Below are 226,169 nucleotides of genomic sequence, written 5' to 3'. Positions count from 1 at the left end.
CGCGCCGCCAGACCCTGCTGATGGACGTGCAGCCGCGCATGGCCGACGACCCGCGCGGGGACGAACGAGCCTTCTTCTCGACCATTCCCTATATCCAGCCGGGCACCTAGAGCGCGAAATCAAATCGAGCAGCCCAGGCGCGGACCAGATCGGGCCAGACCTGGGCGGGCTTGCCCTGGATCAGGCGGACGCCGAAGCCGTGGCCGCCTTCCTGGAACAGATGCGCCTCGGTCGGGACGGCGGCGGCCTTGAGCGTGGTCAGCAGTTGCAGGCTGTTCTCGACCGACACCGAGGCGTCGTCGATGGCATGCAGCAGGAAGACGGGCGCCGCGCCCCCCCAGTTCATCCGCTGCAGAGAATAGGCCGCGATGCGCTCCGGCGACGGCGTCTCGCCCAGCAGGTGGGTGCGCGATCCGGCGTGGACATAGGGGTCCGCCATGGTCGCCACAGGATACATCAAGACGGTCAGGTCCGGGCGAAGCGACAGGGCGTCGGCCGCGTCCGTTGGCGCATAGGTCGCATCCTTCCGCGCACTGGCCAGACCCGCCAGATGCCCGCCGGCCGAAGCGCCTAGGACGGCGATCTTCTTCGGATCGACCCCATAGTCGGCGGCCTGACTGCGGATCAGCCGGATGGCGCGCTGCGCGTCCTGAAGCGGCGCATCGGCCCCGGCGGCCCATCCGTCGGCCGGCAGGCGATAGCGCAGCACGAAACAGGTCGTGCCGCTGGCCGCAAAGACGCGCGCGACGTCGTAACCCTCCTTGTCCAGCACCGCCCAGCGATAGCCCCCGCCGGGGATCAGCAGCATGGCCGACCCGTTCGGCCGCTCCGGCCGGAACACGGTCAGGATCGGGTCGGTCGTGTATTGGGCGTAGCGATCATGGAAGGCGGGATCGGTCGAGCGCTCTGGCACGATCGGCGTGACCGTCACCCCCTCCCCACCCGGCGCGCCGTCAGGCCACAGACGGATGATCTCTGTCGGGTCGGCAGGGCCGGCGCGTCCGCCGTCAGCAATCGTCTGCGCCCGTGCGCCCTTGACCCTCAAGGCCATCCCGGCTCCGGCCGCCAGTCCAAGAAGCGTCCTGCGTTCCATATCCATCGTCGTGCCTCGCATGGTTGAACGGAAAACGGCCAGACGATCGCTCGCCCGGCCGCAATCCTCGATGCGTCAGGGCCTATGCCCCAGCGCCGTTCTTCAGACCTTGGCCGGTTCGTATTTCGGCATGATGAGGTGAATGACCAGAAGCGCGATCAGATAGACAGAACCGGCCACGATGAAGATGGGCGTGTAAGTGCCGATCTTCTCCAGGATCTGGCCGACGTATTTGGAGAAGACCATCCCCCCGATACCGCCCAGCATCCCGCCGATTCCGACCACCGATCCCACGGCCTTGCGCGGGAAGACGTCGCCCGGCAGGGCATAGAGGTTGGCCGAGAACCCTTGGTGCGCCGCTGTGGCCAGGCCGATGATCAGAACTGCGACCCACAGGTTCGACGCCTCTGCGGCGAACATGACCGGCACGGCCAGCACTGCGCACAACAGCATGGTCAGCTTGCGCGCCTTGTTCAGGCTGATGCCCATATGCATCATGCGCGACGACAGCCAGCCCCCGCCCACGGAACCCACGTCCGACAACAGATAGATGGCGACGATAGGCGGACCGAAGGTCTTCAGGTCCAGGCCGTAACGCTTGCCCAGGAAGTCTGGCAGCCAGAACAGGAACATCCACCAGATCGGATCGATTAGGAACTTGCCCGCCGCATAGGCCCAGGTTTCCTTGACGGTCAGCAGCTTGAGCCAGCCCACCTTCTCGTCCGTGTCGGCCGGATCCTGTTCGATATAAGCCAGTTCAGTCGCCGACAGACGCTTTTGCTCGCGGGGCTTGCGATAGACCAGCAGCCAGATCGGCAGCCAGATCAGACCCAGAGCGCCGGTAATGACAAACGCCATTTGCCAGCCGAACGACAGCACCAGAATCGGCACGATCAGGGGCGTGACGATGGCCCCGATGTTGGTGCCGGCATTGAACAGGCCGGTCGCCAGAGCGCGTTCCTTCTTGGGGAACCACTCGGTTACAGCCTTGATGCCGCCCGGGAAGCCCCCGGCCTCACCGGCGCCCAGCACCATCCGGGCCATAATGAAGTGGGACAGATCGCGCGCGCCGGCATGCAGGATATGGCCGACCTGCCAGATGGCGAATGCGATCCCCAGCCCCCACCGGGCCCCGATCTTGTCCATCAGCCGGCCCCAGATCGCATAGAACAGGGCATAGGTGGCCTGGAACCAGAAGACGATGTCGGCATAGTCGGTCTCCGACCAGCCCATCTCGACGGACAGGGTCGGCTTGAGGAAGCCGATCATCTGCCGGTCGACGTAGTTGATGACCATGGCCGCGAAGAGCAGCCACATGATCAGCCACCGGTACTTGCCCGGTGACGGCGCCTTGATCTGGATTGGCGGCGCGACGGAAGCGTCTGACATGGTTATGAAAACCCGTTCCTAAATTTCCTCGACGCGTCCCTGCCCTTTTCCGTCCCTGAACGGCGGCGGGGTGGGCGTCCGATGATGTTTACTTGGCTTCGGCCCTGACGACCGAACAGTGAAGTTCTGCGATACCCTTGAAGATGCACACGGCCTCGTCGCCCGCGTGAACACGGTGGACCCCGGTAACGGCGCCGGTCGAGACCAGCGTGCCCGCCTTCAGCGGACGACCCCAGCGCGCGCAATGCTCCAGCAGGAAGCGCACCGATTCCATCGCGCCGCCGGTTAACGACAGCGAGCCGCCCGTGCCGACGCTGGCGCCGTTGATCACGGTCTCGACCTTGATGCCGTCCAGACGCTCGCGCCAGTTCTCGACCTCGGGACCGATCATCAGCCCGCCGTTGTTGCCGAAGTCGGAAGCCACGACGGCCGAGCCCAGGTCGTTGATCGCCGAGAGAGGGCTGCCGGCCAGTTCGACGCCGATGAAGACCTTGTCCACGGCGGCCGTGGCCTCCTCAATGGTCCAGTCCGTCTTGGCGGGATCGGCGTCGGCGCCGATGCGGGCGATGAACTCCGATTCGACGGCGGCGAACCCGCCCTCGATCTCGGGCAGCGGCACGACGGTGTCGCCGGGCGCGGGCCAGACATTGCGCGCGAAAATGGCGCCGGCCAGGCGGTGGATGCCCAACGTCGGCTGTTGTGCCGGCGGCACGCCGCCCACCTTCCAGCCCACGACCTCGTCGGGGAAGAGACCGATGGCGATGTCCTGAATGGCGTAGGATTCGGCCATGCTTTGGGGAATCGCGCCCGGATAGTCGGGCGTGCAGCGCGCAGCCAGGCGGGCCTCGACGAACTGTCGGGCGATGTCGGCGTGGTCGGCCGACAGGGCGGCGGCCGGACCGGAATCCGGGACGGGCGTCGCGCTCATCGGGCGTGGCTCGCGAATGAAGGGGTCGAAGTCAAAGCAGTCGCCTCGTGAATAAGCTTCGATAAGAGCGGCGAAGGAAACCGGTGTCAATGCGCTTTAGCAACGCCCCATGGCGCTGACGGCGAGTCGCGGCTATGCCTTTGCATTGCACATAGAGAAGGAGCCGAACCTTGGCTCAGGACGATCCGCGATCCGGCAAACCGGGCAAGCGGGCCACGATCAACGATGTCGCCAGAGAAGCGCAGGTCTCCAAGAAGACCGTCTCGCGGGTCATCAACCAATCGCCGTTCGTCAAGGAAGACACGCGCGAACGGGTCAATGCGGTCATCAAGGCCCTGGGTTTCACGCCCGATCCCCAGGCGCGCGGCCTGGCGTTCCGGCGCTCGTTCCTGGTTGGTCTGATCTACGACAACCCCAGCCCGACCTATGTCGTGAACATGCAGCAGGGCGTGCTGGATGCGCTGAAGGGTTCGGGCCTGGAACTGGTCGTCCACCCCTGCAACCGCAACTCCCCTACCCTGCTGGAAGACATCCGAGGCTTCGTCGAGCGTCAGCGGCTGTATGGCGTCATCATGCCGCCGTCGGTGTCGGAGGACGAACAGGTCATCGACCTGTTGCGAGACCTGGACTGCCCCTATGTCCGAATCGCCTCGGTGTCGCTGGACGAGTCGCAGGCCATGGTGGTCACCAACGACTGGATCGGCGCGGCCGAGGCGGCGGCGCATCTGGCGGACCTGGGACACCGGCGAATCGGCCTGGTGCGCGGCCCGGATCTGTTCCGGTCGTCGGCCGTGCGCGGCAAGGGCTTCCTGGACGCCCTGGCCGAGCGGGGCATACCGCTGGACCCCGCCTATGACTTCAAGGGCGCCTATACGTTCGAATCGGGCGTAGAGGCCGGGCACGCCCTCTTGGCGCTTGACACGCCGCCGACCGCCATCTTCACCCTGAACGACGACATGGCCATCGGCGTGATGCAGGCGGCGCGGGATCGCGGGCTGGAACTGCCGCGAGACCTGTCGGTGGTGGGATTCGACGACCTGCCGATGGCGGCGCGGGTATGGCCCAACCTGACATCCGTGCGCCTGCCGATCCGCGACATGGGACGGATGGCGGCCGAGAAGCTGCTGGCGCCGATGCGCGGCGTCGATCCGGCCAAGATGCAGCAGCCGGAAGTCCGCCCGGCCCTGGTGGTGCGCAAGTCCGCGATCCCTGCGGCTTGAAAAAGTCGGTCGGCGCGCGTGATCGCGCGCCGACCTCTATGCCTTAAGCCGTTTCGAGGGAGGGCTTGGCGGCGACAACGCCCTTCAGATAGTCGCGGATGCCTTCGTCGGTAGCGTTGGCGAAAAAGTATTCCTGGAAGCGCTCGCCGGCGATGGCGGCCTTCAGCAGGTCCTGGTCCATCGTCTTCAGCACCGTCAGCATGTCGTGGCAGGTCACGGCCTTCAGGTCGCTGAGCACGCCGCGGTTCTTGCGCATGATCTCGGCCCGCTCCTTGGGATAGCCCAGGCCGCGCTCGCCTTCGAACAGCTTGCGATAGACGTCCTGAAGGTTCAGTTCGGCGGCCCAGCCGAAGCCCTTGGCGTAAGGCATGGCGATGGCGTTGCCGTCATTGATCTGGCCGAACAGGAAGGCGTCGGTCGGGTCGATGATCAAGCCGCAGAAGACGCCCGGCATGGCGTTGGCGGCCAGCATCGAGCCCGTGCCCGTGCCGCAGCCGGTGACGACGAAATCGGCCGCGCCCGAGTTGAGCAGGATGCCGGTCAGGACGCCGTTCATCACATAGGTCAGCGAAGCCTTGTCCTCGGCCGCATACATTCCATAGTGGAAGACTTCGTGGCCCAGGGGCTCCGCGACGGCGGTCAGCGCGGCATGCACCGTCTCGCTTTTGGCGGCCTGGCTGTTTTCGATGATGAGAGCGATCTTCATGGGGGGAATCCTCAAGACGGTGGCGAAGCGATGCCGAACAGATGTCGGCGATTATGGTCTAATCCATTGCATCATAATATGACACCGGTTACCTAGTCTACAGAAGGACGGACGCAAGATCCGTCAGTGGCTCGCGCTGCGAGCTTCCAGGGAGAGCCGCATGTACGACCCCATGTACGACAAGGTCTATCAGGCCACCCATCCGGACATGATGGACGGCGCCTCAAACCAGCAGCTACGCGATCGCTATCTGATCGAGGGCCTGTTCGTTTCGGGCAAGATCAGCCTGAACTATTCCCACCATGAGCGCATGATCATCGGCGGCGCGACCCCGGCCGAGACCGCTCTGAGCCTGCCCACCCATTCCGAGCCGCCGTCGCTGGCCGGCGCCGCGTTCTTGCAGGCCCGTGAACTGGGCGTGGTCAATATCGGCGGGGCCGGTTCGGTCACCGTTGACGGCGAAACGATCGATCTGGGCTTCCGCGACGGTCTATATGTGCCGGTGGGATCGAGGGACGTCAGCTTCGCCTCGAACAACGCCGCCGAGCCTGCGAAATTCTATCTGGTCGCCACCCCGGCCCACGCCCGCTACGCCCTGGCCAAGATCTCCATCGACGAGGCCGTGCCGCTGGAAATGGGCGCGCCGGAGACGTCGAACGAACGGACCATCTACCAGTATGTCGTTCCGGCCAAGGTGAAGTCCTGCCAGCTGCTGCTGGGCGTGACGGTGCTCAAGCCCGGCTCGGTGTGGAACACCATGCCGCCGCACATTCATGACCGCCGTTCGGAAGCCTACCTCTACTTCGGTCTGGGCGAGGACGACCGCGTCTTCCACTTCATGGGAGAGCCGGACAAGTCACGCCACATCGTCGTCGCCGACGGCGAGGCCGTGATCTGCCCGCCGTGGTCGATCCACACGGGCGCAGGCACTTCGAACTACACCTTCATCTGGGGCATGGGCGGCGAAAATCTCGACTACACCGACATGTACAAGCTCGACATCTGTCAGTTGAAGTAATCAGGACAAGAGGAAGAAAAACATGAGCAATCCGTTCGATCTGACCGGCAAGGTCGCCCTGGTGACCGGCGGCAACGTGGGTCTGGGTCAAGGCATCGCCCTGGCTCTGGCCGAGGCCGGCGCCGACATCGTCTCGGTCGCCCTGTCCGATTCCGACGACACGGTCGCCAGGGTGCAGGCCCTGGGCCGTCGCGCCCACGCCATCAGCGCCGACCTGACCTCGATCGAGCCGATCGAGCGCGTGGTTCAGGAAGCCCTGGCCGCCATGGGCCGGATCGACATCCTGGTGAACAACGCCGGCCTGATCCGTCGCGCCGACGCGGTGGACTTCACCGAGGCCGACTGGGACCTGGTGATGAACATCAACCTGAAGACGGTCTTCTTCATGAGCCAGGCGGTCGCCCGCCTGTTCATCAAACAGGGCGACGGCGGCAAGATCATCAACATCGCCTCCATGCTGTCCTTCCAGGGCGGCATCCGCGTGCCCTCCTACACAGCGTCCAAGTCGGGCGTCGCTGGCCTGACCAAGCTGATGGCCAACGAATGGGCCCCGCACCGCATCACCGCCAACGCCATCGCGCCCGGCTATTTCGCCACGGCCAACACCCAGGCCCTGCGCGAAGATCCCGTCCGTTCGGCCGAGATCCTGGGCCGCATCCCGGCCGGTCGCTGGGGCGAGCCGTCGGACCTGGGCGGCGCGGCCGTCTTCCTGGCCAGCCGGGCCTCGGACTATGTCCAGGGCGCCATCCTGCCGGTCGATGGCGGCTGGCAGGCGCGCTGATACCCAGCTAGCCTTGCGACCATGACAGACCACGCCTCATCCAGACGCATCCTCTGCTTCGGCGAGATGCTGCTGCGGTTTTCGCCGAACCAGAACGAACTGCTGATGCAATCCCCCGCCCTGACGATCCGTCCGGCGGGGGCCGAGGCGAACGTCGCCGTGTCGCTGGCCCGCTTCGGCGCGCCAACCGGCATGGCGACGGTCCTGGCCGACAATGCGCTCGGCCGGGGCGTGCGCGACGAGGTGCGCAAGCACGGCGTCGACACCTCGCCCGTCGTCTTCAAGCCTGGGCGGATGGGGCTGTATTTCCTCACGCCCGGCGCCGTGCGTCGCCCGTCGGAGGTGCTGTACGACCGCGGCGGCTCGGCCTTCGTCGAACATGTTCACACCGCCTTCGACTGGGATCAGTTGCTGGACGGGGTCGAATGGCTGCACGCCTCGGGCGTGACGCCGGCGACGGGGCCAAACGGCTCGGCCGCTGCCGTCGCCATCATCGAGGCCGCCGTCCGCAAGGGCGTGATGGTCAGTTATGACGGCAATTTCCGCGGCAAGCTGTGGGAGCAGTGGGCCGGCGATCCGCCAACCACCCTGGGCAAGATGCTGGCCGGCGCCACCGTCGCCTTCGCCGACGACCGCGACTTCGCCCTGGTGCTGAAGACCAGGTTCGACGACCCCGATCCCGCCGCGCGCCGCCGCCAGGCGGCCGAGGCCGCCTTCGCCGCCTTCCCTCGCCTGCAACGCATCGCCTGCACCCTGCGCGTCCAGGACAGCGTCACCGACCAGGCCTTGTCGGCGGTCATGCTGACCCGTGACGGCGACAATGTGATCGAGACCAACGCCGCGCCCCTGCAACTGATCGGCGTGGTGGACCGGGTCGGCGGCGGCGACGCCTTCGCCTCGGGCGTACTGTTCGGTCTGTGGAGCGGATGGTCGGACCAGGAGGCGCTGGACTTCGGCCTGGCCGCCGCCGGTCTGAAACATTCGGTCCCTGGCGACTTCAACCTGTTCACGGCCGACGAGGTGCGCGCGGCCATGGGCGACGGCGGCTTCGATATTCGTCGGTGATGTATCCTCTCCTCTCCACATCGTGGGGAGGGGGACCGCGAAGCGGTGGAGGGGTTCTTGACCGCATCACAGGCACCTCCGATGCGGTGAAGAACCCCTCCGTCACGGCGCGAAGGCGCGCCGAGCCACCTCCCCATCGCTGCGCGACAGGGAGGAGACAGGAGGGCTAGGAAACCGGTGTCAGTCATGCTTGAGTGGCGCTTCGAAACGGTCGCCAAGAGCCGTCCGAGAGAGGTCACACCAGGAGTTCCCATGTCCGTAACGTCCATGAACCGCCGCGCCCTGCTGGCCGCCGGCGCCGCCGCCACCTTCGTCGCCGCATCCGGCCCAGCATTGGCGCAGGCCTCGCCCGAGCGCGCCGCCGTCCTGGACGCCATGAAGCGCGCCGCCCGGTTCATGAGCGAGGAGGCCGCCGTCGAAGGCGGTTACGTCTGGCAGTATCTTCCCGACTTTTCGCGCCGCTGGGGGGAGCTGGAGGCGAGCCCGACCATGATCTGGGTCCAGCCGCCGGGCACGGCTACCGTCGGCCACCTGTTCCTGGACGCCTATCACGCCACCGGCGACGTCTTCTATTACGAGGCCGCCAAGAAGGCCGCCGACGCCCTGGTCAAGGGACAGCACCAGGCCGGCGGCTGGAACTATGTCATCGACACGGCAGGTGAGGAGTCGCTGAAGCAGTGGTACGCCACGGTCGGGGCCAACGCCTGGCGGCTGGAGGAGTTCCACCACTATTACGGCAACGCCACCTTCGACGACGCAGGCACGGCCGAGGCGTCGCAACTGCTGCTGCGGGTCTATTTGGAGAAGAAGGACCGCAAATATCTGGCGCCCCTGAACAAGGCGATCAGCTTCGTGCTGGAGAGCCAATATGAAAACGGCGGCTGGCCCCAGCGCTATCCGTTCGTCCAAAACGGCGGCCTGCACGGGCGCGCAGACTATACGCCCTACATCACCTTCAACGACGATGTGGCGGGCGAGAACCTGGAGTTCCTGATCTATGCCTATCACGGCTTGGCGCGGAACGGCCGGGGCGATGCGAAGATCCTGGACGCCATCAACCGCGGCATGGACATCTTCGTGAAGACCCAGCAGCCGCAGCCGCAACCGGCCTGGGGCCTGCAACACTTCCCCGACACGCTGAAGCCGGCCGGCGCCCGGACCATAGAACCCCAGGCCTTCGTCACGCATGCGACGGGCACGAACATCAAGTCGATGCTGGGCTTCTATCGCCTGACCGGCGACCGCAAGTATCTGGCGCGCCTGCCCGAGGCCATGGACTGGCTGGATCAGGTGGCGACCAAGCCGCCGCTGAACACGGCGGGCCGCACGCACTCGACCTTCGTTCTGGAGGGCGCCAATACGCCGGTCTACATCCACCGACGCGGGTCCAACATCGCCAACGGCCAGTATTACGCCGACGACAATCCCACGAATCTGATCGTCCACTACGGCTCGTTCCGCAACGTGGACACCCCTGCCCTGCGCGCCGAATATGCGCGCCTGTCGGCCCTGTCGGTCGAAGAGGCGACGCAAGGGTCGCCGTTGAAGGCGCGCCCCGGCTCGCTGAACCTGCCAAAATATTTCACGCTTCAGGACGTGGACGTCTGGGACATGTCCAGCGACGCGCGGCGCCTGAGCCGTCCGCACGCCAACCGCGCAGCCGAGGTGATGGCCGGGCTGAACGCGCGAGGCTACTGGTCCACGCCTCTGACCACCACCTCGAACCCCTACAAGGGACCGTCCCCCAGGACGGTGACCGGCGGCGAGTATCAGATGACCCGCGTCGGCGACCTGTGGGACACCTCGCCCTATCAGACCGACTTCCCGGTCGAGGGCGTCTCGACCTCGGTCTTCATCCGCAACATGGGCGACCTGATCGAGGCCCTAGGCGTCTAAGTATCTGGGCGTCTAAGGATCTGGGCGTCTAAGGACTTGGGGACCTAGAGATAGGCCCCCACCTGCCAGGGTACGAATTCATTGTCGCCGATGCCCAAGGCCTCGGACTTGGACTGTTCCCCCGAGGCGACGTCGAGCATCTTCTGGAAGATGACGGCGCCCACCTCGGCCAGGCTGGCTCCGGTCAGGACGGGCGAGGCGTCGATGTCCATGTCCTCGTCCATCCAATTCGCCAGTTTGGCGTTGGAGGCGACCTTGATCGACGGGGCTGGTTTGGCGCCGAAGACAGAGCCCCGGCCCGTGGTGAAGACGATCAGATTGGCGCCCGAGGCGATCTGGCCAGTAGCCGAGCACGGGTCATAACCGGGGCTGTCCATGAAGCTTAGGCCCTTGCCCCGAAGCGGTTCGGCATAGCCGATGACGTCGTTCAACGGCGTCGAACCCGACTTGGCCACCGCGCCCAGAGACTTCTCTAGGATGGTGGTCAAGCCGCCCTTCAGATTGCCGGGGGAAGGATTGTTGTTCAGCTCCATCTGGTGGCGGTCGGCATAGTCGCGCCACCACTCCAGACGCGCGTTCAGCTTGTCCGCCACCTCCTGAGACGCCGCGCGACGCAGCAGCAGGTGTTCAGCGCCCCAGATTTCGGGCGTCTCCGACAGCATGGCCGAGCCGCCGTGGGCGACCAGCAGGTCCACCGCCGCGCCTAGAGCCGGATTGGCGGTCACGCCGGACCAGCCGTCCGAGCCGCCGCATTGCAGGCCGACAGTCAGGTGGGAGGCGGACACCGGCTGGCGTTCGACCTTCGCAGCCTCGGCGACCAGATCGCGGACGACCTCGATCCCGGCCTCGGTGGCGCGGGCGGTGCCGCCGGCCTCCTGAATGGTCAGGATGCGGAGGTGCGGGCCGGATTGAAGGCCTTCGTTGGCGAGCCATGCCGGGATTTGATTGGCCTCGCAGCCCAGGCCGACGATCAAGATCGAGTGGAAGTTCGGGTGTTTGGCGTAGCCGGCCAGGGTCCGCTGCAGCAGGATCACGTCGCTGCTCAGCGACGAGCCGCCGCATCCGCCCTGGTGGGTGAAGGCGACGACGCCGTCCACGCCTGCTGGCAGGCTGGAGTCCGTGAAGGCGTCGGCGATCCGGCGCGCCACGGTGGCCGAACAGTTCACGCTGGTCAGGACGCCGATATAGTTCCGCGTACCGATGCGACCATCCGGGCGGACGATGCCGTTGAAGGTCGCGCCCGACAGCGGCGGCGCGGGCGGGCGTAGATCAGCGCCGACCTCGGCCTCACGCCCGTCCTCGGCCATGGCCAGGTTGTGGACGTGGACGTGGTCGCCGGCGGCGATGGCCGTCTTGGCGCGCCCGATGACCTGGCCATAGCGGCGGACCAGACCGCCGTCCTCCACCGCGTGACGGGCGATCTTGTGCCCTGTGGCGATGGCAGCGCGGGCCGGCGCGTCCAGGCCGTCGGGCGTATCGCCGGTCGCGATGTCGTCCAGGGCGATGGCGACGTCGTCGGCGGGGTTCAGGATCAGGACGCGGCTCACGGCTGCACTCCAGTATGTCCGCTCATCACTTGGTCTCGTCCACGATCTGAGCTGCCGCTTGAACCGCGCCGTTCCGACTGAGCGACAGATAGGCGCGGGTGACGGCGGCCACGAACCGATCATCGGCGGCCAGGGCGGGCGGGAAGACGGCGGACAGGCTCAACAGGGCCGATACCCGCGCCGGGTCGCTCTCGGCGTCGGCGAGAAGCGTGGCCGTCTGCGCGGCGAGGGGATCATCGACGGCGAAGGTCTCGCCGCCTTCGGTCACGCCCGACTGCCATTTCATCCAGGCGGCGACGCCCAGGGCCATGGCCGCGATCCCCTGCCCTGCCGCCAACCGTTCGGCGGCGCCGGCCAGCAGGCGCTGGGGCAGTTTCTGCGAACCGTCCATGGCGATCTGGCAGGTCCGGTGCATCAGAGCTGCGTTGGAGAACCGGGCCATCAGCGCGTCACGATAGGCGGGGATGTCCAGGCCCGGCGGCGGGCTCAGCGTCGTCTCCGCCTCGTCCCACAGGGCCTCAACATAGGCGCGGAAAGCGGGGACGGCGACGGCCTCGTGCACGTGCTCATGACCCGACAGGGCGCCGAGATAGGCGATGGCCGAATGGGCGCCGTTCAACAGGCGCAGCTTGGCGTCTTCCCACGGCGCGACTGCGTCGGTCAGCTGTACGCCCAGCGATGCGAAGTCCGGCCGTTCGCCCGCGAACCGGTCCTCGATCACCCACTGGGTGAAGGGCTCGGCCTTGACCATGCCCTGGTCTTCGACGCCGAGATGGGCCGTCAGGCGAGCGATGTCGTCGGGGATGGTCGCGGGGACGATCCGGTCGATCATCGTCTGGGGGAAGGCGCCCTCCGCCTCGATCCAGGCGGCTAGAGACGGGTCGATCCGGCGAGCCATGGCGATGACCCCGGCGCGGATGCGCTTGCCGTTGTGGGGAAGGTTGTCGCAACTGATGACCGTGAAAGGCTTGAGGCCAGCGGCCTTCCTCGCCCGTAGCGCAGCCACGATGAAGCCGGGCGTGGTGCGAGGCGCGGCGATGTCGGCCAGGTCGGCGGCGACATCCGCGTCGTCCAGCAGCAGGTCGCCCGTCGCCGGGTCGAGGCGATAGCCCTTCTCCGTCACGGTCAGGGTGACGATGTGGACATCCGCGTCGGCCATGGCCGCGACCAGGGCGGCGGGGTCTTCCGGCCCGACCATCACGCCCCGGCCGGCGCCGATAACGCGCAGATTTTCGTCGTCGCCATCACGAACGACCAGGGTGTAGAGCCCGTCCTGCGGGTTCAGCTGGTCACGCACGCCGGGCGACCGCAACGAGGCGCCCAGCACGCCCCAGCGCAGGTCGCCGCCTTTCAGCGCATCGTCGAACACCACCGCCTGGTGGGCGCGGTGAAAGGCGCCGATGCCCAGATGGACCACGCCGGTCTTCACTTGGGCGCGGTCGTATCCGGGAACGGCGGCATCGGCAGGCAGGTTCGACAGGACGGCTTCTGAAAGACGGGTCACAGCTTGTAGGCCGCCTTGACCAGACCATAGGTCAGGGCGTGGGCCAGTTCGTGGGCCTCGTCCTCATCCATCCGATGTTCGACCACCAGCTTGGCCAGGAAGCCGCAGTCCATGCGCCGGGCCACATCGTGACGGGCCGGGATCGACAGGAAGGCGCGGGTGTCGTCGTTGAAGCCGACGGTGTTGTAGAAGCCCGCCGTCTCGGTGACCTGTTCGCGGAAGCGACGCATGCCTTCGGGGCTGTCGTGGAACCACCAGCTCGGCCCCAGCTTCAGTGCGGGATAGTGGCCGGCCAGGGGCGCCAGTTCGCGGCTGTAGCTGGTCTCATCCAGGGTGAAGAGGATCAGCGAGAGGCGCGTATCCGACCCGAACCGATCCAGCAGCGGCTTCAGCGCCTGGACGTAATCCGTCTGGGTCGGGATGTCGCAGCCCTTGTCGCGGCCGAACCGGTTGAAGACGGTGGCGGAGTGGTTACGGAAACTGCCGGGGTGCAACTGCATCACCAGCCCGTCCTCGACCGACATCGCAGCCATTTCGGTCAGCATCTGCCCCCGGAACAGTTCGGCGTCGGCAGGCGTCGCGGGAGCCGTCGAGACGCGGCGGAACAGGGCCTCGGCCTCGACCTTCGACAGATCGGCGGTGAAGGCGGTCGGGTGACCGTGATCGGTCGAGGTGGCGCCCATTTCGGCGAAGAAAGCGCGTCGGTCGCGCAGGGCCTGGAGGTAACCGTCCCAGCTCATCGTATCGCGACCGGTCTGTTCGGCCAGAACTTTCAGATTGTCGCGGAAGCCCTCGTAGTCGGGGTCCAGCACCGGGTCGGGACGATAGGCGGTCAGCACCCGGCCCTTCCAGCCCGAGGCCTTGATGGCCTTGTGATGCTCCAGCGTCTCGAGCGGCGACTCCGTCGTGGTCAGGACCTCGATATTGAACCGCTCGAACAGGGCACGGGGGCGGAAGGCGTCGGTCTTCAGCGCGGCATCGATGACGTCGTAATAGTGATCCGCCGTCTCGGCCGACAGGCGCACGTCGATGCCAAAGGCCTCGGCATAGACCCAGTCGTGCCACATCCGCGACGGCGTGCCCCGGAACAGGTGATAGTTCTCAGCGAACCGACGCCAGATCTTCCGCGGATCGGTCTCGACCGGGCCGCCGTCGGCGCGGGGAACGCCCAGGTCCTCCATCGCCATCCCTTGCGAGTGCAACATGCGGAAGACGTAGTGGTCGGGCGTGATCAGGAGGTCAGCCGGATTGGCGAAGGCCTCGTTCAAGGCGAACCAGCTGGGGTCCGTATGGCCGTGCGGGCTGATGATCGGCAGGCCCTTGATCTCGGCATAGAGGCGCCGCGCCACCGCGCGGGTGTCGGCGTCGGCCGGAAACAGGCGGTCGGGATCGAGCTTGAGCGGATGAGCCATGACGTCCTTCACTGGTCCTCAATACGGAGGCGTTGGATCGCCTCGCGAGACTGATCCCCACCAGATACTATGCCGGGGAGAAAAAGACACCGGTTACCACGATATTGGAGAACCAGTTGCTGACACGAAGGCGCGCACTAGTGCGTTTTGTCCGCCGACGCATGCAAGGTCGCCTTGCGTCCAGGCGCGAGGCTGGACATAAGGGCCAACACCGCACTCGCGGGCCGGCTTAGCTCAGTTGGTAGAGCGCCAGTTTTGTAAACTGGATGTCGCGGGTTCGATTCCTGCAGCCGGCACCATCTCTATGCGACTATCGGGGATATGGCCGACACAACCAACAAGCTGGGCCACAAGATCGGTGCGCGCGGCGGGAGAACCCGCCAGGCGATCCTCGACGCGACCCAACGCCTGTTGAATGAGCGGCATTACGGCGAGATCCGAGTCGCTGACCTGGCCTTGGCGGCGGGCGTGTCGCCGTCGAATTTCTACACCTATTTCAAGACCCTCGAAGAGCCCGTTCTGGCGCTGTGCGAGGTCGCGGCGACCGATTTCCAGGGTCTGGCGACGCATTTCCAGGCCGACTGGCCGGGGGACAAGGCGTTCGCCATCGCCCGCGCCTTCATTCTGGACGTTATGGCGATCTGGCGAAGCCACGGCCAGGTGCTGCGGGTCGAGCACATGCTGGCCGACAACGGCGACGTGGCCTTTGTCGAAAGCCGGGTGCGCCGGCTGCGCCGTCTTCATTTGGCCATCGAACGCCGCGTGGCCCAGGCCCACGCCAGCGGTCTGCACCCCAAGGATTACAATCCGCGCCTGGCCTCGTACCAGATCGCCTCGATCGCGGAATCGACAGCGGCCAGTTTCGACCTATTGCGGCGGGCGGATACGCCGGAAGCCATTCTGGACACGGCGGCCATCATCATCGTCAAGCTGACGACAGGGCGTTAGAGCCCCAGCGGGCCGTAGAGCCAGGTCAGCCATATCCCCACGGCCAGGAAGACGCCGAAGGGCAGCTTCTCGCTTGCACTGACCGTGCGACGCACCACCAGCATTCCAAACACGAGACTGAGCCCGACCGCGCAGGCCCACAGCAGCACGCTGGGCAGACCGATCCAGCCGACCCAGGCCCCTGCCCCGGCAAACAGGAAGGGATCGCCCCCGCCCAGGCCGTCACGCTTGCGGATCACTTTATAAAGCCAGCCGACCAGCCACAGGCCGCCGAACCCGACCACGGCCCCGATCAGATGCGACAAGGCCAGATCCCAGCCGATCATGGCCGCCACCGCCAATCCCGTCGCGACCAAAGGCCAGGTCAGGATGTCGGGCAGCCAGAAGTTCTCGCCGTCGATGATGGCGATCAGCAGCAGTTGCCAGCCCAGGACGGCCGTCGCCCCCGCCATCAGCCACGAGGCCCCGCTGAGGCCCGCCCAGACGCCGATGGCGGCAGCGGCCAGCTCGATCAGGGGGTAGCGCTGGGAAATGCGGGTCGAACACCGCGCGCACCGGCCGCGCAGGGCCAGCCAGCTGAACAGCGGGAACAGCTCCCAAGGCCGCAAGGGCTGGTCGCAGCCCCGGCATCGCGAGCGGGCGACGACGATGTCCTCGTCACGCGGCAGGCGCACGCTGACGGCGGCGATGAAACTGCCGAAAATCAGGCCCAGCCCGCCCATGACGGCGGCGGCGATCACAGGGTGCATCGAGACGTCCAGACGGCGGCGAACGCCTGTGGCTTACCCGCCCCCGAGCGCCACCGCCACATGATAGGTCACCAGCGACGCCAGATAGGCCAGACCGAACATGTAGCCGATCATGATCCAGGTCCATTTCCAAGAGTTGGTCTCGCGCTTGACCACGCCCAGGGTCGCCACGCACTGGGGCGCGAAAATGTACCAGGCCAGGAAGGACAGAGCTGTCGCCAGCGACCATTGCGCCGACAGGGTCGAAGCCAGGAGACCGGTGGCGTTCTCGGTGTCGGCGATCGCGTAGGTGGTGGCCAAAGCCGCCACGGCGACCTCGCGCGCCGCCATGCCGGGGATCAGGGCGATGACCATCTGCCAGTTGAAGCCGATGGGGGCGAAGATCGGCTCCAGCGCCCGACCCAGCATGCCGGCGAACGAATAGTCGATGGCCGGCAGGGTCGCGTTCTCGGGCGGATAGGGGAAGGTCGCCAGCACCCACAGGATGATCACGGCCGGCAGGATGATGCGCCCCGCACGGTTCAGGAATATCTTGGCCCGGAGCCACAGGTTGAAGCCTACGCTCTTCAGGTCCGGTGCCTTGTAGGTCGGCAGCTCCATCATGAAGGGCTCGACCGCGCCGCGCCAGAACACCTTGCGGATCACCAGCGACACCAGAAGCGCGCTGACGATGCCGGCGGCGTAGAGGCCGAACATCACCAGTGCCTGCAGATTGGCGAAGCCCCAGACCGTCTCATTGGGAATGAAGGCGGCGATGATCAGCGTATAGACCGGGATCCGCGCCGAGCAGGTCATCAACGGCGCGACCAGGATAGTGGTCAGGCGGTCGCGCTTCGAATCGATCACCCGCGCCGCCATCACGCCGGGAATGGCGCAGGCGAAGCTGGACAACAGAGGAATGAAGGCCCGGCCGTGCAGCCCCGCCCCGCCCATGATCTTGTCCATCAGGAAGGCCGCGCGGGCCATGTAGCCGAAGTCTTCCAGGGCGATGATGAACAGGAACAGGATCAGGATCTGCGGCAGGAAGACCAACACGCTGCCGACGCCGGAAATGATCCCGTCCACGATCAGGCTTTGCAGCAGGCCGTCTGGAATGACCGCAGCGACCAGACCGCCCAGCCAGCCGATGCCGGCCTCGATGCCGTCCATCAAAGGCGCGGCCCAACTGAACACGGCCTGGAACATGACGAACAGCAGGGTGAACAGGATGACCAAGCCGGCGACCGGATGCAGCAGGATCGAATCGATCTTACCGGTCAGGGTGTCGGGCCGCTCGGGCGGGCGGACACAGGCCTTCATGATCCGCTCGGCCTCGCGCGCGGCGGTGCGCAGTTCGGCGGCGTCGGGGCTATGCCACTGGCTTTCCGAAACGGCGGCGACGGCGGCCCGGTCTTCGATGGCGGCGATCAGATCATCGATGCCGCGCTTGCGCGTGGCGACCGTGGTGATGATCGGCACGCCCAGTTCGGCGTCCAGCTTCTCCAGATCGATCCGCAGCCCCTGACGCTGGGCGATGTCGTACATGTTCAGCGCCAGAACCATGGGCCGGCCGACCGCCTTCAGCTCCAGGATCAGCCGCAAGACCAGGCGCAGGTTGGTGGCGTCGGCGACGCAGACCACCACGTCTGGCGGCGTCTCTCCGGCCAGACGCCCCAGGACGGCGTCGCGCGTGACCTCCTCGTCCGGGCTGCGGGCGCGCAGGGAATAGGTGCCGGGCAGGTCCAGCACGGACATGGTCCGGCCGGAGGCGGCGCGGATCAGGCCTTCCTTGCGCTCCACCGTGACGCCGGCGTAGTTGGCGACCTTCTGGTGCGCGCCGGTCAGGGCGTTGAACAGGGCCGTCTTGCCGCTGTTTGGATTGCCGACCAAGGCGACGCGAGCGGTCTTCAGGGCGATGTCCATCAGGCGGCATCCAGCTTGATCGTCAGGCTCTCGGCTTCATGGCGGCGCAGGGCCACGCGCATGTCATCGACCTTCATGGCGATGGGGTCCTGACCGAACAGGCCTTCGTGCAGCAGTTCGATCTGCGCGCCCTCGACGAAGCCCAGTTCGAGCAGGCGGCGTTCCAGCTCGACCTCCCCTTCCTGATGGTGACAATGAGCGCCCACCTGGACGATGACGCCGCGATCGCCGCGTCGGGCCTGGCTCAGCTTGATGGTGTCAGTCAATTTTACGCTCGCACGGGCGAGGCCGCTCCCCGGCGGCTCCGCGTTTCTTTGACACTGATTATCAGGTGCGAGCCCCCCGCGTCCAGCAGGACAGCTTGACCAATTGCCGCGCCGACGCATTGCGCTATCACAGGCCGAACAGGAGCCGCCATGACCCGTTTCGCCCTCGCCGCCCCGCTTCTTCTCGCCCCCATCCTCGCCTTGGCCGCCTGTGGTCAGGGCGAGCCGTCGTCGACGGCCCCGACCAAGCCCGTTCATGTCCTGACGGAGACGGAGAAGGCCACACTGCTGGCCTCCCTGCCCGCCCCTTACAATGCTGGCGATCTGGAGAACGGCCGCCGCGCGTTCGCGCGCTGCCGCGCCTGCCACACCATCGGCGAAGGCGGCCCAGACATGGCGGGGCCGAACCTGTACGGCGTTTTTGGGCGAAAGGCGGGGGATCGGCCGCGCTACAACTATTCCAACGCCATGCGCACTGCAGACTTCACCTGGGATGCGGAGAAGCTGGATCACTGGCTGGAGAACCCGCGCACCTTCCTGCCCGGCAACAAGATGACCTTCCCCGGCCTGCCCGACGCCACGGATCGCCGCGATGTCATCGCCTTCCTGAAGGTGGAGACGGGCTACAAGCCGGAGCCTGCGCCCGCCTCCTGATCCATCAGCCTTCCGGCAGTTCCTTGGGTCCGCCTTCGCGCATTTCCTGGGCTTCCCATTCCTCGATCTTGCGCGAGGTCCATTCCGGCGACTTGGTGAAGCGGGCCAGGACGCCATAGATCACAGGCACCACGAACAGGGTCAGGACGGTGGCGAAGATGGCGCCGGTGAAGATCACCACGCCGATCGTCTGACGGCTGCCCGCGCCCGCACCCTGCCACAACACCAGCGGCAAGGCGCCGAAGGCGGTGGCGATCGAGGTCATGATGATCGGGCGAAGACGCAAGGACGACGACTCGATGATCGCTTCCCGAATCGACCGGCCCTGGTCGCGCAGCTGGTTGGCGAACTCGACGATCAGAATGCCGTTCTTGGCCGCGACGCCGATCAGGATGATCAGTCCGATCTGGCTGTAGATGTTCAGGCTGGACCCGGCCATCAACAGACCGAACAGCCCGCCCGCCGCCGCCAGCGGCACCGTCAGCATGATGACCGCCGGGGTGATCCAGCTCTCGAACTGGGCCGCCAGCACCAGGAAGACCAGCAGCAGCGCCAGGCCGAAGGCCGCGAACACCGCTCCGCCCGCCTCCTGCTGGTCGCGCGCCGCGCCGCCCCATTGGGTGACGACACCGCCCTGGGGCTGTTTGGCCGCCTCGGCGCCGAGGAACTGGATGGCGTCGTCAATGGTCGTGCCGGGGTTCAGGTCGGCCTGCAGCGAGATGGACCGCTGGCGATCCAGACGGCGACGGTCCGGCGTGTCGCCGCTGGTCTTGGTCGTGACCACCGCCGACAGCGGCACCAGTTGCCCGCCGCCGGTCGCGACATACAGGGCCTCCAGGTCAGCAACCTCGCGCCGGTTGTCGCGCTCGGTCTGCAGAATGACGTCATACTCCTGGCCGCCCTTGATGTAGGTGGTGGCGGTACGCGACCCGAACATCGTTTCCAGCGTGCGGCCGATGGACTGGGACGACACGCCCAGCGCCGCCGCCTTCTGGGGATCGACATCGACCAGCAGGCGCGGCGAGTTCGGCTCATAGTTCAGGCGCGGACGCGAGAAGCCGGGATTAGCTTGGGCGGCCGCCAACATGGGTTGAAGCCAGTTGTAGATCTGCTGGTAGTCGGTGCCCGTCGCGATCAGCTCGATGGAGTTGGAGTTGCCGCCCCCGCGCTGGAAGGCGCCGGGAGTCGAGGCGTTGACCTGGGCGTCCGTCTGCCCGCGCAGCTTGCCGTTCAGTTCCTGGGCGATCTCGGCCGCCGTCCGGTCGCGCATGGACCAGTCGGCCAGGGTCAGGACGGCGTTGCCGGAGTTGAAGCTGCCGCCGCCAAAGCCCGGCGCGGAGACCAGATAGCTGTCGGCCTCGCCGTTCGCCTTGTATTCGGCCAGCAGGGGTTCCAGCCCCAGCATGATCTTGCGGGTATAGTCGAAACCGGCGCCTTCGGGGCCGGCGACGCGCACCGTCACCCGGCCGCGGTCCTCGTCCGGCACCAGTTCGTTGGGCAGGGTCAGGAAGATGCCGCCCGCACCCGCCGCCACCAGCAGGATCAGGGCGCCGACGCCGATCACGGCGATCCGCCGGCCTAACATCATGTCCAGCGATCGCGCATAGGAGCGCTTCAGCCGATCCATGCCCCAGTCCACCCGACGCGCGACCCAACCGCCGCCGTGTGCTGGCTTCAGAATCTTTGACGCCAGCATCGGCGACAGGCTGAGCGCCAGGAAGGCGGAGAAGGCCACGGCGGCCGCGATGGCCGCCGCCAGTTCCACGAACAGCCGCCCGACATATCCCGGCAGGAACAGCAGGGGCGCGAAAACCGACAGCAGTACGATGGTCGTCGCCACGACGGCGAAGAAGACCTGACGCGCGCCGCGTTCCGCCGCGACCAGGGGCGGCTCGCCCAGGTCCAGACGACGCTGGATATTCTCGACCACGACGATGGCGTCATCCACCACCAGGCCGATGGCCAGAACCAGGGCCAGCAGAGTCAACAGGTTGAGCGAGAAGCCCAGAGGCGCCAGGACGATGAAGGTCGCCAACAGGCAGATGGGCGCCACGATGGACGGGATCAGCGCCGCCCGCAGACTGCCCAGGAAGATGAAGTTGACTAGGGCCACCAGGGCCATGGAAATGCCGATGGTGATCCAGACCTCGTCGATGGCGTGCGAGGTGAAGACCGAGTTGTCGGACCCGATCTCGATGGTCACGCCCGGCGGCAGGGTCGGCCGGATTTCGTCGATCATCTCATGGACGCCGTCGGAAATGGCCAGGTCGTTGGACTGGGCCTGACGGGTCACGGCCAAGCCGATCTGGTCCATGCCGTTGCCGCGGAACAGGCGGCGATCCTCTTCCGGCGCCTCCTCGACTCGGGCGACGTCGCCCAAACGGGTGACGTAGGTCGGCTGGCCCTGGATGATGGCCGACGAGCCGCTGCCCGTCCCCGTGGCGACGGACGCCGAGGCCGAGGCCGAACCGCGAGTACCGATAGGCAACTGTCGGAAGTCTTCCGGCAGGGCGTAGGTGCGGGCCACCCGCACGGTGTAGTCCTTGTCCGTCGATTCCAGCGAACCGGCGGGCAGTTCGACGTTCTGGTTGGTCAGGGCTGTCTCGACGTCGTTGACCGTCAACCCGCGCGCCGCCAGGGCGGCGGAATCCAGCCAGATCCGCATCGAATAGCGCTGCTCGCCATAGATGTTGACCTGAGCCACGCCGGGCACGGTCGCCATCCGGTCGACCAGATAGCGGTCGGCGTAATCGGTCAGCTGAAGCCGGTTCATGCTGGTCGAGCGCAGGAAGACGATGATGATCGGCTGGCTGTCGGAATCGGCCTTGGCCACTTCCGGCGGGTCGGCCTGGTCCGGCAGGCGGCCGACAACGCGACTGACGCGGTCGCGCACGTCGTTGGCGGCGTCGTCGATGTTGCGGTCCAGCGAGAACTCGATGTTCACGTTCGAACGGCCGTCGCGGCTGGTCGAATTGATGCGCTCGACGCCCTGGATGCCGGCGATCTGCTGTTCGACCGGCTCGGTGATCCGGCTCTCGATCACCTCGGCCGAGGCCCCGGCATAGCTGGTGTTGACCGAGACGATGGGCGGATCGACGTCCGGCAGTTCGCGCACCGGCAGGAAGAAGAAGGCCGCCGCGCCGATCACGCACAGCACGATGGCGGCGACGGCCGCGAAGACGGGCCGCCGAACCGAAACGTCGGACAGCATCATTGGGCGGCGCCCGACTTGCGGTCGGCAGACGACTTGCGATCTGCGCCCGCGACGCTGACCGGCGCCCCCGGCTGGATGCGGTTCAGGCCCGAGCCGACGATGCGGTCACCCGGCTCGATGCCCGACAGGATTTCGACGAAGCCGTTCTCGACGGCGCCGGCCTCGACCTCGACCCGCTGGGCGGTCGAGCCGTTCTGGCCGGGCGCAATACGATAGACGAAGGCGCCGGCGCCCTCATATTGCACGGCGGATTCCGGGGCCGCCGCCGCCTGGCGCTGGCCCTGCTGGACCACGACGCGCAGCAGCATGCCGGGGCGGATGCGACCGCCGGGATTGGCGAACTCGGCCCGGGCCGTGGCGGCGCGGGTGGTCTCGTTGACGCGGGTGTCGATCAGGGCGATCCGGCCCTGGAAGGGTTCGTCGCCATAGGCGTCCGCCGTCGCCGTCAGCTGGGCGCCCGGCTGAAGCAGGTTCAGGTAGCGTTCCGGCAGGGGGAAATCGACGCGGATGGTCGAGGTGTCGTCCAGCGTCGCGATCACGGCGCCCGGGTTGATCAGCGTGCCTGCCGTGACCGTCGTCAGGCCCATGCGGCCGGCGAACGGCGCGCGGATGACACGATCGCCGCGCCGCGCCTGGGCGGCCTCAAGTGAGGCGCGGGCCGTCTCCAGCCCCGTCTCGGCCTGTTCCAGCATCACCTGTGGCGCAATGCCCCGGTCGGCCAGGGCCTTGTAGCGATCATATTCGCGCTGGGCCTGATTGACGTTGGCGCGGGCCTCGATGATGGCGGCGTCTTCCTCGCGCGCCTGAAGCTCGACCAGGGGCGCCCCGGCCGAGACAAACTGGCCGTCGGCGAACAGGACGCGCGTGATCAGTTCGGTGGTCGAGGAGGTGATGTTCACTGACCGCTGCCCGCGCGCCACGCCCAGCACCCGGATCTGGTCCGAGAACTGACGCTGGCCCACGACGGCCTGCGACACCTGCTGGCCGCCGCGTCGCCCACCGCCGGCGCCGGGCCCTTGGGCCGACTTTTCGTCTCCCATGGAGATCTTGACGATGGCGGCGATGACCATCAGCCCCAGCAGAACGGCTGCGGCGATGAGGAAGAAGTGACGTTTGATCACGCGGGGGTCTCTCGGTCAGGGGGACGCCGCATGCATTACCGGGTAATGAAGTGCGCGCAATGTTACGTATCAGTAACGTGGCGGATCACATTTTCCGTCGCAGAAATCTTCCCTAAAAACGACGCCACACCGCCAGGACAGGCCCACGGGCGATTGCGGCCTCTCGGCCTGCGACGGTTTGTCTCCATCCGGCCTGCACGCTCCAGCCCCCGAAATCGCGCACCACCGAGGTTTCCAGCGACAGCCAGCGCGCCCCGCCGTCCGCCGCCCCGCCGAACGCCTGGCCCAGCACCATCCAGTCGCGGCCGATCCGAGCGCCCGCCGTGGCGTCGATGCGCGTCTCGTCCGGCAGGCCGTCACGCAGGCGCCGCGCGGCCTGAAGCTCGATGAACGATCCGTCCATGCCCCAGCGCGCGCCCATTTCGCCCAGGGATCGGCCGACCGACACCCGCGCCTCCCAGTCGTGTTCGCCCACGCCCGGCTGAGCATAGCCGGCGTTGCGCCCCTCCCCGGCCTGGGCATAACCGCCGTACAGGCTGACGGCGTTGCGGTCGTCGCGCCAGACCTGCCAGGTCGCGCCGATCTCGATGGGGCCGCGCCCGTTGTAATCGACGAAGGCGTCCTCGCCGTCCTGCCAGTCGGCCTTCAACTGCAGGGTCACACGATCCGATGCGCCATATTCGGCGAACAAACCCAATGCCGCATCGCGCCGTTCGCCCGGCAGGTCGCGCTCCTCGCCAGAGGCGTCGAAACCGGTGTCGGCGCTCAGCCGCTCATATTTGACGATCGCCTGTCCCTTGCCCTTGGGCTGGACCCAGGCGCCGGCGAAGGCCTGGACGGGCGCCAGCGCACCTAGCGCCAGCACCGCCGTAGCCCCGGCGAGACCTAGGCTTCGTAGCCCGGCGACTTGCGATCCAGCTGACGCAGGGCGCCCGGCCAGGCCAGGGCCGAGATGAAGCCGATGCCCCGTCCCTGCTCCTTGGTTTCCGCCTGCGCCTCGTCGGGGGCCAGCAGGATGTGCTGACGCCCGCCCGACAGAGCCGCGACCTGCTGCGCGCAGGCCCTCTCCAGAAAGAAGATGCCGATCCATGCCTGAGCCGCCGTTTCCCCGACCGCCAGCGTGCCGTGGTTTCGCAGCAGCATCAGCGGTTTGTCCCCCAGGTCGGCTACCAGACGTTCGCGTTCGTCATGGTTCAGGGCCAACCCCTCGTACCCATGATACGCAACCTGATACTGTAGTAAACACGCGTTCTGGCTGATCGGCAGCAAACCTTCGGCCTGAGCCGCCACGCCGACGCCGTTGACCGTGTGCAGGTGGATGACGAACTTGGCGTCGTCGCGCGCGGCGTGGACGGCGGAGTGGATGGTGAAGCCCGCCGGATTGATGAAGTGGGTCGTGTCCTGGACGATATTCCCTTCCAGATCGACCTTCACCAGCGACGAGGCCGTGATTTCGTCGAAATAGAAGCCGTAGGGATTGATCAGGAAATGATGCTCGGGCCCCGGCACACGCGCCGAGATATGGGTGAAGATCATGTCGTCCCAACCGTGCAAAGCGACCAGCCGATACAGGGCCGCCAGCTCGACGCGGACCTGCCATTCGGCCTCGGACACGCGCGATTTGATCGAGGGACTCGTTCCGTCCGCCATGGTTTCCTCCTGCCTCTGAACGGGCTTTGAGAACCCGTCGCCCTGCCCGCGTGCGCCGTCAAGCCGCCATGACCGATGTTGACGCGACGTCATCAGGCGGCCGTTAGCTTTGCTTAACGCCGTCTTCACGACCGCGCCTTATGGTTAAGCATCGTCGTCGGTTCGGGGAGCCGCTGTGTCTGTCGTTCAATTGGAGCCGCCCCGCGACGCCTGGGACGACCGGACCGTTTCCCAACTTCTGACCCTGGCGCAAAGCCGCTCGGCGGAAGACCGTCAACGGCTGCTGCTGAAGGTCACATCCCTTTGCGAAGCGACGCGCCCGCCGGCTGAGGTCGGCCCGCTGCTCAGCGACATCTTCCTGACCCTGGCCGCCCAGGCCGAGCGGGACATTCGCCTGGCTTTGTCCGAGCGAATCGCCGGCGTCGACTGGGCGCCGCCCGCCCTGATCAACATGCTGGCGCTGGACGAGATCGAGATCGCTCGCCCGGTCATTACCTCCAGCCCGCTGCTGAAGGACACCGATCTGATCCGGCTGCTGATCGAGGCGACGCTGGAGCATCAGATCGCCGTTGCGCGCCGGCCCCAGCTGTCCCGGCCCGTGGCGGACATGATCATCGACCGGGGCGAGGCCGTGACCATGACGGCCCTGGCGTCGAATCGTTCGGCGGACATCAGCGAAGACGCCATGCGAAAGCTGGTCGATCATTCGCGGCGCGTCGCCGGCCTGCGCGCGCCTCTGACGCGTCACCCCCGCTTGAACGAACAACTGGCCCAGCAGCTCTACCAATGGGTCGGCCAGGCCCTGCGCCAGTCGATCGGCGAACGCTTCCGCATCGACGACGCCCAGTTGAACGCCGCCGTCCAGCAGGCCGCCGCCAAGGCCGTGGGCAGTCCCGAGTGGCGCGTGGCCCCGACCAGTCGGCTGGTCGAGGAACGCGAACGCAGCGAGATGGAGCGCCGCCTCGTCGACAAGCTTCAGGCCGCCGGTCAGCTACGTCCCGGCCTGCTGATCAGAGCGCTGCGCGAGCAGAGGTTCGAACTGTTCGAACAAGCCCTGGCGGCCTTGGGCGGTTTCAGCGACGCACAGGTGCATCAAGCCGTGCGCGCCCCGACCGCCGAACCCCTCTATCTGGCCTGTATCGCCGTAGGCGTGGACAAGGCGGTCTTCGCCTCATTGCTGGTCGAGGTGCGCAAGCTGTCAGGCGGTTTGCCTGCCGACGGCGGCTGGACGGCGACGCCGATGAACGCCCATTCCGCCTCGCGCGCCTTCCGCCAGATAATGGAAAAGCCCGCGATCGTTTGACTTCGCCGTCAAGCTCGGCTCACGTCCCGCCGTGACCCAGCCTCGATCCTCTCCCATTCCGGCCTCGCCATCCTTGGCCTTCGTCGCCAGCGACCGGCCTGAAGCCCAGGAGGCGCGCAAGGCCCTGATCGCGCGTTATGGCGCAGTGCCCGAGGCCCAGGCGGACGTTATCGTCGCCTTGGGCGGCGACGGCCAGATGCTTGAGACGCTGCATGGCAATCTGCGCGGACGCACCCCCGTTTACGGCATGAACCGCGGTTCGGTCGGCTTCCTGATGAACGACTATGAGGAGGACGGCCTGCTGGAGCGAATCGCCGCCGCCGAACGCACCGTCATCCATCCGCTGCAGATGGATGCCTGGACCGAGAGCGGCGAGGTCCATACCGGCCTGGCCATCAACGAGGTCTCGCTGCTGCGTCAGACGCGCCAGAGCGCAAAGCTGCGGATCACGGTCGACGACCGCGTGCGGCTGGAAGAACTGTCCTGTGACGGCTGCCTGGTGGCGACGCCGGCGGGATCGACCGCCTATAACCTTTCGGCGCATGGCCCGATCATTCCGCTGGACGCCCGCATCCTGGCCCTGACGCCGATCAGCGCGTTTCGGCCCCGTCGCTGGCGCGGCGCCCTGTTGTCGCATGGCGCCAAGGTGCGGTTCGAGGTTCTGGAGGCCGACAAACGGCCCGTTTCGGCCACCGCCGACAACTTCGAGGTCAGGCGCGTCGCCCGCGTCGAGGTGCGCGAACGGCGTGACCTCAGCCTGACCATGCTGTTCGACGCCGGACGCTCGTTCGACGAACGCGTGATGGCCGAACAGTTCGCCAACTGATCCGGTCACGGGTTCTTAAGCCCGATCCCGTACCTTGCCTTCAAAGTCCTATGGAGCCCGCCATGAGCAATCCGGCGCAAATCACCCCCCCGACGAACGCCCTGCGCATGAAGGTCGGCGGCGGTTTCGGCATCAATGCAGACGCCATCGCCCGCGCCGAAGAGGCGTTGAAGGCCATGTCGGCCCAGTTCGGCCAGTGGCTGAACGACGAAATCGTCAAGCTGGACAAGGCCCAAGCCGACATTCGCGAACAGGGCTACAATCCGACCACCGCCGAAGCCCTGTATTTCCGCGCCCATGACCTGAAGGGTCTGGGAACGACCTACGAATACCCGCTGGTGACGCGCATCGCCGGTTCGCTTTGCAAGATGCTGGATGACGCGGACCGCCGCATGACCGCGCCGGTCGTCGTGCTGGACGCCCACATCGACGCCATCCGCGCCGTGGTCCGCGACCAGATCAAGACAGACGAACACCCCACCGGCCGCGCCCTGGCCGAAACCCTGGAAGCGCGCGTCGCAGACCATCTCGCAGGCTGAAACGTCCCCCCTCAGCCATGATGCGAAAGGCCCGCCGAATGGCGGGCCTCTTTTTATGCGGCGTTGGCGGCGGACAGCGCCGGAGACGGCGACTGATCCAGCCGTTCCATCAGATAGGCCAGGTCGTCTCGCTGGACATTGGGGCGCTGGGTCAGGAACCGCTCCAGCATCTGCTCGCGGAAGTAGGCGCTGGACGTGTCGATCCCCTCGGACGCCAGCGTCCTCCAGGTATCGACCCCGGCGCGGAAGGCCTGGAACAGGCGCGGCGGCAAGCCCGCCCGGTCATAGATGGCCTTCAGCCCCAGCGGCCCCGCGTCATGTACCATAAGCCAGGCGCGGTGATGGGGCGTGTTGGCCAGTTCGGCCAGGCCGTGTTCGAACATCGCCATCTGACCGCGCGCCAACCCGCGCAACAGCAGCGAGGCGTTCAGAACGCGACGCGCGTTCAGATGGGTCATGAAAGCGGCCAGATCCGAACTGACGGCAGCCTGATCGACCAGATCGACGGTCGTGCGCTCGCGCGCATATTGAGCCAGACGGATGGCGGTTTCCGGCGCGACGGCGTGGCGGCTGATCAGATGCTCGCGTACCGCATCGCTGGCCAGCTGGATCAGGCGCTCAGTCACGCTCATCGGCAGGACCTGGCGATAGGCCACGGCCGTCAATACCTCTGGCGCCTCGGCGAAGCGATCGACCACGGCCGCCAGCGCGGCTTCTGACAGGTCGGCGTTGTCGTTGGCTGCCACGGTGCGAACCGCCTGTTCGCAGCCTTCCTCGGCCAGCACGGTCGCGACATCGCGCGAAACACGCGACCGTCCCGCCACCGCGACCTGACGCACCACAGAGCCGGCGCGCACGATCTCGATCAGATCCTCGTCGCTGAAGGCCGGAGAGGCGGCGATGATCGGCAGGGCGATGCTGTCCAGATCGCCGGCCAGCTTGCGCGCCACATCGTGGGGGATCAGGTCCGACGCCTTCAGCGTGACGGCCATGGCGCGTCGCACCAGTTCGGCCGCGTCATTGGCCAGCAGGCGCAGGATTTTTTGCGCCGCGGCCCGGTCGTCCTCGTCCAGCTCGGCGCGTTCCATGTTGCGGCACAGCTTGTGCGCCGCCTCGGCCCGCTCATCGTCGTCCGTCGCCTTGATGAGGCGTCGAATGTCCACTTCTGTGAGGCGTGCGCGGAAGGCGGTCATGGACGGCTCGTCATGGAATCGGGCGTGGATCCCAGAATGAGACTGCCATGCTTAACGGCTGGTTTACCATCGGTTGCAATGCAACGACTCAGGTCGATTGTTTGCCATTCGGCGAGAAAGCGCCGCCGAAACCACTGCTGGAGGATCCGTCCTGACCAAGCAGCAGGGCCAGCAGCCCCTGATCCTGCTTCAGCCGATCCATCCGCGCCGCCAGCATCTGATCCTTGTCGCTTAGATTGGGGACAGAATATTTGGTTTCGCCCGTCCCGGCCGCCGGCGCGCCCTCGCCTGCCGTGCGCTGCAGATTGGCGTGAACTTCGGCGACGGTGGCGGGGCGGCCGCTGCGGTAGAAGATGCTGCGGTTGGCCCGCGCGGCCTCGGGGAACATGGCGACGGCGCTGGCGCCCGGATTGCGATCCATCGCCTGCATCAGGCCCGCCGCCCCCGCCGGACCCAAGAAGTGGGCGGCATACAGATCTCCGGCCCCCGGCTCCTTGCCTGTGCGCCCCCGCAGATAGGCCGCGTTCGAGGCCGTCAGTTCGGCCGCCATGGTTGAGGCGGCATGCGGGTCGAACCTCAGGTCCAGCACAACGTTGCGCGCCGAACCCTCCACCCGCCAGCGCCCGTCCGATCCACGATGGATCAGGTCGGCGTACTGGCCATAGCCGTGCTGGGCGCCGTGCTGTTTGACGGTGCCGAGCCAGGTCTGTTCGATGAACTGGAACAGGCCGGCCGCCGAAGACGTAGGCGCCTTGGCGGACGGGTTCATCGCGCTCTCGCGACGTGCCGTCTTGATCAGAAAGTCGTAGTCCACGCCCACGGCGTTCGACGCGCGCCGAATGGCCGCCTCTACCCCGCCTGTCGATGGAATCGCTCCGATGCCCATGTGCGGATGGTCGGCGAACGTAGTTAACCAACCCTTAATTCTTAACGCCGCCGTTAACGGATCGACATTGGTCGAACCCCGAAACCTCCGCCGCAAAGCCGCCACAACCTGCGCGCTCAACTTGCAGTTACGGGCGCTGCGGGGGCGGTGAACGAGGGAGTGAAGTTATGATGATCCGTGCCGCCGGTGGCCCCGGCTTGATCAGCCCCATCGACTTCGGGGAACGCAAGAAACCCATCCCGCGCTGGATGCTGGGCGCCATCGGCGTCTCGGTCGTTCTGCACGTCGCGGCGGGGGTGGCGCTGTATAATCAGCGGTTCGAGTTGAGCGGGATGACGCAACCCGCCGAGCCCGACAAGCCCATTGATGTCTTCTTCCAGACGCCGCCCAAGCCCAAGCCGCTTCCGCCCACGGTCACGGCGGCCCCGCCGACGCCGATCCACAAGCCGGCGCTGACCGTGCCCGCCGATGTGCCGACGCTCGCCCTGACCCCGCCGGATAACCCGACCAATACGGCGCCGCCCGGACAGGTGATCGTCAGCACGGCGCCCACCGGCGTCGAAGGCGGCACGGCGACGGTGGAAACGCCGCCGCGCCCGCCCTCTGTGATCAACAACCCCACCTGGGCCAGCCGCCCGTCGCCGGCGCAGATGGCGCGCGCCTATCCCACCCGCGCGGCGGAAAACGGCACGCCGGGTTCCGCCAGCCTCAGTTGTATGGTTCGGGTGGATGGCGGCCTGACCGGATGTCGTGTCGTGGGCGAAACGCCGAGCGGCCAGGGCTTCGGTCGTGCGGCCCAGAGCCTAACGCGCGACTTCCGCATGAACCCGCGCACGGTCGATGGCCGCCCTGTCGATGGGGCGACGGTCAACTTCACCGTCCGCTTCGCGATGGCGGGCTAGAACCGACCAGGATCGAGGGCGCGGGCTTCCGTCGAGGCCGCCCGCCCCTCGATCGCATCGGCGACAACCGCGCCCACCAGCGGCCCCAGCAGCCAGCCATTCCGACGCGGCGCCAAGGCCATGAACAGACCCAGCTCGTCCGGCGCAGCGCCTGCCAGCGGCAGACCGTCCGCCGTCGCGCCGCGCACGCCCGCCCGCCAGTCGATGTGCAGCGGTTCGGGCATCCGATCCAGCACGCGCCAAGCCGCCTCCGTCAGACGTTTTGACGTCTCCGCATCCGGCGCGGTGTCTCGCCGCCCCGGCTCCATCGTCGCCCCGATCACCGCCCCCGAAGCCATCGGCGCGACATAAGCCCCCGGCCCGCGCACGACATTAGCCACCAGATTTCTGGCCGTGACACCAATCTGTCCTCGGATCGGCTGGATAGCGTCGATCAGACCCCGCGCGGGCTCAGGCAAACCCGCGACAGCCTCGCTTGCCCCGGTCGCCAGCACCACCGCCTCGGCGTCCAAAGTCCGGTCACCGACAGATACCCGCCAGCCGTGGTCGATTCGGGCGATCCCCGTCACCCGCCCCATGATGACGGCCTCGCCCAGCGCCTGCCTCAGCGCCGCCAGCGCTTGTGCGGGATCGATCTGATAATCCTCGTCGGTCGTGACACGGTCACCCTCGCGCCGGGCGTCGAAGCCCAGCGCATGCAGTCGCGCATACATCCCCTCCACGTCGCCGCCACGCCATTCGGCCGGTCGATGCGCCAGGTTGATCCCCGCAGCCACCGCGAACTCGGGCCACAGGTCGCGCCCCGCCCGGAACAGCCGGGCATGATCGGGCGACACGTCGTCGATGGCCGATTCCATCGCCGGGGCGATCATCCCCGCCGCGATCAGGGAGGCGTTCACCTCCCGCGGATCGACCACCACCACCGCCCGGCCGCGCCGATGCAGTTCGAACGCAGTGCAAAGGCCCAGCACGCCGGCGCCGACGATCACGATGAGAGAGGAAGACATCACGGGCCGTCTGATCGACCCGCGACGCCTCTATTGCAAGGCGCCTTCAGCCTATTCCGCCGCCATTGAGGCCGCGCCCGCATCGTCCAGGCGCGCGACCAGGGCCGTATGCTGGTCCCACAGGGCGGTCGGCAGACGGTCTCCGAACTGGCGATAGAATTCCGGGATGAGCGCCGCCTCCTCGACCCAGACGCCCGCATCGACATCCAGCAGGATCGAGAGTTGCGCCGGCGTCAGGTCCAGGCCCGACAGGTCCAGCGCCGCGACGGACGGCACGCGACCAACCGCCGTGTCCACCGCCTCGGCCTCGCCGTCGATCCGTTCGCTGATCCACTTTAGCACGCGCGCATTGTCGCCGAACCCGGGCCAGACGAACCGGCCGTCCTGATCCTTCCTGAACCAGTTGACGAAGAAGATGCGCGGCAGTTTCGACGCGTCGCGCCCCTGCCCCATCTTCAGCCAGTGGGCGAAATAGTCGCCCATGTTGTAACCGCAGAAGGGCAGCATGGCGAAGGGATCGCGGCGCAGTTCCCCGACCTTGTTCTCGGCCGCCGCCGTGCCTTCGGACGCCACGGTGGAACCCATGAAGACGCCGTGTTCCCAATCGAACGCCTCGGTCACCAGAGGCACGGCGCTGGCCCGCCGACCGCCGAACAGGATGGCGTCGATGGGCACCCCGTTGGGATCCTCCCATTCCGGCGCGATGGCCGGGCACTGGCTGGCCGGGGCGGCGAAGCGGGCGTTGGGGTGGGCCGCCGGTTCACCGGACGCCGGATCATGCGGCTGGCCCTTCCAGTTCGTCAGGCCCTGCGGAGCCTCCTTGGTCAGCCCTTCCCACCATACGTCGCCGTCCTGCGTCAGGGCGGTGTTGGTGAAGATGGTGTTGGTCGCCAGGGTCTCCAGCGCATTGTGGTTGGTGTTGCGGCTGGTGCCCGGCGCGACGCCGAAGAAGCCGGCCTCGGGGTTCACGGCGTATAGCCGCCCGTCCTCGCCGAACCGCATCCAGGCGATATCGTCGCCGATGGTCTCGGCCTTCCAGCCCGGCAGGCTGGGTTGCAGCATGGCCAGGTTGGTCTTGCCGCAGGCGCTCGGGAAGGCGGCGGCCACATATTTCGCGCGCCCCTTCGGATCGGTCAGCTTCAGGATCAGCATGTGCTCGGCCAGCCACCCCTCGTCGCGGGCCATGATTGAGGCGATGCGCAGGGCGTAGCATTTCTTGCCCAGCAGGGCGTTGCCGCCATAGCCCGAGCCATAGGACCAGATTTCCCGCGTCTCGGGGAAATGCACGATCCACTTGTCGTCGTTGCAGGGCCAGGGCACGTCAGCCTGCCCTTCGACCAACGGTGCGCCCAGCGTATGGACGGCGGGCACGAACACACACCTGTCGCCCAACTGGTCCAGCGCCGGCTTGCCCATGCGGGTCATCACCCCCATCGACAGGGCGACATAGCCGCTGTCGGTGATCTCGACACCCAGGGCGCTGATGGCCGATCCCAGCGGCCCCATGCAGAAGGGCACGACATACATCGTCCGCCCCTCCATGCAGCCATCGAACAGCCCGTCCAGGCGCGCTCGCATCTCGATCGGATCGGCCCAGTTGTTTGTGGGACCGGCGTCGGCCTCGTCGTCCGAACAGATGAAGGTCCGGCTCTCGACCCGCGCCACGTCGCGAGGGTCGGACGCGGCGTAATAGCAGCCCGGCCGCTTGTCCTGATCCAGCGCCTTCAGTGTGCCCTTGGCCAGCAGGTCGGCGGTTATGGCCGCCTTCTCCTCTTGCGACCCATCGCACCAGTGGACGCGGGCGGGCTTGGTCAGGGCGGCGATCTGCTCGACCCAGGCGACGAGGCCGGAATGGGCGGTCGGCGCCGGATGGAGTCCGGGTGTGGCGGAAAGGGGCAAGGGCGTCTCCTGAGCGAATCGGCCCGACGATCTGACGCCGTCGTGACCTTCAGCACGCGACGATCACGCACTGTTACAGGCGAGATGCTCCGGTCTTTCAGCCACGTCAAACCGTGCAAGAAAGCGCCGATGTCCACCGGTGTCTCTGGCAAAAGATCGCAGGTGTCAGCGGCGCGATCGGGCGCTAGAAGGGCGTGTGCAAACGCTGGATTCCCTCTCCGCCCTGCCTGACGGCGCCCTCAGTTCGCCCGCTGCGCGTCGCAATGCGGAGGCGATTCTTCAGGTCCTGCGCGCCCATCTGCCCGCGCGCGGACGCGTGCTGGAGATCGCCTCGGGATCAGGCGAACACGCCACCGCCTTCGCCGCCGCCCTACCCGGCGTGAACTGGACGCCCAGCGATCCCAGCGAACAGGCGCGCGACAGCATCACCGCCTGGACGCGCCAGCTCGCGCTGGCGAACCTGAACCCGCCGCTGGCGCTCGACGCGGCCGATCCGGCGACGTGGCCCCAGGGGCCAGTCGATGCGATCTATTGTGCGAACATGACGCACATCAGCCCCTGGTCGGCGACCGAGGGGCTGATGGATCAAGCCGGTCGCGTCTTGAGACGCCCCGGCGGTCTATTGGCGCTCTACGGACCCTATCGCGAGGCCGAAGTCGAGTTGGCGGCGTCGAACGCCGCCTTCGACGACGGTCTGAAGGCGCGAAACGCTGAATGGGGTCTACGCGACCGTGAAACGGTCGAGGCCCTGGCCCGCACACATGGCCTTGCGGCAACGCTGCGGGTTCAGATGCCGGCGAACAACCTCATCCTGCTGTTCCGCGCCGTCTGATCAGCCGATCGCGCCGACGATCTTGGACAGGGCGCCGTTGTCGCTCAGCAGGGTCACAGCGCCGTCCTTGAACACCGCGCCATCCGCCTCGGCCGACACGCCGAAGCTCTCGGCCGCCAAGGCCACGCCATCCGCAAAGGCGATGACCGTCAGGGCGTTGACGCGCGCCAGATCAAGCAGCGACTTGACCGCCGCCAGCGACGCCTCGTCCGTCGAACCGCCGGGGACGACCAGACCCTTCAGCCGTCCTTCGACGATGTCCTTGGCCGTCGCGGTGGCCAGCACGGTCACGCCGCCCGTCATCAGGCTGGCGTCGCCCGTCGAGATCGGGGCCAGACCCACGCCTTCGGCTCGCAACGCGCCCTCCACGTCGCCCAGCTCGCCGAACGCCATGTCACGCCGCATCACCAGCCCCATGCGCAGACGGGTGGGAACAGGACGGTTGTAACCGGTGCGACGGGGGCCTGCGGAAGATTTGTTTTGAGCGAACAAGACGTCTCCTTGGTATGTTTCAATATTGATCCAGATCCGACAAGCGATGCTGTCGAATCGCCCACGCCAATGATCAGAAAAAAGAAAATCGACGGGTCCGACGACTGTCGTCCCGCACTCTGGATCATTTGTGGAATGCTGTCAGATATAGTGGCGATCGCGTCAGGATCAACCTGCCAATTCGAACAGATTGGCCTCCCTGATCCTGAAAACCGCGTCCGGCTTGCTCGCGCGCCTGCCCGGCTCTAGACAGCGGCATCGACTGGACGACGGAATCGCATGGCCTTCACCCGCACCTATGACGGCGACGAACCCGTTCGCGTGAACAAGTGGCTGGGCCAGACCGGCGTCTGTTCCCGACGCGAGGCCGACACCCTGATCGCCAACGGCCTGGTCTCCATCGATGGCGAGACCATCAGCGACGCGGGCCGCAAGATTCAGCCGGGCGAGACCCTGACCTTGAACGACACCGCCCAGGCGGCCCTGGCGTCGGGCATGACCCTGGTGCTGCACAAGCCGGTCGGTTACGTCTCGGGCCAGCCCGATCCCGGCAAGATCCCCGCCGTGCGCCTGCTGACGAAACCCAACCGTATCGGCGAGGGCGAGATTCCCGCGCGTGACGCCTCCCTGCCCCCCATCGGCCGGCTGGACGAGGATTCACGCGGCCTGTTGCTGCTGTCTTCGGACGGCGTCGTCGCCAAGGCGGTGATCGGCCCGGCGTCCGAACTGGACAAGGAATATCTGGTCGTCGTCGACGGCCTGATCACCGAGGGCAAGCTCAGCCGCCTGCGGCACGGCATGGAACTGAACGACAAGCCGCTGAAGCCCGCCCGCGTCACCCAGATTGGGCCGCAACGCCTGCGCTTCATCCTCGACGAGGGCAAATACCGTCAGATTCGTCGCATGTGCGACCTGGTCGGGCTGGAGGTCGTGGACCTGTACCGCACCCGAATCGGCCCGCTGGAGCTAGGCAACCTGCCGGAAGGCCGCTGGCGTCACCTGACGAACGAAGAGCGCGCGATGCTCATCGCCCACTCAGCATCCTGAGTTCAGCGCCCCTAATCCAGGGCTCTGAACCACTGATCCAGCAGCTGCGCCTCGGCGCGGCGCGCTTCGGTGCGTTCGGCGGCTTCGGCGTCCACGCCCCACTGGTCTTCCTGGAACAGCTCGTCGATCCGCGACAGGTCGAACGCCGCGCCGCCGTCCAGCGCGCCCTGTTCAACCGCCAGGGCCAGCACCGCCGACCCCAGCAACGGCACGGCCGTCGCCAACCCCGTCAGGCGAAAGTCATCCAGCGACAGGGCGTGCGCCTTGACCCGCGCGATGGCGTCCGGCGACTGCGGCCGATGCACGATGCCGGCCACAGGCTCCAGCACCACGCCCATCTCGCGCGCGGCCCAGTCGCGCCACGGCCCCCATTCTCGCGCCTGGCGCTCGACCAGCGGCGTCGGATGTTCGGCCAAATAGCAGACCACGTCCGACCCGGCGTAGGCGGCGATCTCGTCCGCCACCGGCTCGCGCGCCTGACCGATCCGGTCAATGGCGGTCGAGCCCAGGCGGGTCGCCGGCATGGTCGAGGGATCGAGAAACTTGCCCTGCGCCGCCCATTCGTCGGCGACCAGCTGAGCTGCGGCCTGCGTCGGCAGCACCAGCGCCGCCTTGTCCGGCGTCTTGGGCGTGCGCCCGTCCAGCAGCACGGCCCAGCCGCCATCAGCATGCGGCCCCACGACAGCCTCCTTCCAGAAGCGCGAGATTCGGTCCGGCGACTGTTCGACGAAACGCGGGCGATGCGGGGCGGGCTTGTCGGTCATCAGAGGTCCGTTGAAATCAGGCCGGCACGACGTCGAACGCCAGCGTCAGGCGCGACGCCTCACCCCCGAACGGCTGGGTGCCGTGCCACATATAGGAAGGAAACAGCACCAGCGTCCCCGGCTGGGGCTGCACATGGTGTTCGGCTGCAAGGTTCGGCAGGCCTGGCGGCGCGCCGAATCGCAACCAGCCCTCGCGCGCCTCGCCCGTAACCTCAGGCGGCAGTTCGATATGGCAGGCCGACGACAGCCAGCCGTTCGAGTGGATATGGTCGGCATGAAACCCGTTCGGCCGCAACCGCACGGACCAGCTGCCCTGGATGCGATAGTCGCCGGTATTGCGCGCCCTCAACGGATCGTCGCCCTGACCCACCGCCGCCATATAGTCGCGGATCGGTCTGTCGATGGCCTGGAAAAACGCCTTGATCGCCGGATCGTCGCTCTCGGACAGCGCGGCGGCGGTCTGCGATCCTCCACGCAACGACTGGCCCACCGGATGGGTCTTCAGCGTGTGCAGCTGATGCAGCGCCTGCGCCAGATCGACCAGATAGGCCTCCAGCGACGCCCAGCCTTGCGGCGCCTCCAGCCGATAGGGACGCACGAAGGCGTCATAGTCATACATCCGGCCATAGCGATCATCGCCCAGCATCCGCCAGGCGGTCGCCTGGAAGGACAGCACATGCTGGTTCAACGGCTCTCGCGCCCGCAGCGCCTCGATCGGAACCAACGCAGCCTCGGCCTCGCCCAGGGCCAGTAAACATTCCGCCTGGGTCACCATGATCGCCGCGACCTCACCGCCCGCCAGGGCCGCCGCCCGGTTCGCATGATCCAGCGCGCGTCGCGCATCCAGCATCAGGCACGACTGCGCCGCCGCCAGCTCCCCCGGCCCATCCAGCGGCCCGGCGACCAGCGTGCGATACGCCCGCTCAGCCTCCCCGGCGTATTCTAACAGCCGCGCCTTGATCTGACGCGGCTTGGGCGCGGCGGGCGATGCGGCGATGGCGGCGTCCAGCGGCGCACAGGCGGCCTCAAGATCGGCATCGCGCATCCAGATCAACTGGCACAGATCCCTCAGCGCATCGCCATAGCCGGGCCGCCGCGCCAGCGCCTGACGATAGGCGTCTTCGGCCTCATCGAACCGGCTCTGCGCCTGCATTGCGCGCGCCAGCACCAGCCAGGTCTCCGGCGCATCCCCGCCGATGGCCATCGCCCCGCGACAGGCGGCTTCCGCCTCGGCCGCCCGGCCCAGATCGCCAAGGGTCGAGGCCAGATTGTGCCGCGCAGGCACGCTGTTCGGTCGAACCGCGACCAGTCGCTGTGAGGCAGCCGCGCTTTCCGCCAGACGCCCCGCCCGTTTCAGCAAGTCGGCATGAACCGACAGCGCCTGCCACGGCGCGTCCGCATTTGCGACCACCGGCGTCAGCACGTCCAACGCCTCATTCAGCCGTCCGGCGGCAGCTAGCGCTTTGGCCTGCTCGACCTGTGACTGCCCAACCGCCGTCACCGGATTCGTTTCACGCCCAGGAAGGGATCGTCCTCCGCCTCGTCCTCGGAGAAGCCGAAGTGGGCGAAGCCGGCCTTCATCTCGGGGCTCAGCGGAGCCGTGACCTTCAGTGTGCCGCCGCGAGGGTGGTCCAGTTCGATACTGCGCGCATGCAGTTGCAGCTTCAGCGGTCCGGACAGTTCCCTGGATTTCTCGTCGCCGTATTTCGGATCGCCCAGGATCGGATGGCCGATCCCGGCCATATGGGCGCGCAGCTGGTGCGTCCGTCCGGTGAAGGGCCGCAGCGCCATCCAGGACGCCCGGTGCGAGGCGCGGCTGACGGTGCTGAACGCGGTCTCGGCCGGTTCGGCCTTGGGGTCCTTGCGTTCGGCCGGGCGCATCATCTCGAAGTCGTTGATGCCGGTCTTCTTCAGCGGCATGTCGATCTGGCCCGAATAGGGTTTCGGATTGCCGATGACGATGGCCCAATAGGTCTTCTTGGCCTGACGCCGCGCAAAGGCGCCCGACAGACGCTTGGCCGCTTCCGGCCCCTTGCCCAGCAGCAGCACGCCCGATGTGTCACGGTCCAGACGATGGACCAGACGCGGCCGGTTGACTCCCTCGCCCCAGGCCGAAAGCAGACGGTCGACGTGGCGGCTGGTCTTGGTGCCGCCCTGAACGGCCAGGCCGTGCGGCTTGTTGATCGCAATGACCATGTCGTCCTCATAGAGGACCAGCGACTTGACGAACCGGATGTCCTGTTCGGACAGGGTGTGCATGTCCCCGGCTTGGCGCGATGTGTCGTCCGGGATCGGCGGCACCCGCACGGCGGCCCCGGCGGTCAGGCGGCCTTCGGGCTTGATGCGGGCGCCATCCACGCGGATCTGACCGCTGCGGGCCATCTTCTGCACCTGGATGTTCGACAGGTGCGGCCAGCGTCGGCGGAACCAGCGGTCCAGGCGGATGCCGTCTTCGTCCTCGGCGACATAGATCGTCAGGACTTCGCGCTTCGGGGTGTCCTTGGCGGCGTCTTTTTCAGCGTTATGCGGCTCGTCGGCGGGAGAATAGTCGGTCAAAGCGGAGCTCCAAGGGCGCGGCGGGCGATCATCAGGCCGACGAACAGGGCGACGATGGCCAGGACGACCGAGCCGGCCACATAGGCGGCGGCCAGGCCGATCTGGCGGCGCTCGATCATCTGCACCGCCTCCAGCGAATAGGACGAAAAGGTCGTGAACCCGCCCAGCACGCCCACGGCGGCGAACAGCCTGACGGCCTCCTGCTGCGCCCCGCCCCGGAACGCCAGCCAACCGACCAGCAGGCCCATCAGCAGGCCGCCGATGACGTTGGCCGCGAATGTGCCCAACGGCCAGCCGACATTGGGCGCCAGCCGGCCCACGGCGAGCCCCAGCCCATAGCGGGCCATGGAGCCGATGGCTCCGCCCGCCGCAACGAGAAGAAAACGTGTCATCGTGCGGCCTTCTATACGCCGCACGCGCCGAAAGCGATGGTCAGCGCGGGATGGAACCCTGGACCGAACGCGCATCATAGGCGTTGGGTCGGTCCGGCTTCTGGCCTCGACCCAGAACGACTTCCAGCATCGTCGAGGTCGGCTGCGGGCCGCTGAAGTTCAGACCCACGCCCACGCCCACTCCCGATGCGGAATAGCCGCCGTAACGGCTGCTGCCGCCGCCGATGGAAACGCTGGGGCGAACGCCGCCCGCTCCCCCCGGCCGACCGTCGGTCCAGCTCTGGGTCACCTCGAACCAGTCATAGCCCTGTTCGGTCGTCAGATCGGCCGCGCGCAGCAAGGCCCAGTCAGCGACGCGCCCTGCCGCCCCGACGCCGTTATAGCTGACGCGATAGCGGTTGGATTCGATCCTCTGTTCAGAGAACCCCTGCCCGTTCGGTCCCTGCTGGGCGCCATAGGGGGCCAGGCTGGCGCAGGCGCTTAGAGCGAGGGCCGAAAGGCCGGTCAAGGCGATGGCGAGACGCTTCATCATAGGTATCCTTTCAACCACATAGCGCCAAAACCGACACGACGTTCCCTCAAACGCCCAGCAGCAGCGCAGCCAGCGCCAGGCCCGCAGGCAGGGCCTGGATCAGCAGTATCTTTCGGCTGACGGTCGCCGACCCATACAGGCCCGCCACGACGACGCAGGCCAGGAAGAAGACCTTGATCTGAAACCCCGGCTCGCCAAGCCACAGCCCCCAGGCCAGACCGGCGACCAGAAACCCGTTGTACAGGCCCTGATTGGCGGCCAGCACCTTGGTCAGCTCGGCCTCTTCCACGCTCATGCCGAACGCCTTGCGACCGCGCGGCGTGGTCCACAGCACCATTTCCAGCACCACGATATAGGCGTGGATCAGGGCGACGACGGCGATCAGGATGGTGGCGACCATAGGGACCTCTCCAGGTTCGAAGATCACTCGACCACGGCCCGATCAGCCCCGCAACCTCAGAGGCCCAGCGCGGTCCGCAGTTTGGCGAAATCCTCGGGCGGCGGCGCCTCGACCGTAGTCGTACCGCCCTCAGGATGGGGAAAACTCAGTTTGGCGGCGTGCAACATCAGGCGCGGCGCCGGCCCGACCGCCGTGGTCAGGGCGCCGCCGTAGCGCACGTCCCCGATCAACGGCCGACCGATATGCGCCATATGCACCCGCAACTGATGCATCCGCCCGGTCAGCGGCTCCAGCTCGACCACCGCCCCCTCCGGTCCCGAGGCCAGGGTCCGGTATTTGCTCTGCGAGCCCTGCGCGCCCGGCGCATCGAAGGCGACGACGCGCATATAGCTTTCGCGTCCGATCTCCTCGCGGCGCAGCGGGGCGTCGATGGTCGCCGACGCCGGTTCGGGTGCGGCCGACAGCAGGGCCAGATACTGTTTCCTGAACCGCCGCATCTGCAGCGCCTTGCCCAGGAAACTCGCCGCCGGCTTGGTCTTGGCCGCCAGGATCACGCCCGAGGTGTCGCGATCCAGCCGATGCACCAGCTCCGGCCGCTTGCCGTTCGACCGCGCAAACGCCCAAAGCAGATCGTCGAGCGTATGGGCCTGGATCCGCCCGCCCTGGCTGGACAGGCCCGACGGCTTTGAGAACGCAATGACATGCGCATCCTCGTGGATCACCCACGAACGGACGGCGGCGATTTCGTCTTCGGACAGGGCGACAGGCTGGCGATCGGTCATCGAGGGCTTCTAGAGGTCAGTCGCCCGCCGCGTCCACAGTGCCGTCCACCGCCATCCGCGCCCGCATCTCGGCCCAGCGGTTCAGCCGCGCCTTGACCTTCTCCTCATGCCCCTCACCCTTGGGTTTGTAGAACGTGCGGCGCTCCATCTCGTCGGGGAAGAAGTTGGCGCCCGAGAAGCCCTCGGGCGTATCCGGATCGTACTGGTAGCCCTTGCCGTATCCGAGTGACTTCATCAGCTTGGTCGGGGCGTTGCGGATATGGGCGGGCGGCATCAGCGAGCCGGTCTCATAGGCCGCCTTCTTGGCCGCCTTGAACGCTTCGTACACCCCTACAGACTTGGGCGCGGTCGCCAGGTGGACCACCGCCTGCGCCAGGGCCAGTTCGCCCTCGGGGCTGCCCAGGAAGTCGTAGGTGTCCTTGGCCGCATTGGCGACCAGGATCGACAGGGGGTCCGCCTCGCCAATGTCCTCGACCGCCATCCGCACGATCCGACGCGCCAGATACAGCGGATCCTCGCCCCCGTTCAGCATCCGCGCCAGCCAGTACAGGGCCGCGTCCGGGTCCGATCCTCGCACCGATTTATGCAACGCGGATATGAGGTTGTAGTGTTCTTCTCTCGACTTGTCGTAAGCCGGTGCGCGCCGCTGCAGCACCCCGGCCAGTCCCTGCACGTCCAGCATTTCGCCTTGTGGCAGGTCGAACAGCACCTCCGACATGGTCAGCAGGTATCGCCCGTCGCCGTCGGCCAGAGCCAGCATCGCCTGGCGCGCCTCAGACGACAGCGGCAGGGCCTTATCCATATGCGCCTCGGCGCGCGTCAACAGCTGATCCAGCGCCGCATCGTCCAGCCGCTTCAGCACATAGACCTGGGACCGCGACAGCAGCGCCCCGTTCAGCTCGAAACTGGGGTTCTCGGTCGTGGCTCCGACCAGGGTGACCACCCCCGCCTCGACGAAGGGCAGGAAACCGTCCTGCTGGGCGCGGTTGAAGCGGTGGATCTCATCGACGAACAACAGGGTCGATTGCCCCGCCGCTCGCCGCATCCGCGCCGCCTCGAAAGCCTTTTTCAGATCGGCCACGCCCGAGAAGACGGCGCTGATCGCCTGATATTCATAGCCCGCCGCCTGGGCCAGCAGCCGCGCGATGGTGGTCTTGCCGGTGCCGGGCGGCCCCCACAGGATCATCGACCCCAGACGCCCGGCCTCGATCATGCGCCGGATCGGCCCGCCTGGACCCAGCAGGTGATCCTGTCCGACCACCTCGTCCAGCGTGCGTGGACGCAGGCGGTCGGCCAAGGGCGCGTCGGGGGGCAGAATGCCGGAGGCTTCGAACAGATCGGTCATGCGTGCGACCTATGTAGTCATTCGCCGGGCGCTTTTCACGCGCTAGTATGGCGGCCCGCCAAGGAGACCGCCTTCATGACCGCCGCCAATCCGAACCAGGGTCCGACTGCGGGCCTGACGCCCCATCTGACGATCCCGTCGCGCGGCGCCTCGGCGGCGGTCGATTTCTACATCATCGCCTTCGGGGCCGAGGTGCTGAACCGCAAGCTGGCCGACGACGGCGAACGCCTTATCCACGCCCATCTGAAGATTAATGGCGCCAGCGTCATGCTGAACGACGAGTTCCCGGAGTACACGGGCGTTCAGGACGTGCGGCCCGCCGGCGTCGCCCTCCACCTCCAGGTCGCCGATCCCGACGCCTGGTGGACCCGCGCCATGACCGTCGGCGGCGCAGAGCCGGTCATGGACATGGCCGACCAGTTCTGGGGCGACCGCTACGGCGTCCTGCGCGACCCCTTCGGCCACACCTGGTCCATCGGCGGACCGAAGAAGGGCTGAAGGAGCTCAGACATCCCTTCGCCGACCGCCTAGTTCTGCGAAATAGCGGGCGACATATTTACGGTAAACTGGCTGCACCGCCGCATCAAACCAAGGGTCTTCCAGCGCCATATCCCTGCGGGCCAGCGCCGTTTGAGCGACCTGTTCGATATCGGGCGTGGCAGACAGCCTGCCCGACAAAATCGCGTCCCGATAGCGCCCGCCGGTGACCGCCTCGAACTCGCACCATTCATCATAAAGAAAGCAGAGGATGGCGATGGCGGAACCGGCGCGCAGTAGGTCAAGGTCAACCAGCGGCGCATAGCCGGGCGGGGTATCCAGCACAGCATCGACGAACCTCAACGGATCAAAGCGCAGGTCGGCATCCACTGCATGGCCGAACCCAACATAGGATTCGGCCATATCGACATAAAGCAGCAGGATATCGCGGATCGCGTCGATCGCCTCAGGCCGGTTCTCGGCTGTGACCGTATGGCGCAAAGACCCCGCCATTACCTCAGCACGCCCCGGATCTGGCGGCCGCCACGGTTGACCACAACCTCCCATGGGCCGCGACCGGAACTGGCGGTCTCGACGTCGCGGGCGCTGGCGATGGCTTGGCCGTTGATGCTGACGATCAGGTCGTTCTGACGGAAGCCTGCCCGCGCCGCATAGCCACGGCCCGACACGCCGGTGACGATGACGCCCGTGGCGAAGGGATCACCGCCCAGACGGTCGGCCAGGGCCGGGTTCAGGGCCACGACCTCGGCCCCGGCGAAGGGACCGGCAGCGATGGTGACGCCCTGTTTCGGATCGGCGTCGCCCGGCAGGGGCTGAACGCGCGCCGTCAGGGTCTGGGCGCGCCCGTCACGCAGGATGGCGACCTGGACCTGGTCGTTCGGATTGCGCGAGCCGACGCGGTAGTTCAGCCCGCCCTGGTCGTTGATCTCCTGTCCGTCGACGGCGGTGATCACGTCGCCCTGGCGCACGCCGGCGCGAGCGGCGGGGCCGTTGGCGTAGACGTCGGTGACGACCAGGCCTTGCGGCCGGGTCAGGCCCAGGCTGCCCGCGATGTCGCCGGTGACCGTGTCGCCCTTGACCCCCAGCCAGGGCCGCACGACCGTCGTCGCCCCGCCCAGCGCCGAATCGACCACCCGCTTGACCATGGCGGCCGGAACCGCGAACCCGACACCGGCCGAGGAGCCAGAGCGCGAGAAGATGGCGGTGTTGATGCCGATCAGGTCGCCGTCCATGTCCACCAGCGCCCCGCCCGAGTTGCCGGGGTTGATGGCCGCGTCGGTCTGGATGAAGGAGCCGCTGTCGGAAATGCCGGTCTCGGTCCGGTTCAGGGCCGAGATGATGCCGTTGGTCACCGTCTGGCCCACGCCGAACGGATTGCCGATGGCCAGGACCAGGTCGCCGACCTGCTGTTCTTCCTGATCGTCGATGGCCAGGACAGGCAGCCGGTCGCTGACGTTCTCCAGCCTCAGCACCGCGATGTCGCTGCGCTCGTCGGCCAGGATGACGGTGGCGGGAAACTCGCGCCGATCGTTCAGCACGACCTTGATCTGCTGGGCGCCGTCGATGACGTGGTTGTTGGTGACGACGATCCCGTCCGAGCGGACGATGACGCCGGACCCGACCGATTCCGCCACCCGCGCCTGGGGGATGCCGCCGCCGAAGAACTGGAAGAAGGGATCGGCCTGGACCCGCTGCACGCTGCGAGCCGAAATATTGACCACGGCGGGCGCCGCCGACCGCACGACGGGCGCAAAGCTGGACTTCATCCCCGCCGCATCGGACGGCGCCGTGCGCGTCGGCTGGGCGAACTCGCCCTCCTGCGCTTTCGAACTGTTGGGATTGCCGCACGCCGACAGGGCGAAGGCGGCGGCGAGCACGATCGATCGGGTCTTCATGGGCATCCAGAAAGTCAGGCTTCAAGCGACGCCATACCGCACCCGGTTTCGGGCCGGATCAAGGCGTTCAGCTCCGATCAACGGACAAGCTTTCGGCCTGTTCCGCCCGGTGCTCTGGATAATATTACAGCTGAGCAGAGGCTCGAACCTTGACGCCCCGCCCCCTGCGGCGGACTGTCGCGGCGCCCCCGATCCAGTCTGCAAGAGCTCCTGATGATCCGTCCCTGCCTGCGCGCCGCCACTCTCGCCTTCCTGCTCGCCTCGACCGCCCCCGCCGCCATGGCGCAACAGGCCTCGACCTATCCGCCCGCTTTGCCCGCTCCCCTGCCCGCGATCCCGGACGCCCAGGACGTCGCCTATCCCGGCGTCATCACGCTCGACATCGACGCCACCAACCTGGCCCAGCACATCTTCGCGGTGACAGAGACCATCCCCGTCGCCCAGGCGGGTCCGATGACCCTGTTCTTCCCCGAATGGCTGCCCGGCAACCACGGCCCCGTCGGCCCCATCGCCCAGCTGGCGGGCATCGAGATCACCGCCAATGGTCAGCGCGTCGAGTGGGTGCGCGATCCCCTGCACCCCTTCGCCTATCACGTCGTGGTCCCGGCCGGCGCGACCGCGCTGAACATCACCATGCAGCACCTGTCGCCGACGACCGGCGCCCAGGGGCGGATCACGATGACGCCTGAGATGCTGAACATCCAGTGGGAGAAGATGCTGCTCTATCCCGCAGGCCACTGGTCGCGGAACATCACGGTACAGCCCACGGTCAAGTTCCCCACGGGCTGGCAATACGGCACGGCGCTGGAGCCCGAAACCAAGGCCGGCGACGTTCAGACCTTCAAGCCCGTCAATCTGGAAGTCCTGATCGACAGCCCCGTCTTCGCCGGCGTCCACTATCGCCAGATCGACCTGAACCCCGGCGGCCGCTCGCCGGTCCGCGCCAACTTCGTCGCCGACGACGCCAAGAGCCTCGAAGCCACGGACGAACAGATCCAGATCCTGCGCAATCTGGTCGATCAGATGGACCGCCTGTATGGCGCACGCCACTTCGACCACTACGACTTCCTGATCGCCATGACCGACAAGCTGGGCGGCATCGGGCTGGAGCATCACCGCAGTTCCGAGAACTCCGTCGATCCCGCCTTCTTCACCGGCTGGGCTGCGCATCTCGCCGACCGCGACCTGCTCAGCCACGAGATGAACCACTCCTGGGACGGCAAATGGCGCCGCCCCGCCGACCAGTATGTGCCCAACTTCAACTCGCCCCTACAGAACAGTTTGCTGTGGGTCTATGAGGGCCAGACCCAATACTACGGCCAGGTCGTCGCCGCCCGCTCGGGCCTGCTGACCAAGCAGCAGGCGATGGATTCCCTGGCCATGACCGCCGCCACCTTCGACACCCGCGTCGGTCGCGAATGGCGCGCGATGCAGGACACCACCAACGACCCGATCATCAGCCAGCGTCAGCCCAAGGGCTGGCTGTCGTGGCAGCGCGACGAGGACTACTATTCGGAAGGCCAACTGATCTGGCTCGACGTCGATACGACGATCCGCGAGAAGACCAACGGCCGCAAGTCGCTCGACGACTTCGCCCGCGCCTTCTACGGCGTCCAGGACGGCGATTACGCGCCCGCCCCCTACACCTTCGAGGACGTGGTCGCGGCCCTGAACGGCGTCGTCGCCAACGACTGGGCGACCTTCCTGCGCATCCGTCTGGACGCCGACGGCCCCGACGCACGCGCCCCGCTGGACGGCCTGGCGCGCGGCGGCTGGCGGCTGGCCTATTCGGACACGCCCACCGACTACATGAAGACCCTGTATGCCGAGCTGAAGCGCAACGACTTCACCTATTCCCTGGGCTTCCAGACCGGCGAGGCCAACAAGATCCGCAGCGTCCAGTGGAACAGCCTGGCCTTCAAATCGGGTCTCGCCGCGGGCATGGAGATCGTCGCCGTCAACGGTCAGGCCGCCACCGCCGACCGCCTGAACGAAGCCGTCACCGCCGCAAAGGACCCCGCGACCCCCATCACCCTGATCGTCAAGGACGACGACCAGTATGGCACCGTCGTCTTCGACTACCACGACGGCCTGCGCTACCCGCGGCTGGAACGCATCGCGGGCACGCCCGACCGCCTCGGCGACATCCTGACGCCGCGCAGGCGCTAAACGAAGTCACCTCCCCATTCGCGAAGGCGAATGGGGAGGACAGGCGATCGCGTCAGCGAGCGCCAGGAGGGGGCGACTCGATGTCGGAAGCTGGGGCGGTCATCCCCACTCTCGGAGTCGCCCCCTCCTGATCGCTAGCGCGACCTGTCCTCCCAACGCGCCTTCGCGCGCGGAGAGGTGACGTTGTGTCCCTTGACGCATCGCGCTGCGCCCCCGACGGTGCGGCTCCCCCTGCCGATGTGGATGACCTGATGCCGCGTACCCGCCTGACCGCCGCCTGCCTCGCCGTTTTGATGACGGCCGCCGCCGCTCCGGCCCTGGCCCAGACCTTCCAGTCCACGCCCGTCGTCACGGACTCTAGCCAGGCCCCGTTGGCCCTGCCCCGCGCCCAGCCGGCCATCCCCGCGCCGCAGGACACGCCCTATCCCGGCGTCATCCAGTACCGCGCCGACATCACCGATCTAGACCGCCGCATCATCAACGTCAGCCAGACCATTCCCGTCGCCGGCCCCGGCCCGCTAACCCTGCTGTATCCCAAGTTCCTGCCCGGCAACCACGCCGCCACCGGCCCGATCCAGCTGATCTCCGGCCTGACCGTGACGGCCAATGGTCAGCGGATCGAGTGGCTGCGCGACACGCTGGACCCCTACGCCTTCCACCTGGATATCTCGGCGGACGTCACCAGCATCGACGTCGCCTTCCAGCAGCTGACCCAGCCCGACAGTTCCAACTGGCGCGTGCTGATGACCCCCGCCATGGTCAATCTGCAGTGGGAGAAGGCCATCCTCTATCCGGCCGGCTATTTCAGCCGCCAGATTCAGGTCGCCCCGAGCGTGGTCCTGCCCACCGGCTGGAAATACGGCACAGCCCTGAGCACGGCTTCGCAAGACGGCGACGTGGCGACCTTTGCGACGACCGACCTCTACACCCTGATCGACAGCCCCATCTTCGCCGGCGCCCACTATCGCCGCGTGGACATCGACCCCAGCGGCGACCGCGTGCACCTGAACCTGCTGGCCGACGAGGCCAAGGGTCTCGCCGCGACAGACGAGCAGTTGAAGCTGTACGAAAACATGGTCCAGCAGGCCGACCGCCTGTTCGGCGCTCGCCACTTCGACAACTATGAGTTCCTGTTCGCACTGACCGACCAGATGGGCGGTATCGGGCTGGAGCATCACCGCAGTTCGGAGAACACCGGCGCGCCCGACTTCTTCACCAACTGGACCAAGAGCGCCGGTGACCGTGGCCTGCTGCCCCACGAATATGCCCACTCCTGGAACGGCAAATTCATGCGCCCGGCGGACGAGCTGACCGCCAACCACAACGTCCCGACCCAGAACACCCTGCTGTGGGTCTATGAGGGCCAGACCGAATACTGGGGCGACGTGCTGGCCGCCCGTTCGGGCCTGCATTCCAGGGAGGTGGCGCTGGCCACCATCGCCAGCGTCGCCGCCTTCTATGACGAACAGCCGGGCCGTCAGTGGCGCGCCCTGCAGGACACCAACAACCATAATCTGTTGGGCTACCGGGTGCCGGGACAGTTCACCTCGTGGATGCGCGGCACCGGCGACTATTATCGCGAAAGCCTGCTGGTCTGGCTGGACGCCGACACCCTGATCCGCGAGGGCACCAATGGGCGCAAGTCGCTCGACGACTTCGCCAAGGGCTTCTTCGGCCACGACGACGGCGAATGGGCGCCCCAGGGCTACACTTTCGAGGATGTGGTCGCCGCTCTGAACGCTGTCTATCCGCACGACTGGACCGAGTTCCTGCGCAGCCGCCTGGACGCCGTCGGGCCGGACGCCAAGGCGCCCTTGGCCGGGATCGAGCGCGGCGGCTGGAGGTTGACCTACACCGACACGCCGTCGGCGGCGGAGAAGTCGGTCCAGAGCGGCTGGGCCAACGACTTCCAGTATTCGCTGGGCTTCACCCTGACGGCGGACAAGCTGACCAACATCCGCTGGGGCGGCCCGGCCTTCGAGCAAGGCATCGGCGCCGGCTGGAGCCTGGTCGCCGTCAACGGCAAGGCCGGTTCGGCCGAGGTGCTGCGCGACGCCGTCACCGCCGCCAAGGGGACCGACGTCCCCATCGAACTCCTGCTGAAATCCGGCGACCGCTTCCGCACGGTCGCCTTCGCCTACCACGACGGCCTGCGCTATCCCCGCCTGGAGCGGATCGAGGGCACACCGGACCGCTTATCCGACATCTTGGCGCCCAGGCGGCGCTAAGGCCGTCTTCCTCCCCAAGTCCTGGGGAGGAAGACTGGGGGCGGCAAAAGGCTTTAGTCTTTCGACTTCGCAGCGGCGGTCGCATCACCGAGCACAAGCTGAGCGAATCCCATAGAGGCCACGAGCGCCTCAAGCGTGCAGCGCACGCCGTGATCCTCGACCATACTGGACCTTTCGGCGTCAGACAGACCTGCGCGATAGGCGACCAGTACACGATCCCATCGGCTCACGTTTCCACGCCCCGCAAGCTTGCCCATGTAGTAGGTGACGTTCGAAACGATGGCGACATTCTGCGCCTCGTCGACGCCTGCCGTCTCCATCCCCACCATGACGCATTGCATGTCCGCAAGGTCGGCGCCCTCGACCCGAACGGTCTGCGCCTTCGGCTCGCCTGCCAGGCCCGCCACCACGGCGAGAGCCGCAAGTCCTGCGAAACCCAAGATCACGCCTCGCTCTTGATGCGCGCCAATTCGAAGCCGTCCACGACCTGATCCCCGACCGCCGCATTCACGCTTTCCACCACCCCATCGAACGGGGCGGTCAGGGCGTGTTCCATCTTCATGGCCTCCAGCACCACGACCGGCTGTCCCTTGGCGACGGCGTCGCCGGCCTTGACCGGCGTGGCGACGATCTTGCCGGGCATCGGAGAGCGCAGGGAGCCGTCGGAGACGGCGCCGGCAGATGTGCCGCGCGGCCCTTCCATTGAAACGCGGTAGGGCTCGCCGTCATCAAAATAGATTTTCGTCGCGCGGTCAGGTTCAAAGTGAATATATTCGGCGACCACGCTGTCATCGATCTCAAGCTGGCGACGCTTCCCGTCCACGAAAACTGTCTGAGTGAGTCTCGCGTCACTGTTCAGTCGAAAACCCTGAGCGCAACAACGTTGAGACCACGGCGAAACATAGTCTTCCCCCATGTCTTCAATGCCGTAACGCAAAACACGGGCGGCTTGCTGTAAAGTTCGAGCACTGATCTCGCGAGTCGTAAGTGCTCCCCCCTCCGCCGCGATGAAACCCGTGTCCACGTCGCCCGCGACGAAGCGCGGATGCACCAGGCAGCGTTTCAGGAAGCCGGCGTTGGCCTTGACCGGCCAGACCTCGACCTCGCCGGCCGCCTCGGCCAGCCGCGCCGCCGCCGCCTCGCGAGTGTCCTCGTGCACGATCAGCTTGGCGATCATCGGGTCGTAGAACTGACTGACCTCGCCGCCCTGCTCCACGCCGGTGTCGACGCGGATTCCGTCCGGCATGACGAAATGCTCCAGCCGACCGATCGACGGCAAAAACCCGTTCGCCGGATCCTCGGCGTACAGGCGCGCCTCCATGGACCAGCCGTTCAGTTTGATTTCGTCCTGTTTCAGCGGCAGGGGCTCGCCCGCCGCGACGCGGAGCTGCCATTCGACCAGATCGACGCTAGTCACGCTCTCGGTCACCGGATGTTCGACCTGCAGCCGGGTGTTCATCTCCATGAACCAGATCCCGTCCGCCTTCAGCCCGTCCGAGGCGTCGGCGATGAACTCGATGGTCCCGGCCCCGACATAGTTCACCGCCTTGGCGGCCTTGATCGCCGCCCCCGTCACAGCGGCCCGCACGGCCTCGCTCATGCCCGGCGCCGGCGCTTCTTCGATCACCTTCTGGTGGCGGCGTTGCAGCGAACAGTCGCGCTCATACAGGTGGACGACGTCGCCGTGCCTGTCGCCGAACACCTGCACCTCGATATGGCGCGGCCGGGTGATGTAGCGTTCGATCAGCACCCGGTCGTCGCCGAAGGCGGCCGCGCCCTCGCGCTTGGCGCTGGCCAGGCCCGCAGCGAAATCGGCTGGATCATCGACCCGCTTCATCCCCTTGCCGCCGCCGCCTGCAACCGCCTTGATCAGCACCGGATAGCCGATCCGCGCGGCCTCGGCCGTCAGGGTCGCCTCCGACTGGTCCGCGCCCTGATAGCCCGGCGTCACCGGCACCCCGGCCTGGATCATCAATTCCTTGGCCGCGTCCTTCAGCCCCATAGCCCGGATCGACTGCGGATCCGGCCCGATCCAGATCAGACCCGCCGCCGCGACCGCTTCCGCAAAGTCCGCGTTCTCGCTCAGGAAACCGTAGCCGGGATGGATCGCCTCCGCCCCGGTCGCCTTCGCCGCCGCCAGCACTTTGGCGCCGTCCAGATAGCTCTCTCGCGCCGCCGCCGGCCCGATCAGCACCGCCTCGTCGGCCTCGCGTACATGCAGGGCGTCGGCGTCGGCCTCGGAATAGACGGCGATGGTGCGTAATCCCATCCGCTTGGCGGTACGGAAGACTCGGCAGGCGATTTCGCCGCGATTGGCGACAAGGACGGACTTGAACATGAAGCGTTCTTAGCCGGATCGTGCGAGACAGGCGAGAGGGTGCGCACGACCCTTCTCAGGCGAGGCGGCAGGGGCTAAGCCAATCCCATGTCCCTGCGCCCCCTCTTCGTCACCCAGGTCTATGAAGCCAGCCTCGCCGACGGCCGGGGCTGGGCCGAGTTCAACGGACAGCTGATCGACGTCATCCGCATGATGGCGGAGGAGGACGCGGCGGGCCGCCGCTGGTGCCGCGACAACGCCTATCGGGGCTATACCTCCTACGGCTCGCTGAACGACCTGCCACAGCGATTCCCCGAGTTCGCCGAACTGAAGCGCCACCTGGATCGCCACGCCGTCGCCTACGCCAAGGCGCTGAACTTCGACTTGGCGAGGAAGCCGCGCCTGGACAATCTATGGGTCAATATCCTCAAGCCCGGCGGCGGCCACACCGGCCATATCCACCCGCACGCCTTCCTGTCGGGCACGGTCTATATCGACATCCCGGACGGCGCCTCGTCGCTGAAGCTGGAAGACCCGCGTCTGCCGTTCATGATGGCTCGCCCCTCGGTGACCGAAGAGGCGTCGGAGGCCGAACGGCCGTTCGTGTATCTGAAGCCCCATGCGGGCACGGTGCTGATGTGGGAAAGCTGGCTGCGGCACGAGGTGCCGACCAACCTGGCCAAGGCCGACCGGATTTCGATCAGCTTCAACTACGCCTGAACGGCGGCCGCTGACGACGACCGTTCAGATTTAGGCAATCAGATCGTCCAGCTGGCCTTGCGCTTTTCCAGGAAGGCCAGCACGCCCTCGCGGCCTTCGTCCGACACGCGGGCGCGGGCGATGCGTTTGGCGGTTTCGTCCAGTAGGCCCGAATCGATCTTGTGGTGGGCGATGTCGTTGACCAGGCGCTTGGCCTCGCCCATCGCGCCCGGCGCATTGCCGGTCAGGCTGTCGCTCAGCATCGAGATGAACTCGTCCACCGAACCCTCGGGCAGGACCAGGTCGATCAGGCCGGTGTGGGCGGCATAGTCGGCGTCGAAGCTGTTTCCCGTCAGGAACAGTTGGCGGGCGCGACGGGCGCCGATGGCCTCGACGACATAGGGGGCGATGGTCGCCGGGATCAGGCCCAGCTTGACCTCGGAGAAGGCGAAGCGCGCACCCTCGACCGCCACGGCCATGTCGCAGGCGGCGACGATGCCGGCCCCGCCGCCCATGGCGTTGCCCTCGACCACGGCCACCGTCAGGGCCGGAATGTCGTGCAGCGCCTTCAGCATCCTGGCCAGGCCCATGGCGTCGTCGCGATTGTCGCTCTCGGACCAGCCGGCGGCGTCGCGCATCCAATTCAAATCTGCGCCGGCGCTGAAGGTGCCGCCCGCCCCACGAATGAAGACGGCGCGCACGCGGTCGGCGCCGTGCAAGGTCTCGAACGTCTCGTGAAGCGCAGCGATGGTCGCGGCGTCGAAAGCGTTCTTCTTCTCGGGCCGATTGATGGTGATGAAGACGATGCCGTCGGTGGTCGAATCGATCTGGACCAGGTCGTCGTTCGCATCAGGCGCGGCATCTGGGACCAGCGGCTGGGCGATGGAATTGATCTCGGCCGCCTCGGCGTCGGTGACGTCCAGGGCGTTGAGGTCGGTGTCAGTGGGTTTGTCGGTCATGGAAACTCCTTCGATCGGAGAACGCAGTGGAATGCGATCTGTGCCTTCTCCCCTTGCGGGAGAAGATGGCTCGCGAAGCGAGACAGATGAGCGGTCTTCCTGCGCCCAACCTCATCGCGTGTCGAGATTGAACCAACCCCTCATCCGAGCCCTTCGGGCCCACCTTCTCCCGCAAGGGGAGAAGGAAAAAATCACATCCTGAACAGGCCGAAGGTCGTCTCGGGGATCGGGGCGTTCAGGCTGGCGCTGATGGCCAGGCCCAGCACGTCGCGCGTCTGGGCCGGGTCGATGACGCCGTCGTCCCACAGGCGGGCGGTGGCGTAATAGGGATTGCCCTCGTCCTCGTACTTCTGACGGATCGGCGCCTTGAAGGCTTCGGCGTCGTCCGCGCTCCAGGTCTCGGCGTCGCGGTGGACCGTTGCCAGGACCGAAGCCGCCTGTTCGCCGCCCATCACCCCGATCCGGCTGTTGGGCCAGGTGAAGAGGAAGCGCGGAGAATAGGCCCGGCCGCACATGCCATAGTTTCCGGCCCCGAAGCTGCCGCCGATCAGGACGGTGAACTTGGGCACTTCGGCCGAGGCGACGGCCGTGACCAGCTTGGCGCCGTCCTTGGCGATGCCGCCCGCCTCGTATTTGCCGCCGACCATGAAGCCCGAGATGTTCTGCAGGAACAGCAGCGGAATCTTGCGCTTGCAGGCCAGCTCGATGAAGTGGGCGCCCTTCTGGGCACTTTCCGAGAAGATGACGCCGTTGTTAGCCAGGATGGCGACCGGATAGCCCCAGATGCGGGCGAAGCCGCACACCAGGGTCGAGCCGTACAGGGTCTTGAACTCGTCGAACTCTGACCCGTCGATCAGCCGCGCGATGACCTCGCGCACATCATAGGGGGCGCGGACGTCGTCGGGGATCAGGCCGTACAACTCTTCGGCCGCGAACGCCGGCGCGCGAGGTTCGCGCACATCCATGTCCACGGACTTGGTCGTGTTCAGATTGGCGACGATGGACCGCACGATCTCCAGCGCATGTTCGTCGTTCTCGGCCACATGATCGACCACGCCCGAGCGGCGGCCGTGGGTCTCGGCCCCGCCCAGCTCCTCGGCGGAGATGACCTCGCCGGTCGCGGCCTTCACCAGGGGCGGACCGGCCAGGAAGATGGCGCCCTGATTGCGCACGATGATCGTCTCGTCCGACATGGCCGGCACATAGGCGCCGCCGGCGGTGGACAGGCCCATGACGCAGGCGATCTGGGCGATGCCCTTGGCGCTCATCCGGGCCTGGTTGAAGAAGATGCGGCCGAAATGGTCGCGGTCGGGGAAGACCTCGGCCTGGTGCGGCAGGTTGGCCCCGCCGGAATCCACCAGATAGACGCACGGCAGGCGGTTCTGCTCGGCGATCTCCTGAGCGCGCAGGTGCTTCTTCACCGTCATGGGGAAGTAGGCGCCGCCCTTCACCGTCGGGTCGTTGCAGACGATCATAACCTCACGGCCCGACACCCGACCGATCCCGGCGATGACCCCGGCGGCGGGGGCCTCTCCGTCATACATGCCGTGGGCGGCCAGCTGACCGACCTCCAGGAAGGGCGATCCGGGGTCCAGCAGCCGTTCGACACGGTCGCGCGGCAACAGCTTGCCACGGGCCACATGGCGCTCGCGCGACTTGTCGGACCCGCCGCGCGCGGCCTTGGCCACATGGTCGCGCAGTTCGGCGACCAGGGCGCTGTTGTGCGCATGCAGGGACTTGTATCTGGGGCTTTGCGGATCGACCGCTGACGTCAGCTTCGGCATGAGGTTGGTTTAGGCGGGGTCGCGAGGCGTCACAAGCGCCTGCCGTCATCCTTGCCTCCCCGCCCCTTTTCCCCTATAGGCCCCGCCTTTCCAGGGCTTCGGTCCTGTCGCGGAACACCAAAGGGTTGGACGTTCGGTCCGGCCGCCGCGCCAGGAGCCATCGTGGGGATCGACTTACCCGGTCGTTTCCACGCCGACGCCCACAAGGGAGAATACCGCATGGCTCTTTACGAGCACACGGTCATGTCGCGCCAGGATATCTCGGCGCAACAGGCCGAAGCGCTGAACGACACCATCAAGGGCTTGATCGAACAAGGCGGCGGTTCCGTCGCCAAGATCGAGTACTGGGGTCTGCGCAACCTGACCTACCGCGTGAAGAAGAACCGCAAGGCTCACTATTCGCTGCTGGCCGTCGATTGCCCCCCGGCCGCCATGGCCGAGGTCGAGCGTCAGCTGTCGATCAACGAAGACGTGCTGCGTTGGCTGACCGTCCGCGTCGAGGAGCTCGACCTGGAACTGTCGCCGCTGCTGGCCCGCCGCGAGCGTGAACGCGAGCGTGAGCGCGAGCGCACCCCGCGCGAAGACGCCGCCGCCGACGCCGAATAAGGAACCCGGAACATGACCGATACCACTGCCCCCACCCCGGGCGCACCGGCGGGCTCCGGCGCCGCCGGCCGCCGCCCCTTCTATCGTCGCCGCAAGGTCTGCCCGTTCTCGGGCGCCAATGCGCCGAAGATCGACTACAAGGACGTGAAGCTGCTCCAGCGTTACGTCTCCGAACGCGGCAAGATCGTGCCCTCGCGCATCACCGCCGTCTCCCAGAAGAAGCAACGCGAACTGGCCAAGGCCATCAAGCGCGCTCGCTATCTGGCCCTCCTGCCTTACGTGGTGAAGTGAGATGAAGGTCGTTCTGCTTGAACGCGTCGAGAATCTCGGCGCCATCGGCGACGTCGTGTCCGTCAAGGACGGCTTCGCCCGTAACTTCCTTCTGCCGCGCGACAAGGCCCGCCGGGCCACCGCCGCGAACCTGAAGGCCTTCGAACTCGACCGCGTCGCCATCGAGCAACGCAACGACAAGAACAAGGCTGATGCACAGAAGGTCGCCGACAAGATCGACGGCCAGACGTACATCATGATCCGTCAGGCCGGTGAAACCGGTCACCTGTACGGTTCGGTCGCAGGCCGCGACGTCGCCGAGGCCATCCAGGCCGAAGGCGGCAAGGTCGAGCGTTCGCAAGTCGTCCTGAACACGGCGATCAAGAACCTGGGCGTCCACGAAGTGCCGGTTCGCCTGCACGCCGAGGTCCGCGCCACGGTCAAGATCAACATCGCCCGTTCGATGGATGAAGCCGAGCGTCAAGCCAAGGGCGAGGACGTGATCCGCAGCCAGTTCGACGATGAGCGCCAGGCCGCCGAGCAATCGGCCCAGGAACTGATCGAAGGCGGCGCCGGTCAACAAGAAGGCTTCGGCGACGAAGCCTGATTGACCCCGGCCTTCGGGCTGGATCGCCAAGACATCAGGGGCGCGTTCCGCAAGGGACGCGCCCTTTTTGCCGCCCGCCGCCCGCCGCCCTGTCTATGACAAGTTTACAACAAGCAGCGATCGTTGTTCGCCTGGAATGCGACTTAGACAAAGAGCTTGCTTGACGTCGCCGCTTTGCGGTCACAGCCTCCAATCACGACCGATTTCGGCCCGAACGGCGAAAGATTATTGCGCCTGACGACGAGCCGGCCGAGGGGCGACGGCATGGCGGCCTGTCGAACGTCCGCGCACATGGCCGTCGTGCTTTCGTCGGGGATCATCAATGCAAATCGGACACGGCCGTCGGGCCCTGCTGGCCTTCGCTTCCACCAGCGCGCTTTTCATGGCGTCATCCGCCTTCGCTCAAGTCACGCCGCCGCCGACTGACGACACGACCGAAGTGGGCGAGATCATCGTCACCGGCACGCGCACCGTGGGCCGCAGCCGCCTGGACAGCGTCGCGCCCGTGGACGTGATCACCGGCGAGACCCTGGCGAAACAGGGCACGGGCACGGAACTGGCGGCCGCCCTCGCCGCCACCGCCCCCTCGATCAACTTCCCGCGCCCGGCCATTTCTGACGGATCCGATCACGTCCGCCCGGCGACCCTTCGCGGCCTGGCGCCCGATCAGACCCTGGTGCTGATCAACGGTCAGCGCGGCCACGTCGGCGCCCTGGTCAACGTCAACGGCGCACTGGGACGCGGCTCGACCGCCTTCGACCTGAACACCATCCCATCGATCAGCCTGGGCTCGGTGGAAGTCCTGCGCGACGGCGCCTCGGCCCAGTACGGCGCCGACGCCATCGCCGGCGTCATCAACCTGCGTCTGCGCGAGGCGTCGAGCGGCGGCGGCATCACCGCCAACTACGGCATCTACGACACCGACTTCACCACCGCGCGCGGCGACCACAGCCGCCGTGACGGCGAACAGACCTCGCTCGCCGGCTGGGTCGGTCTGCCGCTGTTTGGCGATGGCTTCCTGACCCTGTCGGGCGAGGTGCAGAAGCGCAAGCCCACCAACCGCTCCGACTATGCCGCGACCAGCGCCGTAAACGGCGGCAGCGCGACCACCGTCATCGGCCGTTTCGGCGACCCCTATACCGAGGCCTACACGGGCTATTTCAACGCCGGCAAGCCGCTGAGCGGCGAATGGGAGGCCTATGCCTTCGGCGGCTATCAGAAACGCAAGTCCGAGGCCGCAGCGACCGCTCGCGCCTTCAACAACTCCAACAATGTCGCGGCCATCTATCCGAACGGCTTCCTGCCGATCATCGCCGCCGACATCACCGACTACAACATCTACGGCGGCGCCAAGGGACCGGCCTGGGGCTTCGACTGGGATCTGTCGGTCGGTTATGGCCGCAACGAACTGGATTACAGCGTCCTCAACTCACTGAACGCCTCCTACGGCGCGGCGTCGCAGACCGAGTTTGACGCCGGCTCGCTCAGCTATGGCCAACTGACCATCGGCATCGACGCGGTGAGACAGGTCGAGGTCAATCTCTATGAGCCGTTGAACGTCGCGTTTGGCGTCGAGTATCGCCGCGAGGACTTCAGCGTCTCCGAGGGCGAACCGACCTCCTACAACAAGGGCCCGGTCACAGCAGGCGGCGCCGGCTCGCAAGGCTTCCCCGGTTTCGCGCCGTCCAACGCCGTCGATGTCGATCGCAACAACATCAGCGCTTACATCGATCTGGAGGGCAAGTTCTCCGAACAGTTCACCGTCGGCCTCGCCGGCCGTTACGAAGACTATTCCGACTTCGGCGATCAGTTCACGGGCAAGATCTCCGCACGGTACGACTTCACCGACGCCTTCGCCCTGCGCGGCGCCATCTCGACCGGCTTCAAGTCGCCCGCTCTGCAGCAGCAGTTCTTCAGCTATGTCGCCACCAACCTGGTCGCGACGAGCGCCGGCGTCGTGCTGCAGCAGAACGGTTCATACCGGGTCGACGACCCCATCGCCATCGCCCTGGGGGCCAAGCCGCTGGAGCCTGAGACCTCAACCAACTACTCCCTTGGCGCCGTCTTCCGTCATGGAGGTTTTGAGCTGACCGTCGATACATACCGCATCGATGTCGCGGATCGGATCATCTACTCCGAAACCCTTGGCGTTTCGCGTCCCAGCCAGACTGCACAGTCCACTGCGGCGATCCAGGCCTTGCTGGCTCCGTTCGGCGTGACCGGTGCTCGGTTCTTCCTGAATGGTGTCGATACTTCGACCAGCGGCGTGGATGTCGTCGCGCGTTATCGCACCCAGCAGGACATCGGCCGGTTCGATTTCACCCTGGCGGGCAACTTCAACTCGACGGAAGTGACCAAGACGCCGGCCGTTCCCAGCAACCTGATCATCGCTCCATCCGACGCGTTCCTGTTCGACCGGTCATCGAAGCTGTCGTTCGAACAGGGCACGCCGGAGCAGAAGATCGTCGCCAGCGTCGACTGGTCCTTGGGCGACTTCGGCGCGACCCTGCGCGGCACCAGCTACGACACCGTGCTGGTCGCCAACAACAACGCCACGCTGGATTACGAGACGGGCGACGCCCTGCTGCTGGATCTGGAGGGGCGCTACACCCTGCCCTTCGGCGTCGCACTGGCGGTGGGCGTCAACAACCTGACCGACGAATATCCGACCGCCACGCCGATCAATATTAATGGCGCGACGGGATCGGTGGGCTATCCCAGCTACTCGCCCTACGGCTTCAACGGGCGGTTCTTCTACGGTCGTCTGAGCTACAGCTTCTAGGCCGACCGACATAATCCAAAGAACGGGGCGCTTTCCGGAGCGCCCCGTTTTGCGTTGCGATAGACTTTCTACTGGCTTACCGCAGAAAACATGGACTTCTGCGTCGATTGACCCGCCGCACCTTCGCCCTGATATGGCCATGACCGCCGGAATCTCCCCGACCGTGCGGTTGGAGACGGCGATGACGACTATCCCCTATTTTGCAGCGACGCCCCTCGCCCGTGGGCGATGTTGCGGCTGAGGCCGCACGACCTCTGATCTCCAAACCGACCTCAAAGCCCGCCGTAACCAGCGGCGGCGATGCGCGCTCGCGCCAAAAACAAGCCTTAGGAAATCTCTCAATGCGCAACACCCTGCAACGGGCCGCCGTCCCGGCCCTGTTCGCGACCGTCTCGACGCTCGCCCTGCTGACCACCGCCCCCGCCTTCGCCCAGACAACTGAGCCCAGCGCCGATGACGCCGCCCAGGTGGACGACATCGTCGTCACCGGCACGCGGGTCCAGAACCGCTCGCGCCTGGACACCCTGGCCCCTGTGGACGTTGTGACGGCGCAGGCGCTGCAGACGCGCGGCACGACCGAGTTCGCCACCGCCCTGGCCCAGGCCGTGCCGTCGCTGACCTTCCAGCGGCCGTCCGCCAACGATGGCACGGACTCGATCCGCCCGATCACCCTGCGCGGCCTGTCGCCGGATCAGACGCTGGTGCTGGTCAACGGCACGCGTCGCCACGCCTCGGCCCTGGTCAACGTCAACGGCGTCGTGGGGCGCGGCTCGGCCGCCGTCGACCTGAACACCATCCCCACCGGCGCCCTGGACCGGGTCGAGGTGCTGCGCGACGGGGCCTCGGCCCAGTACGGTTCGGACGCCATCGCCGGCGTCGTGAACCTGCGCCTGAGGGAAGCCTCCAGCGGCGGCGGCGCCAGCGTGACCTACGGCCAGTATTTCACCACGGTGAAGACCGCGCGCGGCGAACGCGACGAACAGGACGGCGGCACGGTGACGGCCTCGGCCTGGCAGGGCTTCTCGCTAGGCGACGACGGCTTCCTGACCCTGTCGGCGGAGTATCTGAACCGCGAATCGACCAACCGCTCGGACTATGATCCCCGTGCAGCCGCGAACGGCGGCATCACCGCCCGCTTCGGCGACCCGGACGTCGAGCAATGGACGGTCTTCGCCAACGCCGGCAAGGGCCTGGGCAACGGCTGGGAGGCCTACGGCTGGGCCGGCTATCAGGATCGCGACAGCGAAGGCGCCGCCTTCCCTCGCCTGTCCGACAACGCCAACAACGTCGCCGCCATCTATCCCAACGGCTTCCTGCCCAAGGTCGCCATCAACTCCAGAGATGCGTCGCTGGCCGGCGGCCTGCGCGGCGAACTGGCCGGCTGGAACACCGACGTCAGCCTGACCTACGGCCGCAACGCGCTGGATTTCCGCACCGAGGATTCGCTGAACGCGACCTATGGCGCGGCTTCGCCGACCAGCTTCGATTCCGGCAGCCTGATCTATGATCAACTGGTGCTGGGCGCCGACTTCAGCCGCGAGTTCGAGGTCGGCCTGTCGGGCGGCCCGCTGAACTTCGCCTGGGGCCTGGAGCAGCGCTGGGAAAGCTATCAGATCGAGGCCGGTCAGCCCGAAAGCTACAACCGCGGCCCTCTGGGCGCCAATGCGGCCCTGACCGGCGGCGCCCAGGGCTTCGTCGGCTTCCAGCCCTCGAACGCCGTCGATGTGGATCGCGACAACTTCGCCGCCTACGCCGACGTGGAAATCCCCCTGACCGACAAGCTGCGTGTCGAAGGCGCCGTGCGGTTCGAGGACTATTCCGACTTCGGCGACACCCAGACAGGCAAGTTGTCGGCCCGCTATGACTTCACGCCCAGCTTCGCCCTGCGGGGATCGGTCTCGACCGGCTTCCGCGCGCCCTCGCTGCAACAGAGCTTCTTCACCTCGACCGCCTCGGTGATCCAGAACGGCGCAGTGGTCGAGACCGGCACCTTCCCCGCCACCAGCGCCGTCGCTGCGGCCCTGGGCGCCCGTCCGCTGAAGGCCGAGACCTCGACCAACTATTCGCTGGGCGCCGTCATCCGCCTGGGCCGGTTCGACCTGACGGTGGACGCCTACAAGATAGACATCGAAGACCAGATCGTGCTGTCGGAGCTGATCAACCGCTCCTTCTCTCCCCAGGTCGCCAGCCTGCTGGATCCGCAAGGCATCCAGGCGGCGCGCTTCTTCCTGAACGGCGTCTCGACCTCGACCGAGGGGGTGGACATCGTCGGGCGCTATCGTCTGCCGACCGACACGCTCGGCGACTTCGACTTCACCGTGGCGGCCAACTTCAACGATGTGTCGGTCAACAGCCTGCCGACCTCGTCGTCGGTGCTGAACCCGGTCCCGACCCTGTTCGCCCGCCAGCGCATCCTGACCATCGAAGACGGCACGCCCGACACCAAGGTCTCGGCGGCGGCGGACTGGAGCCGGGACAAATGGGGCGCCACCGTGCGCGCCACCTACTATGGCGATGTGCTTCAGGCCGGATCGGTTGCGGCCAACGACTACAGTACGGGCGCCAAGACCGTCGTCGATCTGGAAAGCCGTTTCCAGCTGACGGAACGCGTCGGCGTCGCGATCGGGGTGGACAATGTGTTCGACGAATACCCGGACTTCGTGCCGGGAACGCTGAATTCCAACGGCGTGCTGGGCTTCCCCTACTATTCGCCGTTCGGCTTCAACGGGCGCTACGGCTATGCGCGCGTCAGCCTGAAATGGTGAGGTCGAGCTGACGATCTATGAGGCAAGGGCGCTCTGCGGAGCGCCCTTTTCTTTGATCGGATTACGAAAGCTTCAGCTTGGTCCCTCCACCGCGCCGCAGTTGCGACACATATCGGCGTTCAACCTTGGCCTTGCCAGAGGGGGCTTTGGAGGGGACCGACATGAAGACCAGATTGATCGCAGCCGGCGTCTTGGCGCTTTCGCTGATCGCCGGCGCAGCCAGCGCCATGACGGTGCAGGAGTTCCTGACCACCGCCAACGCCATCCCCCAGAACCCGACGGCCCTGCTGCGCTCCGACACGCGCCGGCTGATGGCCGAGTTCCGCGGCGCCGTCCGCACGGTTCGGACCGAACAGACCGCGGCCACGACGGCGGGACGTCCGCCTGCGACCTGCATGCCGGACAAGGTCAGCTTGTCGCCGAACCAGATCCTGGCCCGCTTCAACGCCATACCTGCCGCGCGTCGCAACATCAGCGTGACCCAGGCGATGCGCGAATGGATGGCGGCGGAGTACCCTTGTCCATAAGGCTGGACTGATCGACGATCCTTCGCAGGACGGACGAAATCCGATTGAGCAATTCCGGTTCGTCCCCAGTCTGGACGATCTGTCCACGGCGCATGGGGCGTCCCCGTCTGACGCAGGCGCGTGAGAGGGCTAAAGCGTTAATCGATGAACGCCTTTGCCCCCATGCCCTTCTCGTCCTCGCCCATGGAAAACGGCGGCGTCAGTTCGATGCCGCACAATCTGGAAGCCGAGCAGGCGCTGCTGGGCTCGCTGATGTTCGACAACGCCGTGTTCGAGCGGCTGAACGACCGGCTGCGCGGGGTGCATTTCTACGAACCCTTCCACCAGCGGCTGTTCGACGCCGTCGAGGATCACATCCGCCAGGGCATGCTGGCCGAGCCCACCATTCTGATGGAGCGGTTCAAGCAGGACCCGGCCTTCCAGGAGTTCGGCGGCCTGCGCTACCTCGCCGACCTGGTCGACCGCGCGCCCCCGGCCGCCAATGCGCCCGACTATGCCCGCGTCGTCTATGACCTGGCCCTTCGCCGCGATCTGATCCGCATCGGCGGCGAGATGATCAAAGAGGCGCCCAATCCCGAGACGCCTGCCGACGAACAGATCGAACAGGCCGAACAGACCCTGTATTCGCTGGCCGAGACGGGCAAGCCGTCGTCCGGTTTCGTCAGCTTCTCCAACGCCTTGTCCGGCGCCGTTCAGATGGCGGCCGAAGCCTATCAGCGCGAAGGCAAGCTGGCCGGCCTGGCCACCGGCCTGAACGATCTGGACCGCAAGCTGGGCGGCCTGCACCCCTCCGACCTTCTCATCCTCGCGGGCCGTCCGTCGATGGGCAAGACGGCGCTGGCGACCAACATGGCCTTCAACGTGGCCCGCGCCTATCAGTGGGAGCCGACGCCGGAGGGCCGCAAGACCGTCAACGGCGGCGTGGTCGCCTTCTATTCGCTGGAAATGAGCGCCGAACAGCTGGCCATGCGTATCCTGGCCGACGCGTCTGGCGTCTCGTCGGACAAGCTGCGCAAGGGCGAGATCGACGCCACCGACTTCGGCAAGCTGCGCGACGCGGCGGTCGAGATCGGTGAGGCCCCGCTCTACATCGACGCCACCGGCGGCCTGTCCATGTCCAAGCTGGCCGCGCGCGCGCGCCGTCTGAAGCGGATGGAACACGGGCTGGACCTGATCATCGTCGACTACCTGCAACTGGTCACGACCGGCAACGCCGGCGGCCAGAAGAACCGCGTGCAGGAAGTGTCCGAGATCACCGGCGGGCTGAAGGCCCTGGCCAAGGAACTGTCGGTGCCGATCATCGCCCTGTCGCAGCTGTCGCGTCAGGTGGAACAGCGCGACGACAAACGCCCCCAACTGTCCGACCTGCGCGAATCCGGCTCGATCGAGCAGGACGCCGACTGCGTGATGTTTGTCTATCGCGAGAGCTACTACCTGGGTCGCGCCGAACCGCGCGAGGGCACCGAGGAACACCTGCAATGGCAGCAGGACATGGACCGCCTGCAAGGCCAGGCCGAAGTCGTCATCGGCAAGCAACGCCACGGCCCCATCGGCATCGTCAAACTGGCCTTCGACGCCGACACCGTCCGCTTCGGCAACCTGGCGCACGGGTATGAAGAGGTCAGCTACGAGTAGCTCTGTGACTAGACAAGCTTAGCTTTTGGCTTGAACGATGATCGCCATGATCACGACGTCCGCTTCTCCAAAATTTTCCCAGCAAGTCTTGGCCGAGTTCGGCATCTTTCCGCTTAGGGGCATACTATGCCTCGCATCGGTCAGCGCAGTGGCCGCAGCTTTCGGCCTGTTGTTCTGGAAACAGGACGTGTGGGGGCCCGGCTATGCCTTTGCCGTCGTAATCGCCCTTGGGTGGTTCGGCGTCCTTTCGCGACGGCATCGACGATGCTGGACGTTCGCCCTTCCCTTCTGGGTCTGGCGAAGTTTCTTTCGACGCTTACCGCCATGGCCGTGCCAATCGGCTTGGCCGTCTTTTTGATAATCGTGGGGATCACGGACTCCATTCCGACAGCTTTCCTTTCGGGAGGTCTGCTATTGCTCGGTGGAATGGCGCTCGTAGCTCTTTTACCCGCTTGGCCAATCACCCAGGCCATATCGCAGAACTGGGTGAGCCCACTGGCCGCCTTGCGCGCGACAAAGGGTCATCGCGGCGGCCTGATCTTCGTGGCCCTGCTGCTCGGGGCCTTCAATCGCCTCATCCCCAGCATAGACACCACCGCAAGCTTTACAGCTGCATGCGTCATGGCCGTCGTGGGCGCGATTGGCAGCGTCGCATGGGCGATGGCCTTTGTGAGTATCTCGGTCGCATCATCGAAGCTCATGAGCCGGAACTTGGCGGCGAACCAACTTGGTCAGTCGAAGACGCGCGCAAACTGACACCCAGCCCGTCTCGACCAGCGTACCAACACCCCATTCTGCGTCGCCTCTTCCATCGGCGCGGTGATGGCGCATAAGGACGCCATGACCGCATCGACCCCCGCCGTCCTGTCCGTCGATCTCAGCGCCCTGGCGCGGAACTACCACACGCTGGGCGCCGTCAGCGGCCAGCCGGTGCATCCGGTGGTCAAGGCGGACGGCTATGGGCTGGGGGCGCAGGCGGTGGCGACGCGGCTGATGGCTGAGGGGGCGCGGACCTTTTTCGTGGCGCGAGCGGCCGAAGGCGTTCGGCTGCGGGCCGCGCTGGGGCCGCAGGGCTCTGGTGGACCGGTCATCTATGTTCTCGACGGATGCCACGGCGACGACGCCGAGAGGCTGAAGGCGGCGGACCTGCGGCCAGTGCTGAACCATCCGGCGCAGATGCAGGCCTGGGCGGCGGCGGGCGGCGGGACGTGCGGTCTGCAGATCGACACCGGAATGAACCGGCTGGGCGTCCGGCCCGAAGATGCGCCCGAGGCCTTCGACGGCCTGGGCCTGGTCCTGACCCACCTGGCCTGCGCCGATGAACCTGCCAATCCTATGAACCGGCGCCAGCGCGACGCCTTTGCAGGCGTGGTGGATCGCTATCCGGGCGTGATCCGGTCTTTCGCCAACTCCAGCGGTTGTTTCCTGGGCCCCGATTTCGCCTTCGACACCGTGCGGCCGGGCATCTGCCTTTACGGCGGCGGACCGGAGGGACGGCCCGATCCCCGGATCGCGCCGGTGGCGACCCTGACGGCAGAGGTGCTTCAGGTGCGCGACGTGCCGGCGGGTGAGAGCGTCGGCTATTCGCGCGGCTTCATCGCCGAGCGCCCGATGCGGGTCGCCACGGTGGCGGCGGGCTATGCGGACGGACTGCTGCGATCCTATTCGCCCAGAGGCGAAGTGTGGATCGCGAACGAGACCCGAGCGCTGCTGGGCCGTATCTCGATGGACGTCTGTGCGGTGGACATCACCGGCCTGGACGTCGCGGTCGGCGATCCGGTCGAGCTGTTCGGCCCGAACCGCTTGCTGGACGACGCGGCGGCGGCGGCGGGGACCATCAGCTATGAGCTGCTGACCTCGATCACCACCCGCGTGCCGCGTCGCTACGTGGATTAGACGGCGCGCAGGACCGCGCCTCAGCGCGCGTCCTTGACCACCTCGCCGCCCTTGACGACCACGGGCACGCTCTGGAGCGTGGTCACGTCGGCCAGCGGATCGCCCGCCACCGCGATCAGGTCGCCATAACGGCCCACCGACACCGCGCCCACGTCGGCCTCGCGTCCCAGGGCCTGCGACGCATTCCAGGTGGCGGCGCGGATGGCTTCTGCCGGGCTCATGCCATAGCGGACCATGACGGCGAACTGTTCGGCGTTGCGGCCGTGCGGATAGATGGCGGCGTCGGATCCGAACACCATGCGCGCCCCGGCGTCGTGGGCGCGGCGGAAGTTGTCGCGCTGGGCCTGGGCGATCTCGCGGTCCTTGCGCAAATTGTCCTCCGTGACGCCGAACTCGGTGCCCGTCGCCTGGGTGAAGTCGGTGTTGTAGATGTCCATCGACAGCCACGTTCCGTGCTCGCGCGCCAGGCGGATGCCCTCGTCGTCGATCAGCGAGGCGTGTTCGATGGTGTCGATGCCGGCGCGGATGGCCGCCTTGATGCCCTCGGTCCCATGGGCGTGGGCGGCGACCTTCAGGCCCCACATATGCGCCTCGTCCGCGACGGCGCGCAGTTCGGCCTCGGTCATCTGCTGCTGGCCGGGTTCGGTGTTGTGGGAGAAGACGCCGCCGGTGGCGCACACCTTGATCACCTGGGCGCCGTATTTGCGCACTTCACGCACGCTGTGGCGCGCGGCGTCGGGGCTGTCGGCGTTGTATTCATTCCGCATTTCCATCGCATGCGGCATGCCGGTGTGGTCGCAATGACCGCCTGTCGCCCCGAAGGAAACGCCCGCCGGAACGACCCGCGGCCCCTCGACGAAGCCCCCGTCGATGGCCTGGCGCAGGGCGACGTCGGCGAAGGGCGGGCCGCCGAGATTTCGCACCGTGGTGAAACCGGCCATCAGCGTTGCGCGCGCATGCGGGACCTGCAGGATCGGCTCGAAGTCGTCGGCGAACCGCAGGGCCTCGAAACCGGCGACATAGGGGGTGCCGCCCAGATGGACGTGCATGTCGATCAGGCCGGGCAACAGTGTCAGGCCCGGCAGATCCAGACGCTTCGCATCCGTCGGCACGTCGGCAGGGACACGGTCGCCGACGGAGACGATCCGGCCATCGGTGATCACCACCACAGGCGCGGTGACATAGACGCCGCGCTCGACGTCGACCATGCGGTCGGCGGTGACGACCAGCGTCTCGGCCCAGGCGGCGCTCGCCATCAATGTCATCGCCAGCGTCGCTGCGCCGGCGATGGCGCGTTTGCAGAGTGTCATGAAAATCCCCATCCCCGTGATCCGCCGATCCTGCCACGGAATCGGCGCAGGGGAACGAGGAAAGCGATCAGCGGCCGGTCGGGGCGGGGGCCCTCAGCTAGGAGTGCTGACCTCGACCCCCACCGCGTGCCGGGTCTATTTCAGTAGCCTGCGCCCATGGCGGCCAGACCAGCCGTCGAGGCGACGAAGGTCAGGGCGATGGCGCCGACGATGGCGGCCATGATAAAGCCCAAGACGAGACCAGCGATCAGAACGACGATGAAATAGACGACCTTCTTGTCTTCCGGGACCTTCATCAGGATCGGCAGGCCCAGGAACAGCAGGACCAGGCTGTAGATGCCGCCGATGATCGACACCCAGCCCAACAGCGGGATCAGGTTGAACACACCCGCGATCCACGACGCGGTCGAGGCATAAACCGCCAGCTTCATCGCCTGGACGGGATTGGGCGAGCCGCCGAAGCTGGACGCCAGGGCGTTGATGATCAGACCCAGAATAAAGACGCTGGCCAGCGACAGGCCATACGACACGAGGGCCAGCACCAGGGCGCTGACGATCGAGGCATGGCCGAACACCAAACTGCCGATCAGGGTCGCGACCGGACCGATGGCGGCCAGGATCATCGCATAGCGGGTGAACAGGCTCTTGTTGGTGGCGAACTCGCCGTCGATACGCAGCCATTCGATCTTGGGCTGAAGCAGGATGCCCTTGACCCTGGCGACAAGCGCCGGATCGACGGCGGGTTGGGATTGGGACGTCGGATCGGTCATGGGCGCCTCGGCGATGGATAAGGTCGGATGTTGACGTTGCGTCGCCTCAAGTAGCAAGGGCGTGCGACAGATTCTCAATACCTTGTTATGGCAAAGGTTGCACCTGCGACCGAAACTGTCGTGGATACCGCCCATGCGCAGTCGAACAGGCGGCCCAGACCGTCCAATCTGCCCCGTCCGATCTGCTAAGGAAGCCCATGGCTCGCGATTCCGCTCTTTATGTCTGTCAGTCCTGCGGCACGGTCCACGGCAAATGGTCGGGCCAGTGCAGTTCCTGCGGCCAGTGGAACACGCTGAGAGAGGAAAGCCGTTCGGCCCCGCCCGGCGCGATCAAACAGTCTGTTGCGGGGGCCGCTCGCTCGCGTGGCATTCAGTTCGAGACCCTGCAGTCCGACACCCCCGAACCGCCGCGCATCACCACGGGCGTGGCCGAGTTCGACCGCGTCTGCGGCGGGGGCGTGGTGCCCGGCTCGGCTATCCTGCTCAGCGGCGACCCCGGCGTCGGTAAATCCACCCTGTTGCTGGAGGTCGCGGCCAAGGCGGCGCTGAAGGGATCGCGCGTCGCCTATATCTCGGGCGAAGAGGCGGTGGAGCAGATCCGGGCGCGGGCCAAGCGAATGGGACTGGCCGACGCGCCGGTCAATCTGGCGGCGGCGACGGCGCTGCGTGAAATCCTGGGCACGCTGAAGCGCGAGCATTTCGACATCGTCATCGTCGATTCGATCCAGACCCTGTGGTCCGACGTGCACGAGAGCGGCCCCGGCTCGATCACCCAGGTCCGGGCCTGCGCCGGCGAAATGGTGCGACTGGCTAAGTCGCAGGGCGTGGCGGTCATTCTCGTGGGTCACGTCACCAAGGACGGCCAGGTCGCCGGTCCCCGCGTGGTCGAACACCTGGTCGACGCGGTCATGACTTTCGAGGGCGAGCGCGGCTATCCGTTCCGCATCCTGCGCGCCGGCAAGAACCGCTTCGGCGCCACCGACGAGATCGGCGTCTTCGAAATGGGCGACAGCGGTCTGCGCGAGGTCGCCAATCCGTCCGCCCTGTTCCTGGGCGAGGGCAAGGAACGGGCGCCCGGAGCCGCCGTCTTCGCCGGAATCGAAGGGTCGCGGCCGGTACTGGTCGAGATGCAGGCGCTGGTGTCCAAATCCGCCTATGGCACGCCGCGCCGGGCCGTGATCGGCTGGGAGACCGGGCGCCTCGCCATGGTGCTGGCCGTGCTGGAGGCCCGCTGTGGTTTCGGCTTCGGCGATCAGGACGTCTATCTGAACGTTGCGGGCGGCCTGCGCATCAACGAACCCGCTGCGGATCTCGCGGCGGCGGCGGCCCTGATCAGCTCGGCGACCGGTGTCTCCCTGCCCCAAGGCTGCGTCGTCTTCGGCGAGATCGGCTTGTCGGGCGAGGTCCGCAGCGTCGGCCGCGCCGAGGCTCGCCTGCGCGAGGCGCAGAAGCTGGGCTTCGATCAGGTGCTGAGCCCCACCCTGACGGCCAAGACCAAGGGCGTGAAGGTGACATCGGTGACGCGTCTGACGGATGTGGTCGAACGAATCTCGCAGAACCGCTATTAGACCCCGGTAGCAACCGCAGGATCCCGAACGCGTGACCGGATACGACGTCTTCGCCATTGTGGTGATCCTGTTTTCCGTCGCCGCCGGCTGGGTGCGCGGCGGGGTGCGCGAGATCATCACCCTGCTCAGCGCGACCCTGGCCGCCTTGGTGGCGCTGATCAGCCTGCCTTGGACCGCAAGCATTGGCCGGTCGTTCGTGGATCCCGAATGGGCCGGGTCGATCCTGGCGGCCGTTCTGACCTTCTTCGTGGTCTATTTCGGCCTGCGCATCGTCGGGTCGATGATTTCCAAGAGCGCCAAGGACAATCCGCATCTGGGCGGCGTCGATCGCGTGTTCGGCCTGCTGATCGGCGGCATCCGCGCCCTGGTGCTGATCGGGGCCGTGCATCTAGTCGTCGTGGCGGCCCTGCCGGGCGAGCGGACGCCGCGGTGGCTGACCAATGCGGCCCTCTATCCGGTCAGCGCCATGGGCGCCCGCGCCATCCAGATCGTTCTGCCCAGCCTCGGGCGTGGGGCCGACGCGATCACGCCGGTGGTTGATTCGTCCGTACGCAGGGGGTTTTCGGACGACGAAGCCTTGCCCCCGACGCAATCAGAGCCTAACTCGCCGCGCGAAGCCGCCCCTTAAGTTTCCCCGGTCATCGGAGCCCCACGATGCGCCACCATATCGCCGATCCCGTCGTTCACCGCGAGCACTGGCGCGAGCCGGAGGATGACCAACTCCGTCTGGAATGCGGTGTCTGCGGCGTCTGGGGCGCGGACGAGGACGAAGGCTCCGCCATCGTCGCCCTGGGCCTGCACGCCCTTCAGCATCGCGGCCAGGAAGCTTGCGGCATCGCCAGCGTCAAGGACGAGCGGTTCCACACCGAACGCCACCAGGGCCTGGTGGGCGAGGCATTCGGGGGCGCCGACCTGATGACCCGAATGCCCGGCCGTGCGGCCGTGGGCCACACCCGCTATTCCACCGCCGGCGGCAGCTTCCTGCGCAACATCCAGCCGATGTTCGCCGACCTGGACCAGGGCGGCATCGCCATCGCCCACAACGGCAACCTGACCAACTTCAAATTCCTGCACAGCCAGCTGGTCAGTGAAGGCGCCATCTTCCAGTCGACCTCGGATTCCGAAGTCATCCTCCACCTGATCGCGCGCAGCCGCAAAGCCAAGATCGTCGACCGATTCATCGACGCCCTGGCGCGGATCGAGGGCGGCTATGCGCTGGTCGCCCAGACGCGCACCAAGATGATCGGCGCGCGGGACCCGCTGGGTATCCGGCCGCTGGTTCTGGGCCAGGTCGGCGAGGCCTGGGTTCTGGCGTCCGAGACCTGCGCTCTGGACATGATGGGCGCCACCTTCGTCCGCGACGTCGAGCACGGCGAGATCGTGGTCATCGACGACAGCGGCCTGCGTTCCCTCAAGCCCTTCCCTGCCCGCGTCGCCCGCCCCTGCCTGTTCGAATACGTCTATTTCTCGCGCCCGGATTCGGTCGTGAACGGCCGTTCGGTCTATGAGGTCCGCAAGGAGATGGGCCGGGGCCTGGCCCGCGAACTGGGCGTCGACGCCGACATCGTCGTGCCCGTGCCCGATTCGGGCGTTCCTGCAGCCCTGGGCTATGCCCAGGAAAGCGGCATTCCCTACGAGATGGGCATCATCCGCAGCCACTATCTGGGCCGCACCTTCATCCAGCCCAGCCAGGGCGCCCGACAGAAGGGCGTGCGCATGAAGCACAGCCCCAACAAGTCGGCCCTCGCCGGTAAACGCGTCGTGCTGATCGACGATTCCATCGTGCGCGGCACCACCTCGCTGAAGCTGGTTCGCGCCGTGCGCGCCGCCGGCGCGACCGAGGTCCACCTGCGCTCGGCCAGCCCCCAGATCCTGTTCCCCGACTTCTACGGCATCGACATGCCGGAGCGCGCCCAACTGCTGGCCGCCAACAAGACTCTGGAAGAGATGCGCGACCTGCTGGAAGTCGATTCGCTCGGCTTCCTGTCCATCGACGGCCTGTATCAGGCGATGGGCGAGACCGGCCGCAACAACGCCGCGCCCCAGTTCACCGACCACTATTTCACCGGCGACTATCCCACCCGCCTGCTGGATCGCGAGATCGAGGAAGGCGGCCGCGAGTTCGGCGCCAAACAACTGTCTCTGCTGGTCAGCGCCTGACGGACCTCAACCCTGGTCCTGGGCCGTGTGGAACAGGCGGATGATCTGGACCTGGCCGCCGTCATCGCCGTCGGTCAGGGCGTAGACGATCAGGTATGGCGCGCCGGTGACGAGCTTCTCATACGTCCCCGGCTGCTTGCCCGGTCGCCCGATGGGCCGCTTGGCCAGCTTTTCCGTCGTCTCGATGATTCTCAACTCGATCCGTTGGGCGGCGGACAGATTTCGCTGCGCCAGATAGTCGATGGCATGGGTCAGTTCGATCAAGGCCCGCCGCGACCAGACGACGGCGCGCATCAGGATTCGTATTTGGCGATGGTCTCGCGAATCCGACGCATGGCCTCATCGTGCGAGACGACATCGCCATTGCGAAAATCTTCCAGGCCCTGCTCGACGGCCGCCATCATTTCCAGCTCACGATCGACGTAGCCCGCGATGGCGCGTTCAGCGAGAAAGGACTGCGTTCGCTGGGTCTTCTCGGCAAGCAGCCCTAGTCGCTCCTTGAGCGTCCCGCTCATGCGGACAGTGACGGTCGTGCTGGCGGCCATGGCGGAATGCTCCTGTGCACATCTGAATACAGGATAACACATTGACCCGTCGCATCGCCACTCCTACCACCCCGTCATGACTGAAGCCCTGCCCCTGAAAGACCGTATCGCCCTCGTCGTCGGCGCCTCGCGCGGCATCGGCTATGAGAGCGCGCTGGCCCTGGCCAAGGCGGGCGCGCATGTCATTGCGACCGCTCGCACCCAGGGCGGGCTGGAAGAGCTGGACGACGCCATCTTCGCCGCCACCGGTCGCCACGCGACCCTGATCCCGTTCGACCTGGTGGACGGCGGGGCCATCGACCGGCTGGGCGGCGCCATCTTCGAACGGTTCAAGAAGCTGGACATCTGGGTCCATGCCGCCGCCACGATGGGACCCTCGGGCCTGACGCCTGTGTCCCACGCCGACCCGCGCGAGTTCGCCAAGATCGAAAAGACCAACTTCACCGCCGTCTATCGCCTGATCCGCTCGCTGGAGCCGCTGTTGCGCGCCTCCGACGCCGGTCGCGCCATCCACTTCACCACCAGCGTCGCCAGCGCGCCGAAGGCCTTCTGGGGCATGTACGCCGCGACCAAGGCCGGCGCCGAGGCCTTGGTGAAGGCCTGGGCCGACGAGATCGAGAGCACGCCTGTCCGCGTCAGCATCGTCGATCCCGGCCGGATGCGCACCGCCATGCGCGCCCAGGCCTATCCGGGCGAAGATCCTTCCGACCTGCCCCATCCGTCCGAGATCGGGCCTCTGGTCGTCGATCTGGCTAGAGGCGACGCCACGTCCCCGCTGACGATCCGGTTCCGCGACTGGAAGGCCGGACCGACGACGGAAGCGCTGGTCTAAAGCCGAGGTCAGCCCCAGGCGCTGGCGCCCTTCTCTTCACGGAAAGAGAAGTCGCCGTCGGTCGATACCGACAGGTCGCGCCAGGCATCCAGCTCCGTCGTCAGCCCGGCGATCTTGCCCTCGATCATGCCGACGGCGTCGGTTCCGGCCGCCCATCGCACGGGCGGATTTTCCGCATTGGCCAGGGTCACCAGCGCCTGACCCAGCTTGGCCGGATCGCCTGCCTGGTTGTGGCTGCGGGCCTCATAGAACTCGCGCAATGCAGCCGAGGCCTGGGCGTAGTCGTCGATGGGATTGGCGGCGTAGACGACCGAGGTCGCGTCCAGGAAGTCGGTGCGGAAAAAGCCCGGCTCGACGATGGTGACATGGACGCCGAAGGGGCCGACTTCCTGGGCGACCGACTCGCTGAAGCCCTCGATGGCTAACTTCGACGCGCAATAGATCGCACCGGACGCGCCGCCGACCATGCCCCCAACCGACGAGACGTTGAACACACGACCCGAACGCTGGGCGCGCATGACCGGCAGGACGGCGCGGGTCATGTCGAACAGGCCGAAGACATTGGTGTCGAACTGGGTGCGCGCGTCTTGTGCGGTCGTCTCCTCGAAGATGCCGAGGTGGCCGTAACCAGCGTTGTTGACCAGCACGTCGATGCGGCCGAAGCGGGCCATGGCGGCCTCGACGGCGGCGGCGATGGCGACCGCGTCCGTGACGTCCAGCGCCACGGACAGGACGGTATCGCTATCGGGGCCGAAGGCTTTGATCAGGGCGTCGCGGTTTCGACCGGCGACGACGACGCGGTCGCCGGCGTCCAGGGCGGCGCGGGCGATACCTGCGCCCAGGCCACGGGCTGCGCCGGTGACGAACCAGGTCTTTTGAGTTGTCGTTGTCATGGGAAGTCTCCTCTGTCTGACGAGACGGAGAAGACGCCGTTTCAGCCGGATGGCGTTAGGGCGATCCGGGCGAAGTCTTGCACGATCCTGTCAAACCGTGCTCGCCCGCTTGCGCGCACGCGACGACAGGCGTTGGATGCGCCCATGAGCCCCTTGCCCGAAATGACCGACATCGTCGCGCGTCATGCGCCACCGGATCTGTCGCGATCCGCCGTGCCGGGCCTGCGCCTTTATGGCAGCGACGCGCAGACGCGGATGATCGCCGTCGCCTATGATCCCATGCTGTGCCTGGTGGTGTGCGGCGCCAAACAGACCATCCTGGGCGAAACGGTCTATTCCTATCGGGCCGGCGACTGTCTGGTGGTGTCGGCGGAACTGCCGGTGTGCGGCAGCATCGTCGAGGCGCCGTACCGCGCCCTCAGCTTCGACCTGAACCCCGCGACGATCGCCGGCCTGATGCTGGAGATCGACGCCCCCGACGCCTCGGATCAGCCGCCGCCGATCGGCATCCAGGTGACCCGGCTGGAGGACGAACTGCTGGAGCCGATGGCGCGCCTGCTGCGCCTTCTCGACCGGCCGGACGAGATCGCCGTCATGACGCCGATGATCGAGCGCGAGATGGTCTGGCGACTGCTCCACAGCCGGCACGCCGCCACCGTCCGTCAGGCCGGCTCGGCCGAAAGCCGCCTGTCAGGCGTCAGCCGCGCCATCAGCTGGATTCGCGCCCACTACGCCGAGCCGATACGGCTGGAGACCCTGGCGGACATGGCGGGCATGAGCCTGTCGACCTTTTACCGGCATTTCCGTACCGTGACGACCATGAGCCCGCTACAGTTCCACAAACAGGTGCGGCTGCGAGAAGCGCGCGCCCGGCTGCTGACCGGCCTCGATGGTGCGGCCGAGACCGGCTTCGCCGTCGGCTACGACAGCCCGTCCCAGTTCAGCCGCGAATACGCCCGCCAGTTCGGCCTGCCGCCCGGCCGCGACGCTGCAAGGATGCGCGAAAGCCTGATGATCGACGGGCCGGCCGGGAGCCGAGCCGCTTAGGGCAGGTGCGCCAGAACCCGCAGCCAGCCCTCGGCCTGGGCCAGGTCGATGGCTTCGAACAGCGGGATCGCCAGCAGGAAGACCAGGCCGTCGCGAATGGTCGTCAGGAAGAAGGACGGTCGCACCGACAGTTCCGCCTCGTCGCGCCACAGGGCGTAGTTGGGAAGGAAGCGGGGCGTGCGGGCCTTGTATGCCGCGTATTCGGGCCCGAACGTCGCGCCCAGCCAGGCTTCTTCACGGCGAACGGTCAGGTAGAAGACCGCCAGGGACGCCAGGGTGAACAGCACCGCCAGGGTCAGGCTGCCGCTCTGGGCGCCGATGCCGAAAGCGCCGAAGAAGCTGAAGATATAGAGCGGATTGCGGCTGATCGAATACGGGCCGCGCGAGACGATCTCGGCCTTCTTGCGCCCGCCGATATACAGCGAGCACCAGGCGCGGCCGACGATGGCGAAGACGATGGCGGCCAGGCCCACGGCCTCGACCCCTTCATGCAAGGGACTGTCCACGCCCGTCACGGACTGGGACACCATGGTCAGCCCGACCAGGGCGAGCAGCGCGACGAGGACGGCCCCCTTGCGGATTTTCTGCACCGCCTGAAGGTCGAAAACCTGGATCGTGGTCATGACTTGCTCCGATTGATCCCAAATCCAAGCGCCGCTTTCAACGGACGAGCAAGCGGTATGTTTGCGAGCGAAAATCGGTCTCGCAAAAGTGGCAGACGACGTCTGACTCAGTCCTCGTAGGACAGCTCTTCTGACGCAGGTTGGATAGGCTCCGGCAGCTCTGGCGGGGTCGAGTCGGCGTAGGTGAGATAGTCGCGCCACACGACATGGGTGCGCTCTCGCGTCATGTCGATACGGCAACGCAGCGCTGCCACGTTGCGGATCGAGCCGCCGTTCCACTTGTCGTACACACCCTTGCAGACCAGATCGGAATAGACAGCCCAGGCCGCCTGGGCCTGATCCAGATAGGTACGCTGCGACAATGAAACCGTCGCGTTCGCCGCCCCCTGATCCGCCGCTTCCGCGTTCCGGCGGGCGGCGACCAGATAGTGATCCATCCGCTCCACCTCACGCGACAGGTCACGCGATGCGCAGGCATTGATGGCCAGCGTGTCCTGCGCCTTCGCGCAATCGGCGGGCAGATGATCGGGGGACTGGCTGACCAGAAGAAGCGAAACGATTGCGAAGAGCATACCGGGTTCCAAGACTGAGACGCCGCGCCAGCTTCACACGCCTCGCCCCATCTCGAAAGGCGGTTCACAGCCCTTCTAGAATATCCGTCAATTCCGCCGGCCAGATCGTCTCGGTCGAAGCCCGGATATCGGCGAGGCTCCACCAGCGATGGTCCACCAGGATGTCTCGCTCTTCCTCGGTCCATCCGGCGGACGATGGATCGAAGGCCTCGGTGCGCAGCAGGAAGAACCGCTGATCCACATCGGCCATGCGACCGTCGGGCAGGCGGAAACTGACGCGGACCTGGGCGACCTCTGGGCCGGGATCGGCGACGACCAGCCCCGTCTCTTCGAACAGTTCGCGACGGGCGGCGGCCTCATAGGTCTCGCCCGGCTCGCAGCCGCCGCCGGGCGTGGCCCAGAAGGCCGTGCCGGCCAGAGCCCCCTGGGAAAAGACGAAGTGCAACAGCAGCACCCGCCCCTGCCCGTCCAGGATCAGCCAGCGCGAGGTCGGCCGATCGGGAAGGACGGGCGCGACCGCGTCGGTCACGCCGTCACTTCTTGGCGCCGCCCTTTTGGCCCGTACGAATCCGGCCGGAGCGCGAGACCTGGCGGGCGCCGCCGCGGGCGCCCTTCTGGACCGCGATGGACGAGCCGGCCTTCTTGGAGGCGCTGGATTTCAGCCCGGCCAATATCTTGGGCTGGGCCTTGCGGGTCTTCTTCTGCTCCAGCGCCTTGCCGGGCAGTTTGGACAGCGCCTCTTCCTTCTCGGCCTTCTTGATCACCCGGCGCGGCGCGGTCTTGGCGTCGCCCTTATAGCGTTCCGGCCCCGACTTGGCGCCGCCCTCGGCATAGGGGTTCACGCCGCTGGACTTGACGTTCAGGCGGATCGGCGTGCCCGGCAAGTCGAAGCTCTCGCGGATCGAGTTGACCAGATAGCGTTTGTAATGCTCCGGCATCGACTCGGCGCGGTTGGCCATCAGCACGAAGGTGGGCGGACGGGCCTTGGTCTGGGCGATGTATTTCGGTTTGATCCGCTTGCCGTCCACGGCGGGCGGCGGGTGCCGCTGGGTGGCCATGGACAGCCAGGTGTTCAGATCCTTGGTCTTCACCTTGACCGACCAGGTGTCATAGGCCTGAAGCACGGCCGGCATCAGGCGTTCGACGCCCCGGCCCGAGTGGGACGACAGGGCCACGAAGGGCGAGCCCTTCAGCTGGGGCAGCTTGTCCTCGGCCATGCCCTTCAGCTTGGCCATGCGCGCCTGGGGTTCTTCTTCCAGGTCCCATTTGGAGGCGACATAGACCAGGGCGCGGCCTTCGCGTTCGACCAGATCCGCCAGTTGCAGGTCCTGGGTGTCGAAGGCGTCGTCCTTGTCCATCATCAGGATGACGACTTCGGCGAAGGTGATGGCGCGGATGGTGTCGGCGACCGACAGCTTCTCCAGCTTCTCCTGCACCCGCGCCTTGCGACGCATCCCGGCCGTGTCGACCAGGCGGATGTTCTTGCCCTCGAACTGCCAGTCGACCGAGATCGAATCGCGGGTGATGCCCGCTTCCGGCCCGGTCAGCAGGCGGTCGTCGCCGATCAGGCGGTTGATCAGGGTGGATTTGCCCGCATTGGGGCGGCCGATGACGGCGATGCGGATCGGCTTGTCCGGCTCGTCGATCTCTTCGATGAAGATGTCTTCGGACGCCGCGCGGATGGCCTTGTACAGATCGGCCATGCCCTCGCCGTGCTCGGCCGAGATGGCGACCGGTTCGCCGAAGCCCAGGGCGTGCGCCTCGCCGACGCCGCCGCCGCTCTCGCGGCTTTCGGACTTGTTGGCCAGCAGGATGATAGGCTTGTGCACCTTGCGCAGGCGCTCGGCGAAGATCCTGTCCAGCGAGGTGACGCCTTCGCGGGCGTCCATCATGAACATGACCAGTTCGGCGTCGTCCAGCGCGGCCTCGGTCTGCTCGCGCATCCGGGCTTCCAGGCTGTCGTCGGTGACGTCCTCGTAGCCGGCCGTGTCGATCAGCGTCAGATCCATGTCGCCGATATTGCCGTCGGCATAGCGCCGGTCACGGGTCACGCCGGGGCGATCATCGACCAGCGCAAGGCGCTTGCCGACGAGGCGGTTGAACAGTGTCGATTTGCCCACATTGGGGCGGCCGACGATGGCGACCTTCAGAGCCATGTCGGCTTTCTAGCTTAGTTCGGGCTGAAAATCAGCGGATGCAGATCAGCTGACCGTTATCGGTCAGTACGTAAAGGGCGCCGTTGTAGGCGGCAGGCGCGATATAGGCGGGCGCCCCCAGCTTCAGGGTCGTCTGCGCCACGCCGGTCTTGGGATCAAAGGCCACGGCCTCGCCGAACGAGTTGACCATCACCAGACGGTTGGAGGCCAGCAGCGGCCCCGACCATTGCGGCGTCAGTTCGCGGTCGAAGAAACCGAAGACGCCGCCTTCCTTGCGGATGCGACCCTCGTTCAGCTCGCGGGTCCAGTAGATCTGGCCCGTGTCGCGGTTGACGGTGATCAGTTGACCCGACTTGGACACCACGAAGACGGCGTCGCCGACCGGCAGGGGCGCGTTCACGCCCGTCACCGGCAGTTGCCACTTGGGTTGGCCCGAACGCAGGTCCAGCGCCGACAGGACGCCGGAGTGGCTGACGCCATAGACCATGCCGCGGCTGATGACCGGACGGCCCGCGACGTCGCGAACCTCGGACAGGGCGCTGGTGCGGCTGGTGCGCGACAGGGTTTCTTCCCACACGGCCTGACCGTTCAGCGTGCTGAGGGCGACCAGTTGGCCCGAGGCGAAGGGCGCGACGACGGTGTTGCCGCTGACGGCCGGGCTGGAGGCCCGCATGACCCGCGCCGGCTCGGCGATGCCGCGATAGGTCCAGTCCTGAGCGCCGGTGGCGGCGTCGAAGGCGAACAACTGGCTGTCCACATCGACGACGAAGACGCGGTTGCCCGACACGGTCGGGGCGCCGTGGATCGGGGCGTCCACCAGCTGGGTCCAGACCACCGCGCCGGTGTTGGCGTCCAGCGCCGACATCGACCGATAGCCCGATGAGACGAATACCTTGCCGCCGCCCACCGCCACGCCGCCGCCGAAGCCGCCGTTGCGATCGCGCTCAGCGTTCTTGACGTTGGCCTTCCACAGAACCTCGCCGGTGTCGGCCGACACGGCCGACACGGTCGATTCGCCGTCCAGCACGAAGATCTTGCCGTCTGCGGCCACGATGGGCGCCATGACGTTGCCGACGCGGGCCGAGCCCTCGCCGATGTTGCGCTTCCAGGCGATCTGGAAGTTCGGAGCCGCGATGACGTGCTCGACCAGGTTCTCGGTCGTTCCGCCGGGCTGGGTCCAGGCCGTGATCGCCTGGGGACCGGGAAGGAAGTAGTCGCGGCCCGACAGGGCGGCCGACGGGGTCAGCGTCTGTTCGAACTCCAGCACCGAAATCCGCTGACCGGCCGATGCGGTCGCCCCCGCCTCCTCCTGGCCGCCCAGGCCGAACGGCAGGTTGCGGCGCACAGTGCCGCAGGACGCCATGGTCGCGGCGACGCCGCAGATCAGCGCGACTTTCAGAACTCGGTTCATCTGGGGCGTCCTGTAAGGGGTCGTCACTATTGGGCGGCCGTGGCGGCGGCGGGGGCCGCTGCAGGCGCCGAAGGGGTCATTGCATTCGCGGCGCCGGGGGCCGGCGGCGTGGCCTTGGCGGCGGCGTCGATGATGGGCTTGATCGCGCCTGCGGTGCCGGCGTCGATGGATTCCACCGCGATCTGGGCGCGTTGACGCACCGAATCCGGCACGTCCTGACCCAGTTGCAGCAGGACGAAGGCCTCGCGGGCCTCCTTGGTCTTGCCGTGCTGGAGACGCGCCAGGGCTAGGGCTTCCTGGGCGAAGGCGTGCAGCGGACGGTCATCCTCTGCCAGCGGCGTCAGGCGGGCCTCGATATCGGCCAGGGGCGCGGTGTCCATGATCAGGAAGGCGGCCTTCAGCGCGGGCGGATCCGACAGCAGTGGATCGCTGGACGCCTTGGCGGCTTCGTCGAACAGGCGGACGGCGTCGGGGAACTTGTTGGCGCTCACGGCCAGGCCGGCCTGCTGTTGCAGAGCCAGGACCTTGTAGGCGCCGTTGCCTTCCTTGACCGCTTCCTCGAAGGCGGCGCGGGCGTCCATCGGCTTGTCGGCCCTCAGAGCCTCCATGCCGCGATCATAGGCCTCGGCGCCCTTGCCGGCCTTGTTCGTGTTGAGGCTGTCCCAGCCCCACCAGCCCAGCGCGCCGATCAGGGCGACCACCAGCACCACGCCGAAAACGGGCAGCCAAGTCTTGGCCAGGCGCTTCACCTTTTCGGAGCGAAGCTCCTCCTCGACCTGCTCGAAGACATCAACCACTGAAACGTCGCCCCAAAATCGCGAAATGCAAACCGGCGCGGACCCTAGAAGGTCGGCTCCCCGCCCGCAACGTCGTCCGTTACTGCGAAGCCGGCTTTTTCGAGAAGTAGGTCTCGACTTCGGCAGGAAAACGGCGGGTTTTCACATCGGCGGCGAAAGCGGCGGCCGCGCGGTCGATCTCTGTGCGCAGATCGGCGTATTTGCGCACGAACCGCGGCGTCCAGTCGAACATGCCCAGCATGTCGTTGATGACCAGCACCTGCCCGTCGCAGGCGGCCGAGGCGCCGATGCCGATGGTCGGGGTGTCGATGGTCTCGGTGATTTCGCGCGCCAGCGATTCGGCGACGCCCTCGATGACGATGCAGAAGGCGCCCGCCTCTGCCGTGGCCTTGGCCTCGGCCATCACCCGCTCACGCTCGTAGTCCGTGCGCCCCTTGGCCTTGAACCCGCCCTCGGCCAGGATCGCCTGGGGTCGCAGGCCCACGTGGCCCATAACGGGAATGCCGCGCTTGACCAGGAAGGCGACGATCTCGGCCAGTTCGATGCTGGTCTCCAGCTTCACCGCCTGGGCGCCCGTTTCCTGCATCACCCGCACGCAGTTGGCGTAGGCGATCTCCTTGCCGCCCTCGTAGGAGCCGAACGGCATGTCCACGACCACCATGGCCCGCTTGGCGCCCCGCATGACCGCCTGCCCGTGCAGGATCATCATCTCCAGGGTGACGCCCACCGTATTGGGCAGGCCGTGAACCGCCATGCCAAGGCTGTCGCCGACCAGCAGCACGTCGCAGTGCGGGTCCAGCAGTGCGGCCATCGGCGCGTCATAGGCGGTCAGGCAGACGATCGGCTCGCCGCCCTTGCGACCGGCGATATCGGGAACGGAGATCCGTTTCACGGTCTCCTGCGTTTGAATGGACATCCGGCGGGCCTCCTGTCTGAACGCGGTTCAGATAGGCCCGCCCGCCGGCGAAGTCACCTTCAGACGTCCTGCGACAACCGCGCCGCGCCCGCCGCCAGCACGGCCGCCATGGCCCCGGCCACGATCCAGAAGGCCAGAACGCCCGTGCCGCTGGACAGATCGACCGAGCCGACACCCAGGCTGTCCAGTCCCGACTGGGCCGCGCCCTGCGCCGTCGCCGCCGCCGCGCGAAGTCCCTGGTCCAGCGTCGTCTCGCCGCCAGAGGCAAAGTTCACGCTCAGCCCCTCGCGAATCGCCAGCGCGCCCCCGACCAGCCCGGCCGCCGTCAGGGCCAGCACCCGCCAGCGCGACTGCTTCTCCATCCGCGCCTGCAGCGTCGCCAAAAACAGGGCCTCGTCGGCCAGTCGCGGGCTTTGCGCAAACATCCGCTCGATCATCGGATCGAATTCATCAGCCGACATGGATCGACCTCCCGTCGCCCTGCGCCGGTTGAAGCCGCGCGCGAAGTTTATCCAGACCACGTTTGACATGGGATTTCACCGTTCCGAGCGGCAAATTCATGGCCGCCGCGATGTCGGGATGTGACATCCCTGCGCCGTGGCACAGGGACACGCACACCCGCTCGGTTTCGTTGAGCGTCTTCAGCGCCTCGTCCAGATCCATCAGGCCGCCGCGATCCACCACGACATCCGCCTGATCCGTCTCGACCTCGGCGACATAGCGGGCCTCCTTGGCGACGCGCTTCAGATAGAGCCGCGCGGCGATCTTCTTGATCCAGCCTGCAAAGGTTCCCTGCCCCCGAAACTCCGAGCAGCGCTGAAACCCTTGCAGGAAGGCGTCCTGCGCCACATCGTCGGACAGGGACGGCGTGGCCCCCATCCGTCGCAGCAGCCCCCGCACCGCCGACCCGTGCCGCCGGACCAGTTCGCCATACTCTCGCCGCCCGCCGGCCGCCGCCTGGGCGGCCAACTCGACATCGTGAAAGTCTCTGAGTGATTTGCTCATGACGTACCCCCCCTTCCGGCGGACGTCAGTCTTTGTTCGGGTTGAAGAAGCCCAGAATGATGAAGGCGATGCCGATGGCGATCGGGATGCAGGCGATGCCCAGCAAGGGATTGGCCATGCCGCCGTTCCATTGGTTGCCGCCCAGATCGCTCAGCACCCCAAAGGCGCCGACGCCGATCCCGCCAGCCAGGCTGAGGACGCCCTTGCGCATATCCTTGGTCCGCGACGGCAGTCCCTTCTGCACATCCTTGGTCATGGCGTCGATCAGTTCAGCGGGCAGGGTCTGTCCCTTGTCCACGGCGTGACGAACGGTCAGCTGCATTTCGCGACGCTCGCGGTTCTTAAGGAACGACGGGCCGATAACGACGGCGACGATGGAGGCGAAAACGATGAAAACGACGAAGACGGGGGTCATGGGGTAATCTCTTCTGTGATCCTGCAGCAGCCTGATGCGGCCGCCTTCTGATCACAAGAGGCTGCGCGGCGCCTCCACGGATGCGCTTCGTTACGTGAAATCTTCGTAAGGTCGCCGTTCCAGCCGCCGCCGGTTCGGTCTAGGGTCCGAACATCAACCTTCAGGAGCGCGTCCCATGGCCCATGTCACCTATCGCATCGTCGAACACGACGGCGGCTGGGCCTACAAATCCGGCGACACCTATTCCGAAACCTTCGCCACCCATGACGACGCCAAGGCGGCCGCCGTCCGCGTCTCGCGCGAGCAGCGCGTGCCGGACGAGACCGCCTCCATCGAATATGCGACCGCAGACGGAACGTGGGTGACCGAGCGTGCCGACGGCCATGACCGCCCCATCACGGACGTCGAGGGCTGAATACGGCGTGATCGGACGCCGCACCCTTCTGGCCGCCGCAGCGTTCGCGCCGCTGGCGGCCTGTGCTGCCACCCCGGCGGCACGCCCGGCCGCCGGGCTCAGGCTCGTCACCTTCAACATCTGGCACAATCTCGGCGACTGGACTGCCCGCCGCCCGCTGCTGATCGCCGCGCTGAAGGCCCAGGACGCCGACGTCATCGCCCTTCAGGAAGTGCTGGAGGATGCGAATGTCGAGCTTGAGAACCAGGCCCGGATGCTGGCGCGCGAGCTGGGCGGCTACCACGTCGCCTTCGTCTCGACCGACGCCGAGGGGGCGCCGCGCCGATACGGCAACGCCCTGCTGACCCGCCTGCCGGTGCTGGCCGAAGACTCCATCAAGCTGGAGCCGCTGGACGATTTCCGCACTGCGCTCCGTCTTCGGGTCTCGGTTCAGGGACGCCGGGTCGATGTGGTCGTCACCCATCTGGCCTGGCAGCCCGACGCCGGCCCGGTGCGCGCGCGTCAGATCTCGTCCCTGCTCAGCTGGCTGCCGCAGGAGGGCGTACCCCTGATCGTCATGGGCGACTTCAACGCGACCCAGGAGGATTCAGGCCTGGCGACCCTGACCGGCCCGCGCTTCCTCAGCGCCCTGCCCCGCGGTTCGGTCGCCACCACCCTGAACCCGGCCAAGGGTCACCCGAACCGCGTCATCGACCACATCTTCGTCGAGCCGGAGTTCTTCGCCCCCGTCGAGGTCCACGTCTTCGGCGACGCGCCCACGAACGGCGAATACCCCTCCGACCACTTCGGCGTGGCTGCGACCGTCCGGCTCAAGTGAGCGCGGCAGCATAGACCTCGGGCTTGAACCCCACCAGCCGCCGATCCCCCAGGTCCAGCACCGGCCGCTTGATCATCGACGGCTGCGCCAGCATCAGAGCGATCGCCTTGGCCTTGTCGATGTCCACCTTGTCCGCATCCGGCAGTTTCTTGAACGTCGTCCCGGCCCGGTTCAGCACCGTCTCCCACCCATGCTCGTCGATCCACAGCCCCAGCTGCGCCGCATCGGCCCCGGCCTTCTTGTAGTCATGGAAGACATAATCGACCCCCTGCTGCTCCAGCCAGATCCGCGCCTTCTTGACCGTGTCGCAGTTGGGAATGCCGTAAAGGGTGTAGGTCATGGGTGTCTCGAATGTCGGATTCGTGCGGGCCAGCTGATAGCCATTTTCGACCCTCAGTGAGACGTCTGGCCGCCCAAGTCTAGGCGCGGGACTCCGCTGGCGCACGCTCTTCGCCTAGACCGTCGGTATCGTGCCGCCGTCGATCACATACTCGCTTCCATGGATGGCGGCCGCCCTGTCCGAAGCAAGGAAGGCGATCAGCTCAGCGACCTCCTCTGGTTGCGCCGCTCGCCCCAAGGGGATGCCACCTAAGGCCTTCAGCACGCCCTGGCGAGCATCTTCCACCGTGCCGCCCGTGCCTTCCGCGATCCTCTCCAGAAGAGCGCCCGAGGCTTCTGTGGCGATCCAGCCCGGCGACACGACATTGACCCGAACGCCCTTCGGCCCAAGCTCCTTGGACAGGGCCTTGCTGTAGGTGGACAGGGCCGCCTTGGCCGCCGCATAGGCGGTCGTGGATTCCGGCAGCGGCAAGGTCCGCTGAATGGACGAGACGTGGATGATGGCGCCGGAGCCGCGTGCGATCATCTGCGGCGCAAGCAGACGATCCAGGCGAACCGCCGGCATCAGGTTCAGATCCAGCTCGGCGCGCCAGCGGTCATCCGTCAGGGCGGCGAAACCGCCGGCCGGCGCGGACGATCCGCCCACGACATGCACCAGAATATCCACGCCGCCCAACCGATTGACGGCGGCTTCGGCCAAGGTCTCGCACCCCTCCAGGGTCATAAGATCGGCCGCCACGAACTCAGCCCCGGTCGAGGTTTCCGGGGCCGAACGCGCGGCAGTCATGACCTGCGCTCCACCCGCTAGGAAACGCGCGACGGTCGCCCGGCCCGCGCCCTTGGTGCCGGCGGTGACCAGAACACGTCGGCCATTGAACTCGGAGGGATCAAGACGCGCGATCACAGCGAAATCTCCAGCGCGCGGATGGCGTCGCCTTCCAGCGTGAACCGCAGGGTGAACCGCAAGGGACTGCCCTTGAACGCGCCAGACGTCAGGCCCTCGACGACAACCTGGCCGCCCTCATGGCGCACGGCGTCCGGCGTAAAGACCGCCTTGCTGGCGACTATGGACTCCTCGATCCACCGCCTCAGCTCGGGATGCCCCTGATGGCGTCCCCCATCATCCTGAACGACGGCGTCAGGTGAAAAGGCGTGCAGCATGCCATCGACATCGAGGCGCGAATTGGCCTCCACATAGTTTGCGATCGGCTTGGGAAGGTTGGCAATCATCAGGAGCTCCGGGTTAGATCGTTGCGTTCGATCCAAACTGGAAATAAGCTTGCGAGATGGCAAGTACGGACGAAAAAGTAAGGTACTCACCTGAAGGTGAGCGCATCGACTACACCCCGCAGACGGCGGCGCAGAGCACGCAGAACGTGATCCGGGTGCTGGAGGGGCGATGGAAGCTGGTGATCCTGTTCCAGCTGTTCGGTTCGAACGTTCGTCGGTTCTCGGAACTGGAGCGCGCTATCCCCGGCGTGTCGCAGAAGATGCTGATCCAGCAACTGCGTCAGCTGGAAGTTGACGGCGTGGTCGCACGCATCGTCCACGCTCAGGTTCCGCCCAAGGTGGAATATCACCTGACGGAATGGGGACAGTCGCTTTGCCCCGTGCTGGACAAGCTCCTGAACTGGGCCGAAGCGGCGCCGGTCGAAGTCCGCGAGCGTCTGATCGAACGCGATCAGCCGACGCCTATTCCAGCCTAAGCCCGCGAACGATCCGCAGCATTTTCAGTCACTTCAAGTCCCGCAGCGTCAATCGACCCAACGCCCCTTCAAACCGCGCTATAATCCCAGCCGGTCTTTGACAACATCAGCGCGCTCGCAAATTGCACGGTCTTGCACTTTGCACTCGTTTTCAGGGTGCAGTGCAATTTTGTCCGCCGCCGATTTCAGACGAAGTGCACAGATTACACCCTGTTTTTCGGGACGGTCCGCCTTTGATAGATACTCACCATCGGCCCCTGCCCTCAGTCGCCCTCGCTTCAGTTGACCTCTGGCTCCGCGACATTGAATCCACGCCCTAGAGGTTCATCCTGACAAGCTTGGCAACACAATGTTCATCGGGCAGCTGTAGGACCGTCTTAACGTCACGATGCGGTTCCGTACATGAACATCTCCGCCGCCTTCACGCGCTTAAGGGTGCCTTGATGAAGACCCGCGCGGCGCGCTCCGCTGCGTTGATGATCGGTACGATGACGGCAATGATGGCTGCGATGGTTTTCGTGGTTTTCAGCAACCTCTCCACCATCCAGACCGCCGACCGCTCGGTGCTGCACACGGCCGCGGTCGAGAAGGCCGCAGCCGACCTGCTGGCTGCAGCGCTGGATCAGGAGACCGGCGTAAGAGGCTATTCCGAAAGCAATGGCGACCGGGCCTTCCTGCAACCCTATGTCGCCGGCGAGCAGGAGTTCGCCGATGGTTTGTCCACCCTGTCGCGCTTGACCGCAGACAACGCGTCGCAAACCACCCGACTGAATAAGCTTCGTCTGGCCATGATCCGGTGGCGGTCCATCTACGCCGACCCGCAACTGTCGCGGCCGCAGAGCGAGGCTCGGGATCCGCTATTGGCCGAACGTGGCCGTCTGGCCATGGACGACCTGAGACGGTTGGTGGGCGACCTGCGGGCGGAAGAGGCGGCGCTGACGTTGGAACGCGAGGATGCGCGTGACCGGGCCTATGCATCCGCCCGTCTGACAGTGGCCGGCGTCGCGCTGGCGGCGCTGGGACTGGGCGTCAGCCTGGCCATCTGGGCGGTTCGAGCCTCAGCACGACGGGAGCGCGAGACCCTCGCCTACGCCAAGGCCAAGACCCAAACCCTGGCGATCGTCAGCCACGAAATTCGAACGCCGTTGAACGGCATGTTGGGCATGCTGCAAGTCATGGCGAACGAGCCGATCCCCCCGGCGCAGAAGGAGCGACTGGAAGTCGCGCTGGAATCCGGGGAGACGCTGACGGCGCTGCTGAACGATCTGTTGGACGCATCGAAGATCGAGGCCGGCCGCCTGGAACTGCTGAATGCGGATTTCGATCTGACACGGCTGCTGGCCCGTATGGATGCGGCCTTCGGCGAGGTGGCGCGCAAGAAGGGCGTGGTCCTGCGGATCGACGTGGCGCCAGACGCCGCTGGCGACTGGATCGGCGACAAGGTGCGCGTCGGCCAGATCCTGGCCAACCTGATCTCCAACGCCGTGAAGTTCACCGACAAGGGCGAAGTGCTTGTGTCCGTCGGCGCCTTGGGCGCGGGCGGCCTGCGCATCGCGGTGCGCGACAGCGGCGTCGGCATGGACGAGACCACACAGGGGCGCCTGTTTGCACCCTATGTCCAGGCGAGTGCGGAAACGGCCCACAAGCACGGCGGCACGGGTTTGGGCCTTTCGATCTCTCGCTCTCTCGCGCGGATGATGGGCGGCGACATCACGGTTGAAAGCGAACCGGGCCAAGGCTCGTGCTTCACCGTCGAGCTTCCGTTGACGCGCGGCAAGGCCGCCATGGCGGACGCGGACAGCGGACCTGTCCTGGCCGATCTGCGCATCCTTGCGGCCGACGACAACGCCGTGAACCGCCAGGTTCTGTCCGCCATCCTGCCGAACCTCGGCATGCAGGTGACTGTGGTGAACGACGGCGATCAAGCGGTCGCGGCCTGGCGGGACGGCGACTATGACCTGGTCCTGCTGGATCTGCGCATGCCGATCTGCGACGGGTTCGAGGCCGCCCGACGCATCCGCGCCGAAGAGACGCCGGGACAGCGCACCCCGCTGGTCCTGTTGTCCGGCGACGTCTCCACAGAGGTACGCCGGCAAGGCATGGAAGCCGGGTTGGACGGCTTCGTCGCCAAGCCGCTGGAAATCCACGCTCTGATCGAAGCGATCACCGCAGCCCTCCCCCCCGCCAGGCGCCTGGCGGCCTGACGATCCGATCAGAACCGTTTGGTCAGACCCAGGCTGAACACCCGACCGCGTGGATCGGCCACGACCGGGTCGTAACCCAGGGCGAACTGCGCCAACGGCGGGGCCTTGTCCGCGACATTGACCACACCGACCGCCAGATCCAGATCGGCGCCGAGGGTGCGGCTGTAGAGCAGATCGACCGTCGTCTGGCTGGCGATGCTGGCGTCGGTGATCCCGCTGCGGTCGTTGGCGTATGCGTCGGTATAGTGGACTAGGGCCGTCACGGCGTGCGCGCCGCCGCTCCAGCCCAGAGCGAACTCCGCGCGATTGCGCGGCAGGGACCGTCCGATGTTGTTCAAATTGGTCGAGCCGACGCCCGACACCTGGGCTGCCGACGCGTTCAGCCGGATGTCGTAGGCGTCGACATAGGTCCAGGTCGCCGAGGCCGAGGCCTCCCCGCCCCACAGGCCGTGGCGATAGCGGGCCGACAGGTCGATCCCTTGCGTCTCGATGGATGAGGCGTTGATGAAATAGAGCTGGACGAAGGTCAGGGCGCCGCTGGGCGAGCGGGTGATGCGGCCCTGCGCATCCGTGCCGCTCCGGCCCGCTGCGGTGTCCGCCGCCGCCTGATCGATCATGGCCTGCGCCGACTCCTTGACCACCTGGTCCGTATAGTCGAACCGCCAGGCGTCCAGGCCCAGCTCCAGCCCGTCGATCGGCTTCCACAGCACGCCCAGGCTGAGGCTCTCGGACTTCTCGGGCTTCAGGTCGGCCCGGCCCGAGGTCAGGGTGTTGACGAAGACGAAGGCGCCCCGGTCGAACACCGAAGGCTGCGACGCCTGGGCGCCAGACTGAGCGTAGATCGACGGGGCGCGGAACCCCTGCCCCCAGGAGGCGCGCAGGGCCAGGGTGTCGGTGACGTCCCATCGGATGGCCGCCTTGGGGCTGAACCGGCCCTCGTCGCCGTCGTAGGATTCGTAGCGGCCGGCCAGCTGCGCCTCGATCCGGTCGCCCAGATGGAGGCGGGCCTCGGCGAAGGCGGCCAGCGCCTGCTGATCGCCCTCGAAGTCGGGCGATACGCCCGCCGTCAGCAGGTCGCCCGCATTGACCAGATCGCTCCAGTCGTGGCGGAAGGCGCTGCGGCGATACTGCGCGCCTATGGCGACATCGACCGATCCGCCGCTCCAGGCGAAGGCCTCGCCGCTGGTCGAGGCGTCTGCGGTCTTCAGGGTCGAGGCGCCGCGCAGGCCGGTCGAGCCGATCAGGCTTTCGATCAGCGCCGCGCTGTTCGCCGTGCCGGTGCCCAGATAGGCGCTGCCAAACGGATTGAAATACTGACAGGCCCCGACACCGGGCGCCCCGGTCGCCGGGTTGCAGCCCGTCCCACCCAGGCCGTTAAGGGCGTTCTGCAGGGCGCTGCCGATGGTGTCGGGCTTGTCATAAGCGACGTGCTGACGGCTGCTGGTCGCGCTCAGGTTCCAGGTCCAGCCGTTGGAAAACCGCCCGTCCAGGCCGCCGGCGATGCGCCAGGTGCGATAGTCGAACTCGGCCTGCGACGCCCCCGCCTCGGCGCCCAGCAGACGCCCCCGGAACAGGACCGCCTCGCCGAACGGATTGTCGGGATGCGACGCCGGCACCGTCAGCGACCGCGCCAGGATCGGCAACGACGGCGACTGGCGCGCGATGGTGTTGGTCGCCGACCAGGCCGCTTGCAGCGACAGGGTCATGTCGCCCACCGGACGACGATAATCCGCGAACGCTTGCGTCCGCGTCTCCTCCGGCGTCAGGTCGAAGAAGTCGGAATAGTCCAGCCGGCAAAACGAATCCGTCGCCGAGTTCAGATAGGCGCTGGCGAACGCCGGATCGCCGCACGACGGATCGGGCGAGAACCCGTTGCGGCTTGATCGGAAATAAGATCCCGGCTGGCCATAGCTGGTCACGGCGGTCCAGGCGGCGCGGCCATAGCGTTCGGCCTGGGTGAAGTCCCTCTCGTCCGATCCCAGGGCCGATCGATGGAAATGCGAGGCCGCCAGCGTGAGGTCGCCGCCCAGCAGTTTCAACCCGCCGATAGCCTCGATCACGCTCTCTTCCGACCCGTCGGCGACGGCGTATTTGGCGCTGACCTCGGGCCGGGTCACATCGCGACCCGTGATGAAGTTGACCACGCCCGCCACAGCATCCGAACCATAGACGGCCGAGGCGCCGTCCTTGACCACCTCGACACGCTGAAGCGCGATCATCGGCACGAGCGAGTTGATGTCGACGAAGGCCGAGCCATCCACCGCCACCACCGCGCTGTTGGTCCAGCGCTGGCCATCGACCAGCACCAGGGTCGAACCCAGGCCCAGATTGCGCAGGTTGAACTGGGCCGTGCCCGAACTCTGCGGCTGGTTCAGTTGATCGACCTGGGCCTCCGAGCCCGAGTTGGCGGTGACCAGACGGACCAGTTGCGACGCGTCGGCGACCCCGGCGGCGGCGATGGTCTCGCGGCCCACCGTCTCGACCGGCGCGATCCTGTCCCCGCCCGCGATACGCGAGCCGGTGACGACGATGTCCTCGACCTGAGACGTGTCCTGCGCCTGGACGGCCGAGGCCGCCAGCCACGCGACCGAAGCCGTGGCCATCAGAAATCTGCGCTGTGTCATCTCATGCTCCCGCGATCAGTGGCGGGCTTCTAGCCAGCGCCACAGCTTTGCGAAAGACCAATTTTGCAGTTTTGCAGACTCGATTGCAGCTGAGACCTATCGCGCCATTGATCCGGCGATGTAACCGGTTACGGTGCGGCAAAACAGAAACGGCCCAAGGAACGGGCCAAGAAACGGGCAAGGGAAGCAGGAAGCATGGCGAACGTCCGTCTGGTCGACGTGAAGAAGGCGTTCGGCGCCGTCGAGGTGCTGAAGGGCGTCGATCTGGAGATCACCGACGGCGAGTTCATCGTCTTCGTCGGTCCTTCAGGCTGCGGCAAGTCCACCCTGCTGCGCACCATCGCCGGTCTGGAAGAGGCGACGACGGGCCAAGTCTCCATCGGCGACCGCGTGGTCAACGACCTGTCGCCGTCGGATCGGGGCATCGCCATGGTGTTCCAGTCCTATGCGCTTTACCCGCACATGACGGCCTACGAGAACATGGCCTTCGGGCTGAAGCTCGCCAAGACGAACAAGGGCGAGATCGACCGCCGCGTCCGCGCCGCCGCCGAGGCGCTGAGCATCACCGACTATCTGGACCGCAAGCCCAAGGCCATGTCGGGCGGCCAGCGCCAGCGCGTCGCCATCGGCCGCGCCATCGTGCGCGAGCCCGAGGTCTTCCTGTTCGACGAGCCTTTGTCCAACCTGGACGCGGCGCTGCGGGTGCGGATGCGCTACGAGTTCGCGCGGCTGCACGCCGAGTTGAAGACCACCATGATCTACGTCACCCACGACCAGGTCGAGGCCATGACCCTGGCCGACCGGATCGTGGTGCTGAACGGCGGCCGGATCGAACAGGTCGGCGCGCCGATGGACCTGTACGACCACCCCGACAACCTGTTCGTCGCCGGCTTCATCGGCAGCCCCAAGATGAACCTGCTGGCCGCTGAAATCGTTGAGGCTTCGGCGAGCGGCGCGATGGTGAAGACCACCGCTGGCGAGACGATCCACGTCGCCGTGAACGCCGGAAACGCCAAGCCCGGCGACGCCGTGACCCTGGGCGTCCGCCCCGAACACCTGAACACGACCGGCGACGGCGATGTGTTGAACGCCGAGGTCATGTTCGTGGAAACCCTGGGCGCCACGACCATGGCGCACCTGAAACATCCGGCGTCGCAAGAAACCCTGACGGTTCAGTTGGCGGGTGAACTGCGGGCCAAGGCGGGAGAGCGGCTGACGCTGCACGTCCCCGCGCCACAAGCCCACTTGTTCGACGCAAACGGCAAGGCGTTCCAAAGACTCTGATCCCTCTCCCATTGGGAGAGGGCTTGAGCGCCCGAGAGCGTAGCGAAAGGTTTTGCGCGAAAGGGTGAGGGTCGGTGAAGCGACTTGGCCCACCGGCCGACCCTCATCCGGCCCTTCGGGCCACCTTCTCCCACTGGGAGAAGGGAAGGTTTTCGTCAGCGCAGCTCCACCCGCCGCGCCCCAACCGGAATGACCAGTTCATCGCCCGCCCAGGTCGCCGCGCGGCCGTCGATCCGAACCCGTTCCGGCCGCCCCTGCCCCGCCGGCCATTGCAGCACGAACCCGCCCGGCGGCGTCGCCCCGTCGCCCAGGGTCAGCACATAGCCCTGCCGTTCCTTGCGATAGCCATAGGTCAGCGGCCCATAGGCGGTGCGCAGATCCCGCACCCCGACACCCTCGGCCGTATCCAGCCAGGCCTCCGGCACGCCCGCCGCCAGCACCAGGGCGTGGTCGCGGTCCCTCTCATAGGCGAACAGGTCGAGGGCCGAGCGGATGTAGTCGGAGCTGATCCAGGCATGGGGCATGTCGCCGATGAAGCGCGGCTCGCGCTTCTCGCGCCCCACAACCTCGGCCCAGCCGTTCCAGGCCTCGGGCCGGCGGTCGGCCATCAGGAAGTCCAGCACCGCAAGCGCCCGGTCCTTCTGGCCCAGCCGCACATAGGCGCCGACCAGCCGCCATTCGTAGGGGGTATAGTCCTTCCACGCCGTGCGATTGGTCAGCCGGTTCTGGAAGTTTTCCCAATAACGGTCGAAGGTTCTCGCCATAAGCTCGGGCGGCAGATTATCCTGTTCGCCCGCCGGCGATAGGGCGATGGTGGTCGAGGTGGCGTCGAAATCGCCCCGGTCGGCCGCGCCGGCCATCCAGTCGATGTCGTGATGTTGCGCCGTCGCCGTGATCGAGGCGCGGATGTCGGCGGCGAACTGATCGCGCGCCGCAGCATAGCGGGCGGCGGCCTCGGCGTCGCCCAGGGTCTGCGCGATGAAGACCGCGTCCTTGTAGCCCAGCATGCCCCAGAAGTCGTCCCAGTAGGAATAGGCCGCCTTGTCCGAATAGCCCTCGTGGCTGATCGTCGGCGGCAGCAGGCCGTACAGGTGTCGCTGGTCGGGGGTCTGGAACTCAGGCGTGCGGGTCGAGGCGCGCAGATCGTCCATATAGGCGATGGCCTTCTGCACCTGGGGCCAGACCTGGCGCAGCAGGGCCTCGTCGCCGGTGTAGCGATAGGTCTCGGCGGCGAGGAAGACGAACTCGCCGTGGCTGTCGTTCTCGGGCACCGGATCGGCGCCCCGCGCATCGACGCAGCAAGGGACCTTGCCGTTGTCGAACACATAGGGGGCGTACCAGCGCAGATAGTCGGCTGAATGGTCTGCCATGCCCAGCCGGTTCAGCCCCTCGGCCATCATGGCCCCGTCGCGGATCCAGGAGCGGTTGTAGCTGCGGGTGCCGGGCTGGAGGATCGGCCCCTGACGCGACATCAGCATATGGGCCAGGGACGACTTCAACGCGTCCTCGATCCGTTGGGCGGCGGGCGGCACGGTCAGGTCCACCCGGTCCAGCTTCTCGCGCCACTCCGCCGCCAGCGCCTGCTCGGCCTGATCCAGCGCGGCGACGCCCTGCGGCTGCGGCGTCTCGCCCGCCAGCGGCGACAGGAAGCCGAAGGTGCGTGTCTCGCCGGGCTGAAGCGTCACCTCATACAGCATGGCGCCGGCCGGTAGGTCCGTGGCGTCGGACACGGCGACCGGCTCGCCCGCTGGCCGTCGCGCCGTCGGCAAAATCAATGATTGAGGATCCGCCCCTGCATCGAAGCTCGAAGCCGCCACGGCGTCCGGCGCGGTCAGGGGCTGGACCCGGACGTCGTCGTTCAGCGTCAGGCTCGCGCCGTCCCAGGCGATCCGCTCGACCGGCGCCACGCCGCCCGGAATGGCGAGGAACTGCACCGGCCCGTTGACCTGGAACGGCCGCGCCGTCAGGGCCAGGGTCAGGCTGCGCGGCCGGTTGGAGGTGTTGGTCAGATCATAGCGGCCCCACAGACGCGCCTGGTCCGGCGCGCCGTCGGCGAAGCTGGTGATCTTCAGCGTCCAGTCGTCGGCGGTCCAGGTCACGGACGGTATGGGCAGGTCGTCGTCCCTCAGCCCCTGTTCGATATTGACGTCGGCCCAGGTGATCAGCCGCCCGTTGTCGACCACGAAGGGTTCGATGCTCGGCCCCGCCCGGCGCAGTTCGATAGCGCCGTCCTCGCCGATCAGGCCGCTTTCGCCACCGCCGTCGACGCCGACCAGGGTCCAGTAGGGCTGTTCCCCGAAGAAGCCGCGCGGATAGAGGCCGCGCCGGTTCTCCCTGGCCACCGCCTCCACGAAGGCCGTGGCGTCCTCGCCGAAGGCCAGGGGTTCGACCTCGAACTCGTTCAACGCATAGGTCGTCGCCTGCCCCGCGCCCAGCCGCTGGCCGGCGCCGGAGGATCCGACGACGTCGGGCGCCGGAACGGGTCGCAACGGCTCAAGCCGCAGCCAGCGCGCCGTCGCCTCGGGCGTGCGCAGCCAGTCGACGCCCCCGTTCCCGCCCTGAACTGTCGCCAGGTCCCGCCAGTCGCGCCCGTCGGTCGAGGCCGAGATCCGATAGTCCGCCGCCGCCCCCCGCTCGCCCCAGCGCAGGGTCAGGCCGCCGAACTCGCGCTCGTATCCCAGGTCCAGGGTCAGGGCCGACGGTTCGCCCACCGGCGGGGTCCAGGCTGTCTTCGGGTCCAGATCGACGGCGTTGGCGGCGGTCGTCTCCGCCCGTTCGTCGGCGGCCCCCGGCTGGGGCGGCACGGGGGGATCGACCGGCAGGGCGCGCAGGCTCAGTTGGTCGATCTCGACCGCCCCCTTGCCGCCCTCGGCCGCGACGACGACGAACTCGACCCGCTCGGCGCGGCGCAGCACCGTCTCGGGACTGGGTCCCCAGGCCTTGGACACCTGGCGGCGCTTGATCACGAACTTCGTCCAGCCATCGGGGAAGTCGTAGCGCGCCGTCTGCTTCCACCAGACATTGTCGGCCGAGGCGTCGGTCAGCTTGACCTCAAAGGTATTGGTCGGCCCGGCGCCGCGCACCCAGAAGCTGATCTCGTAATTGTCAGGCAGGTCGAACGGCAGCGGACGGCTGAGCACCGCATAGCCCGCCTTGCCGTCGAAATCGTAGTCGAGCCGCACCGCCCGGCCGTCATGCCCCGCCACGCCGGAAACGGCGGCGAGGACGTCGGTGGAGGCGCTGGCCTGCCACCGCGACGCGTCGTCCATGCTGTCGAGAACCCGCGCCTCCTGCGCGACGGCGGGGGCGGCAAAGGCAAGCGTCAGGACCGAGGCGGCGGCCAGTAGGTTACGCATACGAACTCGCAGTTCTGGTCAGCCCTTCACGCTGCCCGCGAGCATGCCGCGGATGTAGTAGCGTTGCAGGGCGAGGAAGAGGATCAGCACGGGCGCCACCGTGACGACGGCGCCGGCCATCATCAGTTCTATGTCCTGCACGTGCTCGCGCGACAGGGCCGCCAGAGCCACCGGCAGGGTGTAGTTCGACTGGTCCGTCAGGACGATCAGCGGCCACAAGAAGTCGTTCCAGCTGCCCAGGAAGACGAACAGACCCAGGGTGACGATGATCGGCTGCAGGGTCGGCAGGACGATGCGTCGGAAGATCTGGCCTTCGCTGGCGCCGTCGATCCGGGCCGCCTCCAGCATCTCGTCGGGAATGCTCAGCGCATACTGGCGCACCAGGAACAGGCCGAAGATCGAGGCCAGCCAGGGCACCAGGGCGCCGGCGTATGTGTTCACCAGCCCCATCGACTTCAGCATCAGAAACAGCGGCAGGGTGCCGATCTGGGCCGGCACCACCAAGGCGGCGACCAGGAACTGGAACAGCCGCTCGCGCCCGGCGAATTTCAGCTTGGCGAAGGCGTAGCCGGCCGGGACGGTGAAGCTGAGCGCCAGGATCGTCGCCAGGGTCGCCAAGGCGAAGCTGTTCCATAGATAGCGGCCCATGCCCTGGTTCAGGAACAGGTCGCGGTAATGCTCCAGGGTCCAGCGCGAAGGGACCAGCGGCGGCGGGAAGGTCGCCGCTTCGCCGGTGGGCATGAAGCTGACGGACGCCATCCAGACCAGCGGGAACAGGACGATGAGCGCGATGAGCGCGACGGCGAGGTTGAGGAGGATGGTGCGGATTTTCATTGGTACGCCCCCACCCGCTTGGCCACGGCCAACTGGACCAACGTAATCGCCAGGATGCACAGGAACAGAACGAAGGCGACCGCACTGGCCGAACCCAGGTTCCACCACTTGAAGCCTTCCTCGTACATGAAGTAGAGCACCGTCACCGTGCTCTGGGCCGGCCCCCCTTGCGTCATCACATAGGGTTCGGCGAACAGCTGGAAGAAGCTGGCGACCGAGATGATCGAGACCAGCAGCATGGTCGGCGCGATGGCCGGCAGGGTGACATGGCGGAACTGCTTCCACGGCCCTGCACCGTCGATGCGGGCGGCCTCATAGAGGTCGTCAGGCACGGTCTGAAGAACCGCCAGGAAGATCAGCATATTGTAGCCGAAGATCTTCCAGACCACGAACATCAGGATGGCGGGGATCGAGGTCGACGGGTCACCCAGCCAGTCCACGGCGGGCAGGCCGATGCTTTCCAGACCCCAGTTTATGACGCCGTATCGGGTGTGCAGCAGATAGCGCCAAACCACGGCCGTCGCGACCAGAGTGGTGACATAGGGGGCGAAGAACATGACCCGCCAAATCGGCCGCCACTTCACCACCCGCGCGTTCAGGATCACCGCCGCAGCCAGCGAGGCCGCGATGGACAGAGGCACGCCCAGGACCGCGAAGGTCAGGGTGTTCTTCATCGCCCCCCAGAACAGCGGATTGGTCATCAGCCGCTCGTAGTTCTGCAGGCCGACGAAACGCAGATTGTCCAGGTTCGCCAGGGCGTAGATGTCGAAGTCGGTCAGGCTGAGCAGCAGGGCCGCGATCACCGGAATGGCGAAGAACAGGCCGATGGCGATCATCGCCGGGGCGACGAAGGCCCAGGCGGCGCGTTCGCGTGCGCCGCGTCCCCGCGACGGCTTCACCTTCGCTAACGTCGGATCGACGACGGTCATACGGCCCTGCCCTGTTCCATCATCCAGCGGCGCTTCTCCAGCAGTCGGTCGGCGCGACGGTCGATCTCGGCGGCGGCGGTCTCAGGGCTGTATTCGCCACGCACCATCCGTTCGGCGACGATCTGCATCTCGGTGACGATCCGCTCCCATTCCGGCACCTTGGGCACAGCCTTGGCGCGCGCCAGTTGGCCCCGGAACGGAGCCAGCATCGGATCGCGCTCGACCTGGGCGATGTCCCAGGCACTCTGGCGCGCAGGCAGGTCGCCGACGATGGTGTTGAACCGGGCCTGCACGGCCGGCTCGGACAGATAGCGGACCAGGGCCCAGGCCGCGTCCTGATGCGGCGAGGACTTGAACACCGCCAGGCTGGATCCGCCCGGCGCCGAGGCGCCCAGGCCGGTCGGTCCCGGCACCCCGGCGGTGGCCCAGTTCGGCTGAAACGAAGCGGGCAGCTTGTCGCGGAAATCGCCCACGCTCCACGGGCCGGAGAAGTAGAAGCTGAAATAGCCCTTGGCGAACTCGCTCCAGACGTTGGAGATTTGCGTCGCCGAGGCCAGAGGCGCCAACCCTTCCGCAAACAGGCTGCGATAGAAGGCCAGGGCCGCCACGAAGCCGGGGCTGGAGAAATTGCCCCGCGTATCCCGGTCGCGCAGCAGCGGCTCGTCGATCTGAAGCCCGAATGTCAGAAGCTGCTCGAACTCGTTCAGCGGCAGCAGGATGGCGAAGTTATCGCCGCCCGCCACGCGCTTGATCGCGTGCATGGCACGCTTCCATTCGGCCCAGTCCTCGGGCGGCGCCGCAAAACCGGCCCGCGCCAGAAGATCCTTGCGATAGAACAACAGCCGAGTGTCCACATACCAGGGCGTGGTCATGGCCCGACCGGCGATCTCGTTCGTCTCCAGCACCGCCGGAAACTGATCGGTCAGCAAGTTCGCGGCCGCCGGCGGGGTCGGCGACAGGGCGCCGATGGCGGCCAGTTCCGCCACCCAGGTGTTGCCAATCTGGCTGACGTCCGGCAGCGAGGCGCCGGCATAGGCGGTAAGCAGCTTCTCGTGCGCCGCCGTCCACGGCAGGGGCTGGACCGAGACCCGGACGCCGGGATTGCGCCGCTCGAACTCGGGCATCAGTTGGCCGACCGTGCCGCCCTCATTGCCCATGGCCCAGAAGCGCAGCACGGTCTCGCCCGACCGGCGCGGGGTGCAGGCCGCAGCCGCCCCTCCCGCCATCAGGGCCAAGGCGGCGCGCCTATGGGCAGTCTGCGTCATGCGTTCAGCCATCCGCCGGTGAAGCCCGCGATTTCCAGGCCGCGACGGATATTGGGCTCGCCGCGCATATAGCGCCAGACGAAGTCGGACCTGTGATTCTCGGTCATGATGACGATCGGCCCTTGGTCGATGCCCAGATAGTCGCCGTCCACCCAGCCGACGCCGTCCACGATCTTGCCGTGCTGCAGCGGCCCGTCGCGCACCGTCAGGGTCGGGTTGAAGCTGTCGAGGAAGCCCCACTCGGTATAGATGCCCGACCCGTATTTCTGCTTCATCGCCTTGACGCAGGGCACGACGATCTCGGGCGCGAAGGCGATCGAGCTGGCCGCCGCCGTGGGGGCGATGGTGCCGTCGTCGCGCTCGCCCGGCCCACGCGCGGAATAGCTGAAGAACTCGCGTTCTTTGCCGTCGATGACCTGTTTGAAGTCGCCCGGCCCGTCGCAGGCCGTCAGCCCCCAGACCTCGGACGAATAGCCGACCCAGCCCGCGACATTGTCATGGGCGTATTTCTGCTGCGCATAGACGGCGCGGCGGCTGTTCTCGAAATAGTCCAGTTGTTCGCCCAACTGAACAGACTGACCCCGCATCCAGGCGTCCTGAATGCCGCGGAAGTCGATGAACATATGGCTGTACTGGTGCCCGAAGATGGGCGCGAAGTTCAGGTGCCAGCTGCCCCAGCGGTCGGTCCAGCTCTCGTCGTAGCTGGCGGCCCATTCGTGCCAGACATTGACCGACACCGGATGGGTCGGGCTGCCCACGGCCAGCAGCAGCAATAGCATGCCCTCGTTATAGACGTGCCAGTCCGAGGGGATAAAGCCGCTCTCGGGATGCCAGCCCATGGTGATGCGGTTGTCGCGGATCACGGCCCACGGCCATTCGATCCGTTCGTAGATAGCCTGGGCCTTCTGACGGATTTCCGCCTCGTCGGCATGACGGCCGTCGAAGTAACGGGCGGCGAACAGCATGCCGCCGATCAGCAAGGCCGTATCGACGGTGGACAGCTCGTTCTGCGCGAACCGCAGCCCGGTCTCCATGTCCAGGAAATGATAGAAGAAGCCCTTGTGACCCGCTGTGCCGGTCGCCTCGGGTCCCTGCGGCAAGTCATGGAAGAACCGCAGCGTGGTCAAGGTCCGCTCGCGCGCCTCGGCCCGGCTCATCCAGCCGCGCTCCACGCCCACCGGCCAGCAGGTCAGGGCGAACCCCACCGCCGCCACGGAACAGAATGACGGCGTCGGCCAGCGATCGGGCGTCAGACCCGTGCGCCGATCCGTGACCTTCTCGAACCAGCGGAACGTCCGCTCCTGAAGCTCGGCGATCTCGCGATCCAGCCGCAATGGCCGCCGCTCCGTCCCGTTCACCGCCCCCGTCACCGCCTGCTGCGCAACCGCCCCCACCGGAACCCCGACCGCCACCGCGGCCGCACCAGCCGTCGTTCGCATCAGAAAGTTTCGGCGGTTCATGGGCACGCTCACTGTTTTACTGAAATCAAAAAAAGAAAGGCCGCCTTCCGGCAAGCGGAAGACGGCCAAGGCTCAGGCTTTTAGAAGGAGTAACGCAGACCCACCTGGAAGCTGCGGGTGGGCAGGAAGACCCCGGTTCCCGCGCCGTAGCGTGGGCTGTTGAAGCCGGTGTCGAACGCGTTGAAGTTGGTGAAGTTGAAGATGTTGATCGCGTCGGCGATGAACTCGACCCGCTGTCCGCCGAAGACGTCGAAGCCCTTGGTCAGGCGCAGATCGACCTGGCGATAGGCGAAGTTCAGACCCGGCAGGAAGGCGCGCTTCTCCGGATTTCCAGCATTCCAGCAGATGTTGGGGCCGCCGGCCGGTGCGCTCGGGCAGTCGTTGATATTGTACGGCAGACCCGAACCCAGGGTGACGATGCCCGACAGCAGGAAGTCGGCGGGGAGGCCCAGGGTGCCGGACGCCACGATCCGATGGCGTTCGTCCGAGGACGACCGGAACTCCGGCGACAGTTCCGGCGTGTTGTAGTCGAAATCGAACGCGCCATAGCCGTTGTCCCGGCTGCCGTTCTGGGTCGCATCCATATAGGTGTAGGCGAGATTGAAGCCCCAGCGATCCTCGGCGTTGTAGGGCTTGTCGGCGGTGAAGTAGATCGCCTTGTAGTCCCGCTCCTTGTCCGTGTTCTGGAAGAAGATTGTGTTGCGGAACTGCGTGAAGCCGACCGATCCCGGCGTCGGCCCATTAAACCGACCACCGGTTTCCGTCAGGGCGTTGGCGATATACCAGGCGGATTCACCCTCGGTATGACCGGCGGCCAAGGTCAGGGCCGTCTGCCAGCGTCCAAACTTCTGACGTACGCCGATGTTGAACTGATCCGTGCGCGGGGGCTCGAAGTCGTTCTTGACCAGGAAGACCTCGCCCGCGCCGGGACTTGCCGCCAGCAGCGGGTCGAGACCGGCGGGCGTCAGGTAACGCGGATCCCAGGCGATCGTCTGCTGCCCACCGACCGGACCACCGGTGTTCGAGAAGTAGATGCTCTTGTTGAACTGGAAGGGCTTGAACCGCTCGTCGAAGGCGAAGTTGAAGCCGACGCGGTCGTAGTAGCGGCCTGCGCCGCCGAAAATGACCGTCTGCTCGTCGCCGAAGACGTCATACGAGAAGCCGAAGCGTGGTTGGAAGGCGCCCTTGAACGCCTTGCGATCACCATCGGAAATATAATCCGCAGGGTTGAAATAGGACGGGAAGTCGTAGCCCGGCAGATTCTGGATCGCTGCCAGCATGTCCCGGATGGAGTCGGGCGTGCGGTAGTCGTTGTTGACCGCATTGTCCTCGTAGTCCCAACGGATGCCGAGGTTGATTTCCAGCTTATCGGTGATCTGCCAGTCGTCCTGAATATACAGGCCGATGACGTTGTTATCGACGTCTGCCGGCGGCACGGCGACGCCCAGGTTCACGGCGACCGGGATCGTCTGGCTGCCATTGATTTCAGAACGACCCTCGATGTCATAGACGAACGTCGGGTTACGTCCGAAGTCCTTCTGCACGAAGTAATTCTGCATCGAATATTTCGCACCGATCTTGATCGTGTGCGTGCCTATCCAGGCCAGATCCGGGATGGTCAGGTCGTTGCGGATCGTCGTGCTCTTCTGCTCCAGGAACTGGGCGTCGGCACGACCGCCGGCCGTGAACACGGTCGAGTCGCGGTTGTTGATATTATACTGGAAGCCCGGCGTGGTGGCGCTGTCGTCGCGGAAGATGACGTATTCGCGGCCGTAGTCGGAGCCGTTGATCACCGACTGCTGATAGCTCGACTTCAGATAGTCGATCGCGAACTCGTTCAGGAAGCGCTGACCCTGGAACTGGTGTCGCAGGTTGAAGGCCTGGGTCTCGCCGTTGTTGCGGGCAGCGCGGCTCGGGGCGTTCTGGCCGCTGGCGCCGCGAATGTCCTCTTCCTTCTTGTATTCGGTGCTGAACTCCAGCCGCTGACGGTCGTCGATCTGCCACGACAGCTTGCCGAAGAAGACGTCCTGCTCGTAAGGCGTCGAGACCGTGCCCAGATCCCCCGCAAAGAAATCGTTGTATTCGGTGCGGTTCAGGAACGACTGAGCCACCCGTTCTTCATCCTTGCGCTCATAGGCGCCGAAGAAGTGCAGGCGGTCCTGGATGATCGGTCCGCCCAGGCTGGCGCCGTATTGCAGACGACGCACCGGGGCCTTCTCGGCGCCGCGACGCTCGGAAATCTGATCCTGGGCGACCCAATCCGGATCCTGATAGAAGGCGAAGACGTCGCCGTGGAACTCGTTGGTGCCCGACCGGGTCACGGCCGTCACGATGGCCGAACCGGCCTGTTCGTACTCGGCCTTGAAGTTCTGGCTGATCACGCGGAACTCCTGCACGGCGCCCTGCGGGAAGGGCGTGCCGCGGCTGTCGTCCTGGCCGGCGACGCCGCCGTCGCTGATCAGCGACTTGCGGTTCTGACCATCGATGAAGACGTTGATCGCCTGGGCGGTCTGACCGCCGGCGGAGATCGTCCGCTCGCTGTCGTCCTCGGTCACGCGCAGGCCGGGAGCCAGGGCGGCGAAGTTGAGGAAGTTGCGGCTGATCTGCGGCAGGTTGTTGATCTGCTGCTGCGTCACATTGGTGGCGACCTCGGGTGTGCGCACCTCGAAGACACGACGGCCGGTGACGACGATCTCGCCCAGCTCGGTTGCGCCGTCCGTCGCGGCGCCGGTCGTGGCTGCTGCGGCCACGTCCAGGTTCAGCGTGCCGACCTGACCCAGCGACAGGGTGACGGTCTCTTCCGCCGTCTGGCCGTCGGCGCTGGTCACCTGCACCCGATAGGTGCCGGGGCGCAGGCCCGAAAGGACATAGCGGCCGTCTGCGCCGACGCGCGAGCGGGTCGCGTATCCGGTGGAGACTTCGGTGGCGACGACCGTCGCACCGGCCCCGACCGTCTGACCGTCAAAGACGGCGCCACGCAGCGTCGTCGTTGCATTCTGCGCCTGGGCGGCGCCGACGAACGCCATGCTGATGGCGATGGCCGATGCGGCGGCCAAGGCGGCCTTACGCGTGTTGAACTGGTTCATCCTGAGCTCTCCCCTCCTGATGGGATCGGTTTGCGGCGACATGGCTGGACCTACCCTTTGTTGAACCTGGCGGACGATGCCGCCGCGGTGGACTGGCGTTCGACCAGGATCGGCCGAACGATTTCGCAAGCGGTGTCCGTGGCGTCGGCGTGCTGGCCGGCCTGGACGAGGCCGATCAGGCGTTCGACGCCTCTACGGCCGATTTCCGCGATATTGACGCGCATGGTGGTCAGCGCGGGCCGCATCAGGGCGGCGATGGGCACGTCGTCGAACCCAATGACGGCGATGTCTTCAGGGCAGCGCACGCCGGCCTCCTGGAAGGCCAAGAGGGCGCCGACGGCCATCATGTCGTTGGCGGCGAAGACGGCGTCGGGCCGCTCAGGCATGGCCAGCAACTGGGTCGCGGCGCGGTGGCCCGAGGCCTGGGAGAAGTCGCCCTCGACGATGATGGGAGCATGACCGTCCAGCGCCGCCGCATAGCCCGCCGCACGCGTATCGGCCTCGATGTTTCCGGCGGCGCCGCGAATGTGGGCGATGCGACGACGGCCGGTGGCGATCAGGTGTTCGACGGCGCCGACGGCGCCCCCGTGGTTGTCGATCATGATGGCGGCGCGTCCCGCCTCGGCCGTGCCGCCGTTCATCAGCAGCACGGGCATGCGGCCGGCGAACTCGGACGCCAGGTTCGCGGCCCCCAGATGGGGCGACAGCACGATCATGCCGTCCACCCGGCCCCGCATCGACCGAACGGCCGCCAGGGTGTCGTCGGCGCCATCATGAGAGCTGGAGACGATCAGATGTTTGCCGTGGGCGCGCGCGGCCAGGTCCATGCCCCGGATCAGCTCGGAGAAGAACTCGCCGAACAGGTCGGGCAGGATGACGCCGATCGTGTCGTTCTTGCTGGTCGACAGACTGCGGGCGCCGAAGTGCGGCACGTAGCGAAGGTCCTCGACGGCATCCAGAACGCGCTGGCGCGTCGCGTCCGACGTCACGCCCAGACCGTTCAGCACGCGCGAGACCGAAGCCACCGACACCTGGGCGCGCTCAGCCACGTCGCGCATGGTGGCGGCCTTGGCGAAAGGCGGTCCTTCCTGCCGTGCAGACGCAACGCTGGGCGCAGCCATGTCCAATCGGATTCTCCCTGCTCCCTACCGTCCCGGCTCCTTCTCGAAGATCCGTCGATAGATGATGTAAGCGGTTACATGACACAGGAGCAATGTGAGCCGCAAGCCATGTTCGGCCGCATTTCGGGCTATTTTTCAGCGAAGCTTGGTCGTCGAAAACGCCGAGCGAAGCGGACTTTCCGACAAGCCGTTATGGGCGCTGGATTTTTACGGCGGAGAGCGTGACCGCCGCCCCCACGGCCTCGCTGCGCCGCGCGGCTTGGTCGCACCGACGATGCGCTGGTCGAATCGACCGACCGGACACGAAGACGCCCGCACCATCTACGGGCGCGGGCGTTATCATCGATCGACTTAGGTTAGGCGGGATTCAAATCCGACAGCCGGCCGCGCAACATCTGCAGCATGGCCGAAAAGTCGCGACCGCCATGACCGATGCCGTCGAACAGGGCGTACATGGCCTCGGCCTGCGCGCCCAACGGCGTGGAGGCGCCCGACTTGGCCGCCGCATCCTGGGCCAGTTTCAGGTCCTTCAGCATCATGGCCGTGGCGAACCCGCCCTGATAATCGCGGTTCGACGGCGCGGTCGGCACCGGTCCGGGCCAAGGGTAATAGCTGGTCACGCTCCAGCACTGGCCCGAGGACTTGGACGCGATCTCGAAGAAGCGTTCGGGATCCAGGCCCAGCTTCTCGGCCAGAGCGATGGCCTCGCACGTGCCCAGCATGGAAATGCCCAGCAGCATATTGTTGCATATCTTGGCCGCCTGCCCTGCCCCGTGGTCGCCCGCACGGATGGTGATCCGGCTCATGGCCTCCAGCGCCGCCTCGACGCGCGCGAAGTCGCCCTCGTCGCAACCGACCATGAAGGCCAGGGTGCCCGCATCCGCCGCCGCCGTGCCGCCCGACACCGGCGCGTCGGCGAAGGCGTAGCCCGCCGTCTTCGCAAGACCGGCGACCCTGCGCGCCGTCTCCACGTCGATGGTCGAACAATCCAGCAACAGGGACGACGACGGCGCCGCGCCGATGATCTGTTCCGAATAGACCTTCAGCACATGCGGCCCAGCGGGCAGCATGGTGATGACGACCTCGGCGTCCTTGACGGCCTCGGCGACCGACGCCGCCGCAACGCAGCCGGCCGCGCTGGCCCGCTCCAGCGCCTGCGCCGACAGGTCGAAGGCGGCGACCTCGTGGCCCGCCTTGGCCTGGTTGGCGGCCATGCCGCCGCCCATGTTTCCCAGGCCGATGAAGGCGATCTTGGTCATGGTCTCTCTCCCTTGAATCTTCCGCTCATCCCGCGAAAGCGGGGACCCAGGGCTTATGCCAGCGGCGTCCATTTTTCATTGTCCGGCAGGGGCGCGAACAGCGCGTCCAGCGTCGGATTCGTCACGCCCGACAGGTCCGCCGGGGACCATTTCGGGGCGTTGTCCTTGTCCACGATCACGGCCCGCACGCCTTCCTGGAAGTCGTGGGTCGCGCCGATCCGGCCGCTGACGGCATATTCGACGGCCATGTTGTCGCTGAACGACGTGGCCTTCGCCCCCTCGCGGATGTGGCGCAGCGTAACCTTCAGCGAGGTCGGCGACTTGGCCTTCAGCGTCGCCAGTTGCGCCAGGGCCCAATCCGACCCGTCGGCCTCCAGCGCCGCAAAAATCTCCTCGACCGTATCGAAGGCGAACAGCCGGTCGATGGCCTCGCGATGGGCGGCCAGAGGGGCAGGTCCGGCGTCCTTCGCATGACGGGCGGCGACCGCAGCCGGATCGGTGGGATCGGCCAGCAGATCGGCCTTCAACGCCTCGACGGCGTCGCTCGGGACGAAATGGGTGTGGATGCCCAGGGCCACCGTATCCGCAGCCTTCAGCCGTGCGCCAGTCAACCCAATCCAGACCCCGGTCTGGCCCGGCAGACGCGGCAGGAACCACCCGCCACCGACCTCGGGATACAGGCCGATGCCCGTCTCCGGCATGGCGTAGGTGGTGCGTTCGGTGGCGATGCGGACATCGGCCGGTTCCGAAATCCCGACCCCGCCGCCCATGACGATGCCGTCCACGATAGCCGTGATCGGCTTGGGATAGCCGAACATCAGATCGTTCAGCCGGTATTCGGCCAGGAAGAAGGCCTTGGCGTCCACGCCGTCGCCCGCCCCGCTGTCCGCGATCATGCGGATGTCGCCGCCGGCGCAGAAGCCGCGCTCGCCTGCATGGTCGATCAGGACGGACGTCACCGCCGCATCATCGCGCCACTCCAAAAGCGCCGCGATCATCGTCTCGCACATCGACCGGTTCAGCGCATGGATCGCCTTGGGCCGGTTCAGGGTGATGCGGCCGACGCCGGCTTCGATGCGGGTGATGATTTCGGCTTCGCTCATCGCGCCATCTCCCGCGCGATGATCACGCGCATGATCTCGTTGGTGCCTTCCAAGATGCGGTGAACCCGCAGGTCGCGCACGATCCGCTCCAGCGGATAATCTTTCAGGTAGCCGTAGCCGCCGTGCAGTTGCAGCGCCTCATCGGCGATCTGGAAACAGGCGTCGGTAGCCAGCCGCTTGGCCATGGCGCACCATTTGGTCTTTTCCGGATGGTCGTTATCGATGGCCCAGGCGCCGCGCAGCACCATCAGCCGCGCCGCCTCAAGGTCCGTCGCCATGTCCGCCAGGCGGAACTGCAACGCCTGGAACTCGCCGATCGGACGACCGAACTGCTTGCGCGTGGCCACGTAATCCTGAGCCGTCTCCAGCGCCAGCCGCGCCCCGCCCAGCGAACAGGCGGCGATGTTCAGCCTCCCGCCGTCCAGCCCGGCCATCGCATAACGGAACCCCGCCCCCTCTTCGCCCAGCAGGTTGGCGACCGGCACGCGGCAGTCGTCGAACTGGACGATGGCGGTCGGCTGGGCGTTCCAGCCCATCTTGCGCTCCTGCGCCCCGAACGAAAGGCCGGGCGTCCCGGCCTCGACGACGACGGCGCTGACCCCTTTCGCCCCCTCCCCGCCCGTACGAACCATGACGACATACAGGTCGCTGGTCCCCGCGCCCGAGATGAAGGCCTTGGAACCGTTCAGCACATAGTGGTCGCCGTCACGCACGGCCGTGGTCCGCAGCGCCGCCGCGTCGGAGCCGGAGCCCGGCTCGGTCAGGCAATAGGAGGCGATCTTCTCCATGCCGACCAGATCCGGCACGAACCGCCCTCGCAACTCATCCGACCCGAACCGGTCGATCATCCACGTCGCCATATTGTGGATCGAGATGAAGGCCGCCGTCGCCACATCGCCGCGCGACAGCTCCTCAAAGATCAGCGCCGCCTCTACCCGGCCCAGGGACATGCCGCCGTGCTCTTCGCCGGTATAGATGCCGCAGAAGCCCATCTCGGCCGCCTGGTTCATCACCTCGACGGGGAAGTGTTTCTCCTCGTCCCAGCGAGCCGAATGGGGGGCCAGTTCGGCGTCGGCGAACGCGCGGGCCGCGTCCTGAATGGCGCGCTGGTCGTCGGTAAGGGCGAAGTTCATCGGGTCAGCACCATGAGATCAGACCTGTTCTGGCCTGAATCTATGTTGAAACGGGTAGACGCCGAGCCGAGACCGCCCACACTTCGGGCACTCGGTCGGCAATGGCTCCAAGCTCGGAAAGACGAGAGGACGGGGATCACGTCGCGTAAGATGAAACCCGCAGCGAGGACATTTCAGCTCAACCAGCCCCAAAAAGGCCAGTAAAGAAGCGCCTCCGAATACGGCCGCTTCTAGAGGCGCCTCGACCACGGTGAAGCCGACCAGTGTCACTAACATCCCAGCGTAGGTTACGAGCTGCAGCGGGACGGTCCAACGCACACCCTACCTCATCGTGGGAATGACGAACGAGCTGTCCGAATGCTCCAGCGCCGAGTCCGGCCAGCGGGCGGTGACGGTCTTGGTCTTGGTCCAGAAGCGGACGCCCTCCATGCCGTGCTGGTTGATGTCGCCGAAGGCCGACCGCTTCCAGCCGCCGAAGGTGTGATAGGCGACCGGCACCGGGATCGGCACGTTGATGCCGACCATGCCGACATTGACCCGAGCGGCGAAGTCGCGGGCCGCGCGGCCGTTCTGGGTGAAGATGGCGACGCCGTTGCCGTACTGGTGGTTCGACGGCAGGGCCAGCGCCTCCTCGAAGGTCTCGGCGCGCACGATCTGCAGGACGGGGCCGAAGATCTCTTCCTGATAGGACGACATCTCCGGCTTCACATGGTCGAACAGCGACGGGCCGATGAAATAGCCCTTCTCGTGCCCTTGCAGGCTGAAGTCGCGGCCGTCGACGACCAGTTCAGCCCCTTCCTGCACGCCCTTCTCGATCCAGCCGGCAATGCGGTCGCGGTGCTGGGCGGTAACGACGGGGCCATAATGGGCGCCTGCGTCGGTCGAGACGCCGACGCGCATCGAGGGGATTTCCGCCACCATCCGCTCGCGCAGTTCGTCGGCGGTCTTCTTGCCGACCGGCACCACCACCGGCAGGGCCATGCAGCGTTCGCCGGCCGAGCCATAGGCGGCGCCGGCCAGGTCCTTGATCACCTGATCCATGTCCGCGTCAGGCAGGACGATGCCGTGGTTCTTGGCCCCGCCCATGGCCTGGACCCGCTTATGGTTGGCCGCGCCGGTCTGATAGACATAGTGGGCGATATCGGACGAACCGACGAAGCTGACGGCGTGGACCAGCGGATGGGTCAGGATGGCATCGACCGCCGTCTTGTCGCCATGCACCACGTTCAGCACGCCATTGGGCGCCCCGGCCTCCAGCATCAGTTCGGCCAAGCGCACCGGCAGGGACGGATCCCGCTCGGACGGCTTCAGCACGAAGGTGTTGCCGACCGCGATGGCGACGCCGAACATCCACATCGGGATCATGCCGGGGAAGTTGAACGGGGTGATGCCCGCCACCACGCCGAGCGGCTGACGCATGGAATAGACGTCGATGCCGGGGCCGGCGCCTTGCGTGTATTCGCCCTTCAGCGCGTGGGGGATGCCGCAGGCGAATTCGATCACTTCCAGGCCGCGCTGGATGTCGCCCTTGGAGTCGGCGATGACCTTGCCGTGCTCGGACGACAGCAGTTCGGCCAGTTCATCCATCCGCGCCTCGACCAGGCGTTTGAAGTCGAACATGACGCGGGCGCGGCGTTGCGGATTGGTGCTGGCCCAACCGTCGAAGGCGTTCTGCGCCGCCTGAACGGCGCGATCGACCTCGCCCGTCGTCGCCAACTGCACACGCGCCTGAACGTTGCCCGTGTTGGGATCGAAAACGTCGGCGAAACGCCCGGACGCGCCGTCGAAGGCCGCACCGTCGATGAAGTGGCGGATGTCGCGCATGGCCTGGATCTCCCTGATCGTTCTTTTGTTCGCCTATGGCTATCACCCCGACGCGCAGGTCGATAATGCAAAGTTGCAGCCAGCTTTCTGCATTTTTGCATGACAGGATCATTGGCGATGTTCGACTGGGACGACCTTCGCATCTTCATCGCCGCCGCGCGGGCGGGATCGCTGGGCGGCGCGGCCGTGCGCCTGGGCGTGGATGCGGCCACTGTCGGGCGACGGGTGGCGCGGCTGGAAAGCACGCTGAAATCCACCCTCGTCGTCCGGTCCACCACCGGACTTCAGCTGACGGCGGCCGGCGCCCAGTTGCTCGACATGGGGCTGGAGGCCGAAAGCGCGATGGAGGCCGCCGCCCGCGTGACCCAGGCCGACACCTTGGCCGGCGTCGTGCGCATCAGCGCCTCGGAAGGCTTCGGCGTCAGCATCGTGGCCCCCGCCCTGCCCGCCTTGCGCCGCACCAGTCCCGGCTTGCGGATCGAACTGGCGGCGACCTCCGGCTTCCTGTCGCCGACCCGGCGCGAGGTGGACATGGCGATCACCCTGGCCGCGCCCGACGCCGCGCGCCTGATCGTCGAGCCGCTGACACCCTATCAGCTGGCCCTCTACGCCTCGCCCGACCACGTGGCGCAGCATGGTGCGCCCCAGACCGTCGACGACCTGACCGCCTTCGACATCGTCGGCTATATCGACGACCTGATCTATGCGCCCGAGCTGCGCTATCTGGACGAGGTGCGCCCCGGCCTGACGCCTCACGTCGCCTCGTCCTCGATCCGCGCCCAGAAGGAGATCATCGCGGGCGGCGGCGGCATCGGCGTCCTGCCCTGCTTCCTGGCGGAGGGCCTGGTGCGTGTCCTGCCGTCCATCCTGATCGAGCGGCGGTTCTGGCTGGCCACCCACAGGGACGTTCACGACACCGCCCGCATGCGCACGGTGCGCACATGGCTAAAGGCCTTATGCGACGCCCGCCAATCCAGCCTCAAACCGTTCTGACCCCCGCATACGGATAGCGGTGTGTTTTTTCTGACGCAGGGTGTCGGGTTTTCCGGCTTTCAGGGAACAGAGGTCGGGCTCAAATCTTAATAGAGGGCGAACGAGGCCTGTTATGACCCTGACCCTTAGCCTGACCCTGATCACGACGCTTTTGGGCGCTCCGACTGCGCCGATGCTCAAGGACTCGGCCTTGTACGCCGCGCCCAAGGCCGCTGTGGATCAGACTTTTGCACCACAGGCCTCCACCGAGCGGTTCAGCGTTCGCCTGCGCTGCACGGCGCTGGCGTCGGGCCATGTCACGGACTGTGTTGTTCTGGAAGAAACGCGTCCGGGTCTCGGCTTTGGTGAAGCGGCGCTGGCCCTGATGGACGGCGCGGAAGTGACGCCGATCCTAGAACGCGGTCGGGCGGTCGATGCGCCCTTCGAACGCACTATCGACTTCACGCCCTGAGCCGAGCATCGCTCGAAGACACGCCTCTCACCCGAAGACATACTGACATCGCATTCAAACTCGTCTGGACGCTAGGTCCAGGTGACGTTCGAAACCGACGGCTCACCCAAACGATTGGGTGAGCCGCTTTTCGTTCAGCGTGTTGGAGCGATGCGCCACACCGTGTTGGACAGGTCGTCGGCTACCAGCAGAACGCGCTTGTTCGGATCGAAGGCCACGCCAACCGGGCGGCCGCGCGCTTCGCCGTTATTCAGGAAGCCGGTGGCGAAATCGACCGGCGGGCCCGCCGGGCGACCGCCGTTGAAGGGCACCCAGGCGACCTTGTAGCCGGACGGATCCTGGCGGTTCCAGCTGCCGTGCATGCCGATGAAGGCGCCATTGGCGAACGCGCCGCCGAAACCGCCGTTGCGCGCGAAGTCGATGCCCAGCGCCGCGACGTGCGAGCCCAGGGCGTAGTCGGGCGCGATGGCCTTGGCGACCATCTCCGGGTTCTGCGGCATCACGCGCGGATCGCGGTTCTGACCCCAATAGCTGTAGGGCCAGCCATAGAAGGCGCCGTCCTTCACCTGGGTCAGGTAGTCCGGCACCAGTTGCGGGCCCAGCTCGTCGCGCTCGTTGACCACCGACCACAACAGGCTGGTCGTCGGCTCGATGGCCAGGGCGGTCGGGTTGCGAATTCCGGTGGCGATGGTCCGGCGGGCGCCGGTCGCGCGGTCGATCTCCCAGACCACGGCCCGCTCTTCTTCCACGGCCATGCCGCGTTCGCCGATGTTGGAGTTGGAGCCGATGCCGACATAGAGCTTGGTCCCGTCGGCGCTGACGGTCAGGGCCTTGGTCCAGTGGTGGTTGATCCGCGAAGGCAGTTCGGTGACCCGCTCGGCCGGCGTCGCGATGCCGGTCTGGCCCGGCTGGAAGGCGAAGCGGACCAGCGCCCCCTGTTCGGCGACGTAGAGAGACCCATCGACATAGGCCAGGCCGTAGGGCGCATCCAGGTTTTCGACCAGGACGGTGCGCAGTTCGGGGATGCCGTCATTATTGGCGTCGCGCAGCAGGGTGATGCGGTTGCCGCCTTTGATCTTCGTGTTGCCCTGTTTCTTGATCACGCCGGCGATCACGTCCTTGGGCCGCAAGGGCGGAGCGTGGCCGCCGCGTCCCTCGGCGATCAGGACGTCGCCGTTCGGCAGCACCAGCATCTGGCGGGGGATTTTCAAGTCGGTGGCGAAGGCGCTGACGGTGAAGCCTGCCGGCACGGTCGGCGTCTCGCCGTTCCAGTTTGCGGGCGGGCTGATCTTCATCGCCGGAACCAGGGTTTCGTTGACCTGGGGCAGGTCGGGCGTGGCGCCGGTCTGGTTCAGCTTGGGATCGCTGGCGTTGCCGCACGAGGCGACGGTCAAGGCCATGGCGAGGGTCGCGACGCTGGCGGCGAGCATATTCTTGTTCATCGGACGCTCTCCCGCGCGGCATAGGCGGTCCAGCCGGCGACCAGGACCAGGATTGTGCAGAGGACGGACAGGATCAGGCCGAATGCGCCGACCGAGCTCCAGGCGTCCTGACTGTGCTTGAAGGCGTTGACCAAGCCCAGCACCCAGGCCAGGGCCAGGGCGACCAGATGGATCAGCGCGCGGCGCGACCGGCCGAAAACGAAATCGACGATGGAGAAGATGCCAGCCACCCCGCCGAACACCAGGGCGCCGGCGATCAGCCAAGCCGAGAAGTTCGTCCACTGGATCTCGGCCGTCTTCAGATAGGCGATGTCGGTGAACAGGGCGAAGGTGAACAGGGCGATCGGAAACGCCAACAAAAGGCCGTGCAGCGGCCGAATGACCGCGCCTGATAGTCCGTGGGTGCTCATGCCTGCCCTCTCCTGAAGTCTAGCTTGGCTAACCGTCTGATCGCCAAATGGTTCACCCGCTTTGAATATCGGCGCCGCGTCATTTCCGCCCGACGGTCGCTCAGACTGGCGCCAGAAGCACCAGGGTCTGAAACACCACGCCGATCCCGCCCAGCAGTCCGCCTGCGACCGCCAGTCGAAGGCCGAAGGCGCGGGTCTCGTCCGTGGGCTTCATTTGCAGCCAGACGATGCAGCGCCAGCAAAGGCCGGCGATCACCAAAAGACAGATCAGGCTGAAGACCAGCCCCGCCCCATTCCACGCCCCGGCGTCGTCGCGGGCTACGTCGCTGGCGCTCGACAGCAGATACAGCCCCATAAAGTGGGCGGCCCAGATCAGCAGGCCGCCCAGCATCAGCAGCCAGAACCTCATGCGCCCACACCGGGGAACAGGCGGATCAGCAGGGTCGTCGCCGCCCCCTGAACCGCCGTGAAGGCGACGAACAGGGCGACCACTTCAAAGGTCGCCGGGTAGCGGGACGACACGAGACCACAGAGCCAGCGCAGCAAGACGAACGGTCCCATCAGAAGCGAGATGCCGACGAACGTCCCCTGCCAGGCCAGCAGCGCATAGACGGTCGCGCCCTGGCTGGACGCGTCGGGACGCAGGCCCGAGTTCCACCAGGCCGAGGCCTCCGCCGCAAAGGCGCCGCCCGCCGCAAGGGTCGCGATCAGCATCAGGACGGCGGCGATGCCTGCGCTGCGAGGACGGTCCAGTTTCAACGCGCCTTGAGACGCCCATGCGCCGACGCCGGCGGCTGCGAGCAGGCCCAGCGTCAGCGGCAGCGAACCGATTTCCGGCGGCGCCTGCCACAGGTCCGGCCGCCTGCTCCACAGGAAGACGTAGGAAAAGCAGGCCATGATCGCGACCATGCCCGACACGATCAGGGTGATGACCATGGCCCACCAGCCATGACTGCTGGGGCCGGAGACATAGGTCGGCAATCGCACGCCGCCGCCCACATCGACCGTCGCCGGGCCGCTGGGCCGATCCAGGCCCCAGCACCATTTGAGGATGCAGTAGATGGCCAGGACGCCGCTGATGACCGACGCCAGATAGGCCTGGATCGTCAGGATCAGGAAGAAGCCCGCCGTGAAGATCGCGCCCCACACATACCAGCTGGACGGCCGGGGCATGCGTTGCAGGTATTGCGGCTCGGCGTTGATCGGACTGGTGATCATCGTCTCACGCTCGCCACGCGGCGCGCCGGGCAGGAAGTATCGGCCGGCCTCCACATCGCGCGCCAGCTCGGGCTGGTCCCACACCGGATACAGGCTCTTGATCACAGGAACCGAGCGCAGCGAATACCTGCCGGACGGCAGCCACTCCAGCCCCGGCCCGCCGAAGACATTGCCCGCGTCCTTGTTCCCGAACGGGCGGAAGTTGCGGACCATGTCGACGACCCACAGCAGGACCGCCAGGCCGAACATGAAGGAGCCGACGGTCGAGATCATATTGGGCAGGTCCCAGCCTCGCTCCGGCAGATAGGTATAGACCCGGCGCGGCATGCCCATCAGCCCGGTCAGGTGCATGGGCATGAAGGTCACGTTGTGGCCGACGAACATCAGCCAGAAAATCCACTTGCCCCACCGCTCGCTCAGCGGCCGGCTGCTGGACATCGGGGTCCAGTAGTAGATGGCGGCGAACAGCGGGAAGACCATCCCGCCGATCAGGACGTAGTGCAGGTGGGCGACGATGAAATAGCTGTCGTGGGCCTGCCAGTCGAACGGGACCATGGCGACCATGACGCCCGTCAGCCCGCCCATGACGAAGATCACCAGCCCCCCGACCGCGAACAGACCGGGCGTGTTGAACCGCATCTTTCCCGCCGCCAGGGTGGCGATCCAGGCGAAGACCTGCACCCCCGCCGGCACGCTGACGGCCATGGAGGCGGCGCTGAAATAGTTGATCGAGATCTGCGGCATGCCCGTGGTGAACATGTGGTGCGCCCAGACGCCGAAGCTGATGAAGCCCGTCGCCAGCATGGCCAGCACCACCAGCCGATAGCCGACCAGCTTGGTCTGGGCGACCGCCGGGATCAGGGTCGACATGGCCCCCGCCGCCGGCAGGAAGATGATGTACACCTCCGGGTGGCCGAAGAACCAGAACAGGTGCTGCCACAGCATGGGGTCGCCGCCCTTGGCCGCATCGAAGAAGGGCCAGCCCAGGGCGCGTTCCAGCTCCAGCAGAAGCGTGGACAGGATGATCGACGGGAAGGCGATGATGATCATGCAGGCGAAGATCAGCATGGCCCAGGCGAAGATCGGCAACTTGTCCAGCGTCATGCCGGGCGCGCGAGTCTTCAGCACCCCAACGATGATTTCGATGGCGCCGGCGATGGCCGAAATCTCGATGAAGCCGATGCCCAGCAGCCAGAAGTCGGCGTTGATCCCCGGCGAATAGGTGGTCGAGGTCAGCGGCGGATACATGAACCAGCCGCCGTTCGGCGCCAGGCCGAAGAACAGCGAGGCGAAGAAGCACAGCCCCCCGACCAGATAGGCCCAGAAGGCGTAGGCGCTGAGCCTCGGGAACGGCAGGTCGCGCGCGCCCAGCATCTGGGGCAGCAGCAGCACGCCCAGCGCCTCGACCGCCGGGACGGCGAACAGGAACATCATCACCGTGCCGTGCATGGTGAAGATCTGGTTGTAGGTCTCCTGCGCGAGGAAGCCCGTCATCGGCAAGGCCAGCTGGGTCCGCATCAGCAGGGCCAACACGCCCGCCAGCACGAAGAACAGCATAGCCGCGCCGACGTAATAGACGCCGATGTAGTTGTTGTTGATCGCGGTGATCCACTCCCACGGACGACGCGGCCCGCACCAGACCTCTTCGAGCTGCTCCAGCTCGCCCTCGGGCCGGGCTTCGGTCGTGGGGAAGCGTTTGTAGAGTTCGGGATCGAACCCGGTTTCCGAACTCATTTCAGGCTTTCCAGATAGGCGGCGACGGCGCGCACGTCCTGGCCCGACAGGACCGCATAGGACGGCATCCGGTTGCCCGGCTTCAGACTCTGGCTGTCCGATATCCAGCCCGCCATCGTCCCCTGATTGTTCGGCAGGATGCCGGCGCCCAGCGTCTGGCGCGATCCGACATGGGTCAGGTCCGGGCCGGCCAGCCCGTTCGCCTCAGTCCCGCGAATGGTGTGGCATGCGGCGCAGCCCGAGGCGGCGAAGACGTTGCGCCCTTGGTCGATCAGCGCCAGCGGTCCCTGGGCCGACGGCACGGCGGCGGCCGGCCGCGACTGTCGCTCAAGCCAGGCGGCGTAATCGTCCGGCGCATGGGCCACAACGACCAGCCCCATCAGGGCGTGCGGCCCGCCGCAATATTCCGCGCACTGTCCGCCATAGGTCCCGGGCGCATCTGCCTGCAGTCGCATGAAGTTGCGGCGACCGGGGATCATGTCGGTCTTGCCGCCCAGACGCGGCACCCAGAAGCTGTGGATCACGTCCGCGCTTTCGAGCTCGAACACCACCGGCTGACCGGCGGGGATGTGCACCTCGTTGGCGTCCTGGACGATCTCGCGACCCTGGTCGTCCAGATAGGCGACGCGCCACCACCACATCTCGCCCGTGACGCGCACCCGCATCTCGCCGGGCTTTGGCGCATCGGCCACCCGCGCCGTCGTCGTCAGCCCATAGATCAGCAGGCCCGTCAGCACGACCACCGGAAAGACCAGGCCGGCGACCCAGATCAGCCTCTCACCCCCGACCCGCCGCTTCCACTTGCGCGGCCCGAACAGGGCGACGCCCAGCGCGACCAGAACCACGACCATCACCACCGCCGCCATGACGAACAGCACCCAGGCCACAGTCTGGATCGGCCCGGCGAACGGTCCGGCCGGGTCGAGCACGGGCGGCGGCCAGCCGACGATTCCGGGAGGGGTTTCAGTCTTCATCGAGCGTGTACAAATAGGCCGCGACGTCGCGGGCTTGGTCTTGCGTCAGGGGCATGGGCGGCATGGCGGTTCCGGGGTCCATCGACGGCGCGTCGATCAGCCAGAGGATCAGGACATCGGGCTGGTTCGGCAGGCGCCCGGCGATCAGGGGCCGCGCGCCGAACCCTGCGAGGTTCGAGCCCGAGCGTCCCTCGGGCCAGTCGACGCCGGGAATCTTGTGACAGGCGGCGCAACCGACGTCCTCGATCACCGCCAGTCCAGCGGCCGGATCTGCCTGAACCATCGGTCGCGGCAGGTCGGCCTTGTCCACGCAGGCGCAGAGGGCGAGCGCCAGCGCGCCGACCGTCACCCGTCCCATCGCCTCGCCCGTCGTCCGAAAACCCATCCGCCCCCCAAAGCTTCGCCTGACCAATCCCCTTGCCGGACGGAGGTTCCCGACTGCGACATGGAGCCCCGTCGAAATCCAATGCGGAACCTCCGCCATAAGCAGGTGTTGCACAGCCGTGCGCGCCACCCTTTCCGCCCTACTCCTGCTGACCGGCCTGGCCGCCTGCGATTCCACGCCGGGCCAGACGGATCGCGCCTTCGCCGCAAACGGCCACGTCATCGCCATGAGCGGCGGCGCGGGCGGCGCGGCCAATGCCTGTTTCACCTGCCATGGTCTGGACGGGGGTGGAGACGGCGTGGCGGCGCCCCGTCTGGCGGGTCTCGACGCCGGCTATCTGCAAAAGCAGATGGAAGATTACGCCTCAGGCCTGCGCCCGGACGACGCCATGACCCGCATCGCCAAGGCGCTGGACCAGAAGGGCCGGCGCGAGGTCGCGGCCTACTATGCGTCCCTGACCGCTCCACAAACCCAGATGCCGGCTACGGCCCCCGCGCCTGCGATCTATCTCCACGGCGATGCCTCACGCGGCATCGTCGCCTGCGCCTCCTGCCATGGCGCGGCCGGTCAAGGATCGGGACAGGGCGGCAATCCCCAGATTGCGGGCCAGCCCACAGCCTATACGCTGGAACAGATCGACCGCTGGAAGTCGGGCCAGCGCCGCAACGATCCGCGCGGGGTCATGGCCGCCGCCGTCAAATCGCTTTCGGACCCAGAAGCCCGCGCCATAGCGTCCTGGCTGTCGACGCAACCCGCTTCTCCAGCGCCCGCCAGCGCCGCTGCCACCGGCTCCGCTTCCGTTGCCGCAGCGGCACGACCGGCAGCATCGCGTGAAACACGTCGTCCCTATCGATCAGATGGTGCTTGAGCGCCGCGCCCGCGTGGATCGGAATCATCAGCAGCAGGGTCACGACCAGGCCCCAGTGCATCCATTCCGCCGCCGCCTCGATCGCCCATAGCTGAGTGTTCGACAGGTCCTGCAGCGGTAGCAGCGGCCATTTGATGAAACCCAAGGTCTCCAATTGCCGCGTGCGATCCGTCGCCGAAATCATGGCCCAACCCGACAGCGGCAGGCCGAACAGGCAGATGTAGAAGACATAGTGGGTCACATGGGCGGCCATGCTCTCCCACCCCGGCTTGTCCGCATCGTTGATCAGATTGGGCGCTAGCAGGCGCCACGACAGCCGGCCGATCACCAGGATCAGCATCAGCACCCCGACCGCGAAATGCAGGTCATAGGCGGCCATCATCGCGCCGCCCACCGGCTGACGCCCCATCCACCAGCCCCAGCCGAGCTGGAAGATCACCAGCCCCGCCATGACCCAGTGAAACAGGATGCCGACGGGCGAATACCGGCCCTCGTCATGGTGCCCCGCCGCCCATGCGAGCAGTTGCGTGAAAAGCTTCTCGATCACGCCGCCCGCGCCTCGACATCAGGCCCGATCATCCGACCCAGCCGCCAAAGCGCTGCGAACAGATACAGCGCCGCCGCCGGCGCCCACATGATCAGCCCGGCCGCCTGCTGGTCCTCCAGCGGCGTCATGCCCCAGGCCAGGGTGGTGTAGGCATGCGGCGTATAGACGGCCTGACCCGCAAAGGTCAGCACCGCTCCCAGCAGCCCCATCGCCAGCATCGCCGCCAGAAGCGCCACGACGGCCGCCGGCGCCGTGGACGCCCGCGCGCAGGCCCAGAACCAGACTGCGCTGGACAGCAGGCTGATCTGCATCACCCAATAGACGCCGTCATTGGACAGTGCGGCGGCATAAGCCCCCGGGGCATGCCAGGCCCAAAAGATGACCGCCTGAACCGCCGTCGCCAGCACCAGCGACCCATATCGCCTGACAGGCAAGGCGCCCGCCAACAGAGGCGCGGCAACGCCGACCAGCAAGACGTGATGCACCGTCCGCGCCGAGAACAGCGCCGAACTCAAAGCGCACAAGGGCGAGACGAACCCCACCGCCAGCACCGCCATCGCCGCCAACCCAAAGGCGCGTCGCCGCCCCTCCAAACGCACTGCCATCAGACCCGTGGCGACAACCAGAACCACCAGCAACACCGGATCCAGGTTCCACCGCCACTCGCCGAAGTCAGGCGCAACCCCGCAATAGGGCGTCCACATCCCCCCCGCGCTCATGATCGAACCTTCGGCTGCCATACGCCCCCCTCAAGCTTATGCTTGAAAGCCGATCATGGCCTCAACGGTTCCCGTAGAAATTGCTTAGCGGTTTACAGGATCGCCGTGGTCGCCCCACGCCTCTTCGATCAACGCGGTCTTCCTGTGGAAGAGACGGAGCCAGAGCGAGAGCGTTGGAGTGTCCAGCCCGACGTCTGGTGGATGCACTCGCCGGCGCAATCACAGTATTGGTCATCGTCGGCGAGATATGCACGGGCGCGCTGCCATTGCCCAGCTATCTCCCATCAACTCGTCAGAGACGTTCCGTTGATGTCCCCCACCGACTTCGCGCCGGTCAACGTCATGGCCACCCGCATCTCCTTCTCGAACAGGTCGAGCAGGTTGGCGACGCCGGCCTGCCCACCAGCCGCCAGGGCATAGACGAAGGCCCGGCCCAGCAGGACCGCGTCGGAGCCAAGGGCGATGGCGCGGACCACGTCCAGGCCGTTGCGAATGCCGGAATCGACCAGAATCTTCAGATCTCCCTTCACCGCATCGGCGATGGCCGGCAGGGCGCGGGCGGACGACAGCACGCCGTCCAGTTGGCGGCCGCCATGGTTCGACACCACGATACCGTCGGCGCCGAAGCTGGCCGCGTCACGGGCGTCCTGGGCGTCCAGAATGCCCTTGATGATCATCGGCCCGTCCCAGAAATCGCGGATCCATTGCAGGTCCTTCCACGAAATCGACGGATCGAAGTTGTTGGCCAGCCAACCGATATAGTCCGCCAGGCCCGTCGGCTTGCCCAAATAGGCCGACACATTGCCCAGGTCGTGCGGCCGGCCGTTGAGCCCCACATCCCAGGCCCAGGCCGGATGGGTCATGGCCTGGATCATGCGACGCATCTCGGCATGGGGGCCGCTCATGCCTGAATGGGCGTCGCGATAGCGGGCGCCGGGGGTGGGCATATCGACGGTGAAGACCAACGTCTTGACCCCCGCCGCCTTGGCCCGCTCCAGCGCGTTTCTCATGAAGCCCCGATCTCGCAGCACATAGAGCTGGAACCACATCGGACGGTAGATGGCGGGCGCCACCTCCTCGATCGGACAGACCGAGACGGTGGACAGGGTGAAGGGCACGCCGCGCGACGCCGCCGCCTTGGCCGCCTGAACCTCGCCACGTCGGGCGTACATGCCGGTCAGGCCGACGGGCGCTAGGATGATCGGCAGGCGCAGCGTCTCGTCGAACAGCCGGGTTTCCAGGCTGAGGCTGGTCATGTCCTGCAGCACGCGCTGGCGAAGGGCGATGGCCTGCCAGTCCTCGACGTTGCGGCGCAGCGTCTGTTCGGCGTAGGCGCCGCCGTCGATATAGTGAAACAGGAAGGGCGGCAGCTTGCGCCGCGCGGCCTCTCGGTAATCGCTCGGCGACGAGATGATCACGCGCCCGTCCTACTGGAAGTTGGCGAAGGCGCCGCCATCGACCAGCAGGGCCGCGCCGGACATATAGGCCGCCATGTCCGAGGCCAGGAAGGCGACGACCGAGGCGATGTCCTCGGGCCTGCCCAGACGCCCCAGCGGAATTCGGCCTTCCATATATTCGCGCTTGGCCGTGTCCGCGAGATCGTCCTTGTTGATGTCGGTGGCGATGGTGCCGGGCAAGACCGAGTTGCAGCGGATGCCGTGTCTGCCCAGAGCGACGGCGCAGGACTGCATCAGGCTGTGCACCCCCGCCTTGGTCGGGGTGTAGTGGGTCTGCATCTCGCCGCCGACCAGGGCCGAGATCGAGCTGATGGCGACGATCGATCCACCCTCCCCTTGCTTCACCATCTGGTTCGCCGCCGCCTGGACCATGAAATAGGCCCCGTGCAGATTGACCTCCATCGTGCGGCGCAGGGTCTCGACCGGCATGTCGAGGAAGGCGTGGAAGGGGCAGATGCCGGCGTTGGAGACGAAGACATCCGCGCGCCCGAACGCCTCGACGGCCGCATTCACGAAGGTCGTGGCGCTGTCCGGCAGGGCCACGTCGGCGTCAACCACGATGGCCTTGCGGCCCAGGGACTCGATCTCGGCCACCACCTCTGCGGCGACGGCGTCGTCCTTGTAAGTGTTGATGGCGACGTTGGCGCCCTGGCGTGCGGCCTCGATCGCCGTCGCCCGTCCGATACCCCGCGATGCGCCCGTGATCAGGACGACCTTGTTCTCAAGCAGCATGCGGGCTCCGACGTTTCACTGTGTTCAGGGTTTCGGCAGCCAACCGAGGTCGGCGCTGATGGCGTTGGCGGCGTCGGTGACGGTCTTGGTCAGTTCCGTCATCCGGGCGTCCGACATGTATTGGGCGGCCGAGGAGACGCTGAGCGCCGCGACGATATGGCCGTCCACCGAACGGATCGGGGCGGCGACGCAGCGGATCTGGTCCTCGTTCTCTTCCAGGTCGAAGGCGTAGCCCTTCTGGGCATAGCCGTGCATTCGCTCCAGCCAGACGGCGCGGGCAGACGAATCATAGGGCGCGCCCTCGGGCGCATAGAAGTCGATCCACTCAGGCTCGGACTTGTCGAGAATCAGGGCCTTGCCCAGACCGGTCGAGGCGATGGGATGCCGTTCGCCCAGGCGCGAGCCGATGTTGATGCGGCGGCGACCGGCGACCTTGTCCAGATAAAGCGCGTGGCGGCCATCGAGGACGCCCAGGTGGACCGTGTCGTCGGTTTGGGCCGACAGCTGTTCCAGCCAGGGCCGAGCGACGCGCGGCAGGTGCATCTGCTGGCTGGCGGCATGGCCCAGTTCCAGCAGTTTCGGCCCCAGGGAATAGCCCTCGCGCGGACGGAACGACAGCAGGCGACGATCGACCAGGGCCGAGGCCAGCCGGTGGGTCGTGCTGCGGGTCAGGTCCAGCTTCTCCGACAGCTCGGCCAGAGGCAGCGAGCCTTCCATCAGGGCGTCGATCACGTCCAGGCCGCGCAGCAGGGTCTGGCTGCCGGACGCCTTGGCGCCGACCTCTTCTTCCCCATCGACCTGTGCGGTCTTGATTGACGCCACTCGTCCCATTTCGTAATCCTCATTCTCAGAATGTAGCAAAACACGCAAGCTTGTCCGGAAAACAGGATCGAGTTTGACGTGGCGCACGGAGGAAAGCCAGTGAAATCCCGCATGATGGGAGCAAATCACCAGATGCCGGTGATTTCTCAATGAGCCGCCTTTCGAAGATCAAGCACGTCCGTGCCTTCGTCGTGAAGAACGACGGGACCGGTGGCGGCGCCGACTATCATGACCAGGGCGACGGCCACTGGATCGACGACCATATCGCCACGCCGATGGCCAAATATCCCGAGTATCGCCAGAGCCGCCGCAGCTTCGGCATCAATGTGCTGGGCACCCTTGTCGTGGAGATCGAGGCCGAGAACGGCGTCGTCGGCTTTGCGGTGACCACCGGCGGCGAGCCCGCTGCCTATATCGTCGAGAAACACCTGGCCCGCTTCCTGGAAGGGCGCGATCCGTCCGAGGTCGAGAAGATCTGGGACCAGATGTATTTCTCGACCCAGTATTATGGCCGCAAAGGCCTGGTCGTGAACGCCATCTCCGGCGTCGATTTGGCGCTGTGGGACCTGCTGGGTCGCCTGCGTCAAGAGCCGGTCTTCGCCATGCTGGGCGGCGCCGTGCGCGACGAACTGACCTTTTACGCCACCGGCGCAAGGCCGGACAAAGCCAAGGAACTGGGCTTCATCGGCGGCAAGATGCCCCTGCACCACGGCCCCGCCGAAGGCGAGGAAGGCCTGCGCAAGAACCTGGCCGAGCTGGAGGCTATGCGCAACGCCTGCGGCGACGACTTCTGGCTGATGTTCGACTGCTGGATGGCGCTGGACCTGAACTACGCAACCCGCCTGGCGCAAGAGGCCCACAAGCTGGGCCTGAAATGGATCGAGGAGGCGCTGAGCCCCGACGACTACTGGGGCTATCAGTCGCTGAAGAAGAATGCGCCCAAGGGGATGCTGGTCACCACCGGCGAGCACGAGGCCACCCGATGGGGCTTCCGCATGCTGCTGGAAATGGAATGCTGCGACATCATCCAGCCGGACGTGGGCTGGTGCGGCGGCGTGACCGAACTGATCAAGATTTCCGCCCTGGCCGACGCCAAGGGCGTGCTGATGATCCCGCACGGATCCAGCGTCTATTCCTACCACTTCGTCGTGACGCGCCATAACAGCCCGTTCGCGGAGTTCCTGATGATGGCCCCAGGCGCCGACGAGGTCGTGCCGATGTTCCATCCGCAACTGATCGGCGAGCCGGTTCCGGTGAACGGCAAGCTCAAGGTGCCGGATGCGCCCGGTTTCGGCGTCGAGCTGAACCGCGACATCGCCCTGCACCGCCCCTACGCGCGATAAGACGAAAGACACTGAAGAATGAAACTGCTGCGTTACGGCCCCAAGGGCCAGGAAAAGCCGGGCACGCTGGACGCCGACGGGCGCATCCGCGACCTGTCGGGCGTCGTCGCCGACATCACGCCGGATCAATTGCATGGCGCGGCGCTCGAAGCGCTGAAAGCCATCGACCCGACCACGCTTCCCCTGGTCGAGGGCGAGCCCCGCTATGGCGTGCCGGTGAACGGCAGCCGCAAGTTCATCGCCATCGGCCTGAACTTCGCCGACCATGCGGCCGAATCCAACCTGCCCATTCCTGGAGAGCCGGTCGTCTTCACCAAGGCCATCACCTGCCTGAACGGGCCGAACGACGACGTGATCATTCCGCGCGGTTCCGAAAAGACCGACTGGGAAGTCGAGCTGGGCATCGTGATCGGCAAGCCCGCCACCTACGTCACCCAGGACGAGGCGCTGGATCATGTCGCCGGCTACGTCCTGATCAACGACGTGTCTGAACGCGCCTTCCAGACCGAGCGCGGCGGCACCTGGGACAAGGGCAAGGGGTGCGACACCTTCGGCCCCGTCGGCCCCTGGATCGTCACGACCGACGAAGTGGGCGACGTGCAGAACCTGGACATGTGGCTGGACCTGAACGGCAAGCGGATGCAGACCGGCAATACGAAGACCATGATCTTCGGTGTCGCCGAGATCGTCTCCTATCTGTCGGAGTTCATGACGCTGGAGCCCGGCGATCTGATCACCACGGGCACCCCTCCGGGCGTCGGCCTGGGCCAGAAGCCGCCCCTGTATCTGAAGGCCGGCGACGTGATGGAGCTGGGCATCGACAAACTGGGCAGCCAGCGCCAAGCGGTCGTCGCCTGGTCCAGGGACGCCGTCGCATGAGCGCCTATCAGGGACGGTTCACCGGCCGCACCGCCGTCGTGACCGGCGGCGCCTCGGGCCTGGGCAAGGCCTCGGCCGCGCGCATCATCGCCGAGGGTGGCCAGGTCTCGCTGTGGGACCTGAACGCAGACGCCTTGGCCGCCGCAGCCGTGGAGATCGGCGCGCAACATTTCGTGGCGCTGGACGTGTCGGACGCCGATGCGGTCGCCGCCGCCGCCTCTGAGGCGATCCAGACGCTGGGCAGGATAGACATCCTGATCGCTTCGGCCGGCATCACCGGCGCCACCGTGCCGGTGCACGAGTTCCCGATCGACAGCTGGAAACGGGTCGTCGACATCAATCTGAACGGCGTCTTCTACTGCTCGCGCGCGATCGTGCCCTTCATGCTTGAGAACGGCTACGGCCGCATCGTCAATGTGGCCTCGGTCGCCGGCAAGGAAGGCAATCCCAACGCCAGCGCCTATTCGGCGTCCAAGGCCGGCGTGATCGGCTTCACCAAGTCGCTCGGCAAGGAACTGGCCGGCAAGGGTGTCATCGCCAATGCCTTGACCCCCGCCACCTTCGAAAGCCCGATCCTGGCCCAGATGCCGCAAAGCCAGGTCGACTACATGCGCTCCAAGATCCCCATGGGCCGCCTGGGCGAGGTCGACGAAAGCGCCGCCATGGTCTGTTTCATGGCCTCGGAAGAATGCAGCTTCACCACCGCCTCGACGTTCGACACGTCGGGCGGACGCACCACCTACTAGGGCGCGCGGGTGGGGTCTGATCTTCGCATCGTCGACGGCCACGTCCACCTGTGGGACCTGTCGCGTGCGCGCTATGGCTGGCTTCAGGACGATCCCCTGCCGAACAATCCGGCGGGGGATATGTCGCCCATCGCGCACAAGAACTATCTGCTGAAGCACTACCTCGCCGACACGGCCGGTTGGCGCGTGGACAAGATCGTCCACGTCGAGGCCGGCCAGCCCATCGGCCGGCAACTGGCCGAAACCGATTGGCTCCAGTCGCTGTCGGATGACTACGGCTATCCGCACGCCATCGTCGCCGGCGCCGACCTGCTCGACCCAGACCTCGACGCCCTGCTGGAGGTCCATGCCGCCCGGCCGAACGTGCGCGGCGTGCGCCAGATCGTCTGCTGGCACGAGGATTCGCTGAAGACCTATACCGACCGCGACCTGTTGCGCGATCCGCAGTGGGTCGAAGGGTTCGCCAAGTTGGCGCGCCACGGCCTGTCGTTCGACCTTCAGCTCTATCCGTCGCAGATGCCAACCGCCGCCATCATCGCCGCGCGCCATCCCGGCATTCCCCTGATCGTCAACCACGCCGGCCTGCCGACCGACCGCGACGCCATCGGCATGGAGCGCTGGCGCACGGGCCTGCGTCTGCTGGCCGCCCAGCCCCAGGTCTCGATCAAGATCTCGGGCCTGGGCATCACCGACCGCGCCTGGACGCCCGACAGCATCCGGCCCGTCGTGCTGGACTGCATCGACATCTTCGGGACCCAGCGCGCCATGTTCGCCTCCGACTTCCCCGTCGAAAGCGTCCACGGAAGCTTCGACGCCTTCTATTCCGCCTTCGACGCTATCACAGCCGACTTCTCGGCCGACGAGCGCGACCGCCTGTTCGCCGCCAACGCCGAGGCGATCTACCGCATCTGACACCCAGTCCGCCGAAGCCGCATCAAGACGGCTAGGCCCCGAGGAAATCCAGGAGAGTATCCCATGGTCATCGAGACCGACGCCGCCCACACCCCCGGACGGCTCGCCCAATCTTCAGGGGCAAAGCCCGCCCGTTCGCTGAAGGGCCCGCTGGCCTTCGCCATCGCCTGTTTCCTGATCTGGGGCCTGGCCTACGGTCTGCTGGACGTGCTGAACAAGCATTTCCAGGAAACGCTGAGCATCAGCCAGGCCGACAGCGCCTGGCTGCAGATCGCCTATTTCGGCGCCTATCTGCTGCTGTCGATTCCGGCGGGCATGCTGCTGCATGCGCGGGGCTACAAGTTCGGCATCGTGTCGGGCCTGGCGGTCACCGCCATCGGCGCCCTGCTGTTCATCCCGGCGGCGGGCGCCGGCGCCTTCCTGCCCTTCGTCGGTTCCATGTTCGTGCTCGCCGCCGGCCTGTGCATCCTGGAGACCAGCGCCGACACCTACGTCAACGTCCTGGGCGATCCGGCCAAGGCCTCGCAGCGGCTGAACCTGGCCCAGTCGTTCAACGCCCTGGGCGTCTTCTTCGGCCCGCTGATCGGCGGCGCCGTCTTCTTCAGCCCCACCACGACCGAAGCCCTGGGCGGTGCGACCCGCTCGATCCAGATCGTCTATGGCCTGATCGCCGTCGGCGTGGTCCTGTTCGCCATCGCCGTCTGGCGCGCCCGCCTGCCGGAAACCGGCCTGTCGGACCACGGTAATGCGGTGGCTGGCGACGCCCCGGCCCTGCCCCTGTCGAAGCAGCCGCACTTCATCGCCGGCGTGATCACCCAGGCCCTCTACATCGGCGCCCAGGTCGGCATCGGCGCCTATTTCATCAATCTGGTGACCCACAACTGGCAGGACCTGACCTCGCAGCAAGGCGCCTTCATGCTGTCGCTGGCGGCCATCGGCTATCTGGTCGGCCGCTTCTTCGCCACCGCCCTGCTGCTGAAGATCAAGCCCCGCGTCCTGCTGACCACCTATGGCGTGATCAACGTCGTCCTGACTCTGGTCGTTGCCGCTGGCATCGACAAGGTCTCGCCGATCGCCCTGATCGCCGTCTTCTTCTTCATGTCAACCATGTTCGCCACCATCTTCGCCCTGGGCACCACCGGCCTTGGCGCCGGCACCAAGAAGGCGTCCTCCCTGATGGTCATGGCCATCGGCGGCGGCGTGCTGCTGCCCTGGCCCATGGGCAAGATCGCCGACCTCTACGGCGCCAATGTCGCCTTCCTGCTGCCCGCCGTCTGCTTCGCCGTCGTCGCTTGGTACGGCTGGAAGGGCGCTGGCCTTGGACTGAAGAAGGATGCCGCCTGATGCGTCTTCGCACCGCCCTGCTCGCCTTCACCCTGCTGGCCGGTCCCACGGCCGCCTGCGCCCAAACTGTCGCGCCCACGGCCGTCGTCGCGCCCGCCGCGCCGATCGACCGCCACGCCCTGGTCACGCGCCACAACGTCAGCCTGACGGCCATCGACCGCCATGCCCCGATCATGCTGGGCAACGGCGACCTGGGATTCACCGCCGACATCACCGGGCTCCAGACCTTTCCGGAACAGTATTCGGAACTGTCGCCCCTGCTGACCATGGCCCAGTGGGCCTGGCACAGCTTTCCCAATCCGAATGGCTATACCGAGCAGGACGGGCTGATCGACGTGCCCGTGCCGGGTCGGGGCGAACAGCCTTATGCCTGGATGAAATCATGGGACGTGGCGGAAACCCAGCCCGCCTACACCTGGCTGCGAGCCAACCCGCATCGATTTTCGCTCAGCCGCATCGGCCTGACCTTCGCCGACGGCAAACCGCTGGACTTCGCCAAGGTCGCCGACACGCGCCAGACGCTGGACCTGTGGTCCGGCGCCCTGACCAGCCGCTTCACCTATGACGGCCAGCGGGTCGAGGTCGTGACCCGCGTCCACCCGGCGCTGGACATGGTCATGGTCGAGATCGCCTCGCCCCTGGTCGCGTCTCAGGGCCTGGGCGTCCAGGTCCGCTATCCCGGCGTGAACCCCGCCATCAATCCCGACCCGACGACGTTCGAGGCGTCGGGCGCGCAAAGCCTGAGCGTCGTCACCCACGACACGGGCGACGTCCGCATTCGCCGTACACTGGACGACACCACCTATTATTCCGGCATCACCGCTTCCGGTAAGATCGAACAGAACGGCGCCGACGCCTTCCGTGTGGCCGCCGCTGGCCGCGACCGACTGACCGTCATGGTCCGCTTCGACCAACAGGCCCAGACGCCCGCCACGCCCGCGTACAGCGCCGGTGTCCAGGCGACGACCGCCCACTGGAACGGCTTCTGGACCCAGGGCGGCGCCGTCGATTTCACGGGCTCCACCGACCCGCGTGCCGCCGAGCTGGAGCGGCGCGTTGTCCTGTCGCAATATCTGTCGGCCGTGAACGGCGCCGGCGAACTGCCGCCGCAGGAAGAGGGCCTGTTCTCCAACAGCTGGTACGGCAAGTTCCACCTGGAAATGCACGCCTGGCACGCCGGCTGGCAGGCCATGTGGGGCCATCCCGACATGCTGGAGCGCAGCCTGCCCTGGTATGTCGGCAATCTGGACAACGCCCGCGCCGAGGCCGCTCGTCACCATGTGAAGGGCGCCTGGTGGCCCAAGATGGTCGGGCCCGAGGGCCGCAACAGCCCCAGCCTGGTTTCGCCCTTCATCATGTGGCAGCAGCCGCACCCGATCCTGCTGGCCGAACTGGTCTGGCGCTCCGAGAAGGACCCGGCCGTGCTGGATCGATATGGCGAGGTGGTCGAGGCGACCGCCGACCTGTTGGCCTCCTGGCCCATCGAACACGAAGGCCGGCTGAACCTCGGCACGCCGATGATCCCTGCGCAGGAGAACTACGATCCCCTGACCACGGTGAACCCGACCTTCGAGGTCGAGTATTTCCGCTGGGCTCTGGAAACCGCGCAAGCTTGGCGTGAACGCAAGGGCCAGGCCCGCCGCGCCGATTGGGATCAGGCCCTGGCGAAGATCGCACCGCCGCCGATGAAGGACGGCCTTTATCTGCCGATCGAGAACCTGCCGGACTTCTGGGAGACGGCCATGTCCGACGCCTGCCGCAAGCACGCGGCGGCGGCCCAGTGCAAGAACCGCGACCACCCCTCCTTCCTAATGGCCTATGGCTTCATCCCTGGCGCGCGGATCGATCCCGCCGCCATGCGCCGCACCTTCGAGGCGGTGGAGCAGACGTGGGACGTGCGCCAAACCTGGGGCTGGGACTTCCCGATGATGGCCATGACGGCGGCCCGTGTCGGCGAACCGGAAAAGGCCGTCGACTGGCTGTTCGCCGATCTGAAGAACAACCAGTGGGGCGTTACCGGCATGACCCCGCGCGTCCACCTGGACGAGCACGCCGACGAACTCGTCCCCGTCTCGGCCGGCGCCGGCGGCGTCGAGATGGCGGTCAATCCCGACGGTCCCGGCTATCGCCGCGCCGCCGAGACCTACTTCCCGTCCAATGGGTCGCTGCTGATGGCCGTCGGCCTGATGGCGGCGGGCTGGGACGGATCGAGCGGCCACGCCCCCGGCTTTCCGAAGGACGGCTGGACCGTCCGGGTCGAAGGCCTGACCCCCGCGCCGTAATCCAGAAAAAACCGAGAGGAACGCCCCAATGACGACCTCCAGACGCACCGCCCTGAAGGCCCTGTTCGCGGCCCCCGCCGTCGGCGCCTTGGCCACCACGACCGTCCAGGCCCAGCAGTCCGCGCCCGCAACGCCGCCTACGCCGGGCCAGACCCCCGTCTGGCCCGCGCCCAACACCGCCCCGCCGTCGACCCAGGAAACGCCGGTCGAGCGGCCGCGCTGGGACGGCCCGGCGCCGACCGAGTGGGTCGATCCCAAGACCGGCCACCGTATCCGCCGCGTCTCGCCCGACGGCGGGGGCGGAAAGCCCTATTTCTACAAGAACATGTTCCTGCCGCCCAAGGCCGGCGCGCCCGACCTGATGGTCATCTCGACGCCCCAGGGCATCTCGACCGTCGATCTGGCGACCTGGGCCGTCAGCGTCCTGGTTCCCGATCACGAGGCCGACCTGATGTTCACCGGTCGCAAGGGCCGCAACGTCTACTATTCGGTCACCGCGCCCGGCGAGGGCCAGCTGATGGACCGCGCCAAAACCCTTTTCGTCATCGACGCCGACACCAGACAGCGTCGCGAGATCTGCCGGATTCCGAACGGTCAGATCAACTCGGTCAACGCCGACGAGACCCTGCTGCTGGGCTTCGTCGCCTATGACAGCCAGCCGCTTCAGCCGACCGTTCCCGATCCGCGCAACCGCCGCTTCGACCAGGCCGAATACGAAGCCAACGGACCGGACGGAAAGCCGCTGAACTTCGCCCGCGCCAAGGGCGTGCGGATGCTACAGCGCTGGGCCGCCGGCTATCCGATGGAGATTTTCGTCATCGACCTGGCGACGGGCGAGCGGCGTGTGATCCACAAGACCAACGAGTGGATCGGCCACACCCAGTTCTCGCCCACCGATCCGCAGCAGATCATCTTCTGCCACGAAGGCCCCTGGCACCGCGTGGACCGGATGTGGGCCATCCGCGCCGACGGCACGGGCCTGAGGAAGACCCACCAGCGGACGATGAACTTCGAGATCTTCGGCCACGAATGGTTCAGCCCGGACGGAAAGCAGGTGCTCTATGACCTGCAGACCCCGCGCGGTCAGGTCTTCTGGGTCGCCTCGGTCGATCTGGAGACGGGCCGTCGCGTCTATCGCCGCGTCGAGCAGAACGACTGGTCCGTCCACTACAACGTCTCGCCGGACGGGACCCTGTTCGCCGGCGACGGGGGCGACGGCGACATGGTCGCCCATGCGCCCGACGGCAAATGGATCGTCCTGCTGCGTCCCGAACCGATCGTCGACGCCGATCCGTCCAGCGACAAGGACGACCAGATTTTCGTCGAATATCTGCGCTCGGAACGGCTGGTGGACCTGTCGAACCACGACTACCGGTTGGAGCCAAATCTGACCTTCACGCCGGACGCCAAATGGATTGTCTTCGTGTCGAACATGCACGGCGCCAATCACGTCTATGCCGTCGAAGTCGCGCGCCGCGCCTAGAAACATCGACAATTTGTCGAGACCTTACGCCTGAATTGTCGAGGTTTTGTCGAGAATTTTCGACAGATTGTCTCGACCCAAACATCACCTTGTTGCAAAATGCGGGAAGCTGTTGCAATAAACGGCACGTCGCCAATCCGACTATGCGCGACAGCATACCAAAAAATGACACCGGTGCCAGATGGCCGCCGGGATGGGGAGAGAACGAATGCGACGGACCAACACCCGGACTCTGTGCGCCGTTGGCGTATCCCTGGCGGCCCTGATGGGTGCCGTGCCGGCGATGGCGCAGACCGCCCCTGCCGTTGAGCCCGCAGCCGAGGAAGCTGCTCAGGACGACGCGACCGTCGTGGAAGAAATCGTCGTCACCGGCTTCCGCTCCAGCCTGCAACAGGCGCTGAACATCAAGCGCAGCGAAGCCGGCGCGGTGGACGCCATCTTTGCCGAAGACATGGCCGACTTCCCTGATCAGAACCTTGCCGAGGCCATTCAACGCCTGCCCGGCGTGACTATCGAACGCGTCAACGGCCAGGGTACGACCATTTCGGTTCGTGGGCTGAACTCCGACTTTACCCGCACGCGCATCAACGGCCTGGAAGCCCAGGCCGCATCCGGCGGCAACCGTAGCCGCAGCTTCGACTTCTCGATGTTCGCGTCCGAGCTGTTCAACAGCATCAAAGTCCGCAAGACGCAGTCGGCCGAGATCGAGGAAGGCTCACTGGGCGCCACCGTCGATCTGCAGACCGGCCGCCCCCTGGACTTCAGCGGCAGCGGCTTCAACTCCGCCTTGTCGGCGCAGGCGTCCTACAACGACCTGTCGGAGAAGACGATCCCGCGTCTGGCGGGCCTGCTCAGCTGGTCGAACGAAGACCGCACCTTCGGCGCCCTGCTCTCGGTCGCCTACTCCGAACGTTCGCCGATCCTGGGCAGCTTCAACACCACGCGCTGGCAGAAGGGCAATCCGCTGGACGTCAATCCAGTGACCGGCTCGCCTTATGGACGTGGTCAGAACTTCGGCAACTGCATTCCCTGCACGACGACGGCACAGCGTGACGCAGTGCTGAACGCCTTCTATCCGCGCATCCCGCGTTACACCCTCGGCAATACTCAGGAAGATCGCCTGGGCATGACCGGTTCGCTGCAATGGCGGCCCAGCGATCGCACCGAGGCGGTGCTTGACGTCCTGTGGTCGCGGTTCAACTCGGAACTGGAAAGCCCCAACATCGAGGCCTGGTCGTTCAGCCGCGCCAATGTGAACAGCGTCGTCGTCCGTGACTATGAGATCGACGCCGACAAGAACATCCTGTCGTACGGCGTCTTCGACAACATGCTGGTGCGGGCCGAGAACGGATTCACGCGCAACGAAAGCAACTTCTACCAGGCGTCGTTGAACGTGCGCCACGACTTCACGGACCGCCTGCGCGGCAATCTGAAGATCGGCGCCAACCGTTCGGAAGCGCGCACGCCGATGAACGTCGCGTATGCCTTCGAGGCCGCTGGCGTGAACGGCTACAGCTTCGATTTCCGAGAGGATGATCGCAAGCCGACGATCAACTACGGCTTCGACGTCACTTCAGGTCAGCGTTTCACCCTGGTCAACGCCACGCGCAGCACCTCCGGCGGCAACTTCGACAATCAGGTCGGCGCCGGCTCGCTGGCCTACGATTGGTCCGACTCGTTGACGTTCAAGCTGGGCGGCGAATACCGCACCTACGGGTTCGAGACCTTCGGCCTGACGCGCACCAAGACCAACCCGACCGGCGCCGACCGCCTGACGGGCGTGGACAGCATCGGCCGCGTCGTCGACATCTCGGGCGGCGTGGACGCGGGCGCGGGCTCCGACCTGTCGTTCATCGTTCCCGACATCTCGAAGATCGCCGACTTCCTTAGCTTCTACGACGACCCCTTGGTCGCCAACCGCAGCGAACGGGAAGTGGACGAGACGGACAAGGGCATCTTCCTGCAGGCGGACTTCAACACGACCGTCGCCGGCATGGTCCTGCGCGGCAACGCCGGCATCCGCTACGCCCAGACCGAGGTCACGGCCAAGGGTTGGCAGACGATCGCCACGGGCACGCCTCCGGTCACCACCTACGACTACGTCACGACCGAGAACGACTACGAAGACGTGCTGCCGTCCTTCAATCTGGCGCTGGAACCGCGTGAGGACCTGGTCATCCGCCTGGGCGCCGCCAAGGTCATGTCGCGTCCGACATTAGGCGACCTGACGCCCGGCGGCAGCGTGTCTCCGACGACGCGAACCGTCTCCTACGGCAACCCCCTGCTCGACCCGTTCCGCGCCACAAACTACGACTTCTCCGTCGAGTGGTATTTCCAGAACGAAGGCCTGCTGGCCGGCGCCCTCTTCTACAAGGACATCGACAGCTTCATCACGTCCGAGACGGTGGGCATTCCTTACAACCAGTTGGGCCTGCCGAACGAACTGCTGCAAGGCGCGGCCTCCCCGACCGACATTTTCCAGGTCACACGTCGCCTGAACGGCGCAGGCGGGGCGCTGAAGGGGATCGAGATCCAGTACCAGCAGCCCTTCACCTTCCTGCCCGGCCTGTGGTCCAACTTCGGCTTCACCGGCAACGTCACCTGGGTCGATTCCGAGGTCAGCTACGGCACGGCCGGCAAGAACCGTCTGACGGGCCAATCGAAGAACACCGCCAACGCGACCCTGTATTACGAGGACGGCCCGTTCCAGGCCCGCGTCTCAGTCGCGCACCGCAGCCAGTATCTGCTGTCCTTCCCCGGCTCGAACGGCAATTCGGAAGAGGGCGTCAACGACACCACCAATATCGACGCCTCCATGTCGTACGAGTTCACGCCGAACCTGACCTTCTCGCTCGAAGGCATCAACCTGACTGACGCTTATACCGATCGCTACGTCGATGTGACGGACCGCGTGTCCGACTACCGTCACACGGGCCGAGAGATCGCCGTGGGATTGCGCTGGAAGTACTGATCTTCCCTCCCTGACGCTTCTGGCGCGATAAACTAAAGGCCCGGAGCGAAACGCTCCGGGCCTTCTTTTTGTTCGACCCTGAAGGTTTGCCGGCGGGCGTCAGGCGACCCGTGGACGCAGGCCGGTGACGCCCGTCGAGTCCGTCACCTTGGGGCCCTTGCCGTCCAGGGTGTCGATCTTGCAGTCGCGGAAGCGCCAGTTCTCGGCGTTGGCGATGGCGCCTGCGTCCTGCACGTCCCAGTCCAGCCGTTCGAAGGTGAAATCCTTCAGCGGCGCCTCGGGATAGGCGGCAGCCGCGAACCCGACCTTGCCGCCGACGGCCTTGATGTTCGACAGGCGGACATCGTGGATGCGGGGAATGCCCTGTTCGCGCGGGACCGGCGTGGCAAGGGCGCGCCAATAGTCGGGGATGTCCGTGATACCCGCCGGGATCTGGGCGTAGCTGTAGTTCGGATACCAGTTCAGATTGACCTGCATCAGCGTTCGCACGTCCTGCAGATGGATGTCGCGCAGGCGGATGTTGGAGATGACGCCGCCGCGCGTGTGGCCCGACTTGAAGAAGATGCCCAGCGGCACGGGGTATTCGATCCGCAGGCCCGAAACCTCGATGTCGTCGAAGCCGCCCGAGGTCTCGGAACCGAAGGTCATGCCGGCCAGGGCGTCGCGAACGATGCAGTCGCGGATATTCACCTGCCGGCACGGACGGGCGACGCGCAGGCCGTCCCAGTCGCGGCCGGCCTTGATGCAGATGGCGTCGTCGTTGACCGACAGGTCGCAACGCTCGACCAGCACCCGCTCCGACGAGTCGATGTCGATCCCGTCGGTCGAGGGACCACGGCCGCCCAGATTGTTGCGGATGATCAGGTCGGCGACTTTCACATCGCGCGAATAGCAGACGTGAACGGTCCAGAAGCCGGACCGCGCCAGGTTCAGGCCCGACACCTCGACCTGTTGCGAGTCATAGATATGGATCAGGCGCGGGCGGCGGCAATCGTAGTCGGCGGCCCAGCGCAGGTCGCGCGGGTCATAGTCGCGACGCATGGCCCAATAGCTGTCCCAGAAGACCTTGCCGTCGCCATCGACCAGGCCCTCGCCGGTGATCTTGGCGTTCTGCTGCTGATAGATGTTCAGCAGGCCGGCGGGCCAGTCCATCTCCACCCCGGCGACGCGGGTGCGGACCAGGGGATAGGCGGCGATATCCTGAAGCCCCCGAATGGTCGTACCGCGCCCGATCATCAGGGTCACGCCGGACTTCACGAACAGGGAGCCGGACAGATACAGGCCGGGCTTCAGAACCACTGTCCCGCCGCCCTGCCCGGCCGCAGCATCAATGGCGGCCTGGATTCGGAGTGTGTTGATCGTCTCGCCGTCGCCGACTGCACCGAAGTCGGCCGCGTCAAATATCTTTCCGGCCGTCGCTTGGGCCAGCGCCGGCGTCGCGGCGGTCAGCGCCCCTGTAAGGCCAAGCTGCAGGAGGGTGCGGCGATTTGCTAACAATGGACATTTCCCACATTCTGTTCTTCCGTCTCACGATAACGGACGATATGCTCATGGCAAGGCCGCCTGAGATGCGCAGCCGATTGGCCCCACTTGAATTGACACCGGTTGCCATGCCGCGCCGTCCCCTTTTGGACGCAAAGAAAACAGAGCGACGCCAGCTTGCGTCGTCGGAGGAAAAGCCCATGTCCCTGCCCTCTCGTGCCGGCCTAGGCCTGATCGCCGCCCTGATGTCGACCGTCGCACTGCCCGGCTCCGTTGTGGCGCAGGCGGACCCCGTCTTGGCGCCAGGCGTCGAGGCGGCATGGTTGACCCCCCGTCCTCGTCCCGCGCTCTACACCCAGGCGACCGGCCTGCCGTCGCGGCAAGAGACTATGGCGGCGGTGGAATATGTCGCCTCCGCGCAGATCGCGGCGATGGCGGACGAACCACTGGCCCTGTCGACCGGGAGCAACCTGACGCAGATGTCGTCGAACTGGGTGGCGGCGACCTTCTATGTCGGCGCGGCGCGCCTGGCGCGGGTTTCGGATGACCCCGAGACGCTGCGTTTCCTCAGCGCCGTAGCCGACCACTACAACTACAGTCTCCGCGGCGCGCGGTCGGGCAAGACCCTTCTGAACGCCGACGACATAGCCATCGGCGACCTTTATCAGGAACTCTATGCCCGACGCGGCCAGGAGGGCGTGCTGATGCCGCTGCGTCAGCGGCTGGACTGGCAGGTTCCATACTTGGCCCGCGCAGAGGATACGCCAGCCCTAGTGTGGTGGTGGGCCGACGCCCTCTACATGGCTCCGCCCGTCCTGGCGCGGATGTCGGTCATCACTGGCGACCCCAAATATCTGAATGCGGCGAACAAGGAATGGCGACGCACGGCGGAGCGTCTCTGGGTTCCCGAAGAGAAGTTGTTCCTGCGTGACGAGCGGTTCAAGGGTGAGAACCACCGCGACGCCGACGGCGACCGCATCTATTGGTCGCGCGCCAACGGCTGGGTCATGGGCGGCCTGGCGCGCTGGCTGGAATCGATGCCGGCGGACTTCGCTGACCGGCCGTTCTACATCGACATATTTCGCAAGATGGCGGACCGCATCGCCGGGCTTCAGCAGGACGACGGCCTGTGGCGCGCCAGCCTCCTTGAGCCCGAAACCTATCCCCAGGCCGAGACCTCGGGCTCGGTCTTCTATGTCTATGCCCTGGCCTGGGGCATCAACCACGGCCTTCTGGATCGCGACATCTACCTGCCTCACGTGCTGAAAGGCTGGGCCGCGCTGAACCGCCACGTACTGCCCAGCGGTCTGGTCGGCGCCGCCCAGAAGACGGGGGACCAGCCGGTCGCGACGGCGCCGGGAGACGTGGGTCTTTACGCCAGCGGAACCTACATCCTGGTGGGCCTGGAGATCGCCGACCTGAACGGGCCGGCTCAAACGCTTCCTGAGGCCGAACCCGTCCGCGACTCCCCTGAGGTCATCGCCGCCACGACCCCCGTCCCCCCCGCACCCGTGACCGTCGTGGGGCCCGAGGAGACTAGCCGGCGCGAGTCCGAGATGCGCGCCACCGCCGCCCTGTCTTACGATCCCGCAGCCCTCGGCCGGCCCTCGACCATCGAGCGACTGACCCCGCCGACGCCGCAAGAGCAGATCCCGCGCGCCGTCGCACGTTTTGCTCCCGACCGGCTGGACGATCTTCTGTGGGAGAACGACCGCGTCGCCCACCGTATCTACGGCCCGGCGCTGGAGGCGCGCGAGGCGCCCTCCGGCTCCGGCATCGACGTCTGGGCCAAACGCGTCCGCTACCCCTTCATGGACCGTCAGCTGAAGTTCCCGAACTATCACACCGATCGAGGCGAGGGGCTGGACTACTACGACGTCGGGCGGGGACGCGGAGCCGGCGGCCTCGGGATCTGGTATGACAACAAGCTGTGGACCAGCCGCAATTTCTCGACTTTTGAGATCGAGGAGACCGGCGGTGACGAGGCGCGCTTCAGCGTCGCCTACCGCCCCTGGCCAGTCGATGTGGTCCGCACCGTGTCGGAGACACGCGAGTTCAGCCTGCCGCTGGGGTCCAACTTCACACGCATGACGTCTACGCTGACCTCGAACACGGACGCGCCGCTGATTGTCGGCATCGGCATCTCCAAACGACGTAACGAGAACGGCGCCGGGTTCGTCACCCGCGACGCCGAAAATGGGCGTCTGATGTTCTGGGAACCCGACAGTCCTGAACACGGCAGCCTGGGCATCGCCTTGGCGGTCGATCCCGACACGGTCGAAGGCTTCGCCGAGGACGCCGACAACTATCTGATCCTCGTGCGGGTCACGCCGGGGCGCCCCTTCACCTACTATATGGGCTCGGCCTGGTCCGGCGGCCTCGACTTTCGCGACCGACAGTCTTGGGACGCCTTCGTCGCGGGCCATCGCTTCGATTTCCAACCCTGAAGATCGAGCGCTCGGGGCTGGCAGGCCAGCGTAAACCGGTCCTCCTCCTGAGCGCAGGACCTCATTCCATCAAACCGCTATCGCAAGCGGCAATACTCACCAGCGGCGGGTGCTGTCCGCCGCTCAGTTCCGGATTTCCGCCGCCTTTTTATCGATTTACTATCGATAGTCGGAACGCTGCGAGAGTGGAAACTATTCCCACTCGATTACTTAATGACAACAACAGTGTTGTTTACAAAGCTCTTTTTATTGGCACGACGACCCCATGCCGACTAGGCTACCGTCGCCCAATAACGCTATTGAAAACACTAAGAAATATTGCGTCATAAAATTTTAGTGATGACGCTATCTTTCGAGATCATTCGAGGCATGGCAGCCAAGTCGACGCGTAATTTAAATCGAATCTGAGCTGCAGAGTCCATCTCATCTATTCGTAGCAGCTCGAAAGAATCCATGTCGCCCTCGCGGCTCCTAATCGACCAATCATGTCGGCGAAGCGCCAACAGCGGTCATTGGCGAAGTTCCGAGAACCAGACATGAGCTTGGGTTCGATGACCGAGCTTAACTGCGCCGATCCCGGCACCTCATTGTGCCGCGATGGCGATGGATGACAAATCGGACGCGGCGTCGACCGGAACGCCCTCCGCCTTTCGTTCGGAATACCGATCGACGAGCTGGACGGCGTGGGGCCGGACCAGAATGGTGAAGCGCACCAGTTCCTCCATCACGTCGACGATCCGCTCATAGTAGGCCGAGGGCTTCATCCGGCCGGCCCCGTCGAACTCCTGGAAGGCCTTGGCCACGCTCGACTGGTTGGGGATGGTGATCATCCGCATCCAGCGGCCCAGAAGGCGCAGGGTGTTGACGGCGTTGAAGCTCTGCGACCCGCCCGACACCTGCATGACGGCGAGGGTCCGGCCCTGCGTCGGGCGCATGCCGCCCTGGCTCAATGGCAGGTGATCGATCTGCAGCTTCATCAGCCCGGAGACCTGGCCGTGCCGTTCCGGACTGCACCAGACCATGCCCTCCGACCAGAAGGCGTGTTCGCGCAACTCGCGCACCGCCGGGTGGTCGTCGTCGCCGGGCGCGCCCGGCAGGGGGAGGTCGGAGGGGTCGAAGATGCGGGTCTCGCATCCCATGCGCTGCAGTAGGCGGGCCGCTTCCTCGACGCAGAGCCGCGAATACGACCGCTCGCGCAGCGATCCGTACAAGAGAAGGATCCGCGGCGCCGGGTCGGTCGAGCCCAATCCCCGGGCGGGCTCGGCGGACAGATAGGCCGCGTCCAGGGCCGGCAGGTTATCCGGATCCGGCAGCGAACGCAGACGGGTGAACGTCATTCAAAGGTCCTTGGTCAAATAGACGGCAGACGCCGGGCAGAGGTCCGCGAACTCGCGAGTTTGCCGGATCGCGGGCGGCGCGGACTCACGATCGGCGGCTACAAAGCCGCGCCCGGTGAAGAAGCGCTCGGCCGTCGTGGTGAGCAGGTGCAGACGTGCAGCGCCCAGGTCGCCGGCGGTGGTCTCGGCGGCGGCCAGCACCCGACTTCCCAGGCCGCGGGCCTTCTGGTCGGCAAGTACGACCAGGGAGCGCAGCAGCAGGTCGCGCCGCTCCCCTTCCAGCCCGACGTAGCCGATGACCGCGCCGTAGTGGTCGGCGCTGAAGTATCGCCCGGCGCCCGGCTCAGGCAGGTTCTCGCCACGCAGGGCCGCGATCAGATCGACATCGGTCGAGTCGACCAAATGCAGACTGACCATCAGCCGGCGTCCTTCGGCGGGGCCGTGTCCGGGAACCAGCGTCGGCCCATCCAGAGCGCGACCGACACGAGCAGGATCAACACCGGCACCTCGACAAGGGGGCCGATGACGGCCGCGAAGGCGACCGGCGAGGTCAGGCCGAAGGCCGCGATGGCCACCGCTATGGCCAGTTCGAAATTGTTCGAGGCCGCGGTGAAGGCCAGGGCGGTGGTGCGCGGATAGTCGGCTTCGATCAGCTTGCCCATGAGGAAGCTCACCACGAACATGACGAGGAAGTAGATCGTCAGGGGAATGGCGATGCGCAGGGCGTCCAGCGGCAAAGCCACCACCTCCCCGCCCTTGAGGCTGAACATGACCACGATGGTGAACAGCAGAGCGATCAGGGTGATCGGCCCGATGCGCGGCAGGAAGCGCCGCTCGTACCAGTCGGCGCCGCGGCGAGCGATCAGGCTGCGTCGGGTCAGGAAGCCGGCTAGGAACGGTAGGCCAAGGTAGACGAGCACCGCGCCGGCGATGGTCCAGACGCTGACGTCCACCACGCTGCCCTGCAGGCCGAACAGTGGCGGCAGGACGGTGAGGAAGATCCAGGCATAAAGGCTGAAGAACAGGATCTGAAAGATCGAGTTGAAGGCTACGAGGCCGGCGACATACTGGTTGTCGCCCCGCGCCAGCTGGTTCCAGACCAGGACCATGGCGATACAGCGCGCCAGCCCGATCAGGATGACGCCGGTCATGTATTCCGGCTGATCACGCAGGAAGATCACCGCCAGGGCGAACATCAGCACCGGGCCCAGCACCCAGTTCTGGAACAAGGACAGGGCCAGGACCCGCTTGTCGGCGAAGACGCGCGGCAGTTCCTCGTACCGGACCTTGGCCAGCGGCGGGTACATCATCAGGATCAGACCGATGGCGATCGGGATATTGGTCGTGCCGATTGAGAGGCTGTCGACCCAGGTCGGCAGGCCCGGCGCCAGCGTCCCCATAGCCACGCCCAGGCCCATGGCCACGAAGATCCACAGCGTCAGCCAGCGGTCGAGGAAGGACAGGCGACGCGGCGCAGCGTCCTCCACGCGGGTGTCGATCATCGCTTCACCCGCTGGCCGGCGGCGTCGATGACGACCTCGCCGTCCTCCTTGGTGAAGGGCTTGAGATCATCGGCGGGCAGGAGGTCCAGAACGGCCTCGGACGGTCGGCACAGGCCGACGCCGAGCGGACTGACGACGATCGGGCGATTGAGCAGGATCGGATGGGCCTCGATCGCATCGAGCAACTGATCGTCCGTCAGGCCCGGGTCCCCTAGGCCCAGTTCGGCGAAGGGCGTGCCCTTCTCGCGCAACAGATTGCGCAGCGGCTTGCCGGCCCGTTCGGCCAGCCAAGCGACCATGGTCCGCGACGGCGGGGTCTTCAGATACTGCACGACATGCGGCTCGATGCCGACGTGGCGGATCAGCTCGAGCGCGTTGCGCGACGTCCCGCAGGCGGGGTTGTGATAGATGACGATGTCCACGGGATCCTTAGGGGCAACAGGGCGCGAGTTCAGCCAGCAGGGGTTCGCACAGGTCCGCCCTGCCCCCGCAGCAGTCCTTGAGCAGGAAGAGGACCAGGTCGCGAAGCCGATCCAGGTCGGCCCGGTAGATGATCGACCGGCTGCGCCGCTCCGACCTGATCAACCCCGCGCGCGTCAGGACGCCGAGATGGGACGACAGGGTGTTGGCCGGGATCACCAGATGGTTGGAGATGTCACCGGCCGGCAGACCATCGGGTTCGTGACGCACGAGGAGGCGAAACGCCTCCAGCCGCGTCGATTGCGCCAAGGCGGCGAGAGCGAGAATCGAAACTTCGGTTTCCATATTTCCAAATTAGTCGAAATATGGAAATGTTCAAGCCCGCTCGTCTGCGGGTGCGGCAGTTCAGGCATCGGTGACGACCTGATCTTTGACGACTGCCGCCTAAAAGATCGCAGAGTAGCGACAGCCGAGTTTAAGGGTCGCTGGGCTATACTCTCCGTCGAGACCATGGACTTTGGCCACGAGGTCGACAGTTGGCCGATTTCGCACGTCTGTCGGTCCGGACGCGGTGCGCTGATCTCGCGATCAGGCGGCGGGAGCCGCCGACGCTCCCTTCTGGGCGAGCCAGGCGTCGATCAGGGTGATTTCGCGCTCCTGCGCCGTGATCACCTCCTGGGCCAGGTTCCGCGCTTGGGCGTCCTTGCCTTGCGCGAGCTCCACACGGGCCATCGAGACGGCGGCGACGTGGTGACCTCGCATCTGCTTCATGAAGTCGATGTCCGCGTCCCCGGTGAAGGCGGGCATCGCCTCCATCATCGTGTTCATCGAGGCCTTGTAGCCTTGGGTGGCGACGGAGTCGCCGGGCGCAGGCGCAGCCATGCCGCCCTCCGCCGCTGCGGGGGCCTCAGGCGCGGCTACGGCGGGCTCTTCGGCTTGCGGGGAACAGGCCGTAGCCAAGGCGCAGGCGGCGAGGACGAGGCTGATGCGTTTCATGACGGCTCCTTGGGATCCCGACGTTAGCGACCAGGAGGGCCCATTCGTTCCGCCAACTCTACCGTCCGGCCCGCGCCAAGAGCTCGATCAGCTCGCCGGCCTTTGCCTTGCGATCCTCGGGATCGTCGCCGGTCATAGCGCCCATGACGCAGTGGTCGAGGTGATCCCGTAGCACTTCGGTCTCCACGCGATGGAGCGCGGCTCGAACGGCCTGAAGTTGGGTCAGCAAGTCGACGCAATACCGGTCATCTTCAACCATGCGGGAGATTCCCCGCACCTGGCCTTCGATCCGGCTGAGCCTGTTGAGGACTTTGGGTTTCGTGTCGGTTTGCATGCGGCCTGTCCTCCTGAGCACCCCCATATACCCCAGACGGGTATCTTGCGATATACCCCCCATGGGTATATGTTAGCTCTTCGGTCAGCCGGAGAGAGCGACATGTCCACGCATCCTCACAATCACGCCTCGGGTCACGCCTGCTGCGGGGCGAAGGCCTCGGATGGCGCGGCAACGGTCAAGGATCCCGTCTGCGGCATGTCGGTCGATCCGACGGCCACCGCTCACCGAGCCAGTCATGACGGTCAGGACTATTTCTTCTGCTCGGCGGGGTGCCGGACCAAATTCATCGGCGATCCGATGCGTTACCTGAACCCTCCCGTGGAGGCCGAGCCGGCCGTTCCCGGCGCCATCTACACCTGCCCGATGCACCCCGAGATCCGGCAGGAAGGCCCAGGCTCCTGCCCGATCTGCGGCATGGCGCTTGAGCCGGAGACGGTCACGGCGGAGGCCCCGCCCAACCACGAGCTGATCGACTTCACCAGACGCTTCTGGGTCGGTCTGGTCCTGACCCTGCCGGTCTTCGCCCTGGAAATGGGCGGACACCTGGCCAATCTCCACATGTTCATCCCGGGCCAGATGTCGAACTGGATCCAGTTCGCTTTGGCGACCCCCGTGGTTCTCTGGTGCGGCTGGCCCTTCTTCGAGCGCGGCTGGACATCGCTGCGCACCCGGCGGCTGAATATGTTCACCCTGATCGCCATGGGGGTCGGCGTGGCATGGCTTTACAGCGTCGTGGCCGTCGTCGCGCCAACCCTGTTCCCGCCCGCCTTCCTGAAGGCCGACGGCAGTGCGCCGGTGTATTTCGAGGCGGCGGCGGTCATCACCGTGCTGGTCCTCGTCGGGCAGATTCTGGAACTGCGCGCCCGCGAACAGACGTCGGGCGCGATCCGCGCCCTGCTGGACCTCACGCCCAAGACCGCGCGCCGAATCCGGGCGGACGGCGTCGATGAAGATGTCTCGCTTGACCAGATCGCCGTCAGCGACCGCCTGCGGGTAAGGCCCGGAGAGAAGATCCCGGTCGATGGCGAACTCCTGGAGGGTCGGGTCGCTGTCGACGAATCCATGGTGACCGGCGAGTCCATGCCGGTGACCAAGGATGTCGGCGACCGCGTCGTGGCCGGCGCGCTCAACAAGACCGGATCCTTCATCATGCGCGCCGACAAGGTGGGCGCCGACACCCTGCTGGCGCAGATCGTCCAGATGGTGGCCCAGGCCCAGCGCAGTCGCGCCCCGATCCAGCGGCTGGCCGATACGGTCTCCGGATGGTTCGTTCCCACCGTGATCGCGATCGCCCTGCTCGCCGCCGTCGTCTGGGGCCTGGTCGGTCCCGAGCCCCGTTTGTCCTACGCCCTGGTCGCCGCCGTTTCGGTGCTCATCATCGCCTGTCCCTGTGCGTTGGGTCTGGCGACGCCGATCTCGATCATGGTCGGGGTGGGACGTGGCGCCCACGCCGGCGTCCTGATCAAGAACGCCGAGGCGCTCGAACGCTTCGAGAAGGTCGACACTCTCGTTCTGGACAAGACCGGCACCCTGACGGAGGGCCGTCCGTCGGTGACGGCGATCCTGCCCGCCCTCGGCTTCGTGGAAGCGGACATCCTGCGTCTTTCGGCCAGCCTCGAGCGGGGCAGCGAACATCCGTTGGCCGACGCAATCGTCCGGGCAGCCAAGGACCGGGACATCCCCCTTACCGAGGCCGCGGACTTCGACAGCCCGGTCGGTCGCGGCGTTCGCGGGACGATTGAGGGCCGCCAGGTCGCCCTGGGCAACACCCGTTTTCTCGGCGAGCTTTCGATCGACGTCTCCGCGCTGGAGCCGAAGGCGGAGGCCCTTCGCCACGACGGCGCCACCGCCATATTCGTGGCGATCGACGGAAAGGCGGCCGGGGTCATCGGCATCGCCGATCCCATCAAGGCCACCACGCCGGCTGCGATCCTCGCGCTGAAAGCGGCCGGTCTGCGGCTGGTGATGATGACCGGGGACAACCGGACGACGGCCGAAGCGGTCGCGCGGCGCCTCGGCATCGACGAAGTCCAGGCGGAGGTTTTGCCGCAGGACAAGGCGTCTGTGGTTCAACAGCTTCGTTCGCAGGGTCGGATCGTCGCCATGGCGGGGGATGGCGTCAACGATGCCCCTGCCCTCGCCGCAGCCGATGTCGGCGTCGCCATGGGGGCGGGTTCGGACGTCGCCATCGAAAGCGCCGGCGTCACCCTGCTGGGCGGAGATCTGCAAGGCATCGTGCGCGCACGGCGTCTGTCCCGCGCGGTGATGGGCAACATCCGCCAAAACCTCGTTTTCGCCTTCGGCTACAACGCCCTTGGCATCCCCGTGGCGGCTGGCCTGCTTTATCCCGTCTTCGGCTGGCTTCTCTCGCCTGCCCTTGCGGCGCTCGCAATGGCGCTCTCCTCGGTCAGCGTCATCGGCAATGCGCTGAGACTGCGCGCGGTGAGGCTTTAGCCAGGATAGGCAATCAACAGTCCGCCCACCCACCCAAGGGAGGAACCGGCTGTGACGGGCCGGATTGATTCAGACGCTGACCGCAGTCTCCAGGCTTTCGCAGCGGCAGGCGAAGACGAACTGAAATTTCTGAAGAGGATACGGACGATGTCTCATCAACAGATGGACCACGGCGGGCAAGGCAACGCTCGTGGACTCGGCCCTTATCGGAGCCTGTACCTCGAGTTGGCGCTCGATTTCGTCATCATGTACCTGGTCATGTACACGATGATCGCCACGCTCGGTCACTTCTATCTCAACCTGAACAACGTCTACATGACCCTGATGATGGTCGCGCCGATGGCGGTACTGATGCTCGTCTTCATGCGGTCCATGTACCCGTCGCGCAAAACGAACCTGGCCATCGGCGCGGTCGCGGCCGTGATCTTCCTCGGCAGCTTCATCGGCATGCGCACCCAGGCGTTCGTTGGCGACGACGAATTCCTTCGATCGATGATCCCGCACCATTCCGGGGCCGTGTTGATGTGCGAGCAAGCCTCCCTGACCGATCCGGAGATCATCGCCCTGTGCAACGGCATCGTGCGTGGTCAACAGGAGGAGATCGCCCAGATGCAGGCGCTCCTCGAGAAGCGTCGCCGCTGACCCCGGCGTGCGGGGGTAGGACTCAGCCGCCGCCCGCTTCCTCTTCATGAGGGACGCGGTCGTGTGGCGCGTAGAGAAGCAGAAGGCCGGGACCGGCCGAACGTCTGGAGACTGAGTATGCGTTACTTCAACCCTGCGCCCTTCATCGCCGTCGCGGCGGTCGTGGCCTTCGCCGCCGGACCGGCGGCGGCCCACGCTCGCCTGGTCAGCGCCACCCCGGCACCCGACTCCACCGTGGCCGCCACCCGGACGCTGACCCTGACCTTCAGCGAACGCAGCGTTCCCGCCTTTTCCGGCTTCGACGTCGTCAATGCGGCGGGGGAGAAGATCGCGATCCGCACCTCGGCCGCCGAGGACGGCAGGACCCTCACGGGCGCGCTGGCTCGCCCGCTGGCCGCCGGCGCCTACCGTGTCGACTGGCGTATCGCGTCGAGCGACGGCCACCGCATGACGGGATCCTACACCTTCACGGTGCGCTGACGCCGTGCTGGAAGTCGCGGTCATCGCGCTTCGCTGGCTTCAATACGGCGGCGGCGTCGTCCTTCTCGGCGCGCCGCTGTTCCTTCTCTACAGCTTCAAAGACGCCGACGCGCCGAACCTGGAATGGTCGCGACCGACATTGCGCCTCGCCGCGATCATCGTCGCGCTCGGCTCGCTCGCCGCCCTGGTGGCCCAGACGGCCGTCATGGCGGGGTCGCTGGGCGAAGCCGTCAAACCCGCGTCCCTGTCCTTCATGGTCACCGGCACGGCCCTGGGCATGGCGATGGTCGTGCGGGCCGCCGCCGCCTTGCTTGGGCTTGTCGCCTTGGTGGCCCTGAAACCCGGTCGCGCGCTCTGGAGCGTGACGACCGCCTTGGGTCTGATCGTGGCCGCCAGCTTCGCGTGGACGGGTCACGGCGCGGCCACCGAGGGCCCTGGCGGGCCCATCCATCTTGTCGCCAACATCATTCACGCGGTGGCAGCGGCCTTGTGGCTGGGCGCCCTGGCGGCGTTGACGGCCCTGCTTCTGCGCCGAGCCGGTCCGGACGACCTTGCAATCCATCGCGCCCTGCATGGCTTCGCCGGCCTTGGAACGCTCGCGGTCCTGGTGCTGGTGCTGACCGGTCTCGTGAACAGCTGGTTCCTGATCGGTCCCGAGCGCGTGGCGTCGATCGCGGGCAACCTCTACGGCCAGCTGCTGGTCGCCAAGCTCGTCCTCTTCAGCTTGATGCTTGCGCTGGCGGCGAGCAACCGGTTCCGGCTGACGCCGACACTGGGCTCTGCGCTGGAGACGGGCCAACTCTCCGTCGCCGCCATAAGCGCGCTCCGGCGCAGCCTGTTGGTCGAAACGGGTCTGGGACTCGCCCTGATCGGCGTCGTGGCGGTCATGGGAACCCTGCCGCCCGCGGCGTCTCTGTAGGCTCGATTGCGATGATCAAAATGAGCTCGTCGTTCCGCCGACCGTTGAAGTATGATCAGACAATGCCGTTCCTGCGTCATGACCTCGTCCGACTGACGACCGCGCTGCTCGCGGCATTTGCCGTGCTGTTCGTGTCCACCGCTTCGATCGCCTGCGAAGCTCCGGTCGATCAGGATATGGCGTCCATGTCGATGAGCGGCGACGGCGCCCCGTGCGAGCCGAAGACCGTCAGGATCTCGTGCCATAAGGCGTGCCTGGCCATCTGCCAGGGCCTCGTCCCCCAGAGCGGCGAACCCACCCCTGCACGGGTCTATGCATCCGTCCGCTATCCATCCCTTGATACGCGGCATGCCGATTTCACCGCGGAGGCGGACGACCCGCCCCCGCGACGCTGATCCTGTTGAAGAAGACCGAACTCATTCAATCAAACAGAGATCAAAACCATGAAACGCACGCTCACCATCGCAGCCCTGGTGCTGCTGGCTTCCGGTTCAGCCGCCTTCGCGGCCGCGCCGGACGCCGTGGCGCAGGCCGTATGCGCTTGCTGCGACGCTATCGCAGCCTGCGCGGAAGCCTGCGCCTGCTGCTGATCTTATGATCGGGGACGCCCGCCCGCGACGGCGGGCGTCTTCTCGATGTTCCTCACCGACGTCGCAGGGCAGGCGACCCGCTGCCGCGGGCCTGAGCGTCAGCCGGGCGCGCGCGACGACCAGTGAATGTGGTGGATGCGCCAGCCGTCGGCATGGCGTTTGAGCACCATCGTTTCCGTCGTCAGGCGGTCTACGGCGCGGCCGTTGAATTGGCCCGTGGTGCGGCCTTCGCTGGCGATCCAGGCAATGTCCCCGTCGGCCCATCCCGATCTGCGCGTCACCGTCGCTTCAGAGGCGGCGGCGAAGGCGGCGTCCGAGCCCAGGTGATGGGACGCATACTCGTCGCGTGATCGCTCCGCGCCACCCTCCTCGAAGATCATCACATCCGGCGCCATCAGGGCCAAGGCGCCGGCCGTGTCGCCGGCCTTCAGGGCGACGTGAAAGGCGTCGACGGCCTTCGCCGCGTCCGCAGCTTCCGCGGCGACCGAGCCGGCGGCCTGGGCATGCCCGTGGGCGTGGTCCTGGGCGAAGACGGGGGTTGCCGAAAGCACGGCGAGCGACAGGACGAGGGCGAGAGAGGTGCGGGACATGGCGAACTCCGGACTGTGGGTGATCTGAACGGGCTGAGCGCGATCTGCGTCAGGCCGGCGGGTTGTGGCGGGCGAACACGCGGGTCGCGCCCGAGCGAAGCACCAGCAGGGTGTCGTAGGGCTCCTTGTGCCCCTGCGGCGTCTCCATGCCGGGCGAACCGAGCGGCATGCCCGGGACCGCGACGCCCACCGCTGCCGGTCTCTCGGTCAGCAGTCGAATGACGTCCGGGGCCGGCACATGACCCTCGACCAGATAACCCTCGATCAGACCGGTATGACAGGAGGCGAGCGCGTCCGGCATGCCGCGGCTGCTCCGGACCGATTGAAGGCTGGGAAGGACGGTGATGGTGGTGGTGAAGCCCGCCTGGCGCATGTGCGCGATCCAGGCGTCGCAGCAGGCGCAGGTGGGCGTCTTGAAGACCGTGAGGTTTCTGGACGGACGGGTCTGGGCGCAGGCGGACCCGCCCATGCCGATGAAGACGGCCGCGCCCATGAGTAGACGACGGTTCAGATTGGCGGGTTTCAAAAGGGTTCTCCCTGATCGCTGTGGACGGATCGCTGCGCCTCGACAGGGTCGGCGCGCTGCGGCGCCAGCCGCGCCCGCAACCACCGTCGGCCAGGCTGCTCGACGAAGACATGGATGGCGGCCGCGGCGGCGAGCGTCAACACAAGCATGGCGGCCAGTTCGACCAGGCCCATTCGATAGTCGGCGCCCCAGCCGGAGAACGCCTGCGCCGCATTGCGCCACACCATCAGGATGGGGATGTGGACGAGATAGAGGGCGAACGACGCTTCGCCGGCGAACAGAAGGACGGGGTGAGACAGGAAGGTCCGGACCGGAGCCTTGGCCAACAGGGCGAGCGACAGGATGAAGGAACCGGCCGCCGCCACGATGACCCGGTCGTCGGCGCCGATCTGCATGAGCGTCAGCAGCAGGGTCGTGGCGACCAGGGCGCCCATGAGGGACATTCGCGGCGAAGGCGTCCAGCGCTGACCGAGATAGTAGAGGCCAATGCCGTAGAGGAATTCGGGAATGATGCGCAGGATCCCGAGGCTGTCCTCGGCGCGAGGCAGCATCCGGCCGAACCAGGCGCGGTAGAAGGCGTCCAAAGCGACGAAAAACAGCATGGCGAGTGCAATCAGGACCCACGGCCTGGCCCGCAGCCGGAGCGCGAGGGCGGCATAGGCGGGGAAGGCCAGATAGGCGAACCACTCCGCCGACAGCGACCAGGCCGGTCCGTTCCAGAGCGCCATGCTCTCGCGCGGGAACCACGCCTGTACGAGCAGAAGGGTGCCCGCGAAGTCGACGGGATTAAACCGGCCAGGCTCCAGCCCGACGCCGAACACCGGCGCGATCAGCACCAGCCCAAGCATGGCCAGGAGGATGAACAGGTGAGCCGGATAGATCCGGGCCAGGCGCGCCGCCAGGAATCGACCGTAGTTCGGGGCCCGGTCTCCCTGCAGGTAGACGTGGGTCAGGATGAAGCCCGACAGGATGAAGAAGACATCCACGCCCAGGCGCGCGCGGTTCAACAAGCCCGCGCTCTCCGCCGGGAGCGTCCAGTAGAGCTGGAAGTGGAACAGCACGACGCCGAGGGCGAGAAAGAACCTCACGCCCGTGAGCGGATCGAGCACGTCGGGGAATGGAACCCGCGTGGGCCCTGCTCTGTCGCTCACGTCTTTTCCCCGGACGACAGGGCGCGTCCCGGTCGTTCTCTGGTATCTACGCGGGCGACGGCTCGTCCCCTCGTGAGGGGACCGGAAGGCCGGCGCGTATGGCAGATGGGGCGTGACGCAGGTGCTCAATGACCGACGACATGAATGAACTGATCGCAGCGGTCGGGCCGGGCGACGCCGGCCGGCTGGTCGGAATGGAAGACGCGGTCTGGGTGCGGATCGGCGAACGCAAGGAGCGCGCCCGCATGGGTCAGGTCCGGGTCGCGGCCGTTGCATTCGCGCTGGTGATCGGCGTTGCGAACGGAGGGCTGATGCTCATGGCTCCGCGGCCGGAGCCGTCCGAGATGCGGATTTTCACCGTCTCGGCGGGCTTGTCGCCTCTCTCCGGCCTGGACGTTCGGGGATGAGGGCCGCCTGGAAGTCGATCGTTATCACGGCCATCCTGGCCGCGCTGGCCAGCGGCGCGGCGACCTGGGCGAGCGCGACCTGGGTCATGCGGGAGCGGCAGCCGCCAAGCCTGCACAGCGTCGTCCATGAGAAACTCGACCTGAGCCCTGAGCAGGATCGACGGCTCGATGTGGTCGAAGCCCGGTTCGCCGCTCAGCGGCCGGCGCTCGAAGCGGAAGTGCGCGCGGCCAATCGCGAACTGGCGGCCGCCATCGCCGCCAGTGACGGCGACACGCCCCAGGTCCAGGCCGCGGTCGATCATTTCCACGCCGCCATGGGCGATCTGCAGAAGGCGACAATCACCCATGTGTTCGAGATGCGATCCGTCCTGACCCCGGCGCAGGCCGAGGTGTTCGACGCCGCGGTCGTCGAGGCCCTGCACGACGACGCCGGCTAAGCGGCGCGCGTGTGTGCCGAGCAGAGCATCGAGGCCCGTGCGGCGACCGGAGACCGGGCCGCCTTCACCGCCTTGATGGCCGCCACAAAGGCCGATCTCTACCGGTTCGTGCGCCGCTATGTCGGCGACGAGTCCGAAGCGCATGACGTGCTTCAGGAAAGCTATGCGTCCGCCTGGCTCGCCCTGCTGCGGTATGATCCGGCGCGGCCGTTCGACGTCTGGCTTCGCTCCATCGCCCTCAACAAATGTCGAGACTGGGGCCGGCGGCGCGCGGTCCGCCGGGTCGTGCGCGGCGTCATGGGCCTGGAGGCGCCCGAGGCGGCGGCGGTGGGCGACGATGCGCCGTCACCCGAGACACGGCTGGACGATCAGCGCAGGGCCGAAGCTCTGCAACGCGCCTTGCGGGACCTTCCCGACGCCCTGAAGGGGCCGCTTCTGCTCGCCACGCTCGAGGGACGGTCTCACGCCGAGATCGCCTCGATCCTCGGTATTACGCCCAAGGCGGTCGAGACCCGCGTCGCCCGCGCCCGCAAGACCTTGACGGCGGCTTTGGCCCAAGCTTCCGGCGGAAACGCTTGACCTTGCCCTGATGGGAAGATGCACAAGCTGCAATCCCGACGTCTGCGGCAACCTGACGCGAGGGATACGCCGCCCGGCCGCGTATCTGAACGAACGGCTGAATAGCCCGACCAAGGAATTTCTCGCCTATGTCCACGCCCCGCCTCGATCGCCGAACGCTTCTCCGTGGCGCAGCCGCCGGCGGCGGGCTGCTGGGCCTGCAGGGTCTGCTCCCCGCCTGGGCGCAAACCGGATCGGCGGGACTGCGGGCGGATCTTCCGACGCTGACGGGACCGAACATCGACCTGACCGTCGGACACACGCCCTTCACCGTGGGCGGCCGCACCGGCCATGCGGTGACCATCAACGGCGTTCTGCCGGCGCCGCTGCTACGCCTTAGAGAAGGCCAGAACGTCCGGCTAGCGGTGACCAATACGCTGGACGAGGACACCTCAATCCACTGGCACGGCCTGCTCGTCCCGTTCCAGATGGATGGCGTGCCCGGCATCAGCTTCCCCGGCATCCGGGCGCGTGAGACCTTCGTCTACGAGTTTCCGATCAAGCAGTCGGGCACCTTCTGGTATCACAGTCACTCTGGCCTACAGGAGGCGATGGGTCACTACGGCCCAATCGTGATCGACCCGGCGGGCGCCGATCCGGTCGCCTACGACCGCGAGCATGTGCTGGTCCTGTCGGACTGGAGTTTCATGCATCCGCACGAAATCCTGGCCAAGCTGAAGAAGAGCCCGGGTTACTTCAACCAGCAGCGCACCACGCTGGCGGGGCTCATGGACGGCAGCGACCGCATGAGCCTGGAGGAACGGCGCATGTGGGGCCAGATGCGGATGGACCCGCGCGACATCCTCGACGTCAGCGGGTCGACCTACACCTATCTGATCAACGGCCATGGACCGCAGGAGAACTGGACCGGCCTGTTCCGGCCCGGCGAGCGGGTGCGGCTGCGCATCATCAACGCGTCGGCCATGTCCATCTTCAACGTTCGCATCCCGGGCTTGCCGATGACCGTGGTGCAGGCCGACGGCGAGAACGTGCGCCCGGTCGAGACGGACGAGTTCCAGATTTCGGTCGCCGAGACCTACGACGTCATCGTCCAGCCGACCGAGGACCGCGCCTACACCATCGTCTCCGAAGCCATCGACCGGTCCGGCATGGGCCGGGCGACCCTGGCGCCGCGCCTGGGCATGACCGCCGAGGTCCCTCCCCTGCGAGAGGTCCCGAACCTCACCATGCGCGACATGGGCATGGGCGGAATGGATCACGGCGCGATGGGCGACATGTCCGGTATGGACCATGACGCGATGTCCGGCATGGACCACGCCGCTCCGACCCAGAACGCGCCCGCAGCCGGCGAGATGGCCGGGATGTCCATGTCGGGCATGAACATGCGCGATCCCGAGAACGCTCCGCCCGACATGGCGGTGGGCGTCGGCGTCGATGCGATCGCCATGGACCCCGCCAACCGTCTGGGTGAGCGTCCGATCGGTCTCACGACCGTCGATCATCGCGTCCTCGTCTACACCGACCTGGTGTCGCTCCAGCCGAACAAGGACCCGCGCCCCCCGTCTCGGACGATGGAGATCCACCTGACCGGCAACATGGAGCGGTTCATGTGGGGCTTCGACGGCCGAAAGTTCAGCGAACTGGTCGAACCGATCCGCTTCGAGCGCAACGAGCGGGTGCGGGTGACCCTGGTCAACGACACCATGATGGCCCACCCGATCCATCTGCATGGTCATTTCTTTGAACTGGTGACCGGCGGACCGGCCGGGCACCAGCCCCTCAAGCACACGGTCAACGTCGCGCCCGGCGGCAAGGTGACCTTCGATCTGACCGCCGACGCGCCCGGTGATTGGGCCTTCCACTGCCACATGCTGATGCACATGCACGCCGGCATGTTCAATGTTGTGACGGTGCGGCCCATGGACGGAGCTGCGTCATGAACCGCCTCGCCGTCGCCCTCGCCCCGCTGGTGCTCGCCGCCAGCGCCTTCAGCGCCCAGGCCCAGGACCCTCACGCGGGCCACACGATGCCGGCGACCGCGGCGCCGACACGCCCCGCGCCAGCACCGCGGCCCACGCCACAGGCGCCGGCCCGACCGGCGCAGGATCCGCACGCCGGTCACGTCATGCCGCCCGCGCAGACGCCGCCCGCCGCGGATCCGCATGCAGGCCACCAGATGCCGGCGCAGCCCGCGCCCGTAGACCCGCACGCGGGACACCAGATGCCGGCGGCGACGCCCGGCCAGGCTGATCCGCACGCGGGCCACGACATGTCGGCCATGTCGCCCGCGCAGACCGACCCTCACGCCGGGCATGACATGTCGACCATGAGCATGGGGCCGCCCGATGTGGCGACCAGCGCCGACAATCCCGGCCGTCCTCCGGAGGACCCGCTCCCGGCCGCCGCCCTGGCCGGCCCTGCCCACGCCGCCGATCTCGTCTTCGGCGCCGAGGCCATGGCCGCCTCTCGCCGGACCCTGATTCACGAAAACGGCGACGTCCGCACCACGGCCGTCATTCTCGATCGCCTCGAAGCCGGCTTCGGCGACGACGGCGAGACCTACCTCTGGGACGTCCAGGGCTGGACGGGCGGCGACATCAATCGCTTCTGGTGGAAGTCCGAGGGCGAAGGCGACTTCGGCGGCGAGCTCGAGGAGGCTGAAGTCCAGGCGCTCTACAGCCGCGCGGTCACGCCCTTCTGGGACGTTCAGGCCGGCGTGCGTCAGGACTTCCGGCCCGACGGCGAGGACACCACGCATCTGGTCCTCGGCCTGCAGGGCCTGGCGCCCCATTGGTGGGAAGTCGACGCCGCCGCCTTCCTGTCGACCGACGGCGACCTGACCGCCCGCGTCGAGGCCGAATACGACCAGCGCATCACCCAGCGCCTGATCCTTCAGCCCCGCCTCGAAATCGACGCTTCAGCCAGCGACATTCCGGAACTGGAGATCGGTTCGGGCCTGTCCTCGATCGAGGCGGGCCTGCGACTGCGCTACGAATTCCGCAAGGAGTTCGCCCCCTATGTCGGCATCGAGTGGAGCCGCGCGTTCGGCGATACCGCCGACTACATCGAGGCCCGAGGCGGCGAGACCGACGACACCCGCTTCGTCGTCGGCCTCAAGGCCTGGTTCTAACCGAAGGAGACCACCCCATGATGATCCGCACTCTCGTTGTCACCGCCGCCCTCGCGTTCGCTGGCGCCGCCGCCGCCCAGGACCCGCATGCGGGTCACGCTATGCCGGCCCAGGCCGCTGTGCCCCAATCTGGCATCACGACCGTCCCTGCGAATGGCGCGATGACCCAGGGGTCGCCCGAGCGGTTCAGCGTCACCTTCCCCCACGCCATGGTCCTCAAGACCGTCGCCCTCTCCGCCGAGGGGCAGGCTCCGGTCGACGTCACTGTCCCCGCCGCACCGGCCGCCGCCACCGTCGGCGTGGCTCTTCCGCGCCTCGCGCCGGGCACCTACACTGCCGCCTGGACCGCCGAAGGCCCGGACGGTCACAAGATGTCCGGTTCCGTCAGCTTCATGGTTCACTAGGAGAACGACGATGAAGGTTTCCAACCTGCTGGCCGCCGCCGGCGCGATCCTGACCCTGAGCGCGGGCGCCGCCTTGGCGGTTGAAGGCTGCGATTGTTGCAAGGACATGGCCGCGGACGCCCCCATGACGTGCTGCGACGAGATGAAGACCGAGCCCGCCCCGGCCGAACCCGCGCCGCCCGCGCCGGCGCCGTCGGACACGCCGGCGCCCCAGAGGCACGCCTACCACAACTGATCGACCCGGTCCGATCGTATCTGCAGCCCCTTCGGGGCCGGAACGATCGGACATCAGCTTGTTCCGCTCCGATCCTCGGCGTGCTCCGCGTCGGATAATGACCAGGAATGCCCGCTGGTCACCGGGGATGGAGGCGGCTGGATGAGAGCCCTACACCACGGTGCTGATCCTCAATGACGACTCAACGCGGGTGTTCGGACGTCACAACGGAGCCTGACGATCGAGTCTCCCGGGGGGATTTAGCCAGGTCTGGACCGGACGGTCGAAGCCGTAGCGAAACACGGCGGCGGCCACGAAGGCGCCTATGAAGCCGACGCCCCAGAGGCCCCAGCGAACGCCGGACGACCAAACCTCTTGTCCCATGGCGTCGAGCAGGCCGAACCAGACGATGCGGCTCACCTCATTGGTGAGGAACATCGAGAACGACATCAGGGCCAGATGCTTGATCAGCCGCGAGGAGTTGCGCACCGGCACAGCGCCGAGCGACAGCAGGCTGAAGTCGCCGAAGGCCTGAAGCACGATGAGAGCGGCGGTGGCTCCAACGCCGACCGCCCCGGCCCGGCGCGGCGCGACATAAACTCGCGCGCCGTATAAGGCCGCCGCGACGCCCAACAGGAAGAGCGGCATGGCGCGGAGAATGCCGTGGCGCATCGGCAGGCGGTAGATCGGATCCCCGAGCCAGAGCGAGGCCGCGACATCGGCGACGACGACGAGGAGGGCCGCGCCGATCACGACAGCGATCGGCGGCCAGCGCCACAGGGCCCGGCAGATCCAGGGCAGCAGGAGGTAGCAGGCAATCAGGGCCGAGAGCGTCCAGGTCGGGGCGTTCCACCCCTGCCCGCCCGGCACGCCCCAGGCCTGGAGCAGCAGCACCTGGGCCGGCAGCTGCGACCAGTCGAACCAGCGCGGGTTGCTGGGCGCGATCCCCGCCAGAGCCGCGCCGCCGACGAGGACGACGAGGATAAGGCTGACGACGAGGTGGGCCGGAATGACCCGCAGCAGCCGCTGGCGCGCATAGGCGCGCAGCGACGCCTGACCGGCGGCGAGCCGGTCGCCGTAGATGCGCGCCAGGACGTAACCGGAGTCGATGATGAAGAAGTCGGTGAGCAGATAGCCGCGGTCGAACACCGGATGCAGCTGGGGCAGCGGGACCGGCGAGGCCTCGCGGAAATGGTAGAGGATGGTCAGCGCCCCGACGATGAAGCGGAGCGCGTCGAGCCAGCCGCCGCGGGCGATGCGCGGTGGGCGGGACTTCATCGGCGCGGCGTCGCTGCGGACCATGGGCGCAGCCTAGTCCGCAACGGGGCAAGGAATGGTTATCAGCGCGGGCCGCTCACTTCGCCACCGACCCGGGCTTTGGCCCCGGCCGTGTGATCATGGGCGTAGCCGCCGTCGTCACTCAGGCTTCTTCCCCCGCTCTCGTTTCGGCCCGGGAGTCGCGGAGGATGTCGACGCCGCCCTTCACGGCGATGCCGGCCACGATTAGGCCCACGACCAGATCCGGCCAGGACTGATCCAGCCACAGGACCAGGCCACCCGCGATCAGGATGCCGCCGTTGGAGGCGAAATCGTTGAAGCTGAAGGTCTCGGCGGCCTTCATGTTCACATCCTCGCTGCGTTGGCGCCGGATCAGTTCCAGGCACACCAGGTTCACGATGGCGGCGACCACCGCCATGCCCATCATCGTCCAGCCTATGGGCTCCGTCCCCATCAGCGTTCGTCTCAGCACGTCCAGCAGGACGCCCGCAGCGAAGATCAGCAGCAGGATTCCGGAGGCCCGGGCGGCGCGGGTCTTCCAGATCAGGGCGCGGCCCACCGCCAGAAAGCTGATGAGGTAGACGGCGGAGTCAGACGCATTGTCCAGGGCATTGGCCAGCAGAGCGCTGGAATCGGCGAGCAAGCCGCCGATCCCGAGCCCGACAAACAGGGCGGCGTTGAGGATCAACACCACCAGCAGGGTGCGGCGCTGGACGCCTTCCGTCTCGTCTCGTTCGCTCATCAATCCTCGATCCCTTCCGCCTTGCGATGCTTCACCGCCTTGGCGGCGAAGGTGGGCAACACCAGCAGTGTCAACGCAGTCGCCGTCAAAAGGCCCCCGATGACCACTGTGGCCAATGGCTTCTGGACCTCGGCCCCGGCCCCGTGGGCGATGGCCATGGGAATAAAGCCCACGATGGCCACCAGGGCGGTGGTCAGAACCGCCCGCAGGCGGCTGGACGCCCCTTCGATCGCGGCCTCACGCGGCGCCAGGCCCGCCGTCAGCCGCTCGCGGATGGCCTGCATCAGCACCAGGCCATTCAGGGTCGCCACCCCCGAGACGGCGATGAAGCCGACCGCCGCCGAGACGGAGAAGGGCATGCCGCGCAAGAGCAGCGCCAGGGCCCCGCCGACCAAGGCGAGCGGGACGCAGGCGAACACCAGACCGGCTTCAGCGAATGAGCCGAGGGCCATGAAAAGCAGGACCCCGATGAGGATGAATACGATCGGAACCACGAGGCCCAGACGCTGTTCGGCGCGCTTGAGATTCTCGAACTGACCGCCCCAATCGAGCCGGACGCCCGGCGGAAGATCGATCCGCTCCACCCGCGTCTGCGCATCCGTGACGAAACCGCCGAGATCTCGGCCGCGGACGTTGGCCTGCACCACCATGCGCCGACTGCCGTTGTCGCGGCTGATCTGGTTGGGCCCCTCGGCGGTCTGGATGCGCGCCACCGAGGACAGGGGCACCACCACGCCGGTCGAGGAGACGATCGGCAGGGCGGCCAGGCTGGTTGGATCGTTGCGGGTCGCCTCGGGCAGACGGACGACAACGTCGAAGCGCCGATCCCCTTCGAAGATGCGTCCAGCCTCCGTTCCGCCGATGGCGGTGGAGACCGCCTCCGAGACGTCCGCCGCCGACAGGCCGTAGTTGGCCGCCGCGAAGCGGTCGACGCTGACCGTCAGCGTCGGCAACCCCGACGCCTGTTCCACTCGAACGTCGGCGGAACCCGGTGTTTCCTCCAATGCGCGAGCCACCTGCTCGCCGACCCTCTGCAGGGTGTCGAAGTCGTCGCCGTAGACCAGCACCGCCAAATCGGTCCGGACGCCGGAGATCAGTTCGTTGAAGCGCAGTTCGATTGGCTGGCTGAACTCGAAATTATTGCCGATCTGCTGACTAACCGCCTCCTCTATGCGCTCGATGAGCGCCTCCTTTTCGAGGCCCGGGTCTGGCCAGTCGCCTCGGTCCTTGAGGATGATCACGCTGTCGGAGATGTTACGCGGCATGGGATCGACGGCGGCCTCCGCCGTGCCGGTGCGCGAGAACACCGTCTCCACCTCGGGCTGGGCTTTGACGACCCGCTCGAGGGCCATCTGCATAGCCAGGGACTGGTCCAGCGAAGCGGACGGCACCCGCAGGGCCTGCATGGCGATATCGCCCTCATCGAGGGTGGGAATGAACTCCCGGCCGAGGGTGGCGAAGGCCAGACTGCCGACGACCAAGGCGCCCAGGGCCGAGGCGAGCACGACACGGGGCTTGTCTACGGCGGCGCTGATCGCGGGTTGGATCCAGCGGCGGGCGAAGCGCAGGACGCGGGTTTCGTGCTCCTGCACGCGGTCGTTGGCGTCGAGGTGGGCGCTTTTCGGGTCGCGTACCAGCAGCGCAGTCATGGCCGGGACGAAGGTGAAGGAGAAGATGAAGGCGCCGACCAGGGCGAGCATGACGGTCGCCCCCATGGGAATGAAGGTCTTACCCTCCACGCCCTCGAGCATCAGCAGGGGGGTGAAGACCAGCAGAATGATCAGCTGGCCGAAGGCGGCCGGCTTCACCATCTGCCGGGCCGCGGCCATGGCGACGTCCAGTCGTTCGTGACGGCTGAGCATGCGGCCCAATTCCGCGCGCCGCCGGGTCATCATCAGCAGGGTATTCTCCACCACCACCACCGCCCCGTCGACCAACAGGCCGAAATCCAGGGCGCCGAGGCTCATCAGGTTTCCGCTGATGCCGAAGCGGTTCATGCCGATGACGGCGAACAGGAAGCTGATCGGGATCATCAGGGCGGTGATGCTCGCCGCCCGCAGGTTCCCCAGCAGCAGGAACAGCACGACGATGACGAGCAGGGCGCCTTCGGTCAGATTGCGCGCCACCGTGCCGATGGTGGAGTTCACCAGGGCGCTTCGGTCGAGCACGGTCACCGCCTCGATCCCGGGGGGCAGGGTCTCGCGCACCTCCTCGAGGCGCTCTCCGGCGGCCTGGGCCACGGTGCGGCTGTTGCCGCCGGCGATCATCAAGGCCGTGCCGAGCACCGACTCGTGGCCATCGCGGCTCGCGCCGCCCAGCCGCGGAGCTTGCCCGACCTCGACCGTCGCCACATCGGCGACGCGCACCACCAGGCCGCCCCGGTTGACGACCGGGGCCTGGGCAAGATCCTCGACGGTGGAGGCCAGGGCGTCGGTCCGGACGGTCAGCGCCTCGCCGCCGCGCTGGACGTAGCCGGCTCCGGCCTGGGTGTTGGCCCGCTCCAGGGCCGTGACGAGGTCGCCCAGCCCCAGCCCATACGCTGACAGGCGGGCGGCGTCGGGGCGGACGGCGTATTCCTTCACATAGCCGCCGATGGTGTCGACGCCGGCGAGCCCGGGCGTCGTCCGCATCTGCGGCGCGACAATCCAGTCCTGAACAGTGCGCAGGTAGGTGGCGCGCGCCTCGGGCGTGGTCAACCGCTCCCCCTCGGGGGTCAGGTAGACGCCGCCTGGCTGCCAGCCGGGTTGTCCCGGCCGGGCGAGGTTGCGGCTGTTGAACGGCAGATAGTCCACGGTCCACATCAGGACCTCGCCGAGGCCGGTGGTGATCGGCGCCAATGCCGGCTCCACGCCTTCGGGCATGCTTTCGCGCGCCTGGGCGAGGCGTTCGGCCACCTGCTGGCGCGCGAAATAGATGTCCGTCTGGTCGGTGAAGATGACCGTGATCTGGCTGAAGCCGTTGCGGCTCAACGAGCGAGTGCTGGTCAGTCCGGGAATGCCGGCCATGGCCGTCTCGAGCGGATAGGTGACCTGCCGCTCGATCTGTTCCGGCGCGAGCGCCGGGGCGACGGTGGTGATCTGGACCTGCCGGTTGGTGATGTCCGGAACGGCGTCGATCGGCAGCTTGGTCAGTTCGAACAGACCGAGCGCGGCGACCAGCGCGGTCGCCAACACAACGAACCAGCGGAAGCGCACCGAGGCTTCAATGATGGATTTGAACATGCCGCGCCTCAGTCGTCATCGCCGGCCTCGCCCTTGGCGAGTTCGGCTTTCAAGAGAAAGGCGTTGGCGGCGGCGATGCGTTCACCCTCGTCGAGGCCGCGCAGGATCTCCGTGCGCCCTCCCGCCTGACGACCGGCCAGCACCGGGACGGCCCGGAAGCCGCCCTGGACCTGAACGAACACGACCGTCGCGCCTTCGATGGTCTGCACGGCTTCGCTGGGGACCGTCAGGCCGCCGGGGACGGCATCGCCCGTAACGATGGCGCCGGTGACGGCGGATCCCGTCGGCGGCAGCGACACGCCCGACGGCCGGGCCCGAATGATCGTCGCGCCGCTCTCGGCGCCGGCGCCGGGCGCCACGCCGGTGACGACGGCTTCGAATTCCCCGTTGGGCCCGGTCGCCCTCAGGCGCGATCCGGCGCGGACCTGGGCGGCCAGAGCCGGCGGCGCGTTGAAGACCAGTTCAATCCGCGCGGGGTTGGTGACCTCGGCGACGACGCCGCCCTGGGGGACAAAGCCTCCGGGGCCGACCTGCACCGAGGTGACGACGCCCGAAATCGGGCTGGTCACGCTCAGCCGTCCCGAAGCGTTTGGCGATCCGGCCGCCGAAGCCCTGGCGCGGGCGGCGCGCGCCGACGCCTCGGCGCTGAGTGACTGGGCTCGGGAGGTCTCCACCTCCTGCCGGGCCACCACGCCCTGGTCGGCCAGGTTGCGATCGCGCTGATAGGCCTGGCGCGCGGCTTCGGCCTGCGCCACCGCCGCGTCGGCGTCGGCGCGGAAGGTCGCGGCGTCGCCGCTGACCAGTGTGGCGAGGGCCTGACCGGCGCGCACGGACTGCCCCGGCGCGACGAGCACGCGCTCGACCCGGCCGCCGACCGAGGCGGCCACGGCGGCGCGCGCATCGACCATGGGCTCGACGCGTCCCGCCAGCCGGGTCTCTGACCCGCCGCCGGTGCCGACGGCGACCACGGCGATGCCGGCGGCGCGGATCTGTTCGGCCGTGAGCGCCACGACGCCTTCGGGGGCCTCGGCGCCCTCGCCTTCCGCGTGCCCCTCCTCTTCCGCGTGACCGGCCTCGCCCTCGGCGGCCGGCCGCGCGTCGGAGCGATTGAGAGCCAGGAACAGCCCGCCGCCTCCGAGCAGGACGACGGCGGCGACGCCGCCAATGAGCAGCGTTCTGTTGGATTGCGGCTTGCGCATTATTGGACCCCTCCGAAGGGTGCGCGCGCTTGCAGGCGCGCGAGATCGATTTCGGCGCGGACGCGCGCCAGGCGGGCGTCGACGGCGGCGTTGCGGGCGGTGATGAGGGCGGCGCGGGTTCCGCGCAGCTCCAGTTGCGAGATGCGGCCGGCCTCGAAGCCGATCCGGGACAGGCGATAGGCTTCCTCGGATGAGGTCACGCCGGCGTCGGCGGCCGCGACGCGGCTCACCGAGGCGTTCAGCCGGGCGACCGCGGCCTGACCGTCGGCCTCGGCCTCCTGGCGCGCGCCGGCCAGGCGGGCGTCCGCGGCGCGGAACTCGGCCTGGGCCGCGTCGATATTGCCGCGGTTCCGGTCGAACAGGGGCAGCGGCATGCTGATGCCGAAGGTCAGCGCTGTCGCATCCTCGGCTTCGTAACGCCGAACGCCGACGCTGGCGCTAACGTCGGGCCGCGCGCGCACCCGCTCGACGGCGATCCGCCGTTCGGCCGCTTCGCGTTCAGCCTCGGCGACGCGAACGGCCGGTGCCCCGGGAGCGGCTTCGATGGCCGTCCGGGTCGGCGCGTCGTCCAGCAGGCTGTCGACGATCGAGGTGACCGGCGCGGGCAGCATCGCGACAGCCGTCAGGCGGGCGAACGCCGCGTCCCGCTCGGCCTGCGCCTCGTCACGGGTCGCGCGGGCCGCCGCCGCCTCGCTCTCGGCCTGGATGCCGCGCAGCATGGGCTCGCGTCCCTCCTCCACGAGCACCAGGGCGGCGCGGGCGTCCGCGATGGTCAGGCTGAGCGCCTCCTCGGCCAGGGCGAAGCGCCGCTCGGCGGCTTCCGCTTCGGCGTAGGCGAGTGCGAGCCGTCCGGCGGCGTCGACGACCGCCTGATCGCGACGCAGCGAAGCCGTTCCGGCCTCCGCCCGCGCCACCTCGACCCGGGCGCCGCGCCGGCCCCACAGTTCGAGGTCCTGGGTGAGCGAGAGCGTGGTCTCGGCGTTGTCGTAGCCGGAAAAGGGACCGCTGCCGAAGGCGTTCTCCGCCTCGAGGGCGGCGGTCGGGTTGGGCCGCACGCGCGCCTGGCGCACCCGGGCCTCGGCCGCTTCGAGCAAGGCGTCGGCCTCGGCCGCGGAGGGGCTGGCCCCTATGCGCTCAAGCAGGGTCCGGAAGGATGGCGCGGGATCGGCCCAGGCCGGGCCGGTCAAGGCGGTCGTCAGGGCGACCACAGCGCAGCCGACCGCGAAAGGCGGCAAGCGGCGAATAGGGGATGGCATGTCTCATGTCCCGGAAGGTTGACGTGAAGGGCGCGCGCGAACGCGAGGTCACGTCAGGTTCTGGGCGGGCGCATGGGACCGGCGGGCATCCGGGAGGCCGGCGCCTGATCGAGCGATGGCGCCAAGGGCGCGCGATCGAGGGCCATCGACCTCATGTCGTCAATCGCCGGCGGCGCGGTAATGCCGCAATGGTGGCAATGGCCGTGGGCGCAGGCGACCTGACCTGCTGCGTCCTTGCGTTCGCCGTGACCTGTATCGGACACAGCGACGACGTCCGACGCGGCCAGGCCTTGCAAGCTTCCGGTCTCGGGTGCGCAGGCGAAGGCGTCGGCTGCGGAAACCAGGACGAACAGGGCCAGGAACGACGCGAGCAGCGCCGCCATCCACCCATGCCTAGTCGAGGGAAACCCCATGCCGTCCCATAACACGGTGCGCCGCGACATCAATCGCCTCATCGTCGCACCGCCCGATACAGAGAGATGGATCCGGTGGCGGTCGGGATGACATCGAGCACTTGAACCTGTGTGAAGCCGGCCTCGGCCATCAGCGTAGGCAGAACGCCGTCGGCGTTCGGTTGGGTGTTTTCGTAGCCGTCCAGAGACTGCACCAGGCGGAAGAGCACGCGCATCGCACCCGACTGGCGGCCGTAGTCCGCGACATGCAGCGTTCCGCCCGGCTTGAGCGCCCGCAGGCTCGCGGCGAGGCCCGCTCGCTTCTCGGCCATGGGCAGCTGATGGAAGACCAAGCTGGAGACCACCTTGTCGGCGGCGTCCTCGCCCAGGAGCGCCGCCACATCGCGCGAAAACCCCTGGATGAAACGGACGGCCTGACCTGCAGCGGCCGTCTTCGTCTCGGCCCGCCTGAGGATGTCGCCGTCGGGATCGAGGCCGAAGATGCGCGCGTCCGGCGCCCGGTTCGCCATGGCGATCGCGAATGAGCCGGTTCCACATCCAAGATCGATGATCGTCTCGCCAGGGGACGGAGCCACCTGTTCGAGAAGGCGGCTCCGCCACAGCGGTTCCCGGGTCAAAAGCGCGATGGCCGGATCATACAGCCCGCTCAGGGCTGTATGGCCGAGCGCGGGGGTGAAGTTCGCGGTCACGCGGCGGCCTTCAGTTCTTCGCGGGACTGACGAATGATCGACCAGCCGGATTGCAGGAAGACCACCGCCAGGATCGCGCCGGCGATCAGGTCGGGCCAGCGAGAGGCGGTCAACCAGACGGCCACGCCCGTGGCCGCGACCACCAGGCTCTCGATCAGGTCGTTGCGCGTGCACAGCCAGACCGAACGGACATTGGCGTCGCCTTCGCGATGGCGGACCAGCAGCAGCGCGGCCAGGGCGTTGGCGAAAAAGCCCAGGGCGCCCAGGCCGGTGATGACGACGCCTTCCGGGGGCGCCCCCGAGGTCGCCCGCCAGATCGCGTAGCCAAGGATGAACAGCGCCAGCGCCGCGAGGCTGGCGCCCTTGATGATGGCGGCCCCGGATCTCACGGCGACCGAGCGCCCGATCACGGCCAGGCTGATGCCGTAGGTGGCGGCGTCGGCCAGGAAGTCGAGGGCGTTGGCACCCAGCGAGGCCGAGCCCTGCAGGGCCGCGCCGCCGGCGATGGCCAGGAAGGCGGCGCCGTTGATAGCGATCACCGCCATCAGGATGCGGCGATAGGCCGGCGTGGCGCCGTCGAACTTGACGGCCGCGCCGCAGCCGCAGCCGGCGGCCGCCGGTTCGGGGGACGAGAGGGAGTCAGTCATCGAAGTCCGCCTTTCACCACGAGAATGCATCCTCCAGTCGCTCGAGGATCAAGAACAAAAATGGATGCCTCGCCCAAAAAGACGCGGTTTGGCGGAACCGACTTGATCCTCTAGTAGCTAGAGGACGCACAATCGGACGAAATCCACAGGAGGCCTCATGATCACGATGCACCCGTCGCGACGCGGTCCCAGCCGCATGCGGGCGATCGCCTTCTCGTTCTTCATGCTGATCGCCGCTCTGGATCAGGCCGCCAAGGCCGCGGCTCGCGCCCGACTCGAGAGCCCGGTGGACCTCACGCCGTTCCTCGCGCTGCGTTTGGGATTCAATCCCGGCGTCACCTTTGGCCTGTTCGCAGACTCGGGCGCGGTGGGACGATGGGCCCTGAGCGCCGTGGCATTCCTGATCATCGGCGTCCTGCTGACCTGGATCTGGCGTACGCGAAGCGCCGTCACGGCGGTCGCGGCGAGCCTCATCGCCGGTGGAGCGCTCGGGAACCTGCTCGATCGTCTGCGCTCCGGCGCGGTGACGGATTTCATCGATCTTCATTGGGGCGACGCGCACTGGCCGACCTTCAACCTCGCCGATGCGGCCATTGTTTGCGGCGTGGCGCTGCTCCTCCTGACCGTCCGGGGCTCGGACGGCCGCCCGGCGACGTCGACCCTGGGACGGGCGGCGCGATGACCTTTTCCGCCGAACAGAAGGCGATCGCCGTCCGTTCGGGGTTGGCGATTCTCATCACCGCTGCGGCGGTGGCGTCAGCTTGGCTATGGCTTTCGCCACGTCTCCTGGGCGCCGCGCCGGACATGGCGACAGCTGATCGGCTGGCCTACGCCCTGAAGGCGGACCTCCTCGTTTTCCTGTGGCTCGCCGGTTGTTTGAGGGCCGTGGCGAGCATCCGGTTCCGGTCCGACGCCGACCGGCCGGGTTCCGCCTATGCGGCGCCCAGCTCGAGGCTCGCCGTGCCTGCCGCCGTGCTTCAGAACACCCTGGAGCAGACGGTCCTGGCGGTGGGCGCCCACCTGGTGCTCGCCACCGTGCTGCGCGGCGAGGAGATGGTCGTGCTGCCGGTGCTGGTCGCCCTCTATCTGATCGGCCGCGTGTTGTTCGCCCACGGTTATGCCCGGGGCGCGGCGGCCAGGGCCTTCGGCATGGCCCTTACCGGCGCTTCCACGATCGCCGCCTTCGGCGCCGCCATCGTCCTCATGGGGCTGGGCCGATGATCCTTTTCCGTCCTGCGCCTGCCGCCCTTCAGCCCGCTGCTGCGAGATGATGCGATGACCCTGCCCTCCCCGGCCTCGTCCGGCCTGCGCCCTATCGGCAAGCTCGCCGCGGCCACCGGCGTCAAGGTCCCGACCATCCGCTTCTACGAGGAGATCGGCCTGCTTCCCGCCGCCCCGCGCACCGCCAGCGACCGGCGGATGTATGACGACGCGGCGGAACGCCGCCTGTCGTTCATTCGGCATGCACGGCAATTGGGCTTCGATCTGGACTCGATCCGCTCCCTGCTGGATCTGTCCGATCACCCTGATCGGCCCTGCGCCGAAGCCAGCATCCTCGCCGAACGTCATCTGGCGGAGGTGACGCATAAGATCGCCCGACTCCGGGCCCTGCAACGCGAGCTTTCGCGGATGACGGCGGAATGTGCCGGCGGCCGCGTGTCCGCCTGCAAGGTGATCGAAGCCCTGCACGATCCCTCGGCGCCGGTTTGAAGACGAACCCGACCCGGGTTTGCACCGCTCCTCGGCCTCGCCGTGCAGGTCGGCGCTGAAGGTCAGAACGGGCCCGGGATGATGCAGGAGCCATTGGGTCACCGCGACGTTTTGAGTAATCCCGCGGCCCTCGTCGCGCTCCCTTCGTCCATGGAGGACTTCGATGGCGCATCGATCGACACAGCGACACGCCGATCAGACGTTCGCCCTTTTGACGGACCCGTACAGGCGCATCTCCCGCCTGTTCGAGCAGGCCGGCGCGGACGCAATCGAGACCCGTCTGGCGCTGAAGGAGACGGCCTGTCTGAGAGGGCGCGAAGCGGCCCAGGTCTTCTACGACGAGACCCGCATCTCGCGCGCGGGCGCCATGCCGGCGCCTGTCCGACGCACACTGCTCGGCGAAGGCGGCGTCCAGGGCCTGGATGGCGAAGCGCACCGCGCCCGCAAACGCGTGTTCATGGCTCTTATGTCGCCGGAACGGATCGCGCGGCTGGGCGACCTGTTCGAGGCGGAATGGCGACGCGCGGCCGTTGAATGGGCTGGCCAGGAAGAGATCGTGCTGTACGACGCCCTGCAGCCGGTGCTCACCCGCGCCGTCTGCCGCTGGGCGGGGGTGCCGCTGAATCCCGACGACGAAGCGAAACGGGTCAGTCACCTCAGGGCGCTGTTTGACGCGGCAGGATCGCGGGGGCCTCGCCACCTGTGGTCGAGGTACGCGCGGCGACGCGTCGACGCCTGGCTGGCCTCGATCATCGAGGGCATTCGCGCCGGACGACTGGCGCCGGATCCAGACACCGCCGCCTACGCCTGGGCCTGGGCGAGCGCGGATGATGGCGAACCGTTGGCGGCCCGGACGGCGGCGGTCGAACTGGCCAATGTGCTGAGGCCGACCGTGGCGACCTCGGTCTATATCGTGTTTGTGGCGCACGCGATGCAGGCGCACCCCGCGGCGGCCCGTCTGGCCACCGCGGACGCCGGCCGCCGCCGCGCCTTCGTTCAGGAGGTGCGACGCCTTTATCCGTTTTTCCCGGCGGTGATCGGGCGTGTGCGCGCGCCGTTTCGCTGGCGCAACCTTGACTTCCCGGTGGGTCGGCAGGTGATCCTCGATCTCTATGGCTCCAATCACGATCCTGCCGTCTGGACCGATCCCGACGAATTCCGGCCAGAGCGTTTCATCGACGGCTCCGGGGACGCGTTCGGCCTGATTCCCCAAGGCGGCGGGAACGCCCTGACCGGTCACCGTTGTCCCGGCGAAAGCATCGTCGTCGAATTGATGGAGCGGGCCCTCGGCTTGCTCGCCGGCCTGAACTACCGGCTGCCGGCTCAGGATCTGGAGATCGACTTCCGCCGCCTTCCGGCCCTCCCCAGGAGCGGGTTCCGAATGATGACGCGTCGGACTTCCCCGCGTGAGGGCGGCGCCTGATGTTTGCTCATGCGGGTGGCCGGCGCCTTCGTCCCTCTTTCACTTACAGCGAAGGCTGACGCGATGGCTTCGATGACATCCTATGACCTGGTGATAATCGGCGGCGGGCCGGGCGGGTACCCCTGCGCCATCCGGGCGAGCCAGCTCGGCATGTCGGTGGCGGTTATCGACGACCGGGAACTCCTCGGTGGAACCTGCCTGAACATCGGGTGCATTCCGTCAAAGGCGCTGCTGCAGGCCACAGAGCGGCTGGAGATGGCCCGCAATCTCGAGGCTTTCGGCGTCCTGGTCGACAATGTGCGGGCCGACCTTGCAGGCGTCATGCGGCACAAGGCCAGGGTCGTGACGGAGCTTGGTGAAGGGGTCGCCTACCTCCTGCGCAAGAACAAGGTCACCCGCCTGCAGGGCCGCGGCCGGCTGCTGTCGCGCGACCGTGTGGAAGTGAGCGCCCCGGACGGCAGCTTCGAGGTGCAGGTCCGCAAGGCGATCGTGCTCGCCAGCGGATCGAAAGCGGCGACGTTGCCGGACCTGCCCATCGACGAGCAGCGGATCGTCACCTCGGCGGGCGCCCTCAGCCTGACGGCGGCGCCGCGCCATCTGGCGGTGATCGGCGGCGGCTATGTCGGACTGGAGCTGGGCTCCGTCTGGCGCCGTCTCGGCAGCGAGGTCACCGTCGTCGAGGTGCTCGACCGGATCGCGTCCGGCGTTGATTCAGAGATGTCGACGGCGCTGCACAAGGTGCTCGAGGCCCAGGGCTTCCAATTCTGCCTGGCGCACAAGGTGGTCGGATCGCGAATGGAGGCGGACGACGTCGTCCTTGAGGTCGAGCCCATGGGAGACGGCGCGCGAGGAACCATCAAGGCCGATGTCGTGCTCGTGTCCATTGGCCGACGTCCCGCCACCGACGGACTCGATCTGGAGACGGTCGGCATCAAGCCGGACCCAAGGGGCTATATTCCGGTCGACGACGGCTTTCGAACCAGCGCCGAAGGGGTCTACGCCATCGGCGATGTCATCGGCGGCGCCATGCTGGCCCACAAGGCGGAGGAAGAAGGGATCGCCCTTGCCGAGCGCCTTGCCGGCGCCGCGGGCCATGTCGACTACGGAACGATCCCGGCCGTCGTCTACACCTGGCCGGAACTGGCCTCAGTCGGGCGCACCGAGGACGACCTCAAGGCGGCCGGCGTGGCCTATCGCGTCGGGCGCTTTCCGTTCTCGGCAAACGCCATGGCCAAGGCGCGGTTGGAGAAGAACGGGCTGGTCAAGGTGTTGGCGGACGCCAGCACGGACAGAATTCTCGGCGTGCACATCCTGGGGCCGGACGCGGGCAGCCTGATCCATGAAGCGGTCGCCGTCATGCAATTCGGCGCGGCGGCCGAAGACGTGGCGCGGACGAGCCATGCGCATCCGACGCTTCCGGAAGCCTTGCGCGAGGCATGCCTGGCTGTGGCCGACCGCACGATCCACCTTTAACGACCGCCCGTTGCGTGGCTGCCCGGGCTGGCCGCGCGGCGCCGAGGCGTCCCGGCGGGCGTAGGGGACCCGTAGCCGCCTACGAGCCCGGCCGCGTCGCGAATAAAGCGCGACAGCGTCGCCGCCTGAATGCTAATGCGAGCCGTTCACATCTGGATTGACCATGCGTCCTCTGCTCCGTCTGCTTGCCCTGCTGTTCGCCCTCGGGCTGGCCGCGCCCGCCCTGACCCAGACGCCGTCCGCCTCCGAGGCCCAGGTCGCCTGGCCGCTGCTCGACTATGTAGCGGTCGACTACGCCGGCGCGGTGGCCGACGGTCAGGTGACCAATCCGGCCGAATACGGGGAGATGATCGAGTTCGGCGGCCAGATCCGGACCCGCCTGGACGCCCTGCCGCCGAATCCGGCCAAGGCCGGTCTGGTCCGCGACGCCGAGGCCCTGCAGGCGGCCATCAGGGACAAGGCGGATCCGCGCGTCGTTGGCGACCGGGCCAAGGCGCTCGCCGGCGCGGTGCTGACGGCCTATCCGAGCCCGCTGGCGCCTTCGTTCCCGCCTGATCTGGCCCGCGGCGCGACGCTCTATGCCGAGCAATGCTCGGTCTGCCATGGCGTGACCGGACGCGCCGACGGCCCGGGCGCCGAGGGGCTTGATCCGCCCGCGATCGCCTTCGCGGATGTGGAGCGCACCCGTCAGCGCAGCGTGTTCGGCCTCTACCAGGTCATCGATCAGGGGCTGGAGGGCACGGCGATGGCCAGCTTCGCCCATCTGCCGGCCGAGGACCGCTGGGCCCTGGCCTTCTACGTGGGCCGGTTCGCCTTCACCGACGCCGAAGCCGCCGAAGGTCGACGCCTCTGGGAGAGCGACCCGGCGATCCGCGCCGTCTTCCCGGACCTGGCCGCCCTCACCCAGGCGACGCCGGCCGAGCTGGCGACAAGGATCGGCGAGACGAAGGCACGGGCGGTCACGGCCTACCTGCGCCGCCACCCGGAGGCGACGGTCCGCGCCGAGGGATCGACCCTGTCCCTGGCCCGGACGCGACTGGCCGAAAGCGAGGCCGCCTATCGCCGGGGCGATCGCAGGGCCGCGACCGACCTGGCCCTGTCGGCCTATCTCGACGGCGTCGAACCGATGGAGCCGGCGCTGGGCGCCCGCGACGACGCCTTGCTGCGGCGGGTCGAGACGGCCATGACCGACCTGCGCGTCTCGATCAGCAGGGGCGCGCCGGTCCAGGAGGTCGCGGACCGGGTCGCCCGCGCGAACGCCCTGCTGGACACGGCCGAACGCGCACTCGCGCCCCAGGAGGCGGACAATCTCGCCAGCTTCCTCGGCGCCTTCACCATCCTGCTGCGCGAAGGTCTGGAAGCCATCCTCATCGTGGTGGCGATGATCGCCTTCCTCAGGAAGGCCGAACGTCCCGAGGTGCTTCGTTACGTTCACGGCGGCTGGGTGGCCGCGCTGGTCGCCGGCGGCGCCACCTGGGCGGCCGCGACCTTCTTCATCTCCATCAGCGGCGCCAGCCGGGAGCTGACCGAAGGGTTCGGCTCGCTTCTGGCGGCCATCGTGCTCGTCTCGGTCGGCATCTGGATGCACGGCAAGTCGCACGCGGACGCGTGGCAGACCTATATCCGCGACAAGCTCTCCCATGCCCTGTCGAAGCGGTCGGCCTGGTTCCTGTTCCTGCTGGCCTTCGTCGTCGTCTACCGCGAGGTGTTCGAGACCATCCTGTTCTATGCGGCGATCTGGAGCCAGGGCGGCCATCTCGGCATGCTGGCCGGCGCCCTTACGGCGGTGGCCATCCTGGCCGTGGTGGCCTGGGCCTTGCTGGCCTACAGCAAGCGCCTCCCGATCGGCCGGTTCTTCTCCCTGAGCTCGATCCTCATGGCCATCCTGTCGGTCGTCCTCGTCGGCAAGGGGGTGGCGGCGCTGCAGGAGGCGGGCTGGCTCGATGTCCATCCGCTGGCGTGGGTCCCCCGCATCGAGATCCTCGGTCTTTATCCGACGATCGAGGGCGTCGCCGTTCAGCTTCTGACGATCGTCATCCTCGTGGTCGGCTTCTCCCGGCATGCGGCGCCGAGGGGCGCGCGCCCAGCCTCTTGAGCGGGCGTCTCCGTCTGAGGCCCCAACTTCGGCCGGGCGGGGTTTCGGAGCCGCTCGGGCGCCGATAGCCGCGCAGTCCGCGGATACCCAAGGTGCGGGGGCCGCAGCCGATAGCGTGTGAAACCACCCCTGTTGCGGAGATTAGGCGCCCTATTCTCCGCACTCCGCGCGGAGAATAGCCTTGCTCTTGCGGCGAATAACGCCCATATTCTCCGCAGGGAGTGCGGGGAATGGCGCAATACATCCATGAGATCGAAGGCTGGCCGCGTCTGGACTGGCGCGCTGACGCGCTTGCCGATCGCCTCGCCGCCGTCCGTCATCGCCAGGGCCTTCTGCTTGGCCGGATGCACACGCTCGGCTTCGACCTCCGCGCTGAAGCCGTCCTCGAGACCCTTACCGAAGACGTCCTGAAATCCAGCGAAATTGAAGGCGAGCTGCTCGACAAGGATCAGGTGCGATCCTCCATCGCCCGCCGCCTCGGCATGGATATCGGGGCTCTCGCCCCCGCGGATCGCAACGTCGAAGGCGTCGTCGAAATGATGCTCGACGCGACCCAGAACTTCGCGTCTCCGCTCACCGAGGAACGGCTGTTCGGCTGGCACGCCGCCCTGTTTCCGACCGGGCGCAGCGGCATGACGAAGATCGTCGTCGGCGCCTGGCGCAACGAGAGCTCCGGCCCGATGCAGGTCGTCTCGGGCCCCTTCGGACGAGAGCGCGTGCACTATGAAGCGCCCCTTGCCGACCGTCTGCAGGACGAGATGCGCGCGTTCCTCGACTGGTTCAATGACGAGCCGCGGACGGATCCGGTCCTCAAGGCCGCGATCGCCCACCTGTGGTTCGTGACCATCCACCCGTTCGACGACGGGAACGGCCGGATCGCGCGGGCGATCGCCGACATGGCGCTCGCCCGCTCCGAGAAAAGCGCCCAACGCTTCTACAGCATGTCCGCCCAGATCCGGCTGGAGCGCAAGGACTACTACGCCACCCTGGAGGCGACCCAGAAAGGCGCGCTGGACGTGACCCTCTGGCTGGACTGGTTCCTCGGCTGCCTAGATCGCGCGTTCGACGGCGCGGAAACTACCCTGACCCATGTGATGCGCAAGGCGCGCTTCTGGGAGGCGCTCGCAGGTCAGACGTTGAGCGAGCGCCAGAGCACGGTCATCAACCGGCTGCTCGATGGCTTCGAAGGCAAGCTCACCTCGACCAAATGGGCGGCGCTGACGAAGTCTTCGCCCGACACCGCCTTGCGCGACATCAACGATCTGGTGGAGCGGGGCATCCTCGTGAAGGATGAAGGCGGCGGTCGCAGCACAAGCTATTCGCTGGTCGACCGAGGATAGAGGCGTCCCCGCACGACGCCGGCAGGCTCTATGCCGGGCGGGTCCGCTCAAGACCCGAGCCTCAACAGGGAGGATCGCAATTCGCCACTTCTGGCGAGTTACCGCCAAAAACCGGCTTACTTCGCCAGAAGTGGCGAATTCCCACCTTTGCCAGGCGCGCGACGCCGCAAGGCGCCGCCGACGCGGCCTCACGCCTGACGCGCGATGGCGATGGCCGAGAGGTCGGAGGCGGCGTCGACCGCAATTCCGGCCGCCTTGCGCTCGGAATAGCGGTCCACGAGCTGGGCCGCGTGAGGCCGGGTGAGGATGGTGAAGCGCAACAGTTCCTCCATCACATCGACGATGCGCTCATAGTAGGCCGAGGGCTTCATCCGTCCGGCCTCGTCGAACTCCTGGAAGGCCTTGGCCACGCTCGACTGGTTGGGGATGGTGATCATCCGCATCCAGCGGCCCAGCAGGCGCAGGGTGTTGACGGCGTTGAAGCTCTGGGAACCGCCCGACACCTGCATCACCGCGAGCGTGCGGCCCTGGGTCGGGCGCATGCCGCCGAGGCTCAACGGCAAATGATCGATCTGCAGCTTCATCAGGCCGGAGACCTGGCCGTGGCGTTCCGGACTGCACCAGACCATGCCTTCCGACCAGAAGGCGTGCTCGCGCAACTCGCGTACCGCCGGGTGGTCGTCGTCGCCGGGCGAGCCCGGCAGAGGCAGGTCGGAGGGGTCGAAGATCCGGGTCTCGCATCCCATGCGCTGCAGCAGGCGGGCCGCTTCCTCGACGCAGAGCCGCGAATAGGAGCGCTCGCGCAGCGAGCCGTACAGGAGAAGGATGCGTGGCGGGTGGTCGTGCGGACCCAGGCCGGCGGCCGGATCGTTCGACAGATAGGCCGCGTCCAGGGCCGGCAGATGATCGGGATCCGGCAGCGGCCGCAGGCGGGCGAAGATCATCCGAGATCCTTGGTCAGATAGGCGGCCGAGGCCGGGCAGATGTCCGCGAACTCGCGGGTTCGTCGGATCGCGGCGGGCGCGGCCGCCCGATCTGCGGCGGCGAAGCCGCGCCGGGCGAAGAAGGGCTCGGCCGTCGTGGTGAGCAGGTGGAGCCGTTCCCCGCCCAGCTCGCTCGCCACGGCCTCGGCGGCGCTCAGGATCCGGCTCCCGAGCCCCCGCGCCTTCAGGCCAGCGAGTACAACCAGCGAGCGCAGCAGCAGGTCCCGCCCCTCCCCTTGGCCGACGTAGCCGGCCAGGGCGCTGTCGTCGTCGGCGCGGAAGTAGCGACCGGCCCAGGGCTCCGGCAGGCCCTCGCCCTGCAGGGCCGCGATCAGGCCGGCGTCATCCGCGTCCACGAGATGCAGCACGACCATCAGGCGGCGTCCGCCGGCGGGGCCGTGTCCGGAAAGCCGGTTCAACGGGACCACGATCTCCGCGCCATGCGCAGGCTCGAGAACCGCCCCAATCTGGGGCTCGGTCGCGGCGGTCTGAACATCATGAGCAGTCATGTCTGCCTCTTTTGGGCAAGGGTTGCAGGCATGCGAAAGGCGCGCCTGAAACCCTGCCCGTCGGCGAGACCGGGGTAGCAAGGGCCAGGGCGGATCGACCGGAGGGGGATCACCCGGCCTGCACAAGTCTGACGTCCTTGCCCAACATCCAGGAATGACCGGCGCGGAAGGCCGGGGAGACCGGTCGATCCGGCGGCGAAGCCGCTTCACCCTGGCCCGCGCGAGGGCGGAGCCCTTAGCGCTTGTGCCTTGCTATTCGCCGCGCCGCACCTTCGCGGCGCGCCTGACCTGAAGCGCTTTGTCTGGATCGAACCAGCATTCGAGCTAGAGTGAAGCCATGCGGACCGTGGCTCCAGAATGAGAAGCGCCGAGATCACCCGTCAGGTCATCCTGCATGCGGCCCTGAACCTCTTCGCCGAGGAAGGCTTCGAGACGGTCGGCGTCCGCGATATCGGACTCCGCGCCAAGGTCGATCCCTCACTGGTCAATCGCTACTACGGCGGGAAGGAGGAGCTCTTCATCGAAGTGGTGAAGGCCTGCCACGCCGATTGGCGTCACCTGTGGGGCGCCAAGCAGGACTTTGCCGCCCGCGTCGTCAAAGAGGTGCTTCACGGAGGGAACGACGGGAAGGTGCTCCAGGGCATTCTCGTCATGCTGAGAGTGACCGGCTCGGAACGCGCGCGACATCTCGTCGACGAGACGCTCGGCTCCAGCATCTTCGCCCAACTCGAGGCCTGGCTGGGCGGCCCGGAGGCCGATGTGCGAGCTCGCATGCTCATCGCCCTGATCGGCGGCATGGCGTTCGCCCGCGACCTGAGCGGCGACTTTCCCCTGGAGGACGCCAGAGCCGCCGCACTGGCACAGGCCTTTGAGGCCTCTATCGAACGGCTTCTATCTTCATCGCCCTCGGCCTGAGCCGACGCCAATCAGGACCTATTGCGCGCCCAACACCTTGCGAAGCGACTGTTCGATCTGTCCGCCGCAGTAGACCTCGCCATATTCGCGACGAGCACGAGCCGCCAGATCGGCCAGCGCCGGGGTGCGCGAAACCCGACCAGCGAGGTTCGCCGTCATAGGCGCCGCATCCTCCAGGATCGCCCCGATCGATGGAAAGCGCTCGACCATGGTGGACCACAGCGTCGCGCTGACGACATCGGCGACGCCCGGCGTCCCGCCGCCGAGCAGAAAACCGGATTGAGATGTCAGCCCGTGACGTCGGCCGAGTTCCTCCCACAGACCCATCCACTTTCGCAGGCGCGGGACAAAGGTCACCCAGCGGGCTTCGGTCCACATCTGTCGCCCACCATCCAGGGTGAGATCGTCGATCACGTCGTTGGCGTCATTGACCACCTTGATCGACAAGGCCCGTCCGCCGGGATCGTCCGGAAAGAGCCCGAGCTTGTCCCCCAGGTAGAGAAGGATCGCGGGCATCTGGGAAACGGCCAGCCGCCTCGCGATAGCCGGCGGGCGTCACCACTTTTTTCCCAGCAGGTCCTTCAGGGCCACGTTGTCCAGCATCGCGTCCGCCAGCATCCGCTTCAGCCGGGCGTTCTCATCCTCGAGCGCCTTGAGCCGCCGAGCCTCCGACACGTCGAGCCCGCCAAACTTGGCCTTCCATTTGTAAAAGGTCGCCGAGCTGACCCCGTGGCGTCGGCACACCTCCGCCGTCGCCACACCGGCCTCCTGCTCCCGCAGGATCCCGATGATCTGCTCTTCCGTGAACCTCGATCGCTTCATTCTGTCCGTCCTTCGTTGGGCGGACTCTAGCTATTCCTGGAGGAGTTTCAGGGGGTCACGTCAGTTCGAGCGAGGCGGATAGGTAGATCCCCGCCACGCACAAATAAATATCGATACTTGGTGTCACAACTTTCCGCGGCTGTTCAAAAATCCTGTCGAACGCTGCGGTCTCCCGGAATGGGATGATGATTTGGGCATGCGGACTTCGGTCGGAGTGGGCATTGCTGCAGATCGACAGAGGCTTGTTGCAAGAACACCGAGGACGAGCTCGCTTCGACCATCACACCGCAGCCGGCCATCGATCGAGTGCCATTTTGGCGATGGAGAGCAGTTCGTTGATCGTAGCGCCGTCGCGCGCCTGAACGGACATGCCTTCCATGACCGTATTGAAGAATTTGCCTAGGACGGCCGGATCGGCATCGGCCGCAAGCTCGCCGTGCGCGGCGCCACGATGCAGACGCTCGACTAGGAGGGCCTCCGCCGCGATACGCTTGTCGCGCAGCAGGCATTCGATGGCGGCGGACGCCGGCGACACGGCTGCCGCTGCCGAATACATGAAGCAGCCGGCCGGCGTTCCAGGTTCGGAGAACGTTGACGCCGCTCGTTCCAGCAGGCCCGTGACAGCCTCGAAGGTGGACAACGCCGGATCGTTGATGGGTGCATAGAGGTGGACGCTGAACGTGGCGGAATAGCGCTCGATCACCGCCGCGAACAGCCCCGCCTTGTTGTCAAACGCCGCATAGAGACTGGCGGCGGCGACGCCAGTCTCCGCCACCAGATCGGCCATCGACGTCGCCTCGTAGCCGCGCTGCCAGAAAAGCCGTACCGCCTTGTCGAGCGCAGCGTCAGTGTTGAACTCTCGAGGGCGGCCTGCGCCACGACGGGCTTTCGTGTCTGTCATGTCTGGTGCCCGATATGGAATGATCGATAAATAATAGCTTGAACCTTGTCGCTGACATCGATACAGAACGATCGTTCAATAATCAAGGAGTGTCCCATGAGCCGCATCGTCCGTATCCACGAATATGGCGACGCCAGCGTCCTCAGGATTGAAGATGTGGCAGTGCCCGCGCCCGCGGCCGACGAAGTGCAGATCGCGGTGAAGGCGATAGGCATAAACCGCGCCGAGGTGATGTTCCGCAACCATGCCTACCTTCAGGAAGCCGAGTTCCCTAGCCGACTCGGCTACGAGGCTGCCGGCACTGTCGTTACGGTCGGGGCGGACGTGACCGGGTTTGCGGAAGGCGAAGCCGTCAGCGTCATCCCCCCGCTCGATATCGCGCGCTGGGGCACCTATGGCGAGGTCGCCAACGTGCCCGCCCGCCTCGTCGTCAAGCATCCGGCGGCGCTGTCGTTCGAGGAAGCGGCGGCCGTGTGGATGCAGTATGTCACCGCTTGGGGCGCGCTGGTGGAGCAGGCGAAGCTCGGCAAGGGCGATTTCGTCATCGTCACCGCTGCTTCCAGCAGCGTCGGGCTTGCTGCCTTCCAGATTGCGCGGATGGTCGGCGCGACGGTGATCGCGACGACGCGTACCGGCGCCAAGCGCCAGGCCCTGCTTGATGCCGGTGTACATCATGTCGTCGCGACCGGGGAAGAGGATCTGGTAGCAAAGGTGATGGAGATAACCGATGGTGCAGGTGCGCGCGTGGTGCTCGATCCGGTCGGAGGCCCGTCGTTCGAGCAGCTGACCGCGAGCATGGCGCGCGGCGGCATCCTGCTCGAATATGGCGCGCTCAGCGGCGAGCCAACGCCGTTCCCGTTGTTCTTCGTGCTGGGCAAGAGCCTCACGCTCAAGGGTTATCTCTACAGCGAGATCGTCTCGGACGACGCCGCCCTTGATCGCGCCAAGGCGTTCATCGTGGCGGGTCTGGAATCGGGCGCGCTCAAGCCGCGGATCGCGCGCACTTTCCCGCTCGACGCCATCCAGGACGCGCACCGCTTCCTCGAATCGAACGACCAGATCGGCAAGGTCGTCGTTACGGTCTGACCGGCAAACCCGGGGGAGCGAGCGATGGCTCCCCCCTCCCAGACACAGGATCGGACCCTAAGCGCGCATGCCGTCGTTGCTTGTGGCGCAGGCTTGAGAGCATGATGCTCCTCGTCCGCGTGCCAGACCTGTCTCAGGGTAACATGGCGGCTATGCCTGCCCGATCTGGGGGCGAATTTGGAGATTGGCCAGGGAACCTCGCCTGATTACAGAAGCGCCAGTCTCTGGACAGGATTGAAACTCCCCCCCTGTATAGTATGCTGAAGCGATTTCTCGGGAAAACGCGATGCCACATTCATCAGAGGACAAAAAGCGAGCCATCACACGCTTGCGGCGTATCAAGGGCCAGGCGGACGCTCTGGAACGCGCGATCGAAGCCGGGGCCGATTGCGCTCCCCTGCTGCAGCAAATTGTCGCCATGCGTGGCGCGACAAACGGGCTGATGGCAGAAGTGATGGAGAGTCATCTCAGGGAAACATTCGGTGCGGGCGCAGATCGGGCCGTCAGAGGCGCAGGTGGCGATCACGATGACGGCGTGGAGGGCGTAATGAAGATTCTGCGTACCTATCTTAAATGACAATTTCAGGCTCATTTTCTTGCCCGTGTTCTCCCGCACCTAGAAGCCAGCCCCTGCTGCCTTCCCGGGTTTGATATCCTCGTTAGGACACATGTTGTATACTGCCAGGGAGTATGATAAAGATACTCCCTGGCAGTATGAGAGTGTCGACGACTTGCGCTGACGCAACGGCCTCGCACCAGCAATCAGTTTAACTCATGAGGGTATCCCAACATGAAATCTCGCGCCGCTGTAGCCTTCGAGGCGGGCAAGCCACTCGAAATCGTCGAGATCGATGTCGCCCCACCCCGGAAAGGCGAAGTCCTCATACGGGTGACGCACACCGGTGTGTGCCACACCGATGCGTACACGCTGGCGGGGAGTGATCCGGAAGGTGTTTTCCCGGTGGTTCTGGGCCACGAGGGGGCGGGCGTCGTTGTCGAGGTCGGTGAAGGCGTCACCAGCGTCGGGCCGGGCGATCACGTGATTCCGCTCTACACCGCCGAGTGCCGCAAGTGCGACTTCTGCCTGTCGGGCAAGACCAACCTGTGCGTCGCTGTCCGCGAAACGCAGGGCAAGGGCTTGATGCCCGATGGGACCACCCGCTTTTCGTACAATGGTCAGCCGCTCTATCATTACATGGGTTGTTCAACCTTCAGTGAATATACTGTCGTCGCCGAAGTCTCGCTCGCCAAGATCAATCCCGAGGCGAACCCCGAACAGGTCTGCCTGCTCGGCTGCGGCGTCACGACCGGCATCGGCGCAGTCCACAATACCGCCAAGGTCCAGCCCGGAGACTCGGTCGCCGTGTTCGGCCTCGGCGGCATCGGCCTCGCGGCGATTCAGGGTGCGCGCCAGGCCAAGGCGGGTCGCATCATCGCCATCGACACCAATCCGTCCAAGTTCGAGCTGGCACGCCAGTTCGGTGCGACCGAGTGCATCAACCCCAAGGACCATGACAAGCCCATCCAGCAAGTGCTGATCGAGATGACGGGCTGGGGCATCGATCATACCTTCGAGTGCATCGGCAACGTCCACGTCATGCGCGCCGCGCTTGAATCAGCGCACCGTGGCTGGGGTCAGTCGATCGTGATTGGCGTTGCCGGCGCGGGCGAGGAAATCTCCACCCGCCCGTTCCAGCTCGTCACGGGCCGCGTCTGGAAGGGGTCTGCTTTCGGCGGCGTCAAGGGACGGACACAGCTCCCCGGCATGGTCGAGGACGCCATGAGAGGTGATATCGATCTGGCCCCGTTCGTTACCCACACCATGGGTTTGGAGCAGATCAACGAGGCGTTCGACCTGATGCACGAAGGCAAGTCGATCCGCACTGTCATTCACTACTGACCCGCCGATCCGAAGCGGCGCGAGGCGCTCGGATCGACAACTCGGCCTTCATCATGGCCCGACCCCGGCCATGATGAAGCGCGCTCTGGCAACTGGGCAACGTGTCGCGATGCGGTAACAACCGCCGAAGTGCGGTCGTTACATGCCGATAGCGGCACGGACCAGGGCCGCCTGGCCCAGGCGCTTACCAGCGGAGTGTGTGTGGCCTCGTCGCGCGACCCAACGGGAAAAATGGTTTTGTCGCAACCTTTGTCTAATGCTGGAAAAATATTTCAAAGGTTCCGAACATCGGGCCAGCCTGGCCGTTGGATGTATTGAGTCGGAAATGCATTCATCTTTTAGCCCGACCGTAATGAACCATAGGCCGCACGGGCGGGTATGGCAGGAAGACTGAATTGAAGGACAAGGATATACACGCGACGACGCCGGCCTCCGACCATTGGCATGCGGGACCTCCCGCTTGCGTGCAGGTTCGTGGCGCGCGCCAGAATAACCTAAAAAATGTGGACGTCGATGTACCGCGTGACGCCTTCGTGGTGTTCACCGGCATATCGGGTTCGGGCAAGTCATCGCTTGCGTTCGGCACCCTTTATGCCGAAGCGCAGCGGCGTTATCTGGAATCGGTTGCGCCCTATGCCCGTCGCCTTATCGACCAGGCCGGCGTGCCGGAGGTCGACACGATCGACGGATTGCCGCCTGCGGTCGCGTTGCAGCAGCAGCGCGGCTCGGCCAACGCGCGATCCTCGGTCGGCAGCGTGACGACGCTCTCCAGCCTGGTGCGGATGCTCTATTCCCGCGTCGGCGAATATCCGCGCCATCAGCCCATGCTCTATGCGGAGGATTTCTCCCCCAACACGGTCGCGGGGGCTTGCGCGACCTGCCACGGCATCGGGCGCGTATATGACGCGACCGAAGAGACGATGGTTCCTGACGACAGCCTCACCATTCGCGATCGGGCGATCGCCGCCTGGCCGACCGCCTGGCATGGCCAGAACCTGAGGGATATCCTCGTTTCGCTCGGCTATGACGTCGATACGCCGTGGCGGGACTTGCCGAAAAAGGATCGCGACTGGATCCTCTTCACTGACGAGGCGCCGACGGTGCCGGTCTATGCGGGCCTGACGCCTGAACAGACTCGGAAGGCCCTCAAGGGCCGCATGGAGCCGAGCTACCAAGGCACCTTCACTGGCGCGCGCCGCTATGTGCTGGAAACCTTCGCCAACACAAAAAGCGCGCTAATGAAGAAGCGCGTCTCGCAATATATTATCGGCCGCGATTGCCCGACCTGCGACGGCAAGCGCCTGAAGCGCGAAGCCCTGTCGGTTAAATTCGCCGGGCTCGATATTGCCGAGTTCGGCGACCTGACGGTGCTCAAGCTGAAGGACTTGCTGATGCCCGTCGCGCATGGCGAGTATGGGGCAGTCTCCGACACCTCAAAGGGCCATGTTCTGGAAAAAGCGGCCCGCGAAGCAGCGGTCGAACAACGGGTTGCCGCGGGCGGCTCTGCGCACAAGAGCGCGCCCGACGTGCGCCGCACGCCCAATCTCTCCGACGAGAAGCGGATCGCCGCCCAACGCCTTGCCTGCGAATTGATCGAGCGGCTCGAGGCGCTGATCGATCTTGGCCTTGGCTACATTTCGCTCGACCGCAGCACGCCGACGCTCTCCTCCGGAGAGTTGCAGCGCTTGCGGCTTGCCACCCAATTGTCGTCACAGCTTTTCGGGGTGGTCTATGTGCTTGACGAGCCTTCGGCAGGGTTGCACCCGGCAGATGGCGAAGCCTTGCTCACCATCCTCGAGCGTCTCAAGGCGGCGGGCAACTCCCTGTTCGTCGTCGAACATGATCTCGACGTGATCCGGCGCGCGGAATGGCTCGTCGATGTCGGGCCAGGAGCCGGAGAAAAGGGTGGTGAAGTCCTCTACAGCGGGCCGATAGAGGGGCTTGCCCACGTCGAGACTTCGATCACCCGCCGCTACCTGTTCGCAGAGCCGCTCCGCAGTGAGCGCACACCGCGCGATCCCAAGGCGTGGCTACGCTTGGAAGGGATCAGGCGTAACAATCTTCAAGGTCTCGACGTTGAGTTTCCCATCGGCTGCTTCACCGCTGTCACCGGCGTTTCGGGATCGGGCAAATCCAGTCTTGTCAGTCAGGCGCTGCCCGAGCTCGTCACGGAACACCTCGGCGGCTCTCCGGTGGCCGAGGAGGAGGATATCGATCCTCTGCTCGACGTTGCTCAGAACGATACTGAAGGACGCATTGTCGCGGGCATGGAGCATGTTCGCAGGCTAGTGCGGGTCGATCAGAAACCGATCGGCCGCACGCCGCGCTCGAACCTATCCACCTACAGCGGCATGTTCGACCATGTGCGAAGGATCTTCGCTGATACGCCGCTCGCCCGCCGGCGACACTATAGCCCGGGCAGGTTCTCGTTCAACGTCGCGCAAGGTCGCTGCCCGGTGTGCGAGGGCGAGGGATACGTCATGGTGGAGCTGCTGTTCCTGCCGAGCGTTTTTGCGCCGTGCTCGACCTGTCATGGCTCTCGCTACAACCCGCAAACGCTCGAAGTCGAATGGAACGGGCGCAATATCGCCCAGGTGCTCGAACTGACGGTCGACGACGCGTGCGATTTCTTCGCTGGCGAGGCATCTGTGACGCGCTCCCTCGACGTGTTGCGGGAGATCGGTCTTGGCTATCTGAGGCTCGGACAGCCTGCGACCGAGCTGTCTGGCGGGGAGGCGCAGCGCATCAAGCTGGCGACTGAACTGCAACGCGCCCAGCGCGGCAACACGATCTACATCCTCGACGAGCCCACTTCGGGGCTTCACCCCTCCGATGCCGACCGGCTGATGCAACACCTGCAGGGCCTCGTTGACGCTGGCAATACCGTCGTCGTCGTCGAACATGACATGCGCGCCATCACGCAGGTGGACTGGGTCATCGATCTGGGACCGGGGGCTGGGGAAGATGGCGGCCGTATCGTTGCCAGCGGCGTCCCTGGCGTCGTTGCGGAAGCAGAAGGCAGTCTCACCGCCCCCTATCTCAAAGCGGCGCTGTAGGTCGTAAACCTGGCCGGACGCACGTTCGATCAGGCGTATCTCCACCGTACGCACGCTGAAATGGTCGAATCTGAAAACGGGAGCCGGCGAGGTGTCACCGCGGGTGACGCGGCTTGGGGATTGAGTGCTCGGAAGTGCGCCGTTTTCGTCTCATACTAGGCGTAGCGGACAGTCAATCGTCGGCCATCCGCTACGCCTGTTTGTGAGGACCTTCACTAGCGAGCGCGCCATCACATGGTTCGTCGAAACCGTCCCGTATTAATTCGAGGCCGCAGGCCCAGCGCCCGCACCTTCCGCGATTTGCTCAACGAGCTTGCCACAGAAGGCGGGTAAATCATCGGGGTCGCGGCTGGTCACAAGGCCGTTGGCGACCACGACTTCCCCATCGGCCCATGTAGCGCCGGCGTTCTCGATATCGACCTTCAGCGTCGGGTAGGACGTCAAGGTGCAACCCTCAAGAACGCCCGCCTCGATCAATGTCCAGGGTGCATGGCATATCGCGGCAACCGGTTTTTTCTGATCGAAAAAAGCCCGGATGAAGTCAATTGCCTCGGCGCTGCCGCGCAGCTTGTCGGCACCGACAGTCCCTCCGGGCACAACTAGTCCGTCGAAATCGTCGGCTCTGACATCGGAAAATGCTCTGTCGATAGTATAGCTGCCGCCCTCGTCGAGATCGTTATTGACCGTGTGAGCCTCGCCCGGTCAAAACTGAACACGGTCACTTTGCCGCCAGCCTCCTCGACAGCTTGCTTGGGCTTCGAGAACTCTGGTTCTTCCGTCCCGCGGGTGCGATCAGAATGGCAACTGATTTGCCCTCTAACGTCATCATTTATTCCCTATTTCGGAGAAGACTAAGGTCAGGCGGTCGGCTTAAGCACGACCTTTGTCCATCCATCATCGCGCGCATCGAAATGCTTGTAGGCGTCTGGCGCCTGATCGAGCGGCAGTCGGTGCGAGATGATTTGGGCAGGATTAGCCCGGTTTTGCTCGATCAGCTTCATCAGTCGCCGATTGTAGTGCTTTACATTGCACTGGCCGGTACCGATCTTCTGGCCCTTGAACCAGAAATTGCCGAAGTCGAACGCCATCTTGCCTTCCTTCTGGAGATCGTCAGGCGCATTCGGGTCTTCCGGGATGAACACGCCGACGACGCCGATGCCGCCGGTGGCCTTCGTGCTTTTCACGAGGCAGTTCATCGTGTAATTGCTGCGCTCCTTACCGTGGCGATCGCAACACTGGTATCCGACCGCCTCGACCCCCCGGTCGGTCCCTAGGCCGCCGGTCGCGTCAAGGATTTGCTGGGCGGGATCGCCCTTGCGCATGTCGATCGGGATCGCGCCCATTGCCTCGGCCAGCTGCAGGCGATCATCGTGGGAATCGACCACGAAGATCTGAGAGGCACCGCGGATTTCGGCTGAGTGCGCGGCCATCAAACCGACTGGACCGGCGCCGTAGATCGCGATGCTTTCACCAGGCAGGAAACCCGACAGTTCGACGCCATGCCAACCTGTGGGGAAGATGTCGGAGAGCATGACATAGTCGTCCTCCTTCTCTTCGGCGTCCTGGGGCAACTTAAGGCAATTGAAGTCCGCATAAGGAACGCGCATCAACTCGGCCTGACCGCCTTGCCACGGACCCATTTCGGCAAAGCCATACGCTGCGCCGGCGGTTCCAGGGTTGGTCGTGAGGCAAAAACCAGTCAAACCGCGTTCGCAATTTTCGCAGAACCCGCAACCGACGTTGAACGGCATGCAGACGCGATCGCCCTTCTTGATATGATCCACGGCGGCGCCGACTTCGATGACCTCGCCAAGGTTTTCGTGGCCAAAGACCCTGCCCTTCTCAAAGCTGGTACGGCCCTCATACATGTGAAGGTCGGACCCGCAGATGTTGGTGGTGGTCAGCCGAATGATGACATCGGTGGGCTTTTCGATCTTGGGATCATCGATGGTATCGACGGAAACGTCTTTGGGCCCGTTGTACACGACAGCTTTCACGGATTTTCTCCTTTTTTTAGCTCTGCTCTGGCGTCATCAAATCGAGAGCTTGCTGATGATCTGAACCAGCGCAAAGGCGCATAGCATCGCATCTTCCGAACCGATGTCTGTCTCCTAAACCGCCTGACGCCTGAGCGGTTCCTTCCCGTTCGGCAGTTCTCGGATCGATTTACGGCGGCTTTTCGATTGCCTGGGCCAGGACGGTCTAAAAAAGCGGCAGATTGATGTGCTCAAGAAGTCCTGCGAAACCAACGGTGCCATGATGACGCAACACATCAACGCCGACCTATCAGCAGCAGCATCAAAAGGTGGGATAAGCGCAAAAGACAAGGCCATCCACTATCGCGGATGGCCTGTCGTATTCTTCTATTTAGTTCCAGAGCCGGCCGGGCCGTCCATTCCGGAGGGCAGGCGACCCTAACCTTGCAGTCGTACGGCAGCTTGGGGTGCCGACCGCTCCGCTATTTCGCTGCCAGCAGGGTGAACTTGTGAATCTGCGGCGGTTCCGAGAACAGTTCTTCCGCCTTGTCCATCAGCGCGGCGGCAACCTTGCCGTCAAGATGGGCCTGCCGATCCTCCTCTGTGTCGAACGTATCGAAGATCGCGTACGCACCGGGACCTTCCTCGATCGCATACCAGGTCAGAGTGCCCGACTCGGCTTGAACGAGCGGCAATGCCGAGGTCAGGAAATTGGCGACATCGCGCTCTTTTCCGGGCTTGGCCTTCAGTGGCACATACAGCGCAAGTTTGGGCATCATCGACTCCTCAAGTTAAACGGACAGATATCATTTGGCAAAGTAACGGTCAAACGGGCCGGAACGTTCCTAGGAGGCGGAGCACACGCGGCTCTGCCTCCTCGTCGAAATCAGAACTGCTGTGCGGTCGGCCGGATGACGATCGCGTTGACGTCGACGTCATCAGGTTGTTCTACAGCGAACGCGATAGCACGCGCCACCGATGCCGCCGGGATGGCCTGCTTGTAGAAGTCGAGCACCGTCTCGGCAGCCGTGCCAGACGTCGTGAACTTCAAATCGCTTTCGACAGCTCCAGGCTCGATTGACGTGACACGGACCTTTTCACCCACCTCGTGGCGCAAGCCCTCGCTGATCGCGCTGACGGCGAACTTGGTGCCGGAGTAGACCGTGCCGCCCGGTGCGAAGACCTTGATGCCCGCAACCGAGCTCAAGTTGATGATGTGACCGCTGCCCTGCTCGAGAAAGCCGGGAAGGGCCGCCGCGATGCCGTAGAGCGTACCCTTCAGATTGACGTCGATCATCTGGTCCCACTCGTCGGTGTTGACCTCGGCCATCGGACGGATCGGCATCAGCCCGGCGTTGTTGATCAGCACGTCCAGGCGGCCGAAGTCGGCAATGATTGCGGCGACGACGGACTGGACCGCCGACTTGTCGGTGACGTCGAGCGCGTAGCTGCGTGCCGTGCCGCCGTTTGCGGCGATGTCCGCGACGACCTCGTCGAGCCTGTCCTTGCGCCGCGCGGCGATGGCCACCTTCGCGCCGCGTTCCGCGAGAAGACGCGCGGTTTCTGCGCCGATGCCGGTGCTGCCGCCGGTAATGAGAACGACCTTGCCTTCGATACCCTTGGTCATGACTGTATTCCTTCAAGTCAGTTGTTGATTTTTCGCCGGATCGCGGCTCCGCCTCAGCGGTAGCCGCGTGGATGAATGAGGCCCAAAAGGCACCACGCGAAGCGCAGGCGCCAACAGGCCGATAATCCGCAACTCGTCTGTGTCGAACGCCTGTACAAGCCGTGCCGAACCCACCCATTCTTCAGGCTTGCCCATTGGCACCATCCTCAGGTCGCCGAGACGGGGTTGAGGACAAACGCGGCGCGCTCGGCCAGATCGCCGATCTGAGAGAGGTAGTTCTGGAAGTGGGGCGTCGCACGGTGGGCGGCGACTGCATCCGCGTCCGCGTACAGCTCGTCGAGCACGAAACGGTTCGGATCGCTCTGGTCCTGCCAGAGATCGTAGCGCAAATTGCCCGGTTCGGCACGGCTCGGCTTTAGGCCGAGCTGATGATCGGCTGGTGCGCCGGCGTGCTGGACACTGGCGCCCTGGGCACGACCGAAAGCTCGATGACCAAGGTCGCCGTGTCCGAGGCCCTGTTCGGCGTCGCCGACCGCTGCGTCCAGATCATGGGCGGGACCGGCGTCTCGGGCGACACTGTGGTCGAACAGATCTTCCGCGAAGTCCGCGCCTTCCGCATCTACGACGGCCCCAGCGAAGTCCACCGCTGGAGCCTCGCCAAATCCGTCAAGCGACAGGCGACAGGCGTAGAAGGCTTGGCAACCTAGAAAGCACCGTCAGAAATCACGTCATCAGAAAAGAGCCACCGGTACCTGCCGGCTCGGGCAACCGGTTCCCGGGATGGGCGTCGTCTATCAACAGGGGCCTGCCGACCTCACGCCCAACGGCGGCCTTCATGGTTGCAGCCATGGTCACGTCCCCTCGCCTGTCTGGTCCAAAACAAAGGACGCGGGCTGCACGCCCGCGCCCTCAAATGAATCAGAAGAAGCCCAGCTTGTCGGGGCTGTAGCTGACCAGCAGGTTCTTGGTCTGCTGATAGTGGTCCAGCATCATGCGGTGGTTTTCGCGCCCGATGCCCGACTTCTTGTAGCCGCCGAAGGCCGCGTGGGCCGGGTACTGATGATAGCAGTTGGTCCAGACCCGGCCCGCCTGGATGGCCCGACCCGCCCGGTAGGCCGTGTTCATGTCGCGCGACCAGACGCCTGCGCCCAGGCCGTATTCCGTATCGTTGGCGATCTCCATCGCCTCTTCGAAGGTTTTGAAGGTGGTCACGGCCAGGACCGGACCAAAGATCTCCTCCTGGAAGACGCGCATGTTGTTGGTGCCCTTGAACACCGTCGGCTTGACGTAATAGCCGCCCGACAGGTCATCCGGCAGCAGCGACTGCTCCCCGCCCGTCAGGACCTCGGCCCCTTCGTCCTTGCCGATCTTCAAATAGCTCAGGATCTTCTGTAGCTGCTGGTCCGAGGCCTGGGCGCCGACCTGGGTGGTCGGGTCCAGCGGGTCGCCCTGCTTGATGGCCTCGACTCGGGCGATCGCCTTCTCAATGAAGGCCTCATAGATGTCTTCGTGGATCAGGGCCCGGCTGGGGCAGGTGCAGACCTCGCCCTGGTTCAGCGCGAACATGGCGAATCCTTCCAGCGCCTTGTCCAGGAAGGCGTCGTCGGCGTCCATCACGTCCTTGAAGAAGATGTTGGGCGACTTGCCGCCCAGCTCCAGCGTCACCGGAATGATGTTCTGCGTCGCGTATTCCATGATCTTCTGGCCGACAGCGGTCGAGCCGGTGAAGGCGATCTTGGCGATGCGCGGATTTGTGGCCAACGGCTCGCCGACCTCGATCCCCGTGCCGGAGACGATGTTCAGCACGCCCGCCGGCAGAATGTCCTGGATCAGCTCGGCCACCAGCAGGATCGAGGCTGGGGTCTGCTCCGCCGGCTTCAGCACGATGCAATTGCCCGCCGCCAGGGCCGGGGCGATCTTCCACGCCGCCATCAGGATAGGGAAGTTCCAAGGGATGATCTGGCCGACCACGCCCAGCGGCTCGTGGAAGTGATAGGCGACCGTGTCGTTATCCAGCTCCGAAATGCCGCCCTCCTGGGCGCGGATGCAGCCGGCGAAATAGCGGAAGTGGTCGATGGCCAGGGGGATGTCCGCCGCCAGGGTCTCACGCACCGGCTTGCCGTTGTCCCAGGTTTCGGCCTCGGCCACGGCCTGAAGATTGGCCTCGATGCGGTCGGCGATACGATTGAGGATCAGCGCGCGCTGGGCGACGCTGGTCTTGCCCCACGCGTCCTTGGCGGCGTGCGCCGCGTCCAGCGCCAGCTCGACGTCGGCCGCGTCCGAGCGAGCCACCTCGCACAGGACGCGACCGTTCACCGGGGAGGTGTTCTCGAAATAGCGGCCGTTGACCGGAGCGACCCACTGGCCGCCGATGAAGTTGTCGTAGCGCGTCTTGAACCTGGGGGTCGCGGCGCGGATGAATTCGGGCTTGGTCACGGAAAGAGCCTCCTGCTGGTTTCCTCCGGCGTCGATTGTTCGACGTCGTTTGAGACCAGTTTGGTCGGCAGGGGACGAAGCGCCAGACGCCGTCGCAATGGTGCGGCGCAAACCTGTCGCAGGATTGCGACAGGTCAGTGCAGGTCGATCAGACCCAGGCGATGCAGCTTGCGATGCAGGGTGGCGCGACTGACCCCGAGCGCCCGCGCGGCGGCCGAGACATTGCCCCCGCTGCGGGCCAGAGCCCGCCGCACGGCCCCCCGCTCGGCCTCCCGCAGGTCCGCCTCAGCCCCGCCGGGCGTCAGCAGGTCCGAGGCCGGCAGCTGGGCGGCGATCCGCTCGTCGGTGATGGCCAGCGACAGACGCGCCGCCCTTGTAGCCCCAATCACCAGATCATGCCTGTCGACCGCCAGCAGGGCCGCCGCATTCCGCTCGCTGGCTCCGCCCGCCAGCACGATGCGCGCGTCGGCGAAGGCCTGCCGGAAGGTCTGGGCCTCGATGGCCTTCGCCGCATCCGACACCGCCGTCGAGATCAGCCCCAACAGCGCCTCGGTCGCATCCGCCCGACAGGAGGACACGTCCAGCGCCCCGGCCAGCCTCCCCATGTGGTCGTGAATGGGATGGGTGATGCAGCTCAGGCCAGTGTTGCGGGCGTGGAAATGCTGTTCGCGATGGATGGTCACGGCCCGGTGCTCGGCCAGGGCCGTGCCGATGCCGTTGGTGCCCTCGACCGCCTCGGACCAGACCGCGCCGGGCCACAGGCCCCAGCGGTGGAAGGTCTCGTCGTCGGCCGCCGCACCGCGGCGCTCGACCGGCACGCCCTCGGCGTTGGTCAGCAGGACGCAGCACCCGACCCCGCCGACCGCCAGGAACAGCCGATCCAGCACGCCCTCGGCCGCCCGCGTCAGCCGCTCCATGGCCTGACGCGCCTCAACAAGCTGCTGCTCGGTGACGGTTTCGACCCGGCCATGCTCGACGGGATCGAGGCCGTAAAGGGTGATCGAGCGCCGCCACGAAGCAGCAAGAGCCGAGCGCGCGCCCGCTCCCTCGTCCAGCGCCTGCCGGATCAGACTGCCGTGATCACCGCGCCACCGATCAGCCATGGTCGGTCCCCAAGGGTTCTTTCAGCTCGACTTGACGCCTCACTCCGCCCGCCGTCAACATCCTCTTCAAGGCATCCAAACGCCGACTTGGGCTGTCAATGGTGGGGACATTGCCGGTTGCGTCTTCAAGGCTTCGGAGAGGAGCTTGGCTCGACAGGGCGCGATCAGCCCTCTCCACCGAATTGCACGCTTCTCGGACATCGCGAAAGAACCCGGGTGTCGCCAAGCCACGGCCATGTTGAGGCCCCGCCTTTGATAAATCGTGAGACGCTCACATGGTGACAGCATGGGCGACAGCCCACCGAATCTCGAGCCTGACCTATCGCTTAGATCTTAGCACGACTGCGCCTTTCCCACGACCTCAACGACGGACATGACGAATGAGCGCGACCGACGCGCAAGCTGAGTACAAGGCCAGGCTCACGGGGTTCGCCACCTTGATCCATGGCAATAGCCCTCCAGGCTTGGCGGCGAAGCTTGCCATCTTCTCGGAGCTTCTGAGGCAGCAGAGGAACTACGGAGAAGAGCTCTGGCACATCGAGCCCTTGCTGCTCCCTCTCATGCACTCGGTGGAAGTCGACCTACACCTATCGATGGCGAGACTTCTGGAGCCTCCCAAGCGCAGCGATCGAAGCCTCTTCAAATTCCTCACGTTCTGTGAGGGAAATCTGTCGAAGATTTCCTGGAAGAATGGTCAGCCAACGAATGCCCTGATCTCTCAGCAGCGAGCCGCGTTGGAAGCTCATCGCGCGACGATTGACGCGATCATGGGACGACGTGATCGCTTCTTCGCACACCTCGACAAGGAGTATTTCGCCAAGCCTACCGCGATCTATTCCGACTACCCATTGGACGAAGATGAGGTGATCGATTTGGCGAACGCCATGATCGGCATCGTGGCGGAGCACGAAGGCGGACTGCAGGCCTCTTGGACCATCAACGTGGCGGAGCTCTACACGATCAGCGTCGACAACATGGTCAGGAATCTGCGCACCGGGCGACAGATCAACTTCCCCGACCAGGCCAAGGATTTCTAGGTGAAGGCATTGGAGCGGCGGAGGCAGCCCTCCGCCGCTCAGCTCTAAGTCAGGCCCAAACCCGGTTCAGGACGGCCGCAGCCAGCGCCGCCTTGTCCTGAGGCAGGAACCGACCGTAGTGGGCTTGCACCGTCGCGGGCGTGTCCTGGATCGCATAGCTCCCCTGCTCATAGGACCCCGTGGTCTTTAAGACGTGGATCGCAAGCACGTCCCGAACGCTGTGGGGAGCCTCCCCGGTTCAACTTAAGCTTTGCAGGCTGAACCCGTTCGCCGTGCACGGAATCAGCGCCTATACTGCAAGGCTGAAACGAAGAACCGCCTCCCTTGAGGAGCGGCGACGACGAGGAACGCTGTGACCCCCATTCGCCTGGCCATCGTGGGCGGCGGCCCCAAGGCCGCAGCGCTCTGCGCCAAGATTGCCTGCCTGCGCGATCTCTTCCGCGTTCCCATCGAGGCCACCGTGTTCGAACGGTCGACGCCCGGGGCGCACTGGAGCGGCGGCGAGTCCGGCTATACCGATGGCGTCCAGTGCCTGTGCACGCCGGCGGAGCGCGATCTCGGCTTCCCCTATTCGGACGCCTTCGGAGAACCGGGCAAGATCGCCGAGCGGATGCTGGCCGAATATTCCTGGGCCGCCTACCTCATCCGCAATGACGAGTACGCGCGCTGGGTGGGCGCCGGCCGTCATCGGCCGTCGCACGAGGCCTTCGCGGCCTACATCGCGGACGCGATCGCGCGGTCCGGAGCCGTTGTCGAGATCGGCGAGGTGTTCAAACTTCGCCGCCAAGACGGCGCCTGGACGGTCTTCTATGATCGTGACGGCAACGAAGAGGATCTCTCAGAATTTGACGGCGTCGTCATCACTGGTTCGGGCCCCCCGCGGCCGGCGATGGGTCAGGATCTCGGCAATCGGTGGGTGTTCAACGGCCAGACCTTCTGGACCAACCGTCATGGGATCCGCGACCACCTCGCCCGCATCGACGACGACGCCAGCGACGAGGACGTGGTGATCATCGGCGCCGGCGGGACAGCCGCCGCCATTGCGGGCTGGCTGGTCCGGGCCGGCGTCACTAAGCCGATCCGCATCATCGGGTCGCAGCCGACGCTCTATGGACGGATCGACAGCGCCTTCGAGAACCGGATGTTCGAGAACCTCGAGGTCTGGGAGACCCTGTCCCCTGAGAAGCGCAAGGAGTTCAGCGATCGCCTGACGCGCGGCGCTGTGTGGCAGACCGTCATCGACGACCTCGGTCGGGCGGAGAACGTCGTCTACACCCCGGGTGAGGCCAAGGGGGTCAAGTTGTACGATCTGGCGGAACCGGAAGGCTCGCTGATGGTCGAGTACAACGCCTTCGCCCCAGGCGCGTCGGCGCCTCCGATCTTCGCCAGCGTCGTCATCGACGCCCGCGGCTTCGACGGCTGGTGGTTCCGCGAATGGCTGATCCCCAGCTTGCGCGACCGGATCGCGAAGGACTCGGAGACGCTTGAAAAGGAGATGAGCGAGGACCTCTCCCTGCCCCTCGGCGGAACGGCGCCAAACTTCCACGTTCCGGGGAAGTCCTGGTTCAAGCACCCCGGTCACGCGTCGCTGATGACCTTGGGGGACATGGCGGATGCGATCCTCCTCCCCTACGTTCTCCCTCATCTCAACACGGCCGCGCCGATCGCGAAATCAGGAACCAAACCTTGAACTGAACGCATTCATATGTACATATGAACGCATGAAGGAGATGGTTATGTCAGAGAACACGGAAAACTTGGTCCTGCGAACGGTCTATCTTGCGGCAGACGTTGATCGGCATCTGAAACGATTGGCCTTTTCCCTAAACATCACCAAAAACCAGTTGATCCGCGACATCCTTCGCGATGGGCTGAAGGCCTATGAGGGGATGACCGTCGGCGAACGCCTTGAGGCAGCGGTCCAACCCGCGCCAAGAACAGCGGCTGCACCCGCTCGGCCTGCCCCATCACGAACCTCACCATCTGTAAGGGCGCCTCGAAATCAGAGAGTGGCCGAGACAGCCTGACCTCCGCGTCTCTTCAGGAGTTCGAAGTCCAATGGCCAAGGCCGACCTTTTGCGTGCGCGCGACGCATTGGACGCCCTCGTCCGGAAATCCGATACTCGGGAGAGCGAGGTCTCAGCGGTCGTCTTCGAAATCCTCCAGGCGGCCGGTTACGCCCAGGGCCAACAAGAGGCGCGGCTGCCTGAGACCAGCATGCGCCTCGACGCCACGTTTGAAGCTCGGATCGAGGACAAGACCGAACGGGTCGGCGTCGAAGTCCGGGGCATGCGCGGCAACGTCAGCGGCCAGACCGTCTACCGCGCGCAAGATCTGGTGCGGAAGGACCTCCTCGACCGGGTGCTCATCGTCAGTCTTGGCGGATACTCCCAGTTGGCCCGCGAACGCGCCGAGGAGGGCCTGCTCGGCAAGGTGGATCTGCTCGACGCCAGGGATCTGCGCATCTGGATCAATAAGCGGATCGCCATCGAGGACGAGGCCAACCTTCCGATCCCATCCATTCTCAAGCGCGCCCTACGCGCCATGGCGCTCCATCTCGCCACGGCCCCCGCAGAGATGGGCGAGGTCGAATGGCGGATGATGGAGCAGCTGCTCGGCGAGGTCTTTGAAGGATTAGGTTTCGATACAGAGGTGACGCAGTCGGCCAAGGATGGCGGCTACGATGTCCGTCTCAAGGACCGCGATGCGAAGGTCTACCTGGTCGAGGTGAAGCATTGGCAGACCAAGGCGGGCTCGGGCGTGGTCAAGCGGTTCGTCGAGGTCAATGCGAAGGGAGGATCGGCCGCCGGCCTGATCCTGAGCACGGGCGGCTTCGCGGACTGCATCTTCGAGGGCTTGATCGAACTTCAGAACACCGCCATTCACCTCGGCGACCGCAGCAAGGTCGCCGCCCTCTGCAAGGCGTTCTACCGCGCCGAGACGCAACTCTGGCAGTCGGATGATGATCTCCCGGCGCTTCTGCTTGGAGGAACGACGCGCCTGACGGAGCCGCCGCCCAAGCTCGCGGCGCCCTCAGACCTCGCGACCGCGATCTGATCGCGGAGGCGCCCGCTCTGTCGCCCTTTCCTGCAACCGTCTCTTCAGTACCTAGTCTCGGGTCTCTGGCCGTGGGCGTCTGCGAACCTGCTGCTCAATCTGGTCGCCCAACCTGACGTTTAAATGCCGGTGGAACTTTAAGTGCCAAGGCTTTCAAGCTGAGCATGAGCAGCGATTATTCGATAAGCCTGGTCAACGAAGCGGGCACTCAGATGCCCAAATCCAGCGGCGAGAATCAGCTTCTTGGCCTGGCCTTTACGGCCGCCTTGGTGGAGTTCGCCAAGATCCGTGAAAACGCATCCGACCACCGCCTTCTGAAGGGCACCGTGGCGCCACTGGTGCTGGATTCGCCCTTCGGCCAACTGGACGAAGACTATCGACGGACGACGGCGTCTTTCATCTCATCCGGCCCTGCACGCAGTAGACGTGAGCAGCCGTGGCCTTCTCCCAGAAGGTCCGCTCGGCTTTCATCACGCGGGGCCGCGCGGTCGGGAAGACGACGTCGGGCAAGACTGCTGCAGCGTCGCAGATCACGTCTCGCGCCTCGGCAGGCTCTCCCGTGGCGCGAGCGCCGAACTCCAGGAGCACCGAGGGCGGCGCATAGCCCGTGCCCTGGGCCAGCGGTCCGTAGGCGACGGTCAGCTTGTCTCCGTCCTCGACCAAATCGGCTTCCAATCCCTCGCTCGCGAGCGCGCCCTCGACAAAGGGGGACACCGTATCAGACACCCAAGACGGCAGGCGCTCCCGCACGACCCGGCTCCATCGCCTCGCCTCGGCTATGGCCGTCGGCAGGCCATCGCCGTGCGGGTCCGCAAGGTCCGGCGCGAGGGTGCGAATGTCGTAGGTGAGGTCGAGGTCTTCGGAGAAACGGTCGATCAGGCCGTAGGCTTTCGAGAGCGACGTTCCGCCCTTGAAGACCAGGTGCTCCCCAAAGGGCGCACGGAACAGAACGTCGAGAAGCCAGACGACCCAGACATCCTTCTCCAGCAGATGCACAGGCCGTCCCGACACCGCCGCGGCGACCTGAAGCGCCTCGCGGCGGTCGGCGTCATCGAGATCGAGAAAGACGTCAGCCATGCGCCGCCAGGCTCACCGAGCGGGCGAGCCAGGTCGGCAGGCGTGCGCCCACCCCGACCAGTTCCTCGAACGCGCTCCGAGGCAAGCGGCGGCGCAACGCTTTGAGGGCGCTTCCCGCCTGCTCCGGGCCCAGCCACGCCAAGGCGCGGACCGCCTCGCCCGCAGCGATGTGGGGCAGGACGAGTTGCCAAGCCGGAGCGTGCCGCAGTTCAACCGATTGCTTGCCGAGCTGCAGCCGGCGGCTTCGGCCACTGGTCAGATAGACCTGGCGAATGGGCGTCTGGGTGGTGAGCCCCAGCTGATTGGCTGCGGCCGCGCCGCTGCGCACGACCGTCTCGCCGCCTTGGGCCGAGAGCCGCTCGACGAGGGCTTCTATGGTCGGGGGGCGCTCGCCATAGCGGCCTTGGACGGGCAGGACGTAGAGCCCCCGCCCTGCCCGCAAGAGGCGTCCGCGCTTGACGAGCCGTGAGAGCGCTTGATCCACGGCGGCCCGCTCGCCCAGGTGCAGCAGCCCCTTCGCGGCCAAGGGCTGGCCTTCCGGCAAGGTCGCGGCATGCGCGAGGATGTGTTCGGCGAGGGTCTGCATCGGTTCACTCCTGTCAGAAACATAGTTCATTTTCTGACACATTCAAGTTAACGCCGAGAAGGCCGGGCTGAAGCGTGGAGCGCCCGTCTCCGGCGGCGCCAGGACAGGCGAGAACGAACGCCCCTGCTCCCACGCCTCGACGGCGTCCGACCACTGCTGCGCCATGTGACGGCGCTGCATCTCGAACTCCGCCTTGTTGTAGACCCCGCGCGACGAGCGCTCCTCGTGGGCGAGGCATTTCTCGATCCAATCCGAGTTGAAGCCCATCTCGTGCAGCAGGGTTGAAGCCGTCCGCCGCAGGTCATGGACGGTGAAAGGCTCCAGCGGCAGTCCCTGCGCTTTGGCGCGGTCCGCTATGGCGGTCGTCACCCGGTTGAACGTCGCCCGCGACATGGGCGCATCGGCGTCGTAGCGCGACGGCAGGAGGTATTTCGAATTCCCGGCGCAGGTCTTCAGGGCGATCAGGATGTCCACCATCTGAGTCGAGAGGTAGACGTTGTGGGGTCGCGACCGCTTCATGCGCGCCTTGGGAATGGACCAGACGGCGTTCTGCGCCGACGACCTGCAGAATGACGAGGACGCTGGCTGCGCCGACACCGATCGCCCCGGCCACGCGCGGGGCGACATAGACTCGAGAGCCATGATAAGCCGCCGCGACACCGAGCAGGAAGAGCGGCAGAGCGCGGAGAATGCCGTAGCGCATCGGAAGGCTGTAGATTGGATCCCCAAGCCACAGCGAAGCCGCGATGTCGGCACCGACGAGGAAAAGTCTGACTCCAGCCAGGACGACAGCCGGCGGCCAGCGCCACAGGACCCGGCAAATCCATGGCAACAGCAGGTAGCAACCGATCAGGGCCGAGAGAGTCCAAGTCGGTGCGTTCCAGCCTTGGCCGCCTCCCCCATAAGCCTGGACCAGTAGCATTTGCGCGGGCAGCTGCGTCCAGTCGAACCAGCGCGGATTGCTAGGCATGACACCGACCAGCGCGGCGCCACTGACTAGTGCTGCGAGGAGAAGACTGACGACAAGGTGGGCGGGGATTACCCGCAGCAGGCGCTGACGCGCGTAAGTGCGCAGCGCAACCTGCCCGGCGGCGAGGCGGTCGCCGTAAACGCGCGCCAGGACGTAGCCGGAGTCGATGATGAAAAAGTCTGTCAGCAGATAGCCCCGGTCGAACACCGGATGAAAATGCGGCAGTGGAACCGGAGCGGCGTCCCGAAAATGGTACACTATGATCAGCGATCCCACGATGAACCGGAGTGCGTCCAGCCAGCCGCCGCGGGCGATGCGTGGTGGCGCCGGATTGATCGGCTCTTCGTCGGCGCGGGTCATGCGGAAGACTGAACCTGGAGCAGGCAACAAAGGATTATCAGGCCTCTGCGGAACTTATCCAAGCTGCGAGATTGGCCTGGCGGCTTGGTCCCATGATGGAGGCCAAGTTGCAGTTTCGCGCCGACGCAACGGTCGAGGAAGGAGGGCCCTGCAGTCAATGGCGATCAACGGAGCCGTCAAAGGTCGTCAATGGCCTCAGCGGCAGGATCACTTCAACACGAAGCCCTCCGCCTGGAGAACGCAGAAACTGCACGCGCCCGCCATGAGCTTTAACGGTGGCGAGGACGATGGAGAGGCCCAGACCGCTTCCCCCTGAAGGTGCATTCGATGCGCGGAAGAAGCGCCTGCCCAAACGATGCAGATCGGAGAAGGCCACACCCGGTCCGTCGTCCTCGACGATCAAGCGTCCGGACGTCTCGTCGTAGCTGATCTGGATCGAGGATTCCGCGTGCGCCTGCGCATTGGCGAGAAGATTGGTGGCGGCTGCGCCAAATCGATCCGGATCCACGTTCAAGAGCGCATCACCTTCGACGAAGGTCACCCGAGCATCGCCTTCCGCTCCCGCAAACAGCGATCGAAGCGTTACCCAGCGGCGATCCTCGTCGCTGACCGGCATGTCGTCCTCTCGCGCCAAGGCGAGCAACCCCGTAACAAGGCGAGCAGTCCGATCGACGGAAGTCTGGATCTGCTCCAGCGCACGGCTTCGAACGGCAGGGTCCGAAGACGACGCCGCAATCTGCGCCTGGACGCGCAGGCCTGCCAGAGGCGTACGTAACTCGTGCGCGGCGGCGGCTGTGAACTCGGCCTCGCGACGCCGCGCTGCGCCAAGGCGTGACATCAGGTCGTTCAGCGCCAGGGCAAAGGGACGAAGTTCGCGAGCGTCCGGCGACACGTCCAGCGCGGTCAGATCCTCGGCGTCCCGTACCGCAAGATTGCGGGTCATTTGTCGGATCGGCGCGAGCCCTCGCCCGACCGACCACCAGATCAGCACACCCAGCGCCAGCAGGCCGAGCACGGCCGGACCGATCAAGGCGGTGACGACATTGCCGACCAGGTGTTCGCGGACGGCCAGATTGTCCCCGACCATGACCCTGAAACCGGCGTCGCGGTCGTGCACCGTGTAGACGCGCCAGCGCTCGCCGCGGATCGTGCGTTCGGAAAACCCGTCGCCCCCTTCCGCCAGCCGCTCGGCAGGCGCGCTTTGCGACCGACCGATCAAATTGCCGTCCAGCGACCAGATCTGACAGGAGAGCTGACGGTCGTAGACGTCGCCGGACGCGGTGTCGGGCGCCTGGATCGCTGGCCGAACGCTGCCGGCCTGCATCAGGGAAGAGACCATACGCGCCGACTCCATCAGGCGTCGGTCCAACACCCGCTGCACCTCGGCCCGGGTCTGGATCTCGACCCAGACGACGGCGCCGCCCCAGACCATGGCGGTGACGATCGCGAGGGTAACGAAAAGTCGTAGGCGGATTGAACTCATTGCAGGGTGTATCCCACGCCGCGCACGGTGCGGATGAAGCCGGCTCCCAACTTGGCCCGCAGATAGTGGATGTGCACCTCCACGGCGTTGGAGCCGATCTCCTCCTGCCAGCCGTACAGCCGTTCTTCCAATTGACTGCGCGACAGCACCTGTGCGGGTCGTTCCATCAGGGCTTCCAGAATGGCGAACTCACGTCTCGAAAGGGGAAGGTCCCCGTCTTCACGCCAAGCCAGGCGGGATTTGGGATCGATGGTCACCCCGCCGTGGCGCAAGGCGGGTGTCGAGCGTCCGAGCAGGCGACGCCGCACCGCGCGCAATCGCGCGGCCAGTTCGTCGAGATCGAACGGCTTGCCGAGATAGTCGTCTGCGCCGGCGTCCAGACCCAGAATGCGGTCCCGACTGTCGTCGCGCGCCGACAAGACGACCACACCGACATCCATGTCGCGCTCGCGAACAAAGCGCAGCACCGAAAGCCCGTCGCCGTCGGGCAGGCCCAGGTCCAGCACGACCGCATCGAAAGCCGAACTCTCAAGCGCCGCAAGGGCGTCTTCCACCCGCCCGACGACCTCGACCGTCCAGCCGCAGGCGCTGAGCCCGACCTGCAGACCGTCGGCGAGGACGGGATCGTCTTCTATGGCGAGCAATCTCATGCGGTGTGACGTGCAGGCTCCGGCTTAAGCCTGACTTAAGCTCGCTTGCCGACGAGATGGCCATGAGGTTTTTCCGCCGACTGCTGCCCGCCGCTCTCGCGATCCTGTCCTTCGCCCTGCCGGGTTCGGCTCTGGGTCAGGCTCCGCTTTCGCCCGACAAGGCCTTTGCTCTGACGGTGACACGCGAGGCTGACGGCGACCTGGCCTTCGCCTGGGACATCGCGCCCGGCCACTATCTCTATCGCGACCACACCGTCGCCAGCACGCCGGGCGGGAAACAGTCGCTGCCGCTGGAACTTGCCGCTGGTGAAACCAAGGACGATCCGGGCTTCGGCGTGGTCGACGTCTGGCATGATGCGGGTCGCGCGACCCTGTCGGCGCAGACGTTGACGCAGGCGGGCGAGCCGACGTCGGTCAACATTACCTATCAGGGCTGCCTCGAGGACTCGATCTGCTACCCGCCGATGACGCGCACCATCGACGTGCCGACCCGGCCGCAGTCCGACGTGGCCGCGCGGGAGGCCGATGCGCAGACCGCACAGGCCGCCGCCATGCTGGCGATCCAGGCGCCGGACGCTCTACCCGCGCCTGCGAGTGAGGAGGGCGCGTCGGCGCCTTCGCCGGTCGCGTCATCCCCAGCGGTCACTCTGGACGCCAACCCGGGCTTCGTCGATCGCCTGGCGCTGCAGGGCGGGGCGACCTGGGTCCTGCTCGCCTTCTTCGGTTTCGGCGTGCTGCTGGCCTTCACGCCCTGCGTCTTTCCCATGTATCCGATCCTGGCCGGCGTCATCGGACGCGGCGTGGACGGGCGCGGTACGCGCCGAGGCCTGATGCTCTCGGTCGCCTATGTGCTCGGCCTTTCCATCGCCTTCGCCCTCCTGGGCGTCGCGGCCGCCTGGTCCGGACAGAACCTGCAGATGGCGCTCCAGTCGGTTTGGGCCGTGGGCGCGCTGGCTGTCGTCTTCGTCATCCTCGCCGCGTCCATGTTCGGCGGCTTCGAGCTGCAACTGCCCTCGGCCTGGACCAGCCGCCTGTCTCGCGACGGCGGCGATGGGCGGCGCTCCCTGCCCTCAGCCGCAGGTCTGGGCTTCGTCTCCGCCCTTATCGTGGGGCCTTGCGTCACCGCGCCCCTGGCGGGCGCCCTGCTCTATATCGCCCAGACCGGCGACGTTGGGCTGGGCGCGGCGGCCCTGTTCTTCCTGGGCCTGGGCAAGGGGGTGCCCTTGATCGTGTTCGGCACGGTCGGCGCGCGCTTCCTGCCCAAGGCTGGGCCGTGGATGGACCGGGTGAAGATGCTGTTCGGCTTCATCTTCCTGGGCATGGCCTGGTGGCTGGCCGGCCGCATCCTGCCGCCGACGGCGACGCTGGCTCTCGGCGCGGCGCTGGCGCTCGGTCTGGCTGCCGCCCTCGGCCTGTTCCAGCCGCTCAGCCCGAACCTGAGAAGCGGCGTCGCCCGCGTCGCCGGCCTGGCGGCCGCGACCTGGGGCCTGTTGCTGCTGGTCGGACTCAGTCTCGGAGCTGACGACCCGTGGCGCCCGCTCGAACCCCTGGCGCGTCCCGCCGGCGTTACAGCCGACGCGCCGGTCGAGACCGCGGCGGTCGTGCTCGATCAGGCCGCGCTGGACCGCGCCGTCGCCGACGCCGGCGCCCGCGAACGTCCCGCCTTGATCTATTTCACCGCCGACTGGTGCGTCAGCTGCAGGGTGATCGAGCGGACGGTGTTCGAGGACCCCGCCGTGATCGCCGGCCTTTCGAACACCGACCTGATCAAGGTCGACGTCACGCGCAGCACGCCCGAGGCGCGCGCGCTTCTTGAGCGGCACGGGGTAGTGGGGCCGCCGACGATGATTTTCCTGTCGCCCTCGGCGATCGAAGCGCCGGGCAGCCGGCTGATCGGAGAGATGTCGGCAAAAGACGTCGCCTCCGCCCTGCAGAGCGCCGGAGCCGCCGCATGAACGCCATCACCCTGGGCCCGCTCGTCCTGTCGGGCGAACGGTTCGCCATCATCGCAGGCGTGTTCGTCTTCATGATCGGCGCCGGACTGCTGGCCAGCCGGGTCAGCCCGCGCTTCAACCTGTGGAGCACCGTCCTGGTGTTCGGCGGTCTGGCGGCCGCCCGCCTCGGTCACGTGGCGACGCACTGGGAGTATTTCGGCGCCGACCCGTGGCGGGCGCTCGCGGTCTGGCAGGGCGGGTTCAACTGGATCTGGGTCGCGCCGGTCGTGATCCTGGCCACCCTCCTGCTGCTGCGCACCAGGCGCGAACGCGCCTGGGCCATTGCGCCTGTGCTGGCCAGCGCCCTGGTTTGGACCACCGCCCATCAGCTCGCGTCGGCGACGCAGCCCATGGCGCCGCCCTCCTTGACGCTGGCGGCGATGGACGCCCCGCCCGTCGACCTTTCCGCTCCGGGCGACCGGCCCACGGTGATCAATCTCTGGGCCACCTGGTGCCCGCCGTGCCGACGAGAGATGCCGGCCTTGGCCCAGGCCGAGAAAGCCCATCCGAACGTGCGCTTCCTCTTCGTCAACCAGGGCGAGGGCGAGGCCGGCGTTCGCGCCTTCCTCCAGAGCCAAGGACTGGCGCTCGACCATGTCCTGTTCGACGAGGCCATGGCGGTGCCGCGCCACTACGGCACGGCCGGCATTCCGGTGACCCTGTTCCTCCACGCCGACGGCCGTCTGGCCAAGGCCCACATGGGGGAAATCGCCCCCGAACAGATCGCGACCGAAATCGCGCGTCTGCATTGACCCCTCGCCTCACGGAGCTTTCATGAACCGCATCTTCGCCCCTGCCCTCGCCGCCGTTCTGGCGCTCGCCGCCTGCGGCCCCGCCGACGCTGACAACGGCGCGGCGCCCGCCAGCCCTTCCGCCGCCTCCGGACAGGACATGCCCGCCATCGCCCAGGTCGGCTTCAACGACCTGCTTCGCGATCCCGCCGCGCCCTTCATTGGGGCCGAGAACGCCGATGTGACCATTATCGGCTTCGTCGATTACAACTGCCCCTACTGCAAGAAGATGCAGCCCGAGATCGACGGCCTGCTGAAGGCGGACCCCAAGGTTCGCGTCCTGTACAAGGACTGGCCGATCTTCGGCGACGTGTCGGAGACCGCCGCCCGAACCGCCCTGGCCGCCGGCTATCAGGGCAAGTACGAGGCCGTCCATAACGCCTTCATGCTGTCGCCGTCGCGCATCGCCGACCAGGCGGACATCACGCGTCTGGTCCAGTCGGCCGGCGTAGACATGGCGCGCCTGAACGAGGACCTGGCCGATCACCGCGCAGACATCGACGCCGTGCTGGACCGCAACGGCCGAGAGGCGGCGGCTTTGGCCCTGCAGGGCACGCCCGCCTTTATCATCAACGGCAATCTGATTCCTGGCGGCATGCCCCAGGCGCAACTGGAGGCGGTGATCGGTCGTATTCGTTCCGGACAACCGCTGCGCTGAGACCGACCATGACTGACCTGACCCTGCTCCAGCTGAACGACCTGCACGGTTACCTCGAGCCGCATCCCGAACTGGTGCGCACCGAGGGCGGCTGGCGGTTCGACCGGCTGGGCGGGGTCGCCCGCATCGCCCGCATCTTCGAAGAGGCGCGCGCCGAAGGTCCGTGCCTGACCCTGGACAACGGCGACACCTTCCATGGCACGCGGGTCGCCGTCGCGAGCCGGGGCGAGGCGCTGGTTCCGATCATGAACGCCCTGAAGATCGACGCCATGACGGCGCACTGGGAGTTCGCCTATGGCCCGGCGGGGTTCAAGGCTTTGGCGGCGCGACTGGAGTATCCCGTCCTGGCCGCCAATGTCTTTCGCAAAGATGACGGCGCGCCGGTGTTCGACGGGCGATGGGTGTTCGAGCGCGGCGGTCTGAGGATCGGCGTGATCGGCCTGGCCTGCCCTATCGTCGACAAAACCATGCCCCCCGCCTTCTCTGAAGGCGTGCGGTTTGAAATGGGTGTGGCCGAAGCCCGGGAGCAACTGCACCAGCTCCGCGAGGAGAAGGTCGATCTGGTCGTCCTGCTGTCCCACCTGGGCTTTCCGCAGGATCTCAAGCTGGCCGCCGAGACGCCGGGCGTCGACGTGATCCTGAGCGGCCACACCCATAACCGCCTGCACGAGCCGGCCCGCGTCGGCGACACCCTGATCATTCAGTCCGGCTGCCACGGCGCCTATATCGGCCGGCTGGACCTGGAGATCGCAGACGGCCGCGTGTCCCTGCGCCGCCATCGGCTCATAGCCGTGGACGCTGGCCCCCAAGACGATCAAGTCGCCGGCTTGGTGGAGACGGCCCTGGCTCCCGAGCGGGAACGTCTGGCGCGCGTCATCGCCCGCACGGCCATCCCCCTTCACCGCTACGCCATGGCCAGCGCGCCGATGGACGACGTCCTGCTGGCGGCTGCGGCGCAGGCGGCGGGCGTGGACATCGCCTTCTCGAACGGCTGGCGATACGGCGCGCCCGTCGCACCGGGCCCGGTCACTCTGGGCGACCTCTACAATATGGCGCCGATGAACCCGCCCATCTCGCGCACGACGCTGACCGGAGCCGAGTTGAAGGCGATGCTGGAAGAGAATCTTGAGCGCACCTTCGCCGCCGACCCCTACGCGCAGATGGGCGGCTACATCAAACGCTGCCGGGGCCTCACGGCCTTTGTGAAGCTGGAGAATCCCAAGGGGCAGCGCCTTGATCGCCTGCTGGTCGGGGACCGCCCTGTCGAGCCGGAGGCGGACTATCCGGTGGCCTTCGTCACCGCCCAGGGGGTGCCCGAACGTTACGGGCGAGACCGCCGGACGCTCGACATCGACACTGTGGGCGCGCTTGAATCCTGGTTCGCCGACCATACGCCCGGCGAGACCGATCTGCCTGCGAGCGTCCTCATCATATGAAGGAACACCTTATGGACTCCGTCGCCGCCCGCGACTTCTGGAACAGCCGCTATGACCGCCAGGACTATCTGTTCGGCGAGACGCCCAACGCCTTTCTGGCCGCTCAGATCGCGCGGCTCCAGCCCGGCATGACCGCTCTGGCGGTCGCCGATGGCGAGGGGCGAAACGGCGTGTGGCTCGCCGAACAGGGTCTGGCCGTCACCACCACGGATATCGCCCCACGCGCGATCGAGAAGGCCCTCGCCCTGGCCGAGCGACGCGGGGTCACACTGGACGCTCAGGTGGCGGACCTCGAGACCTGGGCCTGGCCGCAGGACGCCTTCGACGTCGTGGTCGCCGTCTTCATTCAGTTCGCCCCGCCTCCCCTGCGCGACCGAATTTTCGAGCGTATGAAGGCGGCCGTGAAGCCTGGCGGCCTGATCCTGCTGCAGGGCTATCGGCCGGAACAGATCGCCTATGGAACGGGCGGCCCGGGGCAGGTCGAGAACCTCTACACCGAGGCGCTGCTCCGCGACGCCTTCGCCGACTTCGACATCCTGCATCTGAATAGCCACGACAGCGACGTCTCCGAAGGCGCCGGCCATAGCGGCCGGTCCGCCCTGATCGATCTCGTCGCCCGCCGTCCCTGACCCCCAGCGCCCGCACACCGGAACCCGCCATGAAAACCCTCCTCCTCGCCCTGTCCCTGGCCGCCTCCCTGGCGGCCTCCCCAAGCTTCGCCCAGGCTGTCTCTGGCTTCGGCGGCTTCAAGCCCCTGCCCGAGGCCGGCGAACAGGCGGATCCGTCGCGCGTCTATCGGGTCATCTTCGACGTCTCCCAGGGCGGTCCGGACGACAGGCCGCTGAAGGGGCTGGATCGCGTTGCGCGGCTGGCGAATATGCTGGCGGCGGGCGGCGTGGACGCCGACCAGCGTCAGATCGTCGTCGTGTTACACGGCGCAGCCACCCCTGCGGTCCTGTCCGACGCCGCCTGGGCCGCGCGAGGCAAGGGCGACGCCAATCCCAACAGCGCCCTGATCCGCAGCCTCATCGCCGCCGGCGTCCAGGTTCGGCTGTGCGGCCAGGCCATGGCGGGGAACGGCATCGCGCAAGCCGACCTCGAACCGGGCGTGAGCGTCGATCTCGCCGCCCTGATGACGGTCATCCACCACCAGCAGGCTGGATATGCCCTGGTTGTGAACTGACGGCTCGGCATAGACGGAACCTTCCCTGGCCATAAGAACTATTATTTTGTGTAAGTGTGTATGTAAGTGTTCAATGGGGCGTCTGAAGGAGACATCGACATGACCGGACTGCCCCGCCTCAACGAACCCGCCCCCGACTTTCACGCCCGCACCACGCACGGGGATCGCAGCCTGGCCGATTACCGCGGCAGATGGCTGATCCTCTTCTCCCATCCGTCGGACTTCACCCCGGTCTGCACGACCGAGTTCATCGGCTTCGCCAAGCACGCGGATGAGTTCGCCGCCATGAACTGCGAGCTCCTGGGGCTCTCCATCGACAGCATCTTCTCGCACCTGGCCTGGACCCGGAACATCAAGGAGAAGTTCGGCGTCCAAATCCCTTTCCCCATCATCGAGGATCTGAAGATGGAGGTGGCCCAGGCCTACGGGATGATCCACCCCGGGGCGGCCGACACCTCGGCTGTTCGCGCCACCTTCCTGATCGATCCGGAAGGCAAGCTGCGCGCCATGGTCTACTATCCCATGAGCAATGGCCGCAGCATCGAAGAGTTCGTTCGGCTGCTCACCGCGCTCCAGGCGTCCGACGCCAACGGGGTCGCGACGCCTGAGAACTGGCGCCCTGGCCAACCGGCTATCGTCCCTCCGCCCAAGACCGCCGAGGCGGCCGAGGCTCGCGCTTCCGAGGGTTACGTCTACACCGACTGGTATTTCTCGACGCGCGACCTCCCCGACGCCCCGAAAGCCGCCTGATCGGACGCTGGCCGGACCGCGCAAGCGGTCCGGCCCTTTTCTTCGCAAACCAAACGGAGCCATCATGCAGATCATCGACCACGGCGGAGCGCGCATCGCGGCGCTCCACGACAAGAAGACCGGCAGTTGGCAATATGTCGTCTCCGACCCGGTCAGCCGCAAATGCGCGATCATCGATCCGGTCTGGGATTTCGACGAGAAGGCGGCGGCGACCTCGACCCGCAACGCCGACGCCATCCTGGACTACGTCAAGGCGGAAGGCCTGACGGTCGAATGGCTGCTGGACACCCATCCACACGCCGATCACTTTTCGGCCGCGCCCTATCTCAACGAGAAGCTGGAGGCTCCAACCGCCATCGGCGAGAAGGTCATCGGCGTCCAGAGGTTGTGGAAGGACATTTACGGCCTGGACGACGAATTCCCGACCGACGGTCGCCAGTGGGACCGTCTCTTCCAGGCCGGTGATACGTTTGCTGTCGGCGACCTGACGGGGCGGGTCATCTTCTCCCCAGGCCACACCCTGGCGTCCATTACCTATGTGATCGGCGGCAACGCCTTCGTCCACGACACCCTGATGATGCCCTATGCCGGCACCTCGCGCGCCGACTTTCCGGGCGGCGACTCCAAGGCCCTCTACCGAAGCATCCAGGACATCCTGGCCCTGCCCGAGGAGACCGGCGTCTTCGTCGGCCACGACTACGGTCCCGATGGCCGCGAGCCCGCCTGCTTCAGCACCGTGAGAGAGCAGAAGGCGGACAACATCCATGTCGGCGGCGGACGCGGAGAGGCGGATTTCGTGCGGCTTCGCGACGGCCGGGATGCCACCCTTCCCCTGCCGAACCTGATGCTCTACGCGCTTCAGGTGAACATCCGCGGCGGAGTGCTGCCGCCACCCGCCGAGGACGGCCGCATCTATTTCAAGATCCCCGCCAATCACTTCGCCCCGCCCCAGGAGAACTCTTGATGCGTCTGTCCACACTGGCGTTGGCCGCCCTATTGAGCGCAACGGTCCTGGCCGCCCACGCCCAGACGCCCGCCGATCCTCTTCATGTCTACGGCCCGGGCGGCCCCGCCCCCGCCATGCGCGAAGCGGCGAAGGCCTATGAGGCGCGCACCGGTCGCGCCGTGGCCGTGGTCGCCGGACCCACGCCCCAATGGCTGGACCAGGCCAAGGCGGACGGCGACCTGATCTTCTCCGGCTCCGAGACGATGATGACCGACTTCGTCAGCGCTCTGGAGGGCCGCATCCGCGCCGAGGCGGTCGAGCCGCTCTATCTGCGCACCGCCTCCATTCTCGTTCGCCCGGGAAATCCGAACGGCGTCGGCGGCCTGGAAGATCTCTTCCAGCCGGGTCGCCGAGTCCTGGTCGTCAACGGCGCGGGCCAGAACGGCCTGTGGGAGGACATGGCCGGTCGCACCGGCGACATCGCCAAGGTGCGCGCGCTGCGTCGCAACATCGTCGTCTACGCCCGCAACAGCGCCGAGGCCCGACAAGCCTGGATCGACGACCCGACGCTGGACGCCTGGATCATCTGGGGCATCTGGCAGGTCGCCAATCCGGACCTCGCTGATGTGGTCGAGGTCGAAGAGCCCTATCGCATCTACCGCGACGCCGGCGCCGTTGTGACCGAGACCGGCCGCCAGGACGCCGACGCCCAGCCGTTCCTCGAATTTTTGAAGTCCGACGAGGGGGCCGCCATCTTCGCGCGTTGGGGCTGGCGGACCGGCCAACCTTAAGCCTGCCTTAAGGTGAACCCCGCGGTGTCGGCGGCATGGCCAACCGTCGCTCCTTTACCTTGAACCGCCGACACCTGCTCGCGGCGGCCGCAGCGCCGCTCTGGCTCTCGACGACCGCGCGAGCCGTATCGGCGCCCGCCGCGTTGAACATCACCGCCCTGACCGCAGCCTTCTACGCCGCCCGCGACGGACGCCCTGCCTGGGCGGGGCCAGCGCGCCGGCAAGCCATGGACGCCTTGGCCCTGGCGGACCGCCACGGTCTATCCGCGCCCGACGGTCTGGCCCTAAGTGAAGCCGAACTGACCCAGGCCGTCCTGACCCTGGCCGAGGCGCTCGCCCATGGCCGGGTCGACCCGGCATCGGTGGAGACGCTTTGGGAGATGGGTCGCAACCAGGTCGATACGCCGCCGCTGCTGGCGACGGCGGTCGACGACGGAACGTTGGCCGAGACGATGGCGGGCCTCGCGCCCCAGGACCGCGGCTATCAGGGCTTGTGCGACGGCGTCCTCCGCTATCGCGCCATCGCCGACCGCGGCGGCTGGCCGCCCTTCGCCCTGGGCGCGACGATCGAACCGTTTGCGTCCGACCCCCGTCTTCCCGCGCTCCTGCCGCGCCTTCGGGTGGAAGGCGATCTGAGCGACGCCGCCGCCGCGATGATCGGCCCGTCTGGCGGTGACTACGGGTCGGTGCTGCAAGAAGCCGTTCGGGCGTTTCAGGTGCGCCACGGTCTGGAGGCAGACGCCCGCATCGGCCCGGCGACCCAGCGGGCGCTGTCGATTTCGGCCGAGGCCCGTGCCCGCCAGATCGCGCTCAATCTGGAACGCCGCCGTTGGCTGAAGCGGGACGTGGCCCCGGAACGGATCGAGGTGAACACCGCCGCCTCCATCATGGTCTACTGGAAGGACGGTCGGCCCGTGCATTCGATGCGGGTCGTGACGGGTGACGCCGACAATGCGACGCCCAGCCTCGAACGGCCCTTCGCCTCGGTCGTCGCTAATCCGCCCTGGACGGTGCCGACCTCCATCGCCCAGCGCGAGATCCTGCCGCGTGGCGCCGGCTATATGCGGGCGAACAACATGACGATCCAGAACGGCATGGTGGTTCAGCGCGCGGGTCCGAATGCCGCCCTGGGCCAGGTCAAGTTCGAGCTTCAGGACAGCTACGCCATCTTCCTGCACGACACCCCGTCTCGGGGCGCGTTCGACCAGAGCTTCCGCCATCTCAGTCACGGCTGCGTGCGGGTGCAGGACGCCGTCGGCTTCGCCCGCCTTCTCCTGGCGCCCGACCCCGAGAGGCTCGCCCGCTTCGACGCCGCGCTGGACAGCGGCCAGACCGTCCGTGTGGCGACCGGTCGGCCGATCGACGTGCGCCTACTGTACTGGACCGCGTTCCTGGACGGCCAGGGCCGCGTCGCCTTTCGCGATGACATCTATCGTCGCGACACCCGTCTGGCGGAGGCGTTGGGCATCGCCCTGCACCTGCCGCGGCCCGACGACCGGCGCGCCGATGCGGACGACGTCGGCCCCTGACGGCTATTCGGTCGTGCGGCCGTCGAAGTGCTCGTGGTCGGCGGAGGCCTCTTCCACCGTCGCGTGAACCGTCCCGTCGAGATGCTCCGGCGGGCCATAGAGGGTGTAGAGCCGAAGCGGCTCGGACCCCGTGCTGACCACATTGTGCCGGGCGCCCTGAGGGACGATGACCCCGTCGTCCGCCTTCACGGCGTGACGAACGCCATCGATCCAGATTTCGCCCTCGCCCGCCTCGATGCGGAAGAACTGGTCGCGGTCGTCGTGGACCTCTTCGCCGATCTCCTGACCGGCCGGAATGGCCATGAGGACGAGCTGCAGATTGTGGCCGGTGTAGAGAACACGGCGAAAGTCTGTGTTCTCTTCCGTCAGACGTTCGATATTGTCGATGAAGCCCTTCACGAGAGTCTCCTGTGCGGGTTGGCCGTCAGCGACGTGCGACGGCGGTGATGCGCGCGAACTGAGCCGTGTCGCCGCGCGCCGGCGTCGATGGGCGGGGCGCCGGGGCGGCGACGCGGGCGCCGACCGCCTTCGCATCGCCGCAGAAGATTTCGTACAGCATGCCCATCACCGCCTGGGCCCGCTCGTCGGCGATCGAATAGAAGATCGAGCGCGACTGACGACGCGTCTTGACCAGACCGTACTGGCGCAGCTCAGCCAGCTGCTGGGACAGAGCCGGCTGTTTGATGCCCAGGTCCGCCTCGAGCTGCCCCACCGAACGTTCCTCCTCGGCGATATGGCACAGGATCAGCAGCCGGTTGGCGTTGGCCAGCTGGCGCAACAGCTCTGCGGCCTCCGGCGCCTTTTCCTTCAACCGCTCCATGGCGGCCGCTTGATCGTCGGTCATGCGCGGCGCTCGCGATAGTACCAGGGCGCATCGCCTTCACCGTCGGCGATGGCGGCGTCCAGGGTGGTGGCGGCCGGCTCCAGCAGAGCGTCGCCGGGCATCCAGCCCGCCGGCGTGGAGGCCGCCTCGCGGTCCGAGGTCTGCAGGGCGGTGACGAGACGTAGCAGTTCATCAACCGAGCGGCCGATGTTCATCGGGTACCAGCTGATGGCGCGCACCACGCCTTCGGGATCGATCACGAAGGTGGCGCGCACCGTCGCGCTGTCGCTCGAGCCGGCGTCCACCATGCCGAAGGCGTGGCCGATGGCCATGGAGGGATCCTCGATGATCGGGAACGGCACCTTCACGCCGAAGCGGCGATAAATGTCCTTCAGCCAGGCCAGGTGCGAATACAGACTGTCGACCGACAGGGCCATCAAATCGCAATCGATCGCCGCGAAGGCGTCCGACTGCCGGGCCAGGGCCACGAACTCGCTGGTGCAGACCGGCGTGAAGTCCGCCGGATGCGAGAACAGCACCAGCCAGCGGCCGCGATAGTCGCTCAGGCGCTTTTCGCCCTGCGTCGTGCGCGCGCTGAAGTCCGGCGCCGTGTCGTTGATGCGCAGGGCGCGCATTGCGGGGGGATAGGCGGCTGGCCCGGTGTCGATCGTTTCCATAGCCGCAAGCTAAGCGCTTCCCACCGTTTCCGCTACATTAAAATACATACTTGCACGAACCATGAATGGGTATATGTGTTGAGTCACCGAAACGGAGACACGCCATGTCCTCGCCCATCCCCGATCCCGCCCGCGACCACGCCGCCGACATCGTGCGCGCCGCGCTGGGCAATCCTCGCCAACGCCCTGTCGTCAGGTCATTCTTCGACGAGGCCACCTTCACCGTCAGCCATGTCGTGCGCGATCCCGGCTCCGACGTCTGCGCCATCATCGACAGTGTGCTGGACTACGATCCAGCGTCCGGCCGCACCGCGCACGACTCGGCCGACGCCCTCATTGATTACGTGAAATCCGAAGGTCTCACGGTCCAGTGGCTGTTGGAGACCCACGCCCACGCCGATCACCTGTCGGCGGCCCCCTATCTCCAGGAAAAGCTCGGAGGGCAGCTAGCCATCGGCCATGAGATCCTCACCGTCCAGGCGGTGTTCGGCAAGATCTTCAACGAAGGGACCGACTTCCGCCGCGACGGCAGCCAGTTCGACCATCTGTTCAACGACGGCGACGGGTTCGAGATCGGCGGGCTGAAGGCCACGGTGCTGCATGTGCCCGGCCATACCCCTGCCTGTCTGGCCTATGTCATCGGCGACGCTGTCTTTCCCGGCGACACCATGTTCATGCCCGACTACGGCACGGCGCGCTGCGACTTCCCCGGCGGCGACGCCGGGACCCTGTACCGCTCGATCCATCGCCTGACCTCCCTGCCGGACGAGGCGCGGGTCTTCCTGTGCCACGACTACAAGGCGCCGCCGGGCCGGACCGAGTTCGCCTGGGAGACCACCATCGGCGCCCAGCGCACTGGCAACATCCATATTCGCGACGGCGTCAGCGAGGACGAGTTCGTCGCCATGCGCACCCAGCGCGACGCGACCCTGCCGATGCCCAAGCTGATCCTGCCGTCGGTCCAGGTGAACATGAACGGCGGCCGCCCGCCCGAGCCCGAGGACAACGGGGTGCGCTACCTCAAGGTCCCGCTGAACGCGCTGTGAGGCGAGACCCTAATGCTTGAGCCCCTCCCCTTCGTCTGGCCCCTGGCCGGCGGCCTGCTGGTCGGCCTGTCCGCCGGTCTCTACCTGTTGCTGAACGGGCGCGTGGCCGGAATCTCCGGCCTGACCGCTGCGGCGACCGGCCTGTCGAAAGGCGCGCCGCGTACCCTGGCCCTGCTTTTCATCGCCGGCCTGCTGGGCGGCGCGGCCCTGGCCTCGGCGCTGATCCGCAGGCCCGAGGTGCAGATCACCTCGGACATCTGGCTGCTGGTGCTCGGCGGCCTGATCGTCGGCTTCGGCACCCGCTGGGGCTCGGGCTGCACCAGCGGCCACGGCGTCTGCGGCCTGGCCCGCCTGTCGCCCCGCTCCATCGTCGCCACCGGCGTCTTCATGGCGGTTGCGGCCCTGACCGTCTTCGTCACCCGCCACCTGTTGGGAGGCCTGGCATGAACCGGCTGATCGTCGCCGTCCTGTGCGGCCTGCTGTTCGGCGCCGGCATGGTGGTGTCCGACATGATCAACCCGGCCCGCGTCCTGGCCTTCCTGGATGTAACGGGCGCCTGGGACCCCTCGCTGGCCTTCGTCATGGGCGGAGCGCTGATCCCCTCCGCCATCGCCTATCTGATCCGCCGGCGCATGGATGCTCCGGTCGCGGCCGAGACCTTTCACGTCCCCGAGAGCCGGACCATCGACACCCCCCTGGTCGGCGGGGCCGTCCTGTTCGGCCTGGGCTGGGGGCTGGTCGGCCTGTGCCCCGGCCCGGCGCTGGCGGCCCTGACGACCGGCGCCTGGCAGGCCTTCGTCTTCGTCGGCGCCCTCGTGGCCGGCATGGCGCTGTTCCGCCTGACGCTCGACCGAAACGCCTGAACCAGAAAAGACCCTAGGGAGACAATGCCATGGATATCCGCCCCCTGGACGAGGCCCTATCCGCCTCGCCCCAGATCGCCCCGGAAGACCTGCCCGCCATCGCGGCCCAGGGTTTCCAGTCGGTGATCTCCAACCGACCCGACGGCGAGGAGCCCGGCCAGCCCACCGCCGAGGCTCTGCGCCAGGCCGCCGAGGCCGCCGGCCTCGCCTTCGCCCACGTTCCCGTGGTCGGCGGCGCCATCTCCGACCAGGACGTGGCGGATTTCCGCGAGGCTCTGGCTGACCTGCCCCAGCCCGTGTTCGGTTTCTGCCGCACCGGCACGCGCACGACCATCCTGTGGGCGCTCACGAACGCCGCCTCGGAGAGCCCAGATCATCTGATCGCCCGCGCCAAGACCGCAGGCTACGACCTCGGCGCCCTGCGTCCCCGTCTTGAAGGAGCCGCGTCATGAGCGCCCAATACGCGCCCCTGGAGTCCTGCGATGTCCTGATCGTCGGCGGCGGATCCGCCGGCATCGCCACGGCCGCCAGCCTCCTGCGCCGCCGCACGGGCCTCGACGTCCGCATCATCGAGCCGTCCGAACATCACTATTATCAGCCCGGCTGGACCATGGTGGGCGCCGGCGTCTTCACGCCCGAGCGGACCCGGCGCCGCACCGAGGATCTGATCCCCCAAGGCGCCCAGTGGGTGCGGGGTTCGGTCGCGGCTTTCGACCCCATCCACGATCGCGTCGAACTGACCGACGGCCGCTGGATCGGCTATCGCATGCTGGTCGCGGCGCCGGGACTGAAGCTGGACTGGGGCGCCATTCCGGGCCTGGCGGAAACGCTCGGGCGCAACAACGTCACCTCCAACTACGGCTATGAGACCGCGCCCTACACCTGGAAGCTGGTGCAGGCGATGCAGAGCGGCCGGGCGATCTTCACCCAGCCGCCCATGCCGATCAAATGCGCCGGCGCCCCGCAGAAGGCCATGTATCTGTCGGCCGATCACTGGCGCGACCACGGCCGAAACGACATCGAGATCGAATTCCACAACGCCGGGCCCGTGCTCTTCGGGGTCAAGGACTACGTCCCGGCCCTGATGGAATATGTCCGCAAATACCGCATCGACCTGAACTTCGGATCGAAACTGGTCGCGGTAGATGGTCCTGCCAGGACGGCGACCTTCGCCGTGACGAACGCGGACGGCGAGGTCAGTCAGGTTCGACGCGAGTTCGACTTCCTGCACGTCTGCCCGCCGCAGACCGCGCCGGACTTCATTCGCGAAAGTCCGCTGGCCGCCGAAAGCGGCTGGATCGAGGTGGATGACGCCACCTTGCGTCACAAGCGGTTCGAAAACGTCTTCGGCCTGGGCGACGCCTGCTCGGCGCCCAACGCCAAGACCGCTGCGGCCGCCCGCAAACAGGCGCCTGTGGTGGCCGAGAACATCCTGTCGCTGCTGGACGGCCAGCCGATGCGGGCGGTCTATGACGGCTATGGCTCATGTCCACTCACGGTCGAGCGCGGCAAGATCGTGCTGGCTGAGTTCGGCTATGGCGGCAAGCTCCTGCCCAGCTTCCCGAAATGGATACTCGACGGCACCAAGCCGACCCGTCTGGCCTGGCATCTGAAGGCTCAGGCCCTGCCCGAGATCTATTGGCTGGGCATGCTGAAGGGCCGCGAATGGCTGGCCAGTCCCGAGCACGTCGAGCCCGCGATCCAACCTCGTCCCGCCGTCGCCTGAGCCGGATCATGGACCTGTCCCCGCTGCAGTACGGCCTCGGCGCCGGCGCCGGCTCGCTGGTCGGCTTCACCCTCGGCCTGGTCGGCGGCGGCGGGTCCATCCTGGCCGTGCCGCTGATCGTCTATCTTGTGGGGGTCAAGGATCCGCATCTGGCGATCGGCACCAGCGCCTTCGCCGTCGCGGCCAACGCCTTCGCCAATCTGCTCAACCACGCGCGCCACGGCACGGTGAAATGGAAGATCGCCGGCCTGTTCGCCTTGGCCGGCGTCTTCGGCGCCTTTCTCGGCTCCAGCCTGGGCAAGGCGGTGGACGGTCAGAAGCTGCTGGCTCTGTTCGCCGCGCTGATGCTGGTGGTCGGGGTGCTGATGCTGAGAGGCCGCTCGGCCTCGGGGGACCCCGACGTGGTGCTAACGCCGGGCAATGCGCCGAAGCTCGTGGGAGCCGGCGCCCTGACAGGGATCATGTCCGGCTTCTTCGGCATCGGCGGCGGCTTCCTGATCGTCCCTGGCCTGATGGTCTCGACCCGCATGCCCATCTACTATGCGGTCGGCTCGTCGTTGGTCGGCGTCACCGCCTTCGGCCTCACCACCGCGTTCAACTACGCCCTGAACGGCTGGGTCGACTGGCCACTGGCGGCCGTCTTCATCGGCGGCGGGGTGTTGGGCGGTCTGGTCGGCGCACGGCTGGCCAAGGCCCTGTCAGGACAAAAAGGCCTATTGAACACAGTGTTCGCCGGGCTGATCTTCGTCGTCGCCTTCTATATGCTTTACCGCAGCGCCGGCGCGCTCGGCCTGATCGGGTGAGACCACACCATGGAACTTGACGCCCTGATCCTGGCGCGGATGCAGTTCGCCTTCACCGTCGCCTTCCATATCGTCTTCCCCGCCTTCTCCATTGGCCTCGCCAGCTATCTGGCCGTGCTGGAGGCCCTGTGGCTGAAGACGGGGCGAGACCTCTATCTGAACCTGTTCAAATACTGGCTGAAGATCTTCGCCGTGGCCTTCGGCATGGGCGTCGTTTCGGGTTTGGTCATGTCCTACCAGTTCGGCACCAACTGGTCGGTCTTCTCCGACAAGGCCGGACCGGTCATCGGCCCCTTGATGGCCTATGAGGTGCTCAGCGCCTTCTTCCTGGAGGCGGGTTTCCTGGGCGTCATGCTGTTCGGCCTGAACCGCGTCGGCAAGAAGCTGCACTTCGTGGCCACCCTGATGGTCGCGATCGGCACCTTCGCCTCGGCCTTCTGGATCCTGTCGGTGAACAGCTGGATGCAGACGCCGCAAGGCTACGCCATCAACGAGGTCGGCCAGTTCGTACCGGCCGACTGGTTCAAGATCGTCTTCAATCCCTCCTTCCCCTATCGCCTCGCCCACATGCTGCTGGCGGCCTATCTGACCACCGGCCTCGTGGTCGGCGCAGTCGGGGCCTGGCACCTGATGAAGGAGCGGACCAACAAGGGCGCGCGCAAGATGTTCGCCATGGCCATGGGCATGATCCTGGTCGCCGCCCCGGTCCAGATTTTCATCGGCGACATGCACGGGCTGAACACCCTGGAGCATCAGCCCGCCAAGGTCATGGCGATGGAAGGCCATTTCGAAAGCCACCCGGACGGCGCGCCGCTGATCCTGTTCGGCCTGCCCGACCGCGAGGCCGCCACCGTCCACGGTGCGGTCGAGATCCCCAAGCTGTCGTCGCTGATCCTGAAGCACGATCCGAACGCGCCCCTGGCCGGTCTCGACACCATCGCCCGCGCCGACTGGCCGCCGGTGGAGATCGTCTTCTGGTCCTTCCGCGTCATGGTCGGGCTGGGCATGGCCATGCTGCTTCTGGGGCTCTGGGGGCTATATGCTCGCCTGCGCAAACGCCTCTACGATGCGCCCTGGCTGCACCGCTTCGCCCTGGTCATGGGGCCGATGGGCTTCGTCGCCGTGCTGGCCGGCTGGATCACCACCGAGGTCGGCCGTCAGCCCTGGACCGTCTACGGCCTGTTGCGCACCGCCGACAGCGCCGCGCCCTTGGCCGCGCCTGCCGTCGCAACCTCCTTGGCCGCCTTCGCTGTGGTCTATTTCACCGTCTTCGGCGCCGGGGTCTTCTACATCCTGCGTCTGATGAGCCATGCGCCCCACCGCGACGAGCCGGGCGTGGCGGAAACCCCGATCCGCACGGCGGGCATCACCCCCGCCCCCGCCATCGACCCCGACCGCCCCATCCCGACCGGCGAGGAGACCGATGATGAACATTGATCTGACCCTGGTCTGGGCCGGGCTGCTGGCCTTCGCCGTCTTCGCCTATATCGTCATGGACGGGTTCGACCTGGGCGTCGGCATCCTGTTCCCGACGCTGAAGGCCGGCGATCAGCGCGACAAGGCGATGAACTCGATCGCCCCGGTGTGGGACGGCAACGAGACCTGGCTGATCCTGGGCGGCGGCGGCCTGTTCGCCGCCTTTCCCCTCGCCTACGCCGTGTTGATGCCGGCGGTCTATACGCCGATCATCGCCATGCTGCTGGGCCTGGTCTTCCGCGGCGTCGCCTTCGAATATCGCTGGCGAACGGTGCGGGCCAAGCCCGTCTGGGACGTCGCCTTCTTCGGCGGCTCGCTGCTGGTCGCCTTTTCCCAGGGCGTGACCCTGGGGGCCATCCTGCAGGGGGTCGAGGTGTCGGGCCGCGCCTATGGCGGCGGCTGGTGGGACTGGCTCAGCCCCTTCAGCCTGCTAACCGGCGCCGCCGTCGTCGTCGGCTACGCCCTTCTGGGGGCCACCTGGCTGAACATGAAAACGGAGGGCGCGCTCCAGGACCACGCCCGCGCCCAGGCCTGGAAACTCGGTCCGGCGACCCTGCTGATGATCGGCGCCGTCAGCCTGGCCACGCCCTTCCTCGACGGCGAATACGCCCGGCGCTGGTTCGACTGGCCCGGCGTGCTTCTGACGGCGCAGGTGCCGTTGCTCGTTCTGATCGTCGCGGCCGCCTTCTTCTGGACCATGCGCCGCAAGCGCGAGGTCTGGCCCTTCCTGCTGTCGCTGGGCCTGTTCGCCGTCACCTTCGCGGGGCTGGGCGTCAGCGTCTTCCCCTACGCCGTGCCCGACGAGATCACCCTTTGGCAGGCCGCCGCGCCGGCCTCCAGCCAGCTGTTCATGCTGGTGGGCGCCCTGATCCTGATCCCGATCATCCTGGCCTACACCGCCTATGCCTACTGGGTGTTCCGCGGCAAGGTCGGCGACGACGGTTACCACTGATGCGTCGCAGCTCCACAAACGGACTCCGGCAGGGCCTTTGGTTCGTCGCCCTCTGGGTGCTGGGCGTGGGCGTCCTGGGCGTCGTCGCCTATCTGCTGCGCGGCGTTCTCAAGCTGGCCGGCGGGTGAGGCCGCAGGCACCGAACCGCTGGCCCTGGCCGCCGCTCATCACGGGCGGCGCTGTCCTTGTCGCGCTCCTCATGGCGCGTCTATGGGGCCCGCCCGCCCTCTTCCCCGGCGCCTTCGCCGCCGGCGGCCTCTTGGTCGGGCTCGCCCTTGGTCTGGACCTGTGGGCCATGGTGGAGATGCGGCGGCGGCGCGCCAACATCCTGCCGCACCGGGCGGCGACCGCTCTGGTCACGACCGGTCCGTTCGCCTGGAGCCGCAACCCGATCTATCTCGCTAACGGGCTGCTTCTGCTCGGCCTCGGGGGCCTGTTCGACAACGCCTGGTTCTTCGTGGCCGCCCCCGTCGCCGCCTTCGCCACCGACCGTCTCGCCATCCGGCGCGAGGAACGACACCTGGAGGCCCTCTTCGGCGCGGCGTGGTCCGTGTACGTCGGCCGGGTGCGCCGCTGGCTGGGCCGGCGGATGACGTCGTGATCCCCTTTCGCCCGGCCCACAGACGCCTCCCTATCCCGTAGCTTCGTCACTACCGTGAGGTTACGGGGCGCAGCATGTGAACCAAGCAGCTATGCTCCGCTCACTACTCCGCAATCATCTCGTCAGGGGCCGCCTTATGACTGCCCCTCACTCCCACTCGATTATCTTGTTGTTTCGTAACCATCTGATGCATTTAAGCTTTTCATCGCAAAGACTACACCAATGCCGACCAAAAAACCTCAAAAAACTAAGCGTCTTGAAAACAAACAATTTTTTGACAGTATAAATTTTCCGTGATGTCGGTATCTTTTTCTACCTATTTAGACACCTGATATTGATAATCGATGCGCCCGTGAGAAACTTTGACTCACTTGCGTTTTTAACGTCTTTTCGTGAAAGCATCTAACTCCGGCGTATCACGGTACCATAGGCATACGCCATTGACCTCACGCCCTACTCTCCGACATCGGCTGTCCACGCATGTTTTGACGGCGGTCGGAGCACGGCCGCTTCGGCAACACCTCACCGGTTAGTTGCGGCAGGTGTTTTTGGACGAGTTTTCATGTCTTCGCCATCGCGGCCCGAGATCCCCGCGCCCGAAAGGTCCGAGAGGATCGGACAGCCGGGTCGCTCGTCCCCGGCGCAACAGTGGGCGAGATCACGAAGCGTGTTGGCCATTGACTTCATCGCCGCGATCTTGGCGTCGAGATCCGCAATGTGCTTTTCGGCCACTGCCTTCACCTCCCGGCTTGGCCGTCCACGGTCTCTCCAAAGCGCAAGCAACTGACCGATCTCGCCGACGGAGAACCCCAGATCGCGGGCCCGGCGAATGAACCGCAGCTCGTTGATGTCGCGGTCGCTGAAGTCGGGATAGTTGCTGTCCGTCCGGTCCGCCGGCCGGATCAGGCCGACGGACTCGTAATAGCGGATCATCTTGGTCGAGACTCCGGTCGCCCGTGATGCTTTGCCGATGTTCATGTAAGGGTCTCCCTCAAAGCGGACGATTGGCTCTTGACCTTGCCATGATGGGAAGGCGCAGAAGGCCGCGATCCCGACCGAGCGGCGCCCTGAAGCAACGGGGCACTGTCGGGAGTGCGTATCTGAATAGCGGCTCAATACCCGCCAGGGAACTTCTCGCTGATGTCCACGCCCCGCCTCGATCGCCGAACGCTTCTCCGTGGCGGCGCCGTCGGCGGCGGCTTGCTGGGGCTGCAAGGCCTGCTCCCCGCCTGGGCGCAGACGGGGTCGCAGGGTCTGCGGGCCGACCTGCCGACGCTAACGGGCCCGAATATCGATCTGACGGTGGGTCACTCGCCCTTCACGGTCGGGGGGCGCACGGGCCACGCCGTGACGATCAACGGCGTTCTGCCAGCGCCGTTGCTGCGCCTGCGCGAAGGCCAGAACGTCCGACTTTCGGTCGCCAATACTCTGGACGAGGACACCTCGATCCACTGGCATGGCCTGCTGGTCCCGTTCCAGATGGATGGCGTGCCGGGCATCAGCTTCCCCGGCATCAAGGCGCGCGAGACCTTCGTCTATGAGTTCCCGATCAGGCAGTCGGGCACCTTCTGGTATCACAGCCACTCCAACCTGCAGGAGGCGATGGGGCACTACGGCCCGATTGTCATCGATCCCGCGGGCGCCGATCCGGTCGCCTACGACCGCGAGCATGTGCTGGTCCTTTCGGACTGGAGCTTCATGCATCCGCACGAAATTCTGGCCAAGCTGAAGAAGAGCCCCGGCTACTTCAACCAGCAACGCACCACCCTCGCGGGCCTCATGGACGGCAGCGACCGCATGAGCCTGGAGGAGCGGCGCATGTGGGGCCAGATGCGGATGGACCCGCGCGACATCCTCGACGTCAACGGTTCGACCTACACCTATCTGATCAATGGCCACGGACCGCAGGAGAACTGGACCGGCCTGTTCCGGCCCGGCGAGCGGGTGCGCCTTCGGATCATCAACGCCTCCGCCATGTCGATCTTCAACATCCGCATCCCCGGCCTGCCCATGACGGTGGTCCAGGCCGACGGCGAGAACGTGCGCCCGGTCGAGACCGATGAGTTCCAGATCTCGGTCGCCGAGACCTATGACGTGATCGTCACGCCGACCGAGGACCGCGCCTACACTATCGTGTCGGAGGCCATCGACCGCTCGGGCATGGGGCGGGCGACCTTGGCCCCGCGTCTCGGGATGACGGCGGAGGTTCCGCCGCTGCGCGAGGTTCCGAACCTCACCATGCGCGACATGGGCATGGACGGCATGGATCACGGCGCCATGGCCGGGATGGACCACGGAGCGTCCGCCCAGGCCGCGGCTCCGGCCGACGACCTGGCCGGCATGCCCATGGCCGGCATGAACATGCGCGATCCTGAGAACGCTCCGCCGGACATGGCGGTCGGCGTGGGCGCAGACGCGATCGCCATGGACCCCGCCAACCGGCTCGGCGAGCGTCCGATCGGGCTCACAAACGTCGACCACCGCGTCCTCGTCTACACCGACCTGGTGTCGCTGGCCCCCAACAAGGACCAACGCCCGCCGTCGCGAACGATGGAAATCCACCTGACCGGCAATATGGAGCGGTTCATGTGGGGCTTCGACGGGCGCAAGTTCTCGGAGTTGGTCGAGCCGATCCGGTTCGAGCGTAACGAGCGGGTGCGCGTGACCCTGGTCAACGACACCATGATGGCGCACCCCATCCACCTGCACGGCCATTTCTTCGAACTGGTGACCGGCGGCCCCGCCGGGCATCAGCCGCTGAAGCACACGGTCAACGTCGCGCCGGGCGGCAAGGTGACCTTCGACCTGACCGCAGACGCGCCCGGGGACTGGGCCTTCCATTGCCATCTGCTGATGCATATGCACGCGGGGATGTTCAACGTTGTGACGGTGCGGCCCATGGACGGAGCCGCCCGATGAACCGCCTCGCCATCGCCCTCGCGCCCCTGATCCTCGCCGCCGGCGCGCTCAGCGCCCAGGCCCAGGATCCCCACGCGGGCCATACGATGCCGGCGCCCCCGGCGCCGTCGCGCCCCGCCCCGGCTCCAGCAGCCGCGCCTCAGACGCCCGCACGGCCCGCCGAGCAGGATCCGCACGCCGGTCACGTCATGCCGCCAGCGCAGACGGCGCCCGCGGCCGATCCCCACGCGGGCCACCAGATGCCGGCTCCGCCCGCCGCCCCCGATCCCCATACGGGCCACGATATGACGGCCCCGGCGCCCGCCCAGCCCGATCCGCATGCGGGCCATGACTTGTCCGCCATGCCCTCTGCCCCGGCCGATGCCCACGCCGCACATGACATGTCGACGATGAGCATAAGACCGCCCGATACGCCGACCAGCGCAGACAATCCCGGCCGTCCTCCGGAAGACCCGCTGCCGGCCGCCGCCCTGGGCGCTCCGTCCCACGCCGCCGATCTCGTCTTTGGCGCCGACGCGATGGCCGCCGCGCGCCAGACCCTGGTCCGCGAGAACGGCGACGTTCGCACCACGGCGGTCATCATCGACCGTCTCGAGGTTGGCCTTGGCGATGATGAGGAGTCCTGGCTCTGGGACGTCCAGGGCTGGAGCGGGGGCGACATCTACCGGTTCTGGTGGAAGTCTGAGGGCGAAGGCGATTTCGGCGGCAACCTGGAGGAAGCCGAGGTTCAGGCCCTCTACAGCCGCGCCGTCTCCCCGTTCTGGGACGTGCAGGCTGGCGTGCGGCAGGACTTCCGTCCTGAGGGCGAGGACACGACCTATCTGGTTCTCGGCCTGCAGGGACTGGCGCCCTACTGGTGGGAGATCGACGCCGCCGCCTTCCTGTCGACCGAGGGCGACCTGACCGCCCGCGTCGAGGCCGAATACGACCAGCGCATCACCCAGCGCCTGATCCTCCAGCCGCGCCTCGAAATCGACGCTTCGGCCAGCGACATTCCGAAACTGGAGATCAGCTCGGGCCTGTCCTCGGTCGAGGCCGGCTTGCGACTGCGCTACGAATTCCGCAAGGAGTTCGCTCCCTACGTCGGCGTCGAGTCGAGACGCGCGCTTGGAGACACCGCCGACTACATCGAGGCCCGCGGCGGCGAGGCCGAGGACACCCGGTTCATCGTCGGCCTCAAGGCCTGGTTCTAACCGAAGGAGACCACCCCATGATCCGCATTCTCACCCTCACGGCGGCCCTGGCTTTCGCCGGCGCCGCCTCCGCTCAGGATCCGCACGCCGGCCACACCATGCCTGCGCAGGCCGCCGCGCCCCAGTCGGGCATCACGACGGTTCCCGCGAATGGCGCGATGACCCAGGGCTCGCCCGAGCGCTTCAGCGTCACCTTTCCGAATGCGATGATCCTCAAGACGGTCACGCTCACCGCCGAAGGCCAGGCCCCGGTCGAGGTGTCCGTTCCCGCCGCGCCCGCCGCCGCGACCGTCGGGGTTGCTCTTCCGCGCCTCGCTCCGGGAACCTACACTGCCGCCTGGACCGCCGAGGGCCCGGACGGCCACAAGATGTCCGGCTCCGTCAGCTTCATGATTCACTAGGAGAACGACGATGAAGGTTTCCACCCTGCTGGCCGCCGCCGGCGCGATCGTGACCCTGAGCGCCGGCGCGGCCCTCGCCGCCGAGGGCTGCGAGTGCTGCAAGGACATGGCCGCGGACGCCGCGATGACGTGCTGCGACGAGATGAAGACCGAGCCCGCCCCGGCCGAACCGGCGCCGCCCGCCCCGGCGCCGTCGGATGCGCCCGCGCCTCAGGGCCACGCCGACCACAACTGATCGTCGCATCGATGGTTTCCGGCGGTTTCCCGTGGGGGAGCCGCCGGACGCCTCAGTTCTGAATCAGGCGGATCAAGTTTCCGTCCGGGTCGATGAGCGCGCCGATCCGCAGTCCCGACTCCTCAAGCTTCGGCGCGTGCAGGCGGGGGTGGCCCCAGCAGGTTTCCGGCAATCCTGAAACGACGCACCCTGCGTAAAACCCGTCCAGGTCGTCCAGCCGCAGGCAGCAGCCGAAGTTGCTGGTCAGCGAATCCACCTCCGGATGCGGGAAGAACTCCAGCGTCAAACCGCCTCTTTTCAGGATCATCCAGCCTTTGTCGCGCCAGTCCTGGTCGAAGCCCAGTCGAGTGTAGAACTGGGACGTAACTTCGAAATCCCGCGACGGTAGGTTGGGCGTGGCGTGGTCGGTCACGGCGAACTCCGGGAATGCAGCAATGCCGCCGTAGCCTAGCCGCAACACCCCTTGCCATCTACCTGGATCGGCGGACACGGCACGTCGGCATAGGAGCAGAACACGCAGCAGTCGCCGGGTAGGGGCTTCAGCTTCATGCCGCAGCCGAGACAATCGTAAAACCAGATGCAGGCGTCGGTGGGCATGGTCTCCGTCGCAACATGACCGCAATCCGGGCAGGTCAGCGTCGAATCCAGAACGATGGCCGGGGTCATCGCATGGCCGCCAGTCGCGGCATGACCCACGGCTCGATGTACGGCTGCCAGGCCATGGAAAGGACGATCAGCAGACTGGCGATCACCAGCAGCCAGAAGGCGAGCCGCGAAGGGTGGCGGCAGGCCCCGTCTTTCCGACACATCCGCAGGCGACGCCAATGCAGCAGCCAGCCCGCGGCCAGGATGACGGCGGCCAGAAGCGTCAGCCAGTTCCGCGCACCCGCGATGACCGCGGCGCCGGCGAAGGATACGCCCGCCACGGACAGAGCCAGAGGCAACACACAGCACGCGGCCCAGGCGAACACCGAGGCGACACCGCCGAGGGCGGCCGAGGCGCTGACGGCGACCTCGGGCATGCGGGGCCGGTCGTAATCGATGGCCATGGGACCTCCCGTTCGATTTCTGCTACAGGCTACAACCCGTAGCCGCTACAGGATCAAGAGCCATGTCCGCACGAAGTTTGACGATCGGGCGCCTCGCTGACAGCGCCGGGGTGAACCTGGAAACGGTGCGCTACTACGAACGTATCGGGTTGATGCCCGCGCCGGCCCGGACCGAGGGCGGCCACCGCAGCTACGAGCCGGAACACGCCCAGCGCCTGCGCTTCATCCGCCGGTCGCGCGAACTGGGCTTCGGCATCGACGCCATTCGGCGCCTGATCGCGCTGAGCGAGCCGGGCGTTCAGGCGTGCTGCGAAGTCCGCGACATGGCCCAAGACCACATCGCCAGCGTGGACGCCAAGATCGAGGATCTGCAGAGGCTACGGAAAGTGCTGAGGCAGGCTGTGGCCGACTGCAGTGAAGGCGGGCGGGTTAGGTGCCCGGTGATTGATGAGCTGGGCTCGAGCTAGCGTCGAAGCTACGACCCTGTGCCGATGACAGCGGTCAGCCTCAGTGCCGTGAAGGCCTGATCGACGCGGCCGCCTCGCGGCAAGCATCTTCGCAACGCCGGCATTCTTCGGCGCAGATACGGCAATGCTCGTGCATCTCGGCGTGCTTCTCGCACTCGATGGCGCAGTCGGCGCAAGCCTCGGCGCAGGTCTCGAGCATGCGCTTTATCAAGGCCTCGTTGCTGCCGGCGCGCCGCACGGCGAGCCCGGCCGTAGCCAGACAGACATCGGCGCAGTCGAGATCGAGCCGGATGCACTGGGTCAGGTCCCTGACCATCTCCTCGGCCAGGCAGGCGTCAGCGCAGATGCGGCATACGGCGGCGCAGCCGTAGCCCGCTTCGATCGCGCGAATGAGGCTGTCGTTCACGCTGCCGCGTACGTCGGGGTGGGTGCTGATCATTGGTTGGATTTGCATCGGAGGCTCCCTCGGGTGATCTGGATCCAACCCCGGCGCCGGGAAGATGTTCCGAACGGCGACGCCTCCCGACCTCGTCAAACCCGTACTTCGCCGAGCCGAGATCATGTGGAAATGCGGTGGACCAGACATCAGGGGCCGGCCGGCGACCTCAAGCTCACATGCATTCGACCACGGATCACTGAACCGCTTGCGATTTGGATCTCCGCACTTGCCCGCGAGAGTTCATCTACAATCGGCGGCGCAACCGAGATTGTGGGGTCGGCGGGCTCCGGAACAGAGAGGCGCTGGTCTTGAGCCAGGGACGTAATGCGTCGGCCCGGGCGCGCCGGGCCGGCCTCGTCCTCGCTGCCCTCGAGGGCCGAAGGCTCGTCTTCGCGAGCGGGCCCGCGCGAAAAGTCAGCCTGTTGGTCGCGCGCGCCGTGTTGCGCCTTATACGGCCGGGCGGAGGCCG

At 66.6% G+C, this 226,169-nt stretch carries 219 protein-coding genes, 1 tRNA gene and 4 pseudogenes (1 of these 224 only partly in view); 104 read left to right on the top strand and 120 right to left on the bottom strand.

Annotated features, from left to right (window positions below):
* A protein-coding gene (locus ACP693_RS09170; RefSeq protein WP_426017387.1) for a carboxylesterase/lipase family protein crosses the window boundary here: on the top strand, positions 1–110 show its final stretch. The gene continues 1,444 nt to the left of window position 1, outside the view; only the last 110 of its 1,554 coding nucleotides appear in the window; its start codon lies off the left edge, out of view; its stop codon occupies positions 108–110.
* Here ACP693_RS09170 and ACP693_RS09165 read toward each other — a convergent pair.
* The 3 genes from ACP693_RS09165 to ACP693_RS09155 form a co-directional block, all read right to left on the bottom strand.
* On the bottom strand, positions 107–1,051 hold the full coding sequence (locus ACP693_RS09165) for an alpha/beta hydrolase (protein WP_426017388.1): 945 nt from the start codon (positions 1,049–1,051) through the stop codon (positions 107–109). The two genes, ACP693_RS09170 and ACP693_RS09165, sit on opposite strands and share 4 nt — an antisense overlap.
* Positions 1,052–1,195: 144 nt before the next feature.
* A complete protein-coding gene (locus ACP693_RS09160; RefSeq protein WP_426017390.1) occupies positions 1,196–2,482 on the bottom strand; it encodes an MFS transporter in 1,287 nt (428 codons plus the stop codon).
* Between the two features lie 88 nt (positions 2,483–2,570).
* A complete protein-coding gene (locus ACP693_RS09155; protein ID WP_426017392.1) occupies positions 2,571–3,410 on the bottom strand; it encodes a 2-keto-4-pentenoate hydratase in 840 nt (279 codons plus the stop codon).
* Between the two features lie 170 nt (positions 3,411–3,580).
* Between ACP693_RS09155 and ACP693_RS09150 the strand changes: the two genes are divergently transcribed.
* The gene (locus ACP693_RS09150) at positions 3,581–4,630 is read left to right on the top strand and encodes a LacI family DNA-binding transcriptional regulator (protein ID WP_426017394.1); all 1,050 of its coding nucleotides are present in this window, start codon (positions 3,581–3,583) and stop codon (positions 4,628–4,630) included.
* Between the two features lie 43 nt (positions 4,631–4,673).
* On the opposite strand, the gene ACP693_RS09145 is transcribed toward ACP693_RS09150, so the two are convergent.
* A complete protein-coding gene (locus tag ACP693_RS09145; RefSeq protein ID WP_426017396.1) occupies positions 4,674–5,336 on the bottom strand; it encodes an RpiB/LacA/LacB family sugar-phosphate isomerase in 663 nt (220 codons plus the stop codon).
* Positions 5,337–5,508: 172 nt separating this feature from the next.
* On the opposite strand from ACP693_RS09145, the gene kduI reads away from it, so the two are divergent.
* The 4 genes from kduI to ACP693_RS09125 all read left to right on the top strand — a co-directional run bounded on the left by kduI (position 5,509) and on the right by ACP693_RS09125 (position 10,096).
* Positions 5,509–6,354: a 5-dehydro-4-deoxy-D-glucuronate isomerase gene (gene kduI, locus ACP693_RS09140; RefSeq protein ID WP_426019591.1), complete on the top strand. Its 846-nt coding sequence runs from the start codon at positions 5,509–5,511 to the stop codon at positions 6,352–6,354.
* Positions 6,355–6,376: 22 nt separating this feature from the next.
* Positions 6,377–7,135 (top strand): 2-dehydro-3-deoxy-D-gluconate 5-dehydrogenase KduD, encoded by a 759-nt coding sequence (kduD, locus tag ACP693_RS09135; protein WP_426017397.1) that lies wholly within the window; start codon positions 6,377–6,379, stop codon positions 7,133–7,135.
* Positions 7,136–7,156: 21 nt separating this feature from the next.
* A complete protein-coding gene (locus ACP693_RS09130) occupies positions 7,157–8,200 on the top strand; it encodes a PfkB family carbohydrate kinase (protein ID WP_426017399.1) in 1,044 nt (347 codons plus the stop codon).
* Between the two features lie 252 nt (positions 8,201–8,452).
* Positions 8,453–10,096 carry a pectate lyase gene (locus ACP693_RS09125; RefSeq protein ID WP_426017401.1) on the top strand — a complete coding sequence of 548 codons (1,644 nt, stop codon included), beginning with the start codon at positions 8,453–8,455 and terminating at the stop codon, positions 10,094–10,096.
* 44 nt (positions 10,097–10,140) lie between these two features.
* On the opposite strand, the gene ACP693_RS09120 is transcribed toward ACP693_RS09125, so the two are convergent.
* The 3 genes from ACP693_RS09120 to uxaC are packed head-to-tail and all read right to left on the bottom strand — an operon-like array spanning position 10,141 to position 14,559.
* The gene (locus ACP693_RS09120; protein ID WP_426017402.1) at positions 10,141–11,643 is read right to left on the bottom strand and encodes a UxaA family hydrolase; all 1,503 of its coding nucleotides are present in this window, start codon (positions 11,641–11,643) and stop codon (positions 10,141–10,143) included.
* A gap of 25 nt (positions 11,644–11,668) precedes the next feature.
* Positions 11,669–13,147: a mannitol dehydrogenase family protein gene (locus ACP693_RS09115; RefSeq protein WP_426017404.1), complete on the bottom strand. Its 1,479-nt coding sequence runs from the start codon at positions 13,145–13,147 to the stop codon at positions 11,669–11,671.
* On the bottom strand, positions 13,144–14,559 hold the full coding sequence (gene uxaC / locus ACP693_RS09110; RefSeq protein ID WP_426017406.1) for a glucuronate isomerase: 1,416 nt from the start codon (positions 14,557–14,559) through the stop codon (positions 13,144–13,146). The genes ACP693_RS09115 and uxaC overlap by 4 nt, the downstream gene beginning before the upstream one ends.
* A gap of 223 nt (positions 14,560–14,782) precedes the next feature.
* Between uxaC and ACP693_RS09105 the strand changes: the two genes are divergently transcribed.
* Together ACP693_RS09105 and ACP693_RS09100 are read left to right on the top strand one after the other, a co-directional pair.
* Positions 14,783–14,858: transfer RNA gene (locus ACP693_RS09105), tRNA-Thr, on the top strand.
* Positions 14,859–14,880: 22 nt separating this feature from the next.
* Complete coding sequence (locus tag ACP693_RS09100) at positions 14,881–15,507, top strand: TetR/AcrR family transcriptional regulator (RefSeq protein ID WP_426017408.1); 627 nt, start codon at positions 14,881–14,883, stop codon at positions 15,505–15,507.
* Here the strand turns inward: ACP693_RS09100 and ACP693_RS09095 are convergent.
* From ACP693_RS09095 to ACP693_RS09085, 3 genes are read right to left on the bottom strand one after another with little or no spacing between them, the layout of a single operon-like run.
* Positions 15,504–16,256, bottom strand: coding sequence for a prepilin peptidase (locus tag ACP693_RS09095; RefSeq protein WP_426017410.1), 753 nt, complete (start codon positions 16,254–16,256; stop codon positions 15,504–15,506). The two genes, ACP693_RS09100 and ACP693_RS09095, sit on opposite strands and share 4 nt — an antisense overlap.
* Positions 16,257–16,289: 33 nt before the next feature.
* A complete protein-coding gene (feoB, locus tag ACP693_RS09090) occupies positions 16,290–18,158 on the bottom strand; it encodes a ferrous iron transporter B (RefSeq protein WP_426017412.1) in 1,869 nt (622 codons plus the stop codon).
* Positions 18,158–18,424, bottom strand: a complete 267-nt coding sequence (locus ACP693_RS09085; protein ID WP_426017414.1) for a FeoA family protein — start codon at positions 18,422–18,424, stop codon at positions 18,158–18,160. The genes feoB and ACP693_RS09085 overlap by 1 nt, the downstream gene beginning before the upstream one ends.
* 150 nt (positions 18,425–18,574) lie before the next feature.
* Here ACP693_RS09085 and ACP693_RS09080 point away from each other — a divergent pair, with 150 nt between their 5' ends.
* The gene (locus ACP693_RS09080) at positions 18,575–19,078 is read left to right on the top strand and encodes a c-type cytochrome (RefSeq protein ID WP_426017416.1); all 504 of its coding nucleotides are present in this window, start codon (positions 18,575–18,577) and stop codon (positions 19,076–19,078) included.
* Between the two features lie 4 nt (positions 19,079–19,082).
* Here the strand turns inward: ACP693_RS09080 and ACP693_RS09075 are convergent, their stop codons facing one another.
* The 4 genes from ACP693_RS09075 to ACP693_RS09060 form a co-directional block, all read right to left on the bottom strand.
* Entirely contained in the window at positions 19,083–22,289 is a 3,207-nt protein-coding gene (locus ACP693_RS09075) for an efflux RND transporter permease subunit (RefSeq protein WP_426019593.1), read from the bottom strand.
* Positions 22,289–23,413 carry an efflux RND transporter periplasmic adaptor subunit gene (locus ACP693_RS09070; protein ID WP_426017417.1) on the bottom strand — a complete coding sequence of 375 codons (1,125 nt, stop codon included), beginning with the start codon at positions 23,411–23,413 and terminating at the stop codon, positions 22,289–22,291. The genes ACP693_RS09075 and ACP693_RS09070 overlap by 1 nt, the downstream gene beginning before the upstream one ends.
* Positions 23,414–23,525: 112 nt before the next feature.
* Positions 23,526–24,278: a hypothetical protein gene (locus ACP693_RS09065; protein ID WP_426017419.1), complete on the bottom strand. Its 753-nt coding sequence runs from the start codon at positions 24,276–24,278 to the stop codon at positions 23,526–23,528.
* 20 nt (positions 24,279–24,298) lie between these two features.
* Positions 24,299–25,063, bottom strand: coding sequence for a class II aldolase/adducin family protein (locus ACP693_RS09060; protein ID WP_426017420.1), 765 nt, complete (start codon positions 25,061–25,063; stop codon positions 24,299–24,301).
* 175 nt (positions 25,064–25,238) lie between these two features.
* Here ACP693_RS09060 and ACP693_RS09055 point away from each other — a divergent pair, with 175 nt between their 5' ends.
* The 3 genes from ACP693_RS09055 (at position 25,239) to ACP693_RS09045 (ending at position 27,731) form a co-directional block, all read left to right on the top strand.
* The gene (locus ACP693_RS09055; protein WP_426017421.1) at positions 25,239–26,366 is read left to right on the top strand and encodes a DUF2336 domain-containing protein; all 1,128 of its coding nucleotides are present in this window, start codon (positions 25,239–25,241) and stop codon (positions 26,364–26,366) included.
* Positions 26,367–26,439: 73 nt separating this feature from the next.
* Positions 26,440–27,192 (top strand): NAD kinase, encoded by a 753-nt coding sequence (locus tag ACP693_RS09050; RefSeq protein ID WP_425983167.1) that lies wholly within the window; start codon positions 26,440–26,442, stop codon positions 27,190–27,192.
* Between the two features lie 62 nt (positions 27,193–27,254).
* Positions 27,255–27,731 (top strand): Hpt domain-containing protein, encoded by a 477-nt coding sequence (locus ACP693_RS09045; protein WP_167762575.1) that lies wholly within the window; start codon positions 27,255–27,257, stop codon positions 27,729–27,731.
* Between the two features lie 53 nt (positions 27,732–27,784).
* Here the strand turns inward: ACP693_RS09045 and ACP693_RS09040 are convergent, their stop codons facing one another.
* On the bottom strand, positions 27,785–28,924 hold the full coding sequence (locus ACP693_RS09040) for a DUF2336 domain-containing protein (RefSeq protein WP_426017422.1): 1,140 nt from the start codon (positions 28,922–28,924) through the stop codon (positions 27,785–27,787).
* An 88-nt stretch (positions 28,925–29,012) separates the two neighbouring features.
* The gene (locus tag ACP693_RS09035; protein ID WP_426017424.1) at positions 29,013–29,810 is read right to left on the bottom strand and encodes a transglycosylase SLT domain-containing protein; all 798 of its coding nucleotides are present in this window, start codon (positions 29,808–29,810) and stop codon (positions 29,013–29,015) included.
* A 167-nt stretch (positions 29,811–29,977) separates the two neighbouring features.
* On the opposite strand from ACP693_RS09035, the gene ACP693_RS09030 reads away from it, so the two are divergent.
* The gene (locus tag ACP693_RS09030) at positions 29,978–30,712 is read left to right on the top strand and encodes a TonB family protein (protein ID WP_426017426.1); all 735 of its coding nucleotides are present in this window, start codon (positions 29,978–29,980) and stop codon (positions 30,710–30,712) included.
* Here ACP693_RS09030 and ACP693_RS09025 read toward each other — a convergent pair.
* Complete coding sequence (locus ACP693_RS09025) at positions 30,709–31,719, bottom strand: NAD(P)/FAD-dependent oxidoreductase (protein WP_426017428.1); 1,011 nt, start codon at positions 31,717–31,719, stop codon at positions 30,709–30,711. The two genes, ACP693_RS09030 and ACP693_RS09025, sit on opposite strands and share 4 nt — an antisense overlap.
* 51 nt (positions 31,720–31,770) lie before the next feature.
* Entirely contained in the window at positions 31,771–33,618 is a 1,848-nt protein-coding gene (locus tag ACP693_RS09020; protein ID WP_426017430.1) for a phosphoenolpyruvate carboxykinase (GTP), read from the bottom strand.
* A gap of 196 nt (positions 33,619–33,814) precedes the next feature.
* On the opposite strand from ACP693_RS09020, the gene ACP693_RS09015 reads away from it, so the two are divergent.
* The gene (locus ACP693_RS09015; RefSeq protein ID WP_426017431.1) at positions 33,815–34,450 is read left to right on the top strand and encodes a DUF938 domain-containing protein; all 636 of its coding nucleotides are present in this window, start codon (positions 33,815–33,817) and stop codon (positions 34,448–34,450) included.
* On the opposite strand, the gene ACP693_RS09010 is transcribed toward ACP693_RS09015, so the two are convergent.
* Complete coding sequence (locus ACP693_RS09010; RefSeq protein WP_426017432.1) at positions 34,451–34,942, bottom strand: hypothetical protein; 492 nt, start codon at positions 34,940–34,942, stop codon at positions 34,451–34,453. It abuts the gene before it with no gap.
* A 279-nt stretch (positions 34,943–35,221) separates the two neighbouring features.
* Between ACP693_RS09010 and ACP693_RS09005 the strand changes: the two genes are divergently transcribed.
* Complete coding sequence (locus ACP693_RS09005) at positions 35,222–35,989, top strand: pseudouridine synthase (protein WP_426017434.1); 768 nt, start codon at positions 35,222–35,224, stop codon at positions 35,987–35,989.
* 11 nt (positions 35,990–36,000) lie between these two features.
* Here the strand turns inward: ACP693_RS09005 and ACP693_RS09000 are convergent, their stop codons facing one another.
* The 8 genes from ACP693_RS09000 to ACP693_RS08965 all read right to left on the bottom strand — a co-directional run bounded on the left by ACP693_RS09000 (position 36,001) and on the right by ACP693_RS08965 (position 42,760).
* On the bottom strand, positions 36,001–36,753 hold the full coding sequence (locus ACP693_RS09000; RefSeq protein ID WP_426017435.1) for an ATP12 family chaperone protein: 753 nt from the start codon (positions 36,751–36,753) through the stop codon (positions 36,001–36,003).
* Between the two features lie 16 nt (positions 36,754–36,769).
* Complete coding sequence (locus ACP693_RS08995; protein ID WP_426017437.1) at positions 36,770–38,254, bottom strand: putative 2OG-Fe(II) oxygenase; 1,485 nt, start codon at positions 38,252–38,254, stop codon at positions 36,770–36,772.
* Positions 38,251–39,231, bottom strand: coding sequence for an RluA family pseudouridine synthase (locus ACP693_RS08990; protein ID WP_426019595.1), 981 nt, complete (start codon positions 39,229–39,231; stop codon positions 38,251–38,253). The genes ACP693_RS08995 and ACP693_RS08990 overlap by 4 nt, the downstream gene beginning before the upstream one ends.
* Positions 39,232–39,305: 74 nt before the next feature.
* Positions 39,306–39,701 carry a fluoride efflux transporter CrcB gene (gene crcB / locus ACP693_RS08985; RefSeq protein WP_426017439.1) on the bottom strand — a complete coding sequence of 132 codons (396 nt, stop codon included), beginning with the start codon at positions 39,699–39,701 and terminating at the stop codon, positions 39,306–39,308.
* 40 nt (positions 39,702–39,741) lie between these two features.
* Complete coding sequence (locus ACP693_RS08980; protein WP_426017442.1) at positions 39,742–40,230, bottom strand: CC0125/CC1285 family lipoprotein; 489 nt, start codon at positions 40,228–40,230, stop codon at positions 39,742–39,744.
* Positions 40,231–40,279: 49 nt separating this feature from the next.
* The gene (locus tag ACP693_RS08975) at positions 40,280–40,633 is read right to left on the bottom strand and encodes a DUF1304 domain-containing protein (protein WP_426017444.1); all 354 of its coding nucleotides are present in this window, start codon (positions 40,631–40,633) and stop codon (positions 40,280–40,282) included.
* Between the two features lie 56 nt (positions 40,634–40,689).
* Positions 40,690–41,415 carry an RluA family pseudouridine synthase gene (locus ACP693_RS08970; protein ID WP_426017445.1) on the bottom strand — a complete coding sequence of 242 codons (726 nt, stop codon included), beginning with the start codon at positions 41,413–41,415 and terminating at the stop codon, positions 40,690–40,692.
* Positions 41,416–41,431: 16 nt separating this feature from the next.
* Positions 41,432–42,760: a replication-associated recombination protein A gene (locus tag ACP693_RS08965; RefSeq protein ID WP_426017446.1), complete on the bottom strand. Its 1,329-nt coding sequence runs from the start codon at positions 42,758–42,760 to the stop codon at positions 41,432–41,434.
* Between the two features lie 75 nt (positions 42,761–42,835).
* On the opposite strand from ACP693_RS08965, the gene ACP693_RS08960 reads away from it, so the two are divergent.
* Positions 42,836–43,258, top strand: coding sequence for a VOC family protein (locus ACP693_RS08960; RefSeq protein WP_426017448.1), 423 nt, complete (start codon positions 42,836–42,838; stop codon positions 43,256–43,258).
* A gap of 6 nt (positions 43,259–43,264) precedes the next feature.
* Here the strand turns inward: ACP693_RS08960 and ACP693_RS08955 are convergent, their stop codons facing one another.
* Positions 43,265–43,738: a hypothetical protein gene (locus ACP693_RS08955; protein WP_426017450.1), complete on the bottom strand. Its 474-nt coding sequence runs from the start codon at positions 43,736–43,738 to the stop codon at positions 43,265–43,267.
* Between the two features lie 11 nt (positions 43,739–43,749).
* Entirely contained in the window at positions 43,750–45,153 is a 1,404-nt protein-coding gene (locus tag ACP693_RS08950; RefSeq protein WP_426017451.1) for a Do family serine endopeptidase, read from the bottom strand.
* Positions 45,154–45,366: 213 nt separating this feature from the next.
* On the opposite strand from ACP693_RS08950, the gene ACP693_RS08945 reads away from it, so the two are divergent.
* On the top strand, positions 45,367–47,322 hold the full coding sequence (locus tag ACP693_RS08945) for a M61 family metallopeptidase (protein ID WP_426017453.1): 1,956 nt from the start codon (positions 45,367–45,369) through the stop codon (positions 47,320–47,322).
* 251 nt (positions 47,323–47,573) lie between these two features.
* The gene (locus tag ACP693_RS08940; protein ID WP_426017455.1) at positions 47,574–49,550 is read left to right on the top strand and encodes a M61 family metallopeptidase; all 1,977 of its coding nucleotides are present in this window, start codon (positions 47,574–47,576) and stop codon (positions 49,548–49,550) included.
* Positions 49,551–49,603: 53 nt separating this feature from the next.
* On the opposite strand, the gene ACP693_RS08935 is transcribed toward ACP693_RS08940, so the two are convergent.
* A complete protein-coding gene (locus tag ACP693_RS08935) occupies positions 49,604–49,996 on the bottom strand; it encodes a hypothetical protein (RefSeq protein WP_426017457.1) in 393 nt (130 codons plus the stop codon).
* Positions 49,993–51,888, bottom strand: a complete 1,896-nt coding sequence (locus ACP693_RS08930; RefSeq protein WP_426017458.1) for a biotin carboxylase N-terminal domain-containing protein — start codon at positions 51,886–51,888, stop codon at positions 49,993–49,995. The genes ACP693_RS08935 and ACP693_RS08930 overlap by 4 nt, the downstream gene beginning before the upstream one ends.
* A gap of 87 nt (positions 51,889–51,975) precedes the next feature.
* Here ACP693_RS08930 and ACP693_RS08925 point away from each other — a divergent pair, with 87 nt between their 5' ends.
* Positions 51,976–52,587 carry a TIGR02466 family protein gene (locus ACP693_RS08925; RefSeq protein WP_426017459.1) on the top strand — a complete coding sequence of 204 codons (612 nt, stop codon included), beginning with the start codon at positions 51,976–51,978 and terminating at the stop codon, positions 52,585–52,587.
* A 38-nt stretch (positions 52,588–52,625) separates the two neighbouring features.
* Here the strand turns inward: ACP693_RS08925 and ACP693_RS08920 are convergent, their stop codons facing one another.
* Together ACP693_RS08920 and ACP693_RS08915 are read right to left on the bottom strand one after the other, a co-directional pair.
* Positions 52,626–53,525, bottom strand: coding sequence for an enoyl-CoA hydratase-related protein (locus ACP693_RS08920; protein WP_426017461.1), 900 nt, complete (start codon positions 53,523–53,525; stop codon positions 52,626–52,628).
* 191 nt (positions 53,526–53,716) lie between these two features.
* Positions 53,717–55,309, bottom strand: a complete 1,593-nt coding sequence (locus tag ACP693_RS08915) for a carboxyl transferase domain-containing protein (RefSeq protein ID WP_426017463.1) — start codon at positions 55,307–55,309, stop codon at positions 53,717–53,719.
* 219 nt (positions 55,310–55,528) lie between these two features.
* Here ACP693_RS08915 and rpsF point away from each other — a divergent pair, with 219 nt between their 5' ends.
* From rpsF to alr, 9 genes are all read left to right on the top strand, one after another.
* Positions 55,529–55,915 carry a 30S ribosomal protein S6 gene (gene rpsF / locus ACP693_RS08910; RefSeq protein WP_135193337.1) on the top strand — a complete coding sequence of 129 codons (387 nt, stop codon included), beginning with the start codon at positions 55,529–55,531 and terminating at the stop codon, positions 55,913–55,915.
* Between the two features lie 12 nt (positions 55,916–55,927).
* Positions 55,928–56,206 carry a 30S ribosomal protein S18 gene (rpsR, locus tag ACP693_RS08905; protein ID WP_008259463.1) on the top strand — a complete coding sequence of 93 codons (279 nt, stop codon included), beginning with the start codon at positions 55,928–55,930 and terminating at the stop codon, positions 56,204–56,206.
* A gap of 1 nt (position 56,207) precedes the next feature.
* Positions 56,208–56,792, top strand: a complete 585-nt coding sequence (gene rplI / locus ACP693_RS08900) for a 50S ribosomal protein L9 (RefSeq protein ID WP_135193070.1) — start codon at positions 56,208–56,210, stop codon at positions 56,790–56,792.
* 322 nt (positions 56,793–57,114) lie between these two features.
* A complete protein-coding gene (locus tag ACP693_RS08895; protein ID WP_426017465.1) occupies positions 57,115–59,574 on the top strand; it encodes a TonB-dependent receptor plug domain-containing protein in 2,460 nt (819 codons plus the stop codon).
* 341 nt (positions 59,575–59,915) lie between these two features.
* Positions 59,916–62,339: a TonB-dependent receptor plug domain-containing protein gene (locus tag ACP693_RS08890; RefSeq protein ID WP_426017467.1), complete on the top strand. Its 2,424-nt coding sequence runs from the start codon at positions 59,916–59,918 to the stop codon at positions 62,337–62,339.
* A 161-nt stretch (positions 62,340–62,500) separates the two neighbouring features.
* Positions 62,501–62,866: a hypothetical protein gene (locus ACP693_RS08885; RefSeq protein ID WP_426017469.1), complete on the top strand. Its 366-nt coding sequence runs from the start codon at positions 62,501–62,503 to the stop codon at positions 62,864–62,866.
* A gap of 144 nt (positions 62,867–63,010) precedes the next feature.
* A complete protein-coding gene (locus ACP693_RS08880) occupies positions 63,011–64,501 on the top strand; it encodes a replicative DNA helicase (protein ID WP_346497712.1) in 1,491 nt (496 codons plus the stop codon).
* 264 nt (positions 64,502–64,765) lie between these two features.
* The gene (locus ACP693_RS08875; RefSeq protein WP_426017472.1) at positions 64,766–65,257 is read left to right on the top strand and encodes a hypothetical protein; all 492 of its coding nucleotides are present in this window, start codon (positions 64,766–64,768) and stop codon (positions 65,255–65,257) included.
* 84 nt (positions 65,258–65,341) lie between these two features.
* Complete coding sequence (gene alr / locus ACP693_RS08870) at positions 65,342–66,397, top strand: alanine racemase (protein ID WP_426017474.1); 1,056 nt, start codon at positions 65,342–65,344, stop codon at positions 66,395–66,397.
* A gap of 20 nt (positions 66,398–66,417) precedes the next feature.
* Here alr and ACP693_RS08865 read toward each other — a convergent pair whose 3' ends face one another.
* Complete coding sequence (locus tag ACP693_RS08865) at positions 66,418–67,707, bottom strand: metal-dependent hydrolase family protein (RefSeq protein ID WP_426017475.1); 1,290 nt, start codon at positions 67,705–67,707, stop codon at positions 66,418–66,420.
* A gap of 140 nt (positions 67,708–67,847) precedes the next feature.
* On the bottom strand, positions 67,848–68,477 hold the full coding sequence (locus tag ACP693_RS08860; RefSeq protein ID WP_426017476.1) for a Yip1 family protein: 630 nt from the start codon (positions 68,475–68,477) through the stop codon (positions 67,848–67,850).
* 197 nt (positions 68,478–68,674) lie between these two features.
* On the opposite strand from ACP693_RS08860, the gene radA reads away from it, so the two are divergent.
* The 3 genes from radA to purF are packed head-to-tail and all read left to right on the top strand — an operon-like array spanning position 68,675 to position 72,205.
* A complete protein-coding gene (gene radA, locus ACP693_RS08855; RefSeq protein WP_426017478.1) occupies positions 68,675–70,045 on the top strand; it encodes a DNA repair protein RadA in 1,371 nt (456 codons plus the stop codon).
* Positions 70,046–70,076: 31 nt separating this feature from the next.
* Positions 70,077–70,673, top strand: coding sequence for a CvpA family protein (locus ACP693_RS08850; protein ID WP_426017480.1), 597 nt, complete (start codon positions 70,077–70,079; stop codon positions 70,671–70,673).
* Between the two features lie 26 nt (positions 70,674–70,699).
* Entirely contained in the window at positions 70,700–72,205 is a 1,506-nt protein-coding gene (purF, locus tag ACP693_RS08845; RefSeq protein ID WP_409718481.1) for an amidophosphoribosyltransferase, read from the top strand.
* Positions 72,206–72,211: 6 nt separating this feature from the next.
* On the opposite strand, the gene ACP693_RS08840 is transcribed toward purF, so the two are convergent.
* Positions 72,212–72,499, bottom strand: a complete 288-nt coding sequence (locus ACP693_RS08840; protein ID WP_425983099.1) for a type II toxin-antitoxin system RelE/ParE family toxin — start codon at positions 72,497–72,499, stop codon at positions 72,212–72,214.
* A complete protein-coding gene (locus ACP693_RS08835) occupies positions 72,499–72,750 on the bottom strand; it encodes a CopG family ribbon-helix-helix protein (RefSeq protein ID WP_426017481.1) in 252 nt (83 codons plus the stop codon). Before ACP693_RS08835 ends, ACP693_RS08840 begins: the two co-directional genes overlap by 1 nt.
* A gap of 76 nt (positions 72,751–72,826) precedes the next feature.
* Between ACP693_RS08835 and ACP693_RS08830 the strand changes: the two genes are divergently transcribed.
* Positions 72,827–73,582, top strand: a complete 756-nt coding sequence (locus tag ACP693_RS08830) for an SDR family NAD(P)-dependent oxidoreductase (protein WP_426017483.1) — start codon at positions 72,827–72,829, stop codon at positions 73,580–73,582.
* 8 nt (positions 73,583–73,590) lie between these two features.
* Here ACP693_RS08830 and ACP693_RS08825 read toward each other — a convergent pair whose 3' ends face one another.
* Positions 73,591–74,475 carry an oxidoreductase gene (locus tag ACP693_RS08825; RefSeq protein WP_426017485.1) on the bottom strand — a complete coding sequence of 295 codons (885 nt, stop codon included), beginning with the start codon at positions 74,473–74,475 and terminating at the stop codon, positions 73,591–73,593.
* A 144-nt stretch (positions 74,476–74,619) separates the two neighbouring features.
* On the opposite strand from ACP693_RS08825, the gene ACP693_RS08820 reads away from it, so the two are divergent.
* Positions 74,620–75,522, top strand: coding sequence for an AraC family transcriptional regulator N-terminal domain-containing protein (locus ACP693_RS08820; RefSeq protein ID WP_426017487.1), 903 nt, complete (start codon positions 74,620–74,622; stop codon positions 75,520–75,522).
* On the opposite strand, the gene ACP693_RS08815 is transcribed toward ACP693_RS08820, so the two are convergent.
* The 10 genes from ACP693_RS08815 to ACP693_RS08770 form a co-directional block, all read right to left on the bottom strand.
* Positions 75,519–76,145, bottom strand: a complete 627-nt coding sequence (locus tag ACP693_RS08815; protein ID WP_426017488.1) for a methyltransferase family protein — start codon at positions 76,143–76,145, stop codon at positions 75,519–75,521. The genes ACP693_RS08820 and ACP693_RS08815 overlap by 4 nt on opposite strands.
* A 107-nt stretch (positions 76,146–76,252) precedes the next feature.
* Complete coding sequence (locus ACP693_RS08810) at positions 76,253–76,717, bottom strand: lysozyme inhibitor LprI family protein (protein ID WP_426017490.1); 465 nt, start codon at positions 76,715–76,717, stop codon at positions 76,253–76,255.
* A 64-nt stretch (positions 76,718–76,781) separates the two neighbouring features.
* Positions 76,782–77,246, bottom strand: coding sequence for an NUDIX hydrolase (locus tag ACP693_RS08805; RefSeq protein ID WP_426017492.1), 465 nt, complete (start codon positions 77,244–77,246; stop codon positions 76,782–76,784).
* A 4-nt stretch (positions 77,247–77,250) separates the two neighbouring features.
* Positions 77,251–78,873 carry a ribosome biogenesis GTPase Der gene (der, locus tag ACP693_RS08800; protein ID WP_426017494.1) on the bottom strand — a complete coding sequence of 541 codons (1,623 nt, stop codon included), beginning with the start codon at positions 78,871–78,873 and terminating at the stop codon, positions 77,251–77,253.
* Positions 78,874–78,904: 31 nt separating this feature from the next.
* On the bottom strand, positions 78,905–80,284 hold the full coding sequence (locus tag ACP693_RS08795) for a PQQ-binding-like beta-propeller repeat protein (protein WP_426017496.1): 1,380 nt from the start codon (positions 80,282–80,284) through the stop codon (positions 78,905–78,907).
* Between the two features lie 26 nt (positions 80,285–80,310).
* Complete coding sequence (locus ACP693_RS08790; protein ID WP_426017498.1) at positions 80,311–81,081, bottom strand: tetratricopeptide repeat protein; 771 nt, start codon at positions 81,079–81,081, stop codon at positions 80,311–80,313.
* Positions 81,082–81,160: 79 nt separating this feature from the next.
* Positions 81,161–81,997 (bottom strand): 3-methyl-2-oxobutanoate hydroxymethyltransferase, encoded by an 837-nt coding sequence (panB, locus tag ACP693_RS08785; protein WP_425983080.1) that lies wholly within the window; start codon positions 81,995–81,997, stop codon positions 81,161–81,163.
* Between the two features lie 59 nt (positions 81,998–82,056).
* Positions 82,057–82,458: a hypothetical protein gene (locus ACP693_RS08780; RefSeq protein WP_426017499.1), complete on the bottom strand. Its 402-nt coding sequence runs from the start codon at positions 82,456–82,458 to the stop codon at positions 82,057–82,059.
* On the bottom strand, positions 82,448–83,002 hold the full coding sequence (locus ACP693_RS08775; protein ID WP_426017500.1) for an RNA polymerase sigma factor: 555 nt from the start codon (positions 83,000–83,002) through the stop codon (positions 82,448–82,450). The genes ACP693_RS08780 and ACP693_RS08775 overlap by 11 nt, the downstream gene beginning before the upstream one ends.
* Before the next feature lie 25 nt (positions 83,003–83,027).
* Positions 83,028–83,417 (bottom strand): DUF6249 domain-containing protein, encoded by a 390-nt coding sequence (locus ACP693_RS08770; RefSeq protein ID WP_135193094.1) that lies wholly within the window; start codon positions 83,415–83,417, stop codon positions 83,028–83,030.
* A gap of 175 nt (positions 83,418–83,592) precedes the next feature.
* Between ACP693_RS08770 and ACP693_RS08765 the strand changes: the two genes are divergently transcribed.
* Both ACP693_RS08765 and ACP693_RS08760 read left to right on the top strand, forming a co-directional pair.
* On the top strand, positions 83,593–83,832 hold the full coding sequence (locus ACP693_RS08765; RefSeq protein ID WP_426017503.1) for a DUF2188 domain-containing protein: 240 nt from the start codon (positions 83,593–83,595) through the stop codon (positions 83,830–83,832).
* On the top strand, positions 83,801–84,649 hold the full coding sequence (locus ACP693_RS08760; RefSeq protein ID WP_426050117.1) for an endonuclease/exonuclease/phosphatase family protein: 849 nt from the start codon (positions 83,801–83,803) through the stop codon (positions 84,647–84,649). Before ACP693_RS08765 ends, ACP693_RS08760 begins: the two co-directional genes overlap by 32 nt.
* On the opposite strand, the gene ACP693_RS08755 is transcribed toward ACP693_RS08760, so the two are convergent.
* From ACP693_RS08755 to ACP693_RS08745, 3 genes are all read right to left on the bottom strand, one after another.
* The gene (locus ACP693_RS08755) at positions 84,642–84,989 is read right to left on the bottom strand and encodes an ArsC family reductase (RefSeq protein WP_426017507.1); all 348 of its coding nucleotides are present in this window, start codon (positions 84,987–84,989) and stop codon (positions 84,642–84,644) included. The two genes, ACP693_RS08760 and ACP693_RS08755, sit on opposite strands and share 8 nt — an antisense overlap.
* A gap of 114 nt (positions 84,990–85,103) precedes the next feature.
* On the bottom strand, positions 85,104–85,892 hold the full coding sequence (locus ACP693_RS08750; RefSeq protein WP_426017509.1) for an SDR family oxidoreductase: 789 nt from the start codon (positions 85,890–85,892) through the stop codon (positions 85,104–85,106).
* Entirely contained in the window at positions 85,889–86,218 is a 330-nt protein-coding gene (locus ACP693_RS08745; RefSeq protein ID WP_426017510.1) for a nuclear transport factor 2 family protein, read from the bottom strand. Before ACP693_RS08745 ends, ACP693_RS08750 begins: the two co-directional genes overlap by 4 nt.
* Positions 86,219–86,274: 56 nt before the next feature.
* On the opposite strand from ACP693_RS08745, the gene ACP693_RS08740 reads away from it, so the two are divergent.
* Both ACP693_RS08740 and ACP693_RS08735 read left to right on the top strand, forming a co-directional pair.
* Entirely contained in the window at positions 86,275–86,694 is a 420-nt protein-coding gene (locus ACP693_RS08740; RefSeq protein ID WP_426017512.1) for a winged helix-turn-helix transcriptional regulator, read from the top strand.
* 509 nt (positions 86,695–87,203) lie between these two features.
* Positions 87,204–88,898, top strand: a complete 1,695-nt coding sequence (locus ACP693_RS08735) for an ATP-binding protein (protein WP_426017513.1) — start codon at positions 87,204–87,206, stop codon at positions 88,896–88,898.
* Between the two features lie 8 nt (positions 88,899–88,906).
* On the opposite strand, the gene ACP693_RS08730 is transcribed toward ACP693_RS08735, so the two are convergent.
* A complete protein-coding gene (locus ACP693_RS08730; protein ID WP_426017517.1) occupies positions 88,907–91,522 on the bottom strand; it encodes a TonB-dependent receptor domain-containing protein in 2,616 nt (871 codons plus the stop codon).
* A gap of 195 nt (positions 91,523–91,717) precedes the next feature.
* Between ACP693_RS08730 and ACP693_RS08725 the strand changes: the two genes are divergently transcribed.
* A complete protein-coding gene (locus ACP693_RS08725; protein WP_426017519.1) occupies positions 91,718–92,806 on the top strand; it encodes an ABC transporter ATP-binding protein in 1,089 nt (362 codons plus the stop codon).
* Positions 92,807–92,961: 155 nt separating this feature from the next.
* Here the strand turns inward: ACP693_RS08725 and ACP693_RS08720 are convergent, their stop codons facing one another.
* The 11 genes from ACP693_RS08720 to ACP693_RS08670 form a co-directional block, all read right to left on the bottom strand.
* A complete protein-coding gene (locus ACP693_RS08720) occupies positions 92,962–96,162 on the bottom strand; it encodes a discoidin domain-containing protein (protein ID WP_426017520.1) in 3,201 nt (1,066 codons plus the stop codon).
* 18 nt (positions 96,163–96,180) lie between these two features.
* Positions 96,181–96,996 (bottom strand): carbohydrate ABC transporter permease, encoded by an 816-nt coding sequence (locus ACP693_RS08715; RefSeq protein WP_426017522.1) that lies wholly within the window; start codon positions 96,994–96,996, stop codon positions 96,181–96,183.
* Positions 96,993–97,925, bottom strand: coding sequence for a carbohydrate ABC transporter permease (locus tag ACP693_RS08710; RefSeq protein ID WP_426017523.1), 933 nt, complete (start codon positions 97,923–97,925; stop codon positions 96,993–96,995). The genes ACP693_RS08715 and ACP693_RS08710 overlap by 4 nt, the downstream gene beginning before the upstream one ends.
* On the bottom strand, positions 97,922–99,190 hold the full coding sequence (locus ACP693_RS08705) for a sugar ABC transporter substrate-binding protein (RefSeq protein WP_426017525.1): 1,269 nt from the start codon (positions 99,188–99,190) through the stop codon (positions 97,922–97,924). The genes ACP693_RS08710 and ACP693_RS08705 overlap by 4 nt, the downstream gene beginning before the upstream one ends.
* Positions 99,187–100,650 carry a glucoamylase family protein gene (locus tag ACP693_RS08700; protein ID WP_426017526.1) on the bottom strand — a complete coding sequence of 488 codons (1,464 nt, stop codon included), beginning with the start codon at positions 100,648–100,650 and terminating at the stop codon, positions 99,187–99,189. The genes ACP693_RS08705 and ACP693_RS08700 overlap by 4 nt, the downstream gene beginning before the upstream one ends.
* A gap of 80 nt (positions 100,651–100,730) precedes the next feature.
* A complete protein-coding gene (locus ACP693_RS08695; protein ID WP_426017528.1) occupies positions 100,731–103,736 on the bottom strand; it encodes a TonB-dependent receptor in 3,006 nt (1,001 codons plus the stop codon).
* Between the two features lie 50 nt (positions 103,737–103,786).
* Entirely contained in the window at positions 103,787–104,857 is a 1,071-nt protein-coding gene (locus ACP693_RS08690; RefSeq protein WP_426017530.1) for a LacI family DNA-binding transcriptional regulator, read from the bottom strand.
* Positions 104,858–105,213: 356 nt separating this feature from the next.
* Positions 105,214–106,116, bottom strand: coding sequence for a 3-hydroxyisobutyrate dehydrogenase (gene mmsB / locus ACP693_RS08685; protein ID WP_426017532.1), 903 nt, complete (start codon positions 106,114–106,116; stop codon positions 105,214–105,216).
* A 53-nt stretch (positions 106,117–106,169) separates the two neighbouring features.
* Entirely contained in the window at positions 106,170–107,219 is a 1,050-nt protein-coding gene (locus ACP693_RS08680; protein ID WP_426017534.1) for an enoyl-CoA hydratase/isomerase family protein, read from the bottom strand.
* Entirely contained in the window at positions 107,216–108,352 is a 1,137-nt protein-coding gene (locus ACP693_RS08675) for an isobutyryl-CoA dehydrogenase (RefSeq protein ID WP_426017535.1), read from the bottom strand. The genes ACP693_RS08680 and ACP693_RS08675 overlap by 4 nt, the downstream gene beginning before the upstream one ends.
* Before the next feature lie 321 nt (positions 108,353–108,673).
* Positions 108,674–110,176 (bottom strand): CoA-acylating methylmalonate-semialdehyde dehydrogenase, encoded by a 1,503-nt coding sequence (locus ACP693_RS08670; RefSeq protein ID WP_426017537.1) that lies wholly within the window; start codon positions 110,174–110,176, stop codon positions 108,674–108,676.
* A gap of 117 nt (positions 110,177–110,293) precedes the next feature.
* Between ACP693_RS08670 and ACP693_RS08665 the strand changes: the two genes are divergently transcribed.
* Together ACP693_RS08665 and ACP693_RS08660 are read left to right on the top strand one after the other, a co-directional pair.
* Complete coding sequence (locus ACP693_RS08665) at positions 110,294–111,169, top strand: LysR family transcriptional regulator (protein WP_426017538.1); 876 nt, start codon at positions 110,294–110,296, stop codon at positions 111,167–111,169.
* A 112-nt stretch (positions 111,170–111,281) separates the two neighbouring features.
* Complete coding sequence (locus ACP693_RS08660; protein WP_426017539.1) at positions 111,282–111,620, top strand: energy transducer TonB family protein; 339 nt, start codon at positions 111,282–111,284, stop codon at positions 111,618–111,620.
* 134 nt (positions 111,621–111,754) lie between these two features.
* Here ACP693_RS08660 and ACP693_RS08655 read toward each other — a convergent pair whose 3' ends face one another.
* The 6 genes from ACP693_RS08655 to ACP693_RS08630 form a co-directional block, all read right to left on the bottom strand.
* Positions 111,755–113,050: a PQQ-dependent sugar dehydrogenase gene (locus ACP693_RS08655; RefSeq protein ID WP_426019597.1), complete on the bottom strand. Its 1,296-nt coding sequence runs from the start codon at positions 113,048–113,050 to the stop codon at positions 111,755–111,757.
* A gap of 8 nt (positions 113,051–113,058) precedes the next feature.
* Complete coding sequence (locus tag ACP693_RS08650; protein WP_426017541.1) at positions 113,059–113,472, bottom strand: DUF2231 domain-containing protein; 414 nt, start codon at positions 113,470–113,472, stop codon at positions 113,059–113,061.
* Between the two features lie 100 nt (positions 113,473–113,572).
* Positions 113,573–113,881 carry a hypothetical protein gene (locus ACP693_RS08645; RefSeq protein WP_426017542.1) on the bottom strand — a complete coding sequence of 103 codons (309 nt, stop codon included), beginning with the start codon at positions 113,879–113,881 and terminating at the stop codon, positions 113,573–113,575.
* Positions 113,878–116,424: a cytochrome c oxidase subunit I gene (gene ctaD, locus ACP693_RS08640; RefSeq protein WP_426017544.1), complete on the bottom strand. Its 2,547-nt coding sequence runs from the start codon at positions 116,422–116,424 to the stop codon at positions 113,878–113,880. The genes ACP693_RS08645 and ctaD overlap by 4 nt, the downstream gene beginning before the upstream one ends.
* Positions 116,421–117,398 carry a cytochrome c oxidase subunit II gene (gene coxB, locus ACP693_RS08635; protein ID WP_426017545.1) on the bottom strand — a complete coding sequence of 326 codons (978 nt, stop codon included), beginning with the start codon at positions 117,396–117,398 and terminating at the stop codon, positions 116,421–116,423. Before coxB ends, ctaD begins: the two co-directional genes overlap by 4 nt.
* Positions 117,388–117,783: a c-type cytochrome gene (locus tag ACP693_RS08630; protein WP_426017547.1), complete on the bottom strand. Its 396-nt coding sequence runs from the start codon at positions 117,781–117,783 to the stop codon at positions 117,388–117,390. Before ACP693_RS08630 ends, coxB begins: the two co-directional genes overlap by 11 nt.
* A 226-nt stretch (positions 117,784–118,009) precedes the next feature.
* Between ACP693_RS08630 and ACP693_RS08625 the strand changes: the two are divergent.
* Positions 118,010–118,471, top strand: a pseudogene (locus ACP693_RS08625) (c-type cytochrome); the annotation flags it as partial.
* Positions 118,472–118,478: 7 nt separating this feature from the next.
* On the opposite strand, the gene ACP693_RS08620 reads toward ACP693_RS08625, so the two are convergent.
* The 5 genes from ACP693_RS08620 to ACP693_RS08600 form a co-directional block, all read right to left on the bottom strand.
* Positions 118,479–119,198, bottom strand: a complete 720-nt coding sequence (locus ACP693_RS08620) for a cytochrome b (protein ID WP_426017549.1) — start codon at positions 119,196–119,198, stop codon at positions 118,479–118,481.
* The gene (locus ACP693_RS08615; RefSeq protein WP_426017551.1) at positions 119,195–119,917 is read right to left on the bottom strand and encodes a cytochrome c oxidase assembly protein; all 723 of its coding nucleotides are present in this window, start codon (positions 119,915–119,917) and stop codon (positions 119,195–119,197) included. Before ACP693_RS08615 ends, ACP693_RS08620 begins: the two co-directional genes overlap by 4 nt.
* A 284-nt stretch (positions 119,918–120,201) precedes the next feature.
* Complete coding sequence (gene lldD, locus ACP693_RS08610) at positions 120,202–121,335, bottom strand: FMN-dependent L-lactate dehydrogenase LldD (protein ID WP_426017552.1); 1,134 nt, start codon at positions 121,333–121,335, stop codon at positions 120,202–120,204.
* 9 nt (positions 121,336–121,344) lie between these two features.
* On the bottom strand, positions 121,345–122,106 hold the full coding sequence (locus ACP693_RS08605; protein ID WP_426017554.1) for an SDR family NAD(P)-dependent oxidoreductase: 762 nt from the start codon (positions 122,104–122,106) through the stop codon (positions 121,345–121,347).
* A gap of 24 nt (positions 122,107–122,130) precedes the next feature.
* Complete coding sequence (locus ACP693_RS08600) at positions 122,131–122,937, bottom strand: IclR family transcriptional regulator (RefSeq protein ID WP_135195703.1); 807 nt, start codon at positions 122,935–122,937, stop codon at positions 122,131–122,133.
* 140 nt (positions 122,938–123,077) lie between these two features.
* Here ACP693_RS08600 and rhmD point away from each other — a divergent pair, with 140 nt between their 5' ends.
* From rhmD to ACP693_RS08560, 8 genes are all read left to right on the top strand, one after another.
* Positions 123,078–124,271 (top strand): L-rhamnonate dehydratase, encoded by a 1,194-nt coding sequence (rhmD, locus tag ACP693_RS08595; protein WP_426017556.1) that lies wholly within the window; start codon positions 123,078–123,080, stop codon positions 124,269–124,271.
* 18 nt (positions 124,272–124,289) lie between these two features.
* Positions 124,290–125,150 (top strand): fumarylacetoacetate hydrolase family protein, encoded by an 861-nt coding sequence (locus ACP693_RS08590; protein WP_426017558.1) that lies wholly within the window; start codon positions 124,290–124,292, stop codon positions 125,148–125,150.
* A complete protein-coding gene (locus tag ACP693_RS08585) occupies positions 125,147–125,896 on the top strand; it encodes an SDR family NAD(P)-dependent oxidoreductase (protein WP_426017559.1) in 750 nt (249 codons plus the stop codon). The genes ACP693_RS08590 and ACP693_RS08585 overlap by 4 nt, the downstream gene beginning before the upstream one ends.
* Before the next feature lie 9 nt (positions 125,897–125,905).
* Complete coding sequence (locus ACP693_RS08580) at positions 125,906–126,808, top strand: amidohydrolase family protein (protein ID WP_426017560.1); 903 nt, start codon at positions 125,906–125,908, stop codon at positions 126,806–126,808.
* A gap of 63 nt (positions 126,809–126,871) precedes the next feature.
* Entirely contained in the window at positions 126,872–128,152 is a 1,281-nt protein-coding gene (locus ACP693_RS08575) for a sugar MFS transporter (RefSeq protein ID WP_426017562.1), read from the top strand.
* Entirely contained in the window at positions 128,152–130,434 is a 2,283-nt protein-coding gene (locus ACP693_RS08570; RefSeq protein ID WP_426017564.1) for a hypothetical protein, read from the top strand. The genes ACP693_RS08575 and ACP693_RS08570 overlap by 1 nt, the downstream gene beginning before the upstream one ends.
* 28 nt (positions 130,435–130,462) lie before the next feature.
* The gene (locus ACP693_RS08565) at positions 130,463–131,917 is read left to right on the top strand and encodes an oligogalacturonate lyase family protein (RefSeq protein WP_426017566.1); all 1,455 of its coding nucleotides are present in this window, start codon (positions 130,463–130,465) and stop codon (positions 131,915–131,917) included.
* A gap of 208 nt (positions 131,918–132,125) precedes the next feature.
* A complete protein-coding gene (locus ACP693_RS08560) occupies positions 132,126–134,888 on the top strand; it encodes a TonB-dependent receptor (protein ID WP_426017568.1) in 2,763 nt (920 codons plus the stop codon).
* 99 nt (positions 134,889–134,987) lie between these two features.
* On the opposite strand, the gene ACP693_RS08555 is transcribed toward ACP693_RS08560, so the two are convergent.
* A complete protein-coding gene (locus tag ACP693_RS08555) occupies positions 134,988–136,385 on the bottom strand; it encodes a glycoside hydrolase family 28 protein (protein WP_426017569.1) in 1,398 nt (465 codons plus the stop codon).
* Positions 136,386–136,570: 185 nt separating this feature from the next.
* Here ACP693_RS08555 and ACP693_RS08550 point away from each other — a divergent pair, with 185 nt between their 5' ends.
* Positions 136,571–138,817 carry a glycoside hydrolase family 88 protein gene (locus ACP693_RS08550; protein WP_426017571.1) on the top strand — a complete coding sequence of 749 codons (2,247 nt, stop codon included), beginning with the start codon at positions 136,571–136,573 and terminating at the stop codon, positions 138,815–138,817.
* Between the two features lie 584 nt (positions 138,818–139,401).
* Here the strand turns inward: ACP693_RS08550 and arsH (ACP693_RS08545) are convergent.
* From arsH (ACP693_RS08545) to ACP693_RS08515, 7 genes are all read right to left on the bottom strand, one after another.
* The gene (gene arsH / locus ACP693_RS08545; RefSeq protein ID WP_278069293.1) at positions 139,402–140,154 is read right to left on the bottom strand and encodes an arsenical resistance protein ArsH; all 753 of its coding nucleotides are present in this window, start codon (positions 140,152–140,154) and stop codon (positions 139,402–139,404) included.
* Positions 140,155–140,571 carry a GNAT family N-acetyltransferase gene (locus ACP693_RS08540; protein ID WP_135196038.1) on the bottom strand — a complete coding sequence of 139 codons (417 nt, stop codon included), beginning with the start codon at positions 140,569–140,571 and terminating at the stop codon, positions 140,155–140,157.
* The gene (arsB, locus tag ACP693_RS08535; RefSeq protein ID WP_166604665.1) at positions 140,571–141,656 is read right to left on the bottom strand and encodes an ACR3 family arsenite efflux transporter; all 1,086 of its coding nucleotides are present in this window, start codon (positions 141,654–141,656) and stop codon (positions 140,571–140,573) included. Before arsB ends, ACP693_RS08540 begins: the two co-directional genes overlap by 1 nt.
* Positions 141,653–142,078 carry an arsenate reductase (glutaredoxin) gene (gene arsC, locus ACP693_RS08530; protein ID WP_135196040.1) on the bottom strand — a complete coding sequence of 142 codons (426 nt, stop codon included), beginning with the start codon at positions 142,076–142,078 and terminating at the stop codon, positions 141,653–141,655. The genes arsB and arsC overlap by 4 nt, the downstream gene beginning before the upstream one ends.
* A gap of 7 nt (positions 142,079–142,085) precedes the next feature.
* The gene (locus ACP693_RS08525) at positions 142,086–142,421 is read right to left on the bottom strand and encodes an ArsR/SmtB family transcription factor (RefSeq protein ID WP_135196041.1); all 336 of its coding nucleotides are present in this window, start codon (positions 142,419–142,421) and stop codon (positions 142,086–142,088) included.
* Between the two features lie 243 nt (positions 142,422–142,664).
* Positions 142,665–143,072, bottom strand: a complete 408-nt coding sequence (locus ACP693_RS08520; RefSeq protein WP_278069296.1) for a DUF305 domain-containing protein — start codon at positions 143,070–143,072, stop codon at positions 142,665–142,667.
* A gap of 58 nt (positions 143,073–143,130) precedes the next feature.
* A complete protein-coding gene (locus ACP693_RS08515) occupies positions 143,131–143,406 on the bottom strand; it encodes a metal-sensitive transcriptional regulator (protein WP_040349360.1) in 276 nt (91 codons plus the stop codon).
* 102 nt (positions 143,407–143,508) lie between these two features.
* Between ACP693_RS08515 and ACP693_RS08510 the strand changes: the two genes are divergently transcribed.
* From ACP693_RS08510 to ACP693_RS08485, 6 genes are all read left to right on the top strand, one after another.
* Positions 143,509–145,863 carry a heavy metal translocating P-type ATPase gene (locus ACP693_RS08510; RefSeq protein ID WP_278069297.1) on the top strand — a complete coding sequence of 785 codons (2,355 nt, stop codon included), beginning with the start codon at positions 143,509–143,511 and terminating at the stop codon, positions 145,861–145,863.
* Positions 145,864–145,914: 51 nt separating this feature from the next.
* The gene (locus tag ACP693_RS08505) at positions 145,915–146,505 is read left to right on the top strand and encodes a DUF305 domain-containing protein (protein WP_228184648.1); all 591 of its coding nucleotides are present in this window, start codon (positions 145,915–145,917) and stop codon (positions 146,503–146,505) included.
* A gap of 117 nt (positions 146,506–146,622) precedes the next feature.
* Positions 146,623–146,985, top strand: a complete 363-nt coding sequence (gene copC, locus ACP693_RS08500) for a copper homeostasis periplasmic binding protein CopC (protein ID WP_228184647.1) — start codon at positions 146,623–146,625, stop codon at positions 146,983–146,985.
* Positions 146,986–146,989: 4 nt separating this feature from the next.
* Positions 146,990–147,904: a copper homeostasis membrane protein CopD gene (gene copD, locus ACP693_RS08495; RefSeq protein WP_228184646.1), complete on the top strand. Its 915-nt coding sequence runs from the start codon at positions 146,990–146,992 to the stop codon at positions 147,902–147,904.
* Between the two features lie 62 nt (positions 147,905–147,966).
* Positions 147,967–148,299 carry a hypothetical protein gene (locus ACP693_RS08490; RefSeq protein ID WP_269220985.1) on the top strand — a complete coding sequence of 111 codons (333 nt, stop codon included), beginning with the start codon at positions 147,967–147,969 and terminating at the stop codon, positions 148,297–148,299.
* Positions 148,300–148,347: 48 nt separating this feature from the next.
* Complete coding sequence (locus ACP693_RS08485) at positions 148,348–148,494, top strand: hypothetical protein (protein ID WP_228184644.1); 147 nt, start codon at positions 148,348–148,350, stop codon at positions 148,492–148,494.
* 98 nt (positions 148,495–148,592) lie between these two features.
* On the opposite strand, the gene ACP693_RS08480 is transcribed toward ACP693_RS08485, so the two are convergent.
* From ACP693_RS08480 to ACP693_RS08470, 3 genes are read right to left on the bottom strand one after another with little or no spacing between them, the layout of a single operon-like run.
* Entirely contained in the window at positions 148,593–149,084 is a 492-nt protein-coding gene (locus ACP693_RS08480) for a YybH family protein (protein ID WP_278069299.1), read from the bottom strand.
* 49 nt (positions 149,085–149,133) lie between these two features.
* Entirely contained in the window at positions 149,134–149,610 is a 477-nt protein-coding gene (locus tag ACP693_RS08475) for a DUF411 domain-containing protein (protein ID WP_228184642.1), read from the bottom strand.
* Complete coding sequence (locus ACP693_RS08470; protein WP_269220984.1) at positions 149,607–150,761, bottom strand: acyltransferase family protein; 1,155 nt, start codon at positions 150,759–150,761, stop codon at positions 149,607–149,609. The genes ACP693_RS08475 and ACP693_RS08470 overlap by 4 nt, the downstream gene beginning before the upstream one ends.
* A 128-nt stretch (positions 150,762–150,889) precedes the next feature.
* Here ACP693_RS08470 and ACP693_RS08465 point away from each other — a divergent pair, with 128 nt between their 5' ends.
* The 7 genes from ACP693_RS08465 (at position 150,890) to ACP693_RS08435 (ending at position 155,953) form a co-directional block, all read left to right on the top strand.
* Positions 150,890–151,168 (top strand): hypothetical protein, encoded by a 279-nt coding sequence (locus ACP693_RS08465; RefSeq protein ID WP_269220983.1) that lies wholly within the window; start codon positions 150,890–150,892, stop codon positions 151,166–151,168.
* Complete coding sequence (locus ACP693_RS08460; RefSeq protein ID WP_183204306.1) at positions 151,165–151,605, top strand: Spy/CpxP family protein refolding chaperone; 441 nt, start codon at positions 151,165–151,167, stop codon at positions 151,603–151,605. Before ACP693_RS08465 ends, ACP693_RS08460 begins: the two co-directional genes overlap by 4 nt.
* Positions 151,606–151,614: 9 nt before the next feature.
* Positions 151,615–152,184 (top strand): RNA polymerase sigma factor, encoded by a 570-nt coding sequence (locus tag ACP693_RS08455; RefSeq protein WP_228184639.1) that lies wholly within the window; start codon positions 151,615–151,617, stop codon positions 152,182–152,184.
* A 128-nt stretch (positions 152,185–152,312) separates the two neighbouring features.
* Entirely contained in the window at positions 152,313–154,124 is a 1,812-nt protein-coding gene (locus ACP693_RS08450) for a copper resistance system multicopper oxidase (protein WP_228184638.1), read from the top strand.
* Positions 154,121–155,314 carry a copper resistance protein B gene (locus ACP693_RS08445; RefSeq protein WP_228184637.1) on the top strand — a complete coding sequence of 398 codons (1,194 nt, stop codon included), beginning with the start codon at positions 154,121–154,123 and terminating at the stop codon, positions 155,312–155,314. Before ACP693_RS08450 ends, ACP693_RS08445 begins: the two co-directional genes overlap by 4 nt.
* A 17-nt stretch (positions 155,315–155,331) precedes the next feature.
* Positions 155,332–155,718 carry a copper resistance protein CopC gene (locus ACP693_RS08440; RefSeq protein ID WP_228184636.1) on the top strand — a complete coding sequence of 129 codons (387 nt, stop codon included), beginning with the start codon at positions 155,332–155,334 and terminating at the stop codon, positions 155,716–155,718.
* Between the two features lie 10 nt (positions 155,719–155,728).
* Positions 155,729–155,953 (top strand): ammonium transporter family protein, encoded by a 225-nt coding sequence (locus ACP693_RS08435; protein WP_426017577.1) that lies wholly within the window; start codon positions 155,729–155,731, stop codon positions 155,951–155,953.
* A gap of 201 nt (positions 155,954–156,154) precedes the next feature.
* On the opposite strand, the gene ACP693_RS08430 is transcribed toward ACP693_RS08435, so the two are convergent.
* From ACP693_RS08430 to ACP693_RS08395, 8 genes are all read right to left on the bottom strand, one after another.
* A complete protein-coding gene (locus ACP693_RS08430; protein ID WP_426017579.1) occupies positions 156,155–157,234 on the bottom strand; it encodes an acyltransferase family protein in 1,080 nt (359 codons plus the stop codon).
* A gap of 118 nt (positions 157,235–157,352) precedes the next feature.
* Positions 157,353–157,952: a cation transporter gene (locus ACP693_RS08425; RefSeq protein WP_054765668.1), complete on the bottom strand. Its 600-nt coding sequence runs from the start codon at positions 157,950–157,952 to the stop codon at positions 157,353–157,355.
* Positions 157,952–161,173, bottom strand: a complete 3,222-nt coding sequence (locus tag ACP693_RS08420) for an efflux RND transporter permease subunit (protein ID WP_292121436.1) — start codon at positions 161,171–161,173, stop codon at positions 157,952–157,954. Before ACP693_RS08420 ends, ACP693_RS08425 begins: the two co-directional genes overlap by 1 nt.
* 8 nt (positions 161,174–161,181) lie before the next feature.
* Positions 161,182–162,372: an efflux RND transporter periplasmic adaptor subunit gene (locus ACP693_RS08415; RefSeq protein ID WP_426017581.1), complete on the bottom strand. Its 1,191-nt coding sequence runs from the start codon at positions 162,370–162,372 to the stop codon at positions 161,182–161,184.
* The gene (locus ACP693_RS08410; RefSeq protein WP_054765665.1) at positions 162,372–163,628 is read right to left on the bottom strand and encodes a TolC family protein; all 1,257 of its coding nucleotides are present in this window, start codon (positions 163,626–163,628) and stop codon (positions 162,372–162,374) included. The genes ACP693_RS08415 and ACP693_RS08410 overlap by 1 nt, the downstream gene beginning before the upstream one ends.
* Positions 163,629–163,681: 53 nt before the next feature.
* The gene (locus tag ACP693_RS08405; RefSeq protein WP_066624846.1) at positions 163,682–164,011 is read right to left on the bottom strand and encodes a hypothetical protein; all 330 of its coding nucleotides are present in this window, start codon (positions 164,009–164,011) and stop codon (positions 163,682–163,684) included.
* A gap of 68 nt (positions 164,012–164,079) precedes the next feature.
* Entirely contained in the window at positions 164,080–164,730 is a 651-nt protein-coding gene (locus tag ACP693_RS08400; protein ID WP_054765663.1) for a class I SAM-dependent methyltransferase, read from the bottom strand.
* Positions 164,727–165,377: a cation transporter gene (locus ACP693_RS08395; protein ID WP_426017583.1), complete on the bottom strand. Its 651-nt coding sequence runs from the start codon at positions 165,375–165,377 to the stop codon at positions 164,727–164,729. Before ACP693_RS08395 ends, ACP693_RS08400 begins: the two co-directional genes overlap by 4 nt.
* Positions 165,378–165,534: 157 nt before the next feature.
* On the opposite strand from ACP693_RS08395, the gene lspA reads away from it, so the two are divergent.
* The 7 genes from lspA to ACP693_RS08360 all read left to right on the top strand — a co-directional run bounded on the left by lspA (position 165,535) and on the right by ACP693_RS08360 (position 173,418).
* Positions 165,535–166,059, top strand: a complete 525-nt coding sequence (lspA, locus tag ACP693_RS08390; RefSeq protein ID WP_082382684.1) for a signal peptidase II — start codon at positions 165,535–165,537, stop codon at positions 166,057–166,059.
* Positions 166,056–166,598: an MAPEG family protein gene (locus ACP693_RS08385; protein ID WP_054765661.1), complete on the top strand. Its 543-nt coding sequence runs from the start codon at positions 166,056–166,058 to the stop codon at positions 166,596–166,598. The genes lspA and ACP693_RS08385 overlap by 4 nt, the downstream gene beginning before the upstream one ends.
* A 54-nt stretch (positions 166,599–166,652) precedes the next feature.
* Positions 166,653–167,087, top strand: a complete 435-nt coding sequence (locus ACP693_RS08380; RefSeq protein WP_054765660.1) for a MerR family transcriptional regulator — start codon at positions 166,653–166,655, stop codon at positions 167,085–167,087.
* Between the two features lie 163 nt (positions 167,088–167,250).
* The gene (locus tag ACP693_RS08375; RefSeq protein ID WP_054765659.1) at positions 167,251–168,510 is read left to right on the top strand and encodes a cytochrome P450; all 1,260 of its coding nucleotides are present in this window, start codon (positions 167,251–167,253) and stop codon (positions 168,508–168,510) included.
* Positions 168,511–168,582: 72 nt separating this feature from the next.
* Complete coding sequence (lpdA, locus tag ACP693_RS08370; protein WP_426017587.1) at positions 168,583–169,983, top strand: dihydrolipoyl dehydrogenase; 1,401 nt, start codon at positions 168,583–168,585, stop codon at positions 169,981–169,983.
* A gap of 163 nt (positions 169,984–170,146) precedes the next feature.
* Positions 170,147–172,078: an FTR1 family protein gene (locus tag ACP693_RS08365; RefSeq protein ID WP_426017588.1), complete on the top strand. Its 1,932-nt coding sequence runs from the start codon at positions 170,147–170,149 to the stop codon at positions 172,076–172,078.
* A gap of 230 nt (positions 172,079–172,308) precedes the next feature.
* Positions 172,309–173,418: a Fic family protein gene (locus tag ACP693_RS08360; protein ID WP_292121458.1), complete on the top strand. Its 1,110-nt coding sequence runs from the start codon at positions 172,309–172,311 to the stop codon at positions 173,416–173,418.
* A 188-nt stretch (positions 173,419–173,606) separates the two neighbouring features.
* On the opposite strand, the gene arsH (ACP693_RS08355) is transcribed toward ACP693_RS08360, so the two are convergent.
* Complete coding sequence (gene arsH / locus ACP693_RS08355; protein WP_426017590.1) at positions 173,607–174,362, bottom strand: arsenical resistance protein ArsH; 756 nt, start codon at positions 174,360–174,362, stop codon at positions 173,607–173,609.
* Positions 174,359–174,910, bottom strand: coding sequence for a GNAT family N-acetyltransferase (locus ACP693_RS08350; RefSeq protein WP_426017592.1), 552 nt, complete (start codon positions 174,908–174,910; stop codon positions 174,359–174,361). Before ACP693_RS08350 ends, arsH (ACP693_RS08355) begins: the two co-directional genes overlap by 4 nt.
* Positions 174,911–175,267: 357 nt before the next feature.
* Between ACP693_RS08350 and ACP693_RS08345 the strand changes: the two genes are divergently transcribed.
* A complete protein-coding gene (locus ACP693_RS08345; RefSeq protein ID WP_066629261.1) occupies positions 175,268–175,825 on the top strand; it encodes a TetR/AcrR family transcriptional regulator in 558 nt (185 codons plus the stop codon).
* Positions 175,826–175,843: 18 nt separating this feature from the next.
* Here ACP693_RS08345 and ACP693_RS08340 read toward each other — a convergent pair whose 3' ends face one another.
* From ACP693_RS08340 to ACP693_RS08330, 3 genes and pseudogenes are all read right to left on the bottom strand, one after another.
* The gene (locus tag ACP693_RS08340; protein WP_426017594.1) at positions 175,844–176,341 is read right to left on the bottom strand and encodes a hypothetical protein; all 498 of its coding nucleotides are present in this window, start codon (positions 176,339–176,341) and stop codon (positions 175,844–175,846) included.
* Between the two features lie 16 nt (positions 176,342–176,357).
* Positions 176,358–176,647: pseudogene (locus ACP693_RS08335) on the bottom strand (transposase); the annotation flags it as partial.
* 280 nt (positions 176,648–176,927) lie between these two features.
* On the bottom strand, positions 176,928–177,548 hold the full coding sequence (locus tag ACP693_RS08330) for a TetR/AcrR family transcriptional regulator (RefSeq protein ID WP_248119813.1): 621 nt from the start codon (positions 177,546–177,548) through the stop codon (positions 176,928–176,930).
* 96 nt (positions 177,549–177,644) lie between these two features.
* On the opposite strand from ACP693_RS08330, the gene ACP693_RS08325 reads away from it, so the two are divergent.
* The 4 genes from ACP693_RS08325 (at position 177,645) to ACP693_RS08310 (ending at position 183,590) form a co-directional block, all read left to right on the top strand.
* Positions 177,645–178,634 (top strand): zinc-dependent alcohol dehydrogenase family protein, encoded by a 990-nt coding sequence (locus ACP693_RS08325; RefSeq protein ID WP_426017597.1) that lies wholly within the window; start codon positions 177,645–177,647, stop codon positions 178,632–178,634.
* A gap of 286 nt (positions 178,635–178,920) precedes the next feature.
* Entirely contained in the window at positions 178,921–179,211 is a 291-nt protein-coding gene (locus tag ACP693_RS08320; RefSeq protein ID WP_373258545.1) for a metal-sensing transcriptional repressor, read from the top strand.
* A 213-nt stretch (positions 179,212–179,424) separates the two neighbouring features.
* Positions 179,425–180,534 (top strand): S-(hydroxymethyl)glutathione dehydrogenase/class III alcohol dehydrogenase, encoded by a 1,110-nt coding sequence (locus tag ACP693_RS08315; RefSeq protein ID WP_426017599.1) that lies wholly within the window; start codon positions 179,425–179,427, stop codon positions 180,532–180,534.
* 395 nt (positions 180,535–180,929) lie between these two features.
* On the top strand, positions 180,930–183,590 hold the full coding sequence (locus tag ACP693_RS08310) for an excinuclease ABC subunit A (protein WP_426017601.1): 2,661 nt from the start codon (positions 180,930–180,932) through the stop codon (positions 183,588–183,590).
* Between the two features lie 258 nt (positions 183,591–183,848).
* On the opposite strand, the gene ACP693_RS08305 is transcribed toward ACP693_RS08310, so the two are convergent.
* The 5 genes from ACP693_RS08305 to ACP693_RS08285 all read right to left on the bottom strand — a co-directional run bounded on the left by ACP693_RS08305 (position 183,849) and on the right by ACP693_RS08285 (position 187,738).
* Positions 183,849–184,238 carry a DJ-1/PfpI family protein gene (locus tag ACP693_RS08305; RefSeq protein WP_426019599.1) on the bottom strand — a complete coding sequence of 130 codons (390 nt, stop codon included), beginning with the start codon at positions 184,236–184,238 and terminating at the stop codon, positions 183,849–183,851.
* Positions 184,239–184,447: 209 nt separating this feature from the next.
* The gene (locus ACP693_RS08300) at positions 184,448–185,587 is read right to left on the bottom strand and encodes a glutathione-independent formaldehyde dehydrogenase (protein ID WP_066629245.1); all 1,140 of its coding nucleotides are present in this window, start codon (positions 185,585–185,587) and stop codon (positions 184,448–184,450) included.
* A 461-nt stretch (positions 185,588–186,048) separates the two neighbouring features.
* A complete protein-coding gene (locus ACP693_RS08295; RefSeq protein WP_244878400.1) occupies positions 186,049–186,345 on the bottom strand; it encodes a putative quinol monooxygenase in 297 nt (98 codons plus the stop codon).
* 107 nt (positions 186,346–186,452) lie between these two features.
* Entirely contained in the window at positions 186,453–187,193 is a 741-nt protein-coding gene (locus tag ACP693_RS08290) for an SDR family oxidoreductase (protein WP_292079367.1), read from the bottom strand.
* Between the two features lie 206 nt (positions 187,194–187,399).
* Complete coding sequence (locus tag ACP693_RS08285) at positions 187,400–187,738, bottom strand: putative quinol monooxygenase (RefSeq protein ID WP_426019601.1); 339 nt, start codon at positions 187,736–187,738, stop codon at positions 187,400–187,402.
* On the opposite strand from ACP693_RS08285, the gene ACP693_RS08280 reads away from it, so the two are divergent.
* Entirely contained in the window at positions 187,622–187,900 is a 279-nt protein-coding gene (locus ACP693_RS08280) for an acyl-CoA dehydrogenase family protein (RefSeq protein WP_426017604.1), read from the top strand. The two genes, ACP693_RS08285 and ACP693_RS08280, sit on opposite strands and share 117 nt — an antisense overlap.
* A 211-nt stretch (positions 187,901–188,111) precedes the next feature.
* Here the strand turns inward: ACP693_RS08280 and exaC are convergent, their stop codons facing one another.
* Positions 188,112–189,629: an acetaldehyde dehydrogenase ExaC gene (exaC, locus tag ACP693_RS08275; protein WP_426017605.1), complete on the bottom strand. Its 1,518-nt coding sequence runs from the start codon at positions 189,627–189,629 to the stop codon at positions 188,112–188,114.
* 134 nt (positions 189,630–189,763) lie between these two features.
* Positions 189,764–190,732: a GAF domain-containing protein gene (locus tag ACP693_RS08270; RefSeq protein WP_426017607.1), complete on the bottom strand. Its 969-nt coding sequence runs from the start codon at positions 190,730–190,732 to the stop codon at positions 189,764–189,766.
* Positions 190,733–191,112: 380 nt separating this feature from the next.
* Here ACP693_RS08270 and ACP693_RS08265 point away from each other — a divergent pair, with 380 nt between their 5' ends.
* On the top strand, positions 191,113–191,769 hold the full coding sequence (locus ACP693_RS08265) for a hypothetical protein (RefSeq protein WP_426017608.1): 657 nt from the start codon (positions 191,113–191,115) through the stop codon (positions 191,767–191,769).
* Positions 191,770–191,818: 49 nt separating this feature from the next.
* Here ACP693_RS08265 and ACP693_RS08260 read toward each other — a convergent pair.
* Positions 191,819–191,995: pseudogene (locus tag ACP693_RS08260) on the bottom strand (hypothetical protein); the annotation flags it as partial.
* A 126-nt stretch (positions 191,996–192,121) separates the two neighbouring features.
* Between ACP693_RS08260 and ACP693_RS08255 the strand changes: the two are divergent.
* Together ACP693_RS08255 and ACP693_RS08250 are read left to right on the top strand one after the other, a co-directional pair.
* Positions 192,122–193,459 carry a SidA/IucD/PvdA family monooxygenase gene (locus tag ACP693_RS08255; protein WP_426017609.1) on the top strand — a complete coding sequence of 446 codons (1,338 nt, stop codon included), beginning with the start codon at positions 192,122–192,124 and terminating at the stop codon, positions 193,457–193,459.
* A gap of 368 nt (positions 193,460–193,827) precedes the next feature.
* Positions 193,828–194,826, top strand: a complete 999-nt coding sequence (locus tag ACP693_RS08250; RefSeq protein WP_426017610.1) for a restriction endonuclease — start codon at positions 193,828–193,830, stop codon at positions 194,824–194,826.
* Between the two features lie 396 nt (positions 194,827–195,222).
* Here ACP693_RS08250 and ACP693_RS08245 read toward each other — a convergent pair whose 3' ends face one another.
* The 6 genes and pseudogenes from ACP693_RS08245 to ACP693_RS08220 form a co-directional block, all read right to left on the bottom strand.
* Positions 195,223–195,903, bottom strand: a complete 681-nt coding sequence (locus ACP693_RS08245) for a nucleotidyl transferase AbiEii/AbiGii toxin family protein (protein ID WP_426017611.1) — start codon at positions 195,901–195,903, stop codon at positions 195,223–195,225.
* Positions 195,896–196,489 (bottom strand): DUF6088 family protein, encoded by a 594-nt coding sequence (locus tag ACP693_RS08240; protein ID WP_426017613.1) that lies wholly within the window; start codon positions 196,487–196,489, stop codon positions 195,896–195,898. The genes ACP693_RS08245 and ACP693_RS08240 overlap by 8 nt, the downstream gene beginning before the upstream one ends.
* A 42-nt stretch (positions 196,490–196,531) precedes the next feature.
* Entirely contained in the window at positions 196,532–197,008 is a 477-nt protein-coding gene (locus ACP693_RS08235) for a tyrosine-type recombinase/integrase (protein ID WP_426029313.1), read from the bottom strand.
* Positions 197,009–197,063: 55 nt separating this feature from the next.
* Positions 197,064–197,819 (bottom strand): annotated as a pseudogene (locus tag ACP693_RS08230) (acyltransferase family protein); the annotation flags it as partial.
* Between the two features lie 154 nt (positions 197,820–197,973).
* The gene (locus ACP693_RS08225; RefSeq protein WP_426017616.1) at positions 197,974–199,251 is read right to left on the bottom strand and encodes an ATP-binding protein; all 1,278 of its coding nucleotides are present in this window, start codon (positions 199,249–199,251) and stop codon (positions 197,974–197,976) included.
* A 47-nt stretch (positions 199,252–199,298) separates the two neighbouring features.
* Positions 199,299–199,952: a response regulator gene (locus ACP693_RS08220; RefSeq protein WP_426017618.1), complete on the bottom strand. Its 654-nt coding sequence runs from the start codon at positions 199,950–199,952 to the stop codon at positions 199,299–199,301.
* Between the two features lie 62 nt (positions 199,953–200,014).
* Here ACP693_RS08220 and dsbD point away from each other — a divergent pair, with 62 nt between their 5' ends.
* The 10 genes from dsbD (at position 200,015) to ACP693_RS08170 (ending at position 210,030) form a co-directional block, all read left to right on the top strand.
* A complete protein-coding gene (dsbD, locus tag ACP693_RS08215; protein WP_426017620.1) occupies positions 200,015–201,907 on the top strand; it encodes a protein-disulfide reductase DsbD in 1,893 nt (630 codons plus the stop codon).
* Positions 201,904–202,698 carry a prolipoprotein diacylglyceryl transferase family protein gene (locus tag ACP693_RS08210; protein ID WP_426017621.1) on the top strand — a complete coding sequence of 265 codons (795 nt, stop codon included), beginning with the start codon at positions 201,904–201,906 and terminating at the stop codon, positions 202,696–202,698. The genes dsbD and ACP693_RS08210 overlap by 4 nt, the downstream gene beginning before the upstream one ends.
* Positions 202,699–202,720: 22 nt before the next feature.
* The gene (locus tag ACP693_RS08205) at positions 202,721–203,395 is read left to right on the top strand and encodes a DsbA family protein (protein ID WP_426017623.1); all 675 of its coding nucleotides are present in this window, start codon (positions 202,721–202,723) and stop codon (positions 203,393–203,395) included.
* 8 nt (positions 203,396–203,403) lie between these two features.
* Positions 203,404–204,831, top strand: coding sequence for a bifunctional metallophosphatase/5'-nucleotidase (locus tag ACP693_RS08200; RefSeq protein WP_426017625.1), 1,428 nt, complete (start codon positions 203,404–203,406; stop codon positions 204,829–204,831).
* Positions 204,832–204,842: 11 nt separating this feature from the next.
* A complete protein-coding gene (locus ACP693_RS08195) occupies positions 204,843–205,460 on the top strand; it encodes an SAM-dependent methyltransferase (RefSeq protein ID WP_040349367.1) in 618 nt (205 codons plus the stop codon).
* A gap of 29 nt (positions 205,461–205,489) precedes the next feature.
* Entirely contained in the window at positions 205,490–206,014 is a 525-nt protein-coding gene (locus ACP693_RS08190) for a DsrE family protein (protein WP_008262231.1), read from the top strand.
* 99 nt (positions 206,015–206,113) lie between these two features.
* The gene (locus tag ACP693_RS08185) at positions 206,114–206,764 is read left to right on the top strand and encodes a peroxiredoxin (protein ID WP_040349365.1); all 651 of its coding nucleotides are present in this window, start codon (positions 206,114–206,116) and stop codon (positions 206,762–206,764) included.
* A gap of 64 nt (positions 206,765–206,828) precedes the next feature.
* Positions 206,829–207,728, top strand: coding sequence for an MBL fold metallo-hydrolase (locus tag ACP693_RS08180; RefSeq protein ID WP_008261237.1), 900 nt, complete (start codon positions 206,829–206,831; stop codon positions 207,726–207,728).
* Positions 207,728–208,501, top strand: a complete 774-nt coding sequence (locus ACP693_RS08175; protein WP_426017628.1) for a substrate-binding domain-containing protein — start codon at positions 207,728–207,730, stop codon at positions 208,499–208,501. The genes ACP693_RS08180 and ACP693_RS08175 overlap by 1 nt, the downstream gene beginning before the upstream one ends.
* A 35-nt stretch (positions 208,502–208,536) precedes the next feature.
* The gene (locus ACP693_RS08170; RefSeq protein ID WP_426017630.1) at positions 208,537–210,030 is read left to right on the top strand and encodes a L,D-transpeptidase family protein; all 1,494 of its coding nucleotides are present in this window, start codon (positions 208,537–208,539) and stop codon (positions 210,028–210,030) included.
* Between the two features lie 3 nt (positions 210,031–210,033).
* Here ACP693_RS08170 and ACP693_RS08165 read toward each other — a convergent pair whose 3' ends face one another.
* Genes ACP693_RS08165 through ACP693_RS08155 form a run of 3 tightly spaced genes read right to left on the bottom strand, consistent with a single transcriptional unit; the run spans position 210,034 to position 211,530 of the window.
* On the bottom strand, positions 210,034–210,429 hold the full coding sequence (locus ACP693_RS08165) for a cupin domain-containing protein (RefSeq protein ID WP_008263599.1): 396 nt from the start codon (positions 210,427–210,429) through the stop codon (positions 210,034–210,036).
* 25 nt (positions 210,430–210,454) lie between these two features.
* On the bottom strand, positions 210,455–210,874 hold the full coding sequence (locus ACP693_RS08160) for an ArsR/SmtB family transcription factor (RefSeq protein ID WP_008259045.1): 420 nt from the start codon (positions 210,872–210,874) through the stop codon (positions 210,455–210,457).
* Entirely contained in the window at positions 210,871–211,530 is a 660-nt protein-coding gene (locus ACP693_RS08155; protein WP_292036998.1) for a peroxiredoxin, read from the bottom strand. Before ACP693_RS08155 ends, ACP693_RS08160 begins: the two co-directional genes overlap by 4 nt.
* Positions 211,531–211,634: 104 nt before the next feature.
* Here ACP693_RS08155 and ACP693_RS08150 point away from each other — a divergent pair, with 104 nt between their 5' ends.
* The 10 genes from ACP693_RS08150 (at position 211,635) to ACP693_RS08105 (ending at position 218,997) form a co-directional block, all read left to right on the top strand.
* A complete protein-coding gene (locus tag ACP693_RS08150; RefSeq protein ID WP_228184659.1) occupies positions 211,635–212,576 on the top strand; it encodes an MBL fold metallo-hydrolase in 942 nt (313 codons plus the stop codon).
* Between the two features lie 12 nt (positions 212,577–212,588).
* Positions 212,589–213,023, top strand: coding sequence for a YeeE/YedE family protein (locus ACP693_RS08145; RefSeq protein WP_228184658.1), 435 nt, complete (start codon positions 212,589–212,591; stop codon positions 213,021–213,023).
* Positions 213,020–213,439 (top strand): DUF6691 family protein, encoded by a 420-nt coding sequence (locus ACP693_RS08140; RefSeq protein ID WP_228184657.1) that lies wholly within the window; start codon positions 213,020–213,022, stop codon positions 213,437–213,439. The genes ACP693_RS08145 and ACP693_RS08140 overlap by 4 nt, the downstream gene beginning before the upstream one ends.
* A gap of 29 nt (positions 213,440–213,468) precedes the next feature.
* Positions 213,469–213,891: a TIGR01244 family sulfur transferase gene (locus tag ACP693_RS08135; RefSeq protein WP_426017632.1), complete on the top strand. Its 423-nt coding sequence runs from the start codon at positions 213,469–213,471 to the stop codon at positions 213,889–213,891.
* Positions 213,888–215,165, top strand: coding sequence for an FAD-dependent oxidoreductase (locus tag ACP693_RS08130; RefSeq protein ID WP_426017634.1), 1,278 nt, complete (start codon positions 213,888–213,890; stop codon positions 215,163–215,165). Before ACP693_RS08135 ends, ACP693_RS08130 begins: the two co-directional genes overlap by 4 nt.
* Positions 215,166–215,173: 8 nt before the next feature.
* A complete protein-coding gene (locus ACP693_RS08125) occupies positions 215,174–215,968 on the top strand; it encodes a sulfite exporter TauE/SafE family protein (RefSeq protein ID WP_426017635.1) in 795 nt (264 codons plus the stop codon).
* 9 nt (positions 215,969–215,977) lie between these two features.
* The gene (locus tag ACP693_RS08120; RefSeq protein WP_228184653.1) at positions 215,978–217,405 is read left to right on the top strand and encodes a cytochrome ubiquinol oxidase subunit I; all 1,428 of its coding nucleotides are present in this window, start codon (positions 215,978–215,980) and stop codon (positions 217,403–217,405) included.
* Positions 217,395–218,396 carry a cytochrome d ubiquinol oxidase subunit II gene (gene cydB / locus ACP693_RS08115; protein ID WP_426017637.1) on the top strand — a complete coding sequence of 334 codons (1,002 nt, stop codon included), beginning with the start codon at positions 217,395–217,397 and terminating at the stop codon, positions 218,394–218,396. The genes ACP693_RS08120 and cydB overlap by 11 nt, the downstream gene beginning before the upstream one ends.
* Positions 218,396–218,524, top strand: coding sequence for a hypothetical protein (locus ACP693_RS08110; RefSeq protein WP_266100426.1), 129 nt, complete (start codon positions 218,396–218,398; stop codon positions 218,522–218,524). The genes cydB and ACP693_RS08110 overlap by 1 nt, the downstream gene beginning before the upstream one ends.
* Positions 218,525–218,595: 71 nt before the next feature.
* The gene (locus ACP693_RS08105; protein ID WP_269220989.1) at positions 218,596–218,997 is read left to right on the top strand and encodes a methyltransferase family protein; all 402 of its coding nucleotides are present in this window, start codon (positions 218,596–218,598) and stop codon (positions 218,995–218,997) included.
* A gap of 522 nt (positions 218,998–219,519) precedes the next feature.
* Here the strand turns inward: ACP693_RS08105 and cueR are convergent.
* Positions 219,520–219,975, bottom strand: a complete 456-nt coding sequence (gene cueR, locus ACP693_RS08100) for a Cu(I)-responsive transcriptional regulator (RefSeq protein WP_426017638.1) — start codon at positions 219,973–219,975, stop codon at positions 219,520–219,522.
* 162 nt (positions 219,976–220,137) lie between these two features.
* Between cueR and ACP693_RS08095 the strand changes: the two genes are divergently transcribed.
* Genes ACP693_RS08095 through ACP693_RS08080 form a run of 4 tightly spaced genes read left to right on the top strand, consistent with a single transcriptional unit; the run spans position 220,138 to position 223,745 of the window.
* Positions 220,138–221,916 (top strand): copper resistance system multicopper oxidase, encoded by a 1,779-nt coding sequence (locus ACP693_RS08095; RefSeq protein ID WP_426017640.1) that lies wholly within the window; start codon positions 220,138–220,140, stop codon positions 221,914–221,916.
* A complete protein-coding gene (locus tag ACP693_RS08090; RefSeq protein ID WP_339928453.1) occupies positions 221,913–223,109 on the top strand; it encodes a copper resistance protein B in 1,197 nt (398 codons plus the stop codon). The genes ACP693_RS08095 and ACP693_RS08090 overlap by 4 nt, the downstream gene beginning before the upstream one ends.
* A 17-nt stretch (positions 223,110–223,126) precedes the next feature.
* The gene (locus ACP693_RS08085) at positions 223,127–223,510 is read left to right on the top strand and encodes a copper resistance CopC family protein (RefSeq protein ID WP_339928452.1); all 384 of its coding nucleotides are present in this window, start codon (positions 223,127–223,129) and stop codon (positions 223,508–223,510) included.
* Between the two features lie 10 nt (positions 223,511–223,520).
* Positions 223,521–223,745 carry an ammonium transporter family protein gene (locus ACP693_RS08080; RefSeq protein WP_426017642.1) on the top strand — a complete coding sequence of 75 codons (225 nt, stop codon included), beginning with the start codon at positions 223,521–223,523 and terminating at the stop codon, positions 223,743–223,745.
* 52 nt (positions 223,746–223,797) lie between these two features.
* On the opposite strand, the gene ACP693_RS08075 is transcribed toward ACP693_RS08080, so the two are convergent.
* The 3 genes from ACP693_RS08075 to ACP693_RS08065 are packed head-to-tail and all read right to left on the bottom strand — an operon-like array spanning position 223,798 to position 224,794.
* Complete coding sequence (locus ACP693_RS08075; protein WP_426017644.1) at positions 223,798–224,157, bottom strand: bleomycin resistance protein; 360 nt, start codon at positions 224,155–224,157, stop codon at positions 223,798–223,800.
* 35 nt (positions 224,158–224,192) lie between these two features.
* Complete coding sequence (locus ACP693_RS08070; RefSeq protein ID WP_114818253.1) at positions 224,193–224,411, bottom strand: GDCCVxC domain-containing (seleno)protein; 219 nt, start codon at positions 224,409–224,411, stop codon at positions 224,193–224,195.
* A complete protein-coding gene (locus ACP693_RS08065) occupies positions 224,408–224,794 on the bottom strand; it encodes an MFS transporter permease (RefSeq protein ID WP_114818252.1) in 387 nt (128 codons plus the stop codon). The genes ACP693_RS08070 and ACP693_RS08065 overlap by 4 nt, the downstream gene beginning before the upstream one ends.
* A 62-nt stretch (positions 224,795–224,856) precedes the next feature.
* Between ACP693_RS08065 and ACP693_RS08060 the strand changes: the two genes are divergently transcribed.
* Entirely contained in the window at positions 224,857–225,261 is a 405-nt protein-coding gene (locus ACP693_RS08060) for a MerR family transcriptional regulator (RefSeq protein WP_040349355.1), read from the top strand.
* Between the two features lie 40 nt (positions 225,262–225,301).
* On the opposite strand, the gene ACP693_RS08055 is transcribed toward ACP693_RS08060, so the two are convergent.
* Positions 225,302–225,715 carry a four-helix bundle copper-binding protein gene (locus ACP693_RS08055; protein ID WP_040349354.1) on the bottom strand — a complete coding sequence of 138 codons (414 nt, stop codon included), beginning with the start codon at positions 225,713–225,715 and terminating at the stop codon, positions 225,302–225,304.
* Positions 225,716–226,169 lie beyond the last annotated feature (454 nt).

Source organism: Brevundimonas sp. TWP1-3, assembly GCF_049896085.1.
In the GTDB taxonomy this organism is placed as follows: domain Bacteria; phylum Pseudomonadota; class Alphaproteobacteria; order Caulobacterales; family Caulobacteraceae; genus Brevundimonas.
The sequence above is the reverse complement of the archived record's forward strand: the minus strand, read 5'-3'. Positions and strand labels throughout refer to the sequence as shown.

Excerpts from the sequence above, each read along its gene's own strand:
- ACP693_RS09165 (WP_426017388.1), bottom strand. The coding sequence starts at position 1,051 with ATGGCCTTGAGGGTCAAGGGCGCACGGGCGCAGACGATTGCTGACGGC.
- ACP693_RS09160 (WP_426017390.1), bottom strand. The coding sequence starts at position 2,482 with ATGTCAGACGCTTCCGTCGCGCCGCCAATCCAGATCAAGGCGCCGTCA.
- ACP693_RS09155 (WP_426017392.1), bottom strand. The coding sequence starts at position 3,410 with ATGAGCGCGACGCCCGTCCCGGATTCCGGTCCGGCCGCCGCCCTGTCG.
- ACP693_RS09145 (WP_426017396.1), bottom strand. The coding sequence starts at position 5,336 with ATGAAGATCGCTCTCATCATCGAAAACAGCCAGGCCGCCAAAAGCGAG.
- kduI (WP_426019591.1), top strand. The coding sequence starts at position 5,509 with ATGTACGACAAGGTCTATCAGGCCACCCATCCGGACATGATGGACGGC.
- kduD (WP_426017397.1), top strand. The coding sequence starts at position 6,377 with ATGAGCAATCCGTTCGATCTGACCGGCAAGGTCGCCCTGGTGACCGGC.
- ACP693_RS09130 (WP_426017399.1), top strand. The coding sequence starts at position 7,157 with ATGACAGACCACGCCTCATCCAGACGCATCCTCTGCTTCGGCGAGATG.
- ACP693_RS09125 (WP_426017401.1), top strand. The coding sequence starts at position 8,453 with ATGTCCGTAACGTCCATGAACCGCCGCGCCCTGCTGGCCGCCGGCGCC.
- uxaC (WP_426017406.1), bottom strand. The coding sequence starts at position 14,559 with ATGGCTCATCCGCTCAAGCTCGATCCCGACCGCCTGTTTCCGGCCGAC.
- ACP693_RS09100 (WP_426017408.1), top strand. The coding sequence starts at position 14,881 with ATGGCCGACACAACCAACAAGCTGGGCCACAAGATCGGTGCGCGCGGC.
- ACP693_RS09095 (WP_426017410.1), bottom strand. The coding sequence starts at position 16,256 with ATGCACCCTGTGATCGCCGCCGCCGTCATGGGCGGGCTGGGCCTGATT.
- feoB (WP_426017412.1), bottom strand. The coding sequence starts at position 18,158 with ATGGACATCGCCCTGAAGACCGCTCGCGTCGCCTTGGTCGGCAATCCA.
- ACP693_RS09080 (WP_426017416.1), top strand. The coding sequence starts at position 18,575 with ATGACCCGTTTCGCCCTCGCCGCCCCGCTTCTTCTCGCCCCCATCCTC.
- ACP693_RS09075 (WP_426019593.1), bottom strand. The coding sequence starts at position 22,289 with ATGCTGTCCGACGTTTCGGTTCGGCGGCCCGTCTTCGCGGCCGTCGCC.
- ACP693_RS09060 (WP_426017420.1), bottom strand. The coding sequence starts at position 25,063 with ATGGCGGACGGAACGAGTCCCTCGATCAAATCGCGCGTGTCCGAGGCC.
- ACP693_RS09045 (WP_167762575.1), top strand. The coding sequence starts at position 27,255 with ATGAGCAATCCGGCGCAAATCACCCCCCCGACGAACGCCCTGCGCATG.
- ACP693_RS09040 (WP_426017422.1), bottom strand. The coding sequence starts at position 28,924 with ATGACCGCCTTCCGCGCACGCCTCACAGAAGTGGACATTCGACGCCTC.
- ACP693_RS09035 (WP_426017424.1), bottom strand. The coding sequence starts at position 29,810 with ATGGGCATCGGAGCGATTCCATCGACAGGCGGGGTAGAGGCGGCCATT.
- ACP693_RS09030 (WP_426017426.1), top strand. The coding sequence starts at position 29,978 with ATGATGATCCGTGCCGCCGGTGGCCCCGGCTTGATCAGCCCCATCGAC.
- ACP693_RS09025 (WP_426017428.1), bottom strand. The coding sequence starts at position 31,719 with ATGTCTTCCTCTCTCATCGTGATCGTCGGCGCCGGCGTGCTGGGCCTT.
- ACP693_RS09005 (WP_426017434.1), top strand. The coding sequence starts at position 35,222 with ATGGCCTTCACCCGCACCTATGACGGCGACGAACCCGTTCGCGTGAAC.
- ACP693_RS09000 (WP_426017435.1), bottom strand. The coding sequence starts at position 36,753 with ATGACCGACAAGCCCGCCCCGCATCGCCCGCGTTTCGTCGAACAGTCG.
- crcB (WP_426017439.1), bottom strand. The coding sequence starts at position 39,701 with ATGACACGTTTTCTTCTCGTTGCGGCGGGCGGAGCCATCGGCTCCATG.
- ACP693_RS08980 (WP_426017442.1), bottom strand. The coding sequence starts at position 40,230 with ATGAAGCGTCTCGCCATCGCCTTGACCGGCCTTTCGGCCCTCGCTCTA.
- ACP693_RS08975 (WP_426017444.1), bottom strand. The coding sequence starts at position 40,633 with ATGGTCGCCACCATCCTGATCGCCGTCGTCGCCCTGATCCACGCCTAT.
- ACP693_RS08970 (WP_426017445.1), bottom strand. The coding sequence starts at position 41,415 with ATGACCGATCGCCAGCCTGTCGCCCTGTCCGAAGACGAAATCGCCGCC.
- ACP693_RS08965 (WP_426017446.1), bottom strand. The coding sequence starts at position 42,760 with ATGACCGATCTGTTCGAAGCCTCCGGCATTCTGCCCCCCGACGCGCCC.
- ACP693_RS08960 (WP_426017448.1), top strand. The coding sequence starts at position 42,836 with ATGACCGCCGCCAATCCGAACCAGGGTCCGACTGCGGGCCTGACGCCC.
- ACP693_RS08950 (WP_426017451.1), bottom strand. The coding sequence starts at position 45,153 with ATGAAGACCCGATCGATCGTGCTCGCCGCCGCCTTCGCCCTGTCGGCG.
- ACP693_RS08945 (WP_426017453.1), top strand. The coding sequence starts at position 45,367 with ATGATCCGTCCCTGCCTGCGCGCCGCCACTCTCGCCTTCCTGCTCGCC.
- ACP693_RS08940 (WP_426017455.1), top strand. The coding sequence starts at position 47,574 with ATGCCGCGTACCCGCCTGACCGCCGCCTGCCTCGCCGTTTTGATGACG.
- ACP693_RS08930 (WP_426017458.1), bottom strand. The coding sequence starts at position 51,888 with ATGTTCAAGTCCGTCCTTGTCGCCAATCGCGGCGAAATCGCCTGCCGA.
- ACP693_RS08925 (WP_426017459.1), top strand. The coding sequence starts at position 51,976 with ATGTCCCTGCGCCCCCTCTTCGTCACCCAGGTCTATGAAGCCAGCCTC.
- ACP693_RS08920 (WP_426017461.1), bottom strand. The coding sequence starts at position 53,525 with ATGACCGACAAACCCACTGACACCGACCTCAACGCCCTGGACGTCACC.
- ACP693_RS08915 (WP_426017463.1), bottom strand. The coding sequence starts at position 55,309 with ATGCCGAAGCTGACGTCAGCGGTCGATCCGCAAAGCCCCAGATACAAG.
- rpsF (WP_135193337.1), top strand. The coding sequence starts at position 55,529 with ATGGCTCTTTACGAGCACACGGTCATGTCGCGCCAGGATATCTCGGCG.
- rpsR (WP_008259463.1), top strand. The coding sequence starts at position 55,928 with ATGACCGATACCACTGCCCCCACCCCGGGCGCACCGGCGGGCTCCGGC.
- rplI (WP_135193070.1), top strand. The coding sequence starts at position 56,208 with ATGAAGGTCGTTCTGCTTGAACGCGTCGAGAATCTCGGCGCCATCGGC.
- ACP693_RS08895 (WP_426017465.1), top strand. The coding sequence starts at position 57,115 with ATGCAAATCGGACACGGCCGTCGGGCCCTGCTGGCCTTCGCTTCCACC.
- ACP693_RS08890 (WP_426017467.1), top strand. The coding sequence starts at position 59,916 with ATGCGCAACACCCTGCAACGGGCCGCCGTCCCGGCCCTGTTCGCGACC.
- ACP693_RS08885 (WP_426017469.1), top strand. The coding sequence starts at position 62,501 with ATGAAGACCAGATTGATCGCAGCCGGCGTCTTGGCGCTTTCGCTGATC.
- ACP693_RS08880 (WP_346497712.1), top strand. The coding sequence starts at position 63,011 with ATGAACGCCTTTGCCCCCATGCCCTTCTCGTCCTCGCCCATGGAAAAC.
- ACP693_RS08875 (WP_426017472.1), top strand. The coding sequence starts at position 64,766 with ATGCTGGACGTTCGCCCTTCCCTTCTGGGTCTGGCGAAGTTTCTTTCG.
- alr (WP_426017474.1), top strand. The coding sequence starts at position 65,342 with ATGACCGCATCGACCCCCGCCGTCCTGTCCGTCGATCTCAGCGCCCTG.
- ACP693_RS08865 (WP_426017475.1), bottom strand. The coding sequence starts at position 67,707 with ATGACACTCTGCAAACGCGCCATCGCCGGCGCAGCGACGCTGGCGATG.
- ACP693_RS08860 (WP_426017476.1), bottom strand. The coding sequence starts at position 68,477 with ATGACCGATCCGACGTCCCAATCCCAACCCGCCGTCGATCCGGCGCTT.
- radA (WP_426017478.1), top strand. The coding sequence starts at position 68,675 with ATGGCTCGCGATTCCGCTCTTTATGTCTGTCAGTCCTGCGGCACGGTC.
- purF (WP_409718481.1), top strand. The coding sequence starts at position 70,700 with ATGCGCCACCATATCGCCGATCCCGTCGTTCACCGCGAGCACTGGCGC.
- ACP693_RS08840 (WP_425983099.1), bottom strand. The coding sequence starts at position 72,499 with ATGCGCGCCGTCGTCTGGTCGCGGCGGGCCTTGATCGAACTGACCCAT.
- ACP693_RS08835 (WP_426017481.1), bottom strand. The coding sequence starts at position 72,750 with ATGGCCGCCAGCACGACCGTCACTGTCCGCATGAGCGGGACGCTCAAG.
- ACP693_RS08830 (WP_426017483.1), top strand. The coding sequence starts at position 72,827 with ATGACTGAAGCCCTGCCCCTGAAAGACCGTATCGCCCTCGTCGTCGGC.
- ACP693_RS08825 (WP_426017485.1), bottom strand. The coding sequence starts at position 74,475 with ATGACAACGACAACTCAAAAGACCTGGTTCGTCACCGGCGCAGCCCGT.
- ACP693_RS08820 (WP_426017487.1), top strand. The coding sequence starts at position 74,620 with ATGAGCCCCTTGCCCGAAATGACCGACATCGTCGCGCGTCATGCGCCA.
- ACP693_RS08815 (WP_426017488.1), bottom strand. The coding sequence starts at position 76,145 with ATGACCACGATCCAGGTTTTCGACCTTCAGGCGGTGCAGAAAATCCGC.
- ACP693_RS08810 (WP_426017490.1), bottom strand. The coding sequence starts at position 76,717 with ATGCTCTTCGCAATCGTTTCGCTTCTTCTGGTCAGCCAGTCCCCCGAT.
- der (WP_426017494.1), bottom strand. The coding sequence starts at position 78,873 with ATGGCTCTGAAGGTCGCCATCGTCGGCCGCCCCAATGTGGGCAAATCG.
- ACP693_RS08795 (WP_426017496.1), bottom strand. The coding sequence starts at position 80,284 with ATGAACCGAGTTCTGAAAGTCGCGCTGATCTGCGGCGTCGCCGCGACC.
- panB (WP_425983080.1), bottom strand. The coding sequence starts at position 81,997 with ATGTCCATTCAAACGCAGGAGACCGTGAAACGGATCTCCGTTCCCGAT.
- ACP693_RS08780 (WP_426017499.1), bottom strand. The coding sequence starts at position 82,458 with ATGTCGGCTGATGAATTCGATCCGATGATCGAGCGGATGTTTGCGCAA.
- ACP693_RS08775 (WP_426017500.1), bottom strand. The coding sequence starts at position 83,002 with ATGAGCAAATCACTCAGAGACTTTCACGATGTCGAGTTGGCCGCCCAG.
- ACP693_RS08770 (WP_135193094.1), bottom strand. The coding sequence starts at position 83,417 with ATGACCCCCGTCTTCGTCGTTTTCATCGTTTTCGCCTCCATCGTCGCC.
- ACP693_RS08765 (WP_426017503.1), top strand. The coding sequence starts at position 83,593 with ATGGCCCATGTCACCTATCGCATCGTCGAACACGACGGCGGCTGGGCC.
- ACP693_RS08760 (WP_426050117.1), top strand. The coding sequence starts at position 83,801 with ATGACCGCCCCATCACGGACGTCGAGGGCTGAATACGGCGTGATCGGA.
- ACP693_RS08755 (WP_426017507.1), bottom strand. The coding sequence starts at position 84,989 with ATGACCTACACCCTTTACGGCATTCCCAACTGCGACACGGTCAAGAAG.
- ACP693_RS08745 (WP_426017510.1), bottom strand. The coding sequence starts at position 86,218 with ATGATTGCCAACCTTCCCAAGCCGATCGCAAACTATGTGGAGGCCAAT.
- ACP693_RS08740 (WP_426017512.1), top strand. The coding sequence starts at position 86,275 with ATGGCAAGTACGGACGAAAAAGTAAGGTACTCACCTGAAGGTGAGCGC.
- ACP693_RS08735 (WP_426017513.1), top strand. The coding sequence starts at position 87,204 with ATGGTTTTCGTGGTTTTCAGCAACCTCTCCACCATCCAGACCGCCGAC.
- ACP693_RS08730 (WP_426017517.1), bottom strand. The coding sequence starts at position 91,522 with ATGACACAGCGCAGATTTCTGATGGCCACGGCTTCGGTCGCGTGGCTG.
- ACP693_RS08725 (WP_426017519.1), top strand. The coding sequence starts at position 91,718 with ATGGCGAACGTCCGTCTGGTCGACGTGAAGAAGGCGTTCGGCGCCGTC.
- ACP693_RS08720 (WP_426017520.1), bottom strand. The coding sequence starts at position 96,162 with ATGCGTAACCTACTGGCCGCCGCCTCGGTCCTGACGCTTGCCTTTGCC.
- ACP693_RS08715 (WP_426017522.1), bottom strand. The coding sequence starts at position 96,996 with ATGAAAATCCGCACCATCCTCCTCAACCTCGCCGTCGCGCTCATCGCG.
- ACP693_RS08710 (WP_426017523.1), bottom strand. The coding sequence starts at position 97,925 with ATGACCGTCGTCGATCCGACGTTAGCGAAGGTGAAGCCGTCGCGGGGA.
- ACP693_RS08705 (WP_426017525.1), bottom strand. The coding sequence starts at position 99,190 with ATGACGCAGACTGCCCATAGGCGCGCCGCCTTGGCCCTGATGGCGGGA.
- ACP693_RS08700 (WP_426017526.1), bottom strand. The coding sequence starts at position 100,650 with ATGAACCGCCGAAACTTTCTGATGCGAACGACGGCTGGTGCGGCCGCG.
- ACP693_RS08695 (WP_426017528.1), bottom strand. The coding sequence starts at position 103,736 with ATGAACCAGTTCAACACGCGTAAGGCCGCCTTGGCCGCCGCATCGGCC.
- ACP693_RS08690 (WP_426017530.1), bottom strand. The coding sequence starts at position 104,857 with ATGGCTGCGCCCAGCGTTGCGTCTGCACGGCAGGAAGGACCGCCTTTC.
- mmsB (WP_426017532.1), bottom strand. The coding sequence starts at position 106,116 with ATGACCAAGATCGCCTTCATCGGCCTGGGAAACATGGGCGGCGGCATG.
- ACP693_RS08680 (WP_426017534.1), bottom strand. The coding sequence starts at position 107,219 with ATGAGCGAAGCCGAAATCATCACCCGCATCGAAGCCGGCGTCGGCCGC.
- ACP693_RS08675 (WP_426017535.1), bottom strand. The coding sequence starts at position 108,352 with ATGAACTTCGCCCTTACCGACGACCAGCGCGCCATTCAGGACGCGGCC.
- ACP693_RS08670 (WP_426017537.1), bottom strand. The coding sequence starts at position 110,176 with ATGCGCGACATCCGCCACTTCATCGACGGTGCGGCCTTCGACGGCGCG.
- ACP693_RS08665 (WP_426017538.1), top strand. The coding sequence starts at position 110,294 with ATGTTCGACTGGGACGACCTTCGCATCTTCATCGCCGCCGCGCGGGCG.
- ACP693_RS08660 (WP_426017539.1), top strand. The coding sequence starts at position 111,282 with ATGACCCTGACCCTTAGCCTGACCCTGATCACGACGCTTTTGGGCGCT.
- ACP693_RS08655 (WP_426019597.1), bottom strand. The coding sequence starts at position 113,050 with ATGCTCGCCGCCAGCGTCGCGACCCTCGCCATGGCCTTGACCGTCGCC.
- ACP693_RS08650 (WP_426017541.1), bottom strand. The coding sequence starts at position 113,472 with ATGAGCACCCACGGACTATCAGGCGCGGTCATTCGGCCGCTGCACGGC.
- ACP693_RS08645 (WP_426017542.1), bottom strand. The coding sequence starts at position 113,881 with ATGAGGTTCTGGCTGCTGATGCTGGGCGGCCTGCTGATCTGGGCCGCC.
- ctaD (WP_426017544.1), bottom strand. The coding sequence starts at position 116,424 with ATGAGTTCGGAAACCGGGTTCGATCCCGAACTCTACAAACGCTTCCCC.
- coxB (WP_426017545.1), bottom strand. The coding sequence starts at position 117,398 with ATGAAGACTGAAACCCCTCCCGGAATCGTCGGCTGGCCGCCGCCCGTG.
- ACP693_RS08630 (WP_426017547.1), bottom strand. The coding sequence starts at position 117,783 with ATGGGTTTTCGGACGACGGGCGAGGCGATGGGACGGGTGACGGTCGGC.
- ACP693_RS08615 (WP_426017551.1), bottom strand. The coding sequence starts at position 119,917 with ATGAGCGCGGGGGGGATGTGGACGCCCTATTGCGGGGTTGCGCCTGAC.
- ACP693_RS08605 (WP_426017554.1), bottom strand. The coding sequence starts at position 122,106 with ATGCTGCTTGAGAACAAGGTCGTCCTGATCACGGGCGCATCGCGGGGT.
- ACP693_RS08600 (WP_135195703.1), bottom strand. The coding sequence starts at position 122,937 with ATGGGACGAGTGGCGTCAATCAAGACCGCACAGGTCGATGGGGAAGAA.
- rhmD (WP_426017556.1), top strand. The coding sequence starts at position 123,078 with ATGAGCCGCCTTTCGAAGATCAAGCACGTCCGTGCCTTCGTCGTGAAG.
- ACP693_RS08590 (WP_426017558.1), top strand. The coding sequence starts at position 124,290 with ATGAAACTGCTGCGTTACGGCCCCAAGGGCCAGGAAAAGCCGGGCACG.
- ACP693_RS08585 (WP_426017559.1), top strand. The coding sequence starts at position 125,147 with ATGAGCGCCTATCAGGGACGGTTCACCGGCCGCACCGCCGTCGTGACC.
- ACP693_RS08575 (WP_426017562.1), top strand. The coding sequence starts at position 126,872 with ATGGTCATCGAGACCGACGCCGCCCACACCCCCGGACGGCTCGCCCAA.
- ACP693_RS08570 (WP_426017564.1), top strand. The coding sequence starts at position 128,152 with ATGCGTCTTCGCACCGCCCTGCTCGCCTTCACCCTGCTGGCCGGTCCC.
- ACP693_RS08565 (WP_426017566.1), top strand. The coding sequence starts at position 130,463 with ATGACGACCTCCAGACGCACCGCCCTGAAGGCCCTGTTCGCGGCCCCC.
- ACP693_RS08560 (WP_426017568.1), top strand. The coding sequence starts at position 132,126 with ATGCGACGGACCAACACCCGGACTCTGTGCGCCGTTGGCGTATCCCTG.
- ACP693_RS08550 (WP_426017571.1), top strand. The coding sequence starts at position 136,571 with ATGTCCCTGCCCTCTCGTGCCGGCCTAGGCCTGATCGCCGCCCTGATG.
- arsH (WP_278069293.1), bottom strand. The coding sequence starts at position 140,154 with ATGACGTTCACCCGTCTGCGTTCGCTGCCGGATCCGGATAACCTGCCG.
- ACP693_RS08540 (WP_135196038.1), bottom strand. The coding sequence starts at position 140,571 with ATGGTCAGTCTGCATTTGGTCGACTCGACCGATGTCGATCTGATCGCG.
- arsB (WP_166604665.1), bottom strand. The coding sequence starts at position 141,656 with ATGATCGACACCCGCGTGGAGGACGCTGCGCCGCGTCGCCTGTCCTTC.
- ACP693_RS08525 (WP_135196041.1), bottom strand. The coding sequence starts at position 142,421 with ATGGAAACCGAAGTTTCGATTCTCGCTCTCGCCGCCTTGGCGCAATCG.
- ACP693_RS08520 (WP_278069296.1), bottom strand. The coding sequence starts at position 143,072 with ATGAAACGCATCAGCCTCGTCCTCGCCGCCTGCGCCTTGGCTACGGCC.
- ACP693_RS08515 (WP_040349360.1), bottom strand. The coding sequence starts at position 143,406 with ATGCAAACCGACACGAAACCCAAAGTCCTCAACAGGCTCAGCCGGATC.
- ACP693_RS08510 (WP_278069297.1), top strand. The coding sequence starts at position 143,509 with ATGTCCACGCATCCTCACAATCACGCCTCGGGTCACGCCTGCTGCGGG.
- copC (WP_228184647.1), top strand. The coding sequence starts at position 146,623 with ATGCGTTACTTCAACCCTGCGCCCTTCATCGCCGTCGCGGCGGTCGTG.
- ACP693_RS08490 (WP_269220985.1), top strand. The coding sequence starts at position 147,967 with ATGCCGTTCCTGCGTCATGACCTCGTCCGACTGACGACCGCGCTGCTC.
- ACP693_RS08485 (WP_228184644.1), top strand. The coding sequence starts at position 148,348 with ATGAAACGCACGCTCACCATCGCAGCCCTGGTGCTGCTGGCTTCCGGT.
- ACP693_RS08480 (WP_278069299.1), bottom strand. The coding sequence starts at position 149,084 with ATGTCCCGCACCTCTCTCGCCCTCGTCCTGTCGCTCGCCGTGCTTTCG.
- ACP693_RS08465 (WP_269220983.1), top strand. The coding sequence starts at position 150,890 with ATGACCGACGACATGAATGAACTGATCGCAGCGGTCGGGCCGGGCGAC.
- ACP693_RS08460 (WP_183204306.1), top strand. The coding sequence starts at position 151,165 with ATGAGGGCCGCCTGGAAGTCGATCGTTATCACGGCCATCCTGGCCGCG.
- ACP693_RS08450 (WP_228184638.1), top strand. The coding sequence starts at position 152,313 with ATGTCCACGCCCCGCCTCGATCGCCGAACGCTTCTCCGTGGCGCAGCC.
- ACP693_RS08445 (WP_228184637.1), top strand. The coding sequence starts at position 154,121 with ATGAACCGCCTCGCCGTCGCCCTCGCCCCGCTGGTGCTCGCCGCCAGC.
- ACP693_RS08440 (WP_228184636.1), top strand. The coding sequence starts at position 155,332 with ATGATGATCCGCACTCTCGTTGTCACCGCCGCCCTCGCGTTCGCTGGC.
- ACP693_RS08435 (WP_426017577.1), top strand. The coding sequence starts at position 155,729 with ATGAAGGTTTCCAACCTGCTGGCCGCCGCCGGCGCGATCCTGACCCTG.
- ACP693_RS08430 (WP_426017579.1), bottom strand. The coding sequence starts at position 157,234 with ATGGTCCGCAGCGACGCCGCGCCGATGAAGTCCCGCCCACCGCGCATC.
- ACP693_RS08425 (WP_054765668.1), bottom strand. The coding sequence starts at position 157,952 with ATGAGCGAACGAGACGAGACGGAAGGCGTCCAGCGCCGCACCCTGCTG.
- ACP693_RS08420 (WP_292121436.1), bottom strand. The coding sequence starts at position 161,173 with ATGTTCAAATCCATCATTGAAGCCTCGGTGCGCTTCCGCTGGTTCGTT.
- ACP693_RS08415 (WP_426017581.1), bottom strand. The coding sequence starts at position 162,372 with ATGCGCAAGCCGCAATCCAACAGAACGCTGCTCATTGGCGGCGTCGCC.
- ACP693_RS08410 (WP_054765665.1), bottom strand. The coding sequence starts at position 163,628 with ATGCCATCCCCTATTCGCCGCTTGCCGCCTTTCGCGGTCGGCTGCGCT.
- ACP693_RS08405 (WP_066624846.1), bottom strand. The coding sequence starts at position 164,011 with ATGGCGGCGCTGCTCGCGTCGTTCCTGGCCCTGTTCGTCCTGGTTTCC.
- ACP693_RS08395 (WP_426017583.1), bottom strand. The coding sequence starts at position 165,377 with ATGACTGACTCCCTCTCGTCCCCCGAACCGGCGGCCGCCGGCTGCGGC.
- lspA (WP_082382684.1), top strand. The coding sequence starts at position 165,535 with ATGATCACGATGCACCCGTCGCGACGCGGTCCCAGCCGCATGCGGGCG.
- ACP693_RS08385 (WP_054765661.1), top strand. The coding sequence starts at position 166,056 with ATGACCTTTTCCGCCGAACAGAAGGCGATCGCCGTCCGTTCGGGGTTG.
- ACP693_RS08380 (WP_054765660.1), top strand. The coding sequence starts at position 166,653 with ATGACCCTGCCCTCCCCGGCCTCGTCCGGCCTGCGCCCTATCGGCAAG.
- ACP693_RS08375 (WP_054765659.1), top strand. The coding sequence starts at position 167,251 with ATGGCGCATCGATCGACACAGCGACACGCCGATCAGACGTTCGCCCTT.
- lpdA (WP_426017587.1), top strand. The coding sequence starts at position 168,583 with ATGACATCCTATGACCTGGTGATAATCGGCGGCGGGCCGGGCGGGTAC.
- ACP693_RS08365 (WP_426017588.1), top strand. The coding sequence starts at position 170,147 with ATGCGTCCTCTGCTCCGTCTGCTTGCCCTGCTGTTCGCCCTCGGGCTG.
- ACP693_RS08360 (WP_292121458.1), top strand. The coding sequence starts at position 172,309 with ATGGCGCAATACATCCATGAGATCGAAGGCTGGCCGCGTCTGGACTGG.
- arsH (WP_426017590.1), bottom strand. The coding sequence starts at position 174,362 with ATGATCTTCGCCCGCCTGCGGCCGCTGCCGGATCCCGATCATCTGCCG.
- ACP693_RS08350 (WP_426017592.1), bottom strand. The coding sequence starts at position 174,910 with ATGACTGCTCATGATGTTCAGACCGCCGCGACCGAGCCCCAGATTGGG.
- ACP693_RS08345 (WP_066629261.1), top strand. The coding sequence starts at position 175,268 with ATGAGAAGCGCCGAGATCACCCGTCAGGTCATCCTGCATGCGGCCCTG.
- ACP693_RS08340 (WP_426017594.1), bottom strand. The coding sequence starts at position 176,341 with ATGCCCGCGATCCTTCTCTACCTGGGGGACAAGCTCGGGCTCTTTCCG.
- ACP693_RS08330 (WP_248119813.1), bottom strand. The coding sequence starts at position 177,548 with ATGACAGACACGAAAGCCCGTCGTGGCGCAGGCCGCCCTCGAGAGTTC.
- ACP693_RS08325 (WP_426017597.1), top strand. The coding sequence starts at position 177,645 with ATGAGCCGCATCGTCCGTATCCACGAATATGGCGACGCCAGCGTCCTC.
- ACP693_RS08320 (WP_373258545.1), top strand. The coding sequence starts at position 178,921 with ATGCCACATTCATCAGAGGACAAAAAGCGAGCCATCACACGCTTGCGG.
- ACP693_RS08315 (WP_426017599.1), top strand. The coding sequence starts at position 179,425 with ATGAAATCTCGCGCCGCTGTAGCCTTCGAGGCGGGCAAGCCACTCGAA.
- ACP693_RS08295 (WP_244878400.1), bottom strand. The coding sequence starts at position 186,345 with ATGATGCCCAAACTTGCGCTGTATGTGCCACTGAAGGCCAAGCCCGGA.
- ACP693_RS08290 (WP_292079367.1), bottom strand. The coding sequence starts at position 187,193 with ATGACCAAGGGTATCGAAGGCAAGGTCGTTCTCATTACCGGCGGCAGC.
- ACP693_RS08280 (WP_426017604.1), top strand. The coding sequence starts at position 187,622 with ATGATCGGCTGGTGCGCCGGCGTGCTGGACACTGGCGCCCTGGGCACG.
- ACP693_RS08270 (WP_426017607.1), bottom strand. The coding sequence starts at position 190,732 with ATGGCTGATCGGTGGCGCGGTGATCACGGCAGTCTGATCCGGCAGGCG.
- ACP693_RS08265 (WP_426017608.1), top strand. The coding sequence starts at position 191,113 with ATGAGCGCGACCGACGCGCAAGCTGAGTACAAGGCCAGGCTCACGGGG.
- ACP693_RS08250 (WP_426017610.1), top strand. The coding sequence starts at position 193,828 with ATGGCCAAGGCCGACCTTTTGCGTGCGCGCGACGCATTGGACGCCCTC.
- ACP693_RS08245 (WP_426017611.1), bottom strand. The coding sequence starts at position 195,903 with ATGGCTGACGTCTTTCTCGATCTCGATGACGCCGACCGCCGCGAGGCG.
- ACP693_RS08240 (WP_426017613.1), bottom strand. The coding sequence starts at position 196,489 with ATGCAGACCCTCGCCGAACACATCCTCGCGCATGCCGCGACCTTGCCG.
- ACP693_RS08235 (WP_426029313.1), bottom strand. The coding sequence starts at position 197,008 with ATGAAGCGGTCGCGACCCCACAACGTCTACCTCTCGACTCAGATGGTG.
- ACP693_RS08225 (WP_426017616.1), bottom strand. The coding sequence starts at position 199,251 with ATGGTCTGGGGCGGCGCCGTCGTCTGGGTCGAGATCCAGACCCGGGCC.
- ACP693_RS08220 (WP_426017618.1), bottom strand. The coding sequence starts at position 199,952 with ATGAGATTGCTCGCCATAGAAGACGATCCCGTCCTCGCCGACGGTCTG.
- dsbD (WP_426017620.1), top strand. The coding sequence starts at position 200,015 with ATGAGGTTTTTCCGCCGACTGCTGCCCGCCGCTCTCGCGATCCTGTCC.
- ACP693_RS08210 (WP_426017621.1), top strand. The coding sequence starts at position 201,904 with ATGAACGCCATCACCCTGGGCCCGCTCGTCCTGTCGGGCGAACGGTTC.
- ACP693_RS08205 (WP_426017623.1), top strand. The coding sequence starts at position 202,721 with ATGAACCGCATCTTCGCCCCTGCCCTCGCCGCCGTTCTGGCGCTCGCC.
- ACP693_RS08200 (WP_426017625.1), top strand. The coding sequence starts at position 203,404 with ATGACTGACCTGACCCTGCTCCAGCTGAACGACCTGCACGGTTACCTC.
- ACP693_RS08195 (WP_040349367.1), top strand. The coding sequence starts at position 204,843 with ATGGACTCCGTCGCCGCCCGCGACTTCTGGAACAGCCGCTATGACCGC.
- ACP693_RS08190 (WP_008262231.1), top strand. The coding sequence starts at position 205,490 with ATGAAAACCCTCCTCCTCGCCCTGTCCCTGGCCGCCTCCCTGGCGGCC.
- ACP693_RS08185 (WP_040349365.1), top strand. The coding sequence starts at position 206,114 with ATGACCGGACTGCCCCGCCTCAACGAACCCGCCCCCGACTTTCACGCC.
- ACP693_RS08180 (WP_008261237.1), top strand. The coding sequence starts at position 206,829 with ATGCAGATCATCGACCACGGCGGAGCGCGCATCGCGGCGCTCCACGAC.
- ACP693_RS08175 (WP_426017628.1), top strand. The coding sequence starts at position 207,728 with ATGCGTCTGTCCACACTGGCGTTGGCCGCCCTATTGAGCGCAACGGTC.
- ACP693_RS08170 (WP_426017630.1), top strand. The coding sequence starts at position 208,537 with ATGGCCAACCGTCGCTCCTTTACCTTGAACCGCCGACACCTGCTCGCG.
- ACP693_RS08160 (WP_008259045.1), bottom strand. The coding sequence starts at position 210,874 with ATGACCGACGATCAAGCGGCCGCCATGGAGCGGTTGAAGGAAAAGGCG.
- ACP693_RS08155 (WP_292036998.1), bottom strand. The coding sequence starts at position 211,530 with ATGGAAACGATCGACACCGGGCCAGCCGCCTATCCCCCCGCAATGCGC.
- ACP693_RS08150 (WP_228184659.1), top strand. The coding sequence starts at position 211,635 with ATGTCCTCGCCCATCCCCGATCCCGCCCGCGACCACGCCGCCGACATC.
- ACP693_RS08145 (WP_228184658.1), top strand. The coding sequence starts at position 212,589 with ATGCTTGAGCCCCTCCCCTTCGTCTGGCCCCTGGCCGGCGGCCTGCTG.
- ACP693_RS08140 (WP_228184657.1), top strand. The coding sequence starts at position 213,020 with ATGAACCGGCTGATCGTCGCCGTCCTGTGCGGCCTGCTGTTCGGCGCC.
- ACP693_RS08135 (WP_426017632.1), top strand. The coding sequence starts at position 213,469 with ATGGATATCCGCCCCCTGGACGAGGCCCTATCCGCCTCGCCCCAGATC.
- ACP693_RS08130 (WP_426017634.1), top strand. The coding sequence starts at position 213,888 with ATGAGCGCCCAATACGCGCCCCTGGAGTCCTGCGATGTCCTGATCGTC.
- ACP693_RS08125 (WP_426017635.1), top strand. The coding sequence starts at position 215,174 with ATGGACCTGTCCCCGCTGCAGTACGGCCTCGGCGCCGGCGCCGGCTCG.
- ACP693_RS08120 (WP_228184653.1), top strand. The coding sequence starts at position 215,978 with ATGGAACTTGACGCCCTGATCCTGGCGCGGATGCAGTTCGCCTTCACC.
- cydB (WP_426017637.1), top strand. The coding sequence starts at position 217,395 with ATGAACATTGATCTGACCCTGGTCTGGGCCGGGCTGCTGGCCTTCGCC.
- ACP693_RS08110 (WP_266100426.1), top strand. The coding sequence starts at position 218,396 with ATGCGTCGCAGCTCCACAAACGGACTCCGGCAGGGCCTTTGGTTCGTC.
- ACP693_RS08105 (WP_269220989.1), top strand. The coding sequence starts at position 218,596 with ATGGCGCGTCTATGGGGCCCGCCCGCCCTCTTCCCCGGCGCCTTCGCC.
- cueR (WP_426017638.1), bottom strand. The coding sequence starts at position 219,975 with ATGAACATCGGCAAAGCATCACGGGCGACCGGAGTCTCGACCAAGATG.
- ACP693_RS08095 (WP_426017640.1), top strand. The coding sequence starts at position 220,138 with ATGTCCACGCCCCGCCTCGATCGCCGAACGCTTCTCCGTGGCGGCGCC.
- ACP693_RS08090 (WP_339928453.1), top strand. The coding sequence starts at position 221,913 with ATGAACCGCCTCGCCATCGCCCTCGCGCCCCTGATCCTCGCCGCCGGC.
- ACP693_RS08085 (WP_339928452.1), top strand. The coding sequence starts at position 223,127 with ATGATCCGCATTCTCACCCTCACGGCGGCCCTGGCTTTCGCCGGCGCC.
- ACP693_RS08080 (WP_426017642.1), top strand. The coding sequence starts at position 223,521 with ATGAAGGTTTCCACCCTGCTGGCCGCCGCCGGCGCGATCGTGACCCTG.
- ACP693_RS08070 (WP_114818253.1), bottom strand. The coding sequence starts at position 224,411 with ATGACCCCGGCCATCGTTCTGGATTCGACGCTGACCTGCCCGGATTGC.
- ACP693_RS08065 (WP_114818252.1), bottom strand. The coding sequence starts at position 224,794 with ATGGCCATCGATTACGACCGGCCCCGCATGCCCGAGGTCGCCGTCAGC.
- ACP693_RS08060 (WP_040349355.1), top strand. The coding sequence starts at position 224,857 with ATGTCCGCACGAAGTTTGACGATCGGGCGCCTCGCTGACAGCGCCGGG.
- ACP693_RS08055 (WP_040349354.1), bottom strand. The coding sequence starts at position 225,715 with ATGCAAATCCAACCAATGATCAGCACCCACCCCGACGTACGCGGCAGC.